The sequence below is a fragment of the Aeromonas sp. QDB31 genome (assembly GCF_027707605.1).
GTDB lineage: Bacteria > Pseudomonadota > Gammaproteobacteria > Enterobacterales > Aeromonadaceae > Aeromonas > Aeromonas media.
The window spans coordinates 115,344-346,029 of sequence record NZ_JAPCIX010000001.1 but is presented as its reverse complement, the minus strand read 5'-3'; the positions used below and the strand labels follow the sequence as shown (position 1 = coordinate 346,029).

The 230,686-nt window shown below is 61.4% G+C and carries 206 protein-coding genes, 5 tRNA genes, 5 pseudogenes and 1 other annotated feature (2 of these 217 only partly in view); of the genes and pseudogenes, 96 read left to right on the top strand and 120 right to left on the bottom strand.

Translation table 11 applies throughout. From position 1 onward, the window contains the following. Positions 1–1,380 carry the 5' portion of a monovalent cation:proton antiporter family protein gene (locus tag PG898_RS01565; RefSeq protein ID WP_171276651.1) on the bottom strand. Its footprint begins 573 nt before the window's first position, so only the first 1,380 of its 1,953 coding nucleotides appear in the window; its start codon is at positions 1,378–1,380; its stop codon lies beyond the left edge, outside the window. 230 nt (positions 1,381–1,610) lie between these two features. Here PG898_RS01565 and PG898_RS01560 point away from each other — a divergent pair, with 230 nt between their 5' ends. After that, entirely contained in the window at positions 1,611–2,540 is a 930-nt protein-coding gene (locus PG898_RS01560; RefSeq protein WP_041206247.1) for a GGDEF domain-containing protein, read from the top strand. A gap of 21 nt (positions 2,541–2,561) precedes the next feature. Here the strand turns inward: PG898_RS01560 and tilS are convergent, their stop codons facing one another. After that, positions 2,562–3,899: a tRNA lysidine(34) synthetase TilS gene (gene tilS / locus PG898_RS01555; protein ID WP_161507443.1), complete on the bottom strand. Its 1,338-nt coding sequence runs from the start codon at positions 3,897–3,899 to the stop codon at positions 2,562–2,564. 128 nt (positions 3,900–4,027) lie between these two features. On the opposite strand from tilS, the gene PG898_RS01550 reads away from it, so the two are divergent. The 4 genes from PG898_RS01550 (at position 4,028) to PG898_RS01535 (ending at position 9,323) form a co-directional block, all read left to right on the top strand. Beyond that, positions 4,028–6,058 (top strand): M13 family metallopeptidase, encoded by a 2,031-nt coding sequence (locus tag PG898_RS01550; RefSeq protein ID WP_270823382.1) that lies wholly within the window; start codon positions 4,028–4,030, stop codon positions 6,056–6,058. Between the two features lie 115 nt (positions 6,059–6,173). Continuing rightward, entirely contained in the window at positions 6,174–6,611 is a 438-nt protein-coding gene (locus PG898_RS01545) for a PliI family lysozyme inhibitor of I-type lysozyme (protein WP_270823381.1), read from the top strand. 358 nt (positions 6,612–6,969) lie between these two features. After that, positions 6,970–8,703 (top strand): ABC-F family ATP-binding cassette domain-containing protein, encoded by a 1,734-nt coding sequence (locus PG898_RS01540; RefSeq protein WP_270823380.1) that lies wholly within the window; start codon positions 6,970–6,972, stop codon positions 8,701–8,703. Between the two features lie 83 nt (positions 8,704–8,786). After that, a complete protein-coding gene (locus tag PG898_RS01535; RefSeq protein WP_270823379.1) occupies positions 8,787–9,323 on the top strand; it encodes a GNAT family N-acetyltransferase in 537 nt (178 codons plus the stop codon). Between the two features lie 67 nt (positions 9,324–9,390). Here the strand turns inward: PG898_RS01535 and yjeH are convergent, their stop codons facing one another. Both yjeH and PG898_RS01525 read right to left on the bottom strand, forming a co-directional pair. After that, positions 9,391–10,668 carry an L-methionine/branched-chain amino acid transporter gene (yjeH, locus tag PG898_RS01530; protein WP_270823378.1) on the bottom strand — a complete coding sequence of 426 codons (1,278 nt, stop codon included), beginning with the start codon at positions 10,666–10,668 and terminating at the stop codon, positions 9,391–9,393. 135 nt (positions 10,669–10,803) lie between these two features. Continuing rightward, positions 10,804–12,096, bottom strand: a complete 1,293-nt coding sequence (locus PG898_RS01525; RefSeq protein ID WP_161507448.1) for an HAAAP family serine/threonine permease — start codon at positions 12,094–12,096, stop codon at positions 10,804–10,806. A gap of 497 nt (positions 12,097–12,593) precedes the next feature. Between PG898_RS01525 and PG898_RS01520 the strand changes: the two genes are divergently transcribed. Both PG898_RS01520 and PG898_RS01515 read left to right on the top strand, forming a co-directional pair. Then, positions 12,594–13,502: a LysR family transcriptional regulator gene (locus PG898_RS01520; RefSeq protein WP_270823416.1), complete on the top strand. Its 909-nt coding sequence runs from the start codon at positions 12,594–12,596 to the stop codon at positions 13,500–13,502. A gap of 101 nt (positions 13,503–13,603) precedes the next feature. After that, complete coding sequence (locus tag PG898_RS01515; RefSeq protein WP_270823377.1) at positions 13,604–15,010, top strand: MATE family efflux transporter; 1,407 nt, start codon at positions 13,604–13,606, stop codon at positions 15,008–15,010. Positions 15,011–15,085: 75 nt separating this feature from the next. On the opposite strand, the gene accA is transcribed toward PG898_RS01515, so the two are convergent. The 17 genes from accA to rpsB all read right to left on the bottom strand — a co-directional run bounded on the left by accA (position 15,086) and on the right by rpsB (position 34,286). After that, on the bottom strand, positions 15,086–16,036 hold the full coding sequence (accA, locus tag PG898_RS01510) for an acetyl-CoA carboxylase carboxyl transferase subunit alpha (protein ID WP_005330832.1): 951 nt from the start codon (positions 16,034–16,036) through the stop codon (positions 15,086–15,088). Between the two features lie 16 nt (positions 16,037–16,052). Further along, on the bottom strand, positions 16,053–19,532 hold the full coding sequence (dnaE, locus tag PG898_RS01505) for a DNA polymerase III subunit alpha (RefSeq protein ID WP_005330830.1): 3,480 nt from the start codon (positions 19,530–19,532) through the stop codon (positions 16,053–16,055). A 2-nt stretch (positions 19,533–19,534) separates the two neighbouring features. Continuing rightward, positions 19,535–20,125: a ribonuclease HII gene (gene rnhB, locus PG898_RS01500; protein ID WP_270823376.1), complete on the bottom strand. Its 591-nt coding sequence runs from the start codon at positions 20,123–20,125 to the stop codon at positions 19,535–19,537. Between the two features lie 79 nt (positions 20,126–20,204). After that, positions 20,205–21,344, bottom strand: coding sequence for a lipid-A-disaccharide synthase (lpxB, locus tag PG898_RS01495; protein WP_270823375.1), 1,140 nt, complete (start codon positions 21,342–21,344; stop codon positions 20,205–20,207). Next, the gene (lpxA, locus tag PG898_RS01490) at positions 21,337–22,128 is read right to left on the bottom strand and encodes an acyl-ACP--UDP-N-acetylglucosamine O-acyltransferase (RefSeq protein ID WP_161507452.1); all 792 of its coding nucleotides are present in this window, start codon (positions 22,126–22,128) and stop codon (positions 21,337–21,339) included. The genes lpxB and lpxA overlap by 8 nt, the downstream gene beginning before the upstream one ends. Positions 22,129–22,130: 2 nt before the next feature. Next, the gene (gene fabZ, locus PG898_RS01485) at positions 22,131–22,592 is read right to left on the bottom strand and encodes a 3-hydroxyacyl-ACP dehydratase FabZ (RefSeq protein ID WP_041206255.1); all 462 of its coding nucleotides are present in this window, start codon (positions 22,590–22,592) and stop codon (positions 22,131–22,133) included. Positions 22,593–22,616: 24 nt separating this feature from the next. Continuing rightward, a complete protein-coding gene (gene lpxD, locus PG898_RS01480; RefSeq protein WP_216366611.1) occupies positions 22,617–23,636 on the bottom strand; it encodes a UDP-3-O-(3-hydroxymyristoyl)glucosamine N-acyltransferase in 1,020 nt (339 codons plus the stop codon). A 3-nt stretch (positions 23,637–23,639) separates the two neighbouring features. Next, positions 23,640–24,152 (bottom strand): OmpH family outer membrane protein, encoded by a 513-nt coding sequence (locus tag PG898_RS01475; protein WP_042649524.1) that lies wholly within the window; start codon positions 24,150–24,152, stop codon positions 23,640–23,642. A 142-nt stretch (positions 24,153–24,294) separates the two neighbouring features. Beyond that, positions 24,295–26,718: an outer membrane protein assembly factor BamA gene (gene bamA / locus PG898_RS01470; protein ID WP_270823373.1), complete on the bottom strand. Its 2,424-nt coding sequence runs from the start codon at positions 26,716–26,718 to the stop codon at positions 24,295–24,297. Between the two features lie 34 nt (positions 26,719–26,752). After that, positions 26,753–28,105: a sigma E protease regulator RseP gene (gene rseP, locus PG898_RS01465; RefSeq protein ID WP_270823372.1), complete on the bottom strand. Its 1,353-nt coding sequence runs from the start codon at positions 28,103–28,105 to the stop codon at positions 26,753–26,755. A gap of 76 nt (positions 28,106–28,181) precedes the next feature. Beyond that, a complete protein-coding gene (ispC, locus tag PG898_RS01460) occupies positions 28,182–29,378 on the bottom strand; it encodes a 1-deoxy-D-xylulose-5-phosphate reductoisomerase (RefSeq protein ID WP_270823371.1) in 1,197 nt (398 codons plus the stop codon). Further along, positions 29,378–30,235, bottom strand: coding sequence for a phosphatidate cytidylyltransferase (locus tag PG898_RS01455; RefSeq protein WP_041206258.1), 858 nt, complete (start codon positions 30,233–30,235; stop codon positions 29,378–29,380). The genes ispC and PG898_RS01455 overlap by 1 nt, the downstream gene beginning before the upstream one ends. Before the next feature lie 27 nt (positions 30,236–30,262). Continuing rightward, complete coding sequence (gene uppS / locus PG898_RS01450; protein WP_139436553.1) at positions 30,263–31,039, bottom strand: polyprenyl diphosphate synthase; 777 nt, start codon at positions 31,037–31,039, stop codon at positions 30,263–30,265. 72 nt (positions 31,040–31,111) lie between these two features. After that, entirely contained in the window at positions 31,112–31,669 is a 558-nt protein-coding gene (gene frr, locus PG898_RS01445) for a ribosome recycling factor (RefSeq protein ID WP_025327914.1), read from the bottom strand. 96 nt (positions 31,670–31,765) lie between these two features. Further along, positions 31,766–32,500 (bottom strand): UMP kinase, encoded by a 735-nt coding sequence (gene pyrH, locus PG898_RS01440; protein WP_025327915.1) that lies wholly within the window; start codon positions 32,498–32,500, stop codon positions 31,766–31,768. Between the two features lie 71 nt (positions 32,501–32,571). Beyond that, on the bottom strand, positions 32,572–33,453 hold the full coding sequence (gene tsf, locus PG898_RS01435) for a translation elongation factor Ts (protein WP_025327916.1): 882 nt from the start codon (positions 33,451–33,453) through the stop codon (positions 32,572–32,574). Positions 33,454–33,557: 104 nt separating this feature from the next. Beyond that, on the bottom strand, positions 33,558–34,286 hold the full coding sequence (gene rpsB, locus PG898_RS01430) for a 30S ribosomal protein S2 (protein ID WP_025327917.1): 729 nt from the start codon (positions 34,284–34,286) through the stop codon (positions 33,558–33,560). Between the two features lie 358 nt (positions 34,287–34,644). On the opposite strand from rpsB, the gene map reads away from it, so the two are divergent. The 4 genes from map (at position 34,645) to PG898_RS01410 (ending at position 39,680) form a co-directional block, all read left to right on the top strand. After that, positions 34,645–35,433, top strand: coding sequence for a type I methionyl aminopeptidase (gene map, locus PG898_RS01425; RefSeq protein WP_161507455.1), 789 nt, complete (start codon positions 34,645–34,647; stop codon positions 35,431–35,433). A gap of 86 nt (positions 35,434–35,519) precedes the next feature. Beyond that, complete coding sequence (gene glnD, locus PG898_RS01420) at positions 35,520–38,165, top strand: bifunctional uridylyltransferase/uridylyl-removing protein GlnD (RefSeq protein WP_270823370.1); 2,646 nt, start codon at positions 35,520–35,522, stop codon at positions 38,163–38,165. 176 nt (positions 38,166–38,341) lie between these two features. Further along, positions 38,342–39,169 (top strand): 2,3,4,5-tetrahydropyridine-2,6-dicarboxylate N-succinyltransferase, encoded by an 828-nt coding sequence (gene dapD, locus PG898_RS01415; protein ID WP_139745752.1) that lies wholly within the window; start codon positions 38,342–38,344, stop codon positions 39,167–39,169. Between the two features lie 127 nt (positions 39,170–39,296). After that, complete coding sequence (locus PG898_RS01410; protein WP_005330793.1) at positions 39,297–39,680, top strand: DUF3461 family protein; 384 nt, start codon at positions 39,297–39,299, stop codon at positions 39,678–39,680. A gap of 179 nt (positions 39,681–39,859) precedes the next feature. Here PG898_RS01410 and ptsG read toward each other — a convergent pair whose 3' ends face one another. From ptsG to PG898_RS01380, 6 genes are all read right to left on the bottom strand, one after another. Next, a complete protein-coding gene (ptsG, locus tag PG898_RS01405; protein ID WP_042649531.1) occupies positions 39,860–41,290 on the bottom strand; it encodes a PTS glucose transporter subunit IIBC in 1,431 nt (476 codons plus the stop codon). Positions 41,291–41,719: 429 nt separating this feature from the next. Continuing rightward, on the bottom strand, positions 41,720–42,694 hold the full coding sequence (locus PG898_RS01400) for a MalM family protein (RefSeq protein ID WP_270823368.1): 975 nt from the start codon (positions 42,692–42,694) through the stop codon (positions 41,720–41,722). Positions 42,695–42,784: 90 nt separating this feature from the next. After that, the gene (locus PG898_RS01395) at positions 42,785–44,107 is read right to left on the bottom strand and encodes a maltoporin (protein ID WP_317841283.1); all 1,323 of its coding nucleotides are present in this window, start codon (positions 44,105–44,107) and stop codon (positions 42,785–42,787) included. A 520-nt stretch (positions 44,108–44,627) separates the two neighbouring features. Next, positions 44,628–45,068 carry a flavodoxin gene (locus PG898_RS01390; protein WP_043130954.1) on the bottom strand — a complete coding sequence of 147 codons (441 nt, stop codon included), beginning with the start codon at positions 45,066–45,068 and terminating at the stop codon, positions 44,628–44,630. A gap of 185 nt (positions 45,069–45,253) precedes the next feature. Then, positions 45,254–46,000 (bottom strand): tRNA pseudouridine(65) synthase TruC, encoded by a 747-nt coding sequence (gene truC / locus PG898_RS01385; protein ID WP_270823367.1) that lies wholly within the window; start codon positions 45,998–46,000, stop codon positions 45,254–45,256. A 70-nt stretch (positions 46,001–46,070) separates the two neighbouring features. Further along, on the bottom strand, positions 46,071–46,406 hold the full coding sequence (locus tag PG898_RS01380; RefSeq protein WP_106886065.1) for a YqcC family protein: 336 nt from the start codon (positions 46,404–46,406) through the stop codon (positions 46,071–46,073). A gap of 211 nt (positions 46,407–46,617) precedes the next feature. On the opposite strand from PG898_RS01380, the gene PG898_RS01375 reads away from it, so the two are divergent. The 5 genes from PG898_RS01375 (at position 46,618) to PG898_RS01355 (ending at position 49,604) form a co-directional block, all read left to right on the top strand. After that, positions 46,618–47,646 carry a DUF3549 family protein gene (locus PG898_RS01375; protein WP_005330776.1) on the top strand — a complete coding sequence of 343 codons (1,029 nt, stop codon included), beginning with the start codon at positions 46,618–46,620 and terminating at the stop codon, positions 47,644–47,646. A 71-nt stretch (positions 47,647–47,717) separates the two neighbouring features. Next, complete coding sequence (locus PG898_RS01370; protein ID WP_226169949.1) at positions 47,718–48,014, top strand: DUF3301 domain-containing protein; 297 nt, start codon at positions 47,718–47,720, stop codon at positions 48,012–48,014. A 66-nt stretch (positions 48,015–48,080) separates the two neighbouring features. Continuing rightward, entirely contained in the window at positions 48,081–48,317 is a 237-nt protein-coding gene (locus PG898_RS01365; RefSeq protein ID WP_171276673.1) for a DUF2789 domain-containing protein, read from the top strand. Between the two features lie 195 nt (positions 48,318–48,512). Then, on the top strand, positions 48,513–48,809 hold the full coding sequence (locus PG898_RS01360; RefSeq protein WP_171276674.1) for a hypothetical protein: 297 nt from the start codon (positions 48,513–48,515) through the stop codon (positions 48,807–48,809). A gap of 9 nt (positions 48,810–48,818) precedes the next feature. Next, positions 48,819–49,604, top strand: coding sequence for a Zn-ribbon-containing protein (locus PG898_RS01355; protein WP_270823362.1), 786 nt, complete (start codon positions 48,819–48,821; stop codon positions 49,602–49,604). Positions 49,605–49,694: 90 nt separating this feature from the next. Here the strand turns inward: PG898_RS01355 and syd are convergent, their stop codons facing one another. Then, complete coding sequence (gene syd, locus PG898_RS01350; protein ID WP_042649537.1) at positions 49,695–50,243, bottom strand: SecY-interacting protein; 549 nt, start codon at positions 50,241–50,243, stop codon at positions 49,695–49,697. A 105-nt stretch (positions 50,244–50,348) separates the two neighbouring features. Between syd and queF the strand changes: the two genes are divergently transcribed. The 7 genes from queF to PG898_RS01315 all read left to right on the top strand — a co-directional run bounded on the left by queF (position 50,349) and on the right by PG898_RS01315 (position 59,432). Then, positions 50,349–51,197, top strand: a complete 849-nt coding sequence (gene queF / locus PG898_RS01345) for an NADPH-dependent 7-cyano-7-deazaguanine reductase QueF (protein WP_218409739.1) — start codon at positions 50,349–50,351, stop codon at positions 51,195–51,197. A gap of 114 nt (positions 51,198–51,311) precedes the next feature. Beyond that, positions 51,312–53,582, top strand: a complete 2,271-nt coding sequence (locus PG898_RS01340; RefSeq protein ID WP_270823361.1) for a hypothetical protein — start codon at positions 51,312–51,314, stop codon at positions 53,580–53,582. An 85-nt stretch (positions 53,583–53,667) separates the two neighbouring features. Then, the gene (locus PG898_RS01335; protein WP_270823360.1) at positions 53,668–55,263 is read left to right on the top strand and encodes a GGDEF domain-containing protein; all 1,596 of its coding nucleotides are present in this window, start codon (positions 53,668–53,670) and stop codon (positions 55,261–55,263) included. A gap of 158 nt (positions 55,264–55,421) precedes the next feature. Further along, on the top strand, positions 55,422–56,777 hold the full coding sequence (ppnN, locus tag PG898_RS01330; protein ID WP_041206266.1) for a nucleotide 5'-monophosphate nucleosidase PpnN: 1,356 nt from the start codon (positions 55,422–55,424) through the stop codon (positions 56,775–56,777). Between the two features lie 132 nt (positions 56,778–56,909). Further along, positions 56,910–57,719, top strand: a complete 810-nt coding sequence (xni, locus tag PG898_RS01325) for a flap endonuclease Xni (protein ID WP_182786100.1) — start codon at positions 56,910–56,912, stop codon at positions 57,717–57,719. 142 nt (positions 57,720–57,861) lie between these two features. Next, positions 57,862–58,869, top strand: a complete 1,008-nt coding sequence (locus PG898_RS01320; protein ID WP_005330735.1) for an isocitrate dehydrogenase — start codon at positions 57,862–57,864, stop codon at positions 58,867–58,869. Between the two features lie 119 nt (positions 58,870–58,988). After that, positions 58,989–59,432: a hypothetical protein gene (locus PG898_RS01315; RefSeq protein ID WP_043130933.1), complete on the top strand. Its 444-nt coding sequence runs from the start codon at positions 58,989–58,991 to the stop codon at positions 59,430–59,432. Positions 59,433–59,513: 81 nt separating this feature from the next. Here the strand turns inward: PG898_RS01315 and rlmM are convergent, their stop codons facing one another. From rlmM to dinB, 6 genes are all read right to left on the bottom strand, one after another. Then, entirely contained in the window at positions 59,514–60,608 is a 1,095-nt protein-coding gene (gene rlmM, locus PG898_RS01310; protein ID WP_025327941.1) for a 23S rRNA (cytidine(2498)-2'-O)-methyltransferase RlmM, read from the bottom strand. Further along, the gene (locus PG898_RS01305; protein WP_270823359.1) at positions 60,601–60,987 is read right to left on the bottom strand and encodes a DUF423 domain-containing protein; all 387 of its coding nucleotides are present in this window, start codon (positions 60,985–60,987) and stop codon (positions 60,601–60,603) included. Before PG898_RS01305 ends, rlmM begins: the two co-directional genes overlap by 8 nt. A gap of 34 nt (positions 60,988–61,021) precedes the next feature. Beyond that, positions 61,022–61,660 carry an alpha/beta family hydrolase gene (locus PG898_RS01300; RefSeq protein ID WP_404834587.1) on the bottom strand — a complete coding sequence of 213 codons (639 nt, stop codon included), beginning with the start codon at positions 61,658–61,660 and terminating at the stop codon, positions 61,022–61,024. Between the two features lie 4 nt (positions 61,661–61,664). Next, positions 61,665–62,585, bottom strand: coding sequence for a transcriptional regulator GcvA (locus tag PG898_RS01295; protein ID WP_042649544.1), 921 nt, complete (start codon positions 62,583–62,585; stop codon positions 61,665–61,667). Positions 62,586–62,867: 282 nt separating this feature from the next. Beyond that, on the bottom strand, positions 62,868–65,003 hold the full coding sequence (locus PG898_RS01290; RefSeq protein ID WP_270823357.1) for a methyl-accepting chemotaxis protein: 2,136 nt from the start codon (positions 65,001–65,003) through the stop codon (positions 62,868–62,870). Between the two features lie 66 nt (positions 65,004–65,069). Beyond that, positions 65,070–66,122 carry a DNA polymerase IV gene (gene dinB / locus PG898_RS01285; protein WP_043130924.1) on the bottom strand — a complete coding sequence of 351 codons (1,053 nt, stop codon included), beginning with the start codon at positions 66,120–66,122 and terminating at the stop codon, positions 65,070–65,072. Positions 66,123–66,410: 288 nt separating this feature from the next. Here dinB and PG898_RS01280 point away from each other — a divergent pair, with 288 nt between their 5' ends. Next, positions 66,411–66,620 carry a hypothetical protein gene (locus PG898_RS01280; protein ID WP_042649547.1) on the top strand — a complete coding sequence of 70 codons (210 nt, stop codon included), beginning with the start codon at positions 66,411–66,413 and terminating at the stop codon, positions 66,618–66,620. 73 nt (positions 66,621–66,693) lie between these two features. Here PG898_RS01280 and nqrM read toward each other — a convergent pair whose 3' ends face one another. The 9 genes from nqrM to PG898_RS01235 all read right to left on the bottom strand — a co-directional run bounded on the left by nqrM (position 66,694) and on the right by PG898_RS01235 (position 74,615). Continuing rightward, complete coding sequence (nqrM, locus tag PG898_RS01275) at positions 66,694–66,918, bottom strand: (Na+)-NQR maturation NqrM (protein WP_005330718.1); 225 nt, start codon at positions 66,916–66,918, stop codon at positions 66,694–66,696. Between the two features lie 101 nt (positions 66,919–67,019). Beyond that, a complete protein-coding gene (locus tag PG898_RS01270) occupies positions 67,020–68,063 on the bottom strand; it encodes an FAD:protein FMN transferase (protein ID WP_270823356.1) in 1,044 nt (347 codons plus the stop codon). A 3-nt stretch (positions 68,064–68,066) separates the two neighbouring features. Beyond that, positions 68,067–69,290 carry an NADH:ubiquinone reductase (Na(+)-transporting) subunit F gene (gene nqrF / locus PG898_RS01265; RefSeq protein WP_025327948.1) on the bottom strand — a complete coding sequence of 408 codons (1,224 nt, stop codon included), beginning with the start codon at positions 69,288–69,290 and terminating at the stop codon, positions 68,067–68,069. A 17-nt stretch (positions 69,291–69,307) separates the two neighbouring features. Continuing rightward, on the bottom strand, positions 69,308–69,904 hold the full coding sequence (nqrE, locus tag PG898_RS01260; RefSeq protein ID WP_005330713.1) for an NADH:ubiquinone reductase (Na(+)-transporting) subunit E: 597 nt from the start codon (positions 69,902–69,904) through the stop codon (positions 69,308–69,310). Between the two features lie 3 nt (positions 69,905–69,907). Further along, positions 69,908–70,540 (bottom strand): NADH:ubiquinone reductase (Na(+)-transporting) subunit D, encoded by a 633-nt coding sequence (locus PG898_RS01255; RefSeq protein ID WP_005330711.1) that lies wholly within the window; start codon positions 70,538–70,540, stop codon positions 69,908–69,910. After that, positions 70,533–71,321, bottom strand: coding sequence for a Na(+)-translocating NADH-quinone reductase subunit C (locus PG898_RS01250; RefSeq protein ID WP_025327949.1), 789 nt, complete (start codon positions 71,319–71,321; stop codon positions 70,533–70,535). The genes PG898_RS01255 and PG898_RS01250 overlap by 8 nt, the downstream gene beginning before the upstream one ends. Then, positions 71,311–72,540, bottom strand: coding sequence for an NADH:ubiquinone reductase (Na(+)-transporting) subunit B (locus PG898_RS01245; RefSeq protein WP_042649549.1), 1,230 nt, complete (start codon positions 72,538–72,540; stop codon positions 71,311–71,313). Before PG898_RS01245 ends, PG898_RS01250 begins: the two co-directional genes overlap by 11 nt. Before the next feature lie 3 nt (positions 72,541–72,543). Next, positions 72,544–73,887 (bottom strand): Na(+)-translocating NADH-quinone reductase subunit A, encoded by a 1,344-nt coding sequence (locus tag PG898_RS01240; RefSeq protein WP_270823354.1) that lies wholly within the window; start codon positions 73,885–73,887, stop codon positions 72,544–72,546. Positions 73,888–74,306: 419 nt separating this feature from the next. After that, positions 74,307–74,615: a BolA family protein gene (locus tag PG898_RS01235; protein WP_010673364.1), complete on the bottom strand. Its 309-nt coding sequence runs from the start codon at positions 74,613–74,615 to the stop codon at positions 74,307–74,309. 207 nt (positions 74,616–74,822) lie between these two features. On the opposite strand from PG898_RS01235, the gene PG898_RS01230 reads away from it, so the two are divergent. The 6 genes from PG898_RS01230 (at position 74,823) to PG898_RS01205 (ending at position 80,005) form a co-directional block, all read left to right on the top strand. Continuing rightward, entirely contained in the window at positions 74,823–75,956 is a 1,134-nt protein-coding gene (locus PG898_RS01230) for a methyltransferase (RefSeq protein WP_270823353.1), read from the top strand. 12 nt (positions 75,957–75,968) lie between these two features. After that, complete coding sequence (locus PG898_RS01225; RefSeq protein WP_042649552.1) at positions 75,969–76,541, top strand: YajG family lipoprotein; 573 nt, start codon at positions 75,969–75,971, stop codon at positions 76,539–76,541. Between the two features lie 15 nt (positions 76,542–76,556). Continuing rightward, on the top strand, positions 76,557–77,108 hold the full coding sequence (locus tag PG898_RS01220) for a peptidylprolyl isomerase (protein ID WP_005330697.1): 552 nt from the start codon (positions 76,557–76,559) through the stop codon (positions 77,106–77,108). 115 nt (positions 77,109–77,223) lie between these two features. Further along, positions 77,224–77,553, top strand: a complete 330-nt coding sequence (locus tag PG898_RS01215; RefSeq protein WP_202046959.1) for a hypothetical protein — start codon at positions 77,224–77,226, stop codon at positions 77,551–77,553. A gap of 85 nt (positions 77,554–77,638) precedes the next feature. Next, positions 77,639–79,042, top strand: coding sequence for an AmpG family muropeptide MFS transporter (locus PG898_RS01210; RefSeq protein ID WP_139751338.1), 1,404 nt, complete (start codon positions 77,639–77,641; stop codon positions 79,040–79,042). A 156-nt stretch (positions 79,043–79,198) separates the two neighbouring features. Further along, the gene (locus PG898_RS01205) at positions 79,199–80,005 is read left to right on the top strand and encodes a nucleoside-specific channel-forming Tsx family protein (protein ID WP_005330693.1); all 807 of its coding nucleotides are present in this window, start codon (positions 79,199–79,201) and stop codon (positions 80,003–80,005) included. Positions 80,006–80,106: 101 nt separating this feature from the next. On the opposite strand, the gene PG898_RS01200 is transcribed toward PG898_RS01205, so the two are convergent. Next, on the bottom strand, positions 80,107–80,589 hold the full coding sequence (locus PG898_RS01200; RefSeq protein ID WP_041206278.1) for a YajQ family cyclic di-GMP-binding protein: 483 nt from the start codon (positions 80,587–80,589) through the stop codon (positions 80,107–80,109). A gap of 214 nt (positions 80,590–80,803) precedes the next feature. On the opposite strand from PG898_RS01200, the gene PG898_RS01195 reads away from it, so the two are divergent. Next, entirely contained in the window at positions 80,804–81,751 is a 948-nt protein-coding gene (locus tag PG898_RS01195) for a ketopantoate reductase family protein (RefSeq protein ID WP_270823351.1), read from the top strand. Between the two features lie 32 nt (positions 81,752–81,783). Further along, positions 81,784–82,344, top strand: a complete 561-nt coding sequence (locus PG898_RS01190; RefSeq protein WP_270823350.1) for a DJ-1 family glyoxalase III — start codon at positions 81,784–81,786, stop codon at positions 82,342–82,344. 231 nt (positions 82,345–82,575) lie between these two features. Here PG898_RS01190 and PG898_RS01185 read toward each other — a convergent pair whose 3' ends face one another. From PG898_RS01185 to PG898_RS01155, 7 genes and pseudogenes are all read right to left on the bottom strand, one after another. Further along, positions 82,576–83,274 carry a DUF2931 family protein gene (locus tag PG898_RS01185; protein ID WP_182786116.1) on the bottom strand — a complete coding sequence of 233 codons (699 nt, stop codon included), beginning with the start codon at positions 83,272–83,274 and terminating at the stop codon, positions 82,576–82,578. Then, a complete protein-coding gene (locus PG898_RS01180; protein WP_270823349.1) occupies positions 83,271–85,277 on the bottom strand; it encodes a T6SS phospholipase effector Tle1-like catalytic domain-containing protein in 2,007 nt (668 codons plus the stop codon). The genes PG898_RS01185 and PG898_RS01180 overlap by 4 nt, the downstream gene beginning before the upstream one ends. Next, complete coding sequence (locus tag PG898_RS01175; protein WP_041206280.1) at positions 85,277–86,077, bottom strand: DUF4123 domain-containing protein; 801 nt, start codon at positions 86,075–86,077, stop codon at positions 85,277–85,279. The genes PG898_RS01180 and PG898_RS01175 overlap by 1 nt, the downstream gene beginning before the upstream one ends. Continuing rightward, complete coding sequence (locus tag PG898_RS01170; protein ID WP_270823415.1) at positions 86,074–86,751, bottom strand: ADP-ribosyltransferase; 678 nt, start codon at positions 86,749–86,751, stop codon at positions 86,074–86,076. Before PG898_RS01170 ends, PG898_RS01175 begins: the two co-directional genes overlap by 4 nt. Positions 86,752–86,853: 102 nt before the next feature. After that, a pseudogene (locus PG898_RS01165) lies at positions 86,854–88,845 on the bottom strand (type VI secretion system Vgr family protein); the annotation flags it as partial. Positions 88,846–89,310: 465 nt separating this feature from the next. Then, on the bottom strand, positions 89,311–89,829 hold the full coding sequence (gene hcp1 / locus PG898_RS01160; RefSeq protein WP_270823348.1) for a type VI secretion system effector Hcp1: 519 nt from the start codon (positions 89,827–89,829) through the stop codon (positions 89,311–89,313). Between the two features lie 231 nt (positions 89,830–90,060). Further along, a complete protein-coding gene (locus PG898_RS01155) occupies positions 90,061–90,870 on the bottom strand; it encodes a LuxR family transcriptional regulator (protein WP_270823347.1) in 810 nt (269 codons plus the stop codon). A gap of 533 nt (positions 90,871–91,403) precedes the next feature. Here PG898_RS01155 and PG898_RS01150 point away from each other — a divergent pair. Next, a complete protein-coding gene (locus tag PG898_RS01150; RefSeq protein ID WP_270823346.1) occupies positions 91,404–92,894 on the top strand; it encodes a SulP family inorganic anion transporter in 1,491 nt (496 codons plus the stop codon). A gap of 550 nt (positions 92,895–93,444) precedes the next feature. On the opposite strand, the gene PG898_RS01145 is transcribed toward PG898_RS01150, so the two are convergent. The 11 genes and pseudogenes from PG898_RS01145 to PG898_RS01095 form a co-directional block, all read right to left on the bottom strand. Continuing rightward, entirely contained in the window at positions 93,445–93,678 is a 234-nt protein-coding gene (locus PG898_RS01145) for a thioredoxin family protein (protein ID WP_005332560.1), read from the bottom strand. A 13-nt stretch (positions 93,679–93,691) separates the two neighbouring features. Further along, on the bottom strand, positions 93,692–94,735 hold the full coding sequence (locus tag PG898_RS01140; RefSeq protein WP_270823345.1) for a permease: 1,044 nt from the start codon (positions 94,733–94,735) through the stop codon (positions 93,692–93,694). 72 nt (positions 94,736–94,807) lie between these two features. After that, positions 94,808–96,244, bottom strand: a complete 1,437-nt coding sequence (locus tag PG898_RS01135) for a glutathione synthase (protein WP_270823344.1) — start codon at positions 96,242–96,244, stop codon at positions 94,808–94,810. A gap of 113 nt (positions 96,245–96,357) precedes the next feature. Continuing rightward, the gene (locus PG898_RS01130; protein ID WP_232092300.1) at positions 96,358–96,906 is read right to left on the bottom strand and encodes a sigma-70 family RNA polymerase sigma factor; all 549 of its coding nucleotides are present in this window, start codon (positions 96,904–96,906) and stop codon (positions 96,358–96,360) included. Further along, positions 96,903–97,334, bottom strand: a complete 432-nt coding sequence (gene arsC / locus PG898_RS01125) for a glutaredoxin-dependent arsenate reductase (RefSeq protein WP_182786124.1) — start codon at positions 97,332–97,334, stop codon at positions 96,903–96,905. The genes PG898_RS01130 and arsC overlap by 4 nt, the downstream gene beginning before the upstream one ends. After that, positions 97,331–98,407: an ACR3 family arsenite efflux transporter gene (arsB, locus tag PG898_RS01120; protein WP_270823343.1), complete on the bottom strand. Its 1,077-nt coding sequence runs from the start codon at positions 98,405–98,407 to the stop codon at positions 97,331–97,333. Before arsB ends, arsC begins: the two co-directional genes overlap by 4 nt. Beyond that, positions 98,407–99,648 carry an organoarsenical effux MFS transporter ArsJ gene (gene arsJ / locus PG898_RS01115; protein ID WP_270823342.1) on the bottom strand — a complete coding sequence of 414 codons (1,242 nt, stop codon included), beginning with the start codon at positions 99,646–99,648 and terminating at the stop codon, positions 98,407–98,409. The genes arsB and arsJ overlap by 1 nt, the downstream gene beginning before the upstream one ends. A 7-nt stretch (positions 99,649–99,655) precedes the next feature. After that, positions 99,656–100,672 (bottom strand): ArsJ-associated glyceraldehyde-3-phosphate dehydrogenase, encoded by a 1,017-nt coding sequence (locus tag PG898_RS01110; RefSeq protein WP_270823341.1) that lies wholly within the window; start codon positions 100,670–100,672, stop codon positions 99,656–99,658. Between the two features lie 10 nt (positions 100,673–100,682). After that, positions 100,683–101,180: a phosphatase domain-containing protein gene (locus PG898_RS01105; protein WP_270823340.1), complete on the bottom strand. Its 498-nt coding sequence runs from the start codon at positions 101,178–101,180 to the stop codon at positions 100,683–100,685. 75 nt (positions 101,181–101,255) lie between these two features. Then, a complete protein-coding gene (locus PG898_RS01100; protein WP_005332532.1) occupies positions 101,256–101,624 on the bottom strand; it encodes an ArsR/SmtB family transcription factor in 369 nt (122 codons plus the stop codon). Positions 101,625–101,887: 263 nt separating this feature from the next. Then, positions 101,888–103,017: pseudogene (locus PG898_RS01095) on the bottom strand (IS3 family transposase). 629 nt (positions 103,018–103,646) lie between these two features. Here PG898_RS01095 and PG898_RS01090 point away from each other — a divergent pair. The 4 genes from PG898_RS01090 to PG898_RS01075 all read left to right on the top strand — a co-directional run bounded on the left by PG898_RS01090 (position 103,647) and on the right by PG898_RS01075 (position 108,501). Then, entirely contained in the window at positions 103,647–105,044 is a 1,398-nt protein-coding gene (locus PG898_RS01090) for a putative glycoside hydrolase (protein ID WP_270823339.1), read from the top strand. Between the two features lie 59 nt (positions 105,045–105,103). Continuing rightward, positions 105,104–106,393, top strand: coding sequence for a carbohydrate porin (locus tag PG898_RS01085; protein ID WP_270823338.1), 1,290 nt, complete (start codon positions 105,104–105,106; stop codon positions 106,391–106,393). A 74-nt stretch (positions 106,394–106,467) separates the two neighbouring features. Beyond that, entirely contained in the window at positions 106,468–107,337 is an 870-nt protein-coding gene (locus PG898_RS01080) for a MalM family protein (protein ID WP_270823337.1), read from the top strand. A gap of 141 nt (positions 107,338–107,478) precedes the next feature. Next, the gene (locus tag PG898_RS01075) at positions 107,479–108,501 is read left to right on the top strand and encodes a LacI family DNA-binding transcriptional regulator (RefSeq protein ID WP_270823336.1); all 1,023 of its coding nucleotides are present in this window, start codon (positions 107,479–107,481) and stop codon (positions 108,499–108,501) included. Positions 108,502–108,844: 343 nt separating this feature from the next. On the opposite strand, the gene PG898_RS01070 is transcribed toward PG898_RS01075, so the two are convergent. The 3 genes from PG898_RS01070 to PG898_RS01060 form a co-directional block, all read right to left on the bottom strand. Continuing rightward, complete coding sequence (locus tag PG898_RS01070) at positions 108,845–110,173, bottom strand: ABC transporter substrate-binding protein (RefSeq protein WP_270823335.1); 1,329 nt, start codon at positions 110,171–110,173, stop codon at positions 108,845–108,847. A 10-nt stretch (positions 110,174–110,183) separates the two neighbouring features. Beyond that, complete coding sequence (locus PG898_RS01065; protein ID WP_270823334.1) at positions 110,184–112,157, bottom strand: methyl-accepting chemotaxis protein; 1,974 nt, start codon at positions 112,155–112,157, stop codon at positions 110,184–110,186. A gap of 93 nt (positions 112,158–112,250) precedes the next feature. Further along, positions 112,251–114,971 (bottom strand): glycoside hydrolase family 3 protein, encoded by a 2,721-nt coding sequence (locus tag PG898_RS01060; protein ID WP_270823333.1) that lies wholly within the window; start codon positions 114,969–114,971, stop codon positions 112,251–112,253. A gap of 666 nt (positions 114,972–115,637) precedes the next feature. Here PG898_RS01060 and PG898_RS01055 point away from each other — a divergent pair. The 7 genes and pseudogenes from PG898_RS01055 to PG898_RS01025 form a co-directional block, all read left to right on the top strand. Then, the gene (locus tag PG898_RS01055; RefSeq protein WP_270823332.1) at positions 115,638–117,989 is read left to right on the top strand and encodes a glycoside hydrolase family 9 protein; all 2,352 of its coding nucleotides are present in this window, start codon (positions 115,638–115,640) and stop codon (positions 117,987–117,989) included. 954 nt (positions 117,990–118,943) lie between these two features. After that, positions 118,944–119,249, top strand: a complete 306-nt coding sequence (locus PG898_RS01050; protein WP_270823331.1) for a PTS sugar transporter subunit IIB — start codon at positions 118,944–118,946, stop codon at positions 119,247–119,249. A gap of 27 nt (positions 119,250–119,276) precedes the next feature. After that, positions 119,277–120,629: a PTS sugar transporter subunit IIC gene (locus PG898_RS01045; RefSeq protein WP_270823330.1), complete on the top strand. Its 1,353-nt coding sequence runs from the start codon at positions 119,277–119,279 to the stop codon at positions 120,627–120,629. A gap of 57 nt (positions 120,630–120,686) precedes the next feature. Then, on the top strand, positions 120,687–122,066 hold the full coding sequence (locus PG898_RS01040; protein ID WP_270823329.1) for a glycoside hydrolase family 1 protein: 1,380 nt from the start codon (positions 120,687–120,689) through the stop codon (positions 122,064–122,066). A 10-nt stretch (positions 122,067–122,076) separates the two neighbouring features. Beyond that, positions 122,077–122,388 (top strand): PTS lactose/cellobiose transporter subunit IIA, encoded by a 312-nt coding sequence (locus PG898_RS01035; protein ID WP_010673336.1) that lies wholly within the window; start codon positions 122,077–122,079, stop codon positions 122,386–122,388. 238 nt (positions 122,389–122,626) lie between these two features. Further along, the gene (locus tag PG898_RS01030; protein WP_270823328.1) at positions 122,627–123,322 is read left to right on the top strand and encodes a family 16 glycosylhydrolase; all 696 of its coding nucleotides are present in this window, start codon (positions 122,627–122,629) and stop codon (positions 123,320–123,322) included. A 362-nt stretch (positions 123,323–123,684) separates the two neighbouring features. Continuing rightward, positions 123,685–124,306 (top strand): annotated as a pseudogene (locus tag PG898_RS01025) (transposase); the annotation flags it as partial. A 43-nt stretch (positions 124,307–124,349) separates the two neighbouring features. On the opposite strand, the gene PG898_RS01020 reads toward PG898_RS01025, so the two are convergent. Next, positions 124,350–124,437 (bottom strand) — tRNA-Ser (locus PG898_RS01020). A 198-nt stretch (positions 124,438–124,635) separates the two neighbouring features. Here PG898_RS01020 and PG898_RS01015 point away from each other — a divergent pair. Further along, positions 124,636–125,385 (top strand): DsbA family protein, encoded by a 750-nt coding sequence (locus tag PG898_RS01015; RefSeq protein ID WP_270823327.1) that lies wholly within the window; start codon positions 124,636–124,638, stop codon positions 125,383–125,385. Positions 125,386–125,457: 72 nt separating this feature from the next. Here PG898_RS01015 and galE read toward each other — a convergent pair whose 3' ends face one another. The 20 genes from galE to PG898_RS00915 all read right to left on the bottom strand — a co-directional run bounded on the left by galE (position 125,458) and on the right by PG898_RS00915 (position 143,024). Further along, on the bottom strand, positions 125,458–126,471 hold the full coding sequence (gene galE / locus PG898_RS01010; RefSeq protein ID WP_270823326.1) for a UDP-glucose 4-epimerase GalE: 1,014 nt from the start codon (positions 126,469–126,471) through the stop codon (positions 125,458–125,460). A gap of 85 nt (positions 126,472–126,556) precedes the next feature. Then, positions 126,557–127,564 (bottom strand): hybrid-cluster NAD(P)-dependent oxidoreductase, encoded by a 1,008-nt coding sequence (locus PG898_RS01005; RefSeq protein ID WP_270823325.1) that lies wholly within the window; start codon positions 127,562–127,564, stop codon positions 126,557–126,559. A gap of 93 nt (positions 127,565–127,657) precedes the next feature. Beyond that, complete coding sequence (hcp, locus tag PG898_RS01000; RefSeq protein WP_041206287.1) at positions 127,658–129,307, bottom strand: hydroxylamine reductase; 1,650 nt, start codon at positions 129,305–129,307, stop codon at positions 127,658–127,660. 246 nt (positions 129,308–129,553) lie between these two features. Further along, positions 129,554–130,021, bottom strand: a complete 468-nt coding sequence (locus PG898_RS00995) for a Dps family protein (protein ID WP_041206289.1) — start codon at positions 130,019–130,021, stop codon at positions 129,554–129,556. A gap of 130 nt (positions 130,022–130,151) precedes the next feature. Next, positions 130,152–130,694 (bottom strand): DUF3833 domain-containing protein, encoded by a 543-nt coding sequence (locus tag PG898_RS00990; RefSeq protein ID WP_270823323.1) that lies wholly within the window; start codon positions 130,692–130,694, stop codon positions 130,152–130,154. A gap of 14 nt (positions 130,695–130,708) precedes the next feature. Then, positions 130,709–131,251, bottom strand: coding sequence for a chalcone isomerase family protein (locus tag PG898_RS00985; protein WP_270823322.1), 543 nt, complete (start codon positions 131,249–131,251; stop codon positions 130,709–130,711). Next, on the bottom strand, positions 131,208–131,426 hold the full coding sequence (locus PG898_RS00980; protein ID WP_005332522.1) for a TIGR02450 family Trp-rich protein: 219 nt from the start codon (positions 131,424–131,426) through the stop codon (positions 131,208–131,210). The genes PG898_RS00985 and PG898_RS00980 overlap by 44 nt, the downstream gene beginning before the upstream one ends. Next, positions 131,423–131,902, bottom strand: a complete 480-nt coding sequence (locus PG898_RS00975) for a DUF2878 domain-containing protein (protein WP_270823321.1) — start codon at positions 131,900–131,902, stop codon at positions 131,423–131,425. The genes PG898_RS00980 and PG898_RS00975 overlap by 4 nt, the downstream gene beginning before the upstream one ends. Before the next feature lie 2 nt (positions 131,903–131,904). Next, positions 131,905–133,161 carry an SAM-dependent methyltransferase gene (locus PG898_RS00970; RefSeq protein ID WP_042650336.1) on the bottom strand — a complete coding sequence of 419 codons (1,257 nt, stop codon included), beginning with the start codon at positions 133,159–133,161 and terminating at the stop codon, positions 131,905–131,907. Positions 133,162–133,270: 109 nt separating this feature from the next. Next, complete coding sequence (locus PG898_RS00965) at positions 133,271–134,017, bottom strand: DUF1365 domain-containing protein (RefSeq protein WP_161507482.1); 747 nt, start codon at positions 134,015–134,017, stop codon at positions 133,271–133,273. Further along, complete coding sequence (locus tag PG898_RS00960; RefSeq protein WP_161507483.1) at positions 134,014–135,273, bottom strand: NAD(P)/FAD-dependent oxidoreductase; 1,260 nt, start codon at positions 135,271–135,273, stop codon at positions 134,014–134,016. Before PG898_RS00960 ends, PG898_RS00965 begins: the two co-directional genes overlap by 4 nt. After that, positions 135,270–136,004, bottom strand: a complete 735-nt coding sequence (locus tag PG898_RS00955; protein WP_043130858.1) for an SDR family NAD(P)-dependent oxidoreductase — start codon at positions 136,002–136,004, stop codon at positions 135,270–135,272. The genes PG898_RS00960 and PG898_RS00955 overlap by 4 nt, the downstream gene beginning before the upstream one ends. After that, the gene (locus PG898_RS00950) at positions 136,001–136,429 is read right to left on the bottom strand and encodes a nuclear transport factor 2 family protein (RefSeq protein WP_042650340.1); all 429 of its coding nucleotides are present in this window, start codon (positions 136,427–136,429) and stop codon (positions 136,001–136,003) included. The genes PG898_RS00955 and PG898_RS00950 overlap by 4 nt, the downstream gene beginning before the upstream one ends. Before the next feature lies 1 nt (position 136,430). Continuing rightward, on the bottom strand, positions 136,431–137,855 hold the full coding sequence (gene phrB, locus PG898_RS00945; protein ID WP_270823319.1) for a deoxyribodipyrimidine photo-lyase: 1,425 nt from the start codon (positions 137,853–137,855) through the stop codon (positions 136,431–136,433). Next, complete coding sequence (locus PG898_RS00940; RefSeq protein WP_270823318.1) at positions 137,852–138,739, bottom strand: MerR family transcriptional regulator; 888 nt, start codon at positions 138,737–138,739, stop codon at positions 137,852–137,854. Before PG898_RS00940 ends, phrB begins: the two co-directional genes overlap by 4 nt. Before the next feature lie 126 nt (positions 138,740–138,865). Beyond that, positions 138,866–139,810, bottom strand: coding sequence for a YbgA family protein (locus tag PG898_RS00935; RefSeq protein ID WP_270823317.1), 945 nt, complete (start codon positions 139,808–139,810; stop codon positions 138,866–138,868). Between the two features lie 173 nt (positions 139,811–139,983). After that, positions 139,984–140,613, bottom strand: coding sequence for an outer membrane beta-barrel protein (locus tag PG898_RS00930; RefSeq protein WP_005332506.1), 630 nt, complete (start codon positions 140,611–140,613; stop codon positions 139,984–139,986). 182 nt (positions 140,614–140,795) lie between these two features. Beyond that, complete coding sequence (locus tag PG898_RS00925) at positions 140,796–141,350, bottom strand: DUF3157 family protein (RefSeq protein ID WP_270823315.1); 555 nt, start codon at positions 141,348–141,350, stop codon at positions 140,796–140,798. Between the two features lie 95 nt (positions 141,351–141,445). Further along, a complete protein-coding gene (locus tag PG898_RS00920; RefSeq protein WP_042650346.1) occupies positions 141,446–142,276 on the bottom strand; it encodes a hypothetical protein in 831 nt (276 codons plus the stop codon). Between the two features lie 148 nt (positions 142,277–142,424). Next, entirely contained in the window at positions 142,425–143,024 is a 600-nt protein-coding gene (locus PG898_RS00915) for an HAD family hydrolase (RefSeq protein WP_270823312.1), read from the bottom strand. Positions 143,025–143,188: 164 nt separating this feature from the next. Next, positions 143,189–143,311: a sequence feature (Phe leader region), on the top strand. 38 nt (positions 143,312–143,349) lie between these two features. On the opposite strand from PG898_RS00915, the gene pheA reads away from it, so the two are divergent. Further along, positions 143,350–144,522 (top strand): prephenate dehydratase, encoded by a 1,173-nt coding sequence (gene pheA / locus PG898_RS00910; RefSeq protein ID WP_268433575.1) that lies wholly within the window; start codon positions 143,350–143,352, stop codon positions 144,520–144,522. 156 nt (positions 144,523–144,678) lie between these two features. On the opposite strand, the gene PG898_RS00905 is transcribed toward pheA, so the two are convergent. Both PG898_RS00905 and PG898_RS00900 read right to left on the bottom strand, forming a co-directional pair. Beyond that, positions 144,679–145,104, bottom strand: coding sequence for an LPP20 family lipoprotein (locus PG898_RS00905; RefSeq protein WP_205641179.1), 426 nt, complete (start codon positions 145,102–145,104; stop codon positions 144,679–144,681). A gap of 20 nt (positions 145,105–145,124) precedes the next feature. Continuing rightward, positions 145,125–145,745 carry a FlgO family outer membrane protein gene (locus PG898_RS00900; protein WP_270823311.1) on the bottom strand — a complete coding sequence of 207 codons (621 nt, stop codon included), beginning with the start codon at positions 145,743–145,745 and terminating at the stop codon, positions 145,125–145,127. 277 nt (positions 145,746–146,022) lie between these two features. On the opposite strand from PG898_RS00900, the gene PG898_RS00895 reads away from it, so the two are divergent. Together PG898_RS00895 and PG898_RS00890 are read left to right on the top strand one after the other, a co-directional pair. Continuing rightward, positions 146,023–147,177, top strand: a complete 1,155-nt coding sequence (locus PG898_RS00895; RefSeq protein WP_270823310.1) for a flagellar assembly protein FlgT — start codon at positions 146,023–146,025, stop codon at positions 147,175–147,177. Positions 147,178–147,227: 50 nt separating this feature from the next. Continuing rightward, positions 147,228–147,304 (top strand) — tRNA-Arg (locus tag PG898_RS00890). Positions 147,305–147,430: 126 nt separating this feature from the next. Here PG898_RS00890 and PG898_RS00885 read toward each other — a convergent pair. The 7 genes and pseudogenes from PG898_RS00885 to PG898_RS00855 form a co-directional block, all read right to left on the bottom strand. Next, positions 147,431–148,714, bottom strand: a complete 1,284-nt coding sequence (locus PG898_RS00885) for a carbohydrate porin (RefSeq protein WP_197069661.1) — start codon at positions 148,712–148,714, stop codon at positions 147,431–147,433. A 407-nt stretch (positions 148,715–149,121) separates the two neighbouring features. After that, positions 149,122–150,084: pseudogene (locus PG898_RS00880) on the bottom strand (glycoside hydrolase family 43 protein). A gap of 86 nt (positions 150,085–150,170) precedes the next feature. Beyond that, positions 150,171–151,271 carry an ABC transporter ATP-binding protein gene (locus PG898_RS00875; RefSeq protein WP_005328684.1) on the bottom strand — a complete coding sequence of 367 codons (1,101 nt, stop codon included), beginning with the start codon at positions 151,269–151,271 and terminating at the stop codon, positions 150,171–150,173. A 72-nt stretch (positions 151,272–151,343) separates the two neighbouring features. Beyond that, a complete protein-coding gene (locus PG898_RS00870) occupies positions 151,344–152,171 on the bottom strand; it encodes a carbohydrate ABC transporter permease (RefSeq protein WP_270823309.1) in 828 nt (275 codons plus the stop codon). 1 nt (position 152,172) lies between these two features. Next, positions 152,173–153,063 carry a carbohydrate ABC transporter permease gene (locus tag PG898_RS00865; RefSeq protein WP_270823308.1) on the bottom strand — a complete coding sequence of 297 codons (891 nt, stop codon included), beginning with the start codon at positions 153,061–153,063 and terminating at the stop codon, positions 152,173–152,175. Positions 153,064–153,129: 66 nt separating this feature from the next. Next, positions 153,130–154,413, bottom strand: a complete 1,284-nt coding sequence (locus PG898_RS00860; protein WP_270823307.1) for an extracellular solute-binding protein — start codon at positions 154,411–154,413, stop codon at positions 153,130–153,132. Positions 154,414–154,479: 66 nt separating this feature from the next. Further along, positions 154,480–155,556 (bottom strand): cellulase family glycosylhydrolase, encoded by a 1,077-nt coding sequence (locus tag PG898_RS00855; protein WP_270823306.1) that lies wholly within the window; start codon positions 155,554–155,556, stop codon positions 154,480–154,482. 78 nt (positions 155,557–155,634) lie between these two features. Between PG898_RS00855 and PG898_RS00850 the strand changes: the two genes are divergently transcribed. The 3 genes from PG898_RS00850 to ppk2 all read left to right on the top strand — a co-directional run bounded on the left by PG898_RS00850 (position 155,635) and on the right by ppk2 (position 157,261). Further along, entirely contained in the window at positions 155,635–155,808 is a 174-nt protein-coding gene (locus PG898_RS00850; protein WP_270823304.1) for a hypothetical protein, read from the top strand. A 262-nt stretch (positions 155,809–156,070) separates the two neighbouring features. Then, positions 156,071–156,394, top strand: a complete 324-nt coding sequence (locus PG898_RS21295; RefSeq protein ID WP_408749992.1) for a substrate-binding domain-containing protein — start codon at positions 156,071–156,073, stop codon at positions 156,392–156,394. A gap of 42 nt (positions 156,395–156,436) precedes the next feature. Continuing rightward, a complete protein-coding gene (ppk2, locus tag PG898_RS00845) occupies positions 156,437–157,261 on the top strand; it encodes a polyphosphate kinase 2 (RefSeq protein ID WP_043132066.1) in 825 nt (274 codons plus the stop codon). Between the two features lie 116 nt (positions 157,262–157,377). On the opposite strand, the gene PG898_RS00840 is transcribed toward ppk2, so the two are convergent. After that, a complete protein-coding gene (locus PG898_RS00840; protein WP_270823303.1) occupies positions 157,378–159,018 on the bottom strand; it encodes a SulP family inorganic anion transporter in 1,641 nt (546 codons plus the stop codon). Positions 159,019–159,246: 228 nt separating this feature from the next. On the opposite strand from PG898_RS00840, the gene PG898_RS00835 reads away from it, so the two are divergent. Both PG898_RS00835 and PG898_RS00830 read left to right on the top strand, forming a co-directional pair. Beyond that, the gene (locus PG898_RS00835; protein ID WP_404834575.1) at positions 159,247–160,308 is read left to right on the top strand and encodes a PQQ-dependent sugar dehydrogenase; all 1,062 of its coding nucleotides are present in this window, start codon (positions 159,247–159,249) and stop codon (positions 160,306–160,308) included. Between the two features lie 16 nt (positions 160,309–160,324). Beyond that, the gene (locus PG898_RS00830; protein ID WP_270823301.1) at positions 160,325–160,480 is read left to right on the top strand and encodes an entericidin A/B family lipoprotein; all 156 of its coding nucleotides are present in this window, start codon (positions 160,325–160,327) and stop codon (positions 160,478–160,480) included. 19 nt (positions 160,481–160,499) lie between these two features. Here the strand turns inward: PG898_RS00830 and PG898_RS00825 are convergent, their stop codons facing one another. Next, positions 160,500–161,288, bottom strand: coding sequence for a DeoR/GlpR family DNA-binding transcription regulator (locus tag PG898_RS00825; RefSeq protein WP_270823300.1), 789 nt, complete (start codon positions 161,286–161,288; stop codon positions 160,500–160,502). Between the two features lie 255 nt (positions 161,289–161,543). Between PG898_RS00825 and ltnD the strand changes: the two genes are divergently transcribed. The 10 genes from ltnD (at position 161,544) to PG898_RS00775 (ending at position 173,588) form a co-directional block, all read left to right on the top strand. Further along, positions 161,544–162,452 carry an L-threonate dehydrogenase gene (gene ltnD, locus PG898_RS00820; RefSeq protein ID WP_270823299.1) on the top strand — a complete coding sequence of 303 codons (909 nt, stop codon included), beginning with the start codon at positions 161,544–161,546 and terminating at the stop codon, positions 162,450–162,452. Beyond that, positions 162,449–163,702: a 3-oxo-tetronate kinase gene (gene otnK / locus PG898_RS00815; protein WP_270823298.1), complete on the top strand. Its 1,254-nt coding sequence runs from the start codon at positions 162,449–162,451 to the stop codon at positions 163,700–163,702. Before ltnD ends, otnK begins: the two co-directional genes overlap by 4 nt. Then, entirely contained in the window at positions 163,695–164,327 is a 633-nt protein-coding gene (gene otnC / locus PG898_RS00810) for a 3-oxo-tetronate 4-phosphate decarboxylase (protein WP_005328654.1), read from the top strand. Before otnK ends, otnC begins: the two co-directional genes overlap by 8 nt. Before the next feature lie 61 nt (positions 164,328–164,388). Further along, positions 164,389–165,162, top strand: coding sequence for a 2-oxo-tetronate isomerase (gene otnI, locus PG898_RS00805; protein ID WP_270823297.1), 774 nt, complete (start codon positions 164,389–164,391; stop codon positions 165,160–165,162). A 40-nt stretch (positions 165,163–165,202) separates the two neighbouring features. Beyond that, positions 165,203–166,153: a D-erythronate dehydrogenase gene (gene denD / locus PG898_RS00800; RefSeq protein ID WP_270823296.1), complete on the top strand. Its 951-nt coding sequence runs from the start codon at positions 165,203–165,205 to the stop codon at positions 166,151–166,153. After that, positions 166,150–167,655 (top strand): GntP family permease, encoded by a 1,506-nt coding sequence (locus PG898_RS00795; protein ID WP_270823295.1) that lies wholly within the window; start codon positions 166,150–166,152, stop codon positions 167,653–167,655. The genes denD and PG898_RS00795 overlap by 4 nt, the downstream gene beginning before the upstream one ends. 85 nt (positions 167,656–167,740) lie before the next feature. Next, positions 167,741–168,631, top strand: a complete 891-nt coding sequence (locus PG898_RS00790) for a DMT family transporter (RefSeq protein ID WP_270823294.1) — start codon at positions 167,741–167,743, stop codon at positions 168,629–168,631. A 59-nt stretch (positions 168,632–168,690) separates the two neighbouring features. Next, positions 168,691–170,628 carry a methyl-accepting chemotaxis protein gene (locus tag PG898_RS00785; RefSeq protein ID WP_270823293.1) on the top strand — a complete coding sequence of 646 codons (1,938 nt, stop codon included), beginning with the start codon at positions 168,691–168,693 and terminating at the stop codon, positions 170,626–170,628. A 613-nt stretch (positions 170,629–171,241) separates the two neighbouring features. Beyond that, complete coding sequence (locus PG898_RS00780) at positions 171,242–172,642, top strand: OprD family outer membrane porin (protein ID WP_042649125.1); 1,401 nt, start codon at positions 171,242–171,244, stop codon at positions 172,640–172,642. A 115-nt stretch (positions 172,643–172,757) separates the two neighbouring features. Further along, positions 172,758–173,588, top strand: a complete 831-nt coding sequence (locus tag PG898_RS00775) for an SDR family oxidoreductase (RefSeq protein ID WP_270823292.1) — start codon at positions 172,758–172,760, stop codon at positions 173,586–173,588. Between the two features lie 116 nt (positions 173,589–173,704). Here PG898_RS00775 and PG898_RS00770 read toward each other — a convergent pair whose 3' ends face one another. Further along, complete coding sequence (locus PG898_RS00770; protein ID WP_270823291.1) at positions 173,705–174,037, bottom strand: DUF1904 family protein; 333 nt, start codon at positions 174,035–174,037, stop codon at positions 173,705–173,707. Positions 174,038–174,107: 70 nt separating this feature from the next. On the opposite strand from PG898_RS00770, the gene PG898_RS00765 reads away from it, so the two are divergent. The 7 genes from PG898_RS00765 (at position 174,108) to PG898_RS00735 (ending at position 180,447) form a co-directional block, all read left to right on the top strand. Continuing rightward, positions 174,108–174,989, top strand: a complete 882-nt coding sequence (locus PG898_RS00765) for a TraB/GumN family protein (protein WP_182786175.1) — start codon at positions 174,108–174,110, stop codon at positions 174,987–174,989. 167 nt (positions 174,990–175,156) lie between these two features. After that, positions 175,157–175,306: a DUF3149 domain-containing protein gene (locus PG898_RS00760; protein ID WP_081805766.1), complete on the top strand. Its 150-nt coding sequence runs from the start codon at positions 175,157–175,159 to the stop codon at positions 175,304–175,306. Between the two features lie 107 nt (positions 175,307–175,413). Next, positions 175,414–175,995, top strand: a complete 582-nt coding sequence (gene smrA / locus PG898_RS00755; protein ID WP_270823290.1) for a DNA endonuclease SmrA — start codon at positions 175,414–175,416, stop codon at positions 175,993–175,995. Positions 175,996–176,101: 106 nt separating this feature from the next. Next, complete coding sequence (locus PG898_RS00750; RefSeq protein WP_270823289.1) at positions 176,102–177,580, top strand: carboxypeptidase M32; 1,479 nt, start codon at positions 176,102–176,104, stop codon at positions 177,578–177,580. Between the two features lie 150 nt (positions 177,581–177,730). After that, positions 177,731–179,251, top strand: a complete 1,521-nt coding sequence (locus PG898_RS00745; RefSeq protein WP_270823288.1) for an AlkA N-terminal domain-containing protein — start codon at positions 177,731–177,733, stop codon at positions 179,249–179,251. Continuing rightward, complete coding sequence (locus PG898_RS00740) at positions 179,248–179,724, top strand: methylated-DNA--[protein]-cysteine S-methyltransferase (protein WP_218409689.1); 477 nt, start codon at positions 179,248–179,250, stop codon at positions 179,722–179,724. Before PG898_RS00745 ends, PG898_RS00740 begins: the two co-directional genes overlap by 4 nt. A gap of 348 nt (positions 179,725–180,072) precedes the next feature. Next, positions 180,073–180,447 carry a cupin domain-containing protein gene (locus PG898_RS00735; RefSeq protein ID WP_041206310.1) on the top strand — a complete coding sequence of 125 codons (375 nt, stop codon included), beginning with the start codon at positions 180,073–180,075 and terminating at the stop codon, positions 180,445–180,447. A gap of 189 nt (positions 180,448–180,636) precedes the next feature. Here PG898_RS00735 and PG898_RS00730 read toward each other — a convergent pair whose 3' ends face one another. The 5 genes from PG898_RS00730 to PG898_RS00710 all read right to left on the bottom strand — a co-directional run bounded on the left by PG898_RS00730 (position 180,637) and on the right by PG898_RS00710 (position 185,070). Further along, a complete protein-coding gene (locus tag PG898_RS00730; protein WP_171272476.1) occupies positions 180,637–180,894 on the bottom strand; it encodes a DUF1272 domain-containing protein in 258 nt (85 codons plus the stop codon). Positions 180,895–180,940: 46 nt separating this feature from the next. Next, positions 180,941–181,270, bottom strand: a complete 330-nt coding sequence (locus PG898_RS00725) for a DHCW motif cupin fold protein (protein ID WP_270823286.1) — start codon at positions 181,268–181,270, stop codon at positions 180,941–180,943. Positions 181,271–181,394: 124 nt separating this feature from the next. Further along, on the bottom strand, positions 181,395–183,242 hold the full coding sequence (locus PG898_RS00720; RefSeq protein WP_270823285.1) for a peptidase U32 family protein: 1,848 nt from the start codon (positions 183,240–183,242) through the stop codon (positions 181,395–181,397). 134 nt (positions 183,243–183,376) lie between these two features. Further along, positions 183,377–183,988: a LysE family translocator gene (locus PG898_RS00715; protein WP_218409685.1), complete on the bottom strand. Its 612-nt coding sequence runs from the start codon at positions 183,986–183,988 to the stop codon at positions 183,377–183,379. 128 nt (positions 183,989–184,116) lie between these two features. Then, complete coding sequence (locus PG898_RS00710; RefSeq protein ID WP_270823284.1) at positions 184,117–185,070, bottom strand: LysR family transcriptional regulator; 954 nt, start codon at positions 185,068–185,070, stop codon at positions 184,117–184,119. A gap of 204 nt (positions 185,071–185,274) precedes the next feature. Between PG898_RS00710 and PG898_RS00705 the strand changes: the two genes are divergently transcribed. From PG898_RS00705 to PG898_RS00675, 7 genes are all read left to right on the top strand, one after another. Next, on the top strand, positions 185,275–186,363 hold the full coding sequence (locus PG898_RS00705) for a ketoacyl-ACP synthase III (protein ID WP_270823283.1): 1,089 nt from the start codon (positions 185,275–185,277) through the stop codon (positions 186,361–186,363). 230 nt (positions 186,364–186,593) lie between these two features. Then, positions 186,594–186,678, top strand: a tRNA-Tyr gene (locus tag PG898_RS00700). A gap of 32 nt (positions 186,679–186,710) precedes the next feature. After that, positions 186,711–186,795, top strand: a tRNA-Tyr gene (locus PG898_RS00695). A 45-nt stretch (positions 186,796–186,840) separates the two neighbouring features. Continuing rightward, a tRNA-Tyr gene (locus PG898_RS00690) sits at positions 186,841–186,925 on the top strand. 135 nt (positions 186,926–187,060) lie between these two features. Beyond that, the gene (locus PG898_RS00685; protein WP_042649139.1) at positions 187,061–187,336 is read left to right on the top strand and encodes a hypothetical protein; all 276 of its coding nucleotides are present in this window, start codon (positions 187,061–187,063) and stop codon (positions 187,334–187,336) included. A gap of 187 nt (positions 187,337–187,523) precedes the next feature. Next, the gene (locus tag PG898_RS00680) at positions 187,524–188,261 is read left to right on the top strand and encodes an EAL domain-containing protein (protein ID WP_270823282.1); all 738 of its coding nucleotides are present in this window, start codon (positions 187,524–187,526) and stop codon (positions 188,259–188,261) included. A gap of 349 nt (positions 188,262–188,610) precedes the next feature. After that, positions 188,611–189,972, top strand: a complete 1,362-nt coding sequence (locus tag PG898_RS00675) for an endonuclease/exonuclease/phosphatase family protein (protein WP_270823281.1) — start codon at positions 188,611–188,613, stop codon at positions 189,970–189,972. 56 nt (positions 189,973–190,028) lie between these two features. Here PG898_RS00675 and PG898_RS00670 read toward each other — a convergent pair whose 3' ends face one another. From PG898_RS00670 to dsrO, 3 genes are read right to left on the bottom strand one after another with little or no spacing between them, the layout of a single operon-like run. Then, complete coding sequence (locus PG898_RS00670; protein WP_270823280.1) at positions 190,029–193,136, bottom strand: tetrathionate reductase subunit A; 3,108 nt, start codon at positions 193,134–193,136, stop codon at positions 190,029–190,031. After that, on the bottom strand, positions 193,136–194,242 hold the full coding sequence (gene nrfD, locus PG898_RS00665) for an NrfD/PsrC family molybdoenzyme membrane anchor subunit (RefSeq protein ID WP_270823278.1): 1,107 nt from the start codon (positions 194,240–194,242) through the stop codon (positions 193,136–193,138). Before nrfD ends, PG898_RS00670 begins: the two co-directional genes overlap by 1 nt. After that, positions 194,232–195,020 (bottom strand): sulfate reduction electron transfer complex DsrMKJOP subunit DsrO, encoded by a 789-nt coding sequence (gene dsrO / locus PG898_RS00660; RefSeq protein ID WP_270823276.1) that lies wholly within the window; start codon positions 195,018–195,020, stop codon positions 194,232–194,234. Before dsrO ends, nrfD begins: the two co-directional genes overlap by 11 nt. A gap of 260 nt (positions 195,021–195,280) precedes the next feature. Between dsrO and PG898_RS00655 the strand changes: the two genes are divergently transcribed. From PG898_RS00655 to fumC, 4 genes are all read left to right on the top strand, one after another. After that, positions 195,281–197,233: a sensor histidine kinase gene (locus PG898_RS00655; protein ID WP_270823414.1), complete on the top strand. Its 1,953-nt coding sequence runs from the start codon at positions 195,281–195,283 to the stop codon at positions 197,231–197,233. Between the two features lies 1 nt (position 197,234). After that, positions 197,235–197,846, top strand: a complete 612-nt coding sequence (locus PG898_RS00650) for a response regulator transcription factor (protein ID WP_270823275.1) — start codon at positions 197,235–197,237, stop codon at positions 197,844–197,846. A 139-nt stretch (positions 197,847–197,985) separates the two neighbouring features. Continuing rightward, positions 197,986–198,726 carry a dipeptidase PepE gene (pepE, locus tag PG898_RS00645; protein WP_042648531.1) on the top strand — a complete coding sequence of 247 codons (741 nt, stop codon included), beginning with the start codon at positions 197,986–197,988 and terminating at the stop codon, positions 198,724–198,726. Positions 198,727–198,828: 102 nt separating this feature from the next. Next, entirely contained in the window at positions 198,829–200,220 is a 1,392-nt protein-coding gene (gene fumC / locus PG898_RS00640; protein WP_042648532.1) for a class II fumarate hydratase, read from the top strand. A 484-nt stretch (positions 200,221–200,704) separates the two neighbouring features. Here the strand turns inward: fumC and PG898_RS00635 are convergent, their stop codons facing one another. Then, a complete protein-coding gene (locus PG898_RS00635; RefSeq protein WP_270823273.1) occupies positions 200,705–201,142 on the bottom strand; it encodes a VOC family protein in 438 nt (145 codons plus the stop codon). A 413-nt stretch (positions 201,143–201,555) separates the two neighbouring features. Here PG898_RS00635 and putA point away from each other — a divergent pair, with 413 nt between their 5' ends. Beyond that, entirely contained in the window at positions 201,556–205,524 is a 3,969-nt protein-coding gene (gene putA / locus PG898_RS00630) for a trifunctional transcriptional regulator/proline dehydrogenase/L-glutamate gamma-semialdehyde dehydrogenase (RefSeq protein WP_139750884.1), read from the top strand. Positions 205,525–205,771: 247 nt separating this feature from the next. Here putA and alr read toward each other — a convergent pair whose 3' ends face one another. The 3 genes and pseudogenes from alr to dnaB all read right to left on the bottom strand — a co-directional run bounded on the left by alr (position 205,772) and on the right by dnaB (position 208,450). Beyond that, entirely contained in the window at positions 205,772–206,845 is a 1,074-nt protein-coding gene (gene alr, locus PG898_RS00625; RefSeq protein ID WP_005330481.1) for an alanine racemase, read from the bottom strand. A 10-nt stretch (positions 206,846–206,855) separates the two neighbouring features. Then, positions 206,856–207,049, bottom strand: a pseudogene (locus PG898_RS21290) (hypothetical protein); the annotation flags it as partial. 6 nt (positions 207,050–207,055) lie between these two features. Further along, positions 207,056–208,450, bottom strand: coding sequence for a replicative DNA helicase (gene dnaB / locus PG898_RS00620; protein ID WP_005330482.1), 1,395 nt, complete (start codon positions 208,448–208,450; stop codon positions 207,056–207,058). 426 nt (positions 208,451–208,876) lie between these two features. Between dnaB and PG898_RS00615 the strand changes: the two genes are divergently transcribed. Continuing rightward, on the top strand, positions 208,877–209,731 hold the full coding sequence (locus tag PG898_RS00615; RefSeq protein ID WP_005330485.1) for a Tim44 domain-containing protein: 855 nt from the start codon (positions 208,877–208,879) through the stop codon (positions 209,729–209,731). Positions 209,732–209,937: 206 nt separating this feature from the next. Here the strand turns inward: PG898_RS00615 and ushA are convergent, their stop codons facing one another. After that, on the bottom strand, positions 209,938–211,608 hold the full coding sequence (gene ushA, locus PG898_RS00610; protein WP_270823272.1) for a bifunctional UDP-sugar hydrolase/5'-nucleotidase UshA: 1,671 nt from the start codon (positions 211,606–211,608) through the stop codon (positions 209,938–209,940). 249 nt (positions 211,609–211,857) lie between these two features. Between ushA and PG898_RS00605 the strand changes: the two genes are divergently transcribed. The 3 genes from PG898_RS00605 to PG898_RS00595 all read left to right on the top strand — a co-directional run bounded on the left by PG898_RS00605 (position 211,858) and on the right by PG898_RS00595 (position 213,626). Then, positions 211,858–212,196: a DUF2956 domain-containing protein gene (locus tag PG898_RS00605; protein ID WP_182786202.1), complete on the top strand. Its 339-nt coding sequence runs from the start codon at positions 211,858–211,860 to the stop codon at positions 212,194–212,196. Positions 212,197–212,313: 117 nt separating this feature from the next. Next, positions 212,314–212,649: a hypothetical protein gene (locus PG898_RS00600; RefSeq protein WP_043132774.1), complete on the top strand. Its 336-nt coding sequence runs from the start codon at positions 212,314–212,316 to the stop codon at positions 212,647–212,649. A 113-nt stretch (positions 212,650–212,762) separates the two neighbouring features. Further along, positions 212,763–213,626 carry a hypothetical protein gene (locus PG898_RS00595; protein WP_005330492.1) on the top strand — a complete coding sequence of 288 codons (864 nt, stop codon included), beginning with the start codon at positions 212,763–212,765 and terminating at the stop codon, positions 213,624–213,626. Positions 213,627–213,746: 120 nt separating this feature from the next. On the opposite strand, the gene PG898_RS00590 is transcribed toward PG898_RS00595, so the two are convergent. Continuing rightward, positions 213,747–215,153, bottom strand: a complete 1,407-nt coding sequence (locus PG898_RS00590; RefSeq protein WP_270823271.1) for a sigma-54-dependent transcriptional regulator — start codon at positions 215,151–215,153, stop codon at positions 213,747–213,749. Positions 215,154–215,301: 148 nt separating this feature from the next. Beyond that, entirely contained in the window at positions 215,302–216,108 is an 807-nt protein-coding gene (gene fkpA, locus PG898_RS00585) for an FKBP-type peptidyl-prolyl cis-trans isomerase (protein ID WP_041207073.1), read from the bottom strand. A 119-nt stretch (positions 216,109–216,227) separates the two neighbouring features. On the opposite strand from fkpA, the gene PG898_RS00580 reads away from it, so the two are divergent. Together PG898_RS00580 and PG898_RS00575 are read left to right on the top strand one after the other, a co-directional pair. Continuing rightward, positions 216,228–217,196, top strand: coding sequence for a WD40 repeat domain-containing protein (locus PG898_RS00580; protein ID WP_218409669.1), 969 nt, complete (start codon positions 216,228–216,230; stop codon positions 217,194–217,196). Between the two features lie 14 nt (positions 217,197–217,210). Then, positions 217,211–217,426 (top strand): SlyX family protein, encoded by a 216-nt coding sequence (locus PG898_RS00575; RefSeq protein ID WP_005330500.1) that lies wholly within the window; start codon positions 217,211–217,213, stop codon positions 217,424–217,426. 59 nt (positions 217,427–217,485) lie between these two features. Here PG898_RS00575 and PG898_RS00570 read toward each other — a convergent pair whose 3' ends face one another. Both PG898_RS00570 and PG898_RS00565 read right to left on the bottom strand, forming a co-directional pair. Continuing rightward, complete coding sequence (locus tag PG898_RS00570) at positions 217,486–218,124, bottom strand: FKBP-type peptidyl-prolyl cis-trans isomerase (protein WP_270823270.1); 639 nt, start codon at positions 218,122–218,124, stop codon at positions 217,486–217,488. Between the two features lie 222 nt (positions 218,125–218,346). Continuing rightward, positions 218,347–218,553 carry a YheV family putative zinc ribbon protein gene (locus tag PG898_RS00565; protein WP_033130616.1) on the bottom strand — a complete coding sequence of 69 codons (207 nt, stop codon included), beginning with the start codon at positions 218,551–218,553 and terminating at the stop codon, positions 218,347–218,349. A gap of 39 nt (positions 218,554–218,592) precedes the next feature. Here PG898_RS00565 and PG898_RS00560 point away from each other — a divergent pair, with 39 nt between their 5' ends. From PG898_RS00560 to PG898_RS00550, 3 genes are all read left to right on the top strand, one after another. After that, on the top strand, positions 218,593–219,282 hold the full coding sequence (locus tag PG898_RS00560; protein ID WP_270823269.1) for a hypothetical protein: 690 nt from the start codon (positions 218,593–218,595) through the stop codon (positions 219,280–219,282). 152 nt (positions 219,283–219,434) lie between these two features. Next, positions 219,435–220,334, top strand: a complete 900-nt coding sequence (locus PG898_RS00555) for a chemotaxis protein CheV (RefSeq protein ID WP_005330506.1) — start codon at positions 219,435–219,437, stop codon at positions 220,332–220,334. Between the two features lie 55 nt (positions 220,335–220,389). Then, entirely contained in the window at positions 220,390–221,373 is a 984-nt protein-coding gene (locus PG898_RS00550; RefSeq protein WP_182786210.1) for a hydrolase, read from the top strand. On the opposite strand, the gene PG898_RS00545 is transcribed toward PG898_RS00550, so the two are convergent. Then, a complete protein-coding gene (locus PG898_RS00545) occupies positions 221,355–222,506 on the bottom strand; it encodes a GGDEF domain-containing protein (protein WP_270823268.1) in 1,152 nt (383 codons plus the stop codon). The genes PG898_RS00550 and PG898_RS00545 overlap by 19 nt on opposite strands. 89 nt (positions 222,507–222,595) lie before the next feature. Between PG898_RS00545 and PG898_RS00540 the strand changes: the two genes are divergently transcribed. The 3 genes from PG898_RS00540 to PG898_RS00530 all read left to right on the top strand — a co-directional run bounded on the left by PG898_RS00540 (position 222,596) and on the right by PG898_RS00530 (position 224,522). Further along, positions 222,596–222,841 carry a YheU family protein gene (locus PG898_RS00540; RefSeq protein WP_041206316.1) on the top strand — a complete coding sequence of 82 codons (246 nt, stop codon included), beginning with the start codon at positions 222,596–222,598 and terminating at the stop codon, positions 222,839–222,841. 262 nt (positions 222,842–223,103) lie between these two features. Further along, positions 223,104–223,973 (top strand): phosphoribulokinase, encoded by an 870-nt coding sequence (locus PG898_RS00535; RefSeq protein WP_005330514.1) that lies wholly within the window; start codon positions 223,104–223,106, stop codon positions 223,971–223,973. Positions 223,974–223,988: 15 nt separating this feature from the next. Continuing rightward, positions 223,989–224,522, top strand: a complete 534-nt coding sequence (locus PG898_RS00530; RefSeq protein ID WP_171272500.1) for a DUF4136 domain-containing protein — start codon at positions 223,989–223,991, stop codon at positions 224,520–224,522. A gap of 72 nt (positions 224,523–224,594) precedes the next feature. On the opposite strand, the gene PG898_RS00525 is transcribed toward PG898_RS00530, so the two are convergent. Both PG898_RS00525 and PG898_RS00520 read right to left on the bottom strand, forming a co-directional pair. Beyond that, positions 224,595–224,894 (bottom strand): hypothetical protein, encoded by a 300-nt coding sequence (locus PG898_RS00525; RefSeq protein WP_005330517.1) that lies wholly within the window; start codon positions 224,892–224,894, stop codon positions 224,595–224,597. Positions 224,895–224,942: 48 nt separating this feature from the next. Beyond that, positions 224,943–225,347, bottom strand: a complete 405-nt coding sequence (locus PG898_RS00520; RefSeq protein WP_041206318.1) for an OsmC family protein — start codon at positions 225,345–225,347, stop codon at positions 224,943–224,945. Between the two features lie 371 nt (positions 225,348–225,718). Here PG898_RS00520 and crp point away from each other — a divergent pair, with 371 nt between their 5' ends. Both crp and PG898_RS00510 read left to right on the top strand, forming a co-directional pair. After that, on the top strand, positions 225,719–226,357 hold the full coding sequence (crp, locus tag PG898_RS00515) for a cAMP-activated global transcriptional regulator CRP (protein ID WP_025328082.1): 639 nt from the start codon (positions 225,719–225,721) through the stop codon (positions 226,355–226,357). 122 nt (positions 226,358–226,479) lie between these two features. Next, the gene (locus tag PG898_RS00510) at positions 226,480–227,280 is read left to right on the top strand and encodes a putative RNA methyltransferase (protein ID WP_270823266.1); all 801 of its coding nucleotides are present in this window, start codon (positions 226,480–226,482) and stop codon (positions 227,278–227,280) included. 46 nt (positions 227,281–227,326) lie between these two features. On the opposite strand, the gene PG898_RS00505 is transcribed toward PG898_RS00510, so the two are convergent. Then, positions 227,327–229,693: a M66 family metalloprotease gene (locus tag PG898_RS00505; protein WP_408749961.1), complete on the bottom strand. Its 2,367-nt coding sequence runs from the start codon at positions 229,691–229,693 to the stop codon at positions 227,327–227,329. Between the two features lie 130 nt (positions 229,694–229,823). Continuing rightward, a protein-coding gene (locus tag PG898_RS00500) for an immunoglobulin-like domain-containing protein (protein WP_270823264.1) crosses the window boundary here: on the bottom strand, positions 229,824–230,686 show its final stretch. 904 nt of this gene lie beyond the right edge of the window; the window shows 863 of its 1,767 coding nt (coding positions 905–1,767); the start codon falls outside the window, past its right edge; its stop codon occupies positions 229,824–229,826.

Here is a 230,686-nt window from a genome sequence, read left to right as displayed (position 1 = left end):
CAGCAGGATGTCGCGCCGGCTGGCATCGCCAAACGCCACCTGCTCCCCCGCCAGCTTGGCCTCGCTCACCCGCTCGGGGTCGAGATCCAGCGCGAGAAAGGGGATCTCCTCGAGCTTGAGAAAGCGGGCACAGGTCTGCCCGGTACGCCCGAAGCCGGCGATGATGACATGCTGATGCTTGCTGAGCCCCGACTGGGCGACCCCGGCGCGCGAGAGCAGGGCCCCGTCGGTGAGGGAGTGGGCGAGCCCCAGGGCCCGCTGCACCAACCAGGGGGTGAGAGAAAGGGTGATGACGCCGACGCCGATGAGCAGAGAGACCATCTCGTGACCGAGCAGGCCATGGTGGCTCGCCAGCGCCAGCAGCACGAAGCCGAACTCGCCGACCTGGCTCAGCATGATGCCGGCCGCCATGGCATCGCGCTTGCGCTCCCCCATCAACCGGCCCGCCAGCAGCACCAGCAGCGACTTGCACAGGATGAGCCCGAGCACGCAGAGCAGCACCTGCCACCAGGCGTTCGCCACCAGCGTCCACTCCATGGTCATGCCGATGGTGATGAAGAAGAGCCCCAGCAAGACGTCCCGAAACGGCTTGATATCCACCTCAAGCTGATGACGGTAGTGGGACTCCCCCAGCATCATGCCCGCCAGGAAGGCCCCGAGCGCCATGGAGAGCCCCATCCACTGGGTCAGAGAGGCCGCCAGCAGAGCTACCAGCAGGGTACTGAGCACGAACAGCTCATCGGATCGCGCCCGCGCCACCTCGTGAAACACCATGGGCAGCAGCCATTTTCCCACCGCGAGCAAGACTGACAGGGCAAACAGCCCCTTGAGGGAGGCCCAGGCGACTTCCGCCAGCAAGGCGCTGCCCTGCACCTCGGGCCTCGCCAGGATGGGGATCATCACCAGCAGCGGCACCACCGCCAGATCCTGAAACAGCAGGACGCTCACCCCGAGCTGGGCCCGCCGGGTATGGAGTTGCTGCAACTCCCCGAGCTGCTTGATCACCACGGCGGTGGAGGAGAGGGCCAGGGTGCCCGACACCACCAGCGCCTGGGGCAGGCTCAGACCCCACCACCAGCCGAGCCAGAAGAACAGCAATGAGGTGAGCAGCACCTGCAGGCCGCCGACCCCCAGCACCAGCTTGCGCATGGCGAGCAGGCGCGGCAGCGAGAATTCGAGCCCGAGGGAGAACATCAGGAAGACGATGCCGAGTTCCCCTATGGTCTGCATCATGGCCTGCCCGGTGACGATGGCCGCGCCATGGGGGCCGAGCAACATGCCGACGAACAGGTAGGCGAGGATCACCGGCTGACCGAGGCGTCGGAAGATAGCCACCAGCAGGACGGCGGAGAGCAGCAGGATCAACACATCGGCGTACACACATCCCTCTCTTTTATCTGTCCCCATGGCATGATGAAACTGTGCATCGGGCTCCTCGCACCGTCCGGTCATCTTCGGGGCTACGGGACAGGATCCCGCCCCTTCCAGGCGCTCGCGACAAGCGGCACACCGGGGTTATTTACCCTCCCATTTCATCTCGTTAAGCCTAGCCAGCGCCTTTGTTTTCCATCGAACATATTTTGGGCACGAGGATTGCAGTAACCCGCCTAATGAGTGGAGAGGTGCAAGGCTGCAACGTGGAAAATACATCGTCATTGAACGGCTTCGGACACGGCATAGAGCAGTGGGTACAGCAGATGGAGCGGCTTACGCCGCTGACCGGACAGGATCCTTATCAGCAACTTCAGGAGCTGCTGAGGCAACGGGATCTTGACGCCCTGCTGGCAATCTTTGCCGAGCGGGTGGCAAAGATTGTCCGGATCCACACGCTCCACCTCGACTGCGGCCAGCCTCACAGCCTCATCGCTCACCCACCCCAGGCCAGACAGGTGCTGCATGGCTATCGCTTCGAGCTGCGCGGCCAGCATGAACAGTTGCTCGGCCAGTTGCAGTACGAGCTGGATCAGCCCATGAGCGACGGCCAGCGACGGCTGCTGGAGCAATATCACCAACTGTTCTGCCTGCCTCTGCCGCTCTATCTTCGGTTGAGCCGGCTGGAACAGCAGGTGCGGCTCGATCATCTGACCGGGCTTGGCAACCGCGCCTATTTCGATGAGGCCATCGGCCGGGCGGTGGAGCAACACTGCCGGGAACCCCACGGTCTGGTGCTGGTGCTGCTGGATCTCGATCGTTTCAAACAGGTCAACGATACCTGGGGTCATCCGGTGGGGGATCTGGTGCTGAGCCGCTTCGCCCAACTGCTGCAAGGCTGCATTCGCGGCACGGATCAGGCGTTTCGCCTCGGCGGGGATGAGTTTGCCCTCTTGCTGCAACCCGCGGACCCCGAGGCCTGGCGCCCGGTCTGGCTGCGGCTGCAACATGTACTGCACAGCCACAAGGAGCTCAGCGCCTTCTCGGTGGGGTGCAGCCTGGGAGCCGCCAGCTGGCACTCTGGCATGGACGTGGAGCGGCTCTATGCCACGGCGGATGCCCACCTCTACGCCCGCAAGAAGGCCGGCGAAGCGGGCATCCTCGAATAGGGCGCCGTTTATCCCGTGCCGTCAGCCAGTGCCCAGGGTGACGGCACGCCGCCACTCCCAGGCCATGCCACCCTCGGGCGCCAGAAATCCGTCGCAGACGAAGAGCCCGGCCACCAGCGCCACCTGCTCCCCGTAGTAGAGGATGGGGATGCGTCCCCGTTGCCAGGAAGGCACCCCGTATTCTTGCAACAACTTCTTCAGGCGTCGGCTGCCAACCCGCCCCACCGGCTTGAGCATGACGCCTGGCGCCACCTGAAAACGTACCGACAGGGGCTCGTCCTCCCGTGGCGGGCGCAGCCCTTCTCCCCCATCCGATGACAGCAGCCTGAAGGTCCCCAGTCCGTCCGGCAGGCGGAGCGTCTCCCCCGCCCGGGTGGGCAACACCTCCTCACGGGGGGCAAGGCCGGACGGCACCAGATGGAGTCGCCCCTGAAAGCGGCGGCACTCCAGTCCCTGCAGACTCAACCTGGGGTTCGCGTCTTCGCGCGCCAGCGCCACCTCCTGCCACAGCAAGCCAAGCAGCTCCCGGGACGGCATCTCCCCCCCCTGACGGCGGATCCAGTGGCGCAGCAGGTTGTTGCGCCGCACCGGAGAGAGCGGCTGCAGCGCCTCGATGCACAGCGTATCGCCCTCACCTGCCACCTGCCAGTCCGCCTCCGCCAGCTCGCTGATCAGCGCCTCCTGCTCGGCGCACAGGGCCATGCTGCGCGCCGCCGTCTGGGCCATCGCAGGCCAGCGGGCCTTGAGCTGGGGGATGAGCTGCTGGCGCAGGAAGTTGCGGTCATAGCTCACGTCCTCGTTGCTCTCATCCTCCACCCAGCCATAAGGAAGTGACTGCGCGGCTTCCGCCATCTCGGCCCGACTCACCTCGAGCAACGGGCGCAGCAGCAGCCCACCCGCAAAGGGTTGGCTCGGCACCATGCCCGCCAGCCCACGCAGGCCGGCGCCACGCTTGAGCGCCAGCAGCAGGGTCTCCAGCTGATCGTCCTGATGGTGGGCGGTGAGCAGCCACTCCCCCTCCTCCAGCTGAGCGGCAAGGGCCTGATAACGGGCCTCCCGCGCCTGTGCCTCCAGGCTGTCGCCATTGCCTCGGGAGAGCCGCACTCGCTCCACTACGAGCGGCACCGCCAGTTGCTGACACACCGTTTCGCAGTGGACCACCCAGTCGTCGGCGTGAAGGCTCAGGCCGTGATGGACGTGCAGGGCGCGCAGGGTGAGGCCGTGGGCGTGAGCAAAGCGGACCGCCAGCACCAGCAGCACGGTAGAATCGAGCCCGCCACTGAAGGCCACCAACAGGCCCCGGGAACCTTCCGGTGCGGGCAGAGTCTGACAAAAACGAGAATAAATACGAGAAATCATAGGCTTCCCCAATACGACCAGGCCGATCTTAGCAGAGTCGGGCTTATCAAGCGCTAACCCGACTGCTAGAGTGAGTTTCCTCCCGACCTGGGCAGGGACGCTGAGTAACCCGAATTGGAATCAGAAAAATGAACAATAAGAAAAGCATACTGGCCGGCCTCATCGGGCTGGCCCTGCTGGCCGGCTGCAGTCAGGGACCGGACCAGACAGACAAGCACTCCGGCCTCGCGCTGGCCAACATGGACACCCGGGTCAAACCCGGTGACGACTTCTTCCGCTACGTGAACGGCCACTGGCTCGGTACCGCCAAGATCCCGGACGACAGGCCTGCCGACGGCGCCTTCTACATGCTGCGGGACAAGTCCCTGGCGGACGTGCGGGTGCTGGTGGAAGGGCTGGACGGCAAGGCCGCCGCCGGCACCCAGGCACAGCAGATCCGGGATCTTTACCAGAGCTATCTGGATCAGAAGACCCGCAACGCCAAGGGCACTGCGCCGCTGTTGCCCATGCTGAGCGAGATAGAGCAGATCCGAACCCCTCAGGACCTCGCCCGCGCCTTCGCCCAGAGCGGCCGCATCGGTGGCAACGCCCCGTTCGGCTTCTGGATAGACGCAGACGCCAAGGCACCGGACAGCTATGCGGTCTACCTCTATCAATCCGGACTCAGCCTGCCGGACAGGGATTACTATCTCAAGACGGATGCCGCCAGCCAGGCGCTGCTGCAAAAATACGAGCAGCACATCGCCGCCATGCTGAGCCGCTTCGGCGAGGCGGATGCGGGGGCCAAGGCCAAACGCATCCTGGCTCTCGAGACCCGGCTCGCCCAGATCCAGTGGGACAACGTGGCCCTGCGGGACAGGGAGAAGAACTACAACAAGGGGCCGGTGAGCGAGCTCAAGCGCCTCGCCCCCGCCATCGACTGGGACGCCTATCTCGGTCAGGCCGGCCTTGCGGGGCAGCAGAGCCTGGTCATCGGCCAGCCGAGCTACCTCGCGGCCCTGAACGAGGTGATGCAGCAGACCCCGGTCAATGACTGGCAGGCCTACCTCAAGTGGCAGCTCATCACGGACTTCGCCCCCTACCTCGACAGCCAGACCGATGCCCAGAACTTCGCCTTCTTCGGCACCACGTTAAGCGGCACGCCCAAGCAGCGCGCCCCCTGGGAGCGAGCGCTCGGGGTGCTGGACAACAACCTTGGCGAGGCAGTGGGCATGCTCTACGTGGAGCGCTACTTCCCGCCAGAGGCCAAGGCCCGCATGGAGCAGCTGGTGGAGAACCTGCGCACCGCCTACGGCCAGAGCATCCAGGAGCTGGACTGGATGTCGCCAGCCACCAAGACCCAGGCCCTGGCCAAGCTCGCCAAGTTCAGACCCAAGATCGGCTACCCGGACAAGTGGAAGGATTACAGCGCCATCTCGATCCGTGCCGATGATCTGGTGGGCAACCTGCAGCGGGCCCGCGCCTTCGAATACGCCGACAACCTGGCACGCCTCGGCAAGCCGGTAGACAGAGACGAGTGGCACATGTCGCCGCAGACGGTGAATGCCTACTACAACCCGAGCAACAACGAGATCGTCTTCCCGGCCGCCATCCTGCAGCCCCCCTTCTTCGACATGCAGGCGGATGACGCGGTCAACTACGGCGCCATCGGCGGGGTGATCGGCCACGAGATGGGTCACGGTTTTGATGATCAGGGCGCCAAATCCGACGGTGACGGCGTGATGCGCGACTGGTGGACGCCCCAGGATCTCAAGGAGTTTCGCTTCCGCACCAGCCGGCTGGTGGCTCAGTACAACCGCTTCGAGCCCATCAAGGGGCAGTACGTCAACGGCCAGTTCACCCTGGGGGAGAACATCGGCGATCTCGGCGGCCTTACCATCGCCCACAAAGCCTACCTGCTGTCGCTGGATGGCAAGGAGGCCCCGGTGCTGGACGGCTTCACCGGGGAGCAGCGCTTCTTCCTCGGCTGGGCCCAGGTATGGAAGGGCATGTATCGCCCCGAGCTGATGCAGATGCTGCTAGCCTCAGATCCCCACTCGCCGCCGGAATACCGGGTCAACGGCGTGGTGCCGAACATCCCCGCCTTCTACGAGGCGTTCAACATCCAGCCGGGTGACAAGCTCTATCTTGATCCGGCCAAACGGGTCAAGATCTGGTAAACACAGGGTCGACAGGGGCTGGCCGACAACCGGCCTCGGGTCGACCACAGACAGGGCGGGGGCCAGGCCCCTGCCCACTGACACCGCAAGACAAGCAGCAACAAGGGTCACATCCATGAAAGCCTTATTCCTTACTCTCGGCCTGCTCACCCTGCCCCTCGCCAGCCAGGCGGCGGACGGGTTCTTCAAACAGCTGACGCTCCCTTCAGGCCAGGTAGTGACCGTCAGCGAAGGGCGCGGCGAGCCTGCCTCCACCGGCAGCTACGACGTGCGTCTCTACTCCGGCGCCAACCCCCAGTTCCCGCTGGATCAGTTCATCGACGGCAAGGTGCTGCCACGCGATGGCAGCATCAAGGAGCTCAAGCTGCTGGATCTCAATGGCGACAAGCAGCCCGAGCTCATCGTCGTGGTCGAGAGTGCCGGCAGCGGCAGCTACCTGAGTGCCGACGCCTTCACCCTCACCCCGCAGGAGGGGCTGGACAGCTTCAACCATGTGGAGGGACTGTCCCCTAATGAAGATGTGATCCAGGCGCTCAAGACCCCCCGCGACTGACACACCCATCACCACGCCCCGCCCAGCGGGGCGTTTTTTTGCCCCGTATCTGACGAGCTTCCTTCCGGCCCCACCCGCAGAGCGCCGCCGTGAATAGACGGTTATTTTTTCTGCGCTTATAATCGCCGCACCGTGCCATAACGAAACACAAGGAGGTAAAACATGGTTATCCAAGCGTGCCCGATCATTTCGGCCCGCCTGTTCGGCACATTTGCCTGCTCTTGCCTGCATACCATCGCGCTGCGATAGCGGGTTCGAGCAAAGCCGACTCCTTCCACACCGAGACCTTTCTCGACCGTTGTCGCCAGCGCTCCTGATGACAGGGATTTCTGATCCCGCCATTTAAGAGAGCAAGAGCATGACGACACTGATGAGTACCCACTCCCTGCAGATGACTGCGGGACACCTCCCCTTGTTTGACCACATCAATCTCGGCATCCAGAGCGGCGATCGCCTGGGCCTGATTGGCGCCAATGGCTGCGGCAAGAGCACACTGCTCGCCCTGCTGGCCGGTGAGTTGCAACCCCATGACGGACGGGTGCAGCAGGCCGCCCCCTGCCGCTGCGAGTTCGTGGCCCAGCACCTGCCCCCAAGGCTGCAAGGGCTCCACACCCGCGCCGTGCTGCAGGATACCCTGGGGGGTGACCCCGCCGCCGACTGGCAGGTGGACAAGATGCTGACCGAGCTGCAACTCGAAGAGCAGGCCGAATTACCCGCCAGCGCCCTGAGCGGCGGCCAGCACACCCGGTTGCAGATAGGCCGCGCCCTGCTGCGCCAGCCCAACCTGCTGCTGCTCGATGAACCCAGCAACCACCTGGACTTGCCCGCCCTGCTCTGGCTGGAGCAGTTCCTCCTTGGCTGGCGGGGCGCCCTGGTGCTGGTCTCCCACGATGCCCGCCTGCTCGATCGGGTGACCCGCGAGACCCTGATCCTGCGGGACGGACGACTCCATCGCTTCGCCCTGCCCTGCAGTCAGGCCAGGGTGGCGCTGGCCGAAGAGGACGAGCAGGCCCGCCTGCGCCGGGCCGACGAACAAAAGGAGATAGACCGCCTGAGTGCCAGCAGCAAGCGCCTCGCCATCTGGGGGCGCGAGTATGACAACGAGAAGCTGGTGCGCCAGGCCAAGTCCATGGAAAAACGCATCACCCGCCTGCAGGAGGAGCAGAGCCAGGTCGCGGCGCCGGCCCCCTGGCGCCTCGAGCTGCACGGGCAGGCACTGCCCGCCGATGCACTGATGCGACTGGAAGCCCTCGAGGTGCGCCCCGCCCCCGGCTTGCCGCCCCTGCTGCGGGCTGAGGATCTCTGGTTGCGGGCTGGCGACAGGGTCGCCCTGCTCGGCGCCAATGGCACCGGCAAGTCCTCTCTGCTGCGCCAATGCTGGCGTGAGCTGGCTTCGCAGGTGGCGGGGGAAGGCTGGTACTGCCACCCCGGCGCCAGCATCGCCTATTACGATCAGTCCCTGCAGCAGCTGGACGACAACGCCACCCTGAGCGACGCCCTCTATCCCCTGGCGCCCTTGCCGGAGGTGACACGGCGCCAGGCGCTGATCCGCGCAGGCTTCCCCTACTCCCGCCATGGCCAACGGGTGCACGCCTTGAGCGGGGGCGAGCGGGCCAGGCTGCTGTTTCTTGCCCTATCGCTCGGCAGCCACCATCTGCTCTGGCTCGATGAACCCACCAACCACCTGGATCTGGCGGGCAAGGAGGAGTTGGCCGAGGCCTTGAACGCCTTCCCCGGGGGCGTCTTGCTGGTCTCCCACGACCGGGATCTGATCGAGCGCAGTTGCAACCGCTTCTGGCTGATCAGAGACAGACGCATCCAGGAGGCCCACAGTGCCGAGCGGGCCTATGCAGAGCTGATCGACCAGCAGCAGAGGCCACTAGCTGGCGGGCCATCCGGGCACGACGCCCGCCAGGCCACTGCCAGTGCGGAGGATGACGAAGAGGCCCTGCTGGCCCGCTGGTATGAGCTCGATGCCCTGCTGGCCGCCGATCTCGCCCGCAAGCCCAGGCACCAGACCACGCGGCTGCAGCAAGAGTGGCGCCATGAGCTGGCAAGACTGGCCGGCCTGCTCGGGCTTGTCGAATCATGAGCACAGCCATAAACCACCTTGGCCATCCCCCCCTGTTTGACTCAACACAAGCGGCCAGCCACGGCTGGCCGCAAGGAGCCACCATGACTTCAACTACACCGCCAGAAATAAGGCTGGATCCCGTCACCGAGGCCGACCTGCCCCACATCTATCGCGGCCTCTCCGATCCGCGAGTCATCGCCTACTACGGCGTCAGCTACGACAGCCTGACGGTATGCCAGGCCCAGATGGATTGGTACGCCGAGCTGACCCGCACGGGTCGCGGCGCCTGGCACCTCGTTCGTGACCGGCACACGGACGAGCCGCTGGGGGCCATCGGCTACAACGACGCTGACCCTGAGCACCGGCGAGCCGAGCTGGGCTACTGGCTCTATCCCGAGTATTGGGGCAAGGGGGTGATGAGCGCGGCGCTGCGACTGTGGCTCCCGCTGACTTACCGCACCACAGAGCTGCACCGGCTGCTGGCGGTGGTGGAAGAGCCCAACCTCCCCTCCGCCCGCCTGCTGGAGCGGGCCGGCTTTCATTACGAAGGCACGGCGCGAGGGTGCGAGTGGAAGGAGGATCGGCCTGTCTCCCTTCGCCACTACGCCCTCTTGCGAAGCGACCTGCCAGACCTTTAAGCACCACCACATCTGATAGCCAGCAAAAAGCCCCGCACTGCGGGGCTTTTCTCATCCAGAGGAGGGCTCACTTGATGGCGCAGACGTCGCCTGACGCCGCGCGACGGCGCCTGCGCCGCCACAGGGAGAAGCAGGCGTACCCCAGACTGAGCACGACGGCGTAGAGTACCTGGGAGGCGAGCGCCACCAGCACGGCCGCGCAGAGCAAGACACTCACCCCCGCCAGCCCCTTGCCCGTGCCGCCAAGCAGACGCCAGCCCGCCGCCATGCAGAGCAGATAGACCAGCACAAAGTTGCCGTTGGCGTAGCGGATGAGTTCATCGAGCGGCAGCCTGAGCCAGAGGATCAATGTGATGGAGACGAGGCAGATGGCGAGCACCCAGCACAGGGCGTTGAGGGGCGCGCCCCGGGCCGACAGCCGGGCCAGGGAGACGGGCAGCTTGCCTTCGCGCGCCATGCTCCAGATTAGGCGCGCAAACCCTTGCAGGTAGATGTTGATGCTGGCGAAGCAGGAGAGGTAGCCGAGCACCGCCACCAGCCACTTGGCGGTGGGGCCGAACAGCAGGGAGAGCAGGGCCGGGATGGCGGTGGCATTGGTCGCCTCGTCCCCATAGAGGCCGTATTTGAGCACCACCAGGGAGTGCACCCAGTAGATGAGCCCCGCCAGCAGCACGCCGCCGAGCAGGGCCAAAGGATAGTCCCGCTCCGGTCGCTTGAACTCCTCCCCCATGTGGGCGAAGGCTTCCAGCCCCACGAAGCACCAGAACATCACCGCCAGCGCCGTGCCCATGGCGGGCCACTCGGCGGCCGTCGGCAGCGGCCGGGCGGCGTCGCGCCAGCTGAGATCCCCCTTGAACCAGATGAGCAGGGTCAGCCCCAATATGGCCAGGGCAATCAACAGTTGCAGGTTGCCGGAGGAGCGCGCCCCCCGCAGCCCCAGCAGGAAGACCCCGAGCAGGGTCAGCAGCTGGATGGCCCACAGGGTCAACTCCCCCATGTCGAACAAGGCGTGCCAGAAACCGGCGGCTATGGTGAGGGCGGCAGGCAGCCCCACCGGCAGCACCGCCAGAAACAGGAAGGCGGAGAAACGCTCGGCACCGTTGCCAAAGGCGAGCCCGATGAGGTGCGGCGCCCCGCCCGCATGGGGATAGCGGCGCCCGAGGCGGGCGAAGGTAAAGGCGATGGGCAGCACCAGTACGATGAGCAGCACCCAGGCCCACAGCGACGCCCCTCCCGCCAGCGACGCCGCTGTCGCCGGTACCACGAAGATCCCGGTGCCGAGCAATGAGGTGGCGAGCAACCCCATCCCCTGCCAGAGCCCGAGATCCTTTTTCAACCCAGACATATCCTTTTGTCCCGTCTAGAAAAACATCCTGCCATGTTAGGCCGCCACCACGGCTTTGTTAAGCACTCTGCGCCGCAAACAAGAAAGCCGCCTCTTGGGAGGCGGCTTCTTCATTCAACAGCGTAACCGGAATTATCAGGCAATCAGCTTGTAGATGATGCCGGACATGGCGATCAGGCCAATCAGGGTCACGAAGCCGTTGCTGAGGTTGCCGGCGTATTTGCGCATGGCCGGGATCTTGGCGACGGCGTACATCGGCATCAGGAACAGCAGCATGGCGATGATGGGGCCACCCAGGTCTTCGATCATGCCGAGGATGCTCGGGTTGATGGTGGCGATGGCCCAGGTGGTCAGGATCATGAAGACAGCGGTCACCTTGTTCAGCTGCTTGATCTCGACCTTCTTGCCCTTCTCGCGCAGCGCCTTGGCCATCAGGCCGTTCATGCCTTCTTGCGCACCCAGGTAGTGACCCAGGAAGGATTTGCTGATGGCAACCAGGGCGATCAGCGGTGCCACTGTGGCGATCACCGGGTTGTCGAAGTGGTTGGCCAGGTAGGAGAGGATGGAGATGTTCTGTTCCTTGGCAGCCGCCAGGTCAGCCGGGGAGAGGCTCAGTACGCAGCTGAATACGAAGAACATCACTGTCATCACCATCATGACGTGGGCACCCAGCAGTATGTTGCTGCACTTCTTCTCCGCCTTCTCGCCGTAGCGGCCTTTGTTGTCCACCGCGAAGGAGGAGATGATCGGGGAGTGGTTGAAGGAGAACACCATGACAGGGATGGCCAGCCACAGGGTCTTGATGAAGTCACCGTTGAAGGCTTCGGACAGCGCAGGCGCTTCGGTCACAATGGCACCGTTCCAGTGCGGGATCAGGTAGAGCGCCAGGCCCATCAGGGTGATCACGAAGGGGAACACCAGCACGCTCATCGCCTTGACGATCACCTGGCCGCCGAGGCGAACGATCGCCATCAGACCCAGGATCAGCACCAGCGACAGGATGGCACGGGGAGGCGCCGTCATGCCCAGCTGGTGAACCATCAGGCTCTCTACGGTGTTGGTGATGGCCACCGAGTACATCAGCAGGATGGGGTAGATGGCAAAGAAGTAGAGCAGGGTGATGAACTTGCCTGCGGTCTTGCCGAAATGCTCTTCCACTACTTCGGTGATGTCACCATCACGGGTGGAGCCGGACAGCACGAAGCGGGTCAGGCCGCGGTGGGCGAAGAAGGTCAGCGGCAGGGCCAGCACCAGCATGGCCACCAGTGGCCAGAGGCCACCGACGCCGGCATTGATCGGCAGGAAGAGGACACCGGCACCGATGGCGGTACCGTACAGACCCAGCATCCAGACCAGATCGGCCTTGTTGATGCCACGGGAGGAGGCGTTGCTCAAGCTGCCTTCAACTGCAATATTCATGTCAGACATAGGGATGTTCCTGTCATCAAGGAAAGTGGATTCTTACTAGTCGGTGGGCATGGGCCCGGTTCCCTCTCCCTGGAACACCTGCTGTTCGTCCTTTTTTATTCTCAGGCCCCGGCCATTTGGCCATCACTCCATGTGACAACCAAATCGCAACAAACGAAGGCATGAGATCGTGATGCTGAGGGTGTCGCTCGCGCCATTTAACAAATCGGCAACGGCCACCTCATCCGATGAGCTGACTCTAGTTAAAAGGCCCTATTAATCACAGCGTTTTTTTGAATTAATCAACCAAAATTTGATTCCAGTCGCCTTTCAAACGAGCAAGATCACATTACATACGCCATGTTGCGAAATTTTTTTAACAAATCAAAAATAGGTGGTGGTTTAAAACACCCCTGAAAAGAGCAACAAAGCAGTTACAACCCCCGCGACAGCGTGCCGATTGTCTCCCGCCCTCCCTTGGCGTACCCTTGGTTTTCCCCCTCTGCCGCTTGCTGAACATGACCATCACCCGCACCGATCTTGCCGAACTGGCGGTATTTGCCGCCGTCGCCCGCCACCGCAGTTTCAGCAGGGCCGCCCTCGAACTCGGGGTCTCGGCCTCGGCCCTGAGCCATTCCCTCAAGGGCTTGGAGAGTCGTCTGGGGATCAGGTTGCTCAATCGCAGCACCCGGGCCGTGGTGCCGACCGATGCGGGGGAACGCTTGCTGACGCAGTTGCTGCCGACCCTGGGTCAGCTGGAGGAGGCGCTGGAGGAACTGACTCGCCATGGCGATGAGCCGGTCGGCAGGTTGAAGATCTGTGCGCCCAGGGCCGCCATTCAGGAGGTGCTGGCCCCTGTGCTTATCGACTATCTGGTGCGCTATCCGCGCATGCAGGTGGAGGTGGTGGAGCTGGAGCTGATACCGCGCCTCATCGAGGATGGCTATGATGCCGCCCTCTTCTATGGGGACATACTGCCCAAGGAGATGATAGCCGTGCCCCTGGGTCCGTTGCAGCGCTACCTGGTGGTGGGCTCCCCCGACTACCTGGCAAGGCGCGGCATCCCTCGCCACCCCTCGGATCTTCGCCAGCACGACTGCATCGGTTATCGCCTCACCCCCCATCACCACTATCGCTGGGCCTTTGCCGCCGATGGCGAGCTGCTGGAGATCGAGGTGAGCGGGCCGCTGACCACCAGCACCCCCGCCCTCTACCTGGGGGCGGCCGAGGCGGGCCTGGGACTGGCCTACTGCTATGAGGAGGAAGTGAGCGACGCCCTGGCGGCGGGGCGACTGGTGACGGTGTTGTCCGACTGGAGCCCCACCTTTGCCGGCTTCCATCTCTACTATCCCAGTCGCCACCAGCTGGGCCAAGGCCTGCGGGCCCTGATAGACATGTTGAAGGCCCATCATAGCCCGCAAAACTGATGAGCAATATTCATCAATCCATCAAATAAACACCGGATTATCAATAGAAAGATAAGAATCTACACTGTGCCTTCGATCCCCCAACCCGCAGAAGCACAGCTATGTCAGCCTATTTCATTCGCCGCCAGCGGGCCATGACCCGTCGTTTCTGGGGCTATGCCCTCCCCTCCATCATGGCCATGCTGGTCTCCGGTGCCTATTACCTGGTGGATGGCATCTTCGTCGGCCACTATGTGGGGGCCGCCGGTCTCGCCGGGATCAACCTGGTCTATCCGGTCATCATGGTGCTGATCGGCCTCGCCGCCATGATAGCCATGGGGGCGGCGACTGCCATCTCCCTCCAACAGGGCGCCAGAAACCTCACCCTGGCTCGCCAGGCCCTGGTCAATGCGCTTTGGCTGCTGTTGATCCTGGGCACGGTAGCACCGCTACTGCTGCACCACTGGCACATCAACATCCTGCTGACCCTGGGCATTGACCAGGATAGCGACGCCTGGCAGCAGGCCAGCGACTACCTCACCTGGATTGGGGGTGGCACCCTGCTGCTGGCCAGCAACCTGGCGGTGCCCTATCTGCTGCGCAACGACGGCCGACCTCGCCTCGCCATGGTGCTGGTGAGCGGCGGTGCCCTGCTCAACATACTGCTCAACTACATCATGGTCGGCCGCCTGGGGCTGGGACTGGTGGGCACGGCCCAGGCCACCCTCATCTCGGAAGGGGTGGTCAGCCTGCTTGGCCTTGGCTATTTCTTTACCTCCCGCGCCAGGTTGCGGCTGGAATGGCGCCAGCTGGTGCCCTGCTTCCCGGCCATGCCCAACCTGCTGTTCACCGGGCTGCCGAGCCTGATCGCCCAGTTCAACCTGGGACTGTTGCTGCTGCTGCACAACAGCCAGCTGATGGTGCACGGCTCGGTCAAGGATCTGGCGGGCTTCACCGTGGCCGGTTACACCGAGGCGGTGTTCATCGTGATCCTGCAGGGGCTGGCCTTCGGCATTCAGCCGCTGATCAGCCAGGCCACCGGCGCCGGACGCCAGCGGGATCTCAGATTCCTGATGGCCATGGGGCTCAAGATCACTCTCATCTACGGTCTGGTGGTCTGGCTGCTGATCCAGCTACTGCCCCGCCAGGTCGCCATGCTCTACACCGGGGATCAGGATGCCGAGCTGCTGGCCGCCGCCGTCAGCAGCCTGACTCTCAACCTCGCCGCCATACCGCTGGAGGGGATCATCATGTTCGGCATAGTGCTGCTGCAATCCATGGCTCGCACCCGCCAGGCCCTGGTCATCTCGGCCGCCAAGACGGCACTGCTGCTGCCCCTCATCTTCCTGCTGCCGCTCTGGTGGGGCCGCGACGGTGTGCTGCTGGCCCAGCCCGCAACCGTACTGCTGCTGACCCCGCCCCTGTGCTGGCTGCTGTGGCGGGAGTGGAGTCGCCTCACGCAGGCCAAAGCCCCCCGCCACCCGCGCCGCCCCCTGGTACAGGTGAGGAAAGAGGTGATGACGAGATGAGACCTCAGGTTTTCTGCCGCCCATAAAAAAAGTCCCCGCAATGCGGGGACTTTTCACAACAGATGCAGAGGGGTGTTAGCAGTAGCCGTAACCCAGCAGGCGCTGGTAGCGCTGCTCCAGCAACTGGTCGCTGTCCAGCGGGCGCAAGGCCGCCAGGTCTTGCTTGATGCGATCCTTCAGGCGCTGGGCCATCAGCTCCACATTGCGGTGGGCGCCGCCGAGGGGCTCTTCGACGATGCTGTCGATGAGCTTCAGCTCCTTCAGGCGCTGGGCCGTGATGCCCATGGCATCGGCGGCCACCGGGGCCTTGTCGGCGCTCTTCCACAGGATGGAGGCGCACCCTTCCGGCGAGATGACGGAGTAGGTGGAGTACTGCAGCATGTTGACGCGATCGCCGACGCCGATGGCGAGCGCGCCGCCGGAGCCGCCTTCACCGATCACGGTGCAGACCACGGGCACGGTCAGGCCGGCCATCACTTTCAGGTTGCGGGCGATGGCCTCGGACTGGCCACGCTCCTCGGCACCCACGCCGGGATAGGCACCCGGGGTGTCGATGAAGGTGATGATCGGCATCTTGAAGCGCTCGGCCATCTCCATCAGGCGCAGAGCCTTGCGGTACCCTTCCGGGCGCGGCATGCCGAAGTTGCGACGGATCTTCTCTTTGGTCTCGCGACCCTTCTGCTGACCAATCACCATGACGGGCTCACCGTCCAGGCGGGCGATGCCGCCGACGATGGCCTTGTCATCGGCATAAGCGCGATCACCGGCCAGCTCGTCGAAGTCGGTGAAGATCTGCTCGATGTAGTCGAGGGTGTAGGGGCGCTGGGGATGACGTGCCATCTGGGACACCTGCCAGGCACCCAGATCGCCGAAGATCTTCTTGGTCAGCTCTTCGTTTTTCTTCTCCAGCCGACGGATATCTTCGCTGAGATCCACGGCACTGTTGTGCTCGCTCACATGGCGAAGTTCATCGATCTGTGCCTGCAATTCGGCGATCGGCTGTTCAAAATCCAGAAAAAGACTCATAGGGACAATAGATCCTCTAATCAAAAACCAATTCAACCCGCTCTCGTCCAAGCAGGACTCGCAAGTCATCTATCAGTTGATCGGTGGGCGTCACCCGCCACTCGGTACCGAGCGTCAATCGCGCCCGGGAGCCGGGCCGACGATAGTTTACCTGAACCGGACAGACTCCGGCACGGGCGGGCTCCAAAATCTCGCACAAACGCGGGAAAAAGCGTTCGTCAATGCGTTGTTCATCGAGGGAAATGCGGATCGCCCTGGCGAAACGCTCCCTCGCATCGTTGATATCCAGCAATTCGCGGGCCGACATTTTAAGGCCACCGGAGAAGTCATCAAAGCTGACCTGTCCAGAAACCACTAAAATACGGTCTTTTTGCATCAATTCTTCGTATTTTTCCAGCGCTTCACTGAACAGGGTCACATCCAGACGGCCGGATCTGTCGTCCAGGGTGAAGATCCCCATCTTGTTACCGCGCTTGGTCACCATGCTGCGGGCCGCGATCACCAGCCCCGCCGCCGTGGTCACTGTGTCCCGGGAGGTGGGGTGCAGATCGCACAAACGGCCCGAGGTATAGCGACGCAGCTCGCTGCTGTACTGGTTGATGGGGTGGCCGGTCAGGTAGAGCCCGAGGGTCTCGCGCTCCCCTTCCAGCCACACCTTGTCGGGCCAGTGCGGCACGTTGGCGAACGCCTTCTTGACGTCGTCTATCTCCTCGGTGAGCACCCCGAACATGTCGACCTGCCCCACCGCCTGGGCTTTGGCGTGCTGTTCGGCGGCGCGCATGGCTTCCTCCAGCGTCGCCATCAGGGCGGCGCGGTGCGGGCCGAGCCGGTCCATGGCGCCGGAGAGGATCAACTTCTCCATCACCCGCTTGTTGAGCTTCTTGATGTCGACCCGGTTGCAGAAGTCGAACAGGTCGCGGAACGGGCCATCCTGATCCCGCGCGCTGAGAATGGCATCGATGGGGCCCTCGCCGACCCCCTTCACCGCACCGATACCGTAGACGATATGGCCATCTTCGTTGACCGAGAAGCGATAGCGGCCGGTGTTCACGTCAGGGGGTATGACGGTGAGCCCCATGCGCTGACACTCGTCCACCAGCGTCACTATCTTGTCGGTGTTGTCCATGTCGGCGGTCATGACCGCCGCCATGAACTCGGCCGGGAAGTGGGTCTTGAGCCAGAGCGTCTGGTAGGAGACCAGCGCGTAGGCGGCGGAGTGCGACTTGTTGAAGCCGTAACCCGCAAACTTCTCCACCAGATCGAAGATCTTGATCGCCAGTTCGCCGTCGACGCCGTTCTTGACCGCCCCTTCCTCGAAGCCGGAACGCTGCTTGGCCATCTCGGCGGGGTTCTTCTTGCCCATGGCCCGGCGCAGCATGTCCGCGCCGCCCAGGGTATAACCCGCCAGCACCTGAGCTATCTGCATCACCTGCTCCTGGTAGAGGATGATGCCGTAGGTGGGCTCCAGTATGGGTTTGAGGCTCTCGTGCTGCCACTTCTCGTCCGGGTAGGAGATAGCCTCCTTGCCGTGCTTTCGCTCGATGAAGTTGTCCACCATGCCGGACTGCAGCGGGCCCGGTCGGAACAGCGCCACCAGGGCTATCATGTCTTCGAAGCAGTCGGGCTGCAGCCGCTTGATGAGATCCTTCATGCCGCGAGATTCAAGCTGGAATACCGCCGTGGTCTCGAAGCGCTGCAAGAGGGCGAACGACTTCTTGTCATCGATGGGGATGGCGGCGATGTCGACCGGCGGTTTGCCCTCTTTGGCGAGGCGCGGGTTGATCATGCCGAGCGCCCAGTCGATGATGGTGAGGGTCCGCAGCCCCAGGAAGTCGAACTTCACCAGACCCGCGTACTCCACGTCGTTCTTGTCGAACTGGGTCACCGGGTGGTGGCCGGAATCGTCGCAGTAGAGCGGCGCGAAGTCGGTAATCTTGGTGGGGGCTATCACCACGCCACCGGCGTGTTTGCCGGCATTGCGCACCACACCTTCCAGCCGGCGCGCCATGTCGATGAGGTCCTTGACCTCTTCGTCCTGCTCGTAGAGCTCCGGCAGCTTGGGCTCGGCCTCGAACGCCTTGGCCAGCGTCATGCCCGGATCCGGTGGAATCAGCTTGGAGATGCGATCCACGAACCCATAGGGGTGGCCCAGCACACGGCCCACATCCCGCACCACAGCCTTTGCCGCCATGCTGCCGAAGGTGATGATCTGGGACACCGCCTCCCGGCCATACATCTCGGAGACGTGCTCGATCACCTCGTCCCGTCTGTCCATGCAGAAGTCGACGTCGAAGTCGGGCATGGAAACCCGCTCGGGGTTCAAGAAACGTTCGAACAGCAGATCAAACTCGAGGGGATCCAGATCGGTGATCTTGAGGGCATAGGCCACGAGCGACCCCGCCCCCGATCCCCGACCCGGGCCAACGGGGATGCCGTTGTCCTTGGACCACTGGATAAACTCCATCACGATGAGGAAGTAACCCGGGAAGCCCATCTGGTTGATCACCTTGAGCTCGATGTCGAGGCGCTCGTCGTATTCGCCACGCTTGGCGGCGCGTACCTCGGGATCCGGGAACAGGAAGGCCAGGCGGTCTTCCAACCCTTCCTTGGACTTCATCACCAGGAAGTCTTCGGTGGTCATGTCGCCGGTCGGGAAGTTCGGCAGGAAATACTCCCCCAGACGCACCGTCACGTTGCAGCGCTTGGCGATCTCCACCGTGTTTTCCAGCGCCTCCGGGATGTCGGCAAACAACTCGCACATTTCTTCCTGACTGCGCAGGTACTGCTGCGGGCTGTAGCGGCGCGGACGGCGCTTGTCCATCAGTGTGTAGCCGTCGTGGATGGCGACCCGGATCTCGTGGGCATCGAAGTCGTCGGCCCCGAGGAATACCACCTCGTTGGTGGCCACCACGGGCAGATCGAACTCGGCGGCGATGGCCACCGCCATGTGCAGGTAGACCTCTTCGTCGGGTCGGCCGGTGCGCAGCAGCTCCAGGTAGTAGGCATCCGGGAAGTGGGTCTGGTAGAAGGCGAGACTCTGCTCCACCATCTGGCGGTTGCCCTTGAGCAGGAACTTGCCGAGATCCCCCTCGCGCCCGCCACAGAGCACTATCACCCCCTTGGCGTGTTCGACCAGCCAGCCCTTGTCGATGACGGGTCGCCCCTGCACGTGGCCACGCTGGTAGCCGCGGGAGATGAGCAAGGTGATGTTCTGGTAGCCGTCGTTGTCCATGGCGAGCAGGGTGAGGCGGAACTGCTCGTCGCCGAGCTCATCGCTCTGCACCCAGAAATCCGCACCGACGATGGGCTTGATCCCCTTGCCGTGGGCGGAGCCATAGAAGCGCACCAGACCGCACATGTTCATCTGATCGGTCAGGGCCAGCGCCGGCATGTTGTTGGCCGCGGCCGCCGAGACGATGGGGCCAATCTTTTGCAGGCCATCGACCATGGAGAAGTCGGAGTGGACCCGCAGGTGGACGAAGCGAGGATCGGCCATGGTTATTCGATCCCCAGAGCCCGGCGCACCGGTTTGAAGCTCTGCCGATATTCGGGCAGGGGGCCGCGCTCAGCCAATATGGCGAGGTGTTCGGCAGTGGGATAACCCTTGTGGCGGGCGAAGCCGTACTCGGGATGGCGGCTATCCAGCTCGGTCATCTCGGCATCCCGGGTCACCTTGGCAAGGATGGAGGCGGCGCTGATGGCGGCCACCAGGCTGTCGCCCTTGACCACGGCGCGCGCCTCCATCGGCAGAGCCGGGCAGCGGTTGCCGTCGATAAAGACCAGTTCAGGTGTCATAGAGAGGCCCGCCACGGCGCGCTGCATCGCCAGCATGGTAGCGTGCAGTATGTTGAGCTCGTCGATCTCCTGCGGGGTGGCACGGCCTATGGACCAGGCCAGGGCCTTTGCCTTGATCTCGCCGTACAGGGCGAGGCGTTTCTTCTCGGAGAGCTTCTTGGAGTCGGCAAGACCTTCGATCGGGTTCGCGGGATCCAGGATCACCGCGGCGGTGACCACGTCACCCACCAGAGGGCCGCGACCCACCTCGTCAACCCCGGCAACCAGCTTGTCTTGTGGAATATCGATCGTCATATCACAGCCTTGAATCAAAACCGGCCCCGCAGGGCCAGTATCAGCACAACATAACGCCAAAAGCGCGCCGCCAGCCATCCTATCTGTCGAGTAGCTCGGCAACCGCCTCGGCGGCCTGCACATCGGCGTTGCAGCGGATTTTCTGGTGCAACTTGGTGAAGGTGGCGATGAGCTCGCTGTTGTCGTGCTCCAGCAACTTGCTGACCTCTTCCACCAAGTTGGCCGGGGTGCACTCATGCTGGATGAGTTCGGGCACCAGCATCCTGTCCGCCAGCAGATTCGGCAGGGAGACATACTCCGTCTTCACCAGCCACTGGGCCAGCCAGTAGCTGAGCGGCTTGAGCTTGTAACCCACCACCATGGGCCGCTTCACCAGCATGGCTTCCAGCGCGGCGGTGCCGGACGCCAGCATCACCACGTCGGCGGCGATCATGGCCTCACGGCCCTGACCATCCAGCAGCACCATGTCGAGATCCGGCGCCACCTCGGCCTTGATGGCGAGGAACTGCTCGCGCCGCGTTTCGTTCACCAGCGGCACTATGAAGCCGAGATCCGGGCAGTGCACCGTCAGATGCTTGCACGCCTCGAGGAAGACCGGCGCCATGAAGGCTACCTCCGCATGCCGGCTGCCAGGCAGCACCGCCAGCCAGCGACGGGCGGGATCGATGCCGAGCTCCTTGCGCACGGCGGCCTGATCCGGTACCAGGGGGATGTCGTCCGCCATGGTGTGCCCCACGAAGCGGCAGGGAGCATCGAAACGGTCGTAGAAGGCTTTCTCGAACGGCAGGAAGGCGAGCACCATGTCGGTGGCGGCCTTGATCTTGTGAATGCGGCCCTGACGCCAGGCCCAGACCGAGGGGCTGACATAGTGGACCGTCTTGATACCGGCGCGGCGCAGTTTCAGCTCCACCCCGATATTGAAATCCGGTGCATCCACCCCGACGAAGATGTCCGGGGGATTGGCAATGAAGTGGCGCAGCAGCTCGCGGCGCACCTGGAGGATCCGGGACAGACGTCCCAGCACCTCGCTGATGCCCATGACGGAGAGCTCGTCCATCTCGAACAGGGCCTTGACGCCCAGGGCCTGCATGCGCGGCCCGGCTATCCCCTCGAACTGCGCATCCGGATAGCGGCGCTGCAGCTCGCGCACCAGCCCTGCGGCCAGGATGTCGCCGGAGGTCTCTCCGGCGACGATGCCGATGCGGATGGGCTTAGGCACGGATGATCCCGCGCTCGTTGTCCTTGAGGAAATCCACATAGAGCTGGACGGCCGGCTCGGTGGCCGCCATCTCGCTCAGCACCGGCAGCACCTCTTCGATGGTCTTGCCGGAGCGGAAGATCTCCTTGTAGGCACGCTTGACGGCCGAGATGGCCTCAGGCGTAAAGCCGCGACGACGCAGCCCCTCGGAGTTGACCCCGAACGGCTTGGCGTAGTTGCCGGCAGCCATCACGTAGGGCGGCACGTCCTTGTTCAGGGCGGCGCAGCCACCGACGAAGGCGTGGGAGCCGACGCGGCCGAACTGGTGAATGGCAGACAGACCGCCGAAGATCACGAAGTCACCGATGTGAACGTGGCCCGCGAGGGTCGCGTTGTTGGCGAAGATGCAGTTGTCACCGATCATGCAGTCATGGGCCACGTGCACGTTGACCATGAACAAGTTACCGCTGCCGACCCGAGTCAGGCTCTGATCCTGGGTGGTGCCGCGGTGCACGGTGCAGTTCTCACGAAACACGTTGTTGTCGCCGATCTCGAGGAAGGTGCGCTCACCGGCGTACTTCTTGTCCTGGCAATCCTCACCGATGGAGGTGTGCTGGAAGATCTTGTTGCCACGACCTATCTTGGTCGGGCCCTTGATCACCACGTGGGAACCCACCCAGGTGTCGTCACCGATCTCCACCTCGGCACCGATGACGGTAAAGGGGCCGATTTCCACCCCTTTGCCAATCACGGCAGACTCATGGACGATGGCGGTATCGTGGATGATGGCAGTCTGGTCAATCACGGTTACACCTCGCGTTTGGCGCACATCAGTTCGGCGGTACAGACAATTTCACCATCGACGGTGGCAACGCCGGTAAACTTGGCGATGCCGCGACGTTCCTTCAGGAACTCCACGTCCAGCACCAGCTGATCACCAGGGCCGACCGGACGCTTGAAGCGGGCGTTGTCGATGGAGGCGAAGTAATAGAGCTCGTTGGGGGACGGTTTGCCCACCATGGTAAAGGCCAGGATACCGGTCGCCTGGGCCATGGCCTCCAGGATCAGCACGCCGGGGAACACCGGCTTCGCCGGGAAGTGCCCCTGGAAGATCGGCTCGTTGAACGAGACGTTCTTGATGGCGCGCAGGGTCTTGCGCTCATCGCTGATCTCGTAATTTTCCACCTTGTCCACCATCAGGAACGGATAACGGTGGGGCAGCAGATCCATGATTTCCTGGATCCCCAGGCTTTTCTTTTCAGTAGTCAAAACAGTACCCTATACCAATCGTGATTATTCTTGATCCAGCTTTTTCTCAAGTCGGCTCAACCGCTTGTGCATCTCTTCGATACGCATCACCCGGGCGGCGGTCTTGCGCCACTCTTTATTGGTTTGCAGGGGGATGCCGGAAGAGTAGATACCGGGCTCGGTAATGGGTCGCATCACCATGGCCATACCGGTGACGGTGGCCTGGTCGCAGATCTCCATGTGCCCGTTAAAGACGGAAGCGCCGCCAATGATACAGTATTTGCCGACCTTGAGACTACCGGCCATCACGGTCGAGCCCGCCACGGCGGTGCCGTAACCAATCTCGACGTTGTGGGCGATCTGGCACTGGTTGTCGATGATGACGTTGTCCGCAATGCGGGTGTCTTCCAGGGCACCGCGGTCTATGGTGGTGCAGGCACCGATTTCCACCCGGTTGCCGATGGTCACGCCGCCAAGCTGGGGGATCTTGATCCACTCGCCACGCTCGTTGGCATAACCGAAACCGTCGGCCCCGATCACGGTGCCGGCTTGCACCAGACAATCCGTGCCCAGAGTCACGTTGTGATACAGGGTGACGTTGGCCCACAACCGGGAGCGCGCTCCCAGTCGGGTGTTTTGGCCAACGAAACAGCCCGGGCCGATGCGCACATCATCACCCAGCACGACGCCGGATTCGATCACCGCATTGGCGCCGATGGCCACTCTCTCGCCCAGTTGCACATCCGCCGCGATGACGGCGCTCGGATGGATATCCGTGGCCGGCTGCGGGGTGGTGTCCAGCAGTTGCGCTACCCGGGCAAAGCCCACATAGGGGTCTTTGAGCACCAGGGCATTGGTGGGGCAAAACGGCAGGTCCGCCTCAGTGATGAGCACGGCAGTCGCCTTGCTCTGCTCCAGGAAATGCCGGTACTTCTTGTTGGACAGGAAGGCAATCTCCCCCTCCCCGGCTTTTTCCAGTGTCGCTACCTTGCGGATTTCCCGGGTCCCATCCCCATGGACCTCGGCCCCCAGTTGCTGGGCCAGCTGTGCGAGAGTGAATACCATCAATTAGTTGCTCTTGCTTACCTGAGAGATAACCTGGCTGGAGATGTCCAGCTTGCTGGCGGCATAGGGCGCAGCATTGCGCTCCAGCACCAGATCATAACCATTGCTCTTGGCGATGGAATCGATGGCAGCTTGCACCTTGGTCAGGATCTTGTTGCGCTCTTCGGACTGACGACGGCCGTTGTCCTGCTCGAACGCCTGACGCTTCTGGTTGAACTCCATCTGCAGTTTGGCCAGTTTTTCCTGATTCTGCTTCTTCTGTTCGTTGCTCATGAAGGCTTCGTCCTTCTTGAACTTCTCGACCAGAGCCTGACCGTCGGATTCCAGTTTCTGCAGCTCGCGCATACGCGGCTCGAACTCGCCCTTCAGTTTCTTGGCCACGGCTTCACGCTGGGGCAGCTTTTGGAAGACTTCGCCCATGTCGACCACGGCGATCTTGGTCTCAGCCCAGGCGGAGCCCATACCGGCAGCCATCAGTGCAAAACTCAAACCAGCTACTTTCAACGCTTTATTCACACTTACTCCTTGGTCCCTCGGTCGAGGGCTACCTGATTTACCTGATTGTGCAAGCGATCTCTGGGACCGGCTTGTTACCTGGTGAGGCACGCACGCTGCGCGTCCCATCATTGAATACCCCCTGGTGGGGGCGGGCCCGCCTTTAGAAGGTACGGCCTATGTTGAAGGAGAAGACTTCGGTATCGTCCCCTTCGTATTTTTTGAGCGGCTGCGCCAGCACGAACACCAGGGGCCCCATGGGAGAGAGCCACTGCAGTGACAGACCGGCCGACATCCGGATATTGCTGGGGTCGGAGTAATCCATCAGATAGTTGCAACCACTGAAGCAACGGTTCTGGTACTGGCCATATTCGAAGGTGGTATCCCACACGGTACCGGCATCGATGAAGAAGCTGGTCCGCAGCTGCGGCTGGTAGCTTTCAGACGCGAACGGCGTCGGCACTATCATCTCGAGGGAGGCCACCGCCAGGGCATTGCCCCCCACAGAGCTGTCGGTACCCTGGATCACGTCGTTACCGCCCAGGTTGTAGTAGTAGAGCGCCTTCGGACCGACTGTGTTGCTCTTGAAGCCACGCAGGGTGTCGAAGCCACCGGCGTAGTAGTTTTCGAAGAAGGGCAGCACGTGGTCGTAGTCACCGTTGCTGCCGTAGCCATTGCCGTAAGAGGCGCGGGCCTTGGCCAGCATGACCCACTGGTGGTCGGCATCAAACGGGAAGTAATGGGAGTCTTCGGCGTTGAGCTTGAAGTACTGCAGGTCCATGCCCGGCACAGTCACCTTGGCGTTCACCCGCTGACGGTCACCGGCAGTCGGGAACTGACCCTTGTTGAGGGTGGAGCGAGTCCAGCCAGCGGTGACGTCCACTGTGTTGAACACCATGCGGTTGTCGCCGTCCAGGTTGGCCTGGTAGACCTTCCAGAACTCATCCACCTGCACATAGGGGTTGGGCTGGGACAGCTTGTTGTTCTCGTAGCCGAGGCTGAAGTCGAGACGGTTGTTCTCGTTGACCGGGAAACCGCTGGAGAGGCGGAAACCTATGGTGGTGTTCTCGTAGTCAACGATGTTGGCATCGGCCGCACTGAACTTGTTGTAGTAGAGGCGGCCGCCCAGGCTGACGCCATCGACGGTGAAGTAGGGATCGTTGTAGCTGAGGTCGATGTTCTTCGAGTAGTCGTTGGTGCTGGCGTTGATGCCAATCTTCTTGCCGGTCCCCATGAAGTTGTCTTGCTGCAGGCCCGCCTGCAGGCTCAGACCAGACTCGGTACCGTAGCCGATGCCGGCGTTGATGGAACCTGCCGGTTGCTCCTTGACCTTGAAGTCCAGATCGACCTGATCGTCGCTGCCCGCCACCCGCTTGGTGTCCACTTCCGCGGTCTCGAAGAAGCCGAGGCGGTTGAGACGGGTCTTGGACTGCTCGACGTTGTCGGAGGAGAGCCAGGTGCCTTCCATCTGACGCATCTCGCGACGCAGCACTTCGTCCTTGGTGGTGACGTTGCCGCTGAAGTTGATGTTGCGCACATAGACCCGGGGACCCGGCTCTATGTTGACGATCAGCTCCACTTCCTTGGTCTGGTCATTGACCTGGGGGAAGGTGACCACTTTGGGGTAGGCGTAGCCATAACGGCCGAGGAACTTGGAGAGTACCTCTTCGGTGTGAGTCACCTGGCTGGCGGAGTAGACGCTGCCGACCTCGATGGGGATGAGCCCCTTCATATCGCTGCCACGGTCGATGAGATCGCCCTTGAGCTGCACGCCGGAGACCTTGTACTGATCCCCTTCCTTGATGTTCAGGGTGACGTAGACGCCCTTCTTGTCAGGGGTCATCGAAACCTGGGTGGACTCCTGAGCGAAACGGATGTAGCCGCGGTCCATGTAGTAGGAGCGCAGCACTTCGATGTCACCGGCCAGCTTCTGCTTCTGATAGCGCTGATCACCGGTAAAGTTCCACCAGGGCACATCGTCCTTCAAGGAGAGCTGGGCCAGCAGTTTCTCTTCCGGGAACACCTGGTTGCCGACGATGTTGATCTGCTGGATCTTGGCCGCTTCCCCTTCCACGAAAGTGAACTTGAGGTCGACCCGGTTGCGGGGCAGCGGGGTGACGATGGCCTTGACCTTGGCGGAGTACTTGCCCACGCCGTAGTAGAAATCTTCCAGTCCCTTCTCGAGGGAGCTCAGGACGGTGCGATCCAGGGGATCACCGACGCGGATGCCGGAGGACTCCAGGCTCTGGGTCAGCTGCTCCTCCTTGATGTCCTTGTTGCCGGAAAACTCGATGCTGGAGATGGTCGGGCGTTCCTTCACCACGACTTGCAGCACCTGGCCGTCACGATAGACCTTGACGTCCTCGAAGTTGCCGGAGGCATAGAGCTTCTTGATGGCGTTGGCCAGGGCCACCGAGTCCACTGAGTCACCGACCCGGACCGGCAGATTCAACAGGGCGGCGCCCAGGGTCACCCGCTGCAGACCCTCGACCTGAATGTCTTGCACCACAAAAGAGGCAGGGGCCGCCTGAGCCAGGAAGCTGGCTCCCAGCAGGCAACTCAACACCAATGCTTTTTTAACAGCCATTTTGTTCTTATGTGTCCTTGTTGATGCTCTAGCCTCAGAGGCGAGCGAAATCATTAAACAGCGCAATGCCCATCAGTAACATCAGAATGGCGGCGCCTATCCTGAACCCAATTTCCTGAATTTTTTCTGGTACCGGCTTGCCGGTGACTGCCTCGATGAGGAAGTAGACCAAATGGCCTCCATCCAGCACCGGCAGGGGGAACAGATTGATGATCCCCAGGTTGACACTGATGAGCGCCAGAAAACCGAGGAAATAGACCAACCCGTAATCTGCGCTGCTGCCGGCACCCTTGGCGATGGAGATGGGGCCGCTCAGGTTGTCCAGGGAGACGATGCCACCGATCAGCTTGCCGATCATGTCAAAGGTCAGCGTGATCAGGCTCCAGGTCTTCTGGACCCCATGCCACAAGGCTTGCAAAGGCCCATACTGTAACAGAACTCGATACTCATCCGGTAATGGAACCAGTTGCGGCGACAAGCCGACGAAGCCGACCAGCTGGCCCCGTACTTTTTTCACATCCGGGGTCAGAGTCAGGGTCAGATCGCTGCCACCGCGTTCCACCGTCACCTGCAGTGGCTGCTCCGGTGATTGTTGCACCCGCAGGACAAACTCAGCCCATTCGGTGATCGCCTGATCCCCCACGCCCTTGATGCGATCGCCCACCTGCAAGCCCGCCTTCTCGCTGGCGCTCGAGGGCACTATGGCCTGCACCACCGGCAGCACCTTGCCGCCGAGGGGTACTATCCCCAGGCTGCCGATGGGAGATTCCTTGTCCGGATCGAAGGTCCAATCCCCCAGCATGAGTGTCTTGTCCACCGCGTAGCTGGCGCCTTGCGCCTTCAGCCTGAGCTGGACCGAATCATCACCCAGATGGCTGATGAGGGCATAGGTCACACTCTCCCAGTCCCCGGTCTGCTCGTCGCCGACGCCGACGATCTCCATGCCGGGCTCGATGCCGGCCTGGGCCACGATGGAGGCCGGGCGCACCTCGCCGACCACCGGCTTGACGCTGGGCACGCCTATCATGAACATCAGCCAGAAGGCGAACAGGGCGAACACGAAGTTCGCCATGGGGCCGGCCGCGACGATGGCCATTCGCGCCCAGACGCTCTTGTGGTTGAAGGCCTGTGCCTCCTCCCCCGGCTTGAGCTCGTCGACCCGGCCGTCCAGCATCTTGACGTAACCACCCAGCGGGATCAGGGCCAGCACATACTCGGTGCCGTCCTTGCCGACGCGGCGCCAGATAGCCTTGCCAAAGCCGATGGAGAAACGCTCAACCTTGACACCACAGCGGCGGGCTACCCAGAAGTGACCAAATTCATGCACCGCCACCAGCAGCCCCAGGGCCACGATGAAGGCACCAATATTCCATAACAACGCGCCCATCAGCCGATCACCTCGGGGTCATGTCCAGTTCGGCGCTCGAGGGCGTAGAGAGCGGCACCAGGCCACCACAGTCCGTTCATACGGCAAGCTCCTCTATCAGTTGCTGGGCATGGGCACGGGCCCTGCCATCCAGCGCAATCAGATCCTCCAGCGAACCTGCGGCACTGGTGCCCAGTGTCGTCATGATGGATTCGTTGACTCTGGCAATATCCATAAATCCAATGCGCTCTGCAAGAAAAGCCGCGACGGCCTCTTCATTGGCGGCATTGAGAGAGGTAGTCGCCGCCTGCCCTTGCTGGCAGGCCGCCATGGCCAGTGCCAGGCAGGGATAACGGGCGTAGTCGGGGCGGATAAAGCTGAACTCTCCGACACTGAAGAAATCCAAAGGTTCCACACCGGACTCAATCCTGGCCGGGTAGGCCAGGGCGTGGGCTATGGGGGTACACATGTCCGGGTTGCCGAGCTGGGCCAGCACAGAGCCGTCCTTGTACTGCACCATGGAGTGGATCACCGACTGGGGGTGGATCACCACCTGGATCTGCTCCGGGAGGGCGTTGAACAGCCAGCGCGCCTCTATGTACTCCAGCCCCTTGTTGATCATGGTGGCGGAGTCCACCGAGATCTTGGCCCCCATGGACCAGTTGGGGTGCGCCACCGCCTGGGCCGGCGTGACCCTGGCCAGCTCGTCGATGTCGGTATAGCGGAAGGGGCCGCCTGAGCCGGTCAGCAGTATCTTGCTGATGCCCGCCCCTGCCAGATCGCAGAAGCCCGGCTCGCGCTGAATAGCCTCGGGCAGGCACTGGAAGATGGCATTGTGTTCGCTGTCGATGGGCAGCAGCTCGGCACCATGGTGGCGTACCGCCTCCATGAAGAAGGCACCGGACATCACCAGGGCCTCCTTGTTGGCCAGCAGGATCCGCTTGCCGGCACGCACGGCGGCCATAGTGGGTGCCAGACCCGCCGCACCGACGATGGCCGCCATGACGCTGTGGGCGTCAGGGTGAGCGGCCACTTCGCACAGGGCAGCCTGACCAGAGAGCACCCGGGTGGCGCAGCCGTGGGTCTTGAGGCGCCCGGCCAGATCGCTGGCGGCGTTCTCATCCACCATGACGGCGAAACGGGGGGAGAATTCGAGACAGTCCCGCACCATGGCGTCCACGCTGCGAGCCGCAGTCAGCGCCAGCACCTGCCAGCGCCCCGGATTCTGCCGCAGCACCTTGAGGGTGCTCTGACCGATGGAGCCGGAGGCTCCCAGAATGACCAGATTGCGCATCAGAACTCCTGACCGAGTAACAGATAGCTGAGCAGGAAGACGGGCAGCGCCGCCGTCAGGCTGTCGATGCGATCGAGAATGCCGCCGTGGCCCGGCAGCAGGGTGCCGGAATCCTTGATGCCGGCCTCCCGCTTGAACATGCTTTCGGTCAAATCGCCGAGCACGGACGCCAGCACCGCCAGCAGGGAGCAGAGCAGTACCACCCCCATCTTGGCCGGCACGAAGCCCATGAACCAGGTCACGCCGATGGCCAGCACGCTGGCGGTAAAGAGTCCGCCCAACATGCCCTCTATGGTTTTACCCGGGCTGACGGCCGGGGCCAGCTTGTGCTTGCCGAACGCCTTGCCGAAAAAATACGCGCCAGAATCTGCCGCCCAGACCAGGCCCATGACGAACAGCAGGATCCAGGCCCCCATCATGGGGTCGTGATAGAAGTTGTACCCACGGATGGCCACCAGGGACCAGAAGAAGGGCACCAGGGTCACCAGACCGAACAGGGACTTGAGCCAGACGGACTCCTTCCACAGCCTGGCGCTGCGGGGGTAGCGCAGCACCAGCAGCAGCCCGAGCAGCCACCAGCTGATGGCGGTCCAGAGCACGCCCATCACCAGCGGATGCAGCTGGGGGATCCAGAGTTGCTCTACCGGCACCCAGAACAGGCTGGCACCGAGCAACAGGCAGAACACCAGCGGCAACCATTGTTGCGGCTGGGCAGAGACGAAGGCGCTCCATTCACGGCTGGCCAGCAGAAAGACCAAGGCAGCGAGCAGGGCAAAGAATTTCAATGGCAGGAAAAACAGTGCCCCCAACACCAGGGGTACTAACAGTAATGCGGTAATAATTCGTTGTTTTAGCAAAAGAAACCTCTCTCTTGGGAGCGGGGTTTAGCCGGTCTGTTGCGCGGCGATCAATTCCCGTATCTGTTCACCCGTACACCCGAAGCGACGTTCGCGAGCAACGAAGGAGGCAACTGCCCCGCTGAACTCGGCCTCGTCAAAGTCGGGCCACAAGACCGGGGTAAAATAGAGCTCGGCATAAGCAAGCTGCCATAACACAAAGTTGCTGATGCGATGATCCCCGCCGGTGCGGATCAGCAGATCCACCGGAGGCAGGTCGGCCATGCAGACCTGGCGTGCCAGCGCCTCTTCATCGACCGCCTCTGCATCCAGCTCGCCCGCTGCCACGGCGCGAGCCAGCTTGCGGGCCGCCTGGGCGATGTCCCACTGGCCGCCATAGTTGGCGGCGATGTTGAGGGTCAGTCCCTGGTTGCCGGCGGTCAGGGCCTCGGCCTTGGCGATCTTGGCCTGCAGCCGTTCACTGAAACGGGCGGTATCGCCGATCACCTTGAGCCGGATGCCATTGCTGTGCAACTTGTTCACCTCGCGGCCAAGCACCGTCATGAACAGCTCCATCAGGGCATTGACCTCCCCTTCCGGGCGGCGCCAGTTCTCACTGGAGAACGCGAACAGGGTCAGCGCCTCCATCTTGGCACGGGCGGCAAAGGCCACGGCCTCACGCACGGATTTCACGCCCGCCTTGTGGCCAGAGACCCGCATCTTGCCACGGTTCTGAGCCCAGCGACCATTGCCATCCATGATGATGGCGACGTGACGAGGCAAGGACGAGCTGGCGCTATCGCCTAACGCTGCCAAAAGCGACATTCATTTCTCCCACAAAGACAAAAGCGCCGTGCAGGGGCACTACACGGCGCTCGTAATATACCTGTCGGAGGCTTAGATTTCCATTAGCTCCTTTTCCTTCGCGGCCAGGGCGTCATCCACCAGCTTGACGAAGGCGTCGGTCAGTTTCTGGATCTCTTCCTGGGCGCGACGGTCGTCGTCCTCGGAGATCTCCTTGTCCTTCAGCAGAGCCTTCAGATCGGCGTTGGCATCGCGACGGATGTTGCGCACGGCAACCCGGGCACCTTCGGCTTCGGCACGGACGATCTTGGTCAGATCGCGGCGACGCTCTTCGGTCAGCGGGGGCAGCGGCACACGCAGAGTCTGGCCGTTGCTGGACGGGTTCAGGCCCAGATCGGAGGTCAGGATGGCTTTTTCCACCGCCTGGATCATGGAGCGATCGAAGATGGAGATGGACAGGGTGCGGGCATCTTCTGCCACTACGTTAGCCAACTGTTTCAGAGGAGTGGCGGCACCGTAATACTCCACCTGGATACCGTCGAGCAGGCTCGGGTGAGCACGGCCGGTACGGATCTTGGACATCTGGGTCTTGAGCGCTTCTACGCTCTTGGCCATGCGGTCCTTGGCGTCGTTTTTAATCTCGTTGATCACAGTGGTTTTCCTTTTGGCGAACGAGCCGGCATGCGGCCCGTATCTATCTTGTTTACTGGCGTAATGGACAAGCGCGCCAGGCGGCTCAGGCTTGTCTTACTTGCTGACGTGGTGGATCAGGGTACCTTCCGGCTCACCCATGATAACCCGACGCAATGCACCCGGTTTGTTCATGTTGAACACCCGGATCGGCAGATCGTGGTCGCGGGCCAGGGTAAAAGCAGCAAGATCCATCACTTTGAGTTCTTTTTCAAGAACTTCATCATAACTCAGTTCTTGATAGAGCACTGCATCCGGGTTCTTGACCGGATCATCGGTGAACACACCATCGACCTTGGTGGCCTTGAGCACCACGTCGGCTTCGATCTCGATGCCGCGCAGGCAGGCTGCGGAGTCGGTGGTAAAGAAGGGGTTGCCGGTACCGGCGGAGAAGATCACCACCTTGCCGGCACGCAGCTGGCTGATGGCCTCGGCCCAGCTGTAGGAATCGCAGACACCCTGCAGGGAGATGGCAGACATCAGACGGGCATTCACATAAGCACGATGCAGGGCATCACGCATGGCCAGGCCGTTCATGACGGTCGCCAGCATGCCCATGTGGTCACCCACCACGCGGTTCATGCCCGCCTTGGCAAGACCGGCACCACGGAACAGGTTGCCGCCGCCAATGACCAGACCGACCTGAACACCCAGCTCAACCAGCTCTTTGATCTCTTGGGCCATCCGCTCCAGCACCGCTGGATCAATGCCAAAACCCTCGGATCCTTGCAGGGCTTCACCACTCAACTTCAGAAGAACACGTCTGTATGCAGGCTTGGGATTGGTACTCATGTCACTGATTCCTGGTCATATAAAGACCGCGACATAAGTCGCGGTCTGGGGAAACGGAAAAACCGGTTCGATTAGGCCTTTTGAGCGGCCGCGATCTGGGCTGCAACTTCAGCCGCGAAATCGGTCTCTTGCTTCTCGATGCCTTCGCCCACTTCGAAACGGGTGAAGGAAACAACGTCAGCGCCTTCTTTCTTCAGCAGCTCAGCCACAGTGATGGACGGATCCTTCACGAAGGGTTGACCAGTCAGGGAAACCTCACCGGTGAACTTCTTCATGCGGCCTTCAACCATCTTCTCGGCGATGTCTTTCGGCTTGCCGGAGTTGATGGCGATGTCGATCTGAATTTCGCGCTCTTTGGCAACGACTTCAGCAGACACGTCTTCAGGCTTGACGAACTGCGGGCTGTTGGCAGCGACGTGCATGGCCAGATCTTTGGCCAGGTCGGCAGTACCACCGGTCAGCTTGGTGATAACACCGATACGGGAACCGTGTACGTAGGTGCCCAGATTGTCACCTTCAACCAGCATCACGCGACGCAGGTTCATGTTCTCACCGATCTTGGCGATCAGGTTGGTGATGGTCAGCTCGACGGACTCACCGTTACCGAAATCGGCGGCCTTCAGGGCGTCGATGTCAGCAATTTTCTGGGTCGCGGCGATGTCGGCGATCTTCTGGCCCATGGCCATGAAGCTGGCGTCTTTGGCGACGAAGTCGGTTTCGCTGTTCAGCTCGATCATGGCGGCAATGTTGCCTTCGGTACGGGCGAAGATCACGCCTTCAGCGGCGATACGGCCCGCTTTCTTGGCGGCCTTGGCCTGACCGGATTTGCGCATGTTCTCGATGGCCAGCTCGATGTCACCAGCGGCTTCTTCCAGCGCTTTTTTGCAATCCATCATGCCAGCGGCAGTGCGCTCGCGCAGTTCTTTTACCAGGGCGGCAGTAACGTTAGCCATGTCCAGTATCCTCGGTCTTGAATTGACAAGAAACAGGGGCCACAAGGGCCCCTGCTAACCAATTACATCAGCTTGGTTAATAAGGGCTTTACAGTCCTTATCAATTACTCAGCTTCAACGAAGCCATCTTGTTCGGCTTGAACAACGATGTCCTGAGCGCGAGCTTCCAGTACGGTGTCAGCAGCAGCATTCAGGTACAGCTGTACGGCACGGATAGCGTCGTCGTTACCCGGGATGACATAGTCAACGCCGTCCGGGTTGGAGTTGGTATCAACGATGGAAACTACCGGGATACCCAGGTTATTGGCTTCTTTGATAGCGATGTGCTCGTGGTCGGCATCGACAACGAACAGAACGTCAGGCAGGCCGCCCATGTTCTTGATACCACCCAGGCTCTTCTCCAGCTTGTCCATTTCGCGAGTACGCATCAGCGCCTCTTTCTTGGTCAGCTTGTCGAAGGTACCGTCTTGGCTCTGGGTTTCCAGATCTTTCAGGCGCTTGATGGACTGACGAACGGTTTTCCAGTTGGTCAGCATGCCGCCCAGCCAACGGTGGTTAACATAGAACTGGTCGCAACGCTCAGCGGCTTCTTTTACGGCTTCAGACGCGGCACGCTTGGTACCTACAAACAGGACCTTGCCCTTCTTGGCAGCTACGGAGCTGATGAAGTTCATGGCATCGTCAAACATCGGAACGGTTTTTTCCAAGTTGATGATGTGAACCTTGCTGCGGGCGCCGAAGATGTAGGACTTCATTTTCGGGTTCCAGTAACGAGTCTGGTGACCGAAGTGAACGCCGGCTTGCAGCATGTCGCGCATAGAAACTTTAGCCATTTTATACCTCTGTATTGGGGTTAGGCCTCCACACATCCCATGTAACCGACCCCAAAGGGGCACCCCGGTACAGGTGTCGATGTGTGTGTGTTATTGAGTAAGGGTGATGGAAAGGGACACAAGTTCCCCATTCCGGCGCGCTTTATACCATAACTTTGGTCAGGACACCACCGGATGGACCGCTAAAAATGGATCCCGGTAGGTGCTGCGACCGCTGGATGACGTTGCGATGACGATCACACTGGAAGTAAACGGGGGTTGGGGATAAAATTTTGCCCTGATTGCAAACGCATCTATTTTTCATTACCTGATTGTTGGGCATCGGCAGGATGCGCAGTCGGGCCCCAAGAGAGATCCCATGTCCATTAAAATCAAGACACCGGAAGAGATTGAAAAGATGCGCATCGCCGGCCAGCTGGCCGCCGATGTGCTGGTCATGATCGCCCCCCACGTCAAGGCTGGCGTCACCACAGACGAGCTGAACACCCTGTGCCACAACCATATCGTCGAGGTGCAGCAGGCCATCCCCGCCCCGCTCAACTATCACGGCTTCCCCAAGTCCATCTGCACCTCGGTCAATGATGTGATCTGCCACGGTATCCCCAATCACAAGAAGCTGCGGGAAGGGGACATCATCAACCTGGACATCACCGTCATCAAGGATGGCTACCACGGCGACACCTCCGCCATGTTCATCGTGGGCCAGACCACCCCGCTGCGTCGCCAGCTGTGCAAGGTGGCCCAGGAGAGCCTGTATGCCGCCATCAAGCAGGTGCGTCCCGGTATGTGCATCACCGAAATTGGTGCCGTGATCCAGCCCATCGTCGAGCAGGCCGGTTTCTCCGTGGTACGTGACTACTGCGGACACGGCATCGGGGCCGAGTTCCACGAAGAGCCGCAGATCCTGCACTACCGCAACGGCGGCAAGCTGGAGCTGAAACCGGGCATGTGCTTCACCATCGAGCCCATGGTCAACAGCAAAAAGTATCACTGCAAGGTCAATCCCAAGGATGGCTGGACTGTCACCACCAAGGACGGCGGCGACTCCGCCCAGTGGGAACACACCCTGCTGGTCACCGAAGATGGCTGCGAGGTACTCACCCTGCGCCCCGATGACACTATCGACCGCGTCATCAAACACAGCTAACATCGAACCCCGGCCCTGACCTCAACAGCGCCGGGGTTTTTACTGCCCGTTCCAGCCGTTTGCCTGCTACTTGTGTGTGAGATGCCATGGATGCCAGTCTACTTTCCCCCCACCTGTTACCCGATGACCAGCTCACCCGTGACAACTGCAAGGAGTATCTGAGCCGCTTCCTTGTCTGGCTGCACGAGCGCTTCGATGCCGGTGACAACATCATCGAACTGGTGGCCACCCGCTCAGAGTACATGGACGCGCTGCTGACGAGGCTCTGGCACAAGTTCGGCTTCGACAAGACCAGCCTGACCCTGATCGCGGTGGGCGGCTATGGCCGCGGCGAACTGCACCCCCACTCCGACATCGACCTGCTGATCCTCTATGAAGGGGACGAGCTGGACGAGGTGCTGGGGCTGCGCATCGGCGAGTTCATCACCTTGCTGTGGGATCTCAAGCTGGAGGTCGGGCAATCGGTGCGCAACGTGAGCGAGTGCATCGAGCAAGGGCGCGGCGATATCACGGTGGCCACCAACCTTATCGAGGCGCGCTACATCACCGGGCGCATGGCGGGGTTCGAGCAGTTGCAGGCCGCCACCCAGCCCCAGCACTTCTGGCCGAGCGAGGCCTTCTTTCGCGCCAAGCGCGAGGAGCAGAGCTTGCGCCACCAGCAGTTTCTCGGCACCGCCTACAAGTTGGAGCCGGATCTCAAGAACAATCCCGGCGGACTTCGCGACATCCAGACCCTGGCCTGGGTCGCCCGCCGTCACTTCGGGGCCACCACCCTGTTCGAGATGACCAGCCACGGTTTTCTCAACCGGGCCGAGTATCGCGAACTGCTCGACTGCCAGAACTTCCTGTGGAAGGTGCGCTTCGCCCTGCACATGGCCATCAACAAGGGGGACAACCGCCTCTTGTTCGATCGCCAGCGCACCGTGGCCCAGATGCTGGGCTTTGAGGGGGAAGGCAACGGCCCGGTCGAGCAGATGATGAAACGCTTCTATCAGACGGTACGGCGGGTGGCCGAGCTCAACGAGATGCTGCTGCAGTTGTTTGACGAGGCGATCCTTGGCAACACCGCCATGGATGTGCGCCGCATCAGCGACGAGTTCCAGCTCCGTGGTCGCCTCATCGATGCGGTGGACTCCGAGCTGTTTGGCCGCGACCCCGCCGCCATACTGCGGCTCTTCTACCAGATAGCCCAGCACCCGGACATCGCCGGCATCCACTCCGCCACCCTGCGCCAGCTGCGGGAGGCCAGACGCACCCTGAGTTGCTGGCTACAGGACCTGCCGGAGTGCCGTCGCCTGTTCATGGCGCTGCTGCGCCACCCCAACGGCATCGGCCAGCCCCTCACCCTGATGCACAAGTACGGGATCCTCGCGGCCTATCTGCCCCAGTGGAATCTCATCGTCGGCCAGATGCAGTTCGACATGTTTCACGCCTACACGGTGGACGAGCACACCCATCGCCTGCTCCAGAACATCCATCGTTTCCCCAATACAGCCAGCCGCCAGACCCACCCGCTCTGCCACGAGGTGTTCACCCAACTGCGCAAGCCCGAGCTGCTCAGCATCGCCGCCCTGTTCCACGACATCGCCAAGGGACGGCGGGGGGATCACTCGGAGCTCGGCGCCGTCGATGCGCTGGAGTTCTGCCAGTTGCACGGGCTGGATCGCTACGAGAGCCGCCTGGTGGCATGGCTGGTGCGCCACCATCTGCTGATGTCGGTCACCGCCCAGCGCCGCGACATCTACGATCCCGAAGTGGTCACCGACTTCGCTCACAAGGTACGCGACGAACTGCACCTGGATCTGCTCTATTGCCTGACCGTGGCCGATATCTGCGCCACCAACGACACCCTGTGGAACGACTGGAAGGGCACCCTGCTGCGGGAGCTCTACTTCGCCACCCAGAAGGCGCTGCGCCAGGGGCTGGAAAACCCGCCGGACATGCGCCTCAAGATCCGCGAGAACCAGCGTCAGGCCAGGCAGATCCTGGCCCAGCGCGAGGTGCCGGAGGAGGCCGTCAACGCCCTCTGGAACGACTTCAAGGCCGACTATTTCCTGCGCCACAGCCCGGAGCAGATCGCCTGGCACTGCCGCAAGATCATCGCGCACGGTGACAATCCGGCCCCTCTGGTGCTGATCGGCAAGCACCCCATCCGGGGTGGCAGCGAGGTGTTCATCTATTGCCGCGACACCCCGAATCTGTTCGCCACCGTGGCCTCGGCGCTGGATCAAAAGAACCTCAACATCCACGACGCCCAGATCATGAATTCGCGCAGCGACTATGTGCTGGATACCTTCATCGTGCTCGAACCCAATGGCGAACCCATCAGCCCCAACCGCACCGCCACCATCAAGAAGGCGCTGGAGAAGGCGCTGCAGGAGCCGGGCAAGCTGGTGCTGCGCAACAAGCCCCTGTCACGGCGCCACCGCCAGTTCAGCGTGCCAACCCGAGTGGTCTTCTTGCCCCACAAGGGGGAGAGCCGCCACACCCTGCTGGAGCTGACCGCCCTGGATACCCCGGGGCTGCTGGCCCGCATCGGTGCCGTCTTCCAGCAGTGCGGCATCGAATTGCATGCCGCCAAGATCACCACCATAGGCGAGCGGGTGGAAGACTTCTTCAGCCTCACCACCCTCGCGGGCGAGCCGCTGAATCAGGCCGAGCAGCAGGCGCTGGAGGAGCGGCTGGTCAATCAGCTCAACCCGCAGGAGCAGGGGGACGAGGAGGGGCGATAATACTCTGGAAAGGCTTCACAAGACGCCGTTTATCGTTCTGATTTATCAATCAGAACAAGTGGTTGGGCCACTTAAGTATAATAAATCGCCTTTCTTTTGAAGAAATCGGCCAGAGCCCTTAAAAACGATTGGAAAAGTGTGATACAACAAACAGAATTTTTTAAAGGAAACCTGTCATGACCCAGTTGCAACAGACCATCGAAGCGGCCTTCGAGCGCCGTGATTCCATCACCCCCGGCTCCGTCGATACCGCCACCAAGGCCGCCATCCTGGAGGCCATCGACTTGCTGGACTCCGGCAAGGCCCGGGTCGCCGAGAAGATTGCCGGTGAGTGGGTCGTCCACCAGTGGCTGAAGAAGGCCGTGCTGCTCTACTTCCGCATCAATGACAACGGCATCATCAAGGGCGACGACGCCCAGTACTACGACAAGGTTCCCCTCAAGTTCTCCGACTACACCGCAGAGCAGTTCAAGGCGGCAGGCGTACGCGTGGTGCCGCCGGCCACCGCCCGCAAAGGCTCCTTCATCGCGCCCAATACCGTGCTGATGCCCTCCTACGTCAACATCGGTGCCTTCGTCGATGAAGGCACCATGGTCGATACCTGGGCCACCGTGGGCTCCTGCGCCCAGATCGGCAAGAACGTGCACCTCTCCGGTGGCGTCGGCATAGGTGGCGTACTGGAGCCGCTGCAGGCCAACCCGACCATCATCGAGGACAACTGCTTCATCGGTGCCCGTTCAGAAGTGGTTGAAGGGGTGATCGTCGAGGAAGGTTCCGTCATCTCCATGGGCGTCTTCATCGGCCAGTCCACTCGCATCTATGACCGCGAAACCGGCGAAATCCACTATGGTCGCGTGCCGGCCGGTTCAGTGGTGGTCTCCGGCTCCCTGCCATCCAAGTGCGGCAAGTACAGTCTGTATGCCGCCGTCATCGTCAAGAAGGTGGATGCCAAGACCCGTGCCAAGGTCGGCATCAACGCCCTGCTGCGTTCCATCGACGAGTGATCGACCAGTCATCATGGTAAAAGGGGCCTTTTGGGCCCCTTTTGATTTTGGCGCACCTGTCACAGGCAAGCCATGGTGACTCGGTTAAGATAGATGGGTCAGGATCGTTTCAAACCGAGGAAACCCGATGTACGAGAATCTGAAGAGCCTGGGGATCCAGGAACCCACCTCAGTGGACAGCTATACCCTGCGCCAGGAAGCCAACCACGACATCCTCAAGATCTATTTCAAGAAGCAGAAGGGAGAATTTTTCGCCAAGAGCGTCAAGTTCAAGTATCCCCGCCAGCGCAAGACCATGCTGATCGATTCGGGCACCCATGAGTACAAGGATGTCACCGAGATCAACGCCAACCTCAAGTACGTGGTGGATGAGCTGGATAACCTGACCCAGGGCGTGCACGTCGAGATCGATCAGGACATCAAGCAGAAAATCCTGCGTGACCTGCGCCATCTGGAAAAGGTGGTGCAGAACAAGATCAGCGAAATAGAGCGGGACCTGGAAAAACTCTAGGCAGCCCCCCACCCTGCACAAGGCGCCATCAGGCGCCTTTTTTAATGCCGGTGCACAGGGAGATGCCAACGCACTCCCCCGGATCTGCTCGGCCCCTCGCCCAACTGGCTGACAAGTGCCCAGTAAAAAGGGAGGCTTGCGCCTCCCTTTTCAAGAACTCTGATATGCAGGCAACAGGATTAGTTGCTCTTCATCCAGATGTCCATGTCGGTTTTCAGGTTGTCGGACTTGGTACCGAAGATGGCTTGTACACCGGAGCCAGCAACCACCACACCGGCGGCGCCCAGCTTCTTCAGACCAGCCTGGTCAACCTTGGCCACGTCCTTCACGCCGACACGCAGACGGGTGATGCAGGCATCCAGGGAGGCGATGTTCTCTTTACCACCGAAGGCAGACACCAGGGCAGCAGACATCTCGTCTTTGCTCTGACCAACGGTCTCTTCGGCAGCTTCGTCTTCGCGACCCGGGGTTTTCAGGTTCATGGCACGGATCACCACGGTGAAGACCACGTAGTAGATGACGGCGTAGACCAGACCCAGACCGACCAGCAGCAGCATGTTGTCGGCACGGGGTGATTGCACCACGAAGTCGATAAAGCCGTTGGAGAAGGTGTGACCGTGCACGACACCCAGCATGTTGGTCAGGACGTAAGCCAGACCGGCCAGCAGCGCGTGAATCGCATACAGCACAGGCGCCACGAACAGGAAGGAGAATTCGATAGGTTCGGTGATACCGGTCAGGAAGGAGGTCAGGGCAGCGGAGGCCATGATACCAACAATCTTGGCGCGGTTTTCCGGCTTGGCAGCGTGAGCGATGGCAAACGCAGCAGCAGGCAGACCGAACATCTTGAACAGGTAACCACCGGCCAGTTGACCGAAGCCGTTACCGGCAGCACGGGAAGCGTCATCAGCAGTCAGGAAGCAGGTCATGATGCCGTGTACGGTTTCGCCAGCGGCGTTGACACAGGTACCCGCCTGATAGAAGAAGGGAACGTTCCAGATGTGGTGCAGACCGAACGGGATCAGGGAGCGCTCAACCACGCCGTAGATACCGAAGGCCAGTACCGGGTTCTGGTTGGCAGCCCAGTCGGAGAAGGCACCGATGGCACCACCGATCGGCGGCCAGATGAAGGAGAGCACAACACCCAGGCCGATGGAGACGAAGCCGGTGATGATGGGCACGGCACGCTTACCGGCGAAGAAGCCAAGGTACTCGGGCAGCTGGATCTTGTAGAAGCGGTTAAACGCCCAGGCAGCGACACCACCGGCGAGGATACCCCCCAGCACACCGGTATCGATGCTCTCGACCCCCATCACAGGTGCCATGACCTTCAGGGTCGCGACCATGATGCCGTAGCCGACGATGGCAGACAGACCGGATACACCGTCGTTATTGGTAAAGCCGAGTGCCACGCCGACGGCGAACAGCAGCGCCATCTGGCCAAACACTGAACCACCGGCCTGCTCCATCAGCTGGGAGACAATTTCCGGCAACCAGCTGAAGTGAGCGGCGCCCACCCCCAGCAGAATACCTGCAACGGGCAAGACCGATACGGGCAGCATCAGCGCCTTACCGACCTTTTGCAGATTAGAGAAAGCATTTTTTAACATGTGTGCGCTCCTGAATGGATTTTTTTCCGACAACGACTCAGTGCAGTTTATTGATGACGGTGTACTTCATCCATGGCTGCATCGAATGCGTTTTCCGGGGTGTTTATTTTGACCTACAGAATATAACCCAGCAGGGTCGGAAATACCTCCATCGAGGCCAAGGGAATAATAAATTTGGAGGAGAGATCACAAGATAATAAATAAGCAGGAAGGGGGCTATCTTGAATATTATTTCGTATTGTTATAGCTTTGCCGCAAAAAGAAAAAAAACACTTCAAGATAATTCAAAAGGAAACCAATAAATACCCAAGGAAACCAATTGTAACGATATGTAACTCATTACAGCTTTATATTATCCAGTCTACCGATTAAAAAGGCCTCCAACAAGGGAGGCCTGCAATAAATATTACGTTGAATAAATCCGCTTATTCAGTTCTTTTGTGAACGTTTAATCGCATCAATAAAGACGGATTTCGCCTTGGTTGAACCTGCACGCTCGGCTTCATTCACCAGCTGCATCGCCTTGTCGATATCCCCGGCCTTGACCGCCTTCTCGATCTGGCTGCTGTAGAAGGTCTCTGTTTCGCTCAACATCGCGGGGGCAGGTGTACTGGGGGTTGCTGCCACCGCAGCAGTGGTCGCTGCCGTCGCCGCCACGGCCGTCGTAGCCGGTTTGGCCTGACTCATCGCCACCTTGTCCGAATATTCGGGCTTGAACACGGCTTCCAGACCCTGCCCCTTGGCCATGTCGACGACCTTGATTTGCAGCAGGCCCCAGGGAGAATGGGGGATCACGGGATCCTTGATATCCGGCTCAACCGTGCCATTGGCCCGGGCGAACGCCTTGGCAGGGTGCAGTATGGTGGTGCTGCCGGACAGCTCGTCGGCCGGGGCATAGACCACCATGTAGGTTTCGGTCGCCGGGTTGCCCGGCATGCTGCGATCCACGAACACCTTGCCTTCAATCCTGTCATTGTCGAGCAGGTGGGCGGGTTGATACGTGAAGACCGACTCACCCAGCACACGGGTCACCTTGAACTGGGCATCCAGCATGATCACCTTGGGCACGAGCACCGTCTTGCTGACTTGAGAGGCGAGGGTGATGGCCAGGTTGCCGGTATTGACCGGCAGACGATAGGCGGCAAAGTAACTCATCCCCTCGTCAAACTGATAACTGGGCTGCTTGCCGTCGAGCGTCAGCAGCGTCTCTCCCTCCGGCAGGGAGACATAATTGAATTCGTTGAACCCTGCGCAGCAACTGGTGGCCTGGGAGAGCGCCTGCTTGGCCTGGTCGGCATTACTCAGGATGGAGGCGTGTTCCTGTACGGGCACCACCATGCTACCGGAACAACCGGCCAACAGCGCGGTAACCACGGCCGCGATAGACATCTTTACCAGTTTCATTCTTCTTATCTCCATAACCCGGTTGCCAAATCCTGCTAAACAAAACTGCCCCCATAAGGGGGCAGTGACTAACTTAACTGAAGATATTGCTTACCACCAGGCTTCTGCTTGTACGCCAACCTGATAGGTGTCTTTGGAGGTGCCACCTTCGAAGCTGTTCTTGCTACCGGAAGCATCGGCTTCGGTATCAGCCAGATAGGAAGCGAAGACGCGGATTTCCGGACGGGCCCAGAAGCTGGAGCCGGCAGACCAGGCCTGCGCCAGGGTCAGCTTGTAACCACCATCCTTGTCGCTGCCACCGTTGTTGTAGCTGGTCTTGTCCTTGAACACACCACCTTCGAAGATGGTCTTGTTGAAGTCATCCCACTTGTACATCGGGCGGATAACGGCAGACAGGGTTTCGGTCTTGTCGTGGCCATCCCACATCTCGTTGCCTACCCCGTAGACCAGCTGGTGACCCATCTCCCAGGAGTTACCCATCGGGATGACGCCCCAGTTGATGAAGCGGTAACCATCGGCACCGTCTTTGGCCTCGGCACCGTACCAGGAGCCATCACCGTAGTAGGCCATGGTCTTGGAGTAACCTTCGGTACCGTACTGCAGCACGGTCTTGTTGAAGCCGCCCATCACACCCTGGGTCAGTTCGGCGGTCAACATGAGACCGTTCTTCATGTTGTCGTTTTTCAGATCTTTCTGAGCTTCGGTCTCGTTGACCAGGGCATACATGGCGCCCACTTCCAGGGAGCCGTCTTGCCACAGCGGGATACCGGCATAACGCGCGTCCAGGGTGTTGACGTTCAGATCTTCGTTCTTCTGGAAGACGCCAGGGCTGGTCTCGGTGTACTGACCGAACACATCGGCCGCGCTGCGGTCGTTGCGGATCCAGGCGAGGGAGACCTTGCCAGGACCAGCCTGGATACCTTCGATACCGGCACCGGCACCGGAGATGTTCCAGTAGTAGAAGTCAGAGATGTGGATGTCGTGACGTTGGTAGAAACGCTTACCGGCCCAGAGGGTGGCTTCCGGCGCGAAGCCCAGCAGGCCCTTGGCTTGAACGTTGAACTGACGCAGCGCGAAGTCGGAGTCGCCGTTGCACTGTTTGGCGTCGAAGTTACAGACGGTACCGGTGCCTTCCCAGTCATTGGAACCGTTGGAGGTCATGGCAAACATGGAGTCTACATAGAAAGTCTTGCCATCTTTGTTGAAGACTTCCTGACCCAGTTGCACTTCGCCGTAGGTATCATTTTCGTTACCCAGACGACCAACCTTGTTGACGTTGTATTTAACCATGTCCCCGTCACCGGAAACACCAACACCTGAACGGAAGTAGCCGTGGAAATCAACGGCGAAGGCGGCTTGGGAAGCCAGGGCAGCGGTTACTGCTGCTGCAATCGGGAGCCACTTTGCTTTCATTTTCATTTTCCTTATTCCCGCTGGGAGTGTGATCCTGATATTCAAGTTCTTATCACTGAAAAACGTTTCAGCGATAACCGGGGTCGATTATATGTAGCCAATTTCGCGACAAACATGAGCTGATTCACAAAACGGTGACAAATCGCGCGCCCCCATCATGGAGGACGAACACCGACATCAAAAAGGCACAACCAAGCAATAAAAAACCCAAAAAACACAAAAAACAGCAAAATAACACCAAAGAAAGCGCTTTCAAATATTAATTTGCGATGATGATTAAGTGTTTTATCGATCGAATAGTGACGAAAACATGATTGAAATCGCTTTCAGTGCGGAACTTTTAATTTTCTGACGTGTCGCCGTTCTGATGAATATGGGGATGAGAAATCCGATCTGGCGAGGGAAAAATAACCTGACAAAGTGCGGGATATATTTCAAAGAAGGTTAAGTGAGTCCCAAAATAACACGCCCCCGTCAGCAAGCTCACGGGGGCGAAATTTAAAATACGCTGACAATCCGGTTACAGCTTATTTTCCCAGGTTTTCAACCAGGCCAGCGCCGCGACTTCCGGTTCATCCTCCACCGTTGCGTCTATCTCCAGGCGCGGCACCAGCGCGTCGGCAGCCAACTCCTGCAACAGTTCATCGAGCCTGCGCCCAGCCCCGCAGAAATGTTCATAACTGCTATCCCCCATGGCAATGAGGGCATAACGCCATCCCTTCATATAAGGAGCGCGATCGGCCAGGGCCGTGGCGAAGGGTTGCAGATTGGGAGGAATATCCCCCTGCCCCGTGGTAGCGCTGACGATCAGCAAGAAGCGGGACGCATCTATATCAGTCAACTCTGCTTCGTCGAAGAGCTGGCAGACATGCCCCTGGGCTTGCAGGTGATCCCGCAGTGTCTCGGCCACCAGCATGGCCGAGCCATAGACGGTACCGACCAGGATATCGATGTCGGCCATCAGCGACTCCTCAAACGAAGGATAAGGCCCGGCTCTGGCACCCTGTCCGGAGTCTTGGCCCCGGACAGGGTCTGGGTACGCGGGGTTGCTAGCGGGGTATCTCGTTGAGCCATAAGTGGTTCCTCTGACGAACATGGCCTACAGCATGCCATAGCCCGGTCAGAGGCCACAAATGATGACGGGTATCAGGCGCCGTAGTCGCTCTCGCTGGCGGGCCACCCCAGCCTTGCGAACAGGCCCAGTACCTCTGGACCAAGTGGCGCCTGGATCCGCATCGGCACCTTGAGCACAGGGTGCTCGAAGCTCAAGCGGTGGGCGACCAGCAACAGCCGCTCGCAACCATAGTGCTCGCGAAAGAAGCGATTATGCCGGCCATCACCATGGGTGGTGTCACCGACGATGGGATGGAACAGGTGATCCAGATGACGACGCAGCTGATGCTTGCGACCCGTCTTTGGGAAGAGCCGAACCAGGCTGTAGCGACTGGTGGGATGTTTCTTGGAGACGGCATGGGGCAGCTCGACCTGATGCAGGCGACGAAACGCCGTCACCGCCTCCTGGGCGGGGCGATCGGGGTCGCTCATGGCGTCGGCTATCTTGTCCAGCTGCTCCTTGAGGGGATAGTCGATCAGCCCCTGTTCGGGGGCCCAGCCCCGCACCAAGGCCAGGTACTCCTTGTGCACCCGACGGGCGGCAAACGCCTCGGTCAGAGGCCGGGCCACCGCGGGATCCAGCGCAAACAGCAACACCCCGGAGGTGGGCCTGTCGAGCCGGTGCACAGGGTAGACATGACGCCCACCGATGAGATCCCGGGTCATCTGCATGGCGAAACGGGTCTCAGCCTTGTCGAGCCAGCTGCGATGCACCAGCAGGCCCGACGGTTTGTTGACCGCCACCAGCCAGTCATCCTGATAGAGCAGGGTCAGTTTCATGCCGCCACCCGGGTATCGCCAATGCAGCGCGCCGCGACCAGGTCCCGTGGCTGGGCAGGCAGGGTAGTGATCATTGCTCCACCACTTTTCCGGTCAGCAGCAGATCGAAACGACCGATGAGGCGCAGCAGTCCGGCCACCTCGGCCAGCTCGTCCTTGTAGACTTCGCTCGCCATGGGATAGAGGGATACGCTGGTGGGCAGCGGGGCTTGCAGCAGCACTAACTGCTCCATGCGCGGTATCAGCACGAACTGCAACCATTGATCGAAGCTCAGGGTATCGACGCAAAACGGCAGCTCGCTCGCCAGCGCCTCGGCCCCCGGATGCTCGGCTTGCCAGCGTTCGAGGCGTTGCAACTCGGCGGTGAGTTCACCCAGCAGACCGGCGACCAGCAAATATTGATTCATCTCGTCCTCTTCCTCGTCTCGACGTCCATCCCGCTGCCAGAGGCAGGGAGGCCGCCTTCTTCAAACACGCGTGCCAAAAAGGGGCGTTACTATACACCGCCCCCGGGGTGGCTGCCATGCCGCCATCACTTTCATGGCCCGCACCTGAGCCTCTGGCTATCTGATGCAGCCTCCTTATAATCGCCCGCATCACATTTAGCCGGATGCCCTCATGTCTGCCATCAATACCCTGACCGAATTTCTGACCCAGGCCGAGACCCAGTTCCAGCTGTTCGACATGGGCCGCCAGGTGCGCCCGCTGGCGAGCGATCTCTTCGCTCGCATCGAACAGCAGCAGGAACCCTACCCCTGGCCACTGCAACAGCATGCCTGGCTCGGTGTGCACTTCTTCCAGCCAGCCGAATCCAGGCACTACCTCTGGTTCCTCAAGTTTGCCCTCGACGAGCATGGCCTGCTCATCGCCAGCGGCCCCAAGCACTTCATGGATCAGGTGGTCGAAACCCTGGGCTACAAGCTCACCGGCGATCTGGACGAGGAGAAGGCACAGCGACTGGCCGACAACCCCTACACCTTCCGACCGGCCGAGGCCAAAATGGCCAGTCTGCATGCCAAGCTGGCCCGTCAGCTGGAGCAGGCGCCTTCCGCCTACTACGACGCCCTCTGCCACTACCTGGCGGTGCCAGGAGAAGAGGGGTGGCAGGCCCTGGGGTTGCAAGGCTTCGCCGATCTGGCGGAGCGACTGCAGGATGAACGCAATCTGGCCTTGGTGTGCAAGGCGCTGCCCAAGTTGCCTCTGGAGCCGCTCTACGCCTTGTGCCAGAGCCTGGAAAACGCCCCCCTGCCCCCGGCGCTGCAAGGTGCCCTGCTCGAGCGCATCGGCAAGGAGCAGGAGTGCGCCGAACCCAATGCCGAGACCCTGGCCTACCTGTGCCGGGCGCTGGCCTCCTGCTCCGGTAATGCCTTGCGCAGCAACAAGCTGCTGACCCTGTTGCACACCCGGCCGAGCCCGGCTCTGCTGCTCGCCATCGCAGGCCGTCTCTGGCCCGATCTGAAAAATCCCGAGCTGCTCGGATTGTTTCTGGAGCAGCTCGCCCTGCAGCCCACCCAGTTCTTCAATCAGGTCTTTGCCGAGCTGGTGACACTGCCCGCCCTGCGCAATGATATGCTGGCAAGACTGCGTGACCCCGAGCGCAGCGAGGCCCTCGGCCAGGCCATAGGCCGACTGTTCGCCTCGGTATAACCACTCTCGGTGCGGCCGTGCTTTCCCCGGGAAGCACGGCCCAAGCCATACATCACAGAAGGAACCCGCTGATGGGAGAAATGCTTGGAATCTTGCTGCTTGGCGTCGTCGGCTGGGCCTTCTGGCAACAGCGCCGCCAGGCGGAGCTGGCCTGGCAATATATGCGGCGCTACTGCCAGCATCACGATCTGCAACTGCTGTCGCTGGCCCGCACCCATCGCGCCCTGGGGCACAATCCCCTGCGCCTGCTGACCTATTACCAGTTCGAGTTCTCCAGCGACGGGGAGAGCCATTACCAGGGCCAGCTCTGCATGCAGGGCCTGCATGTCGCCGGGGTCGAGCTGCCGCCCCATCGCCTCCCCTCCTAGCCCATGGGGGCAAGGCCGTGGCGGCTGGCTATAATTCTCGACAATCGCCCTTCAAGGAGACACGAGATGGAATTGCTGACCCATGACATGCCTGCCCTCTTCGCCCAGCTGGGCCTGGCCAATGACGAGATAAGCCTGCACCGCTTCATCCGCGAGCACCCTCTGGACAACCAGACCCTGCTGCCGGAGGCCAGCTTCTGGAGCCCCTCCCAGGCCGTGTTCCTGCGTGACGCGCTCTGGAACGACTCCGACTGGTCCGAAGCCATTGATCAACTGGACGTGATGCTGCGCCAGGCAAACTGAGCCGACCCGCGTCCCCGCTTTCCCGAGGGCCGGGGTGTGAGCTCTGTGCCCCCATCACGTCTCACCCCCCCCCCTGGCTTCCCCCACCTCAACAAACTAAGCCTCCCCCTTTAGCACCGCTTTCCTGATGGGCAGGCTTTGATTAAGCTCTGTGCCACCATCCGCAAGCAGCAAGAGAGCCGCGCAGGAGCCAAGATGTCAGCCCAAGAGATCATCCAGATAGCCAACGAACTGAGTGCCAGGGGGATCACCCCCTCCACCGCCATGGTCAAGGCCCGCCTCAGTCACCCCGTGCCCATGGCCGAGCTGCTCAAGGTGTTGAGCCAGTGGAAGCAACAACCCCAGTCAACAGACCCGGCCCCGGCCAGCGCCCCCGCCGTTGCCGCCCCGGCCCAGGCCATCGATTTGCAACAGCTGGGCGAGCAGCTCAACCGCCTCGAGCAGAAGGTCGATCGCCTGACCGCCCTGCTGCTCAAACAGCAGCAGGATTGATGCCTCCCCATGTATATCCTCGAACTCAACTTTGAATGCTACCGTGACACCTCCCTCGGCGAGGCCGAGCCGGCCATAGTCAACTACCTCGACATGCTGCGCTACCAGGGGCAGATCCTGGGGCGGGAGTTTCCCACCAGCATGCAGGATGGCGGCTTTGTCACTCGGGTGGTCTGCCCGGAGCAGGACAGCCTGCACCCGGACAACCAGAGCGAGCAGGTCGCGCTGGCCGAACAGGGCCTGCACCAGGCGGGGCTGCTGGCTCCCAAGCCCCAGCTGCTCGGCATAGATCTGCTCTCCGACAGTACGGATCCTTGCGGCCAGGAGGGCGAGCGGCCGAGCTGGATGCTGCTCTACACCAGCTTTGTGCACACGTGCTCTCCCTTGCGCTGCGGCGATCATTTCGCCCCCATTCCGCTCTACCGCCTGCCCGCCATCGCCAACGGTGACCACAAGCAGATCATCAAGTGGCAGGAGGATTGGGAGGCCTGCGATCAGTTGCAGATGAACGGCTCCATCGCCGAGCACGCGGTACTGCACGAGATCGGCGAGGTGGGCAGCCGACTGCAGCGCCGGGGCTGCGATCTGGCCAGACGGCTGGAGGGGCTCTGCGGGATCCCGACTTACTACTATCTCTATCGGGTGGGCGGCCTGAGTGCGGCCGAGGAGAAGGCTCGCCCCTGTCCGAGCTGTGGCAACGACTGGGCACTGGCAGCGCCATTGCACGAGATCTTCGACTTCAAGTGCGATCCCTGCCGGTTGGTCTCCAACCTCTCCTGGGACTTCAAGGACTAGCTCCACCTGCGCCGTTCCCCCCATGAAAGAAGGGCCTTGCCAGATGGCAAGGCCCTTCTTTACATACTGGGCGAGCGAAAAACGGTCCGCTTACTGCGGCAAGGTCTCCAGCCGTGCGAGGAAGGCCGGCAGGGAAGGGGCCAGCACCAGACGGCGACCGGAATCCAGCCACTCCAGCCACACCTGGCCGCTTTCGTTATCGAGCGACACCAGCGTCATCTCGTTGCGGGTGGTGGCGATGAAGAGCGACGGCGTGCGTTTGAGTTTGCGCAGCATCAGCAGGTGACCGATGAGGTTCTCCTTGAGCAGATCCAGATCGGCCTCGTTCCACGGCAGTATGAGCTCGATGCGCAGCCCCTTGTAGGAGCAGGGAAGCGGGCGGCTGAACCAGTGGCCAAACAGGGCAAGGGCGCTCGGGTGCAGGGTCAGTTCGAGGGCATCGGCCATGGCCGCAAAGTCGGCAGGCACAGGGCGACGGTACGGACGCCAGGCCACCCGCCCCTCTCTGGGCTCATCCAGCTCGCAAGGGGAGCGCCAGTCGGCCTCCCACTCGCACAGAGGCAGCCCTCGCCTCGCCTCGCCATCGCGCTGCCAGCGTAAAAAGAACTGCTCCAGGGCAGACAGGACTTGATCCGACATCGATATTCCCCACAATAGCGGCCTCTGATCGCCGCAAGAACCTGACCGAAAAATCCGGGCATTGCACCATCAAACCCTTTATCAGACAAGCGTGAGCAAACAAGCATGAGCAAACAAGAGAGATACGCAGGCGCCAGCGCGTTGCAGGGCCTGAGCCTGGGGCAGCAGTCTGCCTACATCAGCCAGTACACCCCGTCCCTGCTGCAACCCGTGCCACGCAGTCTGAATCGCGACGATCTCGGCCTTGGCGAGACGCTGCCCTTCCAGGGCTGTGACGTCTGGACCCTGTACGAACTCTCCTGGCTCAATGCCAAGGGCAAGCCCGTGGTTGCGCTCGGCGAAGTGGCCGTGCCCGCCACCAGCCCTAACCTCATCGAATCCAAGTCGTTCAAGCTCTACCTCAACTCCTTCAACCAGACCCGTTGCGACTCCCTGGAAGCGGTGCAGGCACTGCTGGCCAAAGACCTGAGCGCCTGCGCCGGAGCTGAGGTGAGCGTCACCCTGTTCCCCCTCGATCAGGCCCCTCACCAGATAGCGCTGCTGCCGGGCGAGTGCATCGACGAGCAGGACATCGAGATCGACAGCTACGAGTTTGACCAGACCCTGCTGCAAGGGGCCGCAGAGGCGGACATAGTGGAGGAGACACTGCACAGCCATCTGCTCAAGTCCAACTGCCTGGTCACCAGCCAGCCGGACTGGGGATCCCTGGTGATCCACTACCGCGGCCCGCGCCTCAATCGGGAGAAGCTGCTGCGCTATCTCATCTCCTTCCGTCAGCACAACGAGTTCCACGAGCAGTGCATAGAGCGCATCTTCATCGACCTCAAGCACTTCTGCGCCCCGCAGCAGCTGACCGTCTATGCCCGCTATACTCGCCGCGGGGGGCTGGACATCAACCCCTTCCGCAGTGACTGGGAACCCGTGCCCGCCAACCTGCGCCTCATCCGCCAGTAAACCCGGCGCTACAAGCCGGGGGATCAGGCCCATCACCCATGTCAGCAATGAACTCTGGACGGGCGGGGGTGGGCTTGGATAACATGCCTGCACCTCCGTGCCGTTCTTAATCCAATGAATCAACTGTTTTTTCTGGCAATGATGATGTCCTCCCTGTCGGCTCCGGATCTGGATCTGGCCAAGGAGCAGTTGTCTATCGATCTGCAGCAGGCACAGACCCTGGTGCTGAGCGATCCCGCCAGATGTGTCCAGATTGCCACCTCCTTCCTCGAACGCACGGCCAATAACCCCAAGCAGATCATCAGCAACCGTCAGGAGTACGGCTATCGGGAGCCGATCCTGAGCTATGGCACTGCGACCCAGACCACGGGGGCCTACCTGCTTCAGGGTGAGTGCCTGCAGCAGCTGGGTCAGTCCAAACCCGCCCAGGAGTCCTTCGACAAGGGCATCGCCATGGCCGAGAAGGAGCAGCAGTTCGAGCTGCAGGCCCATGGTCTCTATCTCAAGATCCGCAGCAGGGAGATGCAGGAGCATGCCCCTGGCGCCAGCACGATGGCGCTCGAACAGCTTGACAAACTGCTGACCAACCCCGGCCTCAAAGAGAGCCAGCTGCAGGTCTACAGCCGCCTGTTGCACGTCAACGCCAGCATGGAGGAACGGCAGTTCGATCTGGCCAAACGCCAGCTGACCGAGGCGCGTCAATGGGCAGAGCAGGCCAAGAATCCCCTGGCCAGGGCCTGGGTCAGCGCCGTGGGAGGGGACCTCTATCAGGCGCTCGGGCAGCCCCAACTCGCCCTCGGGGAGTATATCGATGCCCAGCAGCAGGCCAAGAATCTGCAGGATCCCCTGTTCCTCGGTCTGCTGTCGAACCAGATGATCAGCCTCTATCAGGCGGAGCAGGAGCCGCAAAAGGCGCTGCAGTATGCCAACGAGGCGGCCAACTACTTCCATGCCCTCGGCAACCCCTCCCTGCTGAGCGATGCCCTGATCGTGCTCGCCCGCCTCAACCGGGATCAGAGGGAGATGAACATGGCGCTGGTCTACTTCTTCAACGCCCTGGATCTGCTGGACGAGGGCAACAACCGCACCCGCATCGCCCACCTCAAGTTCGAGATAGGCAAGACCTATCTGCAGACCGGCAACCTGACCCTGGCCCGCAACTACCTCAACGCGGCGCGCCAGTCACACGAGCTGGGAGACGACAAGGAGTCACTGATCGACACCCTGTTGCTGCTCGGCGAGCTGCACCTCAAGCAGCAGGAGGCGGGCATCGCCATCCTGCAGCTGGAGAATGCCCTGACCCTGGCCAACCGGCTTGGCGACATCCGCCGCCAGTTTGAAATCTTCCGGCTGCTCGCCATCGCCTACGAGCAGAAGGGCTACCTCCAGCAGGCCCTCGAGAGCTACAAGAATTATCACCAGCGCAGCGAGCTGGTCCGCCAGCAGCAGCTCGATCTGGAGCAGGAGGCGGTCCGCGACAACTACGCCCAGGTGGAACGCGCCCAGCAGGTCAAGGAGCTGGAGCAGCGCCTCGACCAGAGCCGGCATCAGCAGGAGCGCTATCTCTGGACCAGCGTCAGCACGGGCCTGCTGCTGGTTCTGTTCATCTACCTGTTCTTCACCCTCTGGCTCAAGCTGCGGGTCGCCCGCCTCAATGCCAGACAGCTGGGCGAGGCCCTGCTCATCGAGCCGCGCAGCGGCCTGGCCAACTGGCAGAGGCTGATGAGCCGCTGGCCTCGCGAGATGGCCAAGCGTCAGCAAAAATCCGATCGCTGGTACCTGAGCGAGCGGCCCACCAGCGAGTTTGACGACAAGCTCCACTACCTGCTGTTCCGGGTACCCTTCCTGGTCAACAACCTGGAGCAGCATGGATATCAGGTCAGCCGCGAGATTGAGCAGGCCTTCGGCCACTATATCAATCAGCTGACCCCCCAGGATGGCCGCATCTACGATCTGCGCGAGGGACACCTGCTCTATGTGGTGCCCCAGCGCCACGTGGCCCAGTTGCACCAGCTGGCGCAAGAGCTGCTGGACACCCTGGCCGCCTTCCCCTGCGAATACCCGCTGGACAGGCACATCAGCCTCGGCATCGTCAGCCATCCCTTCCTGCCCAAGGCGGCGATGGCCCTCGACCATCACGGCCTGTTCGACCTCTGTTATCTGGCGCTTTCGGGGGCCATGCAACTCAGTGAAAAATACCAGCAGAGCGTCTGGTTGGAGCTGGCGGCCATCGATTGCCAACAGGCCGCATTTTTTAATGGCGATGTGTGGCAATGCTGCTTGATGGCAATTGACAAGGGACTGGTAAAAGTAAATTCTTCTCATGAAAAGCAATGGGTTAATTGGCTTCTGCTTTCACGGACGAAAGCGCCGGATAAGCCATGACAACAAGGTACTCAACGGGGTCTTTCATTGGCTTACTGTTGCTGGACGACACAAAAACGATAATGACAACAGGGCGACCTGAACAATGAATGATATCGCTGCCGTAACAGGACAACTGGCAAGACTCAGGGAATCCCTTCAGCAAAAACAGCAGGAGCTCGATGGCATGGCCACGTTCTCCGATGCCGAACGCACCCGCAGCATCCAGTTTATCGGCAAGCTGATGCAGGCCTGCCGTGGTCACGATCGTGAATTGGACAACCGACTCGCCAAGCTCAAGCAGAAGCTCGATGGCAATCCCCCGCTGTCATCGCTCGACGCCGACCTCGCGGTCATCGAGAAGCTGTTGCAGCAACATGGTCACGCCATGGAGGAGTCCATCAGTCTGACCCGGGCCGCCATCGAACTGGGCAGCAAGCAGCTCAAGTCCTTGAAGGGCTTTCCGGAAGAGACCCGTCGCACCCTCAAGGAGTTTCTCGCCAGCCCCGAGGGCTATGGCATCGGCGATCACCAGAAGAAGGTGATCCGCTTGCTGGAGTTCTACCAGCAGGCCATCAAGATCCAGCTGCTGCCACGCCAGCCGCTGCTCGCCCCCGAGATGGCCACCGAGCTCTCCAACCCGGCGCCCACCGACTCTTTCGATATCAAGGCCCACGCCCAGATCTCCGATGAGCTGCAGCGGCTCATCACCGAGCTCGACTTTGCCGGCTCCGTGGGCGAGAGCCTGGCCGACATCCGCCGCCAGCTGCTGGGAGGGATCACGCCGCCCCTGCTGGCGGAGATCTGCCTGCAGATCATCGAACTCATCATTGAAGGGACCCGGGAGGAGCGTAAATCCTCCCAGGCCTTCCTCAGCTCCCTCAACGAGAGCCTCTCTGCGGTACATTTCAACTTTACCGAGTCCCTGGACGAGGGGCGGGCGCTGCAAAATGCCGCCCACCTCAGCGGCCAGGCGCTGGAGCGGGAACTCGCCGCCATCGATCGCACCATGGCGACCCATGACTCCCCGTTGTCCCTCAAGGGAGCCATCTCCAGCCACCTGGATACCATCCGTCGCCTGCAGCAGGAGCGGGAGGCCATGGCCAGCCGCGAGCGTCACCTGCTCACCCACCTCTCCAACATGGAAGCCAAGCTGCGACTGATGAAGGAGGAGACGGCCGAGTACAAGAAGCGGCTCACCATCCAGAAGCACAAGCTGTTTCTCGACAGCCTGACCCAGGTGCACAACCGGGCGGCCCTCGACGAGCGGCTCGAGCTCGAATACAAGCGCTGGCTGCGTTACGGCACCCCGCTGTGTCTGGCCATCATCGATATCGATCACTTCAAGAACATCAATGACAACTACGGTCACATGGCCGGAGACAAGGCATTGAAAGTGGTCGCCAAGGCCTTGCAGAACGCCTTGCGCGACACCGACTTCATCGCCCGTTTCGGGGGGGAAGAGTTCGTGGTGTTGCTGCCGAACATCAATCCGGACAAGTTCCAGAAACCCCTGGAGAACCTGCGCCAGACGGTCAAGAGCATTCCGTTCCGCTTCCGGGATGCCAGGGTCGAGATCACCATCTCCATCGGCGCCACCCTGTTCCGTGAAGGGGACCATACCACGGACGCATTCGAGCGCGCCGACAAGGCGCTCTACAGCTCCAAAAACTTGGGCCGGGATCAGGTCAATCTGGCCTGAATCCGGATTGAACGACGGCTAGAAAACAGGCAAACGCACTTTTCCCCTATTCCCCTGCCCCACCCCTTGCCTCTACTATCGAAATCGAGGGATGCCATGGCATCCCGTTTTCTCCCCAGGGAAAGCACAACGATAACAAGCGAGTGAAAGGGGAAATTATGATTACACACATCAATCCCGTGGGCAGCATGGACCTGCTGTCCCAACTTGAGGTGGATCGCCTCAAGCAGACCGCCTCCAGCGATATCTATCAACTGTTTCGCAACTGCTCGCTGGCGGTGCTCAACTCAGGCAGCCACACCGACAGCTCCAAAGAGATACTGGAGCGCTTCAAGTCCTTCGACATTCATGTGATCCGGCGCGAGCGCGGGGTCAAACTCGAGCTGTTCAACGCCCCCGAGCACGCCTTCGTCGATGGCGAGATCATTCGCGGCATCCAGGAGCACCTGTTCTCCGTGCTGCGCGACATCCTCTATGTCTCGACCCAGCTGGAGTCCAATCGCCTGGTCAACCTGACCAACTCCACCCACATCTCCAACGTGGTGTTCGCCATCCTGCGCAACGCCAAAGCGATCCTGCCGGGGGCAGACCCCAACCTGGTGGTCTGCTGGGGTGGTCACTCCATCAACGAGGTGGAGTACCAGTACACTCGCGCCGTGGGCAGCGAGCTGGGCCTGCGGGAGCTCAACATCTGCACCGGCTGCGGGCCTGGAGCCATGGAAGGGCCCATGAAGGGGGCCGCCGTCGGCCATGCCAAGCAGCGGGTGCGCAATGGCCGCTACATCGGCCTCACAGAACCCTCCATCATCGCCGCCGAACCGCCGAACCCCATCGTCAACGAGCTGGTGATACTGCCGGACATCGAGAAGCGACTGGAGGCCTTCGTGCGTCTGGGACACGGCATCATCATCTTCCCGGGCGGGGTCGGCACTGCCGAGGAGCTGCTCTATCTGCTCGGCATCATGATGCACCCGGCCAACGAGCGGCAGCCCATGCCCATCATACTGACCGGTCCGAAGGAGAGCGCCGACTACTTCCGCGCCATCGACGACTTCGTCAAGGCCACCCTGGGTGAACCGGCCACCAGCCTCTACCGCATCATCGTCGGGGATGCCCCGGAAGTGGCGCGCGTGATGAAGGAAGCGATGCCGAAGATCCGCGAATACCGAAAATCGGTGGGGGATGCCTACTCCTTCAACTGGTCCTTGCGCATAGAGCCGGAGTTCCAGCTGCCGTTCGAGCCGGATCACGCCAGCATGGCGAGCCTGGATCTGCACCGCAACCAGCCGCCCCAACTGCTGGCGGCCAACCTGAGGCGCGCCTTCTCCGGCATCGTCGCCGGCAACGTCAAGGAGGGAGGCATTCGCGCCATCGAGAAGAAGGGCCCCTTCAAGCTGCACGGCGACAAGGAGCTGATGCACCTGATGGACAGGCTGCTGGAGAGCTTCGTCAGGCAGCAGCGGATGAAGCTGCCTGGCAGCCAGTACATCCCCTGCTACGAAATCGTGAAATAAGGGCGCAGCGCCCGTGATGACAGGAGGGGCCCAGTGCCCCTCCTCCACTTCCCGGCCCTGGCGTCCGGGGTTAGCATGACGCCCATCCCTTGTTACAATGGGCCGTCCCGACCGCCAAGAGTGCTCCCTGCCATGCAACACCTCAGGCCACACCTGCTCATCATCGATGCCCTCAACCTCATCCGCCGTCTGCACGCGGTGCAGGCCCAGCAGGCACTGACCCCGGCCCAGGCCCTGATCGCCACCCGCGCCAACCTCATCAATACCTGCAAGAAACTGCTGACCGGCAGCGAGCCGACCCATGTCATCGCCGTGTTTGACGGCGAGGTGCACAGCTGGCGCAAGGAGATCTATCCGGCCTACAAGGAGGGGCGCACCCCCATGCCACAGGAGCTGAGGGAGGGGCTGGCCGACTTGCAGGACGCCTTCTGGGAGTGCGGTGTGGATGCCCTGCTCTCCCAGACCGACGAGGCGGACGATCTCATCGCCACCCTGGCCAGTGGTATTGCCCAGCACGGTGCCAGGGCCACCATCATCTCCACCGACAAGGGCTTCTGCCAGCTCATCTGCCCGCAGATCCGGGTCCGAGATTACTTCAACAAGCGCTGGCTGGATGAGGTCTTCGTCCAGCAGCAATATGGCGTCGCCCCTGCGCAGCTGGTGGACTTCTGGGCCCTGACCGGCATTGGCGGTTCCAATATCAAGGGCGTGCCGGGCATAGGGCCAAAGACGGCGACCCAGCTGTTGCAGCAATATGGCGGTCTGGCCGCCATGCTGGACGCCTGCGAGCAGGAGAGCGCGGCCAAACCCCTGCTCAAGCTGCGCCAGCACAGGGAGGATGCCCTGCTGGCCCAGCGGCTGGTGCGGCTGCAGCAGGACATTCCCCTCGGTTTCAATCTGCGGGAGATCCGCTATCCACCCGAGCCCGATTCGGAGGCGTGATCCCCGGCACACAATTCCCCGAAACAGGCCGTACCTGTTGACATAAATGGGAAAAATGTAAAGAAACATGGAGGAAGTGGTGCAAAAATGGTATAAAACAGCCGAATCCTCCCCCTCTGTTCCCTAGAAGTGGATACGTCTCATGTCAAAAAGAAAAATTACCGTTATTCCGGGCGACGGCATAGGCCCCAGCATCATCGAATCCGCCATCCAGATCCTGACTCACGCCGGCTGTGATTTTGACTATGACTATGCCGATGCCGGTCTGGTCGCGCTGGAGAAGCACGGCGAGCTGCTGCCCCAGGCCACGCTCGATTTGATTGAGAAGAACAAGGTCAGCCTCAAGGGCCCCCTCACCACGCCGGTCGGCGGCGGCTTCACCTCCATCAACGTCTCCCTGCGCAAGAAGTTCAACCTCTACGCCAACGTGCGTCCGGTGATCTCCTTCAAGGGCACCAGGAGCCGTTACGACAACATCGACATCATCACGGTGCGTGAAAACACCGAGGGCATGTATTCGGGTGCCGGCCAGAAGCGCAGCGATGACAACCAGAGCGCCGAAGCAATGAGCATCATCACCCGCGACGGGGCCGAACGCATCGTCACCTTCGCCTTCGAGCTGGCGCGCCAGGAAGGGCGCAAGAAGGTCACCATCATCCACAAGGCCAACATCCTCAAGTCCACCTCCGGTCTGTTCCTGGAAGTGGCGCGCGAGGTGGCTGCCCGCTATCCGGATATCCAGAACGAAGAGATGATCGTCGACGCCGCCTGCATGAACCTGGTGATGTACCCGGAGCGGTTCGATGTGATGGTCACCACCAACCTGTTCGGCGACATCCTCTCGGATCTCTGCGCCGGTCTGGTGGGGGGCTTAGGCATGGCTCCAGGAGCCAACATCGGTGAGGGCGCCGCCATCTTCGAAGCGGTACACGGCTCGGCGCCGGACATCGCCGGCAAGAACATCGCCAACCCGACCTCGGTGATCCTCGCCTCCATCCAGATGCTGGAATACCTCGGCATGCAGGACAAGGCCGAACGCATCCGCGAGGCAGTACGGGCGACCATCGAATCCGGAGATCGGGTGACCCGGGATCTGGGGGGCACGGCCTCCACCAGCGAATTCACCCAGGCCATCATAGACCGTCTATAAATCATATCTAACTGATTGATTTAAAAAGGGAGCTTCGGCTCCCTTCGTTTTATGCAGGATCCCCCTACCTCCCTCGTCAGATGAATACTATGTTCATATGAGGGATAAGGAGATCCACTATGCGTGCTACCTTCATCTTGCTGATCTTCAGCAGCAGTACCATGGCATTAGACAGGCCCATCGACAACGCCTGGTTGACACCGCCCCCTCAGTTCGAGCAACCGGCCAAGCAGACCTGGCGGTCCACCATAGATACCAACGACCTGCTCAAGAGCCCCAAGCCGCTCTCCCTCGGCGTGGACATCATGACCGACAGCAACGGCACCCAGCGGATCACGGCCTACCAGAAACTCAATCTGACGGCCGAGAAGAGCGTGAGCCTCTCCTTCGAAAAGCACAAACCCAGGATCAAGTTCAATGCCGGCGGTATCAACACGGCGGTCAAACTCCGGGGTGACGGCGTCAAGATGCAGTTCAACCCCACCGACAAGACCATTCCACTTCAGGTCGAGCTCAAGATCACCAATGACGAGTCCATGATGCGTTTCGACTACCGCTTCTGAGGGCGCCAGAAAGCAAAAACCGGACGGGGCTACCCCCGTCCGGTTTTTTTGGCGTCACCCCAGGTGACGCGGGTGCCCGAATCAGGACTTGGGTTCGAGCTTGGAGACCCAGAACTTGTTGTAGACGTGCACCGTGATCTCTTCGCGATCGTGGTAGAGCTGCTTGGCCTGGATCACGAACGCATTGTCGATCTCCTTGAGCATCTCCCGCAGCACCTCGATATTGTGCACCGCCTCGGCATAGCGCTTCTTCATCGGCAGCTTGAGGTTGAACATGGCTTCCTGGCAGTCGTTCTCGCGGAACCAGTCGGCAATCATGTGAACCACCCGCGCCGGCTTGTCCACCATGTCACACACCAGCCAGTAGGTGTTCTTCTTGCCTGGCCGCCAGACGAAGCCGTCGTCGCGAATGTGCTTGACCTGACCGGTATCCATCAGGGACTGGGCCATGGAGCCGTTGTCCACCGCGGTCACCATCATGCCACGGCGCACCAGCTGATAGGTCCAGCCGCCCGGGCAGGCGCCCAGATCGACGGCCTTCATGCCGGAGGTGAGACGCAGCTCCCACTCTTCCCGCGGCACAAACACATAGAAGGCCTCTTCCAGCTTGAGGCTGGAGCGGCTCGGGGCGTCAGGCGGGCAGCGCAGACGCGGAATGCCCATGTGGAATTCGGAGTTGTTGAAGGAGTAGGAGTACCCCAGCAACAGGTGATCATTGGCCATGAAGAAGGCGTGGAACACAGGACGGTGCGGCGTCTCCTTCTTGGTCAGGATCTCGTTGCCGCGCAGCGCCTGGCGCAGCGGCACGGTGAACTTGCGGCAGAAGGCAGAGAGCTCCTTCGCCTCGTTGGTGTCGGCCGTTTCCACCCGCAGATCGCCACAGATGGCATAGTCACGGGTCGCCTCTATGATGGGAGAAACCCGATCGGAGAGGTCCAGATCCTTCAGCTCATGGGTCACCACCAGCATCTGGCGGATGAAGATGAGTTCACGAAACGGCAGCTTGCGGGCCAGCAGATCCGCCTGCTCCTCGTCATACAGCTCGAAAATCACGTAACCGCTGTCGTCCTTGACCCGGGCGAAGCCGTAGCACTGCATGTTGCTGGCTCGTTCGGTGATCTCTGCCGCCGCCTCTTTCTCAAAACCCGGGCGGCAATAAAGCAGCAGATTATTCATTTTTTCCTCCAAGACGACAGCCGGCCCATATCAGAGCCGCCCATCCCAACATAAAACAGAGGCCACCGGCCGGGGTGATAAGCCCCAGCCCCTTGCTGCCAAGCAGCACCATGGCGTAAATACTGCCGGAGAATCCCAGGATCCCCAGCACAAAGGCCGTGCCCACAAAGGTAATCACCTTGTTGCGCACGCCGCACCACCCCAGCACCAGCAGGGCCAGGGCGTGAAAAAACTGATACTGCACCGCGGTGTTGAACGCCGCCAGCAGTGAAGGGGCTATGCCGGTCGCCGCCAGCCCGTGAGCCCCATAGGCTCCCAGCATGGTGGCCGTCAGGCCGAAGCAACCCGCCAGCACCAGCCAATGTCGATGGACTTGCATCCTCTCTCCTCGTTCTCTGCGCGCGGCCACCCCTTCAGACGCACCGGGACGGGGTCGCCGCGATAAACCCCTTGATCCGCTCCGCCGCCTCGCGCAGGTTCTCCTGCTCGCTCACGCCGCTGGCCTTCCTCGGCTTGAAGCCATGATCCCCATCGGTCAGCCAGTGGACCGATACGGCAGGGGAGAAGGGGAAATCGGCCAGCTCGGCGCGAGAGCCAAAGGTGTCGCGCTCCCCCTGCAGCAGCAGGGTCGGCGTCGTGATCTGTTTGAGCACCTCACCCCGCCAGCGGTCGGGGCTGGCCGGGGGGTGGAAAGGATACCCGAGAATGAGCAATCCTGCAGCATTCATCTCGTCGCCCCCTTCATGATAGAGCTCGGCCGCCATCCGCCCCCCCATGGACTTGCCTGCCAGGAACAAGCGGGGATGGGCAAATGCGCGCACCATCTCGCGCCAGTGCGCCAGCAACACGGGCTGCCGGTCCGGCGGCCTGCGCTTGCCATCCAGGGCCCGCTTGCTCATGTAGGGGAAGTTGAAGCGCACCACCTCGATGTCCGGCCCCGCCAGCAGGCGCGACAGCTCGGCGAGAAAGGCATGATCCATGCCGGCGCCCGCACCGTGGGCCAGCAGAATGCGAACGGGGGCGTCGCTCGCCCCCTCTCTTGTCACATCCATCCCCTCAGGCATCGGCGAGACGGGCCCGGCGACGGGCCTCCTCCTGCTCCACCAGCTCCAGCATCCAGTCGCGGAAGGCCACTATCTTGCCCTGATCGGACTGCTGCTCCTGGCACACCAGGTAGAAGGCATTCTTGCTCACCAGCACCTGCTCGAACGGGCAGATGAGGCGGCCCGCTTCGATCTCGGGCTGGGCCAGCACGCTGTGACCGAGCGCCACCCCCTGACCGTGGATCGCCGCCTGGATCACCATGGTGGAGTGGCTGAAGATGGGCCCCTGGTTGACGTTCGGGGCGTCGATGTCGAGCTGACGGAACCAGGCCTTCCAATCGCGTCGGGAGGTGTCGTGCAGCAGGGTGTGCCTGGTCAGATCCTCAGGGGTGCGCAGGGGCTTGGGGCCGGTCAGCAGCAGCGGTGAACAGACCGGGATCAGGTACTCGGTGTGCAACTTGTCAGAGCGCAGTCCGGGCCAGTTGCCACGGCCGTAGTAGATGGCCACGTCCACGTCGTCGGTCAGGGATCCCTCGTCCATGTCCACCGCCTTGATCCGCACATCGATGTCGGGGTGGCGCTCGCTGAACTTAACCAGCCTGGGCACCAGCCACTGGATGGCGAAACTCGGCTGCAGGGAGACGGTGAGCGCCCCCTTGGCGCTGCGGGCCAGCAGCTTGTCGGTGGCCTCGGAGATGGAGGCGAAGATGTCCTTGATGTCGAGGAAGTAGCTCTGCCCCTCCTCGGTCAGCAGCAGGGAGCGGTTCTTGCGACGGAACAGCTTGATGCCGAGGTACTCCTCCAGCGCCTTGATCTGGTGACTGATGGCGGCCTGAGTCACAAACAACTCTTCTGCTGCGCGGGTAAAGCTTAAGTGGCGAGCCGCTGCTTCGAATGCCTTCAGGGCATTGAGCGGGGGTAAACGACGAGACATGACACCAGCCGACGATGAGTTTTTCTAATGGGGCGCATTATAAATTGTCGGTTGCGGGTCGACCAGTGAATAAACATAATTCGCCACGCAATCCGTTGCCATATGGCTCACACCTTCTCTTCCATGTTGGTTTACATGTGGTTTTTGTGAGTGGGCCGACAACGGTTGTGGTGTTGTGTTTCTTCCTCTGCGGGAAGAAGGGCTAAATCGATGCGATTTAACCCAGTCTGTCATGTGAATGTGTTTGGCGCCTCCGGTTGGATGGCGCCTTTTTTCTTATCTCTATACCCTGAACTGCCCCACCAGTTGCTGCTGCTTGTCCGCCAGTTGCGACAACTCGCGTCCGTTGTCGGCAGAGCTCGCCGCCTCGGCCCGGATGGTGTGGCTCACATCGCGAATATTGCTGACGTTGCGATTGATCTCGTCCGCCACCCCGCTCTGCTCCTGGGCCGCCCTGGCTATCTGCTCGTTCATCTGATGGATGGTGGCCACCGCCTGGATGATCTGCTCCAGCACGCTGACCGACAGCTCCACCTTGCCAAGCGTCACATCCGCCTGGCTGTGGCCCGTCATGATCGCCTTGACCACCGCCTCGGTGCCCGACTGCAGCTCGGTGATCAGCGTCTGGATCTCGACGATGGTGTTCTGGGTGCGACCGGCCAGGTTACGCACCTCGTCGGCCACCACGGCGAAGCCGCGGCCCTGTTCACCGGCCCGCGCCGCCTCGATGGCGGCATTGAGCGCCAGCAGGTTGGTCTGTTCGGCTATTCCCTGAATAACGACGAGGATATCGTTGATGTTGTCGCTGTTGGCAGCCAACCGCTCCACCACGGGCTTGGCATCGCTGATCACCGCCATCAGCCTGGACATGGCCTGCTGGGTATCGGCGACCACGGATTTGCCCTCCTGGGCCGCCATGTCCGCTTGGTTGGCTGCGCTCACCGCCGAGCTGGCATTGCCCGCGACCTGCAGGGCGGTAGCGCTCAGCTCCTCGAACGCCGTCGCCACCAGATCCACCTCCTGATACTGGGCTTGCATGCCGGCACTGGTGCGAGCTGCCCCTTGCGCCGCCAGCGCCGCGCTGGCCCGGGTACCGGCCACGGTATCGATCACCTGGCTGATGGTGGACTGCAGCTTGTCCAGAAAGTTGTTGAACCACTTCGCCAGCTCGCCGATCTCGTCATCGCGACGCAGGTCGATGCGCTGGGTCAGATCACCCTCGCCGCTGGCGATGTCCTTGAGGCGGGCCACCACGGTGCGAATAGGGGCGACGATGCGCTGGGCCATCAGCCAGATGCAGAGCAGGGCAAGGGCTGAGATGGCCCCACCGATCAGCAGCTGGGTGGCGACGCTGCGCTGGGACTGGGTCTCCAGCTCATCCTGCAGTTGCAGGGCGGAGGCGAGCACCACGGTCCGGGGCAGTTCGATGTAGATGCCCCACTGACGATCCGTCCCGCGCATGCTGACCGGCACGAAGGTCTGCAGCAGGGCGCCATCCGGGCTCCAGCGCGTGACTACCTCCCCCTTGGCGAGCCAGCCGTTGAGATCCGCCGCCAACCCCTGCTGCGCCAGGGTATCCCCAAGGGCGACCTTGAACCCTTCGACCCCGGCTACCCGCCCCTCGTGACTGAGCAGCAGCACCTTGCCCTGCCCGTCATAGAGCGTCTTGTCCATCTCCTCCACCAGGCTTTGCAAGGTGGCCAGCGAGATGTCGACCCCGACCATGCCGAGCAGATTGCCCTGCTCCAGCAAGGGGGCCGTCACCGAGGTCATCAGCACCTGCCGGGAGCCCACCTCGTCCACATAGGGATCGAGCAAACAGAGAGCCTTGCTGCGAATGCTGCAACTGTACCAGTCATTCTCCAGGCCGCCGTGCCCGGACGGCTTGTCGTTGGCCAGCAGCGCCTCGTCCATCACCTCCAGGGTCACCTTGCCATCGACTCTGGCCCAGTAGCTGGAGAAGCGTCCCTTGTCGTTGGCCCCGAGCGCCGTCGAGCCCTGATAGTTGTCATCTTCCCCATCGAGCTGGTTGGGTTCGAATACCGCATAGACCCCGAGCAGGTTGGCCGATGACTCCGCCGCGTCCTGCAACTGCTGGTTCACGGCACTGCGCAGCGCCTCGGAGTGAACGAAGTTGTCCGCCGCGTTCTTGCGCTGGAACAGGATGCCCTCCGCCAGCAGGGTGGCCCTGAAATAGGCCTCGTCGAGGTAGCTGGTCACTCTGGCCGCCTGGGTGGCCCCCATGGCCTTCATCCAGTTTTCTGCCGCGTGCTGCCCCTCCAATGTGGTGGAGGTGAGCACTTGTTCCTGCATGCGCGCCGCGTTGAAGAGGGAAGAGGCGACCAGTGCGGCGGCACTGGCCAACAGGCAACAACCGGCGATCAGGGTGATCCGCCCCTGAACAGAAAGAGAACTCATGCCACATTTCCTGACGTCTAAAGATGTAAGTACTGTATCGGTTTTGGAAACAAAAACTTAACCAAATCAACTGAGATCCAGGCTGAGTTGATTGATTTCCCCGGCCCCGGGCAGTCCCACCACCAGCCCGAGCAGACGAATGGGCTTTCCTTGAGACCGTTGCAGCCCCTCGTGCAGCAGATCGTGGAAACGGGTCGCCTGGTAGCTCCCCTTGCGATAGACGGTAGTCTGGTGGAAATCGGCAAACTTCAGCTTGATCCCCTGCCCCATCAACGCCTCCGCAGGGCAAGCCCTGGCAAAGCGCAGCTCCAGCTCGGGAATGAGCCGGCCGAGCACGGCCCGGCAGGCGGCTTCATCCAGCACGTCGCTGGCGAGCGTCGTCTCCACCCCTATGCTCTTGCGTATCCGTCGGGCCTGCACCGGCTGATCGTCATGCCCCCAGATGCGACCGGCGAGCATCTCCCCGAGCTTGCCGAAACGGCTCACCAGCTCCTCGTTGCCGAGCTGGCGGGCATCCTCGCAAGAGTAGAGCCCGAGGGACTCCAGCCGTTCCGCTGTCTTGCGGCCGATGCCGGGCAGTTTGCCAAGGGGCAGCTGGCGCACGAACTCATCCACCTCCTCTGGCCTTATCACGAACAGGCCATCCGGCTTGCGCTGCTCGGAGGCGAGCTTGGCCAGGAACTTGTTCGGCGCCACCCCGGCCGAGGCAGTCAGCCCCAGTTCGAGGGCGATGGCGGCGCGGATCTCGGCCGCCATCAGGGTGGCGCTGCCGCCGCAGTGGGGGCTGTCAGTGACATCGAGGTAGGCTTCATCGAGGGAGAGCGGCTCCACCTGCTCTGTGTAGCGCAGGAAGATGGCTTGCAACTGGCGGGAGGTCTCCTTGTAGACGGTCATCCGCCCGGGGATCAGCACCAGCGGCGGGCAGAGCTTCCTGGCCAGGGCGCTCGGCATGGCGGAGCGCACCCCGAAGCGGCGCGCCACATAGTTGCAAGTGGAGATGACGCCGCGCCTGTCGGCCGAGCCGCCGATGGCGAGCGGTACTTCCCGCAGGGCCGGATTGTCCCGCATCTCCACCGCGGCGAAGAAGCAATCCATGTCGATGTGAATGATCTTGCGCATGCCAGAGTCTGTTGAGCTGTCGGCACCTGCCGCACGGTTGCGACACATGGTGCCAGGTTGAGGCAGGGCTCATCTCGGTGAGCCGGAGGTCACGTCTCGCAGGGTCGCCACCAAGAGCCTGGTTGCGTGCCCCCCGTCACAGCCATGATGAGACGTCAAACACCACTGTATGAATAACCAGTTGGCATCCCATGCTACCCCAGCCCTGTCATTTCTGCCAGCGCACGGGAGGAGGCGGGCGGATAGACTCTCAAGGCACCATCCGCATGGAACTCAAGGAGGAGAGAGATGAGAGCAATCTGGCCGGGACTCTGCCTGCTGCTGCCACTGACGGGCATGACCAAGGACCATCCGACCGCAGAGTGCAGTTGGCTGTTTGAACGTATCGAGATACTGGAGAAGGCCATCAAGCAGGGGGACGAGCTGGGCACGAGGGAGGAGTTGGCAAAGCGAAAGGTGGAGTTTCGCAACAAGGCCTGCAGCCAATACGATTACTGAACGCCATGAAAACGCGAGCCGACCCGGGGTCGGCTCGCGTGTATTCGATACACCCGCACGCGGGTGTTCGCCCTCAGAGGATGCGGTTATCCACCAGCATCTTGCGACGGGCCTCTTCCTTGGCCATCTTCTTCTTGCGATTGTCGCAGGGCTCCGGGCAGTCACACTCCTTCTCGATCCCTATGGTGCCGAGACCGCCACAGGAGCCGGAGATGGTCTTCTTCTGGAAGATGTAGCCGATGGCCATGGCCACCACCACCACCAGAAACACCCCGAAGGTGATCAGAAAGATCTGCATGGTATTACCCCTTACTGTTCAACCAGATACAGCTCAACGGCATCCGGCTACAAGATTCTTCGATACCGCCATCCCGGTGAGTGATGGCTGCCTCTTGACGATTAACCGGGCTGCTTGGCCAGGTAGGGCTTGAAGGCATCCGAGTAAGCCTCCTCGAAGCCATCGTCCGTCTTGGTGATCACGAAGATGGCCAGACCCCGCTCCTTGGCATAGGCCAGGCTCTTCTGCGTCCCCATGACGGTCAGCGCCGTGGCCAGCCCGTCTGCGGTCATGCAGGAGGGGTGGATCACGGTGACCGAGACCATCCGATGGGTGATGGGCTTGCCCGTCAGTGGATCTATGGTGTGGGAGAAGCGCTTGCCATCCAGCTCGTAGTAGTTGCGATAATCCCCCGAGGTGGCGACGCCGTTGTCCCCGGGCACTATCACCTCCTGCACCGAACCGGCATTGGCGGTCGGCTTCTCGATGGCGACGCGCCAGGGGTGACCCTTGCCGTTGACGCCGTTGATCCGCAGCTCGCCGCCGATCTCCACCAGGTAGTTGCGCGCCCCCAGGGATTCCAGGTACTCGGCCACCTTGTCCACCCCAAAGCCCTTGGCGATGGCGGAGAGATCTACGTAGAGGCCCGGGATATCCTTTTGCAGGGTGTCGGCGTCGACCGAGGTTACCACATGCAGATTGCCGAGGCCCGTCTTCTGCCGGGTCTGGGTAATAAGCTCGTCGGATGGCACCTTGGTCGGTTTGGCATCCGGCCCAAAGCCCCACAGATTGACCAGGGGGCCCACGGTGACGTCCAGCGCCCCGCGGCTCTCGCGGCCAATGTGAATGGCCTCGGTCACCACCCGGGCGGTGTCACGGGAGACCACCAGCGGGGTACTGCCCTTGTGCTGGTTGAAGCGCGACAACTCGGAATCCGGGCGATAGGTGGACATCTGATCGTTGACCCGCTCCAGCAGGACATCGACCTCGGCTTGCAGCTTGGCGGCATCCGTGACGGCGGCATCCGCCACCTTGATGGAGTAGTAGGTGCCCATGGTGCTGCCGGTGATGTGGATCTCCGGCTTGGATTGGACCGATTCCTGACCGCACCCCGTCAAGAAAAAGGCTAGCCCGAAGGCTAGCCAGGTCTTTACAACACTGTGCATGGATTAACCACCAAAGTCATCCAGGAGGATGTTTTCGTCTTCAACGCCGAGGTTTTTCAGCATGTTGATGACGGCAGCGTTCATCACGGGAGGTCCACACATGTAGAACTCGCAATCTTCCGGCGCCTCGTGGTTCTTGAGGTAGTTCTCGAACAAGACGTTGTGGATGAAGCCGGTGTAGCCATCCCAGTTGTCTTCCGGTTGCGGATCCGACAGGGCGACGTGCCACTGGAAGTTGTCGTTCTCGGCGGCCAGCATGTCGAAGTCTTCGACATAGAACATCTCGCGCTTGGAACGAGCACCGTACCAGAAACTCATCTTGCGCTTGGACTTCAGGCGGCGCAGCTGGTCGAAGATGTGGGAACGCATCGGCGCCATGCCGGCACCACCACCGATGAACACCATTTCGGCGTCGGTGTCCTTGGCGAAGAACTCGCCAAACGGACCCGAGATGGTCACCTTGTCCCCAGCCTTCAGGCTGAAGATGTAGGAGGACATCTGGCCGGGAGGCGCAGTCCAGTTGCTGGGCGGCGGGGTCGCGATCCGCACGTTCAGCATGATGATGCCGAACTCTTCCGGATAGTTCGCCATGGAGTAGGCACGAATGATCGGCTCGTTGACCTTGGACTCCAGCTCGAAGATCTTGAAGCGATCCCAGTCCCCGCGATACTCCTCGGGGATGTCGAAGTTCTTGTACTGCACGTGGTGGGCAGGGGCTTCGATCTGGATATACCCACCGGCGCGGAACGGTACGCTCTCGCCATCGGGGATCTGCAGCTTGAGTTCTTTGATGAAGGTGGCCTTGTTGTCATTGGAGATGACGGTACAGTCCCACTTCTTCACGCCGAAGATCTCTTCCGGCAGCTCGATGTCCATGTCGGAACGGACGGTGACCTGACAGGCCAGACGCTCGCCATGACGGGCTTCACCCTTGCTGATGTGATCCAGCTCGGTCGGCAGAATGTCGCCGCCGCCGGCCTTGACTCGCACCTTGCACTGACCACAGGAGCCGCCGCCGCCACAGGCGGAGGAGACGAAGATACCGCTGCCGGCGAGCACGCCGAGCAGCTTGCCACCCGCCGGGCTGGTGACAGCCTTGGCCGGGTCGCCGTTGATGCTGATTGTCACGTCACCCGCGGTCACCAGCTTGGACTTGGCGAACAGAATGACTGCCACCAAGGCCAGCAGGATCACGGTGAACATGACCACACCCAGAATAATTTCCATCTATATTTCCTTTCCGATTACAGGGAAATACCAGAGAAGGACATGAAGCCCAGCGCCATCAGACCCGCGGTGATGAAGGTGATGCCAAGGCCGCGCAGGCCTTCCGGAACATCGGAGTACTTCATCTTCTCGCGGATCCCCGCCATCGCGACAATGGCCAGCATCCAGCCTGCACCCGACCCCACGCCATAGACTACGGACTCCACGAAGTTGTAGTCACGCTGCACCATGAAGGAGACACCACCGAAGATGGCGCAGTTCACCGTGATGAGCGGCAGGAAGATGCCGAGGGCGTTGTAGAGCGCCGGGAAGTACTTGTCCAGCGCCATCTCCAGGATCTGCACCAGGGCCGCAATCACCCCGATGAAGGTGATGAAGCTCAGGAAGCTGAGATCCAGGCCGGAGACCAGGGCACCGTCTTTGAGCACGTAGTTGTAGATCAGGTTGTTGGCCGGAACCGCAACGGTCTGCACCACGATAACGGCAATCCCCAGGCCCATGGCGGTCTTGACCTTCTTGGACACCGCCAAGAAGGTACACATCCCCAGGAAGAAGGAGAGCGCCAGGTTTTCGATGAAAATCGAACGAATCAACAGACTCAGATAGTGTTCCATACCTTAATCCTTTGCCTCCACCTGCTTGGGATCCTTGGTGCGCACGCCCCAGATGATCAGACCAATGATGAAGAATGCACTCGGCGGCAGCAGCAGCAGGCCGTTAGGCACATACCAGCCACCATTGTTCACCAGCGGCAGCAGCTCGATACCGAACCAGGTGCCGGAGCCCAGGATTTCACGCACCGTGGCCACGACCAGCAGCACGGCACCGTAACCCAGGCCGTTGCCGATGCCGTCCAGGAAGGAGGGCAGCGGGGCGCTCTTCATGGCATAGGCTTCGGCACGACCCATCACGATACAGTTGGTGATGATGAGGCCGACGAACACCGACAGCTGCTTGGAGATGTCATAGGCATAGGCCTTGAGCACCTGGTCAACCACGATAACCAGCGAGGCAATCACCGCCATCTGGGCGATGATCCGCACGCTGTTCGGGATCTGGTTGCGGATCAGGGAGATGAACAGGTTGGAGAAGGCGGTGACCGCGGTAACGGCCAGCGTCATCACGAACGCCGTCTTCATCTGGCTGGTAACGGCCAGCGCGGAACAGACACCCAGCACCTGCAGTGCGATGGGGTTGTTGCCGAGCACAGGCGTCAACAGCAATTTTTTCATTTCGCTCTTGTCAGCCATTGTTGATTTCTCCTGCACGTACCTTGGCCAAGAAGGGACCGAAGCCCTTGGGGCCCATCCAGAAGTCGAAGGTGTGCTGTACGCCATTACCGGTCAGGGTTGCGCCAGACAGGCCGTCGATTTCATGCTCGGAACCAGCCGGAGCATGGCCTTTAATCACCCGCAGCGCAGGCTGACCGTCCTGATCGAACAACTTCTTGCCGACGAACAGCTCGCGCCAGGCCGGGTTCTCGATCTCGCCGCCCAGACCCGGGGTTTCACCGTGGTCATAGTAGGTGATGCCCTTGATGGTCTGGCCATCGGCCGCTACCGCCACGAAGGCATACATGGTGGACCACAGACCCTGGCCGTAGATCGGCAGGATGATGTTGTCGACCTTGCCCTCGGCATCCTTCGCGAAGAACACCGGGATCAGCTTGGAGATCTGACGCAAGCCAGCCTTGTCGTCGGCAGGTGCCAGGCGAACACTCTTGGCCGGATCTTTGGCCGCCAGCTTGGTATCGAAGTTGTCGGCATCGCCGTCAACGAATTCACCAGTGGCCAGATCCACCAGACGCGCTTCAATCTTGTCGCCATACAGCTGGGCCAGGTCACGCTTGGCTACCGAGCTGACATCGACACCGGCAACGGACAAGATGTTGCTTTGCTTGTCCAGCGCCTTGTTTTCCAGCTGGGCCGGACGCAGACCCACGGCGGCCACGGAGACCACGATGGAGCAGACCAGACACAGACCGGTCACTACGGCGAGAGTGCCGGTAGTAGAGTCTTTATTAAACGCCACGTGCGATCCTCCGCTTGATGTTCGCCTGCGCCACGAAATGGTCAAACAAGGGGGCAAACAGGTTGGCAAACAGAATGGCCAGCATCATGCCTTCCGGGAACGCGGGGTTCACGACACGGATCAGCACGACCATGACGCCGATGAGGGCGCCGTACCACCACTTGCCCTTGTTGGTAAAGGCGGCGGAAACAGGATCGGTTGCCATGAAGGCCATGCCGAAGGCGAAGCCGCCCAGCACCAGATGCCAATGCCACGGCATGCTGAACATGGGGTTGGTATCGGAGCCGATGACGTTGAACAGCAGGGAGGTCGCTACCATGCCGATCATCACGCCGGCGATGATGCGCCAGGAGGCGATCCGCATGTAGACGATCATGGCCGCACCGATGAGGATCATCAGGGTGGAGACTTCACCGATGGAACCTGGCAGGTTGCCGAGGAAGGCATCCATCCAGCTGATGGCTTCGCCGGTGGCACCGTTGATCAGCGCCATCTGGCCGCCCTGGGCCCACTGGCTCAGTGCAGTCGCGCCCGAATAGCCGTCAACGGCCACCCAGACGGCATCGCCGGAGATTTGACCCGGGTAGGCGAAGAACAGGAACGCACGACCCGCCAGGGCCGGATTCAGGAAGTTCTTGCCAGTACCGCCGAACACTTCCTTGGCCAGCACCACGCCGAAGGTGATGCCGAGCGCGGCTTGCCACAAGGGCAGCTCAGGCGGCACTATCAGGGCGAACAGGATGGAGGTCACGAAGAAGCCTTCGTTGATCTCGTGCTTGCGCACCATGGCGAACAGCACTTCCCAGAAGCCACCGACCAGGAACACGGTCAGGTAGATGGGCAGGAAATGCGCCGCACCGATCAGCATCTTGCTGCCGATGCCGGCCACGGCCGGATCCAGCGAGGCACCCAGCAGGGTCGCTATGGTGTATTGCCAGGTATCGGCACCGGCCGCGCTGCCCAGATGGGCGATGGCGGCGATGGACTGGTTGCCGACGTTGTACATGCCCCAGAACATGGCCGGGAACACGGCCAGCCACACCATGATCATCATGCGCTTCAGATCGATCGCATCACGGACGTGGGCGGCATTGCGGGTCACGGACCCGGGGGTATAAAACAGGGTATACGCCGCCTCGAACAGGGCATAGTACTTGGCGTACTTGCCACCCGGCTCGAAGTGATGTTCCATATTTTCAAGAAGTTGCTTGAAACTCATCGCTTAACCTTCCAGTTCTATCTTGGTCAGGCACTCACGCAAGACTGGGCCGTACTCTGTCTTGCCGGGGCAGACGAAGGTACAGAGCGCCAGATCTTCCTCATCCAGCTCCAGGCAACCGAGCGCTTGTGCGCTGTCGGTGTCGCCGGAGACCAGATCCCGCAGCAGCAGGGTCGGCAGGATGTCGAGCGGCATCACGCGCTCATAGTTGCCGATAGGCACCATGGAGCGATCACTACCGTTGGTGGTGGTAGTGAAGTTGATGAGTTTGCCCTTCATCAGATGAGAGAGGGTGGTACGGGTGATGGAGAACTTGTCGGCACTGGGTTTGACCCAGCCCAGGAACTCTTTCTCACGACCTTCACCCAGTACGCTCACCTGGTTGTGGTAACGACCCAGGTAGTCATGAACCCCTTCGGCCTTGGCACCGCTGAGCAGGGAACCGGAGATGATGCGATTCTCGTCCGCACGCAGCTCGTTGTTGGTCAGCTGGCTGAGGCTGGCACCCAGACGGGTACGCAGCAGACGCGGCTTGATGACGTTCGGGCCAGCCAGGGAGATCACCTTGTCGGTGAAGATCTGGCCGGTGGTGAACAGCTTGCCGTAAGCGATCACGTCCTGATAGTTGATGTGCCACTGCACCTTGTTGGCACCGACCGGATCCAGGAAGTGGATGTGGGTGCCCGGCAGACCGGCGGGATGCGGACCGACGAACACGGCTTCCTTGACCTGGGCCAAGGAGGAGTGCGGCAGGCTGGCTTCGCCCTTGCAGACGTGGACGGTACCATCGGTCAGGCGGGTCAGCACGGCCAGACCGTCGAGGAAGGCCTGGGCCTGTTCCTTGATGATCAGCTCCGCACTGGCGGCCAGCGGGTTGGTGTCCATGGCGGTGACGAAGATGGCGCGCGGGGTGGAACCCACGGCAGGCACCTTGCTGAACGGGCGGGTACGCAGCGCGGTCCATTGGCCTGATGCGACCAGGATCTCCTGCACCTTGCTACGCTCGAGCTGTGGCAGCTCGGCGGAGGCAAAATGCTCAAAGGTCACCTGCTCGTCGGACCCATCGATGTCGATGACGACGGACTGGAGAACACGCTTGGCACCACGGTTGATCTCAGAAACCACACCGGTGGCAGGGGCCGTGAATTTAACGCCGGGATTCTTCTTATCTTCGAAGAGCTCCTGACCTTTAATGACGCGATCACCTACTTTGACAAACATAGTAGGACGCATCCCCACGAACTCTTCGCCGAGTGTAGCAACACGGGTGATGGCCGGGCCATCGTAGATTACTTGCTCCGGAGCACCCAGCACGGGGATGTCCAGTCCTCTTTTAATTGTAATCATACTCACTTGCACTACCGTTAAGGGAAGACAGGTTGGTTAGCGCCGAGAAATACATCACGACGAGTTGTTGAATGAGCCCGTCAACATCGCGGAAAGCTGTCGAAGAAATAAACAAATCAGCAACATACAGGATCATTCAAAAGCGCCTGAGTTTACCACCTTAGGCGAGTTAGCCGCCACGCCAAATGGGGAAAATCCCCGCCCTATCACAAAATTAACCTTCACTGAATATTTCGCGCACGTCCTTGCAAACCGTGGTTTTAAAGGACTTTTCGCAAAACTAACCATATAGAGGTATTTTTCAGGCGTAAGGAAAAGGATTAGAAAAAATAATGCTACACCCCTCATCCCTGGCGGCACACCATTCGTGATAGCGCTGTTAATGGCCCGAGGAAGGCGCCATCAGAAGGTCCAACGGCTCACGCAAAGGGGGATTTGCTGACGCAACCCGGCGTCTTTGGCGCCTGCTCCCTGGCCTGCCACTCGGATTCGGTATAGGTATGCAACGCCAATGCATGAATGGCTCCCGCCAACTCGTCGGCCAGCACCCCGTTCACCTGACGATGGCGACCCAGCAAACGCTGTCCCTCAAACGCCTGGCTCACCACGACTACCTTGAAGTGGCTTTCGGAGCCCGGTGCCACCCTGTGCATGTAGCTTTCATTGATCACTTCCAGGTGGCTCGGGGAGAGCGCGGCGGCCAGCTTGGCCTCTATCTGTTGTTGCATGCTCACGGTAAGGACTCCTCGTTGAATATCCGGCCATTGTAGCCAGGGTTGTGCGCCCGATGCATCAGGTACGAAGGATCCGCTCGCTCTCGCCGCACCGGACTGGTGAATTTCTCCGCCGCCGCTAGAATAGCGCCACTTTCACCGCTGCCGGGCAACACGGGGCAGACGGTCGCCATTCATCAATCACACGTTGGACTCTTGCCTATGCAAACCCTGCTCGACACGGCCCACTGCCGCCTGACCCTGTATCGTTACCCACGGCAGAGCCAGGACCCCCTGCAGGCCTGGGATGCGGCGGACGAGTATCTGATAAGCCACCTTGCCGAATCGCAGCAGGCACCTGACGGCCCCGTCATCATCATGAACGACGGCTTCGGCGCCCTGGCCGGCTATCTGCATGCCCACGCCCCCGTCTGCGTGACCGACTCCCACATCAGCGAGCGGGCCACCCTGGCCAATCTGGCGGAAAACGGGCTGGATCCCCACGCCATCACCCTGCAGGATGCCCTGGCCCCCCTGCCCGATGCCCCCGCCCTGGTGGTGATCAAGGTCTCCAAGTATCAGGCGCTGCTGGAGCAGCAACTGCTTGCCCTGCGCGGGGTCGTGACCCCTGCGACCCGCATCATTGCTGCCGGCAAGGCCAAGGACATCCACACCTCCACCCTCAAGCTGTTCGAAAAGTATCTGGGGGAGACCCGCACCTCGCTCGCCTGGAAGAAGGCGCGCCTCATTCACTGCGAGCCACAGGCCGAGCGCCCTGCCCTGATCAACCCCTTCCCGACCGTCTGGCCGCTGGAGGGCACCGACATGCTCATCCACAACCATGCCAACGTGTTTTCGCGCACCAGCCTGGATATCGGCGCCCGCTTCATGCTGGACAATTTGCCGATCCACAGCGCACGCAAGGTGATAGACCTTGGCTGCGGCAACGGGGTGCTGGGTCTCTCGCTGCTGGCAAAGGACAGCGAGGTGGAGGTGACCTTCATCGACGAATCCCACATGGCGGTCGCCTCGGCCCGGCTCAACGTCGAGCACAACCTGCCAGACGCCCTGCCGCGGGCCCACTTCCTGGTCAACAACTGTCTCGACGGCGTGGCGGTCGGGGCGGCGGACAGGATCCTCTGCAATCCCCCCTTCCATCAGTTGCAGGCGATCACCGATCACATCGCCTGGCAGATGTTCACCGACGCACACCGGGTGTTGCCTCAGGGGGGTGAACTCTGGATAGTAGGCAACCGTCATCTGGACTATCACAACAAACTCAAGCGCTTGTTTGCCAACGCACAAGTCGTTGCGTCGAACAGCAAATTCGTTATTTTGAAAGCCATCAAACGCTAAAGGAAACCCATGATGAAAAAGTCACTCTTGCTGCTGGCCGCCCTGGTGCTGGGTGGTTGTGCCACCCACTGGCCGGAGACGGCGCTGCTCAATCCGCAAGTCATCCCCTCCAACCAGCAGTACTACTCTGGCAACCGCATCACCATGGAAGGGGTGGACAAGCGCGAGGCCGCCTATGTCTTCTCCATCAAGAAGAAAGAGAAGGCTCCCGTACTGGTCAACAGCAGCCAGCCCCTCAACAACCTGCTGGCGGAAAAACTGGCGGAAGGGCTGCGCAGCCAGGGTCTCGAAGTGGGCAACAGCGGCACCACCAACCTGACCCTGGCCATCTCCACCGCCGCCGTCACCGTGGAAGAGAAGACCTTCACCTATGTCACCAAGTCCAAGGTCAGCCTGCAGGTGATCGCCGACTTCCAGGGCAACAGACTGACCAAGCAGTTCAACATGTCTTCCAGCAAGGAAGAGCCGGGTGAGCCGACCATGGCCGACCTGGAGTCCATCCTGAACCAGCAACTGGGCAGCGTGCTGCAACAGATCATGGCCGACGAGGCACTGCGCGGTTATCTCAAAGGCCAGCCGAGCTGAGCAAGGAGCATATAAATGAAGACTCTCTGGTTACTGGCCACCCTGATCGCCCCCCTGGCGTTCGCCGGACAAAAAGTCCAGATGGAGACCAACCACGGCAACATAGTGGTGGAGCTGGCCCCCAAGCAGGCGCCACAGACGGTGAAGAACTTCCTGCGCTACGTGGCGGATGGCAGCTATGACGGCAGCCTGTTCCACCGGGTGATCCAGAACTTCGTGGTGCAGGGTGGGGGCTACAACCAGCAGTTCCAGCCGCTGCCAACCTTCGATCCCGTGGTCAACGAGTCCAGAGGCGGCCTGCCCAACAAGCGTGGCAGCATCGCCATGGCCCGCACCCAGGCGGTCGACAGCGCCACCCGCCAGTTCTACTTCAACCTGGTGGACAACGACAACCTCAACGCCAATGCCGGCGCCGGTTATACGGTGTTCGGCCAGGTGGTGCAGGGCATGGAGGTGCTGGACAAGCTGGCTCAGGTCCAGACCGGCTACAGCTCCATCCTGCGTGCCAATGATGTGCCGACCAGCCCCATCATTCTGAAAAAAGTGGTGCTGCTGGCGGACAAATAACGGGGGGCGGATCACATTCCGTCACCACCTGACCCGGGTCACCGGCGCCCCTTTTCTATACTCTGGCCTTGTCCGATGTGGACGGGGTATGGCCAGGCAGAGAGAGGAGGTTCCGGTGACTTGTCACGATTACATTGCCCAACACGCCATTGAGCTGGCTCAGGCGGTTCGTCACTTTTTGGCACGGGAAATGCCCTATCGGCAGCTCGAGGATCTGAGCTGGCAACTCCTCTCCCGCTGGCAGGCCCTGCCCGCCATCCCGATTGACAAAGAGCCCGCCACCGAACAGGAGGGGGTGTTCTGGCACCTGCTCCACAGCCTGCACCTGTGGGACGAGCATCAGCTCGTCACCGACACCTGGCTGCGTCAGCAACTGATGGCCTGCGCCACCTTCCTCGTGGCCGGGGGGCCCTGTCCTCGTCACTGCATTGGCTCACGCCCCTGAATCCCGGGCCGCCCCGTTCGGCTTGCCTTGGCTATCCTCCTCGAACCTGACAAAATGACCCCCTTTTCTCTGAGGAGTCAGGCAGTTGAACAATCTCCGCCCGCCCAGCCACACCCCGGACCGCGCCACAAGCTGGCGAGACGCCCTCGCCGTCTATCTGGAGGCGCGGGTACTCACTCTGTTTGCCATGGGCTTCTCCTCCGGCCTGCCCTTGCTGCTGGTGTTCGGCACCCTCTCCTTCTGGCTGCGCGAAGCCGACGTCAGCCTGACCGACATCGGCTACATGAGCTGGGTGGCGCTGGCCTATGGCTTCAAGTGGCTGTGGTCTCCCCTGGTGGATCGACTGCCGCTGCCGCTGCTCTCCCGGCTGCTGGGACGGCGACGCAGCTGGATGCTGCTCTCCCAGGTGCTGATCGCCCTCTCCCTGGTGGGCATGGCCTATTGCGATCCCAAGACCCAGCTCGCCCAGCTCGCCCTGTTCGCCCTGCTGGTGGCGTTTTGCTCCGCGACACAGGATATCGTCATCGATGCCTACCGCATCGAGTCGGCACCCGAGCGTCTACAAGCGGCCATGGCAGCCTCCTACATGACGGGTTACCGGCTCGCGATGATAATGGCGGGGGCGGGGGCGCTGGCGCTGGCGGCCTGGCTTGGCAGCAACGACAGCTACGACTACCGCGGCTGGCAGCTCACCTACCTGCTGATGGCGGGACTCATGTCCCTCGGCGTCATCACCACACTGCTCAGCCACGAGCCGGATATCGACCTCCATCGCCAGAACGAGCAACAGATGGAGCGCAAGGCGCTGCTGCTCGAGCGGGGTTGGCCCAAGACCCTGGCCGGGCTGGGCGCCTGGACCTATGAAGCCATCTGGTGCCCCTTTGCCGATTTCTTCCGTCGCTACGGCGGCTCGGCCCTGCTGATCCTGGGGCTCATCGCCTGCTATCGCATCTCGGATGTGGTGATGGGGGTGATGTCCAATAGCTTCTATGTGGATCTGCAGTTCAGCAAGACGGAGGTGGCCACCATCACCAAGGTGTATGGCGTCATTATGACGCTGGTGGGGGCGGCCCTGGGGGGCGTGTTGGTGATGCGCTTCGGTACATTGCGCATCCTGTTTCTCGGCGCCGTGCTCACCGCCAGCACCAATCTGCTGTTCGCCCTGCTCAACGAGGTGGGTCACGATCTGGAGCTGCTGACCCTGATCATCTCCCTGGACAACCTCAGCGCCGGCATTGCTACGGCGGCCTTCGTGACCTATCTGTCGAGCCTGACCAATGTCGCCTTCTCGGCGACCCAGTACGCCCTGTTCAGCTCCATCATGTTGCTGATGCCCAAGCTGCTGGCGGGTTTTTCCGGTCAGGTGGTCGAGCAGATCGGCTACAGCAGCTTCTTCATCGGCACCAGTCTGCTCGGCATTCCGGTCATGATACTGATCATCATGGTTGCCAAACGAGGCGATGCTTTGTTACCACAAGCGGACAAATAGCAAGCGTTTGCGCCATTTTGGGGGTGATTAGATTCACAAAACCGGACAAAGTTCCCTGGCTCTTGTTTATCCGATGAATTTATTTGGCTAGAATCCCTTCCGCTCCTTGTGGGCAGGCTACGGAAAACCTCAACTAACGCACAAGAGACCAATAAAATGGCCAAATTTACCAAGACTCTGATCGCTGCCGGTCTGCTGGCTGCATCCGCCACTCCGGCCTTTGCTGCCGATTACAGCGGCGACATCCACAAGAACGACTACAAGTGGTTCCAGTTCAACGTGATGCACACCATCGATCAGCTGCCCTACAGCGAATCTGAAGGTGGTTACAACGATACCTACTTCGAAATGGAGTTTGGTGGCCGCTCTGGTATCTTCGATCTGTACGGTTACGTCGACGTGTTCGACATCTTCCAGAACCGTCACGACGACAAGCACAACCAAGACAACCTGTTCATCAAGTTCGCACCGCGTATCTCCATCGATGCCATGACCGGCAAAGATCTCTCCTTCGGCCCGGTGCAGGAAGTCTACATCGCCAACCTGATCAACGTGGGTGGTCCGGATGGTCTGTTTGAAGCCATGACCGGTCTGGGTGCAGACGTACAAGTGCCCTGGTTCGGCAAGGTTGGCATGAACCTGTATGCCCGTCACGTCAACGAAGGCGGCGGCGAGCAGGGCTGGAACGGCTATCAGTTCTCCATGAACTGGTTCAAGCCTTTCTACACCTTCTCCAACGGCAGCTTCGTAGCCTATCAGGGCTACCTGGATCACCTGTTTGATGCCAAGGACACTTCCACCGACGGTACCGCCATGTTCAACGGCCTGTACTGGCACTCCGACCGCTACGCCGTCGGTTACGGTCTGAAGTACTTCAACGACATCTATGGCATCCAGAACGGTTCCTACGGTCTGAAGACCACTGGTTTCGGCCACTACTTCTCCGTGACCTACAAGTTCTAATCGAACTCGTTACACGGACACAAAAAACCGGAGCAGCTGCTCCGGTTTTTTTATGGCGTTTTCTTGATGGAGGGAGTGGCCAAGGCCCTCCCCCTTCATCATCAATCGCGGAAGTTCTGGAACTGCATCGGCTGACCCAGCTCGGCGCCACGCACCAGTGCCATGGCTTCCTGCAGGTCATCGCGCTTCTTGCCGGTGACGCGCACTTCGTCGCCCTGAATGGCGGCCTGCACCTTGATCTTGGAATCCTTGATAAGCTTCACCACCTTCTTGGCGGTCTCTTTCTCGATCCCCTGCTTGAACTTCACCGTCAGGTGGAAACGCTTGCCGGAGTGAACGCTGTCACCCACGTCCATCGAGCTGTTCTCGATGTTGCGCTTGAGCAGGGCTGCGCGCAGGATCTCGACCATCTGCTTGAGCTGGAAATCCGCATCGGCTTCCAGCTTGACCTCTTCCTTGTTCAATTCGAAGCTGGCTTCTACACCACGAAAATCGAAACGGGTCGCCAGTTCACGATTGGCGTTATCGACGGCGTTCAACACCTCGTTCATTTTGACTTCAGAGACAATATCGAATGACGGCATAGCCGGGCTCCTCATGCTGTACTTCAGGTTGTGCTGACAAAGGGGCAAATCTACCAGAAAATGGGCAAATTTGCTGATTTCGATGGGATTGCTCTGCTAGAATCCCCAGCGCACAGGAATGGCGAGACCCGTTAGTGTCCGCCTAGCGACATCTTCACTTATCCCCGGTAGCGGGTTGCTCGGAATGCAGCCACTACCCTGATTGAGCCTCTCCATGCCAAGCGGATTACGCGACAACAACCTGAAAAACAGTCGACCCCCCTCCTCCCCCCGATGGTCCTTGCTGGGCTGTGGTGCCCTGGGCGGCGTCTTCGCCTCCTTGCTGACCCAAAGTGGCCAGCCGACCCGTGTCCTGCTGAGCGAGCGGCACCGCGCCACCCTACACCCCGGCATCGATTTCACCTCCCTCGAGGGCCACACCCAGCTGCTCGCCATCGAGCGGGGTTTCATCGACAAGCCCGGCGCCATCCAGCGACTGTTGGTGATGACCAAGGCGGGTCAGGTGGTGTCGGCCCTGACGCCCCTGGCAGGCAAGCTGGCGGCAGGGGTTCCCATCGTGCTGCTGCACAATGGCATGGGGATAGCCGAACAGGTGGTGCAGCTGTTTCCGCATAACCCCGTCATTGCCGGTGTCACCAGCCACGGCGCCATGCGCTGCGGTCACTTCGTGTTCCGCCACACCGGCAAGGGCGAGACCTGGCTGGGCCCGGTCAACGACGCGGCCAAAGCCCATGCCCACCTGGCGGATGAACTCGCTCGCGCCCTCGGTCAAGCCGGCTGGGATGAGCAGATCCTGACCCGCCAGTGGCAGAAACTCGCCATCAACTGCGCCATCAACCCGCTCACGGCGCTTTACAAGCTAAAGAATGGCGAGCTGGCCGGCCCCCGCTTTGCCGATGTGCTGCAACAGATCTGCGTGGAAGTCGCCGACGTGATGCAGGCCGAAGGCCAGCCCACCGGCAGCGACGAGCTGCTGCGCCGGGTGATGACTGTGGTGGAACTCACCGCCGACAATTACTCTTCCATGTATCAGGACATGGAGCAGGGGCGTGAGACCGAGATCGAGTCCATCACCGGCTTCCTGCTCGGCAAGGCCGCCGCCCACGGCATCGCGGTGCCGGTCAATCAGGGCCTCTATCAGGCCGTCAAAGAGAAGCGCTGAGCCCGGGATCGCGGGCGATGGAGGAGTACAGGATGAGCGTGCTGGTACTGGTAGCCCCGGGGTCGGAAGAGATAGAGACGGTCGCCATCGTCGACACCCTGGTGCGCGGCGGTATAGAGGTGGTGCTGGCCTCCTGCTGCCCGGCGGGGCAGCGCCAGATCCGCGCCTCCCGCGGCGTACAGATTGTGGCCGATTGCCACCTCGACGAGCTGACGACCCGCGACTTCGAACTCATCGTCGTGCCAGGTGGCCTGCCCGGCAGCGAGGTGATCCGCGATACGCCGCTCGCCATCGACCTGCTGAAGGAGCAGGCGGCGCTGGGCCGCTGGCGCGCTGCCATCTGCGCCGCCCCCGCAGTGGTGCTGCACCATCACGGCTTGCTGGGGGATGCCAGTGCCACCTGTCACCCGGCCTTTCAGGCCCGCCTGCCCGCCGCGCAACTGAGCACGGCCCGGGTGGTGCGGGATGATGCCCATCGTCTCATCACCAGCCAGGGCCCAGGCACCGCCATCGAGTTTGCCCTCGAGCTGGTGCGGGTGTTGCGTGGCGATGAAACCGCCCGTGCGGTAGCCGAGCCCATGGTGTTGCCATAGGCTCAGGTTGTAGGGCGGCCGATTATCTTTCAGCCGCTCTTGTACCACCCCAAGAAAGATCCGCCCATCGACGCCATCTCGATGGGGGGGTTATCAAACGACAACCTGCATCTTAAGATCTGCTCTTCCGCTAATACTTCGCTATTGAACTATTCATTTCGCGACAAGAGCGTTGCAATCCAACAGGATATACTCGCTCTTTATCCGTCCTGTCGGCAAATCGTGCCTGCGCTAGTCAACCGGCACCACATCTGTCTTGGGCTGTTTGGCGCGGTAGGCATCCATGATGGGAGCCCAATCCATCCCGCTAGGAACTGGGAATTGCTTGAATAGCTCACCATATTTCTTGTCGAAATCATCCATACCATATTGGCGCGCTATCGGTACTCTCTGGTCATACCAATCATCGGTCACCTCTTCGGCAATACCACGAGCAAGCAGAATATCTGGCTTAACATTTAGCCTATCTCCCTTAAGTAACACCTCAAAATAGCCGCCTGGCGCTAGGCCAAAATAGAGCCAGCTACGGCGGTCATAACGACCCTCAACAGAGTAGACCTGGCGCATCTGCTGCTCCAGATTGGCAGGCAAGTCCACCTTTATGCGGTAGCGCTTGCGATCATGGAAGGAAACCATCTCAATCACCGCTTTATCGGGGATGGGAACACCGTCGGTAGGCAGGCCACCACCACCCGCCCAATAGTAACGCTGTCCCTTGATTCTGTCGGCAAGTAGACCTCCAGCTCCGCCACCTGCCAAACGGTCGGCATAAACTTGTTTCCCTCCAAGATAGAACTCTGTCTTGGTGTTCTTAGTAAGATCTATATTGCTGCCTGTACCATAATCCCAAGCAAATTTAGGCAGAGATTGGGGTGCCGCACAGGCCATCAATGACAGGCAAAACCCCAACAATGCGACAATATATTTCATCTTTGTGTTTCCTTGTTCCCTATCAGCTTACGTCTCTCCTTGCTGATGCTGGACTCATATTTATTAGTATTGGCCGGATTGGCGATGCCCTGGTTGCTGGCACTGTGGTGCAGATAGTCACGACGCAAGGCACGATAAATGTCGGGCGATAATTGATGGGTCAAGTTCTTGGCAACCTTCTGTTCGATAGCGGATAGCGCCCAAAGTTTATCCAATGCCTTCAAGTCAGCCTCTGGCCGTTTAATAGAGAGCGGTTCAAGTTGCAATGCCCTATCATCCGGCATCCATGGTTTAAACGGCACCCCCACGGCACGGCCCGCCTCAACCATCATATGCAGCGGAATGCGGGAGTATTCCCCCTCAACTACCCTGCTCATCAGCACCTCCACATAGACCGATTTTTTGCCGGGGCCTGTGCCATTTTTCCCCTCGGGACGCCGGAAGGAGTAAGGTTTCAGGCTGATCGCCCCCAGCGGCGGCACAGAGCCACGAGGCAGGTTGGGGTTGATACGAGTGACCCAGCCCAACGTTCGTTTCTCCTCGGCATACGCCTTGGCTTTTTGATAGGCACTGCTCTCGGCATCTGGTGTTGTAACAGTTTCCACACTCATAAAACGCTCCAACTCAATGCACTCGATCAGGGCTGGATCGCTGTTGGGATTACTCAAGCTCCAGCGGCTATAGTAACCACCACCTATGTCAGAGTGAGCCCCCGGTAGCGCCAGCTCAGTAAAGTGAGCAGGAGGACTGGTGCCTGCAGCATCTTCTGTAATGCGTGATAGCGGGAAGTATTTGCGAACTTCATCCAACGCGGTGAGATGTACCACCCGCTCTGCACAATCCGCTTTGAGTTGAATATTGACACTGCGGTTGTAAGAGGAAACAACGGTATCGAACAGCCCCACAAAGGTGAAGCGCACATCGTCGCGGCTAGCCCAGTCAAAACCTGCCTTTAGGGGAATATTCGGGCTATTCGCCATAGCTTGCACCAAGGGGTGATCAGCTTTTTGGTCTATCACATTTACAAAGTGGCGGGCAGCAGCAGCACCTCTGCTAAACCCAAACACATCAAACTCGATACGATGGATACAATCCACATCAACTAAAATCTCGCCCAAATCCCGATTGATCGAGCGAACTATGCTCTGCTGACATGCTACTTCTACCTTTCCGATAATAGAGGTGCTCTCCCCACCAAAATCGAGATCAAATCCCTGGGTCAGGGTGTCATCCGAACGATATTCAAGGCCATTTTCTCCTGCGATTGGGTCGCGAGTCCCAATGCCACTGATATAGCTGTGAGCCACCAACGGGCCTGCTGCGATGTCATATTGCTCAAACAACTTGCCCACATTGGTCACATCATTGGCGGAGCTACCTTCAACCGGGCTTTGCCCCATCTGGCAGCCCTGTAGCTCTTTCTCCCGCTGCGCCGGATCTGAGCAGGTTTCCAGAAGCCACTGCTCTACTTTTTGCAACCCAGCCTGGGCGTTGTGGGTGTTGTTACCCGTGCCGTCAAAAAACACCCCAATCCGCAAGATATTGATCTGATAGCCTTTCACTTCAATCACATAGGAGTGCTTGGTGAAAAAGCGAGGAGGCTGAGCCTGTCCTGCCTGATGTCCTTTCGGTAGCGGCTGTTCTGGCTCGGTGAGACAAAGGTCGCCGGTGGTCACCTTGATATGCTCTCGTTTGACGTCGCAGTGCCCGAAGAGTTTGTCGGTATAAGCGGGTACCTGTGTGGCCTCACCCTCCTTGAGGACCTCACGGGACTGCGCCGCCTTGAGCCAGGCTGGCGTCTCGATTTTTACTGTCACCGGGCCAACTGCAAAACCTCGCACCAAGGTGGGCCCATCTTTCAGGGTGACCATCTCTGACTTGCCGGTTTCGTCTGTCAAAGTGACCTTGAGCCCCTTGAACGAGCAATTGTGCTCATCGCGAATGTCTACCTCTATCCAGTTATCATAACGTTCGCAAGGGATACAGTGGGGATCTGCCGCCATCAGGATACTCCTGTCAATTCGTGATGTTTGTTCAGCCAGTTGGCTACCTGAGCCAGCTCATCGTCGGTCAGCATCAATGGTCCCCGTATCTCTTCAAGAGCCAGATTGGCCTGCAAGGCCAAGGCGCCAGCCACCACACCATCGCGCACATCCTCTTGCAGCCCATCCTGATTGGCCTGTTTGAGTGTGGTTAAAATGGTCCCGGCCGGGTCAGGATGGCGCTCCATCATAGCCGTCATGGTCTGCCATAACCGCCGCCGCAAGATGTAGGCATGACGGTTCTCGTCGTAAAGTCCAACCAGATGATGAGACCGGATATGAAACCAGGGGGTTTGCAATGCGGGTTGGAACCGGGCATGAGGTGTGCGAGAGAAGGCCTTGCCATGGATCCAAAGCCCGGAACAGGGCCCCAGCACACTATCGCGTTCATCAGGGGTCATGGCGCTGAGCATAGGCAGAAAAACACGCGGGTCAGAGAAACGAAGCCAGACTGCTTCTCCCTCGCGTATCGCTTCTATCAGGCTCTGCCAATGACGACGAATCAGCTCCACTGATTGGTCACTGATCAGGTAGAAGCCGTTCAGGACAGGATTAGCAGTCATGAACTCAGTGGAAGGTGCAGGTAACAACCAGGGCCCCAACGCAGACTGCTCATCGAAAGCGGTACCGGCAAAAAGTGGATTGGCATTCTCTCCATCATAGGTATAGAAATCCGCCACGGCTGACACCGCCTGGGCTCCATCGATGACGGCATACCTCTCACCCGCTTGCTCGCCAGCGAGCCAATCAGATAACGTCATAATACGGATACCTCAATCAGTCGCTTGATCCTGCTGCGGTTATCCGATGCATTGTCAGAGGTTGGAATCGTATTGAGCAAGGTGTCGAAATCGCCGCTCATGGAGGAAACTACCCGATCGACCCTTAGCCTGGTCTGCGTCGGAAACAGCATCTCAGCTTCCCCCTTGAAGTGCGCAGCATCCCCCAGCAGACGACCACCATGACCGGCGGGCAGGCGGATCCTCAACAAGGTGTCGTTGACCCAAGCCTTGTCCGGTGAGGTACTCATGAATCCTGGCTCAACAATGATATTGCCCACCCCGGTGAACTGATCTTTCAGGGCTGCGAGCTCCGGCTTGTCCAGCGCCAACCCCCGGTACACGAAGTACAAATCGGGTGAGGCCGGCAATTTCGCCAGACCAGCCTCCACATCGGCTACATAGGCCTTCATTGCCTGGTCGAACTCACTCCTGGATGTCGGTTCATCATTCAAATAACTGCGGCTAAGCAGGGTATCGACGGCCTCTCGCTGCTTGTAGGGGCGATCCCGCAAATAGTTATTGAGCAATGTGTACCCCTGCGCCGAATAGTATCTGAGCGCTTCATCCGCTTTGGATATCTCTACCGTCGCCCACTTCTTTGCCAGCTTTTTGCCCTCCCCTTTGGCCGCAACGGGTGGCGGCGGCGGTGGCATCGATGGCCCTCCGGAAAGCTGGCGTGGCGCAGGTGGTGGCACTGGTGGCCCCCCGGCAAACTGGGGTGGGGCGGGTGGTGGTGGCGCGAGCGGACAAAACTTGGCCAGCGGTGCCATGGACTCCATGCTCTTGTGAATGGCCGGGACTGGCAAAGTTGCCGGTGGTGGTGCTGGCACCTCAACATTGCCTGGCAGAATGGGGGCCTTGCCCCCCCAACCAGAGCCTGACCCCGGGCTGCCACCTGAGTTCATCTTGATGGAGCCGCCGGAAAGCGTGACTCCGCCAGCATCCAGCTTCACAAAGCTGCCACCCACTTTGAGCGTCAGCTCGGCCCCCGCCTCCATCACGATTTTCATACCCGCCTTGTGGTGCACCTCGCTACCTGCATCAACCAGCAGGGACTGGCCCAGTTTCTGGTGCAGGCTGGCATCCACGCTGAGCGAGTAGTCCCCCTTGATCTGGTCGCGCTTCTCGCCTTCCACCGTCAGGTGGTCATTGGCCTTGATGCGGGTGACTCGCTCGTTGTCGATATCGGCGTGCTGGTCATGCTTGATATGCCAAGCGGCGTCGTTCTCGATAAGCAGGTTCAGGTCTTTCTGACCGTGGATGTAGATCTCTTCCTGCCCAGCCTGGTCTTCGAAGCGCAGCTCGTTGAACCCCTCCCCCTGGTGGGTTTCGGTGCGCAGCACGGTGCGGGTCTTGTTGGCTGGCAACTCGTACGGCGGGCGGTTGGTGGCGTGGAAGGTGCGACCCGTGACGATGGGCTGGTCCGGGTCCCCTTCGAGGAAACTCACGATGACCTCGTGGCCGATGCGCGGGATGGCCATCATGCCGTATTGACCCCCCGCCCAGCCCTGAGATACCCGCACCCAGCAGGAGCTCTGGTCGTTGGAACTGCCATAGCGGTCCCAGGGGAATTGCAACTTCACCCGGCCGTGCTCGTCGCAGTAAATCTCCTCCCCCTCCGGGCCCACCACCATGGCGATTTGCGGACCGTCCACCATGGGCCTGGCCGGCATCAGCGCTCGCCAGGTAGTGCTCGCTTTCACCACCCCAAATTCGTTGTGGTAGACGGTGGGACCGCTACCCCCCTCCTCCTCCAGCGCCTGCGGCTGCAAGCCGGTGTGCTGGATGCACACGATTTGCCAGTCGGTGTTGAGGCTGCCGTTGGGGTGCTCGGTCAGCGAGAAGGTCTGACCCGGCAGCAGGGCCGCGCAGTTGGACTTGCCACTGCCAGCCACCGCGTCGTTGCGCAGCGCATCGAGCCTGTGCTGGGCAAAGGCCTTGCCGCTCGGGTCCAGCTTGTAGCGGCCCGGGTAGTCGAAGTGCTGGTAGGTGTCGCGCTGGTGCGCAAGCTCTGCCCCCACCTTCTTGTGGGAGAGACCATAGGCCGGCGTCTTGAAGCTGTAGTCTTTGAGTTCGACATCGCTTGGCCGCACCGCCTCGTGGTAGTGGAACTGCCGCACATAGGGGCCCTGCTCAAGAGAACGGTTACCCAGGTTGAAGAAGAGCTCGGGGCCGGCGGTCAGCGCCGCCGCGTCATCGGCAAATACGATGCGGTGCTTGCCCGCTTCAAACTCGTGGAAGTAGAACATGCCCTCTTCGGCGGCGAGGCGGTTCACGAAATCGAGGTCGGTTTCGCGATACTGAACGCAGTATTCCCGCTTGGCGTGCTCGTTCTTGAGGGCAAAGACGTAATCAGTGATGCCGTGTTCTTGCAAAAGAATGGAGAGGATTTCATCAGGCTTCTGCGCCTGGAAGATGCGGGCGTTCTGGCGAAGGGATAGCCGCCACAGCGCCGGTTTCACCTCCAGGGTGTAGCGGGTGCGGCGAAAGCCGCTGTCACCTTGGGCAAACTCACTCACCACACCGCACACCCGCCGCTGCAACTCGCCGTTGTACCACACCATCAACTCGCACGGCTGGTCCAGCACGGCGCCAAAGTCGATGTCGGGCTGGCTGCTCGCCAGCTCCAGGCGCAGGTTGAATGGTTGGTTCAACTCCTCGTCCAGGGCAAACTCGGCCACCACCAAGGTGCTCTCGGGCAGAGTCCCCACCTTGACGGTAAATTGTAATCCTGTGCTGTCTGCCATCAGTGACTCCTTATCCTGCCTGTCCGCTGCTTGCGACTATCACCACACCGCCGATGACGGCTCCCCGACTGGCAACCCGGTATCAAAAAACCCAGGACCAATACCTCCTCCCGAGAGGCTGCACGGACGGGGGATTGTCGTGGAGGCCAGCGGATCCCCCGGCCAGGCCACCGGCTTGCCATCCAGGAATAGATCCGGACTGGCGGCAACTATCAGGGAGGGATGAAAATCCTCGTGGTCGGTGCCGATGCCACCGATCAACCCAATGGTGGGACACATCACGGCTGGCCTCTGTTGTGTTTTGCCATAAAGCCGCCTTGTGGCCATATGGCAAAGCACAAAAGCTCCGACCACATCCGGTTGAACGGGTCGGAGAAAGCTTGCACGGGTCTGGCGACCGCTGACACTGACGACGCCAGAACCCTGGGGCACTACAAAGGAATAACGTTGATAAAAAATCGGGGCTTATGCCTCGATGGGGGCACGCCAGTCATCGGCGCCAGAGGTGCCGGCTACTGTGTGTTCCCAGTCAATCTTGCGATAGGCCATGGAGACCTGGATCAGCTGGGTGAAGTCAGACTTCGCCGGATCCTGGCAGTGTGGCATCTGGCAGTCGATGTCGACGATGGTGGCATCGGTCAGCACGGTAGAGAAGAAGTGTTCCTGCTTGCCCTCCACCGAGGTGCGGTACCACTTCAGGGTCACTTTCGGCAGCATCTCGCCGGAAGCCAGGGAGTTGTACATCAGCGGTACGGCCTTGTTCAGGGCCACGGTGAACTTGAACGGCTTGTGAACACGCTGACCGGCGGGCTGGCCGGATTGCGGATCGGTCGGCACGGTAACGACGTGCAGGAACTCTTGGACCAGCATCTCGTCTTCGTGACCCTGCACGAAGATGTTGCCGACGGAGTCGGAGGTGAAGGCACCAGCGGTGATGTTGCCCTGGGTTTTACCTTCGATGCTGATATAACATGGAGTTGGCATGAGTTTGCTCCTGATGGGTTGAACGGTAATGACACTCGACCGAAACCATTAGCAGTGACCATGCCATTCTTTTTAATTGAGCAATTTCAATAAGTTAACATCTCATCACGACAATGCCGCAGCATGTACGGCGCAACAACTTGTGATTTTCAACGTTTTCATCCACCAATAATTGCCTTACCAGTTCAATATTCCGTTTTTTGAGCAACACATTGCGCCATGCGGACGAGATCACTGCTGTTCATCCACATTGGCAACGGATGCCAGCTCCACATTCAAGCGGACGACTCCCTGCTTGAGTGCCCAAGAGATGGCTTGGCACTTGCTGCTCGCCCCCAGCTTGCTCACCACATTGTTCAGATGAAATGTCACCGTACGGGGGGTGATCCCCAGGATCTGGGCAATATCACTCACCTGCTTGCCCTCCGCAGCCCAACGGCATACTTCCAGTTCACGCAGGCTCAGGGCATCGTGAGGTGACGATCCCACCAGACAGATCCGTACCACAGCCTCGAAGATATGCATGGAGAGCCAGGTCAGCGAGGGAACAACCGCCAACCACTCCTGTTCGGTGCGGGGTTCACGAGTGATCAGGGAGAGCAGACCCACATGCCCGTTGGCGCCATGCCAGGGGAAGGTGATGCCGTCACGCAACCCTGCCTCCTGTGCCAGCGTCATGACTGTCAGACTCTGCTCATCACATGCCCCCTGCGCCATGATCTCCGCCCACAGGATAGGAGTGCTCTGCACCATGGCACGCTGCACGACGGGATCAATGGCAAAGAAATTTGCCTGGGTATAGGCATCGACCCAGTCTTGGGGGCAACCGTTGAAAATGATGACATCCGGGCGCTGTATGGAACTTGGAAACAGCAGAGCCAGCCGGAAATAGTCAAAGCCTGCCTGTACCGACAGCTGGCGCAACAACGCCACTATGGTGCGTTCATCGCTGGCCTGCTCAAACCGGGAGAGGAGGTCTAATGCGTAGGTTGTATTCATGTAATCAAGTTGCTTATAAACGGTGACGATATTGTTCAACATCAACCCCAATAGGGGCTGAATAACATGCCAACAAATGGAAACAACACAGAGGCCTGATGTTTGAGCCATCCGGATGAGGCGGCTGAATGGCAGGCCCCTTTAGAACAGGGATCGCCAATAGAGAAACATGCTACCAATGAAACAAAGGTAGAATTTAACTAATTAAATACAATGTATTACATAGTGAACATATGACGATTGCACTTAAAACAAGCATTTCTCGCTTAAAAAAGAGAGCGTGATCACCAGCGTGCCTGAACCTTCCGGGCAATCTTTCTGCAATAAAACCCCGGGCTTTCATGCCGCCACCCAGGCTGTTAACATGCGCTCCCTATGCCTGTTTTACGCTCTGGCGTGACCGTCACGCCGCCCTGACTCACCCTCTGCGCCGCCTGATTCCGGTTACCCCAACCGGAGCGTTTTTGTTCACCCCTCACATACCAATACAACAATGCGATCCTGCCAGAATGCCACCTGACCCCAGATCTATGGCAACGAGTGGTCATGGATCCTCAACGAGCGAGAAAATCCCCATGCTGGAACGTGCAAGACAAGAGTGGTTCTCCAACATACGGGGCGATCTGCTGTCGGGTATCGTCGTCGCCCTGGCGCTGATCCCGGAGGCCATCGCCTTCTCCATCATCGCCGGAGTCGACCCCAAGGTCGGCCTCTATGCCTCCTTCTGTATCGCAGTGGTCATCGCCTTCGTCGGGGGGCGCCCCGGCATGATCTCCGCCGCCACCGGCGCCATGGCGCTCCTCATGGTGACCCTGGTCAAGGAGCATGGCCTGCAATATTTGCTGGCGGCGACCCTGCTCACCGGCCTCTTCCAGATAGCGGCGGGTTACCTCAGGCTCGGCAGCCTGATGCGGTTCGTCTCTCGCTCCGTGGTCACCGGCTTCGTCAACGCACTGGCCATCCTGATCTTCATGGCCCAGTTGCCGGAACTCACCAACGTCACCTGGCAGGTCTATGCCATGACCGCAGCAGGCCTTGGCATCATCTATCTGTTCCCGCTAATCCCCGTGGTGGGCAAGCTGGTGCCCTCCCCGCTACTGTGCATCGTCATCCTGACGGCGGTAGCCATCACCATGGACATCGATATTCGTACCGTGGGTGATATGGGGGAGCTGCCCGATACCCTGCCCATCTTCCTCTGGCCCGAGGTGCCCCTCAATCTGGAGACCCTGGCCATCATTTTCCCCTACTCTGCGGGTCTGGCTGTCGTTGGCCTGCTCGAATCCATGATGACGGCGGCCATCGTCGATGATCTGACCGATACCCCAAGCGATCGCAACCGCGAGTGCAAGGGCCAGGGGTTCGCCAACATAGGCGCGGGCCTGATGGGCGGCATGGCGGGGTGCGCCATGATTGGCCAGTCCATCATCAACATCAAATCCGGCGGCCGCGGTCGCCTCTCCACCTTTGTGGCGGGCACCCTGCTCATCCTGATGGTGGTCTTCATGGATGAGTGGATCCGCCAGATCCCCATGGCGGCACTGGTGGCTGTGATGATCATGGTCTCTATCGGAACGTTCTCCTGGGAGTCAGTGCGCAACCTGAAGACCCACCCTATTTCCACCAGCATCGTGATGGTGGCAACCGTCGCCGTAGTGGTCGCTACCCATAATCTTGCGCTCGGGGTCTTTGTCGGGGTACTGCTCGCCTCCCTGTTCTTCGCCAACAAGGTCGCCCGCTTCATGCTGGTCAAGAGCGACAGCGAGCGCAACGACGAGGTGCGCACCTATCAGGTTCGGGGCCAGGTATTCTTCGCCAGTGCCGAGCAATTCTTTGCCGGCTTCGACTTCAAGGAGGTGGTGGAGAAGGTGGTGATCGATCTCACCCATGCCCATTTCTGGGACATCACCGCCGTCACTGCGCTGGACAAGGTGGTCACCAAGTTCCGCCGCGAGGGGACTGAGGTGGAGATCCTCGGCCTGAACGAGGCCAGTGCCACCATAGTCGATCGCTTCGGGGTGCACGACAAACCGGAGAAAGTGGAAAAACTGCTGGCTGGCCACTGATCACGAAAACGAATCCATCCTGACAAATATTGCTGCCTGTATCGATGGCTCCCCGTCATAACGGCGGTGTGCGATGCCGTCGCATGAGCCTCTGCCAACACGGAGTTGCCCATCCCCCTGCTGCACATAGTGGAGAAAAATGCGTTTGAGGGACCAGCCGCTCTCTCCCCCAGCACAGGTCTTGGCAACCGCGAGCACCTGTTCAAGAACGCCCAAGGCGAGCAGTCCGCAGCTCAAGGGGTTGCTGTATGATCTGGCGATGGGCGGTACGCAGAGTGATGAGCATGAACGCCAGCTAGCGCAGGTCAGCCAGGTGCTGAAGAGTGCAGCGTTCGAGGTCGATACCCTGTTGCGCCAGGAGACGTCGCCGCCGTGCTCAGCCGGCATGCCATCGAGGTAGGGAACAATCTTATCGTGATGGGGCTTATGACCATTCAGGTATCAGACAATTTATCGTGGGCAGCAGCACCACGGGGATACTGAAAACCACCAATACTGCGGTGTTCTTGCTGAGATAGGCAACCGGGGGCGGGTCAACCCGCCCCTGTATTCATCCGAACCAGCTTAGCACCGCCTCTCTGGACGGGATCCCTCCGGCGTGGACCACCTTGTCATCGATGACGACTGCCGGCGTCGACATCACCTTGTACTTCATGATCTCGGGCAATGACTCCACCTTCTCAAGCTGGATAGAGATCCCTAGCTCATCCACGACCTGCTGAATGAGTTGCACCGTGTTCTTGCAGTTGGCACAACCCATACCCAGTACTTTGACCTGTTTCATCTCACACTCCTCATCAAGACATTAACGGCGACACGACATTCAGAACCCACCCAACCAGCGTGAAGGAAACCAGCAGCACCAGCAGCAGGGTGCCCAGCAGCTGCCACTTCATCACTTGTTTAAGCAAAATAAACTCGGGAAAACTGGCAGCCACCGTGCTCATGCAAAACGCCAGTGTCGTGCCGATGGGCAAGCCACTCACGATCAGACTCTCCATCACCGGGATCACCCCGGTGGCATTGGAGTAGAGGGGGATGCCGATTAAAACCGCCGCAGGCACTGACCACCATTGGCCTGCACCAAGGTGTGAGGCAATCCAGCCTTCAGGAACAAAGCCATGGAGTGCTGCGCCGAGCCCCACCCCGACAATGACCCAGAGCCAGACACGCTTGAAGATGGTGAGGGTTTCTGACTTGGCGAAGGCATGACGCTCCAACAGCGATAGGGGCGGCGGCGCCGTATCTGGCTGGATCACCTTATTGTGGTCATGCCGTCCCTGCTTGAGAGCATCTGCGGCAAAATCGGCCAGCCAGCGCTCGGCCTTGATCTTGTCCAGAAAGGCACCTCCCAACATGCCAACCGCCATGCCGACCACCACGTAAATCAGGGTGAACTTCCAGCCAAGCAGGCTGACCAGCAACAGGACGGCCACTTCGTTGATAAGCGGTGAGGTAATGAGGAAGGCCATGGTGATCCCGAGCGGGATACCTGCCGAGGTAAAGCCCAGGAATACCGGGATACTCGAACAGGAGCAGAAGGGGGTAATGGCACCAAAGCCGGAGCCCAGTAAATAACCCAACCCCCTGTGCTTGCCCGCCAGATAGTCCCTCACCCGTTCGACCTTCAGGGAGGCCCGCAGCATGGCCACGATGTAGATCATGACCAGCAGCAGCGCAAAGATCTTGCTCACGTCCTCCACGAAGAAATGCAGTGCATCCCCCAGTCTGGTTTGCGGGCTCAGGCCAAGCTGCTGATAGACCAGCCAACTGGCGAGGTCAGTGAAAATCTGAAACATAATGGCTCCATCAACATCGGTGATATCCAGAAGACGTTGCATGTCACCAAAGGATGCTCATATTTTTCGTTTTTCTTGCTAGCGCCGCGATCTCATGGTTTGCGCCCCCCTCCCTCAATCACTGAATACCAGCGAGTCAAGGACACCTTGCCCGCTATGAACGCCTCCTTCTGTCGATTCGGCCGATTTGCTACGGATCAGATATCCCGCAAAGCTCTGCTCCGCACTGGCTGGATTGCCATCGATCTGAACGGTGAACATCCCCAGTTCGCTGATCAAATCCGTTACCCGATGCAGCTCCCCTTTGCGCACTACCCAGGCTGACATCGCTCTGGGGACAGGATGCAAACGGCGCATCAACGACCAGGCCTGATATTGCCGGGGATCCAGTGTTGCCAGTTTTACCTGAATGTCCGCCCCAAACAGACAATGCCCACCCCCTTCTCCCTGGTTTTTAAGTACCCAGCTATCGGAGGGCGCCGCTTTGATAAAGCATGCGCTCTCAGGGGTCACAGGATGCATCTCACCCAGAACACCTCTCACGGTGTCGGCCTCTTGCGGGGTCAAGCCAAATGCGACCAATCCATCTTCTTCCAGGCAGGACAGCAGCATTTGTACTCGCTTGCTGGTCGCCAACTGCTGAGCGACAGTGGCATTGACGGCGACTCTGTGTCGTTCAATCAACACACGGGTCGCCATCAACGCCTGGCAACATCTCTGCTCGTTGAGGTCGGCAGCCTCATAATCAGAATACTGGTATCCGGCACGCAGGTAGACGGTATCGAGTGGACCGATCCCATTGAGGATCAGCCTGTCGTTGGCGCCCGTGCTCAGTTGATTATGCAGTTCGCGAAAGGTTCTGCGCTGTGTCTCTATCCCTCTCTGCTGGAGAGCAAGCTCAAGCAGATGTTGATCAAACACATTGTTTTCATGTTCCTGCACAATCATCAGAAACCTGGCCGGGCCGGGGTCGCCAAACTCGCGCTTAATCTTGAACGTGGCTTCGGCAATGCCTGCTGACAACCCTTCAATGGCGTGATTGCAGACAAGCTCACCCACTGTCTGATGCGACTCCTGGATAGAGCTGGCAGGCCATTGCCGTCGTAGATAGCGGTGCAGCTCATGGATCCGCTGGCCAAATGGTCCCATGCCAGCGGCGATGCCATTGAACTCGACCAGCTGGTGGCCATTGCGCCTATCGTCCATAAAATCGCTGCGCATGATGAGCAAGGGCAGCCTGGGCGCGCTGCCGGGTGATGAATGTATGTGTTGATGCATGCTGAGCAGGGCTGAGAAGAAGGGATCTCCCGCCGCGATGGGATGAATGGCGTCGTATAAAAAACCATGATCCTCAGAGACGGCATAGATCAGCTTGCTCAAGGTCTGCGCCACGCCTTTCAAATGCTGGTAGTCTCCCCGGCTGATCGGTGTCGGCGTCAGGGTAAACGGGGTATGCACGGCAGAATACAGCGACTCCTTGAAGGCCACACCGTGAGTCAATGCCCACTCTATCGCATCATCTCTGACTTTCTGGATATCAAGAGAACTCATCATATGTTCCTGATTGTTGACTCACTACCCTCAAAACCGGGTTGCAGCACGCATATCCCATGGCGATCGGCCTATCTCCATCAGCAACAGCGTGTCTGGAGGTTCTGGGGGATTCACTTCACCACCGGGGTGAAGCAACAGACTCGACCGGTCTCATCCAGCCTGATCTGACAGTCCAGAGAGAGCTGCTGACGCAAGCGTTCCCTGGCCCGCAGCAAACGGGACTTGGTGGCAGCCTGGGTCAAACCATGCCTGACAGCAAAGTCCGCCTGCTTCATCCCCTCCAGATCACAGTGTCTCAGGATCTCCCTGTCACTCTGCGCCATTCTCTCCAGCACCCTCGGCAGACAGGAAGCAAGCGAATCCACCGCATCGAGCTCACCTTGCGCCATCGCCAAGTCGTCGTGCAGTGGCAACCAGGTGCGCTGCCGGCGGCTGTTATCGATCACCAGATGTCTGGCGACTTCAAACAGCCAGGCCCTGGCATTCTCGATGGCGCAGAACTTGCTCTGCTGGCGGATTGCCCGCAAGAAGGTCTCTTGCAGCAGATCATCGGCATCCATCGGGCTGCCAGATTGCTTGAGCAGCCACCCATAGAGCTCATGTTCATGCTGTTGCCATGCCGTCATCAGGCAGGGGGGCGCACCGGTTGGTTGGGTCACTTGATGCGTTTTCCTTGTGCATCCACCACCTGCTCCCCATCCTCCTTGGTGAAGGCCCCTTGCTGAGGGCTCGGCAAGATATCCAACACCATCTCTGACGGGCGGCACAACATGGTGTCCAGCGGCGTCACCACGATGGGCCGGTTGATCAGGATGGGATGCGCCAGCATGGCGTCGATCAACTCATCATCGCTGAACCTCTCTTCGGTCAGTCCTAACTCTTCAAAAGGCGGCACATTCTTGCGCAGCAGGTCCCGCACCGGCATCTCCATGGCGGCAATCAGGGCAACCAGGGTCTCGCGGCTCGGCGGTGTCTCCAGATAGTGGATAATGGCCGGCTCAACGCCCGAGTTGCGGATCAGCGCCAGCGTGTTGCGAGAGGTGCCACACGCCGGGTTGTGGTAGATGGTGATAGAGGTGTCACTCATGCCTGCGCCTCCGCTTTGCCATAGTGGCGCTTCATGCGCAGGGCCACGTTGACCAGACCGATCAGCACGGGCACCTCTACCAAGGGGCCGATGACGCCGGCGAAGGCCTGATCCGAACTCAGCCCGAACACGGCGATGGAGACCGCGATGGCCAGCTCGAAGTTGTTGCCGGTCGCGGTAAAGGCGATGGAGGCGTTCTTGTCATAGGGAATACCCAGCTTCTTGCCCACCAGGAAGCTGGTGAAGAACATGAGCACGAAATAGACCACCAGGGGCACGGCGACCCGCAGCACATCCATGGGCAGCTCGACGATCATCTCCCCCTTGAGGCTGAACATCAGCACTATGGTGGCCAGCAGGGCGATCAGCGTGATGGGGGAGATGGCCGGAATGAAGCGCTCGGTGTACCACTTTTCCCCTTTTGCCTTGACCAGATAGTGACGGCTCAAAAAGCCTGCCAGGAAGGGAATGCCGAGATAAATCAACACGCTCTGCGCGATATCCAGCATGGTGATGTCCACTGCGAAGCCCTGCAGGCCGAACAGCGGCGGCAGCACGGTAATGAACAACCAGGCCATAAAGCTGTAGGTAAGGATCTGAAACGCGCTGTTGAGCGCCACCAGACCCGCACCGTACTCCTTGCTGCCACCGCCGAGATCGTTCCACACCAGCACCATGGCGATGCAGCGCGCCAGGCCGATCAGGATGAGACCCACCATGTAACCCGGCTGATCATGCAAAAACACCAGGGCGATCACGAACATCAATATGGGGCCAACCAACCAGTTCATCACCAGGGAGAGGGTGATGGCTCGGCGGTCGCGAGTCATGGTGCCCATGGTGGCGTAATTCACCTTGGCGAGCGGCGGATACATCATCAGGATGAGGCCGATGGCGAGCGGCACGTTGGTGGTGCCAACCGACATCGCCTCATTCCACTGGGCCACCTGGGGGAACAGATAGCCAATGCCCACCCCGATGCCCATGGCGACGAAGATCCAGAGGGTGAGGTTGCGATCGAGAAAACTCATTTTTTTGCTGACGGGCAGGTCAGAACAGGCGGTTGTACTCATCAAGAGACTCCGTGAGAGTGGGATGAAACGGGCGGCTGATGGCGGGGTAAACCGAGGGAGATCAGCGCCGCCAACAGAATGAAGAGGGTGGAGAGCCAGAGGCAGACCTCGAGACCATGGAGCTGGAACACCAGCCCGGAGAGCAGGGTGCCGAGCAGGCGGCCCAGGGCATTGGCCATGTAATAGAAGCCCACATCGAGCGACACCCCGTCAGAGCCGGCATAGCTGACGATGAGGTAGCTGTGCAGGGAAGAGTTGATGGCAAACAGGGCACCGAACACCATCAAACCGCCCACCAGGCTGATGGCCGGATGCAGATCGAAATGGAGCGCCAGGGCAATCAGGGCCGGGGTCAAGGCCAATACCAGCGCCCAGCCCATGGCCACCTTGCCATCGGGCACCCGCCCCTCGCGTTTGCCGGTAAAGCGGGGGGCTTGGGTCTGCACCACGCCGTAGGCGATGATCCAAAGCGCAAGGAAGCTCCCCACATAGCCATTATCCCAGCCAAGGCTGGAGGCGAGGTAGACAGGCAGCGCCACCACAAACCAGACATCGCGGGCACCGAACAGGAACAGACGGGCGGCGGAGAGGTAATTGATGGCCCGGCTCTTGGAGAAGATCTCCCTGAACTTGGGCTTGTTCTTGGCCTTGCCCAGATCCCGTTTCAGGGTCAGCATGCTGATGCACCAGACCAGTGCCAACGCCAGTGCCATGACCAGCACGGCCCCCTGAAACCCGATCAGGGTCAGCAGGGCGCCACCGAGGAAGAAGCCCATCCCTTTCAGGGCATTCTTCGAACCGGTCAGCAGTGCTACCCACTGGTAGAGCTGACCCTGCGCCTCCCCCGGCACCAGCAACTTGATGGAGCTCTTGGCGCTCATCTTGTTGAGATCCTTGGCAATCCCCGAGAGCGCCTGGGCGCCCATCACCCAGGGCACCGTCAGCCAGAGCGACGGCACCAGCAACATGCCGAGCGCCAGCACCTGGAGAGCGAGGCCTATGTTCATGGTGCGGTTGAGCCCGAGGCGAGCCCCGAGCCAGCCCCCCACCAGATTGGTCACCACCCCGAAGATCTCGTAGAAGAGGAACAGGGAGGCGATGGCCAGCGGGCTGTAACCCAGCCCGTGGAAGTAGAGCACCACCAACATGCGCAGGGCGCCGTCGGTCAGGGTAAAGGCCCAGTAATTGCCGGTCACCAGCAGATACTGGCGGATCTCTGGGGAGAGGCGGGTCAGTGCCATGGCCGGGTTATCCTTGCGCCTTGTCCATTTGACCGACCATGCGCATCAGCTCGGCGGTGCGGTTGGCATAGCCCCACTCGTTGTCATACCAGGCGTAGATCTTCACCTGGGTGCCGCCCACCACCATGGTGGAGAGTGCATCTATGGTGCAGGAGCGCGGATCTGTCTTGTAATCCACCGACACCAGGGGGCGCTCTTCATAGCCCATGATCCCCTTGAGCTCATTCTCGGCCGCGGCCTTGAGCAAGCCATTGACCTCGGCTTCGGTGGTGGGGCGGTTTACCTCGAACACGCAGTCGGTGAGGGAGGCGTTGGCGAGCGGCACCCGCACCGCATGGCCATTCAGCTTGCCCTTGAGCTCGGGGAAGATGTGGGTGATGGCGGTGGCAGAGCCCGTGGTGGTGGGGATCAGGCTCAGGCCGCAGGCGCGGGCGCGGCGCAGATCAGCATGGGGCGCATCCAGAATGGTCTGGGTGTTGGTGATGTCATGAATGGTGGTCATGGAGCCGTGCTTGATGCCGAGCTGCTCGTGGATCACCTTCACCACGGGCGCCAGGCAGTTGGTGGTACAGGAGGCAGCTGTCACTATGGGGTGCTGCGCCTTGTCATAAAGATGGTGGTTGATCCCCATCACCACATTGAGCACACCCTCCTCCTTGACCGGTGCCGTGACCACGACCCGCTTCACCCCTTGCGCCAGATAAGCATTGAGCAGCGCCTTGGTTTTCATCTTGCCGGAGGCCTCGATCACCACATCACAGCCGGACCAGTCAGTCTGACCGATCTCCTTGTTGCGAGTACAGGGGATGCGATGATTGCCGATCACCATCTGGTCCCCATCGCTACCGGCTTCATGATGCCAGCGGCCATGGACGGAATCGAAGGTGATGAGGTGTGCCAGCGAAGCGGCATCGCCGGCCGGGTCATTGATGCGCACAAACTCCACATCCGCCCAGTCGAAGGCGGCGCGAAACGAGAGGCGGCCCATGCGGCCAAAACCGTTGATACCCACTTTGATGGTCATGCTGTTTTCCTTAACCGGCGAATGCGTAATGGGTGTTGAGGTAGTTGAGGTGCGCTGCTAATGTCAGCGCCTTGGGGCGCACTCCTTGCACCAGCAACTTGACCTGAGTGGGGGCGTAGCCTGCCTCCAGCAGCAGGATGGCTGCCATCAGCCCGGTACGCCCCGAGCCGCCACGGCAATGAATGGCCAGGGTCTGACCCGCAGCCAGACGCACCAGCAGATCCGCCTTGTGGTTGGCAAAGGCGGTGGCAAACGGTGCTTCGGGGGCGCAATCGTCCTCCACCGGCAGTTGGCACCAGGCCAGCCCCAAGGCCTCACACTCGGCGGGCAAGGCATCGGCCTTGAACCGCGTCAGCTCGGCCCCCGGCATCAGGGTGATCACGGCATCCGCTCCGGCGGCTTGCAGGGTCTTGAGGGAGTCCTGCAAGGAAGCCTCCTTGGTGCCAGGACAGGGGGTGAAGATAAGGCGGGCGCCATTATCCAGATTCAGGATGTCAAAGGGATGCATGATAAACAACAGCTCCATGTCTCGTCAGGATGAGGGTGAAAGCGGGACTCGCCTCTCGGCGATACCGGGCAGGTGTCAGTAGGTCTCGTCGCAGCAGGACGAGCGAGGCTGACCACTGACGGTCTGGGGACGACCATCCACCAGACCGCAAGCCTCCGGATGACCTGCACAGCACTCCTCGGTGAGGTAGCCGATAAGGCTCAGCATCAGGGGAATGTTGGCACGATAGCGCAAAAAGCGTCCCTCCTGCTCCACCGAGAGCAGGCCCGCATGCAGCATGGCCTTGAGGTGAAACGAGAGAGTGTTCGGGGCAATGTCAAGCTCGCTGGCCAGCTGGCCGGCCACCTGCCCTTCCAGTCCGGCCTTGACCAGCAGACGCCATACATCGAGACGAATGCCGGATGCGAGGGACTCGAATACCTTGGTGGCGATCTCTTTGTTCATGGAACTTCCCCTTAATGCATTTCATGACTTCAACTATACAAGAAACATTGAAATGATCAACATGACTACAGCTCGCAGCCAATCCCTTCAATCCCTCTTGTCATTCACGCAGCACTCTTCGCAGAAAAACGCGATGCTCTCATCCAGCCCCTCGTATTGAGAGAGGCACAGGAGTGCGCGGCTTTTAAGGCTCTGTTTGAAACTCTTCGATATGGTAGCTAGGGGTCAATACGGAATGGCGTGGGCGAAGAGATGTGTAGTGGTTAACTAAATCCGGACACTTGGTTAGGCCGAGCCTCAGCTTTTGCTGGCGGTATCCCGTCATTGTATTGATGCGGACACCGCCAGTTGTAGTAATCCATCAGGTAATAGCTGATATCCCGTTGTCGGGAGCCACTCTGTCTTCAGGCTCCTGAACAACCGCTCCATCGGTGCATTATCCCAGCAGTTGCCACGTCGACTCATGCTCTGGGTCATGCGATAGCGCCACAGCCGTTGCCGAAATGCCCGGCTGCCGTATTGGCTGTCCTGGTCGGAGTGAAGCAGCACGCCTGATGGGCAACCTCGTTGCTGATAGGCCATCTCGAGCGCTTTTATTGCCGGCGCTGCATCAGGTTTGTCAGACATCGCCCAGCCCACAACTCGCCGGGTATGGGGCTCAAGCACCGCGGCCAGGTAATACCAACGGCCACCTGCCCAGACGTTGGTGATATCGCCACACCACACCTGATTGGGTTGTTGGATGTCAAATTCACAGGTCAGCAGATTTGGGATATCCGGTCACTCAGACCGGACGATCTGATAGCTATGAGCGCCCGGTTGCTTGGATGCCAGACCGGCTTCCTTCATCAGACTGCACACTTTGAATCTGCCAATCTGATGCCCCAGCGCTCGCATCATCGACATCAAGGTGCGGCTGCCCGCTGAGTTCCAGCTTTCTTTGAACAAGCGGCGCAACTCGCTGCGTTGCTGCATACGCTCACGGTTAACCGCCCGCTTGCGAGCCAGATAGTCGTAAAAACAGGCAGTGGGAACATCAAAAGCGCAGCAGGCCAGGGTAGCGGGGCTGCTCTCTTAATCGGTCCATCAGCGCGTACGTGCGAACTCGTCCGCCATCAAGAGAGCGGTAGCTTTTTTAGAATGTCTTTCTCGCGGTCAAGGCGGTTGATGCGGGCTTCCAGCTCCTGGATTTTCTGCTGCACCGGCATCAGAGCCTTACTGTTGGGCGTGGTACCACTGCGTTCGGATTGACGCTGCTGAACCCAGCGGCGAAGCACGGTTTCACCGACATCCAGTGGACGGCTGGCTTCGGCGACAAAATATCCCTGGTCGAGCACCGGGATGCGGCTTCCAGTTTGAATTCAGCAGTAAATGAGCGACGTAATCTTGTCATTGAACACCTCAGGTCATGGCGGCGACTGTACCGCCTAAAACGGTGTACGGGGTGATTAGACCACTAAATAGTGGTCGCTACGGCTCGCACTAATGAACCCGCTGACTTTCTCTCGCAGAAGCCACTGTCTCTCCGCCTCCCTGCACTGTCTCTTCATGAGTGCGCATTCCCCGATATTGACTGCGTTGACTCGTGTTTTGGGGAGGCTGGGGCGAGATTAAGGCAGATAACCAACATTTGAAATCGAAACCAAATAAAGTCAACCCACACAAGTAGAAGCAGCGTGTCAATCCATAATCCCCCTCTAATCGTTAGGATAGTTTCACTGAAACCTCAGCACACCCCAAAAGACACTCCTATTGTAAATAATGGAAACAAATACAATAAATCAATAGATTACCCTCTTGCCTCATAAGCGAAAACGCATAACAAGCCATAAGTCAACAATGATTGTTTTGTGATTCGCAACACAAACTTCGAATATCACAAGGGATAAACATTGCATTGGAAATCGATTTCAAGAAAATGAGCACAGCATGATTTTGTCTTGGCATCGATTGCATGGCAGCTGTTTGAGTCTCGACAGTTCATCGCGATGGACATTTTTCCCATTGATTGGAGTGGTCAGTATGAATGCAACCAAAAAAGGACTTTTAGCATCGTTGATCGCCGCAGCCTTGCTCAGCGGATGCGGTGGTGACGAGAACATTTCTTCTAGCAACGGCAGTGAAACCCCTCCGGGTGAAACGCCACCTGGTGAAACACCGCCAGGCGGTGGAGATGGTGCATTGTTGCTGTTTGGTGTTGGGGCGAACGCAAGTGTCACTCCCAATATCCAGTCCGAGAAGGATAACTGGAACCTTCAGCCAGTCACGGCCACTCCCGTCGCCATGACTAGCATCAGCGCGGTGCTCATCAACAATGCTGGTACCGACGACACTGCCGACGTGCAGGTACCCGGCGATGGTGATGGCACCTTCATGCTCAAATCCGACACCCCGCTGAATCTGAGCAAGTATGCTTCCGGTTTCATCGAGTTTCAGTTGCGGACCAAGAGCGCGATCCCTGAAGTCCTGAATGTCTCCATCGACAACGAATATCCCAATCGCAGCAGTCTGCCCATTGCGAGTGCTCTGGCCAATACCGGCGACTGGGAGACCCTGACCCTGCCCATCAACTGCATGAAACCCTTCCCTGGTGCCACGGCGATCAACCTCGCCACCGTGGGCACACCATTCCATCTGGCCACGAAGGATGCCTTCAGCTACGAAATCACCAATATCAAGTACTTGCTGACCACAACGGCAAAACCGGTTGTCGATCCCATCACCTGTGAAGCGCCAGGCACCGATCCAGATACTGACCCCGGCACCGATCCAGATACTGACCCCGGCACCGATCCTGGTACTGACCCCGGCACCGATCCTGGTACTGATCCCGGCACCGATCCTGGTACTGACCCCGGTACAAGCTCTGGCGTCAACAACGCCCCCGCACTGGTCACCACCGACACCGCGCTCTACTACTCAGGGGATAAGGGTCAGGCAGTCGATCGTAGCGCCGACTACCCCGCTGCAGGGTTTGGCGGCACCCTGACCGATGAGAACCAAATTGTCACCATCGATCTACCGGGAAATGGTGGCGTCTTTTTGGGCTCCGACAGTGCGAGTGCCGACCTCTCTGCCTATCAGGCTGGCACCCTACAAATCGACCTGAAAGTCTCTAGCTATGGTGACTCCCCCAACATCCAGATCAGGATGGATGGCACCGCAGGCCCGGATTACGGCACCTTCTTTACCATGGACAGCAACATCGTTCCCGATGACGACAGCTGGTACCGCTGCACCTTGCCGGTCGCAGCTCTGATCCCGGGCGCCAACACCAGCTCAGTACAGAAAGCGATTTACATGAGCGGGGCATGGGATTCGATGGCTGGTCTGAGGTTTGCGTTCACCAACGTAGCCCTAAAAACGGCTATCCCAGCAGACTTTGACATCAATCAGCCCTGTCAGAAGATTGATTTATAAGAAGTTTAATTTTAACCAAATAACTTTTTGAAGACTTTTCTAGGGATTGGAGCAATAACATGAAATTGAAGTCTGTTGCCTTATTTGTCGGAGCATGTTGCGGGCTTGCATTACCCGCCATATCGAATGCAACCGAGAGTTTTGGCTTCCATGGTTATATTCGTGCCGGCTCGATGTTTGACGCCAAAGATGACTTCGCCAAGGCCGGGTACGAATATGAAATGGACAAGACCATGGGGCGCCTGGGTTCCGAACTGGACAACAGCTGGGAAGGCGGCCTGAATAAACTATGGGAGCTTGGTGGTAATAAGTCTGTCAATATCCATTTCAAAGTGGAATCAGATGCAGACGGCTTGCAAACCCGTGCTGCTCCAAGGGAGAGCGGCGTATCAGAGACCTTTGTGGAACTTGGCGGCATTACGCCAACTGGTACAATGTGGGGCGGGCTACGCTATTACGACCGTGAAAATTACATCTGGACCACCGATTATTTTTACACTGATTACTCAGGCACCGGAGTCGGTATAAAAGGCATGGAGATAGCGGGTGGAAAATGGGACTTTGCTTATATTAACAGCAATGATACCGACCACTCCGATCGTGCCAATGGTACCGATGCCACCATGCACACCCTACATTCCAGTGCCTTGTATGGTGCCTGGGATATGGAAGTTGCCCTGAAGCAGATGCCGAGCAACGAATTCACCGGTGACACTAAAAAATATGCGACCAAAGGGGTAGAAGGCACTCTTATCTACTCGCGCGATGATTTCTTCTTTATGCCTGGTGGTTTCTCCAAGTTCATCGCCCAGGCGGGCCGTGGATTGGGTTCCGGCGATTTGCTGGGGGCCAACCTGACCAATACCGCCATGTATCGCAAGGGCTCCCTGTACCAAAAGACACTGCAGGACCAGGCAGATGGTTACAAACCCTACCAATCCAAGGTAATGGAGGGCGATCAATCCTATCGCGCCTTCCTCTGGGGCGGCTGGTATGGCGCCAATGTGCATCTGCTACCAACCCTGTCATATCAGTACAACGACTATGAAATGGGCGGTCATGATTCCTGGTATGCCGCATCCCTGCGCCCCGTGTTCCCAATCAATGAGTTTTTCTCCATCCAGACTGAAGTCGGATATGTGAAAAACAATCTGATCATCGACAACGTCGAGCGTGGTGGCACCTCCCACAAGGTCAGCATAGTGCCAACCTTTACCGTCAATACCGGCATGGGTCCCTCACCGGAGATCCGTATTCTGACGACCTATGTCGATCACAATAACGAGACGCCTTGGCAGGAAGATCGGGAAGATCTCCTCGTCGGTGTGCAAGCGGACATGTGGTGGTAAGTTAGGCCAGGATACTTATCAGCACTATAATCTCGGGTCCCTTGGGGGACCCGCATTGTATACGAGGAAACACGATGAAGGGAACGAAGCAGTACCTGCCTTTCCTGGTCAGTCTGCTGGTTGCAGGGTGCGCCAACGGAGGCCCGGAACATCCGCCAAGATCTGCGGCCTCCGCCCTGCAGCAGCAGGTTCAACATGATCGGGAACAGTTGTCGAACAAAGTGGTGGTCGAAGCATTCAATGATCTTCGCTTCCAGCCCCTTGGGCAGGAGAGCCGATGGGTCGATGTAGGCGCCGACAGCCAGGTCTATGCATTCGATTCGGGTAAAAGCTATGTGATGGCCTTCTCATTGCCTGCCCTCACTGCGGCTACCCACGTCAAAATAACCATTCCGGTTGATTATACCGTCTTCCTGCCCAGCATCCTGTTGCTGGACGAGAATCACAACGCAGTTCAAACCATTCCCAGCTCCACGTTCAGTTACGACGGCCGTTCATTAATTTCAGGGCAGAACATCCAAGGGGAATTCACCATTCCGACCCCCATCGGCAGCGTACGGGCCGCCTATATGGTGATCTATTCCACAGCGCAGGACATGCAAGGTAGCACTCGGCTCAACCCCGACGATCTCCAGCGCGCCATGCAATATGATCGCACCACGGATGTTGCCCGTCTCATCAATGTGGAAGTGCCCCACTCGGCTACCGGACGCCTATATCTGACGCTTGACGCAGAGGCTGCTGAAAATGCGACACCAATTGCAAAAACCATATCACCCGTGATGGTCACACCAGATAAACCGCTGGATGAACTGGATTATTATCAGCATATTCGCACAGCGGTTGAGAGCAAAAACTATGAACAGGCTCTCGCTTGGGTCAAGGCCGCCGAACAGGCCGGATTTACCAAGGCAAGAGAGGTCTTTTTTGCCACCCAGCAGTAGTGTTCACTGCCCCTGAAGAGGTGCATCATTGCTTGTCACCATCAGGGGAAAAGGGTATCCTAACCTGCTGATTTATTAAGAAGATATTCATATAATCCTGGCCATGACCAGGGGTTTTCACAGTAGAGTACGGAGGGGGGGATGTCGAAGTCAGCTCAGGAGAAAAAAGCCACTGTCTATGATATCGCCCGCCGAGCAGGTGTCTCGGCAAGCACAGTATCCCGGATATTGAACGGCTCGGCAAAAGTGGCCGCAGATAAACGTCAGGCTGTGGAAGATGCGATTCAGGAATTGAATTTTCGTCCCAACTTGATGGCGCAATATTTGAAAACGGGTCAGTCCATGACTCTGGGGGTATTGACTCAACATGTCGAGAGTCCATTCTCCAACGAAATGTTGCGTGGTGTTGAACATACCCTGCAAGGCATGGAGTATGTGCCGCTGATTGTCAGTGGCCACTGGAATGCGGAAGAAGAGGTCGAACGGCTGCGACTGCTGGTAGCACGTCGGGTAGATGGCCTTATTATTTTGACCGGCCACGTCAATCAGCAAACGCTGCTTGAGTTTTCACAGCAAATACCGATTGTTGCCACCGGTCACAATATCATGACCGAGCGTGTGCACTCCTTCAGCATCAATAATCGGCTGGGTGGCTATATGGCGACTCGTTATTTATTGGATCTGGGTCATCGTGACATAGCCCATATTGTCGGCTTGCCGGATCAAAACGATGCCATCGAACGTCATCATGGTTATCGCCAGGCCCTGGTCAGCGCGGGCATCGAATATGATCCTTCCCTGGTCATCCAGGGGAATTTCGCCGAGGTCGGCGGCCTCAATGCCGTGAAGAAACTGGTGGAGAGTGGTCGAAAATTCTCCGCCATCTTCTGCGCCAACGATCAGACCTGCTACGGGGCCATTCTGGGGCTCAAACAGTGCGGCTTGCGGGTGCCTGAGGATGTCTCTCTCATCGGTTTTGACGACCTGCCCTTCTCCACCTATTCCAACCCGCCATTGACCACTGTGCGCCAGCCCATCTACGAGATGGGGGTCAAGATGGTCAAGACCCTGTTGGGATTGATCGAGAATACGGAGCTGAACTCGGACGAATTGCCCGAGTTGAGCATAGTGGTGCGTGATACCACACTGCCATACAAGGGATGAACGCCGACGGGGCTGTGTCCCGCCCGGTATGAGATGAAAGCGGCCTGCAGGCCGCTTTTCTTTTGTCGGCAGCTAGAAACCGTATGCAGTCCGTATCGCGTCTTCCACCTCGCTCTCCAGACTTTGCACAGGCACAACACACATTCCTTGTATTGCACCGACCTCAATCTGGCTTGGCCAGGGCCTGGGAAACCAGATAGTCCCCGCCTCCCTAGGTGAAATGGCAAACAACCGGTCTCTTCTTATCAGCCAGAAACGCCCATGAAAAAAGGCGCCCTGAAGGCGCCTGGGGTGTATGAAGCTTACTGCTGGGAATACCTTTTCCCGGTGGGCGCAGCCACCGTCAAGGAGTGGTGAAGGGGGACTCCGTCCCGATAGCTGTGCTGGTTGCCAGCGTGGGGAGAGGCTCGTCCGCCTCGCACAGATGGTCTCTTCTTGCCGCCTTCTGGGGGGGATACCAGCTTGCCAACCCCTGCTGGATGCGTGCGGCGGCAGCTTCCGGCGTCATGGTACCAAGCACCACGGATTGCGATACCTCAGCAAGCTCTGTGGTGAGCGATGGCTCCCCCCTAGTGAGGAACTGGGCCCCCAGACGCAGGGTGGAATCACAGGTATCGCGCCAGCCCATCATGGTGCTCGCCACCGGATCCTTGAGCTCGAAGAAGTGATTGGAGAGGGAAAAGAAACCCGGTACCGAGTTGGAGAAGCGCTCGGCAAAGTCCGCACTCGCCATCCACTCCACCAGTTTCAGGGCGGCCTCCTTGTTGGGGCTGGCTGCATTGATGCCGATCCCCATGTCGGTGTGATCGGTGAAGTAGCAGGTGTCCTCCTCCTGCGCGACGGGGGGCGGGAAGGCGCCAAAATTGACCTTGCCGGTAAACTGGGCCAAGGACCAGGAGCCCGCCACTATCATGGCGGCCTTGCCGGCGGCAAAGGCATCCACCGCCTGAGCCTCGGTGGCATCGGCCGGATGGTCGCCTATGTAGGGCCGCCAGCTCGCCAGCTCACGAAACGCCGCCATATAAGGGGCATCGGTCACTCGCGTCTGGCCGTTGATCAACGCCAGGCGGCCATCTTCCCCATGCCAGTAGTTGGGGCCGATATTCTGGTAGCCAAGCTCGGAGACCACCCAACTATCGTGGGCCGCCAGCGCCAGCGGCAGATAGCGGCCATCCTGCTTCACCTTCTCCAGCACGGCGAAGAAGTCAGCACGGGTTCGCGGCGGTGTCAGCCCAAGGGTGTTGAAGATATCGACATTGAAGTAGAAACCCTGGATCACGGAGGCAATGGGCAGGCAGAAGGTCTGGGCCCCGGAGTCGGTCTGCCAGGCAGCCTTGGCAAAGCTCGGGAAGCTCTCCATCCCGGGCAGGTCCGTCAGATCCAGCAGATGCCCCTGCTGGAACAGCCGCAGGGACTGATCATAAGGACGGCAAGTGATGAGATCCCCCGCCTTTCCCGCCGCCAGCCGCTCGGCGAGTCCCTGATCATAATCGGCCGAACGCTGCGGTTGCAGCTTAAGGGTTATCTCGGGATGGAGCGCCTGAAAACGGGGCAGAAACTGCTCCTTCCACAGCGGCTCGTCATCCACGCGCCAGGTTTCCAGCACCAGCTCCTGGGACACCGCCGCCGCACTCAGCCCCCAGACCAGCAGGGCACTCACTGATTTCCACATCGCCTCTCTCCTACACCTTGAAACGGGCCACCAGACTCTGTTGCTGGCTGGCCAGCCCCGACAACACCTCGCCACTGCTCGCAGACACCCGGGAGGCCTGCTCGGTCTCGTGAGCCACGTCGGCGATGGCCGCCACGTGCTGGGCCACTCCCTGACTAACCGAAATCTGCTCCGTAGCGGCATAAGCCATGTGATCCGCAATATCCTTGATGGCCTCCATACGCGAGGCGATCCCCGCCAGGGCACTCTCGACATCCCGGGTCTGCTGCACACTCTGCTGGGTCTGCTCATGGCTCTGGGTCATCACGCTCGCCACATCGCGGGCGCATCCCTGCAGGTTGTCGATCATCACCTGGATCTCCTGGGTCGCCCCTTGTGAACGGGTAGCCAGCGCCCGCACCTCCTCGGCCACCACGGCAAAGCCCCGCCCGGCTTCCCCGGCACGGGCCGCTTCGATGGCCGCATTGAGGGCCAGCAGGTTGGTCTGTTCAGCCATGCCACGGATCACCTCGAGAATGTTGCCAATGTTGCTGCTGTAGCCTTCGAGCTTGCGGGTGATCGCCATGGCCCCGGCGATGCCGGTCGCCAGCTGTTCGATGCCATCCCGGTTGGCCTGCATCAGATCGCGTCCGCGCCGGCTCTCGTCATTGGCTTCACCCACCTCCCGACGAACATGATCGCTCGAGCGCGCTACCTCGGTGGCACTGGTTTCCAACTCGAAGATGGCGGCCGCCACCTGATCGGTCTGGGCCTTCTGCTCCTGCACCTGCGACATCACCTGCTCGCCGATCTCCGCGGTTTTACGCGTCTCGCTCACCAGGTGCTCAGACCCGGTCTGGACCTCCATCAAGAGCGTCTTGGTGTGGTGGGCCAGCTGGTCGATGGAGTTCGCCACCTCACCAAGCTCGTTCCTGGCCGGGTAGCGAACCCGTAGTGTCATGTCCCCTTGTGCCATCAGACCGAGGACGCGATTGATCCGCACCAGCGGCACCTGGATGCTACGGGCCGTACTCCAGGCGACAATAATGGCGATGAGTACGGAACACAGGGCCACCACCACGATCCAGGTGCGGGCGCTGTCAACCGCGACGTCGGCACTCAGCCTGTCCTCCCGCATGCTCTGGTTGCTGATGGCAATGAGCATGTCCAGGGTTTCACCCAGTTGCTGGCTCTGCGCCTCCTGCTGTTCACGCAAGCCATGGAGTTGCTGACTGATTTGCTGGTGGCGTACCAGGGTAGCGATCAGCCCCTTGTCGCCAAATACCAGCTGGGGGATGTGCGCCACATGGCGGGTGAACCTGGCCTTGACGTCATCGGGGACAACAATCCGATCCAGACGCTGGTTCGCAATGTCGATGTCTTTGGCCAGCACCGCCTGCAGCGCCACCAGATCCGTGTTGCCGTCGGCACGCAGGATCAGCTTGAGATCCCGTGCAATACCGCTGGTGATGAGCTCCGCCTTGTTTTGCAACGAGCGCCGCCCCGCCGTGTAACGCACCAGCAAGTCGGCCGCCGAACGGTAGTTGTCGTCCAGGTGCAGCAGCTCGCCCCGCATCCGTGAGAGCACCCGCTCCAGCTCGACCGACTCTTCGTGCAGGCTAATCAACTGCTCAGAGATGGTAAACAGCCGAGGGGCCTGGTCGGTAACCCGGGCGAGTTGCCGCTCACTCTCGGTATCGAGTGTCAGGGCCGCGAATGCGTTGATGTGCTGCTCATAGCGGACCTTGTCATGGGTAAAACGCTGGCGGGACTGGGGGAACGTCGACGTATCCCTGATGGCGAGATGCGCCAGGCTGTCCCTGTCAGCCATCAGCAAGGCGGCGCGCAGCCGGCTGGCGGTCAGGGCCTGAGGCGTCGCCTCCTCGGTCACCTGCTGGAAACGACCGTGAATGGAGGTCGTCTTCAGGTAACTGATGGCCCCGAGCAATAGCAAAAGAACCAGCAGCAGCGTAAAGCCCAATCTGATCCGCTGTACGATCGACATCCTTCTCTCCCACCTCTCCCTCCGCATCGGGGCGGAGCCGGTTATCAAGGCACCAGGAGCCCGACAGGCATCCTGGTGCATCTGGCTGACGGCTTATCGACTCAACCTGCCCTGGCAATCGAGCCTGACCACCTCCCCTGAGACCCCCAGCAGAGAAGCCGGTACCCAGCGTACGGTCGCCATGTCGATGCGCGCCTGTCCACTGGTGCCCAGGATGAAGGGGGTATTGACCTTCGCGAAGTCCATGCCCTCTTCGAGGCAGCGCAGGGGCAGACTCAGGGTCACCCACTTCTGCGGGGGCAACTGGCGCAAGGCCGGAGCAATCTCGATGGACTTGCCGCAGGGCCAGCCACACTGCAGCCCCAGCGTCATGCCCCCCGCTGGCGCCTGCTGCACCCGCAGCGCCACCTGCAGCTCGCTCTCGCCCTTCAGGTAGGTGCGACGATCCGCCCCCTTGACCTGGGTGGTCTGCAACTGGATCGTGGCCCCGGAGTCGACACCCGGCTTGTCCGCCCCGAGGAAGGTGACCGCTCGCGCATCCTGCTGGCGCAGGTAGTCGATGGGCTGCACCTTGATGAAGGTCATCTCGGTCACGCTGTTGCCGGAGACTTCAGTCCCCGTCCAGTTGCTGGCATCCCCCATGCGCAGACGGTGTTCTTCACCCGCCTTTGGCCCGAACAGCTCGAGCACCTTGTCAGCGGCGCTCAGCTTGGCGGGGTCGCTCTCGTTGCAGCCGAAGGTACGGTTATCCAGGGTCAGGGTATTGAGGTTGCTGACCCGGGCCGCCACAGGGGAAGGCTTGCCGTAGCTGAGCCCGTAGCCATAGGGGAAGAGCGGCGCGTGCTCACCGTTCAGATCCTGCTCGAAGGCAGGGCGCTGCCAGCCCGGGATATGGGTGGGCGTGCGATTGATGGTGGTGGCGCACTTGCTGAAGGGCCAGGAGAAGGAGAGGCGTCCCTGGAAATCATGAGCCACCTTGCCCTTCGCATCCTTGAACAGGAGATCGGTGATCCCCTCCCCCTCGGTGCCGGGCAACCAGGCGGCGACAAAAGCGGAAGAGAGATTGAGCTCCTCATTGACGTAGAGCGGGCGCCCGGAGAAAAACACGGTCACCACGGGGATGCCGGCCGCCTTCAGCCGCTTGAGGGTCAACAGATCCTGGTGATAGCTGCTCTTGAGATCCCCATAGGCGAGGGTCTTGCTGTCGGGAATATCGCCGAACCACTCGGCATAGGGATCCTCCCCCATGACCAGGATGGCGACATCGGGCTTGGCTCCCGTCAGCTCCCCGGACCCCGTGCTCACCTGCACATGTTCCGCTCCGACGGTGGACGTCACCGCATCCAGCACGCTCTGGGCACCAGGGAAATCACCGCGCCCGTTTTCACTGCCTTGCCAGGTCAGACTCCAGCCCCCCACCTGCTTGCCCAGATCGTTGGCGGCGCTGCCCGCTACCAGCACCCGGCTCTGCCGGCTCAGGGGCAGGATCCTGCCCTCGTTCTTGAGCAGCACCAGCGACTTGCGCACCGCCTCCCGGGCCAGCGCCTTGTGCTGTACGGCGCCAAGCTCGCCCTGCTTGCCCGCCAGCTCTCGTGCCGACGGCATGGGTTTCTCCCACAGCCCGGCACGCATCTTGACCCGCAGGATGCGCGTCACGGCATCATCGATCCGGCTCATCGGGATCTGCCGGTTAGCCACGCCATCGAGCAGGTGCTGGCGAAACTCCATCCAATCCTTGCGCGCCGTGACCATGAAAATGTCGACCCCGGCCAGCACGGCGGGCAGGCAACTCCCCATGGTGCAACCGGCGATCTCGCTGTGGCCGTTCCAGTCCGAGACCACCAGGCCATCAAACCCCATCTTGCCCTTGAGCACATCGGTCAGCAGATAGCGGCTGCCGTGCAGCTTGCCGTTGTACTCGACCCCATCCTCTGGCAGCACATCGCGGTTGAGCTCGTTGTGCCAGCTGTTGAACGAAGCCATGACCACCTGGGCGCCGGCATCCAGCCCCGAGAAATAGCCCACCGCGTGCAGGTTGCGCAGATCCTCTTCCGAATAGAAGTTCTGGCCCCGGTCGACCCCGTTCTGGGTACCGCCATCCCCCACGAAATGCTTCACGTTCGAGATGACATGGCGCTGGCCGCGCAGATCCACCGCCGATCCTTGCAGGCCGCGTACCATCTCGCCGGCATAGTAATAGACGATGGCGGGATCTTCGGAATAACCCTCATAGGTCCTGCCCCAGCGATCATCCCTGGGCACCGCCACTGTCGGGGCGAAGGTCCAGTCCAGCCCGGTGGCGACCACTTCCCGCGCCGTCACCTGGCCGATACGGTAGATGAGCCCCGGATCCCGCGCCGCCCCAAGGCCGATGTTGTGCGGGAACAGGGTCGCCGCGAAGACGTTGTTGTGGCCGTGCACCGCATCGGTCGCCCACATGAAGGGGATGTGATAACCCCTGCCCTCAAAGCCCGCTTCCGCCGCCTGCCAGTAAGTGTCGGCCTGGCGTGCCCAGTCCGCCGCCGAGGCGTGTTTGTTGTTGCCTGGCCAGCCGCCGCCCCCGTTGAGGACGGAACCAATCTTGTAGCGAGTGACCTCCTCTGGGGTCACTTCACGAAAGTCGGGCTGGATCATCTGCCCGACCTTCTCCTTCAGTGTCATCCGGGAGAGCAGGGACTGGATCTGGCGCTCCATCCCCTCGTCCTTGGCAATGGCGCTGTGGATCTGCGGCCAAGTGGCAAAATAGGGCATGGTCGGCAGCTCATCCGCCATCCCGGCACTCCAGATGCCGCACCCCACGAATAGGCAGGTCATAGACCTGGTGAGACCTGTTGTTTTACGCATTTTCTTTATGACTCTCCGGATATTCTCGTTCATCGCCTGACTCATCGGTCATGGGGGGTGCCTTGAAAAACAGCCTCAACATGAAATCGATTGCAAGAATATTTAATGGTAAACAGAAATCTCTTCGCCATTCCAGCAGTATCTTTGCCCTGCCACGGTAAAAATCCCACCGAGAGAGGAAATAGTGATATAGCTCACAAAGATCAGGCTGTTTCGCGCCAGCGAAATATCCAGGAGGGGGGGAGCACACGGGAAAGCATTAGGATAGAAAAAACAATAAAATCATAAATATAAAATATCACCATCATCTCATGCCACTGCATGTTTTACCGAGAATGGTACCCATTTGGCCAGACTGGCGGGAAATGAAGAGAAGATGGTAAGGATTCAATAGAATTCAAAATCACATAGATCTACATATCAATAAACGAAAATTTGTAGCCTGCATCACAGTTCATAAAGGCAAACTTGATTTGCCACAAACTTTACTATTACCTGATTCATGAAATCGATTTCCTCTCAGGGGTTATGTGTGAATCTTGACAGTGAAATGCGGGTCGCAGGATGACTCGGTCATTTTCAGCGCGAGTGCGAAAATCGACGCCATTATTTCCGTCTGTGATCAAAGGGGTAACAATGAAAATATCTCGGCTTAGTGCCCTGACGCTTGCCATGTCTTGCGTCATTGGCTTGCATGGCTGCTCCCTGCCCAGCACAGGGGCATCAGGCTCCGGTGCCTCCTCGGCATCTGCCGGACCTGTGGGTGAATTGCTGACCAACGGGGGCTTCCAGGGAACCGATGGCTGGTGGACGGCTGGGGGCACCCTGAACGCCGAGAACCAGATGGGCTGCATCACCTTCACCGAGTCGGGCTCCAATCCCTGGGATGTCATTCTGGGCCAGTCCAACCTCGGCCTGGTTCAGGGGCAAACCTACAAGCTCCATTTCACTGCCATGGCCAAGAGCGACATCAACGTCAAGGCCCTGATCCAGCATGATGGCGCCCCCTACACCAACCATATGGTGCAGGACCTCGCCCTCAGCAGCACACCCAAGCCTTTCGACATCCAGTTCACGCCCTCCGCCACGGACGAGAAGACCCAGTTTCAACTCCAGATGGGCACCCAGACACCGACCACCGTTTGCATCGGTGAAGCCACGCTCTCGGGGCCATCCCTGGTCAAGAAATCTGATCTGGCCAGCGTGCGCGTCAACCAGGTCGGCTACCTGAGCAAGGCATTGAAACGGGCGACCATCGCCACCGACAGCAAGGACTCGCTCCCCTGGACCCTGCGCAATGCCCAGGGTGAAGCCATCGCCGAAGGCAAGACCACCCCCTTTGGCCTGAATGCCCCATCCGGGGAAAACGTGCAGATCGCCGACTTCAGCCAGGTCACCGCCCCGGCCACCGGCCTGGTGCTGGAGGTCGCCGACCAGAAGAGCCACCCGTTCAGCATCGGTGATGACATCTATCACACCATGAAATTCGATGCCCTCTCCTTCTTCTATCAGCAGCGCAGCGGCATCGACATCGAGGCCAAATATGTCCAGCGCCCCGATCTCGCTCGCCCGGCAGGACACAAGCCCGAGAAAGTAACCTGCTTCAACAAACAGGATGCCAAGGGCAACCAGTGGCCAGGCTGTGACTTCACGCTGGATGTGACCGGCGGCTGGTACGACGCTGGCGATCAGGGTAAGTACGTGGTCAACGGCGGCATCTCGGTATGGACCTTGATGAACCTCTATGAGCGAGAGCAACTGGCGAAAGAGGGTGACAAGAGCGCCTTTGCCGACGGCAAGACTAACATCCCGGAACAGCACAACGGCCACAACGATCTGCTGGACGAATCCCGCTGGATGATGGAGTTCTTCCTCGCCATGCAGGTACCCGAAGGCAAGAAGGTCTGGGTACCGGTAGGAGATCAGTCCAAGCAGCTCGACAGCCTGAAACTGACCGAGATCGATGCCTCAGGCATGGTCTTCCACAAGGTCGCCGATGAAGCGTGGACCGGGATGCCGCTCCCGCCCCACAAGGATCCACAGCCCCGTTTCCTGAGCCACCCCAGCACGGCTGCGACCCTGAACCTGGCTGCCACCGCCGCCCAGTCTGCCCGCGTATGGAAAGATCTGGATCCGGCATTCGCACAGCGCAGCCTGCAGGCAGCCGAACGAGCCTGGAAGGCGGCCAACCGTCATCCGGACGTCTATGCCTATGACAACTTTGTGGGATCCGGTCCCTACGATGACACCAACCTGAAGGACGAATTCTACTGGGCTGCCGCCGAGCTGTTCGCCACCACCGGCAAGGCCGAGTACAAGCAGGCCGCCCAGCAGTCCCCTCTCTATCTGGCCGCCCCCAAGGGTGATCGCAGCGCAAGCGGTGATCTCTACTGGCAGGATCTCAGCAGCGCAGGAACCATCACCCTGGCCATGGTGCCCAACAAGCTGGGCAAGCAGGACGTGGAGAAGGCGCGTGCCGCCATCATCGCCGCCGCCGACGGCTACCAGAAGAGTGTGGCGACGGAGGGTTACCTTATCCCCTATCAGGCTACCGAATACCCCTGGGGCTCTAACTCCAACCTGATGAATCGCAGCATCTTCCTCGGGCTGGCGCACGACTTCACGGGGGAGCGCAAATACCTGCAGGCCATGGCTGACGCCATGGACTACGTGCTGGGCCGCAACCCCCTCGACCAGTCCTATGTGTCGGGTTACGGCAGCCGACCGCTGAAGAACCCGCACCACAGGTTCTGGGCTAATCCCATCGATCCCGCATCTCCCCTGGTACCGCCAGGTGTGCTCTCGGGCGGCCCGAACTCCATCAACTTCAGCGATCCCGTTGCCTCCACCCTCAAGGGCAAGTGCACCGGCCAGACCTGCTGGAAGGATGAGATTGGCGCCTGGACCCTGAACGAGGTCACCGTCAACTGGAATGCCCCCTTCTTCTGGACCGTCAGCGTACTGGATGAAGGTGGATTGACCCGCTGATCACCCTTCCGATGCTCCGTCCCCGTGACGGAGCATTTTTTCACTCTCCTGCCGACCTTGTCCAAGACCGAACCCGCACCGGTCGCCGCACTTTGCTTTCCGTTTTTCGTCATCATGCAGAGGCTAACGGACAACAGAACAGTGCCTTCTCGCTCTCTTCTTTGCATCTGGCCTCCCCGCCGCACCTTCGCGACCGAGCCTTCTGCGTGCCCGTCTCTTAGCCACCTTTTTGCTCGTCAACTTTCTCCCACCATGCCTTGCCATGAGATCTGCTGACGCTATCTGACCGCCGCCCGTCTCTTCTGCGGTGTCCTGTGTTCTACCAGAAAGTGAGAAAGCCGGGAACCGGCTCCTGAAGCCGGTTCCGTGGCCCTCAGCGCGAACCACAGGGCAGCCCCAGGCTGATCCCGCCATCGGAACAAGACACAGTGCAGAGCCCACCAACTGCCACGATGATACCTTGCCACCAGCCCGCAACTGACAGGCTTCCCCGCCCCCTCACCACGGCAGAGGAGAGACACCTTGAGCAGGCATGGCCGGACACCATGCCTGGTAATCAAAGTAATACGGCAACACCACAGCGCGGGAAGCACAGCGACGGGTCTCTGTTACCCAACCTTGCTGGCATGCGCCCTTCCCCGCATAGACGCCATGCCGAAAGCGCGCTCTGCATCACGCAGGAGCCAGGCCTGCAGAGGCGCAGGACTGGCATGAAAACCACGACACACATGAAATCGATATTCCACCAAACCCAGTCAAATACCACCAGGACATAACACATCAGCAAAAATAAAATAAACACATGATAGTAAACGTGTTTTAACTTAAGTTCATTTATGTTAAATATCCATCAAGTGATCGCGATCACAATTGCAAACCCCGAATTGTGAAATCGATTTCCTGTTTTATTGCGTCGTTCTATAGTGGGCTCAACTTAATAACTGAGGAATGATCATGAAAAAAATCATGCTGTGCTGCTCTGCCGGGATGTCCACCAGCCTGCTGGTGAAAAAAATGCTGGTGGAAGCCGAAAAACGGGGTCTGGCTGCCGAGATCAAGGCCTTTGGCGCATCGGAGTTCGATGACCAGATGCCCCATTACCAGGTGGTCTTGCTGGGACCGCAGATCAAATACATGCAACCCGAATTGCAAGCCAAGGCGGCGGCTCACGGGGTCAAGGTACAACCTATCGACATGATGGATTACGGCATGCAGCGCGGCGACAAGGTGCTGGACTACGCCCTGTCCCTGATTGGTTAAGCGTGCTCACAAGGAAGGACACACACTATGAGTTCACTCTATGGGATGCTGGTCAAGTTGATCGAACAACGGATCGGCCCATTGGCAGGAAAACTGGGCCAGCAACGCTATGTTCTGGCCATCCGAGACGGTTTCATTGCCGCGCTGCCGTTCATGATCGTCGGCAGCTTCATGCTGGTCTTCATTTTCCCCCCCATCTCCAGCGAGACCACCTGGGGCTTTGCCAGAGCCTGGCTCGACTTCTCCAACACCTATCGTGCCGAGCTGATGTTGCCCTTCAACATGAGCATGGGGCTGATGACGGTCTTCATTTCGGTGGGAGTCGCATCCAGCCTGGCCAAGCAGTACTCCCTGGACCCCATCACCACGGGTCTGTTGTCGCTGATGTCGTTCATGCTGGTGGCGGCGCAATATAAAGATGGCACCATCTCCACCCAGTATTTCTCAGGTCAGGGCATCTTTACCGCCCTCATCTGCGCCATCTATTCGACCGAGGTCTATGCCTGGCTCAAGCGCAACAACATCACCATCCGTCTGCCCGAGCAGGTGCCGATGGGGGTGGCGCGCTCCTTCGAGGTATTGATCCCGGTACTGGCGATCATCCTGACCTTGCACCCCTTCAATATGCTGCTGCAGGAAACCACAGGCATGATCCTGCCCGAGGCGATCATGGCCATGCTCAAACCTCTGGTGGCGGCCTCCGACAGTCTGCCCGCCGTGCTGCTGGCGGTGCTGTTGTGCCAGATCCTCTGGTTTGCCGGCATTCACGGCACCATGATCGTCACCGGCATAATGAACCCGTTCTGGATGGCAAACCTGGCCAGCAATCAGGCTGCACTGGCCGCCGGCCAAGCCATTCCTCACACCTTCCTGCCCGGTTTCTGGGATCACTTCCTGTTTATCGGCGGCGTGGGCTCCACTTTGCCACTGGCATTCCTGCTGATGCGCAGCCGCGCCGTACACCTGCGCACCATAGGGCGGATGGGCGTGGTCCCCGGGTTCTTCAACATCAACGAGCCGATCCTGTTTGGTGCTCCCATCATCATGAATCCGGTCTTCTTCCTGCCCTTCATCCTGGTGCCCGTGATCAACGCCATCCTGGCCTGGTTCGCCGTGGATCTGGGTCTGGTGGAGAAGGTCGTGATGCTGACCGCCTGGACCACGCCTGCCCCCATAGGCGCCTCCTGGGCGACCAACTGGGCCTTCAGTCCGGTCATCATGTGCTTCATCTGCATGGGGATCTCCGCCCTGATGTATTACCCCTTCGTGCGGGCTTACGAACGTACCCTGCTCAAGCAGGAAGCCGAGACGGCTGAAGCGGAAGAATCCGCCAGATCAGAAAAAGCAGACACAATCACACCGATTCAGAGTCAGGCGTAAGCGCCAGGCGGGCGGGCGCCATGCCGCCCGCACGCCGGTCATCAAGAGGAAACTACAATGCAATACACATTCCCCGAAGGCTTCTGGTGGGGTAGCGCCTCGTCGGCCGCACAATCGGAAGGGGCTGCCAACGTGGGCGGCAAGGCACCGACCATCTGGGATCACTGGTTCGAGACGGAGCCACACCGTTTTCACGGTCAGGTAGGCCCAGCCAACACCTCCACCTTCTACGATCGCTATCGCGAAGACATCGCGTTGATGAAGCAGATTGGCCACAACAGCTTCCGCACATCCATCTCCTGGGCCCGGTTGCTGCCGGATGGCCGTACTGTCAACCAGGAGGCCGTCGACTTCTACAACAAGGTTATCGATGAACTGTTGGCCAAGGGGATCAAACCCTTCATCGGCCTGTTCCACTTCGACATGCCGATGTACTGGCAGGAGCAGGGGGGCTGGGAGAGCCGCGAAACAGTGGCGGCTTATGCCGAGTACGCAGAGCTCTGCTTCAAACTGTTTGGTGATCGCGTCGCCTGCTGGATGACCTTCAATGAACCCGTGGTGGTGGTGGAAGGGGGTTATCTGTATGACTTCCATTACCCGAACCAGATGGACTTCAAGCGGGCAGCCCAGGTGGCCTATCACATGATGCTGGCCCACAGCCTGGCGGTGAAGTGCTATCGCGCACTCTCCCTGCCCGGCCAGATCGGCATCGTCCTGAACCTGACCCCCTCCTATCCGCGCTCTTCAAACCCGGCGGACTTGAAGGCATCGTTCATTGCCGACTTGTTCTTCAACCGCGCCTTCCTCGATCCCGCGGTGAAGGGGGTCTATCCTCAGGAGCTTATCGATATCCTGCGCGAACACGGTCAGATGCCCGTGGTGCAAAGCGGCGACTGCGAACTGCTGGCCGCTGGCAAGATCGATCTGCTCGGCATCAACTATTACCAGCCGCGGCGAGTGAAGGCGCGCATGACGGCCATCAACCCGGACTCCCCTTTCCTGCCTGACTGGTTCTTCGAGAATTACGAAATGCCAGGCCGCAAAATGAACCCTTATCGCGGCTGGGAAATATATGAGCGCGGTATTTATGACATATTGATCAACCTGCGCGACAACTATGGAAATATCCCAAGCTATATCTCCGAAAATGGTATGGGTGTCGAAGGGGAGCACAGATTCATTGGTGAAGATGGTCAGGTAAAAGACGATTATCGTATCGACTTCATTCGCGGCCACCTCCAGTGGATTCATACCGCCATTGCCGAAGGAAGTAATTGCCGTGGTTATCACCTGTGGACCTTTATTGACAACTGGTCCTGGATGAATGCCTACAAGAACCGTTATGGATTCATCAGCCTTGATTTGGAAAGCCAGCAGCGCACCGTCAAGAAAAGTGGTGAATGGTTCGCCAACGTCTCTCGTAATAATGGATTTTAAGGAGTCATAAATGATGGATCTTGAAGAAGCAGTCATGGGCATCATCGTCAATGCCGGCCAATCTCGCAGTCTCTGTTTCGAAGCCCTGCGTCAGGCTCGTGCTGGCCAGTTCAGCGAAGCGGATGCCTTGCTGCTCCAGGCCACCGACGCGGGGAAGGCTGCCCATGCCGTACAAACCAAACTGATTGAAGCCGATGAGGGCGAAGGCAAGACCAAGATGACACTGGTCATGGTACATGCCCAGGATCACCTGATGACCTCCATTCTGTGCCGCGAACTGGCCACCGAACTGGTCGAGATCTATCGCCGCCAAGCCAGCTGATTTTAACTCATCGGATCGGGAGTCCGTGCTTTTGCCACCGTTATATACGGTGGCTTTTTTATTCTTGATATACCAGCCAGCCGTCATGTATTTCATACCTCTTTCAGGCAGTTTCAAAAATATGAAACTGTCATGACGCGATACCAGTATAAGTTTCAATATCTGTTTATGGCTATTCTGATGCTGCTTGTAGTCATCAATAAACACTCATTAATAAACACACAGGAATGTGGATAATATGCGTAAACTTGGACTGATGTCAGTATTGCTGATGGCGGGAGTATTATATTCCACTCAGGCATCGGCATGGTGGTGGAGCAATCAGGATTGGCAGGTCTCTGATGGTTGGCGCAATGGCGGGTCAGAATTCGACTGTACCTGGCGCGCCGCCAACGTCTGGATGGAGTCCGGCACGGCCATCCTCCATGCGAAATCCGACAAAGGAAACAAGAGCTGCGCTGAGCTGCGAACCTACAACTACACCCGCAAGGGTCGTTATGAGGTGCAGATGCAGGCAGGATCGGTGCCCGGCACCATCAGCTCCTTCTTTACCTATACCGGAGATGCAGGCACCAGCTCTCACTATGAAGTCGACATCGAGCTGATGGGGGGCACCAACCTGCTCCATACCAACGTCTGGATCCAGGGGCGCCAGTATCCCCAAGACATAGATCTGGGCAAGTACGGCATGTCCATCTGGAACATGGAGCGCTACGCCTTCAACATCGACGAGGCGGGTATCACCTGGCAGGTATTCAGCCGCACCCAGAACAAATGGGTGAGCGTGCGTCGCGAGAGTCGTCCCGTCACCAGCAGGATGCAGACGTTTGTGAATAACTGGATCAGCGCCAACCCAAGCTTCCCGCCCAGCTCCTACAACGGCCAGCCCGTCTACGCCAAGTACAAGTACGCCAATGTGACTCCCTGGGAATGATGGTTAACTAAGGTATACAGCGTTAAAACAAAATGAAGACAAGTATTGCTAGGTGCTCAAAGCAGTTCAGCTAAATAACCTGCCAGCCAACACGCAATGGAACACCACGTAGCATACTGAATGCAATGCAAAAAATAAAAAGCCCAATAAATCCAATTTATTGGGCTTGATACATGCCTGATTCAACCGAAAATTCAGTTTCTGCTCATTTTCCGCTCAGTTTCTTAGGAACCATTTTTAGCTACCATACAAGCATACAAGCCTTTCTCATGGCGGCGTTGTTGCCCAAATCGATGCTGCTTGACTGGAACTAACTGAGGGAGTGGCTATCTGATCACCACCATCCCCTTCAAGTCTGCATCATGGGCACATCGCTTCACCCCATCACCAATTGGCCTCAATACAACAAGTCTCTGATTAACCGTGGCTCACTCACCTTCCGGATTGATGTCGAAATCATGAACAACTGGTTTCACCATAACCATCACGGGCGACGGGACCATGGCCTGCTTTGCACTGACCAGACCATCTCTACCTTCCTGATACTCAAGGGGATTTTCAGCCTCACTCTGTGGGCTGAAAAGGATTTATTCGCCCCCCTTTTTTTCGAGTTGATGAATGTACCGTTGTGCGTGCCGGACTATAGCTGTGTCAGCAAGCGTGCCCGCGCGGTGCAGGTAGCCTATCGACAGCCCTCTAAGGACGCATCAGTGACTTGGTTATCGATTCGACCAGCCTGAAGGAATTTGGTGACGGCGAAAGTGTCGTTGGAAAATGTCCATGATGCGAGGTGCTGCCAACCTTGCTCAATCCGCTGCGGAGCAAGCTGGGGCGTGCTTATGCGGATGGTGTCTAGACAGCAAAGCCAGCCATCAGCTTAGCTCGCGTAAAGGGGCGACAGCCCGTATCCCACCTCGCAAGTACGCGGGACTATGGATAAAGGGACACCCAATGACACACTCACTGGCATACCAAAAATCACAGATACAAAAAAGCCCACCTCAATCAATGAGATGGGCCGTATATATGGCGGAGGAGGTGGGATTTGAACCCACGGATGGTCACCCATCGCCGGTTTTCAAGACCGGTGCATTCAGCCGCTCTGCCACCCCTCCGCAGCAGTGCGACGCATATTACCCATGACGATCCCCCTTGTAAATCCCCACCCTGTTCGTTTGCCGATTTATTGGGCTAAATGGCCAACAAACCCCGCAAACGCCACCCCAACCGTGCTTTTTCCACCGGATGGCTTGACTTGAAAACAGACTCACCCACTATAGTGACCACTACGGTATTCCCAGCAAGATGGACTTATGAAAATCACACATGCCCTGTTCGCCGCCCTGACCGGCGCGACCCTGCTTGCGGCGCCTGTGCAGGCGAGCGAGCTGACCAAGAGCGATGTCGAGCAGATCGTGCGCGACTATCTGGTCAAGAATCCGGAAATATTGGTCGAGATGTCCAATGCCCTGCGCGCCAAACAGGAGAGCCAGCAGGCCGAGAATGACAAGACGCTGATCGAGGCCCATGCCAAGCAGCTCTTCGCCAACAAGGATCCCGAGAGTGGCAACCCCAAGGGCAGCCTGACCGTGGTCGAGTTCTTCGACTACAACTGCGGCTACTGCAAGCGTGCTCATCCCCTCGTCCAACAGTTGCTCGATGAAGACAAGGACATCCGCTACATCTACAAGCAGTTCCCCATCCTGAGCGAGACTTCCTACTACGCCGCCCGCGCGGCGTTGGCGGTGCAGCTCGGCCAGCCCGACAAGTTCCAGGCCTTCCACGACAAGCTGTACGCCCATCAAGGGTCGCTGGCCGACGAGGCCCAGGTGCAAGCCATCGCCAAGTCCGCCGGGGTGGACTGGAGCAACGTCGAGGCCAAGATCAAGGATGGCAGCATCGATCAGAACCTTGGTACCAACCGTGCCCTGGCCGAGGCCATGAGCATCTCGGGGACCCCGGGGTTCATCATCGGCGACCAGATCCTGCGCGGTGCGCCACGGGATCTGGCGAGCCTGAAGGCCATCGTCAAGGATGTGCGGGCTGGCAAGAGCATTCAGTAACCCGCTCTTCGCCCACAAAAAAACGCCCCGGCATGCGATGCCGGGGCGTTTTGCTATTCAGGCTTCACACCCTCAGGCCTGATAGCCGTTCGGGTTATGGCTTTGCCAGCGCCAGGTGTCGACCATCATCTGCTCCAGGCCCCGCTCGGCCTGCCAGCCCAGCTCGTCCCGGGCCAGGGTGGGTTCGGCCCAGCACTCGGCGATGTCGCCTGGGCGACGGGGCTTGATCTGGTAGGGAATGGGGCGGCCGCTGGCGGCTTCGAATGCCTTGACCATCTCCAGTACCGAGTAGCCCTGACCGGTGCCCAGGTTGTAGGTAAAGACCCCGGTGTCGCCCTCGATGCGTGCCAGCGCCTTGAGGTGACCGATGGCGAGATCCACCACGTGGATGTAGTCGCGCACGCCGGTGCCGTCCGGCGTCGGGTAGTCGTTGCCAAACACCCCCAGTTCCTTGAGCTTGCCGACACCGACCTGGCTGATGTAGGGCAGCAGGTTGTTGGGAATGCCGTTGGGATCTTCGCCAATGAGGCCACTCTCGTGGGCACCGACCGGGTTGAAGTAGCGCAACAACACGATGGCCCAGCGGGGATCGGACTTGGCAAGATCCCGCAGAATCTCTTCCACCATCAGCTTGGAGCGACCATAGGGGTTGGTGGCACCGGTGGGGAAATCTTCCCGCAAGGGCACCGAAGCGGGATCGCCATATACGGTCGCCGAGGAGCTGAACACTAGGCGGAACACGCCGGCTTTTGCCATCTCCTCGCACAGCACCAGGGTACCGGTCACGTTGTTCTGGTAGTAGGTGAGCGGGATCTGGGCGGACTCCCCGACCGCCTTGAGACCGGCGAAGTGGATCACGGATTCGATCCTGTACTCGGCAAACAGCCGCTCTAGGCATGCCCTGTCCAGAATGTCCCCCTTGACGAAGGTGACCGGCTTGCCTGTGATCCGTTCGACCCGCTTGAGAGATTCGGGGGAAGAGTTGGAGAGGTTGTCCAGTACTACCACCTGCTGCCCGGTACCCAGCAGCTCAACCAAGGTGTGGGAGCCGATATAGCCGGCACCGCCCGTAACCAGAATTGTCATTTTTTATCCCGTGCTTTGCTGAAACTGGGTCAGAGTCTACCCGCACGACCCGCTCGGGAAAAGCTCGGGATACCAATGACGCCCCTCAGTAATCGACGCTGACATCCCCTCTGATGGTGCAAGAGCAGGCCAGCGCGACGCCGCGCTCCAGATCCTGCGCACTCAGCGTCATCACGCTCTGACGCTCGATCTCCCCTTCCGTGGTGCAGCGACAGGCCCCGCACACACCGGCGCGGCAGGCGGCCATCATGGTCTCCCCCGCTCCCTCCAGCGCAGCCAGCAGGGTTTGGCCCGGCAGTATCTTCACCTTCTTGCCGCTCTTTTTGAGGGTCAGCCAGAAGTGGTCGCTGCCGGCTGCAACTGGCGCCGTGCTCGATGTTCCAGCAGGCAGGCCGAACGACTCCTGATGCAATTGCTCCGCCGGCAGCCCCAGCTCCGCCAGCATGGTGCAGACCGCCGCCATGTAAGGGGCCGGGCCGCACAGATAGACGTGGCGCGCGAGCAGATCTGGTGCCAATTCCCTCAGCATGTCCGGTGTGAGCCGGCCAACCCAGGGATAAGCCGCCGGCGCCTGTTCCAATACCAGCGCATGGCGCACGCCCGCATGGGCCTCGGCCAGTGCGGCCAGGTCGTCGGCGAAGATCACATCCTCCGGCGAGCGGGCGCTGTGGATGAAGCGGATATCTGCGTCCGGCCGTTTGGCCAGCTCGTCCCGCAGCATGGCCCACATGGGGGTGATGCCGGAGCCGGCGCTGAGCAGCAGCGGCCGCTCGCAGGGGAGCACCGCCAGATTGAAGTCGCCGAAGGGGCCGTCAACCCGGATCTCGTCCCCCAGTTGCAAGGTTTGGTGCAGATGATGGGAGACCAGCCCCACGTCCTTGATGGTGACTTGCCAGAAAGGATCCTGCGGGCTGGAAGAGAGGGTATAGGCGCGGCACTGGGGCTTGCCGTCAATCTCGGTGTGCAGGGTCACACACTGGCCGGCCAGCACGGCAGGCAGAGTGCCCTCTGTGGCGACAAACTGCCAACTTGTCACGTCGTGAGTGTCCGCACGACGGCCAATGCAGCGCAAGGTGAGAGAGGTGGAGATCATCGCAAGGCTCCTCTTTTTGAAAGACATCTTTGTGAAAAAAAGGCGAGCCGGGGGGCTCGCCAAAGGCTTACAACATCTTGGGCTGAACCCGGATCAGGCCGCCAGGATCTCGGCGAGATCCGCCTCTGCGGTCGTGGTTCCCTTGAGACCGAACTGCTCCTCCAGCACCTTGAGCAGGGCCGGGGTGAGGAAGGCCGGAGCGGTCGGGCCGGTGCGAATGTCCTTCACGCCGAGTGCCAGCAGGGTGAGCAGGATCACGATGGCCTTCTGTTCAAACCAGGAGAGCACCAGGGTCAGCGGCAGATCGTTGACACCGCACTCGAACGCCTCGGAAAGCGCCAATGCCAGTTGAATGGCGGAGTAGGCGTCGTTGCACTGGCCCACGTCCAGCAGACGCGGGATGCCGCCGATATCGCCAAAGTCGAGCTTGTTGAACTTGTATTTGCCGCAGCCCAGGGTGAGCAGCAGGCTATCCTGCGGGATCGCCTTGGCGAACTCGGTGTAGTAGGCGCGCTCGGCACGGTCGCCGTCACAGCCCCCCACCAGGAAGAAGTGGCTGATTTCGCCAGCCTTGACCTTGTCGATCACCGCAGGGGCGGCCTGCATCAGGGCGTTGCGAGCAAAGCCGATGGTGATGAAATGCTCGAGCTCAACGTGCTTGAAGCCTTCCAGCGCCTGGGCCTTGGCGATAACGGCAGAGAAGTCTTCTCCTTCCAGATGGGTCACCCCAGGCCAGCCGACGATGGAGCGGGTGAAGATGCGATCCGAGTAGTTGCCCACGTTCGGGTCGATGATGCAGTTGGAGGTCATCACCACGGCGCCCGGGAAGTTCGCAAACTCCTTCTGCTGGTTCTGCCACGCGGAACCGTAGTTGCCCACCAGGTGCGGATACTGTTTGAAGAAGGGATAGGCCAGGGCCGGCAGCATCTCACCGTGGGTGTAGACGTTGATGCCGGTGCCTGCGGTCTGTTCCAGGATCAGCTTGAGATCCACCATGTCGTGGCCAGAGACCAGGATGCACTTGCCCGGCACCGGGGTGACGCGCACCTGAGTCGGTTCCGGGTGGCCGAAGGCAGTGGTTTCACCGAGATCCAGCATCTCCATGATCTTGAAGTTGAGCAGGCCGATGTCCATGGCGCACTTGAACAGGGGATCCAGATCGCTCGGATCCGTGCCGAGCCAACTCATGATGCGGTGGAATTCGGCAGCCACGGCGCTGTCTTGCTGGTCCAGTACCCGGGCGTGCTCCATGTAGGCGGCTGCCCCCTTGAGCCCGTAGAGGCAGAGCAGGCGCAGTCCCATGATGTCTTCATTGACTTCGCTCTTGCCGCGGTTGACCGCGGTCTGAGGCGCATGGGCCAGCTGTTCCAGCAGCTCGACACCCGGCTCGAAGCGGGCGGCGGCAGGCAGCTCGGCAAGCTGCACCGCCAGCGCGGCCAGACGATCGGCCAGTTGCTGCCGATAGGCCAGCGCCTGGTTGACATAGTCGACGATGCGCGCGGAGTCAAAGTTGACGTTGGTGAGGGTGGCGAAGAAGGCCTTGGGTACGAAGGCATCGATCTCGTCATCGACGATGTCGTGCTCACGGGCCGCCAGTGCCCAGGCACTGAGGCCTTGCAGCGTATAAATCAGCACATCCTGCAGATCCGAGGTCTCGGCCGTCTTGCCGCACATACCTTGTGCATACGCGCAGCCATTGCCTGCGGGGGTACGAATTGTCTGTTCACATTGCACACAAAACATCATGCCTCTCCTAATTGGACATTTCAGTTACTTGTTTTGTGGCGATTCTATTCCCCCGACTCAAAACTTAATAGGCATTCAATTTACCAATTAAGGTTTCATTGATGCAGATCAAAAACAAAAAAGCCGCCCAAACAGGGCGGCAAGCGGGTGGATAACATCAAAGACAACTCAGGTTTGCAACAACAAGGGACAACGGAACGGTCGGACCGGCGCCTGGTCAGGGGCATCCGGCCCTGCACTCTATCAAGCCAGGTAGGCGCGCAGCATCCAGACCAGTTTTTCCTGCTGCTGCACATAGTCGGAGAGGATCGAGGCGGTACCCTCGTCACCCGCGTCGGCGGCCTGGCCCAGGATACGGCGCTGAGCCACCAGCAGCTCGCGGAAACTCTCCAGCAGGGACTCGACACAGGCGCGACCGTCGTGCAGCCCCTTCTGCTCGGGGATGGCGGAGACCTTGATGTAGTCGCTGAAGCTGTGCAGGGGCACCCCATCCAGGGTGAGGATGCGCTCGGCCAGGGCATCGACTTTCAACAGCAGATCGTTGTAGATCTCCTCGAATTTCAGGTGAAGCTCGAAGAACTGGTTGCCGCGGATGTTCCAGTGGAAGCCACGGACGTTCATGTAGAGGATCTGGTAGCTGGCCAGCAACTTGTTCAACTCGGCGGCCAGGGCTTGTGATTGAACGGTATCAAGACCAATGGGGCTCTTCATCATTCACCTCCAGGTGGTAAACATTATCGGGAACGGAGTCAGCATATCCCCGCACAGACTCAAAGGACAATTGCTTCTGCCTTGTCCATTGATAGCGAATGGCTATCGTCAGCAGGAAAAACACCCGCTCTCATCGCTCAAGCCGCTCGATATAGAGGATCACCTCGCCGAGGTGAATGCCGAACTTGCTGATCGCGGCACGATTGATCAGGCGATCTTCATCCAGCAGATACATCCAGTCATCGAAGCTCACCCGCACCACCTCCCCGTCCGGCAGAGCCAGATCGAGTTGATAGCGCCAGTTCAGGGCAAAGCCTTGAGTCTTGCCGACCGCCTCCCCCACCACGTCCGAGGCGGTGCCGCGCCAGTGGCCATCCGCCCCCTTGCTCAAAAACCAGGTGCGGGTCTGCTGGCGGCCGTCATCGAAATAGAACTCCTCGAACAACTCCCCCTTGCCCTCTCGCCAGCGCCCCTGCATCTCGACCCGAAAGCGACTGGTCACTTCGCCGCTACGGTCGGTCACCAGGCCGTGGGCCACCAGTTTGCCATTGAAGAAACGGGCGAGATCCCAGTTCGGGCCCTGCCCTCTATAGTCATCGAGGCTGGCGCCACAACCAGTCAGCAACAGCAGTGGCCACAGCAGCAGAAGACGCCATGTGCGATGGAAGGTCATGAGGAACTCCAGTATCAGGGTTGGCCGCGCAGGCGGCGGGTAAGGGCGGGATCGCGACTGTTGTCGGCAAGCCAGATGGCCAGAAAGGCGGCTGAAAACTGCGGATCGGCGAGGGAACCGAGGGCCTTGTCCTGCCACCAGAAGTGGCCGGCTCCTGCACTGTCCACATAGAAGGTGAGTCTGTCCCCAGCCCCCACGTCGGGCCAGAGGGCGGCGAGCCGGCCGAGCCAGCGCTGGCGATCTCCTTCGCTGCCGAGGCCGAGGCGCAGCCACTCGGCGGCGGTAGCGCTCAGCAGATCTTCCCTGTCTATGGCTCTGGCATAGGTCAGGGTGAGGGCCTGCGGGTAGCGACCAGGCTCGTAGCGACCGCTCGCGCTGTAGAGAGTGGCGTCATAGAGCTTGAACCAGAGCCAGCTCATCTCCCCCTGTCCGACCGGGCGCAGTTGTTGCCAGGGGGCAGAAGAGGCCTGTACCGCAATGGCAAAAAGCAGCGTCAGCGCCACAAGCAAGGTGCTAATTCCACCCCATGTGCCAATGGGCGGGGTCTTCCAGTTCATGCCAGTCCATCTCCTGTTCCTGCAGGGTATTGATATCCTGCATCACCACGCTCGCCAGTTGACCCTGGGCATCGCGTTGGCATGCAACCACCAGATAGAAACGCTCTGCCAGCTCGCACTGGCCATCCCTGGTCCATTTGGAAAACAACAAGGCGTCGGTCGAAAAGGTGTTCATCTCGATTCACCCTCCAGCGTCACCGTTACCCACAGCAGTACGGGTAACCACCCCATCCAGATCACCGCCAGCAGCACCGTGCTGATCCAGATGCCCCAGGGTAAGTGTACGGCCCCCATGGCAGCACCCACCACATAGGAGCTCGCGCCCCCCACCATGCCAAACAGCGCCTGCTGCCAGCGGGGCAATGGCCGAAGCCAGCGTAAACCGTGGGAGAGGGTCAGGGCAAAACCGCACCAGAGCAGCAACAGCCAGAGCGGGAAACCGGCCGGAAACTGGAACAGGCCGAGCCGCCAGAGCAGGATGTCGAGCAAACAACCTACCAGGGCAACGGGAATGAGCCGCCAGTCTTGCCGGCGACGAGGAGAGAAGAGGAAATGAAGCAACAGCATCAGCAGCAGCGGGCCAGGTTGCTGCCATTTCACCGCCAGCAACCAGTAGAGGTTGAACCCCAGCAGGTGGGCCCACTGCCACATGGTCAGTGACCGCTCACTGGCAGATCACCGGACCAGCCGAGCGGGCCCGGCTTGGCCGCCTCCAGCTGCACCAGGCTGATGGCCCGCTCCCAGAAGCCCCCCTCGCAATAGGCAAAATAGAAGTGCCACAGCCGGATGAAATCCTGGCTGTAGCCGAGCCTTGGCAGCTCGGGGGCCAGCGCCAGGAAGCGTTCGCACCAGTGGGCCAGGGTGCGGGCATAGTGGTGGCCGTGATCGTGCAGCCGCACCAGTTGCATGTCGGTCTCCCGGGCGAGCAGTCCCGCCATCTGGGAGACGCTCGGCAGACAGCCGCCGGGGAAGATGTAGCGCTGGATGAAATCGACCCCGCGCACATACTGGGCATGGCGCTGATCGGCGATGGTGATGGCCTGAATGAGCAGACGACCACCGGGTCTGAGCAGGCGTGACAGCTGGCGGAAGTAGTCCGGCAGGAAGGCGTGCCCCACCGCCTCTATCATCTCGATGGAAACCAGCTTGTCGAAGCTCCCCTCCAGCTTGCGGTAATCCTCCAGCAGCAATGTGATACGATCCTCCAGCCCCTCCCGCGCAATCCACGCCTTCGCATAGTCGTGCTGGGCCTGGGAGATGGTGGTGGTGGTCACCCGGCAGCCGTAGTGACGGGCGGCATAGACGGCCAGGCCGCCCCAGCCGGTGCCTATCTCCAGCAGGTGATCCTCCGGTCCCAGCTCGAGCCGCTCGCAGATGGTGCGCAGCTTGGCCTGCTGCCCCTGCTCCAGGCTGGCCTCGGCGCTCGGGTAGATGGCGCTCGAGTACTGCATGTGGCTGTCGAGAAAGCCCTGATAGAGGGTATTGCCGAGATCATAGTGGGCGGCGATATTGGATCTCGACCCGGTCAGGGTATTTCGATTGAGCCAGTGACGCACCTTGTTGAAGGGGAAGCTGAGCCAGCCGAGCCGCCGCTCCAGGGTGTCGAGCAGCGTCAGGTTGCGGGCCAGCAGCCGCACCAGGGCCACCGGATCCGGGCTGGTCCAGAGTCCTTCCACCCAGGTCTCACCGGCGGCTATGCTGCCTCCCAGCAGCAGACGACGATAGAAGGCAGGATCCTGCACTATCACCTCGGCATGGAGATCGGTGCCCGCCACCCCGAAGCTGTGACGCTCGCTGCCGTCACGCAGCAGCAGTTGACCCTGTTCGAGACGTCCCAGCAGAGTGAGCAGCAGTTGCCTGGCCCCCTTGTCGATGAAAGAGGCAGAGAGGGTTGATTGAGCAAGTTCCATTAGCGGCTCTCCGGATGGATGAAGATAAAAGAGGTTCGTTTGATACAAACCCGCATCATGGGTTGCGGACAACGACTGGAAGCTGAAATACGCGAGAATGTCGGCTTCATCAGCGGCTCTCCGGGTGGCTGAAGATGGGGGTGCGTTTGATAAAAAGACGCAAGGCCTGCCAGTAGATACCGAGCAGCACCTTGAGGGTCATCCAGGGCCAGCGGGCAAGCAGGGCCACCAGCCCCTGGCGCGACAGCGGTTCGCGACGCAGCGCCAGGGTGGCATCGAACAGCTTGGCCTCGCCTGACCTGGGATGACTCTCGATATGGATCAGCGTCTCCTCTTCGGGCGGGCGAATGCGCCAGTGGTAACGCATGGCCAGCCCCATGAAGGGGGAGACGTGAAAGTCCTTGTCGTGGGGTGCCAGGGCCGCCAGATCCAGCAGGTAGTAGTGACGCTCGTTCCAGGGGGTGTTCGACACCTCCGCCAGCAGGTAACGCGCCTCCTCCTCCCGGTAGCAGAAGTAGAAGTTGACCGGGCTGAAGTAGAACCCCAGGCAGCGCACATTGCCGAGCAACAGCACCCGACCGCCCGGCTCGGCGTCGCCGCCAAGGGCAGTCACCTTGTCCCACACCGCCAGCTTGAGGCTCCCTTCGCTGCCTTTGAGATAGTCATTGCGATGAAAGGAGAGCAACCCGGCCCGCTCCACTCCGAACCAGCGCCCCTGGCTGAGGCTCGGCAGCTCGTCCAGATCCAGCCCCAGCATGAAGAGGTCGTAGGAGAAGGCGTGGTTGCGCGGCGCAAAGCGGCGGTGGCGCACCGAACCCTGCCAGATGGCGCTGATGGTGTCGCCGGCGGCCTTCATAGGTTGGCTCCGAAGCGACTGGCCACATCCAGGGCGCTGCGCACCCCGTCCTCGTGAAAGCCGTTGTACCAGTAAGCGCCGCAGAAATGGGTGTGCTGCCGGCCGCAGATCTCGGCTCGCCGCTGCTGAGCGGCGATGGAGGCCTGATTGAAGACAGGATGGTGGTAGACGAAGCGGCGCAGCACCTTGCTTTCGTCCACCCGGCCCTGGGGGTTGAGGCTGACGCAGAAGGGTTGCGGCGAGCTAATCCCCTGCAGGATGTTCATGTTGTAGCTCACCAGGGGGCGCGCCTCGTCGTCATCCCCGAGCTGATAGTTCCAGCTGGCCCAGGCTTTTGGCCGGGCCGGCAGGCAGTTCACATCGGTGTGCAACCAGACATCGTTGGCCTGATAGGCCATGGCGCCGAGAATGGCCTGCTCCCGCTCGCTTGCATCCGCCAACAGGGCAAGCGCCTGATCGCTGTGACAGGCGAGGATCACCTCGTCAAAGCGCTCCTCCCCATAGCCGCTCTGGACAAGCACCCCCTCGGCCGAGCGCCGGATCGCCAGTACCGGACAGGCCAGCCGGATCCGCGACATCCAGCCCGACGTGAGGGGACCCAGGTATTCCCGCGAGCCGCCCGGAATGACGTACCACTGAGGGCGGTTGGCCACATCGAGCAGGCCGTGGTTGGCAAAGAAACGCAGGAAGAAACCCAGCGGAAAGGCGCGCATGTCAGCCAGGGTGGAAGACCAGATAGCCGCCCCCATGGGCAGGATGTAGTGGCGGGCGAAGTAATCGCTGAACTCCCCCAGCAGCAGAAAATCCCCCAAGGTAGGTTCGCGGCCATCCCCGCGGCGCCCGCGGTCCGCCAGCCAGGCGCGGGCCTCCCGGTTGAAACGCAGGATCTCGGCCACGAAACGGTAGAAGCGCGGGCTCAGCAGGTTGCTGCGTTGGGCAAACAGGGTGTCCAGGTTGTGGCCGTTGTACTCCAACCCCTGGGGGCTCTTGACCGAGAAGCTCATCTCGGTGGGCTGGCGCGCCACCCCGATCCGCTCCAGCAATTTCAGGAAATTCGGGTAGGTGCGATCGTTGAACACGATAAAGCCGGTGTCGATGGCATAGCTGCGACCGGCCAGGCTGACATCCACTGTGGCGGTATGTCCGCCGAGCACGGGGGCCGCCTCGAACAAGGTGATGTCGTGCAGCTTGTGGAGCAGAAAACCGGCGCTGAGTCCCGAGATCCCGGAACCTATGATGGCGATCTTTTTCTTCATGAAGGGGATCCTTTCGAGATGAGGGTGCGACCGAGGCGCAACCAAAGCCCCGTCGGCAGTGCGCCAAGCAGACGCAGCAACCAGATGAAGCGACGGGGGAAGTGGATCTGATGGCGACCGGCGGCCAGCCCGCTCATGATGGCGCGGGACGCCTCCTCCACCGTCACCAGACAAGGCATGGGAAAATCATTCTTCGCGGTGAGCGGCGTCTGCACGAAACCCGGACGGATCAGGGTCACCCCTATGCCCCGGGTCGCGAGATCGAGGCGCAGGGTGGCGGCCAGATAGTCGAGGGCCGCCTTGGAGGCGCCATAGGCCTCGGCCCTTGGCAGCGGTAACCAGCTCACCGAGGAGCCGACGATGGCGAGCCGCGACCCGGACACCAGCCGCGGCAGGAAGGCGGCCAGGGCGTGGCCGGTGGCGATGAGGTTGGTCTCGATGACCCGGGCAAAGAGGGCACCGTCAAATCCCTCGACCAGATCCATGTATTCGCAGTTGCCGGCGTTGAGGATCAGCAGATCCAGCGCGGGCAGATCGGCGGCAATCACGGCCATGGCGGCGCTGTCCCGTCCATCGAACTGCAGGGGAATGATCCCTTCATCGGCCAATGCCTGCAGCCGTTCACCATCGCGGCCACAACCCCACACCTGCCAGCCAGAGCGCCGGTAATCGAGCGCCAGCTGGCGACCTATGCCGGAGGTGGCCCCGGTGATCAGTACCCGCCCGCTCATGTGCCCAGCCTCCCCTTGATGGCGCGCACCACGGGGCCCAGCAGCGGCAACTGTTCGTAGAGCATGGCGCCGAGATCGAAGTAATCCCGGTGCAGGCAGACCTTGCCCCAGGCATCAAACTGCAACCGGGTGGCCCCCTCCACCCGCACCGGCCGCCCACCGGCAATCCGGGGATGTACGAAGGTCATGACCCAGCCGAGCCAGGCCTCATTGCCCTGCAACTGCTGGCTGGTGATCTCGAACCTGCACTCCTTGAGCCGCTCATAGAGAGAGGAAAAATAGCGGGTGAGCGCGGCCAGCCCCTCGATGCGGTGGGCCGGATCGATAAACACCACCTGATCGGCATAGATCTCAGGCAGACGGTGCAACTGATGCTTGTCCAGTTGCAGATAAAGCACGATGAAATGGGCCAGCGCGTCGTTCATGTCATGTCTTCTCCAGGTCACGGAACATCTCGATGGCCCTCACCCGTGCAACGGCATGATCCACCATGGGCGCCGGGTAATCCTGCCGTCCCTTGAGCCGCAGCCAGTCGTGGGGCTGGTGCACATAGGCGGCAGGCACATCGGCAAGCTCAGTTACCCAGGTACGGATAAACTCCCCTTGTGGATCAAATCGTTGTCCCTGGGTAGTGGGGTTGAACACCCGAAAGTAGGGGGCCGCATCGGCGCCCGTTCCCGCGGCCCATTGCCAGCCACCGTTGTTGGCCGCCAGATCCCCGTCGATGAGCTGGCTCATGAAGTAATCCTCCCCGAGCCGCCAGTGGATGTGCAGATCCTTGGTCAGGAAGCTCGCCACTATCATTCGCAGCCGGTTGTGCATCCAGCCGGTGGCGTTGAGGCAGCGCATGGCGGCGTCGACGATGGGGTAGCCGGTACGCCCCTCGCACCAGGCGGCAAAGGCATCCGGGTCCCAGCTCCAGGGCAGGGCCACCGTCTCTGGCTTGAAAGGGCGATTCATCGAGAGGGTCGGGATCAGTACCAGCAGGTGGCGATAGAACTCGCGCCAGATGAGCTCGTTAAGCCAGACGAAACCGGGCTGCGCCTTGGACTGGGGCCGGCCGCCGAGTCGCTGCTGCAAGGCCGCCACGCACTGACGGGGGCTGACAATGCCCGCCGCCAGATAGGGGGAGAGGATGGAGGTACCCGCCAACGCCGGAAAATCCCGGGTCTCGCCATAGTCCAGCACCGCCTGCTCCAGGAAGGCGTGCAACCGCCGCAGGGCCTCGACCTCCCCCACCGGCCAGCGGGGATCCGGGGTCAGCTCCCCGAACCCCTCATCGACAAAAGCCCGCTCGGCCAGCGGCTGCCACGGCAATGGCTCACCCCGTGGCGCCGGGGCTCTGTGAATGACGAAACCATCCTCATCCAGCGCCTTGAGCCAGGCGCGGCTGAAGGGGGTGAAGACCTTGAACATCTCCCGACCGCCGGTCAGTACCCGCCCAGGGGGCAGCACGCAACAGCCGTTGAGCCAGTGGCAGCTCACCTCCTGCTCTGCCAGCGCGGCGGTGACGCCATGGTCCCGGCGCTGCTCGTCAAGTTCGATGGCCTGGTTGGCGTAGAGGTGCGTGACGCCGAGCTCGCGGCAGAGGTCAGCCAGCGCCGCAGGCACCTCGGCAAAGGTCTCGACCCGCAGCAGATGAAGCGGGATGCCGAGGGCCGCCAGCTCGCGGCCCAGCACATCGACCTGGGTCAGGATGAAGCGCTGACGGATGGGTGCCATCTTGTGCTGTCGCCACTGGGTGGGGGAGATGATGAAGAGTGCGGCGACCGGCTCATCGCTGGCGCAGCCATGACGCAGCGCCGGGTTGTCGGAAAGGCGCAAGTCATTGCGAAACCAGACCAGCCTCATGATTTCTTGCTCCCGCGCCCACGGGCGCCGCGCGCGGCAGGCTTGTCCGCCATCACCTCGGCCAGGGTCGCCCGCCAGCCGTGAGCGGCCAGCCAGTCAGCGTCATAGAGGCGACCCAGCTCACCAAACAGGCGGGTGCCCGCCGGCCAGCCAGTGGCCAGCGCCGGCTTGCCAAGGCCGGCCCCTAGCAGCACCAGCCAGGGGGTGGCGGCCCGCCCCTCCAGCAGGGCGACATGGCGCGGCTCCACCGCTCCCAGCAGTTGCACCTCATAGCCCTGACCTATCAGCTCGTAGGCCGCCCAGACCAAATCCAGGGGACCTACCTGGCCCCAGCTAGCCAGGGTGACCGGCAGCCCCTTCTCCTGCTCGATGAGGTGGCGGGCGAAACGGGTGTGGAGCCAGCCCAGCCACACTTGTTGCAGCAGCTCGCCATCCGGCCGCTCGCGCCACAGGCCGAGCAGCTGCTCCACCAACGGCTGCAGCACCCGGCTGCGCACCAGCTCGAACGGGTAGCTCGCCAGCAGATCATTGAGCTCTGCCTCCGCCTTGCGCTGGTTGAAAGCGAGCAGCGCCTGACTGAACTGCTCCAGGGTCTGCTGCCAGTGATCGCTCACCGGCTGGGACTGAGGTTCGCTCAAGAGCCCCTTCACCTGCCCTATGCTCACCCCCCGTTCCAGCCAGCTCAGGATCTCGCCTATCTGGCGGATATCCTGCTCGCTGTAGAGGCGATGCCCCTTGTCGGTACGGGCGGGCTGCACCAGCCCGTAGCGACGCTGCCAGGCGCGCAGGGTGACGGCGTTGACCCCGGTGAGGCGGGAGACCTCGCGGATGGGGTAGATCCCCTCGTCCGGCTTGGCGGCATCATCTTGTGGTACATCTGACATGGTGACTTCCATTCAACAGGGTATGGGTGCCCCGAACCCAGAGGCTGCGTCGGGGCACAAACGAATTCAGAGCCCGTAGCGCAGCTTGCGCATATCGGGATGCGGATAGAGCTGATCTCGCCATTCTCAAAGCCCGTAACGCAACTTGAGCGTATCGGGGTGCGGGTTGAGATAGACCTGATCCGCGAGATAGGGGTTCGGGTATTCCCGCAGGTAGTGGCGGATCAGGGTGAGGGGGACCAGCAGCGGGAAGACGCCGGTGCGGTACTTGTCGATGGTATCGCAGAGCTCCTGCTTCTGGGCCGGGGTCAGCACCCGCTTGAAATAACCCTGCAGGTGCATCAGCACATTGGTGTGGCTGCGACGGTTGGCACGCAGGGTCAGGGCCGCCATCAAGCCCTTGATGTAGCTGTCCGCCACCTCCTGCAGGTTGGCCTTGCCGAGGTTGCCGAGCAGCTTGCCGAGGGTGCGGTAGTGGGTAGTGGCGTGGGAGAGCACCAGATATTTGTAGCGCGAATGGAACCGGATGAGGGCGGCGGCGGTGATCCCGCGAGCACAGAGCTGCTGCCAGTCGTGATAGGCGAAGACCCGCAGCACGAAGTTCTCCCGCAGTATGGGATCGCACAGGCGGCCGTCTTCCTCCACCGGCAGCAGGGGGTTGGCCTCCATCAAGGCTTTGGCAAAGAGACCAATCCCCTCCTTGGCACTCCCCTCGTTGTTGGCACCATAGATGCGTACCCGCTCCATGCCGCAACTGGGAGACTTGGCGCAGAGGATGTAGCCGGAGATGAAGTCGAGCAGGCGAGCCTTCTGCTCGCTGAAGGCGATGAGCCGCTCGGTGACATCGAAGCTGCCGTTGCTCGCCTCGGCGCGCACCTCTCCGTGGCGCTTGACCAGCCGGATGGCGGCACGGGGGGCACCGAGGCCGATGGCCATCTCGGGGCAGACCGGGTGATACTCGAAGTGAGCGCCAAGATCCCGCTCGCAGAAGCTGGAACGCTTGTGGCCCCCGTCGAACCGCACTTCCTGGCCCAGCAGACAGGCACTGATACCGACCTTGATCTTGTACATGATTGCACCCCTTGTATAAGCATTGACTCAGTTATAGCAGTTATACAAAAAAATGAAAGTTGTATAACTATTACCGACCGATACGACACAAGAGCAAAAACAGGATCACCGGAAAATGAAAAAGCCCATGACCGGGGTCATGGGCAAAATGGACGTTGCGACAGACAGGGAAATCAGAAGCTGTATTTCACACCCAGGCTGCTGATGGATCCTTTCTGCAGATCCCAGTTGCGATAGGTGTAGTCGGCGGTGAGGGCCAGGTTCTGGCTCACCTTGTAGGCGGCACCCGCCTTGAAGTCGTGCATGTCGTCGGTCATGTTGGCGTAACGGTAGCCGGTGGAGAGCTCGACGGCGCCGATGTCGTAGCGCAGGCCCACTTCACCGTACAGGCTGCCGCTCTGCTTGCGGGTGATGTTGTCCCAGCCGCTGTCGTTCACGTTGGAGGCGAGCTCGCGCTCCATGCTGTAGCCCATCAGGCCCGCTTCACCGTACAGGTTCAGGCCGGTGCTGAGGGGAGTGAACACCCCCATCCCCAGATTGGAGATGGCCATGCTGTCGTTGCCGCTGTTGCGGGAGGTGTATTCGCTGCCGAGTCGGCCGTAGACGTTGGAGCCGAAGCTCTTGGAGAGATCCAGGCTCAGACCACCGAAATCGCGGTTGTTGCTGTCCTTGCCACCGACGTAGTCGGACTTGGTGTGTGCCCAGGTGGCGGATCCCTTGGCATAGCTGAACGCATCTTGCGCCAGCACGGAAGTGGAAGAGAGACCGGCCAGAACCAGAACAGACAGTGCGAGCTTTTGCATTTTGTTGACTCCGATTGTTGCGTTAGGCGGAACCTAACGGGAATGGAGCCATTGTGACGGGCAAAGGGGGAGTCGCCGAGCGGCAAGCTGTTGCCAAACCATGGCAGATGTAAGCAGATGTTGCAGACGGTTACCGGAGCAACACTCCACGGGGGACGGGCCTGCCCGTCCCCGTCGCGTTCCTAGCGGAATTCCACTTCGTCGATCTGGACCCGCACCAGCGGCTTGCCAGTCAGATTGGCCGGACGGGCCAGTTCGATGGCGCGCGAGGGGCGCTGCTCGCCCTTGCGCAGATAGGATTCCGGCAGGCGATTCTCCCCGACCCAGAAACGCACCGGCTGGGTCGAGAGCTGCACGCCCTCGGCGCTGAACAGGGTCAGGCTGCCGTTGACCCGCACCACGTTGCGGCTGCCGGTGTTGCTCACCACGAACTGCAGGCGCAGCGGATCCTCGCCCTCCACCTGGTTCAGGGTCACCGTGATCCCGTCCCGGGTCGCCTGGGCGAGCAGGTCGGGATTGGCCAGGGCCTGCTCGGTCAGCACCGGCGCCGCCACGCTCGCCGTCACCGTCTTGCCGGCTACCGTCTCGGCGGGCTTGACCAGCAGGTATTCCCAGGTGAAGTCGTCGTTGAGCTGCACCTGACGGCCATCGGCCAGGGTGACCTGGGTCAGGGACGCGGCCTGGGCCAGCAGGGGGGAGAGGCAGAGGGCAAGCAGCAGTCTGGACAAGGGTTTCATGGGCACATGACTCGATAGGGATGCAGAGGGAGCAGTATAAAGAGTCGGGCTGCCCTTGCCTATGACCCGACTCACGTTACGGGCCGGGCCCGGGATCAGATGACCAGCAGTTGAGGATCTTCGCCCGAGACCAGATCCAGGGTCACCAGATCGAACTGGGCGCTCTGGAGCGCCTTCTGAATGTTCGGCTGCATGTCGAAGACCAGGGCCCGCATGCGCTGGGGCACCCTGATCCTGGCCAGGGTAGTGACCCTGTCCGCCAGGGTATGGAAGAAGACCTGGGCTCCATCCAGTCCCATGTCGAACAACATCTGCTCGGCCATGTCGACCATGCGCAAGTGGCGCCGGTCCAGTGACTCAATATCGGAGAAGCGCTGACTCAGGCAAGCCTCTCCCCCCGCCCCCCACAGGGCCAGCTGGCGCTTGTGGAAGCCATAGCGAAAGTCACGGTTGGTCATGCCCTGCTCGGCAAAGAGCCACAGCGTATTGGCCGGCACGCTGTCGAAACGCCGCAGATACTCCTGCATCTCCTCCACCGAGGCCGACATCAGAAGCGGGGGGCCATCGCCGTGCTCGAGCTGCTGGCAGAGGTAGCGTACCGGATCCATCACCTCGGCGAGGTGACCGAGGTGCACGCTGAAGATCATCTCATCGGTCTTGATCACCTGATGCGCGATGCCGTAGTGCTGGCAGTAGCGCTTAGCCCGGGCCACCGCCTTGCGGCTGAGGGTCGGGTTGTCCAGGGTGATGGCCCGAAAGCGGACCCCGCTGGCCCGGCACAGGTCCATGCTGTAGCAGGACTCCAACCGACCGGAGAAGGAGACAAGCAGTTCGCCATATCCTGCCAGGGTGCTGATGAGCCTTTGTTCCCTGGCCTGAAAGTTCTGATCGTATCCCCGATTCAGCGCGACTACATTGGCATCCATAACAACGCTCCGGATGGTGAATAGGATGTTATTTTGCGGCGTGAAAGCTGAATAGACACTTAAACGGCAGGGACAAAGCAGTACTTTATTCGCTCTGAATGCACATCAGATCCCTTTTCTTCGGGCACAACGCAGGGCCCGTCCCCTTTCAGGCGGGCAACCATCCTTGCTCGACCAGCTGCCGGCGGCACGCAGCAGCATCGGTGAACACCATGCCCTGCAGGCCGAGCGCCTGGGCCGCCGCCACGTTGGCCGGGCTGTCGTCGATAAAGAGGCACTCCCCAGCCTTGAGGTCGAACGACACCAGCAGATAACGGTAGATGTCGGGCTCGGGCTTGATCATCCGCACCCGGGCCGACACCACCTTGCCGCTGAAGAAGCGCCAGAACTCCTGATGCTGTTCCAACCAGTCGATGCTGGCATGGCCCATGTTGGAGAGGGCGTAGAGCCGGTGACCGGCTCGGTGCAGCGTCTCAATCAGGCTCACCATGGCGGGGTCCGGCAGCAGGGAGGCGGGCACCGCCTGCAGGATGGCGAGGTTCTCGGCCATGGACAAGCCAGTGCGCGCCTCGGCCTGACTCGCCATGGCGTGCAGGGAGAGGGTGCCCCTGTCCACCTCCAGCCAGTCGGGGTGGTTGAACAGCTGCTCAGCCAGGGCCTCGGCGCCATCCGGTCCTCGTACCGAGCGCACTATGCCGACCGGATCCCAGCTCACCACCACCCGCCCCAGATCGAAGATAATCGCCATCCTCTCGCCTCCCTCTCATTGACCAGAAACAACGGGACCGGTGTGGCACTCATTCGACCATGGATCCCGACCACCTACCCTGCCCCGTTCAATGCACAGGGGCAAGTTTTACTTGCATCGGCGTGCCAAATCCCTTAATGGTTATGACGTTACATTCAGGACAACATCATGCACACACCATTCTTCTTTGCTTTCTCGTTTATCCGGCCCTCATAAGGGAAGGCCCTGTCGTCGCATCAACAGAAAGCAAAGACGAATCGAGCCTCCCCCAGCGGAGGCTTTTTTTTGCAGCAACCACCACAGAAGATTTGGATAGGGAACCACCATGGCTACGCTCGACGAGATCAGACAAGACATCACCCAGTTGGATCAGGAGCTGCTCGCCCTGCTGGCCAAACGCAAGACCCTCAGCATCGAGGTTGCCCGCGCCAAGCAGGCCAATCCCCGTCCCATCCGCGACACCCAGCGGGAGCAGGATCTGCTGGTTGCCCTGATCCAGAAAGGGCGCGCGCTCGGGCTGGACGCCCAGTACATCACCCGCATCTACCACACCATCATCGAAGACTCCGTGCTCTCCCAGCAGGCCTATCTGCAGAGCCTGCTCAACCCCCAGCAGCAGGAGCCCATGACCAGCGTCGCCTACCTGGGCCCGCGCGGCTCTTACTCCAGCCTGGCCGCCCGCAAGTACCTGGCGCGCTACAAGGATCAGGTGATAGAGGTGAACTGCCAGAACTTCCGCGAGGTGCTGGACACGGTAGAGTCGGGCCGCGCCGCCTTCGGGGTGCTGCCCATAGAGAACACCAGCTCGGGCTCCATCAACGAGGTGTACGATGTGATGCAGCACACCACCCTCTCCATCGTGGGTGAGCTGACCTACCCCATCGAGCACTGCATCCTCACCGCCGTGCCCACCGAGCTGTCCCGCATCAAGACCTTCTATGCCCACCCTCAGGTGTTCCAGCAGTGCTCCCATTACCTCAGCAAGCTTGAAGGGGCGCGCCACGAGATCTGCGATTCCTCCTCCAGCGCCATGATGAAGGTCAAGGAGCTGGCGAGCCCGGAGGCGGCGGCCATCGGCAGCGCCGCCGGTGGCGAGCTGTATGGCCTCGACGTGCTGGCCGAGCAGCTCGCGAACCAGAAGGAGAACTACAGCCGCTTCATCGTGGTGGCGCGCAAACCCATCGATGTGGCGCCCCAGATCCCGGCCAAGACCACCCTCATCATGTCTACCTCCCAGAAGCCGGGTTCCCTGGTGGAGGCGCTGCTGGTGCTGCGCAGCCACGAGATCAACATGACCAAGCTGGAATCCCGTCCGGTACAGGGCAACCCCTGGGAGGAGATGTTCTATCTGGATGTCTCCGCCAACCTGCAGACCCCCGAGATGCAGGCCGCCCTGCTGGAGCTCACCAAGATCACCCGCTACGTCAAGGTGCTGGGCTGCTACCCGAGCGAAGACGTCAAGCCGACCGCGGTACCGCCGGTGCTGATGGGCAGCTAAGCGGCCCCGAACGGCAAGAGGCGAGCATCAGGCTCGCCTCTCTCTTTTCTGCCCCCTGCCCCGCCCCCGGACAACAAAAAGGCGAGCTCATTGCTCGCCTAGTTGGTACCCCGCCGACAGGCTCGGGTGACAGAGGATGGAGTCTCGCTCCTGGCGCTAGAACTGACCCGCCATCAGCTGGTTCAGGTGGTAGAGGTTGCGGGTATCGAGCTCCAGCTCGGTGGCATAGGTGTTGCCACGGGGATAGGTCGCCACCACACGGGCACCGCGCACCATGCCGGCCACCGACACATCCAGCGAGTTGGAGGTCTGGGTCAGGTCCTTGTAGCTGCTCTGGCCACGCACCTGCTGGCCGTTGAGCTGCTCCGCCAGCTCCCGGTAGGCATCCATCTTGGACGCCCGGATCGCCTGCAGCATCTTCTCCGACTGGGAGGGACCGGGCTGGATGTCGATCACCGCGTAGCCCACCGCCTTGAGCACGGGGAAGTCATCTGGCTTCTCCCCTACGTCGTAGTTTACGACCCTGTTCCCGCTGCACGCCGTCAGCAAGAGGGCCATCATCAGGCCAAGCACGATTCTCATGGCTGTCTACTCCTCAGAAATCAGGGGGTCAGGTTCACCAGATGGCCGGACGCGCTCTGGTCGCCCCGCATCAGGTAACCCCGGTTGACCGATGCCCGGCCAAACGAGTTGCTGGCGCCGGACAGATATTGTTGCGGGATCAGGCTCTGGGCCGTGGTCTCCACCATCTTGGTACGCAGATCGATGATCCGGGCATTGACCAGGATCCCCTGCGAATTGCGGCTGAAGGTGCCGGTCAGGATCCGGGAGATGGGCAGACGGGCGGAGAGATCCTTGTAGTTGCGGCTCATCACGAAGTCGCCACTGGGGGTCACTTGAATGCTGCCCGTGGTCTTGAAGTCCACCACTACCTCACCGCGCCGGTTCAGCTCGTAGATGAAGCTCTCCTCGATCTGCAACCCCATCCAGTTGGTGTCCTTCAGGGTGTCGAGATCGACGAAGGAGGCGACCGCGATGGGCTCGCTCAGGGTGGTGAGCGACTTGCGCTCCATCAGCTGATCCGTCATGCGGGCCACCAGCCAGTTGAGCTCCATCCCCTTGGCCGCCTGGCGGGGATCCCCTTGCTCCCGGTTGATGGGGTCGGCCGACCCGCAGCCGGCCAGCGCCAGCGCAACCGCCAGCGCCGTGATAATTCTGTTCATGGATACCTGTTCCTGTATCTACACCTGACTTGTTATCGGTCGCAGCGGCCAACACTTGAGACGGGAATGCGCCAAGGATCATCCGATGATCCGCCAGAGGGCCTTGGGCGGCGCCAATACAGAGGCCGGGAAATCCGGCGGGCAGCGCACTCTTTCGCCAGAACAAGGCATGGATCTTGCTTTTATTTGCGCACCCGGTGCAAACCAGGCCAGTGTCCATGAAGCCGCTCATCCGCCCCTTGGGCGCAGAGGGGTTCGTCTATTCAAGGTGTACGTTATGAAAGTTGTGCTGCTGTCAACCCTGTTGCTGGCCAGTCTGTCGGCTAGCGCCGAGCTCATAGAGGCGCAAGGCAGTGCCGCCATCCTGGGGGGCGACGAGGTCTATGCCCGCGAGCAGGCGACCCGGGATGCGCTGCGTCAGGCCCTGCTGGCCAGCGGCGCGTCCGTCTCCAGCATCCAGCGCCTGGAGAACGGCAGCCTGCGCTCTGAGCAGATCCAGATCCGCTCCGGCGGCGACATCCGCCAGTACCGCCTCAAGCGCGAGGAGGTGCGCAACGGCCGCATGTACATCACCCTGGTGGCCGACATCCAGGCCGAGCGGCAGATCTGCCAGACCCAACACTACGCCAAGGATTTGACGCTGGTGCGCCTGCGCATGCGCTACCCGGATCAGGCGAGCACCGGCGCCCTCGACGACATGCCGGCGGATCTCTCCCGCCGCCTGTTCGAGACCCTGGCGGCGGCGCCCCAGGGGGTGGTCGCCCGCCAGTGGCTGGACGAAAACCTGCGCATCGATCCCCTCCACCTGCAGCAGGGGGATCGCAGCGCCCTCGAGGAGATCAAGGCCCTGAGCCTACGCACCGACAGCCAGTATCTGGTGCTCGGCAGCATCGACGACCTCTCCCTCGAACCCCAGGGCAACCAGCTGACCAGCTGGTATGAAGACCCGATCCGCAACTTCCGCATGCAGCTCTATCTGTTTGACGGCATCAACGGCAGCCTGCTCGGGCGCAAGGAGTATCAGGGGCGGGCCAACTGGACCTTCTCCAAGCGGGAGCAGGTGGGCAGCCACAATGGCCGGTTCTGGCAGTCCAGCTACGGCCAGGAGGTGAGCTACCAGTTGAAGGAGGCGGCCCAGGACATCGTCGCCGAGCTCGCCTGCGCCCCCGTCACCGCCCGCATCGTGGCCCAGCACGAACGCGGTCCCCACATCAGCCTGGGCCGTCGCAACGGGGTCAAGCTTGGGGATCAGTTCCGCGTCCAGCACAGCGCCGACTTCATCGATCCCTACGGCAAGTCCCGGGTGATGCGCAACCCCGCCGACGGCCTGTTCGAGGTAGTGCAGGTGTTCGAGGACGGTGCCATCATCAGCAGCCAGAACAAATATTCGCCGTTTAATGTCCAAATTGGCGATCTGGCCGTATTGGAATAGGAATCAAGGGTTTAAAAGCACAATGCTTCTTGTATAATGCCCGCCACAAGGTTCCCGTAGCTCAGCAGGATAGAGCGGTCCCCTCCTAAGGGACAGGCCACTGGTTCGACTCCAGTCGGGAACGCCATATAAAACAAGGGGCTGGCATCATCAGATGCCAGCCCCTTGGTTTTGATTGCCTTTTATCTTGCCTGGCCACTGTCGATATGCCCCAGGCAAGCGCCATATCTAGCCTTCAGGTGAGACTACGTCATTACCACCAGACGTTGGCCTGCACTCCAACCACCCAGGTGTCATCACTGTCATCGCCTTCAAAAGCGTGGCTGCTGTCACTCCAGTTGTCGTTGTCGCTGTCGAAATAGCTCGCGTAGAGACGCAGTTCCGGCTGGTTGCGACCCAGAGACCAGGCCTGGGCGACGGTGTACTTGGAACCACTGCGATCATAATCCGCACCATTCTCGGTCTTCTCATCGGCGAAATAACCCACCTCTGCGTAGGTGCGAGTGATTTCAGACCAGTGATACGCCAATTTAGCTGAGGCACCAAACATGGTGGCATCGAGCTGATCGTTGTCCCAGGTCTCAATGCTGTCGGCCGCTGCATAGTTGATGGCATGGCTCAGATCCCAACGGTCACCCAACGGAATGCTGCCGTAGTTGCGGATCGCGTAACCGCTACCACTCTTGACGTTGCCATTGAGGGTATCTGCCGCCCCCATGAGCACCCCTTGTGCCGCTGAACCATCCACATAATATTGCAGCACCGTCTTGTTAAACCCTGTGCCAGCCACGGCCTGGTTCAATTCCACCATGAAGGCATGACCATCGCTGTAATCATGCTCACCGCTACCTGGCTCATCCACCTGATCAGCCGACGGATCGGCATTCAAAAACTTGTATCCGAGTGCCAGGCTACCGCCTTCCCACAGAGGCAAGGAGTCATAGGTCAATTCCAGATTATTGGCATTGATCTGATGCTTGCTATGCTGGGTATCCGTGCCGATCTCATTTTCAAAATCACGATGTAATACCGCTACTGAGAATTTACCTGCACCGAGGTTCATGCGCTCTATACCGGCACCCACATTGGTCTGGTTCCAGTAAAAGTAATCGTTCATATCAATATAATAGCCTTTATTATATTGACGAATACCCGCCCAGGAGGTCTCCCCCATCCCCATGAAGTTCCGCAATTGCAGGTTCATGTTTTCCCAGCCGAATGGGGAGTCATTACTGACACTATCGGCATCACCATCCCACATATTGAACATGGTCTGGATATAAACAGATTTGTCGCCGTCGTTATTCAGCTCCTTCCCCAAGCCAATCTCGGCATAATTATCAAACTCGTTCCCGAGACGTCCAATCTTGTTCTTCTGGAAATCTGAACCACCGATGCTATTTGAAGCTGAGCCATCGGCCCCGGTCCCCACACCGGCACGGAAATAACCCCAAAAATCAAATCCCTCAGTAGCAATGGCATTGGTGGCTGCGATAGACAAAGACGCGGCGACAATGTAGCGAATTGAGTTTTTCAAAATACATCCTCGATAGTTATTATATTAAATTGACGTGCATGTTCGACCTGCATAAAAAGAGGTGGTTTTTTATGGCATGGTCATATGTATGTTTTAATCATCCACCATGGGTGGCAGGAATATGGTAATGCTAAAAAAATAATAATCTGGTGATAGCGATCACATTAATGTAATCGTTTACAGCTCTTGTTTTAAACAAAATTTTGCAAGCACCAACATCTGTTTTCTATTTACGTATTTAGGCCTGGTTCAGCTTTCTATTAAATTCAGCTCTCATTAAGAATTAAATAATTAAAAGCGGAGTCTGATGACTCCGCAGAAAGCAATATTGACAATACGACGCCTTTATTTCTAGTCAGAGGGCTGCATGTTTATATTCAGTCACCTCAACACCTCGGTCGTAGCCCTCAGCGCGGTGCCATCTGTTGTCGGCTGGTACCGACAGGGAGTCCGAAAGAGGGCAGGCCACGCGCATCCCAGTCAAAGGGTTGCAGATGAATTTCCCTGTTCCAGCCTGCCCCTTTGAATTTGGCGGCATGATGGATCAGCCAGGGTCGGCCTCCATCGTCGATAAAGAAGCCGTTATGCCCAGGACCATAGACTCCCAGCACCTCGTCCTTTCTAAAGACGGGCTGAGGCCGCTTGCGCCAGTGTGCCGGATTCATAGGATCATCCCCCTCCAGCGCCAGCAGACCGAGACAGTAATCGTCCGTCCAGCTGCCGCTGGCGGAATAGGTGAGGAAGAGTCGCCCCCCTGGGCTTAACAGCACCTGGGGAGCCTCGTTGACCTGGGGCGTGCCGATACGCTCCCACGCCAGTTCAGGTCTAGAGATCTCAACGCGCGGCACAGCCAGCTGCCAGGGCGAGGCCATTCTGGCGATATAGAGGCGCTGCTGATCATTAACCTCTCCCTCCCAGCCTGACCAGATGAAATAACGTTCCCCCCGGTAATCGAGGACGGTGCCGTCGATGGCCCATTTGTCACTGGCATCAGCCATCTTGCCCTCCTGGGTACCCGCAGGGAAGGCGTACTCGCCAAATAGATCCAATCCTTTTGACTGCAACACATACATGCGCTGCCGAGCCATGTCGCCATCCGATGCGGCGAAATAGATGTACCAGCGACCATCCAGCAGGTGCAGTTAGGGGGCCCAGAGATGGGTGCCGTTGACGGCGCCCTGAGCCGGCATCCACACCACCTTGCGCTCGGCATTCTCAAGGTCGGTGATGTCTTTGGTACGCCATAGCGTGATGTCGCTGCCGGTGGTCTGGGTGTAGTAGTAAAAGCCGTCATCATGACGCACAACCCAAGGATCGGCGCCATCACTCAAGATCGGATTGGTAAAAGTCGAACTGGCCTGCGCTGGCATGATGGTTCCCAATAGAATGAACAGAGAAAGGAGGATTCGGTACATGACTGGTGCTCCATGAGGGACGGGATCCGCCGCCCCTCAGCTCAACGGCGCAGGCTCTGCCCCTGCTCACCGAAGAGATGGATATATTCGAGAGCGACGGTGAGGGAGACCGCCTCGTCGCATGAAGGCACCCGTCGATCCGTGTTGACCTTGGCCAGCAGCAGCCGCTCTATGCCCTCGCACTTGATGTGCAAGATCGCCGCATCACCGAGGTTTTCGACCAGAGAGACCCGGCCATGCAGATGGGCCTCCGGGGCGCCTTCAACCCCCACCAACAGATGCTCGGGGCGGATCCCTATCTTGATGTTGCTCTGGCCTGTGCAGTCAAACCATGACTCAGACGCCGTCACCTCGATCCCTTTACCCGGCGTTAGCTGCCAGAGATCGCCATCTTTTCCCTTCAGCTTGCAGGTCAACATGTTCATCTTCGGCATGCCGAGGAAGGTAGCCACAAACTCGGTGGCGGGGCGCTGATAGAGATCCAGGGGAGAGCCCACCTGCTCGATGTGGCCCTTGTTGAAGACCACTATCCGGTCCCCCAGCGTCATCGCTTCCACCTGATCGTGGGTCACATAGATCATGGTGGTCCCCAGCTTCTGATGCAGGCGCGCCAGCTCGGTACGCATCTGCCCACGCAAGGCGGCATCCAGGTTGGAGAGCGGCTCATCAAACAGGAACACCTCGGGTTCACGCACGATGGCTCGTCCGATGGCAACCCGCTGGCGCTGGCCTCCGGAGAGCTCGGCCGGTTTGCGCTCCAGCAGGTGGGCCAGTTGCAGGGTCTCCGCCACCCGGTTTACCTTGGTCTCTATCTCGGCCTTCGGTGTGTTGTTGAACAGCAGGGAGAAGCCCATGTTCTCGGCCACCGTCAGGTGGGGGTAGAGTGCATAGGACTGGAATACCATGGCCACCCCCCGTTTGGCGGCGTCGAGCTCATTGGCCCGCAGGTTGCCGATGTGGAGATCGCCTGCGGAAATATCCTCCAGCCCGGCAATCATGCGCAGCAGCGTCGACTTGCCGCAGCCGGAGGGGCCGACGAAGACGACGAACTCCCCCTGTTCGATTTCCAGATCCACGCCGTGAATGACGGCATTGCCATTGGGGTAGGTCTTCTTGATGTGCTTAAGCGATACGCTGGACATATGGTGCTCTCTCACGACGGCCTCATCGCGGCCGTAAAAACAGGGGGCCCGCCTTGGCAGGCCCGTGAATCGTTAACCCTTGAGGCCGGTGGCGGCGAGGAAGCCCGACGCGACACGCTTCTGGAACATGACATAGAGGATGGCGACCGGCAGGCCACCGATCAGGGCAGAGGCCATGTTCTGGGCATACCTCACCCCATAGGTGTCGTTAAGCTGAGTCAGACCGATGGGAATGGTCATGTTCTCGGTGGAGCTGACCACCAGGAATGGCCAGAGGAAATTGTTCCAGGCCCCCATGAAGGTGATGATCGCCATGGCATAAATGATGTTCCGGGAGAGAGGCAGATAGACGCGGAGCAATACCTGCCACTCCCGGGCGCCATCGAGGATGGCCGCCTCGCGAAAATCCTTGGGGATCTGATCGAAGAAGCGCTTGAGAACGAAGAGCACCATGGGTGACACCACCTGAGGCAATATGATCCCCCCCAGAGAGTCGGCCAGCCCCATGTGGTAGACCTGGCGAAAGAGTGGGATCACCAAGGCTTCGAAGGGGAAGATGATGCCAAACATGCAGCACCAGAACAGCAGGTTCGCCCCCTTGAAACGCAGTTGAGAGAAGCTGTAGGCCGCCAGCACAGTGATCAGCAGCGTCACCAGGGTAACCGCCAGCGAGGTGACCACGCTGTTCATGAAGAAGACGGGCAGATCCCCCATGGTCAGCACCTTGATGAAGGCATCGAAGATGACGGGATCGGGCAGCCACTGCAGACCGGCGACTGTCTGAGCCTCCGGGCGCAGTGCCGTGCTGATCGCCCACAGCAGAGGGGCGCCCCACAGCAGGCAGAGCAGCACAGTCAACGTGATGGCGAACAAGGCGGTAAATGTCAGTTTGCTATTCATCTTAGCCTCGACGATTGATGAAGCGATTAGCCAGGGATTGCAGCACCAGAATGAGCAGCACTATCAGCACGAAGACCACGGCGATGGCCGAGGCATAGCCGGCGTTCTGGTTGACGAACCCGGTCTCGTACATGTAGTGCAAAACCACTTTGGTGCTGTCGAAGGGGCCCCCTCCGGTCAACAGATAGGTCTGGCCGAAGATTTTGAGGGATGCGACCAGTTGCAGGCCGAAGACCATCACGGTGACGGGGCGCAGTTGGCGCCATGTGATGTAGCGAAAGATCCCCCACTCCGAGGCGCCATCGAGCCTGGCCGCTTCGTAGAGGTCCTGCGGTATGTTCTTGAGGGCCGCCATGAACAGCAGCACGTTGAAGCCAACGGTCCACCAGATGGTGGCGATGGCAACCATGGGCATGGCAAAGTCCGGATCGTTGAACCAGGCGATCTCGGTGCCGGCGACCAGGTTCACCACGCCGAAGGTCGGGTGCAGCATCCAGCCACCGATCATGGCCATGACTGCGATGGGCAAGATGTTGGGGATGAAAAAGATAGCCTGGACCAGACCGGCGAAGCGGGTGAGACGGCAGATCAGCATCGCCATGACCAACCCCAGGGCAGTCAGCGGGATCACGGTCAACAGGGCAAAGTAGGCGGTCTGCAGCAAAGAATCCCAGAAGCTGGGGTCCTGCAGCAGCTCCATATAGTTGGCAAAACCAACGTAGCCGTGAGTCTCGGTCAGCCCGCTGTCGGTGAAACTCAACTGCAACGTTTGCAATGCAGGAATGACAAAGAAGAGCAAAAAGGCGAGCAAGAAGGGCGCCAACATGAGCCAAGGCGTCATCAGGGCACCAAAGCGACCGGCGGTGGTTCTGGCAGTGTCTTTATTATCCATATCTGAACTCGGGCCTGGAATGGAGGAAACCGGGAGGCAGAGGGTTGACCCTCTGCCCCAGGGTCATTAACGTGCCGGACGACTCATGAACTTGCCCGCATCGCGCTCGAACATCTGCAGCGCCTTCTCGATGGGCAACTGACCGGTCAGCGCCGCCGGGAAGTACTTGGAGGCGGTGGCCTGCAGGGGGCCAGCCGCCCCGCTGTACCAGCCATCCGGGTCATAGACGATGTTGCTGGCCGTCTCGCTGACATAGTCCGCGAGCAGTGGCATCTCCTTGAACGCCTGGGTGGCGACCGTCGGCTCGTAGGCCGGAATGTGGCCCCCTTCGGCCCAGGTGAGGGCGTTCTGGTTGATATAGTTGGCAAATTTGACAATCCCTAGCACTTTTTCGTCGGAGATGAGTTTGTCTTTATTGCGCGGAATGGCCAATGCGTGGGAGTCGGCCCAGGCGGCCCTGCTACCGTTGAAGAAGGAGGGGAGAGATGCGATGCCCACTTCGAATCCGAGCTTGCCGCTCTTCATGCCGTCGGTAACGGAGGGGAGCTCCCAGACGCCATTGAGCATGAAGGCCGAGCGGCCGGTCATGAACTCCGTGGTGGAGGAAGCGTAATCCAGCCCCTTGGTGGCGTAGCCGTCGGCGTACCACCTGGCCATCGCCGCCATCGCCTGCTTACCCGCCTCGCCATAGACAAACTCGTTGTTCTCTATGGTCTTGCCGCCCTGCTGGCTGATCATGGAGAGCCAGAGACGGTAAGGCATGTAGGACATGGGCGAAGTCTCCATGCTCAGACCCATCGCCCCTTGCTCTTTCACGCTTTTGAGCGCCGCATCAAACTGCGCCAGCGAGGCGATGGGCTTCAGTCTGCCCTGCTCATCCAGCAAACCGGCCTTGGCCGCGATGCGCTTGTTGTAATAGAGCACCATGGCATGGGTATCGATGGGCAGAGCATAGGTCTTGTCATCGACGTTCGATTGCTTCCAGAGCAGCGGGAAAAGCTGGTTGCTATCGTAGCCAGCCTGCTTCAGAACCTCGGGATTGATGGGCTCAAGGCCCTGGGTCTGGGTCAGGCCGGAGATCTTGGAGAGATGGATGGTCGCCATGTCCGGACCGCTGCCCATGGCAGAGGCGGTCTTGAGTTTGGTATAGAAGGGTTCACCCCAGTTCAGGGTGGTAGTCTCTATTTTGTAGTCACCCTGGCTGGCATTGAAACCGTCGACCAGTTGCTTCATGCGCGCGCCATCGCCGCCATTGAGCAGGGTCCAATATTGCAGTGTGGTCTGTGCCAGGGTAATGGGAGAAAGCGTTGCCCCCGCGACCAGCAATGCCAGTAGCTTTATCTTCTTCATGATATGACCTCTATGTGTAGGGTGAGGCGATGCCGATGGGTTGGCATCGCCTCGGAGGAGTCTTTCTTATTCGGTGATCAGGGACTGGATCAGGGCGACCTCACGCTCGTCATAGGGGGAGCCATCCGCCTCGAGCAGGTCGTGGAACCAGGTGTCCGCGTACTCCGGAACGGCTCGCTGGATATTGGGCCAGGGCAGATGCGTCTGGGTTCTCCCCTTGACCAGTCCCCATTGGTAACAGGCGATCTTGCGCTCCTTGAAGATGGGCAGTTGCTCATGCATGAACGACTTGGCATGGCGAGCGAGCCACTCGGTGCAGAGCAGGGGGCGATCGTAGGTCGCGACGATTTCCAGACTTTTTTCCAGCAGTTCGAGTGATTGATAGGCATGGAAGCTGATCACATCCGACAGCGCCATTGCCCGGAGGTCGGTGGGATGGGTGAAGATGGGATCGTCCGGGCTAAAGTGGTTGGCAGCATGCCAGGCACAGACCGTCAGCGGCTGGCAGGGATTGGCCTCGCGCGCCCAGCTGAAGGCCAGCTCCATCAGATGATGGCTGTAGGGCTCCATGGCAGGATCGAACTCTTCATGCTGGTTGGGGCCACGGAAAATGCCGCGATTGGTCGGCTCGTTGTAGAGATCCCACACCAGGATACGTTCATCCTGGGCGAACATGCCGACGACATCCTTGATGTAACGCTCCAGTTCACACCATTGGGTGATATCCATGACGACGTTGCGTCCAGGGCTCGCCGCTGCCTGACTGTTGTGCAGGTTTTCGACAGGCTCTTTTTGCGGGCCCAGATAGGGGTGATCGCCGGAGAAGCCGCAATCATCCATGGGGGTCAGCATGACGCTGATCCCCTCTGCGGCCGCCACCGCCAGGAAGTCGTCGATGCGGGCGATCAGGCCATCTCTGTCCACCTGCCAGACGATGAAGGGCAGGTTGGTGCGCAAGGTGTTGTAGCCCACCTCTCTGGCCCACGCCAACTCCTGCCTGATGGTCGGGAGATCGAAGGTCTCCCGTTGCCACATCTCCGTCCAGTTGACGGCGGTTCTGGGCAAGTAGTTGAACCCTCTCAGCCAGGGCTGCTTGCTCCACCACTGCCAGGCCTGTTCTGTGGACCACTGTTGTACCGCCATCGCCCCCCCTTTTGCTAATGTTTAATATTTATGAGCTAATTTTTATTTGCTAATCATATTAATAGCAAAGGGTGTTAGATGGAATTTCGTGGTCAGTCACAAAATGAGCCAGACCAAGGCTTATTGCAACGTCTGGTTAACATACCGTTTTTAAGCGCGTTGACAGCCTGGATTGGGTGTTTATCGATCGTATTGATCCGCGCTGATGACGACAACATGGCTGGTTCCCCCAATCTGGTGGGGTATGATTGACGAGAAAAAAACTAATAATATTAGCTTAATGACAGGGGCTGGCCATATCGATGGACAAGCAACGCATCACCATGAGTGCCATCGCCGCCGCAGCCAGCGTCTCCCAATCTACTGTATCTCTGGTGCTCAACGGTTCGAGCGCGGTGAAGCTCTCATTCAGGGGGAACTCTGGAGGGAGGCCAACAACCTACGGCTGGAGGGATATCGCCAGGCCCTGATCAAATGACCGGATCCACAATGGGTACGCGTCGCTAATTGGCCGCTGCGCGAGGCCTATGAGCAGACCCGGCAGCTGCTGGCACTCCCCAACACACCAGACGCGGTCTTCTGCTGCAGTGACTACATGACCCAGGGCTGCTATCAGGCCATTGCGGAGGCAGGGTTACGCATTCCGGAAGATATCTTGGTTGCGGGACACGATAACCAGATGCTGGCCAACGAGATGGTGCCCCTCTGTTTGTTGGACGCCCCGAACGAGATCCATAAGGCCACCCACGACTTTCACTTGATCCCTGTCCCACCGCGGCACTTCGCATCTGTACCCAGCCCTGCGCTCGATTACACTCTGGATGTGGGCCGTCGATGACGACGACCATTCTTCATTGGCTCGCATCAAGAGAAGGGAATCATGGCCAGCAAAAAAAAATCTACGACTGAACAGCCTGCTCCGGCAGCAGAGTCCAAGCCGCTTGGCAACAAGGCATACGAGAAGGAACTGCGTCGCCTGCATGTGGAGCTGGTGAAACTGCAGCAGTGGGTGGTGCACAAGGGACTCAAGGTCTGCATAGTGTTCGAAGGGCGCGACGGCGCTGGCAAGGGGGGGACCATCAAGGCGATCACCGAGCGGGTCAGTCCCCGGGTGTTCAGGGTCATCGCGCTGCCGGCCCCCACCGAACGGGAGAAGAGCCAGCTCTATTTCCAGCGCTACATCCCACACCTGCCGGCGGCGGGCGAGATCGTCATCTTCGATCGCAGCTGGTACAACAGGGCCGGGGTGGAGCGTGTCATGGGCTTTTGCAGCCAGGAGGCGAGCGACAAATTCCTGGCGGGGGTTCCCATGGTGGAGCAGGCCATGGTCGACTCGGGCATCATATTGCTGAAGTATTGGCTGGAGGTGACCCCACAGGAGCAGGAGCGGCGGCTGCGGGATCGCATCGACGATGGTCGCAAGATCTGGAAGCTCTCCCCCATGGACATCAAGTCCTTCGATCGCTGGGATGACTACACCCTGGCGCGGGATGCCATGTTCACCGCCACCGACACCGCCTGGGCTCCCTGGTTCGTGGCCCGCTCCGAGGACAAGAAGCGGGTGCGGCTCAACATCATCTCCCATCTGCTGGCCCACGTTCCCTACGAGGAACTGCCGGCCGAACCGGTCAAGCTGCCCAAACGCAAGATTGGCAAGGTCAAGGCCTCGGAGCACCCGTTCCGGGTGATCCCGGAACTGTTCTGATTACCGTCAAGGGGGAGCCTCTGGCTCACCCCTTGCTCCCTCACGCCCTGCCCTGCTGATACTAACCTGAGGATGGCCGCCCTGGCATTGGGGAACCTCTGGTCCCCCCTGCCCACTCACTCTCTGCCCTGTTGATACTGGCGGATGGCCGCCCTGGCATTGAACAGCATGCGGCTCTCCCCGAGCTGACTGGCCAACCCGCTGCGACGCACGTTCTCGAGCACCCCGGGATTGAGCCCGGCCAGCCAGAGGGTGACCCCCCTGGCGCGCGCCTGCTGCTCCCCCTCCATCAACATCATCAGAGCCGAGTACTCCACGTCCTGCACCCGGCTCATGTCCAGCACCACCACCTCGGGCTGGTGAGTCTCGATAAGCTCGCGGATCTGGGCGGCCACATGCTGCACATTGATGAAGAAGAGGCGCCCCTCCGGGCGCAGGATCAACAGGCCGGGGACCGTCTCGTCATCGGGATGACGCGCGGCCAGCGGCCGCAGCACATCCTCCCCGGGTTTTCGGCCAATCACATAGACGGGTGGCTGCGCCGTCTGGCTGGCCAGCCCCAGCAAGGAGGCCAGGATGGCGACCACTATCCCCTCCAGGGTGCCGAACAGCAGCACCCCCAGACAGGCGATGGCGGCCCAGCGAAACTCCATCATGCGAATCTGCCCTATCTTGCGAAACTCCCCCGGCTGGATGAGCCCCACCGAATAGACGATGACCACCACCGCCAGGGTGGCGCTCGGCAGCCAGGAGAGCAGCGGGGCGAGGAAGATCATGGTGGCCAGCGCCATGGCGGCGGTGACCGCAGAGGCCCACTGGCTGACGCCCCCGACGGAGCGCACCACCGCTGTCTGGGAGGTCCCCCCCCCTGCCGGCATGCTGCCGCAGAAGGCTCCCCCCAGGTTGGCCAGCCCGGTGGCCACCAGCTCGCGGTTCGGATTGATCTCCGGCTCTTCCTTCCCCACGAAGGCCCGGCCTGCGGCTATGGTCTCGGTGAAGCTCATCAGCGCGATGCCCGCCGCCCCCGGCAGCAGTTGCAACACCAGGGTCAAATCCGGCATCGTCAGGGCGGGCAAGCCGGTGGGAATGCTCCCGACGATGGCGACCCCTGCCTCGTTCAGGCCAAAGCCCCACACCAGCGCGATGCCGATGCCCACCCCCAGCAAGGGGGCGGGAGAATGGGGAAAGCGCCACTCCATGAACACCAACACCACCAGGGTGACGAGAGCGACTCCCAGGGTCAGCCAGGAGGTCTGGGGCAGCGCCAGCCCCAGGTGATAGAGATCCAGAAAGAAGTTCTCCTTCTGGATGTGCACACCGAATAGCTTGGGCAGCTGATCGAGGATGATCACCAGCCCGATGCCGCTCTTGAACCCCACCAGCACCGGCAGGGAGATGAAGTTCGCCACGAAGCCGAGGCGCAGCACCGCCGCTAGCATCAGCATGGCTCCCACCAGCAGGGTCAGGGTGGCCGTCACCGTGATCAGCCGACCGGGGTCCCCATCCGGCACCACCAGTCCGAGCTGGGTCGCAGTCAGGATCGCCAGGGTACTGGTGGAGCTGACACTGAGCACTCGGGAGGAGCCCAGCAGGGCGTAAAGCACCATGGGCACAAACGCGGTATAGAGACCGATAGCCACCGGCAGACCGGCCACGCTGGCGTAGGCCATGGCCTTGGGCAACACGACCGCCGCTGCGGTGACGCCGGCCAGCAGATCGGACAGGGAGCGCCTTGGCGCCAACGCGGGTGATGACATCTTGTCCTCCATGATCACGGGTCTGCTCTCAAATGAGTGCATGCTCGGCAGTTCGGTGCGACATCCTCCGCCCCTTGCACCCTCAGGATGCAGGCACGGTTACAGAGAGAAGTGTATGCGCCAGCCCGACGCAGAGGCTTGTTGTTTCTCACGTTTTGCCATCTCGCTCCCCTATACTTCAGCGACGTTGCGCCGCCGGCCAGCCCCCTTTCCAAGAGGAGACCCTCCTTGTTGCGACTGCTTGCACTGCTGCTTGTCTGCCTGGTGGCCCAGGTCCGGGCGCTGACACTGACTCCCCTGGTGGAGGGTCTCAATCATCCCTGGGGGCTGGTCTTGCTGTCGGATGGCGGCTATCTGATTGGCGAGCGCCCTGGCCGCTTGCTGCACATCGACGCCGCGGGCAAACGTCACCTCATCTCGGGCCTGCCGCCCCTCGCCGCCACGGGCCAGGGAGGCCTGCTCGATCTCGCCCTGGACGGCGATGGCTGGCTCTATCTCAGCTACAGCGAGCCGGGGGACGGCGGGGCAGGCACCGCCGTGGCCCGGGCCCGGCTGCAAAAGGGGAGCCTCATCGACTGGCAACTGCTGTTTCGCCAAGAGCCCAAGGTGGCCGGCGGCGCCCATTTCGGATCCCGCCTGGCGTTGACGGAGGACGGCTATCTCTTCATCACCCTCGGCGATCGTTACAGCGAGCGGGAGCGGGCCCAGACGCTCGACAACCACCTCGGCAAGACGGTGCGCCTGCACAAGGATGGCCGGGTGCCCGCCGACAATCCCTTCGTCAAGACGGCGGGTGCCCTGCCGGAGATCTGGAGCCTGGGCCATCGCAACATGCAGGGGGCGGCGCTGCGTCCGGGCAGCCAGCAATTCTGGGCCCACGAGCACGGCCCCCAGGGCGGGGACGAGGTCAACCTCATCCTGCCCGGCCACAACTACGGCTGGCCCAAAGTGACCTTCGGCGAGGAGTACGGGGGCGGCAAGATTGGCCTGGGCCAGAGCGCGCCCGGCATGACGCCGCCGCGCTGGATCTGGGTGCCCTCCATCGCCCCCTCGGGCATGACCTTCTATCAGGGGGAACTGTTCAAGGAGTGGCGGGGGGATCTACTGGTCGGCGCCCTGCGCGGCCAGGCCCTGTTGCGCCTGCACCTCGACGGAGACAAGATAGTGTCGGCAGAGCGGCTGCTGACCGATCTCGGGGAGCGGATCCGTACCGTCAAGGAGGGCCCCGACGGTGCCCTCTACCTGTTGACGGATTCAGGCCAGGGGCGCCTGCTCAAACTGACCCCATAGGATGCAAGGAGGAAGCATGAACAAGTATCGAACCCTGCTGGTGCTCTGTGCCAGCCTCTGGTTGCTGGGCTGCAACACCATCCACGGGGTGGGGCGAGACATCGAGAAGGCGGGCGAGGTGATCCAGGGCTCCGCCAACCTGGCGAACGAGCCTCAGGTCGGCAAAGAGTGACAACCTAAGGCTCACACAGTCACTCGACGCCGGAGGCCAGGCTGGCGAGCTGCGCCATGGTCACCCTGACCCCGTGCTGCGCCAATGCCTCGCGGGCGCTCTGGGGCAACTGCTCGTCGGTGATCACCTGATCGATCGCATCCCAGCCCACCACGTTGAAGGTGCCGACCTTGCCATATTTGGACGAATCGCAGATGAGGATACGGCTCGCCGCCGACTCCACCACGGCCCGCTTCACCGGCACCTTCTGCTCGCTCGGAGTGGAGATCCCCTGTCCATCCCAGGAGGAGGCAGACAGGAAGGCAACGTCCAGATGGAGGTTGCGCAGGAAGTGGGCGGTGGCCTCCCCGGCGCAGGACTGGTTCTCGCGAATGACCTGGCCACCGGTGTGATAGAGGCGGCAGCGGCCGTGCTCGATGAGGTAGGCGCAGACCATGAAGTCGTTGGTCACTATCATCAGATCTTCCCGCAGCGCCAGCTCCCGGGCCAGCTCCAGAGAGGTGGTGCCGGCGTCCAGATAGACGGTACTGCCCTCGCTCACCTGGGCGGCGGCGAGCCGGGCTATAGCCAGCTTGGCACCCTGCATCAGGCTGCGCTTGGTGGCGTGGGAGGGCTCGCTCTTGATCCGCTGGGAGAGACTGACTCCGCCGGATACAGAGAGCACCCGCCCCTGATCCTCCAGTTTCTGGATGTCGCGTCTGATGGTCATGTGGGAGACCTGCAACCAGTCGGTCAGCTCCACTATGCTGACCACGCCGCGCTCTGCCAGCAGTTGCAGGATACGTTGCTGTCGCTCTACGGGAATCATCTTGGCTCACCCCTCGGGGAAAAGAGGCGCCATTCTACCCCAGCGACCTGGGAAAAAATGATAAATAAGCTCGAAGGGGCTCACAAATCACATTTATTCACATAAAAAACGCCAAAAATTGACTCGAAAGAATCTCAAGCCTCATAAATAACAAAAATTAACACCTAATAAGTTATTTTTTGTGACACCTGCCTGATATTTCGCCGCCACAAGCCTCTACTATCTGCTCATCAGTCGTTATCGAGGAATCACGAGATGAGCACTTCCTATCATGTTGCTGTCATCGGCCTGGGGGCCATGGGCATAGGCGCCGCCCGCTCCTGTCTGCGGGCCGGGCTCACCACCTACGGCATCGATCTCAGCGAACAGGCCCGCAGCCAGTTGCAACAGGCCGGTGCCGCCGCCGTCATGGCCGATGCCAGACCCCTGGCCGAGACCCTGGATGCCGTGCTGCTGCTGGTGGTCAACGCCGCCCAGGTGCGCCGCATCCTGCTCGGCGAAGAGGGGCTGGCTCGCCACCTCAAACCGGGCACCGCCATCATGGTCTCTTCCACCATAGCGGCCGAGGAGGCGAGCGCCCTGGCCGCCGAGCTGGCACAGCTGGGGCTGCCGATGCTGGACGCCCCTGTCTCCGGTGGCGCCATCAAGGCCGACGCGGGCGAGATGACGGTGATGGCCGCAGGATCAGACGCCGCCTTCGACAAGCTGGCCCCTGTGCTGGATGTAGTCGCAGGCAAGCTCTACCGGGTCGGCAGCGAACCGGGCCAGGGCAGCACCGTCAAGATCATCCACCAGCTGCTGGCCGGGGTGCACATCGCCGTCGCCGCCGAAGCCATGGCGCTGGCCAGTCGGGCCGGCGTGTCGCTGGATCTCATGTATGACGTGGTCACCCATGCCGCCGGCAACTCCTGGATGTTTGAAAACCGCATGCCCCGGGTGCTGACCGGCGACTACCAGGCCCGCTCCGCAGTGGACATCTTCGTCAAGGATCTCACCCTGGTGGCGGACACCGCCAAGGCGCTGCGCTTCCCGTTGCCGCTCGCGAGCACCGCCCTCAACATGTTCCTCGGCGCCAGCAATGCAGGGCACGGCCAGGAAGATGACAGCGCCGTCATCAAGATCTTCTCCGGCATCCAGCTGCCGGGTCAGGAGGATCAAGCATGAAACTCGGTGTCATCGCAGACGACTTCACCGGCGCCACCGACATCGCCGGCTTCCTGGTGGAGAACGGCCTCTCAACCCTGCAACTCGCCGGCGTGCCGGAGCATGACGGGGATCTGCCCCAGGTCGATGCCGTGGTGATCAGCCTCAAGAGCCGCTCCTGCCCCGCCGATGAGGCAGTGCGCGACTCCCTGGCGGCACTGGCCTGGCTCAAGGCCCGCGGCTGCCCGCGCATCTACCAGAAGTACTGCTCCACCTTCGACAGCACGGCGGCGGGCAACATAGGTCCGGTCACCGACGCCCTGCTGGCGGCGCTTGGTCACGACTTCACCCTGATCTGCCCAGCCCTGCCGGTCAACGGTCGCACCGTCTATCAGGGCAACCTCTTCGTCGGCGCCCAGCCGCTGGCCGAATCCGGCATGCGCCACCACCCCATCACCCCCATGACCGACAGCAACCTGCTGCGGCTGATGGAGGGACAGGCCCAGGGCCGCGCCGGTCTGGTGCCGTTCACCACCATAGCTCAAGGCCCCGATGCCATTGCCAACGCCTTCGAGCAGCTAACACAAGCTGGTGTGCGCTACGCCGTGGTCGACACCCTGACTGAGCAGCACCTGCTGGACATCGCCACCGCCGCCCTCGACATGCCCCTGCTGACAGGTGGCTCCGGCCTCGCCATCGGCCTGGCCCGCCAGCTTGGCAGCGGCGATCTGCAAGGTGCCCGCGAGGCTGGCTGGCCCAGAGGCACCCGCGCCGTGGTGCTGTCGGGCTCTTGCTCCGAGATGACCAACCGCCAGGTGGCCCGCTATCGCCAGCACGCCCCCGCGCTGGCGCTGGACGTGGTGCGCTGCCTCGAGGATGCCGACTACCCGGCCGAGCTGGCGCGCTGGGTACTGGCCCAGTCCCTCACCCCGGCACCGCTGGTCTACGCCACCACCAGCCCGGTGGAGCTGGCCCGCATTCAGGAGACCCACGGCCAGCAGGCAGCCAGCGACGCGGTGGAGCACTGCTTTGCCCGCCTCGCCCAACTGCTGCAAGACGCAGGCGTGGACCGTTTCATCATCGCCGGTGGCGAGACCTCGAGCCGGGTCACCCAGGCCCTCGGCGTCAAGGCGTTCCACATAGGCCCGCAAATCGCCCCCGGTGTGCCTTGGGTGCGGGCCATCGACGCCCCGCTGTCGCTGGCCCTCAAGTCCGGCAATTTCGGGAGCGACGACTTCTTCGACAAGGCTCAGGAGTACTTCCATGACTGAACAGGCACTGCGCGACACCATGGTGATGCTGGGGGCCTCCCTCTTCCAGCGCGGTTACGCCACCGGGGGCGCCGGCAACCTCTCCGCCCTGCTGCCGGACGGCACCCTGATCGCCACCCCCACCGGCTCCTGCCTGGGACGTCTGAGCGCCGACAGGCTCTCTCACGTCAACCTGCAGGGGGAGCACCTGGGGGGTGACCGCCCCTCCAAGGAGGTGGCCTTCCACCTCGCCATCTATCACAACAATCCGGACTGCCGGGCCGTGGTGCACCTGCACTGCACCTACCTGACCGCCCTCTCCTGCCTGGAGGGGCTGGATCCGGCCAACGTCATCCGCCCCTTCACCCCCTACTACGTGATGCGGGTCGGTCAGTTGCCGCTCATCCCCTACTACAAGCCGGGGGATGCCCGCATCGCCGAGGAGCTGGGGCGCCGCGCTCCCGAGGGCAACGCCTTCCTGCTCGCCAACCACGGTCCCGTGGTGACGGGCAAGGATCTGGTGGATGCGGTCAACAACATGGAGGAGCTGGAGGAGACGGCGCGCCTGGCACTGATGCTCCATGGCCAGTCCATCCGCTACCTGAGTGAACCCGAGATCACCGAATTGAGGAGCCTGAAGCCATGAGCCAATCCTGGTCCGCCTCTCTGACCCGATACGAACACAACGCATTGAGGAGCATCACGCCATGAGCAAGTTTGCCGCCAATCTCACCATGCTGTTTACCGAGCTGCCGTTCCTGGAGCGCTTCGCCGCCGCCCGTGAGGCAGGCTTCGAGGCGGTGGAGTTCCTGTTCCCCTACGAGTGGCCGGCCGCCGAGCTGGGCCGCCTGCTGCGCGAACACGGCCTCTCCCAGGCTCTGTTCAACATGCCGCCGGGCAACTGGGGGGCGGGGGAGCGCGGCATGGCCGCCATCCCGGGGCGGGAGGCAGAGTTTCGCGCCCACCTGCCCAGCGTGCGTGACTACGCCCTGGCGCTTGGCTGCACCAAGGTGCACGCCATGAGCGGCATAGTCGACCCGGCACACAGCCTGGCAGCCCACCGCCAGACCCTGATCGAGAACATCCGCTTCGCCGCCGACTTCCTGGCCGCAGACGGCATCAAGGTGCTGCTTGAGCCTCTCAACAATCGGGACGTGCCCGGCTACTTCCTGGCCCACCAGCTCGATGCCCTGGCCCTGGTACAGGAGATAGACAGACCCAACGTGGGGGTGCAGCTCGACCTCTACCACGCCCAGATCATGGACGGGGATCTCACCCGTCTCATCGGCAAGCTGGGACCGGCCATCGGCCACGTCCAGATAGCCTCGGTACCGGATCGCCACGAGCCGGACGAGGGGGAGATCGCCTACCCCCACCTGTTCAAGGTGCTGGCGCAGGCGGGCTACCACGACTGGATTGGCTGCGAATACAACCCCAGAGCCGGCACCCGGGAAGGGCTGGGCTGGCTGACACAACAATAAGAAACACAACCTACACATGAACGAGTCTGAGGATAACGAGATGCAAATCATCATCACCGGCGGCGGTGGCTTCCTGGGCCAGAAACTGGCCCGGGCCCTGCTGCAAGGCCCCCACCCCTTCACCGAGCTGCTGCTGGTGGACATCCAGCAGCCGCAATCCCCCCTGCCGGATCCCAGGGTGCGCTGCCTGAAGGCCGACCTCACCGAAACCGGTGTCGCCGAGTCCCTGATCAGCGAACGGACCACAGTTGTCTACCACCTGGCCGCCATCGTCAGCAGCCACGCAGAGCAGGACTTCGATCTGGGTTGGAAGGTCAATCTGGACACCACCCGCACCCTGCTGGAGGCCTGCCGCCACACCCGCCCCGGCATCCGCTTCGTCTTCACCAGTTCGCTCGCCGTCTATGGCGGCCCGCTGCCTGAGCTGGTGAACGATGGCACCGCGCTCACCCCGACCTCCTCCTATGGCGCCCAGAAGGCCATGGGGGAGCTCTTGGTCAACGACTACAGCCGCAAGGGCTATGTGGATGGCCTGGTGCTGCACCTGCCCACCATCTGCGTGCGGCCGGGCAAGCCGAATCGCGCCGCCTCGTCGTTCGTCAGCAGTATCATCCGCGAGCCGCTGCAAGGGGAGAACGCCCTCTGCCCGGTGAGCCCGGAACTGCGTCTCTGGCTCTCGAGCCCCGCCACCGTAGTCGCGAACTTCCTGCTGGCGGCCAGGCTCCCCGCCACCGGTGACGCCCGCAGCATCAACCTGCCCGGCATCAGCGTCACCGTCGGCGAGATGCTGGAGGCCCTCGCCCGGGCCGGTGGTCAGGCGGCCCGGGATCGGGTGCAGTTTGCCGCCGATCCGGCCATCGAGCGCATAGTCGCGAGCTGGCCGGGACGCATCGACAACCAGCGGGCCAGCGCCCTCGGCTTCGCGGCAGACAGGACGTTTGCCGACATCATCGACAGTTTCATCACCCATGACATGCAGGAGGCATCATGAGCGACATCCCTACCCCCATCATCGGCCTGGTCATCGCCGTCTTCGTACTGGTATTCCTGGTGGTCCGCACCCGGGTGCACGCCCTGATCGCCATGCTGGCGGCGGCCTGCATCGCTGGGATCACAGGCGGCATGAGCATCGACAAGACCCTCACCGTCATCACTCAGGGCTTTGGCTCCACCCTCGGCAGCATCGGCATCGTCATCGGCCTCGGGGTCATGATGGGCCGCCTGCTTGAAGTCTCCGGCGCCGCCGAACAGATCGCCTACAGCTTCATCAAGTGGCTCGGCAAGCGCCGCGAAGAGTGGGCACTGGCCATCACGGGCTACATCGTCAGCATCCCCATCTTCGTGGATTCCGCCTTCGTCATCCTCTATCCGGTGGCCAAGGCGCTGGCGAAAAGCGGCAAGCGCTCCCTGCTGACCCTGGGGGTCGCCCTGGCGGGGGGCCTGGTGGTCACCCACCATACGGTGCCGCCGACCCCGGGGCCGCTCGGTGTTGCCGGTCTGTTTGGCGTGGACATAGGCGCCATGCTGCTGATGGGCATGGCCCTGGCCATCCCCTGCGTGCTCGGCATCGTCTTCTACGCCCAGTGGCTCGACAAGAAGTACCCCGAGTTCGGCGCGAACGCAGCCCAGACCCCGAACGAGCTGCAAGCTACCTATGAGCAGTACCTCAAGGAGAAGGAAGGCAAGACCCTGCCGAGCCTGACCCTGTCGCTGCTGCCGATCCTGGTGCCCATAGTACTTATCTTCGTCAAGGCCATCTTCACCACCCTCGCCACCCTGGAGGGGATGGACGGCCTGATGGCGAATCCCCTGGTGCAGGGCATCAACTTCATCGGCACCCCCATCATAGCGCTCGCCATCAGCGTGCTGCTGGCGGTCTATACGCTGGTGCCGCACATGGACAGACACGCCACCGCCGCTCGCCTCGAAGAGGGGCTGCAATCGGCCGGCATCATACTGCTGGTGACCGGTGCTGGCGGCGCCCTGGGTGCCGTGCTGCGCGACAGCGGTGCGGGCCAGCAGCTCGCCGAGCAGATCGCCCAGTTGCCCATCTCCCCCATACTGATCCCCTTCATCGTCGCGACCCTGGTGCGCCTCATCCAGGGCTCAGGCACTGTGGCCATGGTGACGGCGGCCTCCATCTCCGCCCCCATACTGGCGCAGATCCCCGGGGTCAACATGCTGCTGGCGGCTCAGGCTGCTACCATGGGGTCGCTCTTCTTCGGCTACTTCAACGACAGCCTGTTCTGGGTGGTCAACCGTATGATGGGGATCTCGGACGTCAAGCAGCAGATGATCGTCTGGTCCATCCCGACCACCATCGCCTGGGCCATCGGCGGCACCGGCGTCGCCCTGCTGAACCTGGTATTCGGCTCCGGCGGCACCTGGTTCGACCCCGTGCTGCCGCTGCTGGTGCTGGCGCTCATCGTCTGGTACGTCAGGGGCCAGTCCCTGGCACCGGCGGCCAGTGCAGTGCCGAGCCGGGAGTCATAACCCGCAGCGTCATGGCAACGCTGTGTGACGAGGGCCAGTCTGCTAGACTGGCCCTCTTTTTATTCATCTTGCAAAGGAGTGTTGGATGTCTGCTTCTTCCTGGTGGGACAAGTCCACCGGTTTTGCGCTGCTCACCATCTTGCTGTGGGCCTCGCTCGCTGCCCTCACCTCTCGGATCACCAGCGTGTCACCGCTGGTGCTGGTGGGACTGGTGCTCTTCTTCTGTGGCGCGGGTGCCCTGCCGTTCTGGCGCCAGTGGCGCGCCAGCCCCCTCACCTGGCTGGTGACCATCACGGCGCTGCTGCTCTATCACCTGCTGCTGTTCATGAGCTTTCGCCACGCCCCCGTGCTGGAGGCGAACCTCATCAACTACCTCTGGCCCCTGTGCATCATACTGTTCACCCCATTGTTGCTGCCGGGCCACCCCCTGAGCCTGCACCATCTGCTGGCCGGGGCCCTGGGCCTTGCGGGCTCGGTGCTGGTGATGGTCGATGGTCGGCTGCAACTGCAGCAGGCTCATCTACCGGGCTACCTGCTGGCGCTCGGCGCCGCCATCGTCTGGGGCGCCTATTCCGTGCTCTCCCGCCGTCTGCCCCCCGCCCCCGCCGTGGTCACGGCCGCCGCCTGCCTGCCCGCAGGGCTCCTGGCGCTGCTGCTCGCCTGGGGACTGGAGGGGCCGCTGCCGTTCGACCAGATCCCCCAGGCCGACTGGCTGCTTATCGCCGGGCTCGCCCTCGGCCCCATGGGGGCGGCCTTCGTCACCTGGTATCTGGCGCTGCGGGACGGGGATCCGCGCCGCATAGGGGCACTCGCCTACCTCACCCCCTTGCTGAGCACCCTGCTGCTGGTCTGGCTCAACGGCGAAGCGCTCACCCCGCGCCATCTGCTGGCGGGGGCCCTTATCATGGGCGGCGCCCTGCTGGGTCTGCTGGTAAAAACACCCAAGACTCAGCCAGTTGCAGAGCCTCTGTCATAAAAACGCCATCAGGCCTGCTTAAGCTCACGCCCATTGCGTGGTTCAAGCAGGACTGAAAAGTGAAAATTGCCCATTACGCCTCCCTCTCCTCCCTCGTCTTGTTGCTGGTGGCCGCGGTTCAGGCCGCCGCCCTCTATCAGGGCTGGCAGCAGTTCAACCGGGCCGAGCAGGCCCAGCGCCAGCAGGAGCGCCTGCAGCGGCAGCTGAGCGGCTCCCTGCAGGGGGCGCTTCGCGACTACCTCGGCAGCGGGGATCCCCTGCTGCTGGCCCAGGCCCAGGGCGTACGCCAGCAGGCGCTGGCGCTGCTCTCCAGCCAGGACGACACCCTGACCAGCCCGCTGCGGGCCCGGCTCGAACAGATGGGGGCACGTATCGACGGCGACTACCTGGCGGCGGGCAAGCTCTCCGGCAACAGCCAGTGGTTGCTGCAAAATGCCGAGAACGAGTTGACCACCCAGGCCCGCGCCCTGCTGCGCTATGGCCAGCAGGGGGCCGCCACAGGGCAGGATCCGGCGCTCGCCGAGCAGTATCGCCAGGGGGCCGTCGACATACTGGCCTCCCTCCCCGCCCTCGCTCACCAGCGCCAGAACTACATGGAGCAGGCGAGCGCCAAGCGCCTTGAGGGGCTGCAATTCGAGCTGGCCGCCCTGCAAAAGCAGGCGGACTCCCTGGCGGCCTTGCCGAGCCTGGATCTCTTCGAGGAGGCCCCGGCCGACGAGTTCACCCTGGGGGAGCCGGTGCGCAAGGAGCTCGGGGATCAGCCCAAAGCCGAGCTGACCTCCCTGCTCAAGCGCTATCCGCAGGAGCTGGAGAACAGCCGCAAGGCGCTGCAACAGCAGCAGGCCGCGCGTCAGATGGTGCAGCAGGACATCACCCAGCTGCTGCAGGCCGGGGAGCAACTGGGAGAGCGGCTCGCCGCCGCCCGCCAGACGATGAACCGGGAACTGGCCACGGTGCTCGGCGTGCTGGCGCTCTGCCTGGTGGTGGTCGCCCTGCTGTTCGCCCTGGTGCAACGCCGCTGGCTGGTCAGCCCCCTGCTGCGGCTGCGGGCCGCCTTCCTGCAGCTCGATGCCACGGGTCAGGCACAACTGCTGGCCCAGGGGCGCGAGCGCAACGAGCTGGCGGACATAGTCGCGAGCTACAACCGCCTCATTGAGCGGCTGCAACAGGATCAGCAGCAGAAGGCGGGGCAGCTCTCCAGCGTCTCCTCCAGCCTGCAGGAGATGGTGGCCCAGGTGCAGGAGATCCATCACAGCACCCGCACCACGGAGCAGGCAGTGGACGAGAGCGACACCATGATGCAGGAGCTCAACCAGCTCGCCAGCGAGGTGCACCAGGTCGCCGCCGAAATCGCCCAGCACGCCCAGCACAATGAACACTCCATGAGCCAGAGCGAGCGGCTGGTCGGGGGCATGCTGACGGCTACCGCCCAGACCGGGCTCGCCATCGACGAGAGCAGCGTGGCCCTGGCCCAGCTCACCCGCTCGGTGGAGGACGTGACCGCCATCGTCGACGTCATCGGCCACATCTCCCAGCAGACCAACCTGCTGGCGCTCAACGCCGCCATCGAGGCCGCCAGGGCCGGGGAGCAGGGACGCGGCTTCGCGGTCGTCGCCGACGAGGTGCGCCACCTCTCCGCCGACACCCAGCGCTCCCTCGGCCAGATCACCGAGATCCTGGCCAGCCTCACCCAGGCTGGGGATCAGCTCGCCACCGTGCTGTCCCGCATCACCGCGGAGGCCGCCGATCAGCGCCAGCAGGCCGAACAGCTGCGCCAGACCACCCAGACGGTGCGGGAGATGGCGCGCAGCACCGCCGTCATCGCGCTGCAGGGGGCCGACAACGCCCGCAGCCAGGAGCACAGGCTCGCCAGCTTCGCCGCCCTCATCGGTCGCATCAGCCAGCACGCCCGTCAGGGCAGCCGCCTCTCGGTGCAGGTCTCGGAGCACATCCACCACCAGGCCCAGCAGATCCCCCGGATCCTGAGTCAGGCCTGAGTCGCCCTCCCCCCTAACAGGCCGGGCCCCCTTGAGGCGCCCGGCCTGTTCCCTGATATGCCCGCACCCGGTTAACCCCCTCCGTCCCTCGCGCCCATGACCCCTCGGGGGAGCCTGCTCGACGCGCCGAGCAAGAGACACAACCCCGACAAGGGTGAATATCTTTTTTTGTGACACAAAATTATATGTTGCCGTCAGGTTAACAAAGAAAGTTCTGCATCCGCGTCCAGATCCCTTCCGGTTAACGGGAAAAACCACCTGAAAACGCTCTCATTACCGACACGAGCGGGCTGGGAGTGCCCACACCAAGAATCATGATTATTTGCACTCGGTCATATTTTTGAAACTTGGCGGGAACTTCATGTTGATATTTCGCACCGCGAACGTACTCTTGGTGGTGTCAGATCGCCAAGGATCGAGACCTAAAAAATAATGACTGTAAAGATGCAGATTGCCCTTCGTTGATGCGCCAAGGCATCCGGGCATATGGGCACAACACAGAACAATTTCTTTTGCCCTACGGGGTGTTGATTGCAATGCCAATACCGAGCGGCGGGCGCCTGCCCGACTGCCGGAAAAAAAGCTAAGTCCATAAAATCAGGAGCAATAACAAATGGAAAAAGTGATCTTCAAGCGCGCCTCTTTGAGTGCCGCCGTGGTTGCGGCGCTGCTCGCCCCCGGCATGGCATCTGCGGCTCAAGACATGATGAGCCCGGACTACGGCAAGTCCTATGAAGCCTTCATCGACGAAGGCAAGCTGACAGGCGGTCTGTTCTACTTCCAGCGCGAGCGTGATCGCGTCCAGGCCGGTCCGGGTCAGGACGGCAAATACCACTCCAACCTGAGCCATGCCACCACCCAGGCAGCCCTGAACTACAACTCCGGTTATGCCTGGGGCATGGTCGGATTGGATGTCGGCGGCTTTGGCGCCTATGACCTGGCCGTTGACGAGAGCAACGGGGTCAACGAAGAGAACGAGTTCTCCTTCTGGGGCGACCAGTGGGGTTCAGGTGGTGACGGTGTTCCCGAGAATGGCTTCAGCCTCTCCACCGCCGCCCTGAAATTCAAGTTCGGTGACGCTGTCACCGCCAAGGGTGGTTACACCCAGCTCTATGTACCCGGCATCCTCGGCGTCAACTGGTCCTATCAACCCGGTACCTACCGCGGTGGCCAGATCGAAGGCACCTTCGGTGGCCTCTACCTGACCTACGCCATCGCCGATGAGTACAAGGCGCCCTGGTTCAAGAACACCGCCGGCTTCTCCAAGAGCAGCCCCTATGCCAGCGATCCCTTCACCGATGCGAACAAGATCGACTACATCCACGGTCTGGCAGCCCGTTACACTTTCGAGAACGGCACCGCCATCACAGGTGGCTTCGGTCAGTCCGAAGGCTACATGGACAGCTACCACTTCAAGCTGGCTCACAAGTTTGACGTGCTGGGTGGCCTGAACACCAGCTACCAGTTCTACGGTTCCGACACCGAGAACGAAGACTATGACGGTCTGGCATGGCAACAGGCCCTGACCGCCAGCTGGGCAGCCGGTCCCTATGCCTTCCGCCTGGAAGGTCTCTACACCAAGGCCGAAGGGGATCTGGGCAACTACCTGCCCCGTCTGACCCGTGGCTACGGCAACTCACAGGGTGCGAACGAGATCTGGTGGGATTCCCGCTCAGACTGGAACCATAACGAAGAGAAAGCCGTGTTCTTCGGTACCACACGTACCCTGGATGACCTGGTCGGTGCTCCGGGTTGGGCCGCCGGTGTCTCCGGTGCCTACGGTTGGGATGCCAACAATGGCGACGGTACCCTGGAGCCGGGCAAAGAGTGGGCCGTCAACTTCGACGTCATGTACACGGTGCAGGACGGCAAGCTGAAGGGCACCCTGTTCAAACTGCACTACACCGATTACAACAACGAGCAGGACGACAAGGGCAGCTGGTACTACCCGAACATGTTCAGCTCCGAGCATGACGTCAAGTTCCACATCATCATGCCGTTCACCATCATGTAATCAGGCATCTGTTCTGATCGAAAACCGGGCCACGTGGCCCGGTTTTGTTTTTGGTGGCACTCGGGCTACCATGCCCACTTCGGCCCTGTGCTGGCCGCCAATCAGGATAATCTTCATGCCCCACCCCTTCGTGCTTATCACCGGCTGCTCCAGCGGCATCGGCCTCGCCGCCGCCAACGCGCTCGGCGCCCACGGCTTCACCGTGATCGCCTCCGCCCGCAAGGCCGAGGATGTCGCCCAGTTGCAGCAGCAGGGTCTGCTGGCGGTGCAGCTGGATCTGGCGGACACCGCCAGCATAGAGCGGGGGGCGGCAGAGGCGCTGGCCCTGGCCGGGGGGCGCTTGTTCGGGCTGTTCAACAACGGTGCCTACGGCCAGCCCGGCGCGCTGGAAGACTTGCCCACGGAGGCGCTCAAGGCGCAGTTCAACACCAACCTGTTTGGCTGGCACCATCTCATTCGTCAGGTGCTGCCGGCCATGCTGGCCGCAGGCGAGGGGCGGATAGTGCAGAACAGCTCGGTGCTTGGCCTGGTGGCCATGAAGTATCGCGGCGCCTATAACGCCAGCAAGTTCGCGCTGGAAGGCTACACCGACACCCTGCGCCTCGAACTCGAGGGCAGTGGCGTGCACATCAGCCTGATCGAGCCCGGCCCCATCGACACCCGGTTTCGCGCCAATGCCCGCGACGCCTTCGTACGCCACATCGATCCGGCCCAGAGCCGCCATCAGGGCGCCTATCGCCAGACCCTGACCCGGCTGGAGAAAGAGGGCTCTACCAGCGGCTTCACGCTGCCGAGCGAGGCCTGCATACCGCCGCTGCTGCACGCGCTCCAGAGCAAACGCCCCAGGCATCGATACCCGGTCACCCTGCCCACCAGGTTGTTCAGCATATTGCGTCGCCTGTTGCCGAGCCGCTGGCTTGACCGGGTCCTCGGCAAGTCGGCCTGATCCCCGGCAGGACTGATCCCCGCCCGAACACGTGCATCTGCTCAGTAGTGCTGGCCATTGCTGTCGTACCGGGACTTGACCGTCTGGACAGCATCGCTATCCGACGTGACATGCGTTCAGTAGTGCTGGCCGTTGCTGTAGTAGGCGCTCTTGACGATGGGCAACACCTGCACCACCACATAGATCTGCTCACCCAACACCGCCTTGAGGTGACGGGTGATGAGGGCGGCGGCAGCATCCTGCACCTCCTGAGGGCGCTCGAACCAGACCAGCTCCACGAAGGGAAAACCGGCGTCGATCGCACCGTCCCTCACCTGGGTGCTGGCAACGCACTCCAGGGTGACGAACTCCGGCTTGCCGCCAGTCAGGGCGCAGAGATCCGCCATCAGGGACGTGCTTATCTGCTGCAGGGTGTCGACAGAAACTGCCCGAAAACGAAGGTGGGGCATGGGAAACCTCTTGGCTGTGACAAATGAGGACTTATCATAGAGCACTCATCCCGCTCACATAAGGTGCCTCATGAGATTCCATCGCACGCTGCTTCCCTTCCTGCTGTGCCTGCTGCTGCCGCTGCACGCCTTTGCCGACCCAGCCTTCTACCGCATCAGCAAGGGCAACGAGCAGCACTGGTTGCTGGGTTCCATCCATGCGGGCAAACCCTCCCTCTATCCCCTGCCGGATCCCGTCGAGCGCGCCTGGCAGCAGAGCCACGCCCTGGTGATGGAAGTCGACATGACCCACATCAGCCAGGCGCAGTGGCAGGAGATGGGGGCCATCACCCGGCTGGTGGATGGCAAGACGCTCAAGGATCACCTGCCCATCGATCTCTACCGGCGCACCCTGATCGCCGCCGGCCAGAACGGCCTCAACGAGAGCATGCTGGCGCCGCTGCGTCCCTGGTTCGCGGCCATCACCCTGACCCAGGCCGCGCTGGAGCGCACCGGTTACCGCGGTGAATTCGGGGTGGATCAGCACTTCGCCAAGCGGGCAAACGATGGCGGCAAACCCATCATCGGATTGGAGACCCTGCTGGAACAGCTCGGCTATCTCGCGAGCGTCGGTGACAACCAGACCCTGATGCTGGAGAGCACCCTGGATGAGTTGCCGGACCTCGAGAAGGGGTTCGCCGAGGTCATGAAGGCGTGGCAGGACGGGGATCAGGCCACCCTGATCAACCTGCTCAAAGAAGAGATGGCGCCGCCCAAGCTGCAAGCCTGGCTGGAGCAGACCCTGCTGGCGGAGCGCAACCGCAACTGGGTCAAGCAGTGGCCCGGCCTGCCAAACGAGAGCTTTATCGTGGTAGGTGCCCTGCACCTTTATGGCGAGCAGGGCCTGCTCGCGCTGCTGGAGCAGCAAGGCTGGCGCATCACGCCGCTCACCGAACCCGCAGCGGCAAACTAAGTCCGCCAGACATGCGTCCTGTCACCTGGCAAGGTGCAGGGTGCGAGGCCGCTCACAGAATTCGCTGCCGATTAAATAACCACAAAGGGAGTTGATCGAGATCATCTCCTCACTCCCAAAGAGGTATTTATCATGCCTGTCATCGCGCAATGACAGGAGTGGACGAGATGGAATTCTGGATGAACCTGATGTTCGGCAACAGCGTGGGGCTGATGTCCATGCTGGTGATTATCGGCACCTTCCTGCTGATCAGCGCCTACGCGGTCTATTTCATCTACAAGGTGATGCACGCAGAGCCGCCGAAAGAGGGTCAATAACCCGGTGCGGCACCCGGTGCGGGCCTCTGAGCCCGCCGCGCCCCGCCATTCTAAGCACGGGTCAGGCTCGCTATAATGCCCCCTCATTCTCATGCGGGGAGCCTGCCGTGTCTCATAACGACGAACTCTCACTGTTCCTGCAGGAAGTGGCCGACGTGCGGCCGCTGCGCAGCGACCACATAGCCCCCAATGCGGGCAACAGCCTGCCGACCGAGGCGCAACTCGCGCGCCGGGAAGCCGCCACCGCCGAACAGCTCGCCCTGGATCACCTCGGCACGGAGGCGGTCGAGATGCTGGATCCCCACGACATCGTCGGCTTCAAGCGCGACGGCGTGCAAGAGGGGGTCTACAAGAAGCTGCGGCTCGGCAAGTACGAGCTGCAAGGCTCCCTCGACCTGCACCACAAAACCATCAAGGAGGCGCGAACCGCCCTGGTGCAGTTCATTGCGGAGTGCGAGGTACGGGACATCCGCTGCCTGCTGATCCTGCATGGCAAGGGGGAACGCAGCACGCCGCGCGCCCTGCTCAAGAGCCATGTCAGCGCCTGGTTGCCGCAACTCCCTGCGGTGATGGCCATGCACAGCGCCGAGCGTCGCCACGGTGGCAGCGGCGCGCTCTATGTGCTGCTGCGAAAGAGCGAGCGCAAGAAGGCGGAAAACCGCGAACGTCACCAGAAACGCCTCGGCTGACCGCCTGAGGGTGGCCCCCGCCCGCGGCACAGTGCTAGCATCGGGCAGCCCCGATCATGCCAGGTACGGGGTGCATACCATCAGGGACGATAACAAGGACAATCCCATGTCATACCAGAAACTCGAACAACATCAGCAACAACTGCACCGCCTCTCCCACCTGTCCGCCATCTGCGGCTGGGATCAGGCCGCCATGATGCCGGAGGGGGGCAACGAGGCCCGCGCCGAGGCGATGGCGGAGCTCGGCGTGCTGATCCACGGCAAGCGCACCGCCCCCGAACTCGGCGACTGGATTGCCAGGGCCGAGAGCGAACCGCTTGACGAGATCCAGCGCGCTAACCTCCATGAGATCAAGCGCCACTGGCAGGATGCGAGCCTGCTGCCAAGCGATTTGGTAGAGGCGCTCTCCTTGGCCGGCAGCAAGTGCGAGCACGCCTGGCGCCGCCAGCGCAAGGAGAACGACTGGGCGGGCTTTGCCCCTAACCTCGAGGAGGTGGTGCGCCTGTCGCGGGAGGTGGCGACCTTGCGCGCCGACGCGCTCGGGGTACGCCCCTATGACGCCATGCTGGCGCTGTACGAGCCCGGCATGACGAGTGCACGGCTGGATCAGATCTTCGGCGATCTCACGAGCTGGCTGCCCGGCCTCATCCAGACCGTGAGCGAGCGGCAGAAAAGCGACGCCATCCTCACCCCACAAGGCCCCTTCCCCATCGCGACGCAGCAGGCGCTCGGCCAGGAGGTGATGGGGCTGCTCGGCTTTGATTTCGCGCACGGCCGGCTCGATGTGAGCAGCCACCCGTTCTGCGGCGGCGTACCGACGGATGTGCGCATCACCACGCGCTACAACGAGCAGGAGTTCGTCTCCAGCCTGATGGGCATAGTCCACGAGACGGGCCACGCGCGCTACGAACAGGGGCTGCCGCGCCATCTGCTCGGCCAGCCGGTCGCCGAGGCGCGCTCCATGGGCATTCACGAGAGCCAGAGCCTGTTCTGCGAGATGCAGCTCGGCCATCACCCCGCGTTCCTCGCGCAGATAGCGCCGCGCATCCGCGCGCACTTCGGCGAGCAGGCCGCGCTCGCACCGGCGAACCTCGAGAAGCTGTACAACAGGGTCGAGCCCGGCCTTATCCGCGTCGATGCGGACGAGGTGACGTACCCGGCGCACGTGATCCTGCGCTACGAGCTGGAGCGCGATCTCATCGAGGGGCGCATCGAGGTCGCGGACATCCCGGCGCTGTGGGATGCGAAGATGCAGCAGTGGCTCGGGCTGTCCACGAAGGGCAACTACCAGAATGGCTGCATGCAGGACATTCACTGGACGGACGGCTCGTTTGGCTACTTCCCGAGCTACACACTCGGCGCCATGTACGCGGCGCAGCTGCGCTTCGCGCTGGAACGTGAACTCGGCGACATGGGGCAGCTCATCGCGGCGGGCCGCCTGCCGGAGATCTTTGGCTGGCTCGGCAGCCACATCTGGTCCCAAGGCAGCCTGCACGGCACGGACGAGCTCATCCGTCGCGCAACCGGCGAGGCGCTGAATCCGCAGTGGCTGCGCAAACACCTCGAACAGCGCTATTTGAAATAAGCGCCTTCCCAGGGCGCGGCCTCGCGCTGCGCCCTGTTATCCCCTCCCCGAGCGCCCGATTTTTTTGCTATCCCTGTCCGTTTTTGGCTAGTCACCCCTCTCGCCCCCGCTTAGTCTCTGGGACATGCCCACAGAAATCCGAGTCATGCCATGAACAAAGCGCCCCCAGTCCCAACGCCCCAGGACGAGATCATTCCCGGCCTCACGCGCGAGCAGTGTCATGCCGCCCGGCTCGCACGGGACGCGCGTTTCGACGGCCGTTTCTTCACCGGCGTGCTGTCCACCGGCATCTATTGCCGCCCCATCTGCCCTGCGCGAGCGCCGCACGAGCACAACGTGCGCTATTTTCGCTTCGCGGCGGCGGCGGAGCAGCACGGGCTGCGCCCCTGCCTGCGCTGTCGCCCGGAGCTCGCACCGTCCCAGAGCGGGGATCTGCCGCCCCTGGTCGCCCAAGTGCTGGCGCGCATCGAGCGCGGTGAGCTCGCGGAGCACAGCCTGGGCGCGCTCGCGGCGCAGGCCGGGATCACTGAGCGCACGCTGCGGCGCCAGTTCGAGCAACACCTCGGCGCCTCGCCAAAACAGGTGGAGCAGACGCGCCGCCTGCTGCTCGCGAAGCGGCTGCTGACGGAGACGCAGCTGCCCATCACGGACGTCGCGTTCGCGTCTGGCTTTGCGAGCATTCGCCGCTTCAACGACGCCTGGCACCAGGCGTACGGGCTGACGCCGGGTGCCCTGCGCAAACAGGAAGGCGGTGCGCCGGCGCAGACGCCGCAGGCAAGCCTGCAGTTGCAACTGATGTATCGCCCGCCGTTCGATGCGCAGGCCATGCTCGCGTTCTACCGGCTGCGCGCCATTCCGGGGCTGGAGCGGGTGGATGAGCACGGTTATGAGCGACGCCACCGGGTCGATGAGCAGGAGGGGCTCGTCCGCATCGAGCCCCTTGAGGGGAACAGGCTCAGGTTGACGGTGCAGGATCTGCCGCCGAGTGCGCTGCCGGACATCCTGTATCGCGTGCGCCGCATGTGGGATCTCGACGCAGACATGGTGCGCATCGGCAAGCAACTCGGGCAGGATCCGCTGCTGGCGCGGATACAGGGGCGCTGGCCCGGGGTGCGACTGCCGGGGGGCTGGGACGAGTACGAGGTGATGCTGCGCGCCATCGTCGGCCAGCAGGTGTCGGTCAAGGGCGCCATCACCATCATGGGGCGCCTGGTGGCGCGCACCCTGGCGCAGTTCGGAGTGGCGCAGCTGCCCATGCCGGCGCAGCTGTGCGAGCTCAATCTCGACGGCATCGGCATGCCGGGCAGCCGCATCCGCACGCTGCAAGGATTGGCCTCGGCGCTCGCGAGCGGCACGCTCACCCTTGGCAGCGCGAGCGACGATCAACTGCTCGCGCTGCCGGGCATAGGGCCCTGGACGGTCGCGTACTGGCGGCTGCGCTGCGGGCTGGACACGGACGCCTTCCCCGCCTCGGATCTCGTGCTGCAAAAGGCGCTGGGGGGCGGTACCAAGCTGCCGGTGAAGGAGGTGGAAACGCGCAGCGCGCCCTGGCAACCGTGGCGCGCCTATGCCGCGAGCTGGCTGTGGCACGCCATGAGCGAGCAGCCTGCACTGCTGACAGACTCGGCCAGGGAAAACCCGGACAACGAACCCAAGGAGACAACCCCATGATCCGTTACGATATGTTGCCCACCCGCTGCGGCGATCTGCTGGTCGCCATCGATGAGCGCGGTCTGGTCCACGTGGACTTCGTGGCCGGGCTGCGGCCGCTGCCAGACATGAGCGACTGGCGGCAGGACGGCGAGGCGCTCGCCCCCTTCCTCGCCGAGTTTCGAGACTACTTTGCGGGCCGGTTGCAGCGCTTCACGCTGCCGCTCGCGGCGCGGGGCACGGCGTTTCAGCAGGCGGTGTGGCAGGCACTGTGCGACATCCCCTATGGCGAGACGCGCAGCTACGGCGACATCGCCCGCGCCATCGGCAAGCCGAGCGCGAGCCGCGCGGTGGGCGCCGCGAACGGCCGCAACCCGCTGTCCATCATAGTGCCCTGCCATCGCGTGATTGGCCAAAGTGGCAGCCTCACCGGCTATGCGGGCGGCCTGCCCATCAAGCAGGCGCTGCTGCACCTCGAGGGGATTTCGCGCTGACTCACGGCTCTGAGTCTCCACAACCAGAGGCCGTCCGGCCCCTGGCCATTCATCCCATCCAGCCTGCACGGCCAGACAACACCTCGCCTGGCACCGACCAGGCAAGAGATTGAAAAAAACGGTTATACCGATGACTCCGAGAGAAGGTGAAAGCGGGACGCCGCCCCCGGGTTGAATACTTGCCGGTCACGGGCCTCAAAGCACGGCGCCGACGGGAGTTTGGGCGAATACTTCGAATACCGGGATGACGCTGCGCGTTGGCAGCTTGCTGACTATCGAGATCACGGCGTGTTTCCTGGCGATCCGATCGCGACTATCGCCGCGATCCGTTTGAAACGAGGAGGAAACATGTCCACTCCAGTCACCGTCACTGAATTCCAGGTGAAGTCCCACGGCGCCCCAGACGAGGTGCGCACCCCCGACAAGACCCGGGTCGAGGTCGTCAAACTCGACGGCTACACCATAGGGCGGTTCAACTTCGCCCCCGGCTGGCGCTGGTCTGACTGCATCAAACCGGTCGTCAAGACGGAACAATGCCAGCTCTCGCACCTGGGTTACGCCGTCTCGGGGTCGCTCACGGTCCGTCTCGCTGATGGCACCCTCAAGACCATCAACGCCGGGGAGTCCTACACCATTCCACCGGGGCACGATGCCTGGGTCGAGGGCGATCAGCCGTTCGTTGGCATCGAGGTGCTCAGCGCCGATCAGTTCGCCAAACCATAGTGTGTCGTCGGCAACCTGCCAGGGTTGCGACCGAACCCACCGGTGGGCGCTCGCCCACCGGTACAGACCTCCCAGCAGCCTCATCTTGTCCACCCGTCATGGTTCCACAGCCATACCGTTTCCCCCTGACGACTAGAGGCGTGGGCAAGAATTCAAATGGTGGCTTACCCGCATGTGTGCCCGGCAGCCCTAGCGTCCCTTGCTCAGGGCCGCTTTCAGGGCCGGGTTGAAGACGCGCTTGAGGGAGGCGGGGTTGTTCACCAGCTTGGCCGCCGGGCGGCGTGGGCGCCTGACCAGCTCGCCGCCACAGTTCGGGCAGGTCAGGTGCAGATATTGATCGTTGCACTCGGCGCAGAAGGTGCATTCGAAAGAGCAGATGTAGGCCGTCGCCGTGTCGGCGGGCAGATCCCGGTCACAGCATTCACAGTTCGGTCTGAGTTCAAGCATGGGCTGGTTCCTGAAAGAGGAAGGGGGAGACGGGAAAGGGCGCGGCTCAGTCGACGATAAAGAGCCGGGCGCCCTGCTCGGTGTAAGAGCGATGGGGCTCGGCGTTGTCCGCCACCTGATAGCTCATGCCCGGCGTCAGAGTGAAGACGCGGCCATCCTGCAACTCGGTGTGCAGCTCCCCCTCGAGGCAGAGCAGCACATGGCCCTTGCTGCACCAGTGATCCGCCAGATACCCAGGGGAGTACTCCACCATCCGCACCCGCAGATCCCCGAACTGCCGGGTGTGCCAGCGGGCGACGCCCCGTTCCCCCTTGTGTTCAGTCGGCGGGATGTCGGCCCAGTTCGTGGTGCAAAACGGCAGTGCATTGATGTTCATGACAGATCCTTTGTCAGCAGAGGAAGGCTTGGGGAAGACGGCTCACCACGGGATATCCGTAACAAGGCAGCGCCCCCATACTGCCATCAAATCCGCTCCTGCCCTATGCCCACACGGGCAGCCATCACCCCTTTAGGCTGCCCATCACCTGCATCTCGCAGCGGTGGCAGTCAAAGCGCAGGCGGAAGCTGTCCTTGCCCATCTTGAGCTCCAGCGGCTCGGCCTTGAGGCCGGGCACCTCCTTCGGGCAGAGGTGCTGGCTGTAGCGAATGCAATGTTTCGTGGTCATCAACACCACCTCCCCCAGCTCCTTGTTCGCCTCAAAAGCGGGGGCGATGCGCCCCACCCCGTGGTCGCGGAAGAACTGTTCGGCCGCGCTGTTCAGCACGTTGCCGAGGTAGGAGAGACGGTGCTGGGGGTAGGTGGCGCCTCGCAACGGGATGCGCCGCTCGGGTCGCCGGTAGGCGGCCAGACGGGCCGCCTCCAGGGCGGCTACGCCGTCCCGGCGCAGGCCGTTGAGCACGGATGCGGCAATAAACAGGGGAGAAGTGAATACCAACTCAATCTGGCGCGCCTCAAACAGGGTGTTGCCGAGTTTGCCAAGCTGATCCCTCGCCTGTTGCAGCGCCCGCGCCGGGTTGTCGGCCGGCAGCTTGTCGCAGGGGAGCGTGACGGTGGCACTGATGCCCTGCTCGTCGACCAGTGCGAGCCTTATCCCCTCCTCACACTCGGAGAGGTGCATGTCAACCTGGATGCGACGATCCGCACTCGGCTTTTCCAGCAACTTGCTGAATGCCTGATCGTGGTTGCGGAAGATCTCGGCACCGACCTTGAGCCCGGGCATGCGCTCCGACAGCAGTAACTGCTTGCCTTCCACCTTGTTCAGGCGCATCCCCACCAGCTCGCCCCCCGGCTTGAAGAAGCCGAGGCCGTCGCCGTTGTTGAGGGTCACTTGCTTGCCGTCGATCTCGATGCCATCTCGGGTCACCCTGCTGACGCGCCCGAGTGGCTCACCCAGATATTTCGGACTGCGCGGCGAGTCGATGTCCGGCTTTCGGCCATGGAGGAAGTAGTCGGTGCTACCCCGGTTGAAGCTCTTCTTCGGATCCGGCGTGAAGCCGTAGCTGCAACGGCCGGCGGAGGCGGCCACCAGATCGGGGCGGCGCTCGAGAATGGCGTCCAGCTTCTGGCGATACCAGGCGGTGACGTTCTTGACGTAGTCCAGCCCCTTGAGGCGCCCCTCAATCTTGAAGGAACGGATGCCCGCGGCGATCAGCGCCTCCAGGTTCGCGCTCTGATCCATGTCCTTCAAGGAGAGCAGGTGACTGTTCTCCACCAGCACCTCACCCCCTGGCGTTTGCAGGGAGCAGGGCAGCCGGCAGAGCTGGGCACACTCGCCACGGTTCGCGCTGCGGCCGGTGCGGGCGTGGCTGATGTTGCACTGACCGCTGTAGGAGACGCACAGGGCCCCGTGGATAAAGAACTCCAGCTGCACCTGGGTCTGGGCGCTGATGGCACGGATCTGCTCGAGGGACAATTCCCGGGCCAGCACCACTTGGGAGAAACCCACGTCCTGCAGAAACTTCACCTTTTCCGGCGTGCGGTTGTCGGTCTGGGTGCTGGCGTGCAGCGCGATGGGGGGCAGATCCAGCGCCAGCAGCCCCATGTCCTGCACGATCAGCGCATCGGCCCCGGCTTCGTAGATCTGGTGGGTCAGGCGCCGGGCCTGCTCCAGCTCGTGATCGTGCAGCAGGGTGTTGAAGGCGACGAACACCTGGGCGCCGAAGCGGTGGGCGTGGCGAGCCAGCGCTTCTATATCTTCGAGGGAGTTGCCCGCCGCGCTGCGGGCGCCGAAGGCGGGGCCGCCCATATAGACGGCATCGGCGCCGTGGTTGATGGCTTCGATGCCATAGACGAGGTTCCTGGCCGGGGCCAGCAGCTCGAGGCGGTTAGTCTGGGTGTGATCCTGCATGGGTCTGGTCTGAAGGCGGACGAGAAATGCCCGTCACTCTAGCGAGACCGGGCGCCCTTCGCCTTGATCCCGCTTAAGATCACCGCAGAATGCAGGATTGGATCAGGCCTCTATCCCACCTTTGGGACGCGGGCTCAAAGCACCACCTTGAGCGCCAGCCCCAGCAACACCAGGCCGCTGACCTTGTCGATCACGAAAGACTTGGCCTTGAGCCAGGCCAGCACGGGCCCACGGGAGAGCACCAGGGCCACCAGCACGTACCAGAGCGCGTCTATGCCCCCGGCGGTCAGCATCATGATGCTCCCCTCGCGCCAGCCGGTATCGGCGTGCACGAACTGGCTGAACAGGGCGATGAAGAAGATGGCGAGCTGGGGGTTCAAGAAGGCCACCATAAAGCCTTCGAACGCCCCCTGACGGCCACGGGCACCGTGCACCGTCTCGTCGGCAGCGTCGCCACTGGCGGGCCTGGCCAGCAGCGCCTTGACTCCGAGCCAGGCGAGGAAGGCGGCGCCGCCGTAGCGGATCAGATCAAACAGCAGCGGGGTCTGGGTGATCAGCACCGAGAGACCCAGCGCCGTGATGAGGGCGTAGATCCCCACCCCCAGGCCGTGGCCGAGCGCCGTGGCCACCCCGTGGCCCTGCCCCCCCTGCACCGTATTGCGGATGATCAGCGCCAGGCTGGGCCCCGGACTGATGGCCCCCATCGCGCAAATGGCGGCGAGTGCCAGCCAACTCGTCATTTCCATACCCTTTCCTTCTCTCTAGTCGAATGTCTCTAACTGGGATCAGGGTAGGAGGCGGCCAGCTATGCCAGAAGTGAAAGTTATGAATAGAGTCCATAGCCAACGGCTATAGGCTGGCATAACCGACTGCCCTAGCGGAGCGGGTCTGCCTTCAGATCCAGCTGTTTGCGGCTCTCCCCCAGGGTGCGCTGCAGATGATCCCGCAGGAAGGGGTAGGCCAGCTCGCGAAACCAGCGGTGGGCCGGATCCAGGTGGTGGCGCTGGTGCCACAGCAGATGATACTGCTGAACCCGGGTGGCGAAGGGCAGATCGCAAAAACTCAGGGCGTGCTCCCGGGAGAGCTGCCAGGCGATATGGGCCGGGGTGGTCATCAGGCAGTCGGTGCGCAGCAGCACCTCCACCGCCGCCTGGAAGAAGGGCACCCGGGCAAACCAGCGGCGGGAGAGCCCCCGGGGCGCCAGCACCTGCTCCACCGGGCTGTCCTTGTCGCCGCCGCCGCTCACCTGCAGATGGGGCCAGGCGAGGTAGTCATCCAGGCTGGGCGCCGTGTCCGAGAGCGGATGGTGGCGCCCCATCAGCATCACCAGCCTGTCCTCCCCCTGATGCAGCCCCCGGATCTGATCCGGCACCAGCTCGGTGATGGTGGAGACCAGATCCAGCTCGGACTGCCACAGCTGCGGCAGCTGGCGCTTGTCCCACAGGCTGTATTCCAGCGCCGCCCGGGGCGCCGCCCTGGCCAGCGCCGCGCAGATGTCGGGCAGGATATGCTGGGCCACGTAGTCGGAGGAGGCGAGCCGGAACACCCGCTCGCAGCGCTCGGGGGCAAACTCCGGCGCCGCATAGAGCCGATCCAGTGCACCGAGCGAGTCGGCAAGCGCCGCCGCCAGACTCTCTGCCCGCGGCGTCAGCAGCCAGCGCTGCCCCTCCCGCACCAGCAGCTCGTCACCAAACTCGCTGCGCAGCTGGCCGAGCTGCTTGCTGATGGAGGGCTGACTCAGGTGCAGCAGCTCAGCCGCCCGGCTGATGTTGCGGGTCTCCAGCAACACCTTGAGGGTGGGCAACAGGTTGAGATTCGCTTTGTGCACTGACAACACCTCGGGAAGGGAGAACCTGGGTCGGGCTCTCATCTTAAGACAAGGAGGCGCGGGAATTTAAGCAAAATCACGACCTTGTTCCCCCTGCGCCCCCTTGCGCTCCCCTCCCCGCGGGATGACACTGGAAACCCTGTACGACATAATTGCGCAATGTCTTTCGCCCGCGGGCGATCCACAACAAGAAGCGATAACAAGATGAAATACGCCAATATCACCGGCTGGGGCAAATGTCTGCCTCCCGCAGTGCTGACCAACGATGCCCTCAGCACCATCATGGATACCTCGGATGAGTGGATCTATCCGCGTACCGGCATCAAGGCACGCCGGGTCTCCCATGTCAGCACCCAGGCACTCGCCACCCTGGCCGCCCGCCGTGCCCTGGCCTGCGCCGGTCTGGACGCCGGTGAACTCGATGGCATCATACTCGCCACCGCCACCCCGGGCACGCTGGTGCCCAACTGTGCCTCTGCCGTGCAGCAGGCCCTGGGCGCCCACAAGGCTGCGGTGTTCGACCTCAATGCCGCCTGTACCGGCTTTGTCTATGCGCTCTCGGTCGCCACCTCCCTGGTGCAGACCGGCATGATGCAGAAGGTGCTGGTGATAGGCGCAGAGCGCCTCACCCAGTTGCTGGACTGGGCCAAGCGCGACACTGCCGTGCTGTTTGGCGACGGTGCCGGCGCCGTGGTGATAGAGGCGAGCGAGCAGAAGAGCGGCCTGATTGCCAGCAAGCTCGGCTGTGACAGCGAGGCGCGGGAGATACTGCACGTGCCGAACTTCGGCACCGATCGGGTGCGTTTCGCCGACATCGACGGCCTGTTCACCTTCAACTTCGAGGGGCAGGAGATCTTCAAGCGCGCCGTGCGCGGCATGGGCGAGGCCACCGGCGTCGTGCTGACCCAGGCCGGCATCACCCCCGAGCAAGTCGACCTCATAGTCCCGCACCAAGCCAACGTGCGCATCATAGAGACCCTGGCCAAGCGCATGAACGCCCCTATGGAGAAGGTGATGGTCAACATAGAGCAGTACGGCAATACCTCCGCCGCCACCGTGCCCATCGCCCTGTGTGAGGCGCTGGAGCAGGGCCGGGTCAAGCCAGGCAGCTATCTGCTCACCGCCGCCTTCGGGGCCGGCCTGACCTGGGGTGCCGCCCTCATCAAATGGGGCCCTCGCGTCACCCCGCTCGGCCAATGTGACGAGGAGCTGCCCCCCTGCGAGCAGAGCGCCCTCGAACTCATCGCCCACGCGGTGCAGGGTTGCCAGCAGGCGCGCCCCTCAGACGCCTGAGTCTCGCCACTGCCATCCTTTTCCGCATAAAAAAGAGGAGCCCATCGTGGCTCCTCTGTGTATCTCCTCCCTGCCGGCCCTCCCTGAACATCGGTATAAAAGTCATTGAAAAGCGTGAATTTTGAGCGAGAGATATCAAAAAATAACCAGTCGACACTTTTTTGTCGTCAGAATGCGGCCTGGGGGTTCACAAGCTTGCCGGATCTGGTAGTATGCGGCCTCGCACTTGGGGAGGGGTTCCCGAGCGGCCAAAGGGATCAGACTGTAAATCTGACGGCTCTGCCTTCGAAGGTTCGAATCCTTCTCCCTCCACCATTCAAGTGCGAACAATCAGGAAAATACCCCGTGGAGGGGTTCCCGAGTGGCCAAAGGGATCAGACTGTAAATCTGACGGCTCTGCCTTCGAAGGTTCGAATCCTTCTCCCTCCACCATCTTCCTGTATTGCATGTAAGGTCTGTAAAAAGTAGTGCCCCTGTGGAGGGGTTCCCGAGCGGCCAAAGGGATCAGACTGTAAATCTGACGGCTCTGCCTTCGAAGGTTCGAATCCTTCTCCCTCCACCATCCTTCAGAAAACCCGGCCTCGCGCCGGGTTTTCGCTTTTCTGGAAAGATTCCATTTGGCACTGTCAGATCTGACAATTGCCCTGCTCCGCATTTTTCGAAACAGTGGACTCCTCACCGTCAGGAGCCACCTCGCATGTTTGCAATCTGGGATGAAACCGGCCAGGAGCAGGGCTTGAGCCTGCCCCAGCTGCAGCAACGGCTGCACCATTATCAAGGGGACGTCATGGTGCGTTATCTCAACCGACTCGGCCTGTCGACAACCCTGTTTCTGACCATCCATCAGGGCCAGGCCTACCAGCGCTTCAAGGCCGGCACACCGCCACTGGACTGGGAGTGGCTGGCCCAGGCCATGCATGGTACGCCCCTCCTTGATGCCGGAGGCCACCAGCCGGAACACGCACTTCGCTGACACCTCACCCGACCTCCCTTGGGCCCATTTCATCACGTGCTCCTGCTTCCTGACGGATCTCCCTCGCGGCTCTCCAGCCAGCCCCTACCCACGCAAGCAGCAGGTTGATTATCAGACGATTCCTACAGCGGCTGGATGACTGCGCCTTGTATGATGCGCAGCCATATTCGTCCATCAGGTGAGTGCCATGTTTGCGTTCAAAGAAGAGTATCCGATGAGTGCCATGGCAACGATGGCCATGGCAGATGTTGCCGTTCCCTTTTACCAGCCGATCATCGGTCGGGACCGTCAGGTCAAGGGGTACGAGGCGCTGGCCAGGCGCTGGGATCCGGTGGCGCAATGTTATCAGGGCATCGATTTTGCCTCGCTCAGCCAGGACGAGTCCCTGCATCTGGATATCGTCATGCTCAGGGCCATACTGCGCGACCTGCCCGTGCTCGCGCAAAAAGGCCCCTATACGCTCTCCATCAACCTCAACCCGGCGCCTTCCAGTCCAACCTATCAGAATCTGTTGCTGCTGGTGTTGATACAGGCCCGCAAGGTGGGGATCGACATCTGGTTCGAGGTGCTGGAGCACACCCGGCTGGAGAGCCAGTACAGGGCGCTGATAGAGGTGCTGCGCGCCCATGGCGCCCACATCGCCTGCGACGACTTCGGCTCCTTGGAGTGCAACTTTCAGCGGCTGATGGCACTGCCCTACGAGGTAGTCAAACTGGATCGCTCCCTGCTGCTGCAGGCGGCGTGCACCTCACACGCCTTGAAGATGCTGGTGGGGCTGGTGAAATACCTGCAGCGACTCGGCATGGCCGTGGTGTGCGAAGGGGTGGAGACCCAGACCCATATAGAGATAGCGAACCGCCTCGGCTGCGACTACCAACAGGGCTACGCCTACGCCATGCCCTCCCCCCTCTCCCGCTGGTCCTGAACACCCGGAGCCAGAGCGCCAACGCCTCCTGTCCCTTCCTTCTTTCTCGCTGGTCCTGAACACCCGGAGCCAGAGCGCTAACGCCTCCTGTCCCTTCCTTCTTTCTCGCTGGTCCTGAACGCCCGGAGCCAGAGCGCCAACGCCTCCTGTCCCTTCCTTCTTTCTCGCTGGTCCTGAACGCCCGGGGCCCTGGCTGCCGACTCATCCCGCCCCCTTCCTCTGCTCGCGCTGTGAATGGTCTCACAGTTTGGCTCATTCAGAACCCGTTTTGGCCCCGCCTCTCTATAATGGGCCCGCCTGGGCTTCTTTGACTCTCAGGCATAACCTGTTGATGCTACGGAATATTACAATGAAAAATATCAGCAAATCCCTACTGGCCGCTGCCATTTCCCTCGGATTGATGGCAGGCTGTAACAGCCAAAATGACTCCGAGACCCCGACCCCCATGGTTCGCTTCGCTACCTTCAACCTCTCCTTCGATCGCACCGCCGCCGGCATGCTCGCCGGTGAACTGGCCCTCAGTCGCACCGAGCAGGATGCCCTGCTGGCCCACCTCGCCGACGGCACCTTGAGCGGCGCCGAGAAGACCAAGGCCCTCGACGTGCAGCAGATCCGCAACATCGCCGAGATAGTGCAGCGCACCCGGCCGGACGTGTTCCTGCTCAACGAATTCGACAATGACGGCAAGGGCAGCGACACCACGGACCTCAAAGCCTTCAACGACAACTACCTGGCCCATGCCCAGCACGACGAGGTGAAGGCCATCAGCTACCCGGTGCTGCAGAACTTCGCCACCAACACCGGCCTGATGAGCGGCCATGACCTCAACCTGGACGGCAAGGTCAACAACGGGCCGGACGACGCCTGGGGCTTTGGCAACTACCACGGCCAGTACGCCTTCGCCGTGATGTCCCAGTACCCCATCGATACCAAGCAGATCCGCACCTTCCAGAAATTCAAGTGGAAGGACATGCCGGGCGAAGCGAACCCCGTCATCGACGACTGCAACAATGCCAAGGCGCCGATCCCGGCCGGCCGTCAGTGCGGCGATGCCTGGTATGACGACGCAGCCTGGCAGTCCTTCCCGCTCTCGTCCAAGAACCACGCCGACGTGCCGGTGCGCATCAAGCGCGGCAACAAGGAGGAGGTGATCCACTTCCTCATCTCCCACCCGACTCCCCCCATTTTCGGCAACGCGGCGCGCCACAACGTCAAGCACAACCGGGCCGAAGTCGCCTTCTGGCAGGATTACGTGGAGACCGCCAGCTACATGGTGGATGACGCCGGCAAGGCCGGTGGCCTGCCCGCGGGTGCCAAGTTCGTCATCGCCGGCGATCTCAACGCCGATCCCCAGATTGGCGATGGGGATCTCACCGCCATTCAGGATCTGCACAACCATGTGCTGGTCAATCAGGCCGTCACCAACGGCGCCCTGATCCCGGTCAGCCAGGGCGGCCCCGAGTGCCTCGCCAGCCAGCCGGATCAGTGCAAACGCAACAACAACCGCCCCACCCCGGAGCGCATCACCAGCAGCAGCGGCCTGCAGCTCGACCACGTGCTGCCCTCCGCCAACCTGAACGCGGTCGCCTCCGGCGTGTTCTGGCCGGCCAGCTTCGAGCCGGGCTACCACCTGGTGTATGACGCCAAGCTGGGCATCGCCAAGGGAGTCAGCTCGGATCACCGCCTGGTGTGGGTCGACTTCAAACTGTGACAGTGACGCAGAGCAGATAAGCAACGGGGCCAGCAGGCCCCGTTTTCATTGGATCGTCATACCAGCTTCTCCACCCGGGCCGGCAACCCCTGGCGGGCCGAGGAGCCGATGGCCCAGTCCACCAGGGGGTAGCGGCCATGGCGGCTGGGATCCAGCACCGCCAGATCGTTGAGGTTGACCCCGGCTCCGCGCAGCGGATTGGCGACCACTTTCTGGCCGTCTATCCAGTGTTCCCGCGCCCCCAGCTCCTTGTGGCCGAAACCGTGCTCGATGGCGATGGCATCGGCCTGCACCCCGGCCACGCACTCGGCCACCCCGATCACGCTGCCATCCGGGGTGCTGACCCGCACCCTGTCCCCACTCTCTATTCCCAGCTGCGCCGCCGTCTGCGCATTGAGCCGCACCCGGTTGCTGGGGTTCACCTGGCGCAGGCGGTCCGAGCCGATGCTCATGGAGCTCATGGTGTGGGACTTGTAGCTGGTGAGCAGCAGCGGCCACTGGGCCGGCTTGAACGCCTCATTGAGCGGCGTGCCGTCCGCCAGCTGGGGGCGGAAGAAGCGCGGGGTGCCGCTTAAGAACTGGCCGCTCTGGCTGTGGCGGCGGCTGCCCACCTCCGGGTTCCATACCATCAGCGGCTTGGGCCAGCGCTTGCTCGGCTGACCCGCTTCATCGCGCCCCTTGGCCGCCGGCTCGAAGCGCCCGCCACGGGCGAAGAGATAGGCGGCGCGGCCCGCCTCCTCCGCACTCAGGGTGGCGTTCAACACCGGCAGGATCCGTTCCACCCCGGACCAGGCGAGATCCTCAGGATCGATGGCAGGCACCGGCTCGCCGAGATAGGCGACGTTGGCCGCCCCGTAGAGGGAGAAGTCCGCCGCCCGGTTCAAGCCGTGCACCTTGCCGTCAGCCCCTTTGACCGCCCCCTCGCCAAAGCCCGGCAACCCCAACCGTTTGGCCACCGCGATAAAGAAGGACTCCATGCAGACCGGATCCCCCTCGGCACTCTTGGCGACTCTTGGCTCCACGATGGGCCAGCGGCCGGTGGAGACCTTGGTCAGCACCCCGTGCCAGGCGGTGGCCCAGCCCCAGGACTCGTAGGTCAGGGTATCAGGCACTATGTAGTCCGACAGCGCCGACGACTCGTTGATGAAGCTGTCGATGCTGACCACAAGTGGCAGCACGGCAGGGTCCTTGAGCTCTTCGCCTATGGCCTTGCTGAGCCCGGCCTGACAGTAGAGGGGGTTGCCCATGTGGTTGATCCAGGCCTTGAGCCGGTAGGGGTAGCCGTTCACCGCCGCAGTCAGGTGTTCGCCGAGCAGTGGGCCCGAGATCGGGAACCAGGGCTCTTGCGCCGGATAGGGATTCTGGCCCGCCTCGCGCTTGCGCCGATACTCAGAGGTCTTCTCGTAGGGGAACTTGGATCGCGACAGGAAGACTCCGGTGGGTTTGACCATGCCGGGGAAGCTCACCAGATCGTAGCGCGGCCCCGCCCCGAAGGGATCGAAATTGCCGCCGCTCGCCACGGCGCCGCCCCGGGCGTTGAGGTTCCCAATCATGACGTTGAGCATCATGATGGCCCAGGCCGAGTAGAAGCCGTTGGCGCTCATGGTGCCGCCGTGGGAGACCACAGCCGCGCGAGTGCCGTGGCTGGTGAACTCCCGCGCCAGCGCCTCGATGTCGGCCACCGGCACGGCGCACTCGGCGCTGTATTGCGCGAGAGAGTGCTCCCGGCACGCCTCGGCCAGCAGCTGGAAGCTGCTCTTGACCGTGAACTCCCCCTTGGGGCCCTGAATGAGGCGATCCACCCAGAGGTTGGCCCGCTCGCACTGACCAGCGGGTCTCGGCTCGCCGCTGCCCGCCTTCTCTACCAGCATGGCGTCCCCCTCCCCATAGGCTTCCCCCTCAAAGGGCAAGCCAAGATCGCTGGCCCGCAGCATCTGACCGAAGCGCGGGTGGGACTCGTCGTAGAGCACCAGGTGGCTGGCGTTGCAAAAACCGCGATAGCCGGCCCGCTCGGCGGCAGCGGCATGGGGTGCCGTCAGGAAGGGCTCAGCATAGCGTTGGTTGTCGATGATCCAGCGCAGCATGGCCATGGCCAGCGCCGAGTCGGTGGCAGGGCGGATGGGCAGCCAGCGGTTGGCGGGGGCGGACGGCATGTTCACCGTGTTGGGCAGGCTGGGGGCCACCACCACGTAGGAGAACGGCTTGCCCTGCCGCGCCCGGTTCGCCGCCAGCTGGCGGGACTGGCGCTTGAAGGGGTTGCCCGATTGCTGGGGCGAGGTGCCCATGAACAGCAGGAAGTCGCTCTCGTCCCAGTCCGGCTTGAGGTGGGCGTTCTTCTCCAGATCGTCCAGCAGGGCGCCGGCCCCGACCCGGAAAGACAGGCCGCAGTAGGCGCCGTGGTTGGCGAAGTTGCGGGTGCCGAAGCTGTTGAAGGTGAAGCGCTTGATGAAGTGATCCCGCCCCTCGTCCGAGGCGTTGCTCACCAGCAACTGGTTGGCCCTGGGGCCGTACTCCGGGTTGGCCGGGTCGAGCACCTCGGCGAGGTTGCGAATGGCCCGCAGCCCCTCAACCTGGCCCTCGCCAAACAGATCGCCCCCCTCCACCACCTCGGCCACCAGCTGCTCGAAGGGGATGCTCTGCCAGCGGCCACTGCCACGGGGCCCCACCCGCTTGAGACAACGGGTGACTCGCTGCGGGCTGTCGAGCTGTTCGAGCATGGCGTTGCCCCGCGCGCAGGCGGTGGAGCGCCCGTCCAGCCCCCCTTCCTGGTAGCCGCTGGTTGCGAGCAGCGCCTGCTTGACCGGGGTCTTGAAGTTGATGTGATGGCGGGCGGAGAGGGGGTGATAGGGGTTGCCCAGGATCCGCACTATCTGGTCGCGCTCGTTGTCGATGCGAGCCCGCACTCCGCACAGGGTCCAGCAGCCGAGGCACATGGTGTTGGCAACCCGCTGGGCCGGGTTGGGGTGCAGCTCCCCCTGCTCGTCAACCCGGTACTCCACGGCCAGCGAGTTGCCATGGATGGGATCCCGGGTCGGCTTGCCCGAGCTGCCGGTGGTTAGGCCAGTCGCCACCTGCTTGAGGGTGTCGCTGTAACCGGCGACGAACAGCCCGGTGCCGCCGGCGATGGCGGCGCCCTTGAGAAACTTGCGTTTGCTGTGATCCATCAGAGTGCCTCGCGTGCAAAAGTTGTGGATGCCTTGATGGCGGGGGAAGCAGAGGGGCGCACCAGCTCCGAGAGGGCCACCAGCAGGGCCAGCAGCAAACCGAAGGTGCCGAGAATGCCGAGCACACCGGCCGGGCCCCAGGCGATTTCATAGAGGTAGACGCCGGCCCCGTACTTGGGTGCGAGCTGCCCCTGAATCAGCACCAGCCAGCGCAGGCCCCACACCAGGTGCAGCCCCAGCAGCGCCAGCCCCCAGTGTACCAGGCGGGCAGAGATCCTTGGCCGCACCAGCATCAGCAGGCCGGCCAGCCCCAGGGTCAGCAACAGCCAGTGGGCCGCCAGCCGCCAGCTCGGGTCGAGCCGATAGAGGGCCGCGGCCTCTGCCGCCGAGGCGCCGCCAAACAGGGCCCAGCCCAGCAGGGAGAGCGCCAGCAGGCCTAACGTCCAGCCGCTCTGGCGCAGCAGGGTCGACTCTGTCTGGGCACCCCAGCCCGCCAGCAAGCGGTTGAGCAGCAGCAGGGCACTCTGGGCCCCCAGCACGGCGCTCAGGGCCAGCAGCCAGGGCAACCAGGGGGTATGCCAGAGCGGGCGCGCCGCCACCGCCATGGTCTCGAGCCCGGTGTAGAGGGCGATGCTGAGCCCGCTCACGGCCGCCAGCAGGGAGAGGGGCCGCAGCCAAACGTGCCCCGACCAGCGTCCCAGGCAGAACAGCTTTGCAAGGCGGGCTATCTTGTCCCCTTCTGCACCGCGCCGGGCCAGGCCAGGCCTTAGCAGCAGCCACCCGAGCAGCATGGAGAGCAGGCTGAACAGCGGCAGCAGATAGGCGCCATACCACATGACGGAGCCAAAGCGCGTCTGGGCGTAGAAGTGCCAGGCCCGGGCCGGCTGGTGCAGATCCGCGGTCAGGGCGATGGGGGCCACCAGACCGGCCGCCACCATCAGCACCGCCGCCAGGGTCTGCAGCCGCCGGTCCGGCGCCTTGCGCCACAGCTCAAACGCGCCGAGCCAGAGGGCCCCGTAGGCGAGGCCGATGAGGAAGAAATATTGCACCGCCCAGGGCAGCCAGGTGATGGGCTGAGCCGGGGCCAACAGTTCGTTAATGACCATGGGCTATCTCCTTGCCATCGTCGGTGAGCAGGGTGCGCAGGGCCGGGTTGCCGTCGACCTTGCTGACGAAGGCCTCGTCCATGCCGAGATAAAAGACCCGCGGCTGGGTATGGGCCTCCGGCTTGAGCACCTTGAGCGCCGGCTCGTGTTCGCGCAGCAGCTGGCTGATCCGGCTCTTGGGGTCGTTCAAATCCCCTATGATGCGCGCCTCGCCGACACAACTCTCGACGCAGGCGGGCAAGAGCCCCGCCTCCAGCCGATGGGCGCAGAAGGAGCACTTGTCGGCGGTATTGGTCTCGTGGTTGATGAAGCGGGCGTCATAGGGGCAGGCCTGCACGCAGTAGCCGCAGCCGACGCACCAGTCGTTGTTGACCACGACGATGCCGTCGTCCCGCTGGAAGGTGGCGCCGGTGGGGCAGACATCGAGGCAGGCGGGCTCGGCGCAGTGGTTGCACAGCCTCGGCAGCATCAAGAGAGAGGCGGGAGCCTCGAGGGCGGTCACGTCGCTCACCTCGTACTGGCTCACCGTGGTGCGAAACTGGCCGAGGGGAGGCTGATTTTCGATGGTGCAGGCCACGGTGCAGGCCTGGCAGCCGACGCAGCGGCGCAGGTCGATCAGCATGCCGTAACGCTTGCGCCCGTCCCCCCGGCTGATGGCCGCCCGCCCGTTGCGGGGAGCGGGAACGGACTGCGCCTGAATCTGGGTGACGGGGATCAGGGCCGCCCCTGCGGTGAGGGCGGCGATCCCGGATAACAATCGGCGCTTGCTGGGCTCCATGGCGTCTTTCCTTCTGCTGAGCTGGCTTGAAAGGGGTTTGGTCGATTGTCCTCAACGCAGGAAGTCGCCTCTATTGTGGTTTTCCACATACCGGGAGCCGGGTTGATCCAGCGCAATAAAAAATGCCCCAGCCCTGCTGAACTGTGACCGGGGCGGCGTTTGCCGCCCCTCCCGGCCCCCGCTCGCGTGCAAGCGCACATCCCGGTGATAGACTGCCCACTTTGCATAGAGAGGAGAGCCCCCTGCACGTCCCAGTCCCCTTGCCCCTGCTCAGCCTGCTGCTCTGGCTCGCCCTGTCAGCCCTGCCGCTGCGGGTGCAGGCCGCCCCGCTCCCCCCTTCGCCAGCGCCGGCACGACAGGAATCCGCACCATCCCTGGTCACGCCGGAGCAGGCCTTGGCCGAGCCGATACGCATCGGCGTGCTGGCGACCCGCGGCCCGGCCCTGGCCAGAGCCCAGTGGCAACCGCTGCTGCGCTGGCTGGCACAGCGCGTGCCCGACCATCGCTTCGTGCTGCATCCGCTGGGGCTCGATGAGCTGGCCGAGGCCGTCGCCCTCGAGTACCTCGATTTCATCATCACCAACCCGGGCCAGTCGGTGAGTCTGGCGCGCCAGTACCCGCTGGCCTGGCTCGCCACCCTCAAGAGCCCGGCCGGGGGGGACAACCTTGCCATCGGTGCCGCCCTGGTGGTGCCCGCCCAGGCCCCCTATCGACACTGGCGTGACCTCGAGGGGCAAGCGGTCGCCGCCGTCTCGGAGAACGCCTTCGGCGGCTACCTCGCCTATCGCTTCGAGGCGGGCGAACAGGGAGTTCGGCTGGAGCACTTCTTCTCCACCGTGCAGTTCACCGGCTTTCCGCTGGACCGGCTCATCGAGCGGCTGGCGACAGGGGAGGTGGCCGCCGCCATCGTGCCGGTGTGCCAGCTGGAGCGCATGGAACGGGAAGGCAAGGTCGCCAAGGGGACGTTTCGGGTGCTGGACGATCAGGCGCCGGCCGGCTTTGGTTGCCAGAGCTCGACCCGGCTCTACCCCAACTGGTCCTTCGCCAAGACAGAGCGGGCCTCCCCCGCGCTGGCGCTGGCGGTGACCCGCGCGCTGTTCGACCTGCCCGCTGATAGCGAGGCGGCCATCGCCGCCGATTCGGCGGGCTGGACCGTGCCCACCAGCGAGCTCGCCATCGACCGCCTGCTCAAGGCGCTGGATCGCCACCCGCTGCAGGGCCCCTGGTGGCAAGCGGCCTGGCACTGGCTGCGCCAGCATCAACAGTGGGGCTGGGGCGCCCTGGCGCTGGTGCTGCTGCTGGGGGGTCACCACCTGCTGCTGCAACGTCTGTTCAACCGCAGCCAGCGCCGGCTGCTCAAAGCCCGCCACCAGCTCGAGCAGAAGGGACGCCAGCTGGCACAGGCCAGACGGCTCGCCGAACTCGGTGAACTCGGCGCCAACGTGGCCCACGAGATCAACCAGCCCCTCAGCGCCATCGCCAACTACAGCCAGGGGGCCTTGTTGCGACTGGACAGATTGACACAAGATCCGGCCCAGGCTGCCGCCCAGGCCTCCCTGCGTCAGGCTCTGGAGCAGATAGGGCTCCAGGTCCAGCGCATCACCCAGACCGTCAACCGGCTCAGAGCCCGGCTGCAAAAGCGCCCTCCCCGCTTCGAGCCTTGCGACCTGCCCACCCTGGTGGCGGAGCTGCGCCCCCTGCTGGAGCAGATGCTGGCGCCGCTCGACGTCGCCTTCACCCTGCACTGGCGAGGCCAGCCGCGCTGGCTGCCTCTGGACGGCACCGGGATGGAGCAGTTGCTGGTCAACCTCATCAAGAATGGCGCCGAGAGTGCAGCGAAGAGTGCGGCGCAGAGGGCACGCTCCGCTGTTCACTCTCCTGCTTACCCCCCTACGCAAGCAGCGGCACAGGAGACTGCCCGGGTCGGGCTGTTGATCGCCTTCGAGGCGCAGAGATTACTGCTGGAGATCCGCGACAACGGTGCCGGCCTGAAGGTCCCCGCGACCGAACTGCTGCAGGCGTTTTACAGCGACAAGCCGGATGGCATGGGGCTGGGGCTGGCCATCTGCCGGGAGGTGGTCGAGAGCCATCGCGGCCAGTTCAGTCTGGAGAACCTGAGCCCCCACGGCTGCCTGGCACGGGTCATCCTGCCCGTGCCGCCACCCGAGGATCCCGCCTCAGCCCCCCCCCACCCGCCGACACCGAGGAACTGAGATGACGTTTCCCTCCCGCCCCCCGCTCTATCTGGTCGACGACGACGAGGCTGTGCTCGACTCCCTGCGCTTCATGCTGGAGAGTTGCGACGAGCGGCAGCTGTTCAGCTTTTCCGATGGCGAGCGCTTTCTGGCCGAGGTCGATCTGCTCCAGCCCGCCTGCCTCATCCTCGACTGCCGCATGCCGGGGCTGTCGGGCCCCGAGGTGCAGCAGCGGCTGAAGGCGGCCCAGAGCCCCATCGCCATCCTGTTTCTCACCGGCCACGGCGAGGTGCCGCTGGCGGTGGAGTCCCTCAAGCTGGGGGCGGTGGATTTCTTGCAAAAACCGGTGCAGTTGGCCCCCCTGCTCGCCGCCATCGCGCGGGCCGAGCAGGCGACGCTGAGCGCGGCCACCCGTTTCGCCCATCTGGCCGCCTTTGAGCGGCTCACCCCGCGCGAGCACCAGCTGTTGCTACTCATCGCCCGGGGCCACAAGAACCAGCAGATAGCGCAGGATCTCTGCATCTCGGTGCGCACCGTCGAGGTGTGCCGCGCCAGCCTGATGAAACGTCTCGAGGTCAATTCCCTGGCCGAACTGATGCTGTGCTATGCGGCGGTCAACGGGCAACCCTGACGCGGTCAATCCATGAGCCCCCTAACCCGGGGGCACAAAACGCGCAGAGATCACATACTTGGCGCCGCCTTGGGGGTAGAGTGCCCCTTCCCTTCATCAGGACAGACCAAGGTCCTGCGCCTTGTTTCGAGGAAACATCATGGAACTGCTTCTGCTCAGCAACGGTAAAACCACCGAACACCCAGGCCTGCTTGGCTGGGCCCGCGACCGTGTACAAACCCTGCTCGCCCGCAAACAGGTCAAGCGCATCCTGCTCATCCCCTACGCGGTGATCCGCAGCGACTGGGACGCCCGCGCCCAGGATCTCGCCGAGAGCCTGGGGGTGGAGACCATCAGCATCCACCAGTTCGACGATCCGGTGGATGCCATCCAGCAGGTGGAGGCTATCTTCATCAGCGGCGGCAACACCTGGCGCCTGAACCAGCTGCTGCACGAATACGGTCTGGTCGTCCCCATCCAGCGCGCCGTGCGCGAGCGAGGCGTACCCTATGTGGGCTGGAGCGCCGGTTGCAACGTGGCGACCCCGAGCATTCGCACCACCAACGACATGCCGGTGTGCAGCGCCGCCGTGCTGCCGGCGCTGGGCCTGTTCCCGCTGCAAATCAACCCCCACTATCTGGACGCCAGCATCAGCGGCCACATGGGGGAGACCCGGGACGAGCGCCTCGCCGAGTTCTGTGCCATCAATCCGAGCGAATCCGTGGTGGCCTTGCGCGAAGCCAGCCTGCTGCAGATTAGCGGCGAGAGCCGCGGCGAGACCATCGAATACTGGAGCGCCCGGGGCGAGGGCTTCAAGATCTTCAAGCACGGCGAGACGACCCGGGAGTATGAGGATGCCCGGCCACTGGCAGCACTGACGCCGTTTCAGCCCGGCGACTGACGCCATGGCAGACGAGCCGATGTGAGCAAGCGATCGGGGGATTTGCCATGCTGTGAGGGGAAGGAAGATTCCTTGCTCCTTGTTTCTCGATGGGAGGCGACCATGACGGTACGGATCGAACACGACAGCTTCGGTGATATCGAAGTCCCGGCGGCGCGGCTGTGGGGGGCTCAGACCCAGCGCTCCCTGCACCACTTCAATATCTCGGGGGAACGCCAGCCCATGGAGATCATCCATGCCCTCGCCCGCATCAAGTCCGCCTGCGCCAGGGTGAACCACGCCCTCGGGCTGCTGCCCGCGCGCAAGGCCCAGGCCATCATGGCCGCCGCCGACGAGGTGTTGTGCGGCCTGCACGACGCCGAGTTTCCCCTGATGGTCTGGCAGACCGGCTCCGGCACCCAGACCAACATGAATCTCAACGAGGTACTGGCAAACCGCGCCAGCGAGCTGCTCGGCGGCGCCCGGGGAGAGGCCCGGCTGGTGCACCCCAACGATGAGGTAAACAAGAGCCAGTCGAGCAATGATGTCTTCCCCAGCGCCATGAACCTGGCGGCTGTCACCGCCATCACCGGCCAGTTGCTGCCTGCCCTGACCACGCTCAAAAACACGCTGGCCAGCAAGGCAGCCACCTTCGACGACCTTGTCAAGATTGGCCGCACCCACCTGCAGGACGCCACCCCGCTCACCCTGGGTCAGGAGATCTCCGGCTGGGTCGCCCAACTCGCGCAAGGGGAGCGTCACCTCGCTGCCGCCCTGCCCCATCTGTGTGAGCTGGCGCTGGGGGGCACCGCGGTCGGTACCGGTCTGAACTGCCCCCCCGGCTTCGCCGAGGCGGTGGCCCAGACCCTGGCACAGCAGACCGGCTTGCCCCTGGTGAGCGCCCCCAACAAGTTCGAGGCCCTGGCGGCGAGCGATGCCCAGGTCCATGCCCATGGCGCCCTCAAGACGCTCGCGGCCAGTCTGATGAAGATCGCCAACGACGTGCGCTGGCTGGCGAGCGGCCCCCGCAGCGGACTCGGGGAGCTCAGCATCCCCGAGAACGAACCCGGCTCCTCCATCATGCCGGGCAAGGTCAACCCGACCCAGAGCGAGGCGCTCACCATGCTGTGCGCCCAGGTGATGGGCAACGACGTGGCCATCAACATCGGCGGCGCCAGCGGCAACTTCGAGCTCAACGTGTTCAGGCCGATGATCGCCCACAACTTCCTGCAGAGCGTGCGGCTGCTGGCGGACGGTATGAGAAGCTTCCACGACCACTGCGCCGTCGGCATCGTTGCGAACCGGGCGCGCATCGACGAGCTGCTGGCCCGCTCCCTGATGCTGGTGACGGCGCTCAACCCCCACATCGGCTATGACAAGGCGGCCGAGATCGCCAAACTGGCGCACCATCAGGGGCTGACTCTGCGGGAGGCGGCCATCGCCTCCGGCCACCTCAGCGCGGAGCAATTCGATGCCTGGGTGGTGCCCGCCGACATGGTGGGACGGCAGCCATAAGCCAGGTTGCCTTGGGCCATCTCAGCCCCCGGGAGTCCGATGTCTGGATCGTTCCCGGCAAGATGGCGGGACGGCAGCCATAAGCCAGGTTGCCTTGGGCCATCTCAGCCCCCGGGAGTCCGATGTCTGGATCGTTCCCGGCAAGATGGGGGACGGCAGCCATAAGCCAGGTTGCCTTGGGCCATCTCAGCCCCCGGGAGTCCGATGTCTGGATCGTTCCCGGCAAGATGGCGGGACGGCAGCCATAGGCCAAGTTGCCTTGGGCCATCTCAGCCCCCGGGAGTCCGATGCCTGGGTGGTGCCCGCCAACATGGTGGGACGGCAACCATGACCCAAGTTGCCTTGGGCCAGCTCTGTCCCCGGAAGCCCGATGCCTGGGTCATTCCCGGCGAGATGGTGGGGAGGGGCAAATAAGGCTCTGAATTGGGGGTACTAATGAACAGAAGGGGCGCCGCGGCGCCCCTTCTCATTCACAGCCAAGGGTTCAGCTCTTGCTCTCGCAGTTGAACATCCAGTGAGTGCCAAACTTGTCCACCAGCGAGCCGAAATAGGCGCCCCAGAACATCTCCTGCAACGGCATCTCCACCTGGCCGCCCTCCCCCAGGGCCGCAAACAGGCGATCGGTCTCGACCCGGCTGTCCGGCTCCAGGTTGAGGTAGCTGTTGTTGCCCTGCACCAGGGTGAACACCATGCTGGCAGGAGCGTCCGTGCCCATCAGCACGTGGCCGCCGAGGATGGGCAACGCCACGTGCATCACCAGGTCGCCATCCTCTTCGGACAGGGGCGGCTGACCCGGGCAGCCGGGAGACTCCTTGAATCTGTGGATAGGGCCGTTGAACTCACCGCCGAACACCTCCCGGTAGAACAGGAAGGCCGCCTCCGTCTCCCGGGCAAAATTGAGATAGGTACTGACACGCGCCATGATGATCTCCTTGGTCATTGATAGCGGATTTCGCGAACAGCTATCAGCATAGAAGAGTCAGCGCCAGGGTCACCCCAACAATCAGTACACCTGTGAGTCCACAGCGGCGGTTGCACCCGTTTCCCCACGAGTACCAGCCTGATACGCAATCAAAAAAGAGCAACCCAACACAGCCACGGGTTGCACCTCATGAATCACTCAGAAAACATGTATGCAACCTATTAATATTTCACTAAAAACCTATATTAAGCCCTATTTTAAGGCTCAATCCTCCGAACCATGTGGCATAGGAAAATTCAACAATGTAGCCAAAACATTAAAATTTCTTGCTTGAAGGTTGCACCTGGTTGCGCCATCCTCGGCAAAATTTAACCGTCCGGTAATATTGTTACCTTATAGACACAGGAAGTCCCATGGCCACCACCACCCTTGGCGTTAAACTCGACGAAGCGACCCGCGACCGGCTCAAGCAGGCGGCGCAGACCCTGGATCGCACCCCCCACTGGCTGATCAAGCAGGCGATCTTCACCTATCTGGAACAGCTGGAGCGCGGCCTGACCCCGCCTGAGCACTCCGGCCTGGCCGCTGCCGCCGGAGAAGAGGCCATCGAGACCCTGAGCGAGCAGGGGATCCAGGTCTTCCTCGAGTTTGCCGAGAGCATCCTGCCGCAGTCCGTGCTGCGCGCCGCCATCACCTCCGCCTATCGCCGCCCCGAGACCGAGGCCGTGCCCATGCTGCTGGAGCAGGCCCGCCTGCCCAAGGAGAAGGCCGAGGCCACCCAGAAGCTCGCCATGAGCATCGCCGAGAAGCTGCGCAACCAGAAGAGCGCCAGCGGCCGTCAGGGCCTGGTGCAGGGGCTGCTGCAGGAGTTCTCCCTCTCCTCCCAGGAAGGGGTGGCCCTGATGTGCCTGGCGGAGGCGCTGCTGCGCATCCCCGACAAGGCAACCCGGGATGCCCTGATCCGCGACAAGATAAGCGGTGGCAACTGGAGCCAGCACCTGGGCCAGAGTGCCTCCCTGTTCGTCAATGCCGCCTCCTGGGGCCTGCTCATCACCGGCAAGCTGGTGGCCACCCACAACGAGGCAGGCCTCAACAGCTCCCTCAAGGGACTGATCGGCAAGGGCGGCGAGCCGCTGATCCGCAAGGGTGTGGACATGGCGATGCGCCTGATGGGGGAGCAGTTCGTCACCGGCGAGACCATCGCCGAGGCGCTGGCGAACGCGGGCTCCATGGAAAACAGGGGTTTCCGCTACTCCTACGACATGCTGGGGGAAGCGGCACTGACGGAAGAAGACGCCAAGCGTTATCTCGCCTCCTACGAGCAGGCCATCCACGCCATCGGCAAGGCCTCCCATGGCCGCGGCATCTATGAGGGCCCGGGCATCTCCATCAAACTCTCCGCCCTGCACCCGCGCTACAGCCGCGCCCAGTACGATCGCGTCATGGAGGAGCTCTATCCCACATTGCTGGGGCTGACCCAGCTCGCCAAGCAGTACGACATCGGCATCAACATCGACGCCGAGGAGGCCGATCGGCTGGAGATCTCCCTCGACCTGCTGGAAAAGCTCTGCTTCGACCCGTCTCTCGCGGACTGGAACGGCATCGGCTTCGTCATCCAGGCCTATCAGAAGCGCTGCCCCTATGTGATCGACTACGTCATCGATCTCGCCAAGCGCAGCCGTCACCGCCTGATGATCCGGCTGGTGAAGGGCGCCTACTGGGACAGCGAGATCAAGCGCGCCCAGCAGGACGGCCTGGAGGGTTACCCCGTCTATACCCGCAAGCCCTACACCGATGTCTCCTATCTCGCCTGCGCCCGCAAGCTGCTGGCGGTGCCCGAGTCTATCTATCCCCAGTTTGCCACCCACAACGCCCACTCCCTGTCGGCCATCTACCAGCTGGCGGGTCAGAACTACTACCCGGGCCAGTACGAGTTCCAGTGCCTGCACGGCATGGGTGAGCCGCTCTACGAACAGGTGGTCGGCAAGGTCGCCGACGGCAAGCTGGGTCGCCCCTGCCGCATCTATGCGCCGGTCGGCAGCCACGAGACCCTGCTCGCCTACCTGGTGCGCCGCCTGCTGGAGAACGGGGCCAACACCTCCTTCGTCAACCGCATCGCGGACAACAGCATCTCCCTGCAGGATCTGGTGCAGGATCCGGTACAGCAGATCGAGCAGATGGCCGCCCGTGAAGGCAGCCTGGGTCTGCCCCACCCGCGCATTCCCCTGCCCCGTGAGCTGTACGGCGAGGCTCGTCCGAACTCCGCCGGCCTGGATCTCGCGAACGAGCACCGTCTGGGATCGCTGTCCGCCGCCCTGCTCGCCAGCACCAACACCGCCTATCAGGCCCTGCCCATGTTGGGTAATGAACACCCGGGCTGCGACACCGAGGCGCCGACCCAGTTCCAGCAGGTGGTCAACCCGGCGGATCACCGCGACGTCGTCGGTCAGGTGAGCGAAGCCACGGTCGAACTGGTGGACAAGGCCCTCGCCTGCGCCCTGGCCAGCGGCCAGATCTGGCAATCGACTCCGCCGGCCGAGCGTGCCGCCGTGCTGGATCGCGCCGCCGACCTGATGGAATCCGAGCTGCAACCCCTGATGGGCCTACTGGTACGCGAATCCGGCAAGACTTTCGCCAACGCCATCGCCGAGGTGCGCGAGGCGGTGGACTTCCTGCGCTACTACGCCGCCCAGGCGCGCAACCACTTCGCCAACGAGAGCCACAGACCGCTCGGCCCCGTGGTCTGCATCAGCCCCTGGAACTTCCCGCTGGCCATCTTCAGCGGCCAGGTCTGCGCGGCGCTCGCGGCCGGCAATACGGTGCTCGCCAAGCCTGCGGAGCAGACCCCCCTCATCGCGGCGCAAGCGGTGCGCATCCTGCGCGAGGCCGGCGTCCCCGCCGGTGCGGTGCAACTGCTGCCGGGCCGCGGTGAGACCGTGGGGGCGGCGCTCATCGCGGACGAGCGAGTGCGCGGCGTCATGTTCACCGGCTCCACCGAGGTGGCGGGTATCATCTCCCGCAACCTGGCCGGTCGCCTCGACGCCCAGGGCCGCACCATTCCGCTCATCGCCGAGACCGGCGGCCAGAACGCCATGATCGTCGACTCCTCCGCTCTCACCGAACAGGTGGTGATGGACGTCATCTCCTCGGCGTTCGACAGCGCCGGTCAGCGCTGCTCCGCCCTGCGGGTGCTGTGCGTGCAGGACGACGTCGCCGAGCGGGTGATCCGTATGCTCAAGGGCGCCATGGCCGAGTACAAGGTCGGCAGCCCCGAGCACCTCTCCACCGACATCGGCCCTGTCATCGACGCCGAGGCCAAGGCCAACATAGAACGCCACATCAAGGCCATGGGGGACAAGGGTCGCCGGGTGCACCAGATTGCCCGCACCCAAGAGGGTGCCTGCAACCGCGGCACCTTCGTGCTGCCGACGCTCATCGAGCTCGACAGCCTGGATGAGCTGGGCCCAGAGGTGTTCGGCCCTGTGCTGCACCTGGTGCGCTACCCCCGTGCCAAGCTCGGCGAACTGCTCGCGCAGATCAACGACAGCGGCTACGGCCTGACTCTGGGGGTCCACACCCGCATCGACGAGACCATCGCCCAGGTGGTCAACACCGCCAAGGTCGGCAACCTCTACGTCAACCGCAACATAGTGGGCGCCGTGGTCGGGGTGCAGCCGTTCGGCGGCGAAGGGCTCTCCGGCACAGGACCCAAGGCGGGTGGCCCGCTCTACATGTACCGTCTGCTCGGGGCACGCCCGCAGGAGGCGGTGACCAGCCAGCTTCGCCAGGAGCCGGGCGCAACCCCGCAAGCCGAGGCCGCCAAACCGGCGCTGCTGGCCTTGCGTGGCTGGGCGGGCAAGCAGGCCCCGGCACTGGTGGCCCTGTGCGATCGCTACGGCGAGCTGGCGCTGAGCGGCCTGACCCAACTGCTGGTCGGCCCCACCGGCGAGCGCAACAGCTACAGCCTGCTGCCCCGGGAGCGTGTGCTCTGCCTGGCCGCCGACGATAAAGAAGCCAAGACGGATCTGCTGGCCCAGCTGGCGGCCTGTCTGGCGGTCGGGACAGAGGTGCTGTGGCAGGACAATGCCCAGAACCGTACCCTGCTGACCAGCCTGCCCAGCGAGGTACAGGCGCGCATCCAGCTGGTTGCGGACTGGGCCAGCAGCGACATCGGCTTCGATGCCCTGCTGCACCACGGCGACTCGGATCAGCTGCGGGAAGTGGCCAAGCTGGCCGCTGCCCGTGCGGGTGCCATCGTCGGCGTGCACGGCCTGCACCGTGGCGAGACCGACATCCCCCTGGAGCGACTGCTGATCGAGCACGCCCTCTCGGTCAACACCGCCGCCGCCGGTGGCAACGCCAGCCTGATGACCATAGGCTAAGCACCGCGACAGAGACTAAAGCCCCGCCGATGCGGGGCTTTTTATGTCAGTCGCTCGCTCACAAGTGCATAAAAAAGGCCGCCCTTGTCGGGGCGGCCTTCTTGTTCTCCCTTCTCCCCTCGCGGGAGAAGGATTGGGGATGAGGGGGTTAAACGTACTCCATAAACACCCGGGAAGTGAGCTTGGTGATGAGCTCGTAGGGAGAAGATTGTGCCTATCTCCTCGGCCGCCATCCCAAGTCAAAGGGTTAAACGTACTCCATAAACACTCTGGAGGTCAGCTTGGTGATCAGCTCGTAAGGAATGGTGCCAATCTCGTCGGCGACCCGCTCCACCGGCAAGCCCTCGCCCCAGAGCACGGCTTCGTCACCGGCCTTGTCGGTGGCGTCAGGGCCGAGATCCACAGTGGTCATGTCCATGGAGACGCGGCCCACCAGGGGGACGATGCGGCCATTGACCAGCACGGACGTGCCGTTGGGTGCCATGCGCGGGTAGCCATCGCCATAGCCGATGGCAATCACCCCGAGCCGGGTATCACGGGTTGACACCCAGTTGGCGCCATAACCCACAGGCTCCCCCGCCTTGTGATCCCGCACTGCGATGAGCTGGGTCTTCAAGGTCATCACGGGTTTCAGGTCGTAATCCGCCGCCACCGTGTTCGGGAAGGGGGAGACGCCGTAGAGGATGACGCCGGGGCGCACCCAGTCGCAGTGGGAGTCCGGCCAGGCCAGAATGCCTGCCGAGTTCGCCATGGCACGCTCGCCCTTGAGGGAGGCGGTCAACTTGCTGAACAAGTCGATCTGCTCGCGGGTGGTGGATTGCTCGAGCTCATCGGAGCGGCTGAAGTGGGTCATGACGTTGAACGGCTGCACCACGTTCTTGCACTTGCCGAGCCGCTCGATAAAGGCGGGCATCTCCTCGGCCCGCACCCCGAGCCGGTGCATGCCGGTGTCAAGCTTGAACCAGGCCACCACGGGGGCCGGCAACTCGGCCTGCTCCAGGGCCTCGAGCTGCTCCCAGGTATGCACCGCGGTCTGCAGGTTGTTGGCCGCCAGCACCGGCAAATCGGCACTCGAGAAGAAGCCCTCCAGCAGCACTATGGGTTTGACCACGGCGCAGGAGCGCAGCATCAGCGCCTCCTCGATGCGGGCCACCGCATAGGCGTCCGCATCCACCAGGGTGCGGGCCACCGGCAGCAGGCCATGGCCATAGGCGTTGGCCTTGACCACGGCGATGATCTTGCAGGAAGGCGCGTGGCGCTTGACCACGGCGAGGTTGTGGCGCAGGGCCGAGGTATCGATTTGGGCAATAGCCGCTTTCATCTGTTTTTCCTTACGAGGGCATGATGGCGCACCTGCGCCAGGCACCGAGTGGTGTCATCCCTTGATAGTCATCGTCTAAGGCCGGACCGGCAGAATTGTCGAACCGGGAGAACTGGCCCTGGAAGCTGAGGCGCACCCGTCCGTATTGGTACCGTTACGCTGCTTGCCTATGGTCATCCCAGCAATTCCCTTGTCAGGACAATCAGGTACTCAATAATCATCGTCAAACGCCGGGCCGGCGTAGTTGTCGAACCGGGAGAACTGACCCTGGAAGGTGAGGCGCACCCGACCTATGGGGCCGTTACGCTGCTTGCCGATGATGATCTCCGCAATCCCCTTGTCGGGACTGTCGTCGTGATACACCTCGTCGCGGTAGATGAACATGATCAAATCCGCATCCTGCTCGATGGAGCCGGATTCCCGCAGATCCGAGTTGACCGGCCGCTTGTCGGCCCGCTGCTCCAGGCTTCGGTTCAGCTGGGAGAGCGCCACCACAGGGCATTGCAGCTCTTTCGCCAGGGCCTTGAGGGAGCGGGAGATTTCACCGATCTCCAGGGTTCTGTTGTCAGACAGCGCAGGTACCCGCATCAGCTGCAGGTAGTCGATCATGATCATCGAGAGACCGCCGTGCTCGCGGGCGATGCGCCGGGCACGGGAGCGCACGTCGGTCGGGGTCAGGCCGGAGGCGTCATCTATGTACATCTTGCCCTTCTCGAGCAGTAGCCCCATGGTGGAGGAGAGTCGCGCCCAGTCTTCATCGTCGAGCTGGCCGGTCCGCACCTTGGTCTGATCGATGCGCCCCACCGAGGCGAGCATACGCATGATGATCTGCTCGGAGGGCATCTCCAGGGAGAAGATGAGCACCGGCTTGTCGGCGGTGAGCGCCGCGTGCTCGCACAGGTTCATGGCAAAGGTGGTCTTGCCCATGGAGGGACGGGCCGCGACTATGATGAGGTCCGAGCGCTGCAGGCCGGCGGTCATCTTGTCCAGATCCCCATAACCGCTGGAGACCCCGGTCACGCCGTTGTGAGGAGTCTTGAACAGCTCCTCAATCTTGTCGACCGTCTGCTCCAGAATGAGTTTCAGGGGCTGCGGGCCCTCGTTGGCGCTGGAGCGCTGCTCGGCAATCTGGAACACCTTGCTCTCGGCCAGGTCCAGCAGATCGCCGGAGGTGCGCCCCTGGGGCTCGTAACCCGCTTCGACTATCTCGTTGGCGACCGAGATCATCTCCCGTACCACAGCCCGCTCACGCACGATCTCGGCGTAGGCATTGATGTTGGCGGCGCTCGGGGTGTTCTTGGCGATCTCCACCAGATAGGCGAAGCCACCGGACTCTTCCAGCTGCTCGGAGCGCTCCAGCTCCTCCTGCAGGGTGATGAGATCGATGGGGTTGCCCGCATTGGAGAGGCGGGTCATGGCCTGGAAGATCAGGCGGTGGGGACGGCTGTAGAAATCCTTGTCGATCACCCGCTCGGCCACCCGATCCCAGGCCTCGTTATCCAGCATCAGACCGCCCAGTACGGACTGCTCGGCCTCAAAAGAGTGGGGGGGAACTTTCAGCTGTTGTGTCTTGGCGTCTTTTTTCGCCGTCACTTGCTCTGCCATACACATAAAAACCGCAGCGGGAAGGGGACGGGAATTTTACAAAAGAAACCCCGCCATCGCGAGCGCTAATGCGCGCTATTCACCTCACCCGGTGGCCTGCCTGCTTGCGGATGGCCGGCTCATCGGCTCCTGGGGCCCTCCCTGCCCCTCACAGCACGAGGAAGGGCCAGACCAGGGTCTGATCCTTCGCCTTGGATTTGAGCTTGTTGCGCAGCCTGCGCACCGAACGACTCGGTCGTCTGTTTCTCATGGGGATCCTCCTTGGCGCCCCCAGGGGGGGCAATCTGTTCATGAATAATTCATGCCAGACATGGTAATCATACCCGCAAGCTGCAACACAAAAAGGGACCGGCAGCCTGCCATGCGCCTCGCTGAGCTTGCACAAGCAGAGCATGCCCCCACCTACATGAGAGTGAAAGAGTCAAAATGAAAAAGATGCTGACCCTGTTTGCCGTGATCCTGGCCATTGGCCTTGGGGCACCCATCGCCGAGGCCAAGAAATTTGGTGGCGGCAAATCCTTTGGCAAGAGCTACAAGACGGCACCGGCTCAACCGGCTCCGACTGCAGCCCCCGTGAATGGCAAGAATCCGACTCTGGCCGCGGCGCCCAAGAAGAGCGGCATGATGGGTGGCCTGCTGGGCGGCCTGCTGGCCGGTGGCCTGTTCGCCTACCTGCTGGGCAGCGGCGCCTTCGAAGGTCTGCAAGGGATGGACTTCCTGCTGATCGCCCTGCTGGCACTGGGTGGTGTATTCCTGTTCCGAGCCCTGCGCAAGAACAAGGCGGCGGCACCTCAGCCACAGACGGCCTACGCGGGCTATCAGCCTCCGTCGGCAGCGCCTCAGCAGTTCGAACAGAGCAACGGTGCCCCGCAGGCAACCGGCTTTGCCGACAGTGACGTCCCCTTCCGCCTGCCGCCAGGTTTTGACATGAACGGTTTCCTGTCCGGTGCCCGCGATCACTATCGCACCCTGCAAGAGGCCTGGAACAAGAACGATCTGGAGAAGGTACGGGAGTACGTGAGCCCGGAACTGTTCCAGCACCTCCAGGCCGAGCGCGCCGAACTGACCGGCGAGCAGCACACCGAGGTGATGTATGTGGACACCCAGCTGGTGCGTGCCGACTACGGCAGCGACTGGGCCCAGGTCAGCGTGCGCTTCAGCGGTCGCTACATGGACCGTCAGGAGCAGGTCGAGGAGGACATCAAGGAGGTGTGGCACCTCGAGCGCAACCTGGCCAAGGACAATGCCCCCTGGCACATCGTCGGCATCGAGCAACTATAAGCACGCTCGTTCGGCAAGCATGATAAAGGCGACCTCAGGGTCGCTTTTTTATTGTCATCGCACTCTTCACTGCGACTCATGGAATATTCCCCCGCCTTGCGAGGAGCCGGGAATAATCGTCATCAGCTCCTGTTGATGACCTCGAAAATAAAAAAGAGAGGCAGCCATGGCTGCCTCTCTTTTGTTATTGGCCCAGAGCCGCTGGATTATTTGCAGCCATCCATAGAGGCGGAATTAACATAGCTGACTTCACCGGACGGCTGATAATCGGCCACCAGTATGGTCTTCTTCGCCGCGATGTAATCCTTCAGCACACCGGCATCCACCAGACCGGCATTGATGGTGTCGATCTTCGGATAACCGTCACCACCGGCCGCACTGAAGCTCGGGATGGAGAAGCTGTAGCTGGCCGCCGGATCGAAGGCCTTGCCGCCCACGCTGGTGATGGTCACGCTTTTCGCCTGGCAGTCCACCGCCATGTTGATGCCACCAAACTGGGCATAGCCGCCGGTGTTGATGGTCTTGGTCGCCACCTGGCCCAGATAGGCCGCCAGTTCGCTGCCACTCATGGTCGCCTTGTTGACCGTGTTGCCAAATGGATGCACGGTCAGCACGTCGCGGTAGCTGATGTCGCCAGCCGCGATGGAGGCACGCACCCCGCCTGAGTTGACGATGCCAAAATCGGTACCCAGCTTCTCGGCGGTGGCGGTGGTGATGAGGCGACCCAGATTGGTCTGCTTGTTGCGCACGTTGGCACGCTCGCCGTCCAGCACACCGTCGGTGGAGCCTATCACCACGCCCAGCTCCTGCTGCCCCTTCTCCTGGTAGGTAAGCAGGGTATTGTAGAGCTCGGGATCCTTGGTGATCTCTTCCTGAATGAAGGCGCCGTCAGCGTCTTTCAGATTGACAGGGATGAGGTCGTACTGGGTCAGGGTCAGCTTGCCATTCTGGTAGTCAAACTGGGCGCGGCCCACATACTTGCCCCACTCGTGGGCCTGCATGATCCAGGTGCCGTTCTGCTGATCCGGCAGGCAGTCGTCACCCGGCTTGAAGTCGGCGTACTTGTCCGGCGTGCCCGGCTCCATGCAGACCGGGTTCTGGGAGTGACCGCCGATGATGGCGTCCAGAGTGCCGGCCGGCAGTGCACGCGCCATCTCCACATCCCCGGGGGTATTGCTGCCGTGCTGGCCATTTTCGTAGTGACCCATGTGGGTGATGGCCAGGACCAGGTTCGCCTCTTTGCTGTCGCGGATCTGCTGACCAAGCCTGGCCGCTTCCGTGGTCGGATCGCGGAACTCCAGGGTCTGGACGTTGTTGGGATCCACCAGCTGGGCGGTGTCTTCGGTGGTCAGGCCCAGCACGGCAACCTTGAGACCGCTCTCCAGCTTGAACACCTTGTAGGGATCGAAATAGCGCTTGCCGCTGGCCTTGTCGTAGATGTTGGCGGAGATCATGGGGAACTGGGCCCACTCACGCTGTTTCTCCAGGATGGTCAGAGGGTTGTCGAACTCGTGGTTACCCACCGCCATGGCATCGTAGCGGATGCTGTTCATGGCCATGAAGTCCGGCTCGGCATCCTGCAGATCCGACTCGGGTACCCCGGTGTTCACGTCGCCACCGGAGAGTACCAGCACCTCGCTGCCGGCCGCCTTGGCCTCGCCACGCAGGCGTTCGACCAGGGTCTTCTGGGCAGCCATGCCATATTCACCCTTGTCGTTGTGCCAGAAACGACCGTGGGTATCATTGGTGTGCAGAATGGTCAGCTTGCAGACATTTTCGCTGCAGGGGGCGACGCTGTCATTGCTTGAGATATTGCAGCCACTCAGCGCGGCGAGCACGGCCAGCGCGACACTTCCTTTGACAAATTTATAATTCATTTCCATATCACCTTGTTATTTTGTTATTGGGCAACCCGGTCTCGAGTCGGTCCGTAATATAACAAACAACATGTGACGCTTTTTCATCAGTGACTCACAAATTCCGCCAAATGTGATCACCAGCGCAACCTCTTTCCTCATATTCCCATCCCCTCCTGCCCTGTCGCGCCATTTCACCCGCAGGGATGGCAGCCGGTCGGAGACAGTTGTGGCATACTTCCCGCCAATCGATGCCAAGGAGACTCGTGAATGGCAAAGTACGACAAGATTTCCCCCGAGACCCAGCAGGAGGCGATGAAGGTAGCCCGCGCCAACCAGAAGCCGGGGCAGACCAAGGAACAGACCCAGTTGATCGCCCAGGGAATCCAGAAGGGCATAGACGAATACAAGAAGCAGATGAAGGCGCGAGCCCGGGAGGCGAGCCGCCAGAAGAAGTTGCAGGCCAGGGCGAAGCAGCCACAACAGGGCGAGCATGAAGAAGAGAGCGAGCTCGACGTGATCGAGGTCTCTCGCCAGCACCCGTTGCCATGGGTATTGCTGGTACTGAGCTGGCTGGTGTTTGGCTGTGCCTGGATCTGGCTGCGCTGATCCCTTGCCTGGCAAACCTTTGCCCTGGGATCGGCCTCACAGCCCGGGGCCGGCGCGCTGGTCATCCCTCGCCCCTGCTGCTTACACTCTTCCCCCCGTTGTCTGGAGACCCCCATCATGAATCCGGCCCCCCTCTATCTGCTGGCCCCTCTCGTACTATTTATCGTGACCCTGGTGCTCTATCGCATCTCCCCGCTGCGAGCGGTCGCCGCCGGCAACGCCCGCTGGTTTATCCTGCCAGCCTTCACCCTCTTCATCCTGCTCATCGTCATCAATGGCGCGGCAGACCCGAGCCTGCGCAGCCCCGGCTTTCACTGGCTGATGCCGGGTCTTGGCTTTGCACTCTGCCTGTTCCCGGCGCTGCCCAAGGCGCTGGTGCCGCGCCTGGCCATCAAGGAGGGGGCCTTCGCCGCCCTGGGCCTGATGCTGATGAGCCTAGCCATGGTCTACTGATGTCGTTTACACGATCTTTTTCATGATCTGAGGGGCGCCCTGTGACGGGCGCCCCTTGTACAACCAATGGACGATAGGCATCTTGGTGACAGAGTAACCAGCCAGGAGGCCAGATGGACAATCCGCCCGATTTCATGGCGCAGTGGGATTATCAGGATCCCGCCGCCACTGCCCTGCGTTTTCGACGCCTGCTCGAAGAGGCGCAGGACGACCTGCAATACGAGCTGGAGCTGCTCACCCAAATCGCCCGCACCCACTCCCTGCAGCGTCAGTTTGCACAGGCCCACCAGCTGCTCGACGAGATAGAACCCCGCCTCACCGACGCCACCCCGCGAGCACGGCTGCGCGCCTTGCTGGAACGGGGGCGGACATTCAACTCGGCCGGCGATAAGGCCAGCGCCAGGACGCTGTTCGAGCAGGGGTGGCAACTCGGGCTCAAGCTGGGGGAGACTGGGCTCGCCATAGACGCGGCCCACATGGTGGCCATCGCCGCCCCGCTGGAGGAGCAGAGCCGCTGGCATCAACTGGCGATGACCCTGGCCGAACGCAGTGCCGACGATAAGGTGCGCGGCTGGCTGCCCAGCCTCTACAACAATCAGGGCTGGACCCTGTTCGAGCTGGGACGCCTCGATGAAGCCAGAGCCTGCCAGCAAAAATGCCTGGCCTGGCACCAGCAGCACAACAATCAGGCCAAGGCCTTTATCGCCCGCTGGAGCCTGGCACGGCTGAGCCGGGCCCAGGGCCTGCACGAACAGGCGATGGCCGAGCTGAGCCAGCTGAAAGCCGACATGGCCGAGGCCAGCGCGCCGGAAGATGGCTACCTGTTCGAGGAACTGGGGGAGAACGGCCTGATGCTGGACGATCCGGCCGCCCCCGAATACTTCGCCCGCGCCTGGTTCCTGCTCTCGCGGGATGGCTGGCTACAGGCCAACGAGACGGAGCGGCTGGCCAGACTCAAGCGCCTCGCCAAGCTCTGACGGCGGGCCGCAAAAAGAGCGGGTGGCTCACGCCGCCCGTCACTCAGGCCAAGCCCCCTCTTCCCGGCTCTGCCTCTTGCGACAGATAAGGGAAGGCCCGAGCCCAGCTGCACTTAAGCCTCAAGCCAGGCTCGCCTCTTCCCAACCCTGCTTCTTGCGATAAATAGTCGAGGGGCTGATCTCCAGCAGCGCCGCCGCCTTGGGGATGTTGCCGTCACAGCTGGCGATGGCCTGCTCGATGGCCTCCTTCTCCACCAGCCAGAGCGGGCGCACCGGCAGAGCGGTCTGCACGGGCTCGGCCAGGATCTCGTGGGTCGCCTCAGCAGCAGCAGGCACCGCGAGCGCACGGCCGCCGTTGAGCGGCGGTGGCAGTATATCCTTGCTCACCAGTTCGCGATCGTTGAGCACCACTATGTTGCGCACCACGTTCTGCAGCTCGCGCACATTGCCGGGCCAAGGGTAGTCGAGCAATATCCGCACAGTGTCGGCATCGAAATCCTTGAAGCGCTTGTGCTCCTCCTTGGCATATCGCAGCAGGAGGTCGCGGGCCAGCAGCAGTATGTCTTCGCCGCGCTCCCGCAGTGGCGGCAGGGAGAGCGGGATCACGTGCAGACGGTAGTAAAGATCCTCGCGAAAACGCCCCGCCTTGACCTCCACCAGGGGATCCCGGTTGGTGGCGCAGACGAAGCGCACATCCACCGTCTCCAGCTTGCCGCTGCCGACCCGCTGCAGGGTACCGGTCTGGATGAAGCGCAGCAGCTTGCTCTGCAGGTCGAGATCCATCTCGCAGATCTCGTCGAGGAACAAGGTGCCACCGTCCGCCAGGCTGGCCGCCCCCTTGCGATCCCCCTGGGCACCGGTGAACGATCCCTTCACATGACCGAAGATCTCGCTCTCCATCAGATCGTGGGGAATGGCGGCGCAGTTGAGCGCGATGAACGGCTGATCCCGGCGCGGACTGCACTGGTGGATGGCCTCGGCACACACCTCCTTGCCGGTGCCGCTCTCCCCCGTGATGAACACGGTCGCCTTGCTCGGGGCCGCGCTCTCTATGATGCGATAGACAGCCTGCATCGCCATGGAGGCGCCGATGAAGCCCGCAAAGGAGCTGCGCTCGAAGTTCTCCCGATACTGGGCCACCAGCGAGCTGAGCTGCTGGTGCTTGAGGGCGTTGCGCGCCGTGGCGCACAGCCGCTTGCCGTCGAACGGCTTGGTCAGGAAATCGAAGGCACCGCAGCGCATCGCCTCCACCGCCACATCCACCGAGCCGTGGGCGGTGATCACCACCACCGAGCAGGGCAGTTGCTGCTCGGTGATCTGCTGCAGTATGGCCATGCCGGACATATCGGGCAGTTCGAGATCGAGCAGCACCACGGGGGGCGGGCTGGCCAGCAACTGCGCCAGTGCCTGCTGGCCGCAATCGGCCAACAGCACATCATAGCCATCCTGAACCAGGTACTGTTCATAGACAACGGCCAGACTGCGGGTATCTTCCACCAGCAGGACACGGGGTTTGCTTTCAGCCACGAGATCCATCCTTGCGATTGATTTTGTTGTCTATTCTGGGGGGTAGACGCCATACACTCAAGACGGGCTCTCAGCTTTCTCCCGCCACCCACTGCGCCACACAAGCAAAAACGGCTCCCTGGGGAGCCGTTTTCATCGCGTTTACCGCTTATTTCTTCGCGTCGTCGCCTTCGGCGGTCGGCTTTTCAATGGCCAGCAGCTCGACGTCAAATACCAGCACGGCGTTGGCCGGGATGGAGCCTGCACCGTGCTCGCCATAGGCCAGCTTGGACGGCAGGAAGAACTTGAACTTGGAGCCGACCGGCATCAGCTGCACGCCTTCGGTCCAGCCCGGGATCACCTGGTTCAGCGGGAAGGTCGCCGGCTCGCCGCGATCGACGGAGCTGTCGAACTTGGTGCCATCGGTCAGGGTACCGGTGTAGTGCACCTTGACGATGTCGGTGGCCTTCGGCTTGGCGCCGTCACCCAGCTTCTCGACCTGATACTGCAGGCCGGATTCGGTGCTCTTCACGCCCTCTTTCTTGGCGTTGGCGGCCAGGTACTCTTCACCCTTCTTCAGGTTTTCCACCGCATCCTTGTCTGCCTTGGCCTTGGTCAGCTCGTTGATCTTGGCGTCGTATTCCTGCAGGACCTTCTGGATCTCCTCGTCAGTCATGCCAGCTTCCTTGCCCAGACCGTCGGTCACCCCCTTGAGGATGACGCTGTTGTCCAGCTTGATGCCGAGCTCCTGCTGACGCTCCAGAGTATTGGCGATATAACGACCCATGGAGAGGCCGATCGCATAGCCGGATTGCTCTTCAAAGCTCTTGGCTGCTGCCTTGGGAGCCTCTGCCGGCTTGCTGGCTTCTGCCTTGACCTCTGCGGTATTGGCAGCAGGCTTCTCATCTTTTTGGCAAGCAGTCAGACCCACGGCAACGGCCGCAGCCAACAGGGACACCTTCAGAAAATTGTTCATCAGTTTCTCCAAAACTCTAAATACCGCTCTCGGTTCCTTCGTGAAATGAGAGGTTTATCGTGATAAGCGCCTTATACTAACGCCGTGATCGCAGGTAACGAAAGCATGAGACAGGAAAAATGATCAAAAGTGCCATTTATCTCATCGGTATTTGCCTGATGCTGACGGGGTGCGAACAGAGCTCACTTCCCGGCCAGCAGATCCGCCTCGCCAACCAGGGCTTGCTGAGTGCGGATCTTGCCAGTTCCGGCAAGCAGGCCATCGTCTCCAGCCTGGGCCAGGGCACCGTGGTGTGGGATCTGGAACAGGGCAAGGAGCGCTGGCGCTGGCGTCAGAGCGATGATCAGGAGGAGTTCGTCACCCTCACCCGCTTCTCCCCGGACGACAGCCACGCCATCACCGCCACCCAGCGCACCTTTGCCATTTGGCGCCTGCAAGATGGTCGATCTCAAGGCTACTATTCCCTTCCTGAATCCAGCCTGAGGGATGCCGCGCTCTCGGCCGATGGTCGTCTGGTGCTGATCGGCCGCGAAGATGGCAAGGCGGAGCTGGTGGATACCCGTACCGGGCGCAGGCTGCAGTTCCTCGGCCACACCGAGCAGGTCAACACGGTGGATCTCTCCGCCAATGGCCGCTACGCCCTCACCGGCGGCAACGATTACAGCGCCTATCTGTGGGATACCCGCACCGGCCAGGTGGTATGGCGTTTCAACCACGGCGGCCGGGTGGTGATGGCGAGGCTGGATCCGGCGGGGCGCTTCGCCTTCACCGCCGACAGCCGCCAGGCCAGCATCTGGGATCTCAAGACTGGCAAGGAGGTGAGCCGGCTGCAGTTCGCGCACCGCTTTGAGGTCTACACCAGCGCGCGCTTTGCCAACGACGGCAATTGGCTCATCACCGGCGCCCCCTCACGCCAGCTCTCCCTGTGGCGGGTGAGCGATGGCAGTCTGCTGCAAAGCTGGCGCGTCTCTCCTCATCCCAAGGTGAAACCACCGAGCGCTGTGGTCTATGGCGTGGCTTTGCGCGACAATGGCCACCTCGTCAGCGCCAGCTCCAGTGGCCTGGCCGAAATCTGGACTATCAAGTAAGGACCAAAAGGCCCATGAGTCAGCAAGTTAACGATCGTCTCGAGACCCTGGAAAGCCGTCTCGCCTATGCCGAATACACGGTGGAGCAACTCAACGAAGAGGTCACCACTCAGGGCCGTGAACTCGACCGGCTCAAGCATCAGATCCAGCTACTGGTAGACAAGCTGCAGAGCGTGCAGCCGAGCCAGATAGCCAGCATGGCCGAAGAGACGCCGCCCCCGCACTACTGAGTGCACCGCCATAAAAAAACCCGCAGGCAGCGGGTTTTTTCATCTTGCCAGTCGGCAGATCAGTGGTGATGGCCCTTGCCACCGCAACCACCGCCGCCACAGCAACCGCCATGACCCTGCTCGTCGCCGTGGTCATGACCGTGATCGTGGCCGTGACCGCCGCAGCAACCGCCGTGGTCATGGTCATGGTCGTGATCGTGACCGTGGTCATGGCCATGATCGTGACCGCAGCCACCGGCACCGTGCACGTGGCCGTGAGCCAGCTCTTCGGCGGTCGCGGCACGCACGTCCTTGATCTCGACCTTGAAGCCCAGGGTCACACCGGCCAGCGGATGGTTGCCATCCACCTTGATGAACTCTTCGGAGACTTCGATGACGGTCACCGGACGGTGGCCATCGTCGGTCTCGGCCACAAAAGTATCCCCTTCAGACACTTCCATGCCATCGAACAGCTCGCCGGGCACTTCTTGCACCAGGTTCTCGTCATACTCGCCATAGGCCTGGCTCGGCGTCAGGGTGACGTCGAACGCCTCGCCCACGCTGCGGCCTTCCAGCTCGGCTTCGAGGCCGGAGACCAGATAACGGGTACCGTGCAGATACACCAGAGGCTCTTTACCGACAGTGGTGTCGATGACTTCACCGTGTTCGTCGGTGACCGTGTATTCCAGCGTAACCACGCTCAGGGGAGCTACTTTCATGTCAGGGATCCTGCGGATAGAAAAAAACGGGCCCAGAATACCTTAAAAAGGTGGCCAAGCATATGATCTGCCCCGCTCCGCCATGCTGAAAAAGTCAGCAGTCCAGAACGAGCCTTGCCCCACCCCGGGTATTATCAAGGGCCCCTCACTCGAGACGAAACACCTTTATCAGTGGTTCAGCCTCGCGGATGGCCTGGTCCACCCCGGCCACCCGGCGGTAGGTCATTCGGGACGAAAGACGCCTATGACCTGTTCGGCCTCGCGGGTCGCCTTGTCCACCTCGGCCTGGGTCTGCACCTGGGTATCCCCGCAGTCGACACAGGTCACCTTCTCGACTCCATGCTCCATATACAGCATCATGGTGTCCATCTTGCCGCACGCCGGGCAAACCGCACCGGCAATGAAGCGCTTTTTACGTCTGGTTTCCATTTTTGTTACCTCCAGGCAGCATCATATCAGGGTTTTTACATGCATCACGCCATCGAATATCAGCATTTTTCCACTCCTTGCCTGCAGGTCGGCCCCCGCAAACGCTCCCCCCTGGGTCAGCTGCTGCGCGTCACCCGAGGTGCGGCGCTGCTGAGACTCGGCTCCCATGAGCTGTTGCTGACGGCGGGCAGCCACTTCTGGCTGTGCGCCGATGCCCTCGCCGCCTTCACCCCCCTGGCGGGTTGTCAGCATGATTTGCTGACCTGCTCGGTGCGGGTGGCGCAACCGGCCCAGGCTGGCTGGTTGCAACCCACCCCGCTGATGGACGCCCTGCTGGACAACCTGGCCAGCTGGTCCAGGCCCCATGACTGGCAGGAGGCTTATGGCCACCGGCTGCGGGTCATCGGGGACGAGTTGCAGGCGTGTACCATCCTGGCGCAGGCAGATCAGCCGCTGCAAGCCGCCTGGCGCGCCCTGGCCGGCCAGTCTGAAGGCAGCACCGCGGCCTGGCAGGCTTGCCTCGCCCAGCGCGGCATCGAGGATCCCGCCCTGGCGGCCGATGCGCTCGGTGCCCAGTGGCAGTTGCTGCAAGGGGTACGCCTGCTCAGAAGTGGCAGCAAGCCGGCCCAGGTCGTGGCAAAGCTCGGCTATCGGGATGAACAGGCTTTGGCGCAGGCGTGTCAGCACTGGCTCGGGCTGACGCTGGAGGCGGTGGCCTCCGCCCAGTGAACCTGACGAGAAAATAAATGAGGGTGACAGGGTCCAGTTTTGTGGCTCTCGGTCGCTAATAACCGTTAATAACAACGGCATCATCCTGGTCACCACCCTCTATGCTGAACACCAGATTGACCGTCACCGATTAGATCAACAGGACATCCGCCATGACGAGCAAGGCCAACCAATCCCAGGGCATGTTGCTGTTTCACCTCTCAGCCAGGCAATCCTTCGCCATCGGCACCCTCAAGGTGAAGGAGATAGTCCCCTACACCCAGCTCACCGCCCTGCCCCATTCGCACCCGACCGTGCTCGGGGCGGCCAGCATGCGGGGCACCACCATCCCCGTGATCGACATGGCGATGGCGGTGGGCTATCGCCCGATCAGCCGGGAGGAGATGCCCAGCTGCTTCATCATCATCACGGATTGCCGCCGCACCCTGGTGGGCTTCCTGGTGCGGGGCATCGACAAGATCACCGAGTGCAACTGGCGTGACATCGAGCCGCCCCCCCCTTCCCTCGGTCAGAACGTCTTCGTCACCGGGGTGACCAAGGTCGGTGATCAACTGATCCAGCTGCTGGATGTGGAACTGATCCTGTCCCGGGTCTATCCGGACGATCCCAGCCACCTCTACCCCGTGCTGACCGATGTGCAGCGCGAGCGGCTCAAGCCGATGCGGATCCTGCTGGTGGACGACTCCTCCGTCGCCCGCCGCCAGCTGATGGCAGCCCTCGATTACATCAACATTCCCTACGAGGTGTGCACCAACGGGCGCGACGCCCTCAGCCTGATGCAGGCCAGGGTCGCTCAGGGCAGCCGGATCGACATCCTGGTGAGCGACATCGAGATGCCGGGGCTGGACGGTTACGAGCTCGCCTTCGAGGTACAGAGCGATCCCAGACTGGCGGAGGCTTACATCATCCTGCACACCTCCCTCTCCAGCGAGATCAGCGTGGAGCGTGCCCATCAGGTCGGCGCCCACGAGGCACTGACCAAGTTTGAAGCCAACGAGCTGATCCAGGCCATGCTGCGCGGCGCCGAACACCACGATCGCCTGCCCGCCTGACACCGCGGCGGGCCATGGGCCCGCTGCCTGTTTCCTCTTCTCCCCGAGTCGTTGCATGCTGACAGAAAGCCACTTTCACGCCCCCTGGTGGGCCCGCAATCCCCACCTGCAAACCATCTTGCCGAAGTGGCTGCGCCGCGCGCCGGCACACTTCACCCCGGAACGGTTCGAACTCGCGGATGGAGACTTCGTCGATCTCGCCTGGAGCGGGCCCATCAGCCCGGATGAGCGGCCACTGCTGGTGCTGTTTCACGGCCTGGAGGGCAGCATTCACTCCCACTATGCCAAGGGACTGTTTGCCCATCTGCAACGGCAAGGGAACGACGCCGTGTTGATGCATTTTCGGGGGTGCAGCGGCGAGCCGAACCGGCTGCTGCGAGCCTACCACTCCGGCGCCATCGAGGATGCAGAGGCGGTGATCGCCGAGCTGGGTCGCCGTTTTCCCGGCAAGCCACTGATCGCCATCGGTTATTCTCTGGGGGGCAACATGCTGGTCAATCTGCTGGCGCGGGCTTGTCCGGATGAACTCACCGCCGCCGTGGTGATCTCGGCCCCCCTACAACTGGCGAGCTGCGCCGACAGGGTCAATCAGGGATTCTCACGGGTGTATCAAAGCTACCTGCTGCGCACCATGCGAGCCAATCTGCAGAGCAAGATCCGCCATCAAGCCGCAGCCCAGTCCCGCTGGCAACCGCAGCAGGTCGACCGTATCGCCACCCTGCGCGACTTTGACGAGCAGGTCACGGCCCCGCTTCATGGCTTCGACAGCGCCGATCACTACTATCAGACCTGCTCCGGCCTTGGCCTGCTGGCGCGCATCCCCATCCCGACCCTGGTGATCCATGCCGCCGACGACCCCTTCATGACGCAGGCCGTGATCCCCACACCGGAACAGCTTTCCCCCCTGGTGCGCTACGAGCTGAGCCGGTGCGGTGGCCACGTGGGTTTCCTGCACGGTACGCCCTGGCGCCCCCGCTTCTGGCTGGAGGAGCGGATCAGCCAATGGCTGCGGGAGCAGACTCAGGATGCGAGCCGGTAGCCGTTGCGCCCCTCTTCCTTGGCCTGGTAGAGAGCACCATCGACCCGCTCGAGCAGCATGACCAGGCTCTCTCCCTGACGCCACTGGGCAATCCCCTGGCTCAGGGTGAGATGGGGAGCCACATCTGAGCCTTCGTGGGGCAACGCCCTGGCGGCCAGGGTAGAACGAATACGCTGCGCAACCCGTTCACCGGCGGCCAGATCTGTCTCCTGCAGCAACACCACGAACTCCTCACCACCATAGCGGGCCACCAGATCGCCGGGTTCGCGCACGCTCTCCTCAAGACATTCGGCCACCAGAATCAGGCACTCATCCCCCGCCTGATGACCGTAGCGGTCGTTGTATCGCTTGAAAAAATCCACATCCAGCAGGATCACCGTGAGCGGCACCTCCAGCGTTGTACCCTGTGCGATGGCGTGCTTGCAGACCCGATCGAAATGACGGCGGTTGGCAAGCCCGGTCAGGGGATCCCGATGGGCCATGGCATCCATCTTGCGCGCCAGCATCAGGTTGTCATACTCGCGCGACACCGCCAGCTCGAACCAGCGGTTGAGCATCCGCCGCCCCGTCTCCAGGATGATCAGCAAGCCCCCGACCGCCAGCCAGTGCACGGTGACGGACGGCACCATCACCCAGTGCTCCTCGAACAGCAGAAAGATCAGAGGCGGGGCACTCAGGCTATAGAAGACACGCCACTCGCAGTAGAAGGCGATCAGGGCCGTCAGCAGCAACAGGCTGACGATGTTGAATGCCAGGCTGAATCCCACGCTGAATTCGATGATGGCAAGGGAATAGGCCATCAGAGCCCAGGCCAGCCCCCACAACATGGCACAACCCCAAAGCCAGGGCTGCCATCTCGATGTTCCCTGGCGAGAGCACCAGCGCCAGACCAGGGGAGTCAGCACGCTGGCCAGGATCACCAGGCCTATCTGCCACTCATACTCCCAGGGCAGTCCAGCGATCGCCACCTGCTGGGCATCCTGATACATATAGAAGCGAGCCAGCAGATAGAGGATCGCCAGCTGGCTGATGGCCCAGAACCAGCGCAGCCCCGCGCTCAGGGCGTGCCGACGCGCATCCTGAAGATGCTGGTCGACGTGACTGGTTGGGTGACGCTGTTCAACTGATGACATGAAAACCCTCGCGCAGGTCCAGATAAACTCCTTGCGCTTGCCGGTCAGACACCGACAATATCCGCATCGCTATGACTGAAGATGAAATCATGATTATCCCTTGGCAAGAACTGGATCCAGATACCCTCAACAACCTGCTCGAGCATTTCGTACTGCAAGAAGGCACCGAATACGGCGAGCAGGATGTCAGCCTGGCCGACAAGGTCGAGGAGGTCAGACAGCAATTACTACAAGGTAGTGCCGTGCTGGTCTACAGCGAGTTGCATGAAAGTGTCAACGTCGTGCCAAAGACGCATTTGAGCAATGCGCCCGCCGACGATCTCCGGCAGGATTGATCCACGATCTGAACGGCGTCAGGCTCAGCCACCCCGGGGTACAGGCGGGAGAATGCCGCGCCGGAGAATGCGGTCACCTCATCCGCAGTCTGACGCGCTTCACACACAGTTATGTTATGCCCACATTCGGCAATGTCAGCCCCGCCAGGGCGCCTGCACATGGAGGGCGACGGGGATCATGGTACAGCCGGGTCATGAAGGCGCACTTGACCGCACTTTGAACCTGCCCTTATAACGGAACTCCCAAGGAAGAGAGAATTCTATGTCGGCCAAGCATCCCATCATTGCGGTTACCGGTTCGTCCGGTGCCGGCACCTCCACCTCCACCAACGCCTTCCGCTCCATGTTCCACCAGCTCGGATACAAGGCAGCCGTGGTCGAGGGGGACAGTTTTCACCGCTATACCCGGCCCGAGATGGACGTGGCGATCCGCAAGGCGCGCGAGCAGGGGCGCCATATCAGCTACTTCGGCCCGGAGGCCAACGACTTCGGTCTGCTGGAATCCTTTTTCCAGGAGTACGGCCAGAGCGGCAGCGGCCAGTACAGACGCTACCTGCACAGCTTCGACGAGGCGGTCCCCTTCAACCAGATGCCGGGCACCTTCACCCCCTGGCAGGCGTTGCCGGGGGAGACGGACCTGCTGTTCTACGAAGGGCTGCACGGCGGCGTGGTGACCGGTGAACACAATGTGGCGCGGCACGTGGACTTTCTCATCGGCGTGGTGCCCATCGTCAACCTGGAGTGGATCCAGAAGCTCATTCGCGACACCTCTGAGCGCGGCCACTCCCGGGAGGCGGTGACCGACTCCATCGTCCGCTCCATGGATGACTACATCAACTTCATCACCCCGCAGTTCTCCCGCACCCACATCAACTTCCAGCGCGTGCCGACGGTGGATACCTCCAACCCCTTCAGCGCCAAGGTGATACCCAGCCTGGACGAGAGTATGCTGGTGATCCGGTTTCGGGGCATCAAGCAGGTGGACTTCCCCTACCTGCTGTCGATGATCGACGGGGCCTTCATGTCCAGAATGAACACCATAGTGGTGCCGGGGGGAAAAATGGGTTTCGCGATGGAGCTGATTCTGCGCCCCCTGATCCAGCAACTGTTAGAAACCGGCAAGATTACCTGAGCCAAGGAGCTTATGATGCGCGGTGCACTTCTCTCATTCACACTGGCAGCCCTGCTGGGCGGTTGCAGCGCGGGCCCTGCCGCCCCCACTGTCGAGACGGGAACCATGGTGGTACGCCCGGCAGACAACTGGCCCTACGGGGCGACGCCACGCTATGCGCTGGCAGAGCAGTTCCAGTACGCAGGCAACAGCGCAGCACCCTGGCTGGAGCCGGTGCAACGAGCCGTCACCCAGACGCTCGATGGCAAGGGTTGGCGCAGTGTGCCCCTGGATGAAGCCGACGTCTGGGTCGCCATCGGGGTGGCAGGCAGCCAGGACATGAGTGATGGGGAGATATTTTCCCGCCTCGGCATGACCCCAGGCCTGAATGCCGCCGCCGATGCGCGCAAGGGCACCCTGGCCATACTGCTGATCGACAGGCGCACCCAGCAAAGTGTCTGGAGCAGCGCCATCCAGCTCGCCAGCGACGTGCCCATCGCCGAGGATGCCCGCAGCCAGCTGAGCCAGCAGCTTGCCGCCCAGTTGCTGGGTTCCCTGCCCGCCCAGTGACCCTTACCCATAACAAAACGGCCTGCTTCAAGCAGGCCGTTTTGCATACACGCCGTTGCCACGGCATGGCGATTACTTCAGCTCGCAGGTCAGCTGGGTCACACCACTCTTGATCAGGGTGGCCTGCTTGCCCTGTTGGGAGAAGGTGGTCACCCCATCGGAATAGCTGGCGGTCTCTTTGGGCGACTCGATGCGACCCAGCTTGTAATACACCCCGGCATAAGGGAACTGCACCATGTCGGCCTGGGCATCATAGGTGATGGCCAACAACTCTTCCCCGCACTGATACTGACTGTATTGATACTGGGTGGGCTGCGGCATGCTGCAGGCGGCCAGTCCGAACAGGGGAAGCAACATCATCATTTTTTTCATCGCACTTTCCTTATGTCATGGCGTTATCTACGGGACAAACTACAACTATCAAGCTTCAAGAATTTGATAACTATGGGTAATTTCTACCGCTTTTTCCAACATCAGGGACACTGAACAGTACTTTTCCATCGACAAGTCGACCGCGCGGGCCACCTGTTTCTCGGCCAAGCCCTTGCCGGTCACGACGAACTTGAGGTGGATCTTCTCGAACACCCGAGGCACCGAGTCGGCACGCTCCCCTTCCAGCTCCACATGGCAGGCGGTCACGCTCTGGCGCGCCTTCTCCAGAATGGAGACCACGTCGATGGAGCTGCACCCACCGACAGCCAGCAGGATCATCTCCATCGGGCTGGCACCTTCGCCCGGGTTGGCGCCGTCCAGCGTCACCTGATGACCGGACTCGCTCTCGCCCACAAACTTCATGCCTTCCACCCAGCTGACCTTGGCTTTCATCTCACTTTTCCTCTCAATGACGACGGTTCTGACGCCCATAGCATACCTCAAGCAGGGGTCGAGTGGCACATGCCCATCACCTTGCGCCACCCCCTGCTTCATGACCGTCTCACCCGGCACCGCGACTTGTTCCGAAACCACGGCAGACCCTGAAGGAAATAGATCGAAATCAACATCTCTCCCCCCCTTCTTGCCTAGAATGGCCCGAATGGCGCAGCAGATCGATGCACAGAGATGGACAGCAAAGTCCCAAAGCCTTGTCAGCACAGACAAAGGCTCTTATTCTACTGCGACCAAAGACTAAGGAATGGCAAGCTTGGCAACTTGCCTGGACGCACAGTCCATAAAAATGACACTACAGAGGAAGTCTCATGATCATTGGCAAACCGCAAAGCGATCCCACCCTCGAGTGGTTCTTGTCGCATTGCCACATTCATAAGTATCCCGCCAAGAGCACCCTTATTCATGCCGGTGAAAAAGCGGAAACCCTCTACTACATCGTCAAGGGTACCGTCGCCGTCCTGATCAAGGATGACGAGGGCAAGGAGATGATCCTCTCCTACCTGAATCAGGGGGATTTCCTGGGCGAGATGGGGATGTTCGAAGAGAACGAGAATCCGGAGCGTTCCGCCTGGGTACGTGCCAAAGGTGCCTGTGAAGTCGCCGAGATCTCCTACAAGAAGTTCCGCCAGCTGATCCAGGTCAACCCGGACATCCTGTTGCGCCTCTCCGGCCAGATGGCCAAGCGCCTGCAGCACACCAGCCAGAAGGTCGGCAACCTCGCCTTCCTGGACGTGACCGGCCGGATTGCCCAGACCCTGCTGAACCTGGCCAAGCAGCCGGACGCCATGACCCACCCGGATGGCATGCAGATCAAGATCACCCGTCAGGAGATCGGCCAGATCGTCGGCTGCTCTCGCGAAACCGTCGGCCGCATCCTCAAGATGCTGGAAGAGCAAGAGCTCATCTCCGCCCACGGCAAGACCATAGTGGTGTTTGGCACCCGCTGACCGGGTTCCCTGACGGCTCAGCACAGGGCCGTTGGATAAAAAAGGCTGCCACGGCAGCCTTTTCTGATCGTCTCCCCTATAATCCCGCACGCCCTTCCCCGGCCTCAACCAAGCGAGTGTGTATGCATCTTCAATGTCCCCTGTGCCGCAGCCCCCTGCATCTTCATGAAGCCTCCCGCGGGGTCTATTGCGACAACAAGCACCATTTCGATCCGGCCCCGGAAGGTTATCTGGATCTCATTCCGGGCAAGAAGGATCCCAAGGACAGCGACAGCCGGGCCCTGCTGCGTGCCAAGCGCCGCTTCCTGGAGCAGGGACACCAGCTGCCCCTGGTGGAGGCCATGGCAACCCTGCTGGCGCCGCTCGGCGAGCACGAGCTGATCCATCTCGGCTGTGGTGAGGGGTACTACTGCCGCGCCCTGGCAGAACGCCTGCCGGGCTGGCAGTTTGGCGGCATCGATCTGGCCAAGAACGCCATCTTCGCCGCCAACAAGGCGCAACCCGACGGCCATTTCGTCATCGCCGATCCGGCCAAGGCACCGCTGCTGGCCGGCTCCGCCCAGGTGCTGCTGGTCAACGATCTCAAGATCAAGACAGAGCTGCTGGTCAGCCTGCTGACGCCGGGTGGCTACCTGCTCCACCTGCAACCCGGTCCGCGCCACCAGTGGCAACTGAGAGTCAGCCTCAACCCGGTGAGCATGGAGCACCCCCTCAGCTGGCCGGCCCTGGCAGGGCTTGCGCCCGTTGAGCGGCAACGCTGCCAGTTCTCCATGGCCATGGATCAGGCTCTGCGCGCCCACGTGCTGGAGACCAGTCGCCTCGGCTGGCGCGCCGGCGGTGAGCAGCGTCACGCCTTCACCCACCAGGGGCCGGACGAGCTGGAGCAGGATCTGCTGTTGAGCCTGTGGCAAAAACCCCTCTGAACCCCATGAAAAAAGGCCCGTACGGGCCTTTTTTTATTGGCGTCTCTTACTCGAGAGGACGTCCGTTGACGGTGAAGGAGAGATCCGCCTCCGGTGCCGAGATGGGCCTCTGAACCAGGGTCTGGGCGGCGCAGATCACGGCGGCGTCCAATGGCTCGCTGGCCGTGGGCACGTTGACATGGAACTTGTTCATCACGTTGGCGTTCAGGCGATGATTGGCCAGCCGGAAGTGCAGCAGGCCCTCGCGGGTCTCCACCTGCAGTTGGCAATCCCCTGTCCCGGGCCGCTCGCCGTCATCACCATAGCTGAAGCCGTAGGCACCGTGCAGGGCTGGATAGAGGTAGCTCGGCAACAGCCCGCGAGGATCGTAATACCCCACCAGGGTGGTCACCGGCACGCCGAATGCCTGCGGCTTGCGCGGAGTCCGTGGATCCACCACAGGCCCTTCGTTCCAGCGGCTGCCGTCCGAGGTGTAGCTCTTCTTGAAACCACGGGAGACGGTGATCTGCTGGCCATTGACGAAGAGGGTGCTGTTGTAGCTGGCAGCGTGATCCACGGTCAGGATGCGCCCCGCATTCCCGGCTGCGGCTGGCGGCGCCTGGATGTTGCGCGTCCAGTTGCCATCCCACATGGCTACCTTGACCAGATCATATTCCGTCAGCAGGGCCGCCAGCTTTGCCTCGCTCAGATCGTTGATGGGCGCGCTGATCTGCTCCAGCTGCTCCACCCTGTGCTGGTAGGGCAGCATGGTGGCGGTGGCGGCATCCCACTTGCTAAACCCGGTCGGGGAAGCGGCATCGAACACCGCCTTGCTCTCGAGGAAGCGCTGGATGATGGCGGCCGAGTTCGGGGTATAGAGGGTGAAGCGGTTGAAGCCGGAAAAGGGCGAGCCACCCGCCATGGCATCAAAACCGAACGGGTGGCCCTCGAAAGGCGCCTGGCACTGGCCGTCGAGACAGGCACTCTGGCCGCTGCGGCTGGCGCCGAAGTTGGGAATGAAGCGATTGCGATCCCCATCCCAGCCCCAGCTCGAATTGACCGCCTCCGCGCTGCGGTGTACGGATCCCAGGAAGCCGCCGACGTAATGACCGAGACCATAGTTGTGGCCCACCTCGTGACTGAATTCGTTGCCAAGGGAGCTGTCGAGCGTGACGATCCCGCCCCCGCCCGAGCCGCCGTGCACCTGGATGCCGTTGGCGTACTTGCCGCGGCTGTTATGAGCCGCCAACTGGGCCACCACATAGGGATGGCTGCTTTCCCCCTCGCCGGCGGTGCTGTTGATGCCGTAGTTCGCGTTGTCTATCCCGTGGGAGATCAGCTCCTTGCCGATACGCTGGCGCATGGTGCCGGTGTGCCAGCCCCCCTCGCTCGGGTCAAAGTCGGTGAGCAGGGTGCCGTTTGGCAGCATCACCTCCGGCAGCGACAGGGGGGCATACTGGCTGACGATCAGCCGGCTGGTGGGCACCGTCTGGAAATATTCCCGGTGGGCCTCGGACTCCCTGGCGAAGGCAAACTGATTGCGGGGCGTGGTCAGCATGCCGATGTCGATGGTGTGGATGAGCAGCTCGCTCGGGGCCCCAACCTGCAGATCCACCAGTTCACCGCTCTGCGTCCCCTGACTCAATTGCAGGCTCAGGCCAGGCTGGATCCAGTCGGCTGGCAGCACGGCGCTCCAGGCGTCGGTCGCATAGCGGATGCCGTTGTTCTCGAGCTCCCCGTCCCTGATCCACTGGCCATTGACGAACTTGAACTGCAACGTCTGACCACGGGAGAGCGTCACCTGACGGCCACTGTAGCGCACCGTCGAGTTGTAGCCCGCATTGGAGCTTGCACGTACCATCTTGCCCTCCAGGGCGGCCCCCTCTGGCAGATAGATATCCCTGACCCAGCGGCCATCAGCGGTCTGCACCTCCACCAGTGCATGCTGCTCCAGGCGATCGCTCAGCAGGGCTGCCGTGGTGTCATTCAGCAGGGCCAGCTCGGCGCTGCTGCTGATGATAGTGGTGGTCCCCGCTCCCGGGGTGAAGTCGATCCCCTCCTCCGGCGAGCCATCGAGATAATAGGCCGTCTTCGGCAACTGCTCAGGCGGGTTGAGGGTGAGCGTCCCGAGCATCTGCCCGGCGCCGTCTCGCGCCGTCACCGTCATCGGCACGCCGGTCTCGGCTTGCAGCGGCCTGACCAGCAGCAGGCTTTTGCGCAAGGCAGTCAACCTGGGCTGGCTGTCCCCCTCGGCGACATGGGCCGGCAGGATCTGGCTCTGGGCAAACTGGACCTGCGCCGCCAGCGTGCCTTGCAGATCGTTGGTCGGGGCCTGGGTATTGAAGGGCAAGGAGGGGGGAACCTGGACGGCGGCCAACAGGGGGCCACTCGCCAGGGCAGCCATGATCAGGCTGGCTAACGGTGTTTTTTTCATTGTTATGGTTCTCGTTGTGATGGGCATGTCCACATGCCCTGCTGTTGGAAGCCTGAAAGACGGTCGGCACATCCGTCCACTGCACGTGACAGGGGCGGCCCGGCTAGTGCCGGGACCGCCCCAGAGACGCTTACCGACTCGGCGTCGTCCCCTCGCGCACCCCGGGATCCCCCGCAGCGATGCGGGCATTCAGGGTCTGGTGGATAGTCCGCCACTGGGATGCGAAGAAGATCCCCTCCTGACGACCGGCGGTCATGAGGTTGCTGCTGCGATAGGGATCCGTGTTACCCGTGTGCCATAGCCCCAGGTTATGACCCAGCTCGTGGGCCAGGGTCAGGGACTGACCCAGCTCGGTGGCGTTGCCTGGGCAGGCCGCGCGATAACCCGCCCGGGGGGGCGCGTCGTCCGGCCCTATCCCCATGGACGAACCGGCCCCGGAGCCGCTGCAGGCTCGCGCCGGATCCTTGTAACTGCGGATCACATAGAGGTTGGAGAAGACCTGTCCCCGGTTCGGGATCCAGCCCTCATCGAAGGGCGCCTCCCGCTCGGAGCGATCCGCCTCGTAGGATTCGCCGTCACCGTCCCGGTCCCACTCGTGCACCAGAACGCCGTTGTCGATCCAGCTGAGCTGGAGGTTGTAAGGGGCGTAGCGGCGAGTGATATCGCGCTGGATCAACACGCCATCGTCCCACAGATGGGTCTGGGTCTCCCCCGGATAGGCGATGTAGCTGTAAGAGAGGGTCACCGCCTTGGGGGCAGTGATGACGAGGCGCACGAGATCGACCCGCTCGCCGTTGGCCAGGATCGCCAGGTTGGTCTCCCCGGCCTGCAGCCCGCTCAGCACCAGCCGGTCTTCACCATCCCCCGGCTGGACCTGGAGCGTCGCCAGAGCCGGATCTGTGATGACATAGCTCAACGCCTGAGCTTCGGCCCCCGGCAACCTGCGGACATGGAGCACCTCCCCGCCGCCGGCGCTGCTCAGCAGCTTTTCTT

Coding starts and splice junctions, on each gene's coding strand:
- PG898_RS00685 (WP_042649139.1), top strand. CDS start 187,061: ATGTTTGCAATCTGGGATGAAACCGGCCAGGAGCAGGGCTTGAGCCTG.
- PG898_RS00950 (WP_042650340.1), bottom strand. CDS start 136,429: ATGAACGACGCGCTGGCCCATTTCATCGTGCTTTATCTGCAACTGGAC.
- PG898_RS01545 (WP_270823381.1), top strand. CDS start 6,174: ATGAAAGCCTTATTCCTTACTCTCGGCCTGCTCACCCTGCCCCTCGCC.
- PG898_RS01135 (WP_270823344.1), bottom strand. CDS start 96,244: ATGAGTTCTCTTGATATCCAGAAAGTCAGAGATGATGCGATAGAGTGG.
- PG898_RS00510 (WP_270823266.1), top strand. CDS start 226,480: ATGCATCTTCAATGTCCCCTGTGCCGCAGCCCCCTGCATCTTCATGAA.
- nqrE (WP_005330713.1), bottom strand. CDS start 69,904: ATGGAACACTATCTGAGTCTGTTGATTCGTTCGATTTTCATCGAAAAC.
- PG898_RS00940 (WP_270823318.1), bottom strand. CDS start 138,739: ATGTCAGATGTACCACAAGATGATGCCGCCAAGCCGGACGAGGGGATC.
- PG898_RS00855 (WP_270823306.1), bottom strand. CDS start 155,556: ATGGCGGTACAACAGTGGTCCACAGAACAGGCCTGGCAGTGGTGGAGC.
- uppS (WP_139436553.1), bottom strand. CDS start 31,039: ATGTCGCTTTTGGCAGCGTTAGGCGATAGCGCCAGCTCGTCCTTGCCT.
- PG898_RS00895 (WP_270823310.1), top strand. CDS start 146,023: ATGAAAGTTGTGCTGCTGTCAACCCTGTTGCTGGCCAGTCTGTCGGCT.
- PG898_RS00545 (WP_270823268.1), bottom strand. CDS start 222,506: ATGTCATCAGTTGAACAGCGTCACCCAACCAGTCACGTCGACCAGCAT.
- PG898_RS00840 (WP_270823303.1), bottom strand. CDS start 159,018: ATGTCATCACCCGCGTTGGCGCCAAGGCGCTCCCTGTCCGATCTGCTG.
- PG898_RS00955 (WP_043130858.1), bottom strand. CDS start 136,004: ATGAGCGGGCGGGTACTGATCACCGGGGCCACCTCCGGCATAGGTCGC.
- PG898_RS00745 (WP_270823288.1), top strand. CDS start 177,731: ATGAACAAAGCGCCCCCAGTCCCAACGCCCCAGGACGAGATCATTCCC.
- PG898_RS01110 (WP_270823341.1), bottom strand. CDS start 100,672: ATGACCATCAAAGTGGGTATCAACGGTTTTGGCCGCATGGGCCGCCTC.
- glnD (WP_270823370.1), top strand. CDS start 35,520: ATGGATGCCAGTCTACTTTCCCCCCACCTGTTACCCGATGACCAGCTC.
- PG898_RS01040 (WP_270823329.1), top strand. CDS start 120,687: ATGCAATACACATTCCCCGAAGGCTTCTGGTGGGGTAGCGCCTCGTCG.
- PG898_RS00720 (WP_270823285.1), bottom strand. CDS start 183,242: ATGCAGGATCACACCCAGACTAACCGCCTCGAGCTGCTGGCCCCGGCC.
- PG898_RS01220 (WP_005330697.1), top strand. CDS start 76,557: ATGAAGACTCTCTGGTTACTGGCCACCCTGATCGCCCCCCTGGCGTTC.
- PG898_RS00990 (WP_270823323.1), bottom strand. CDS start 130,694: ATGACCTTCCATCGCACATGGCGTCTTCTGCTGCTGTGGCCACTGCTG.
- fkpA (WP_041207073.1), bottom strand. CDS start 216,108: ATGAACAATTTTCTGAAGGTGTCCCTGTTGGCTGCGGCCGTTGCCGTG.
- PG898_RS00905 (WP_205641179.1), bottom strand. CDS start 145,104: ATGAGAATCGTGCTTGGCCTGATGATGGCCCTCTTGCTGACGGCGTGC.
- arsB (WP_270823343.1), bottom strand. CDS start 98,407: ATGAGTACAACCGCCTGTTCTGACCTGCCCGTCAGCAAAAAAATGAGT.
- PG898_RS01005 (WP_270823325.1), bottom strand. CDS start 127,564: ATGATCTCCACCTCTCTCACCTTGCGCTGCATTGGCCGTCGTGCGGAC.
- PG898_RS01055 (WP_270823332.1), top strand. CDS start 115,638: ATGAAAATATCTCGGCTTAGTGCCCTGACGCTTGCCATGTCTTGCGTC.
- PG898_RS01380 (WP_106886065.1), bottom strand. CDS start 46,406: ATGAATCAATATTTGCTGGTCGCCGGTCTGCTGGGTGAACTCACCGCC.
- PG898_RS01235 (WP_010673364.1), bottom strand. CDS start 74,615: ATGCAACAACAGATAGAGGCCAAGCTGGCCGCCGCGCTCTCCCCGAGC.
- PG898_RS00600 (WP_043132774.1), top strand. CDS start 212,314: ATGAATCCGGCCCCCCTCTATCTGCTGGCCCCTCTCGTACTATTTATC.
- PG898_RS01400 (WP_270823368.1), bottom strand. CDS start 42,694: ATGAAACTGGTAAAGATGTCTATCGCGGCCGTGGTTACCGCGCTGTTG.
- arsJ (WP_270823342.1), bottom strand. CDS start 99,648: ATGGCACTGACCCGCCTCTCCCCAGAGATCCGCCAGTATCTGCTGGTG.
- crp (WP_025328082.1), top strand. CDS start 225,719: ATGATCATTGGCAAACCGCAAAGCGATCCCACCCTCGAGTGGTTCTTG.
- PG898_RS01315 (WP_043130933.1), top strand. CDS start 58,989: ATGCGTGCTACCTTCATCTTGCTGATCTTCAGCAGCAGTACCATGGCA.
- dapD (WP_139745752.1), top strand. CDS start 38,342: ATGACCCAGTTGCAACAGACCATCGAAGCGGCCTTCGAGCGCCGTGAT.
- PG898_RS00830 (WP_270823301.1), top strand. CDS start 160,325: ATGAACAAGTATCGAACCCTGCTGGTGCTCTGTGCCAGCCTCTGGTTG.
- PG898_RS00650 (WP_270823275.1), top strand. CDS start 197,235: ATGACGTTTCCCTCCCGCCCCCCGCTCTATCTGGTCGACGACGACGAG.
- syd (WP_042649537.1), bottom strand. CDS start 50,243: ATGTCGGATCAAGTCCTGTCTGCCCTGGAGCAGTTCTTTTTACGCTGG.
- PG898_RS00535 (WP_005330514.1), top strand. CDS start 223,104: ATGTCGGCCAAGCATCCCATCATTGCGGTTACCGGTTCGTCCGGTGCC.
- PG898_RS00565 (WP_033130616.1), bottom strand. CDS start 218,553: ATGGAAACCAGACGTAAAAAGCGCTTCATTGCCGGTGCGGTTTGCCCG.
- PG898_RS01180 (WP_270823349.1), bottom strand. CDS start 85,277: ATGGCGGCAGATCCCCACTGTATCCCTTGCGAACGTTATGATAACTGG.
- PG898_RS00975 (WP_270823321.1), bottom strand. CDS start 131,902: ATGTGGCAGTGGGCCCACCTGCTGGGGTTCAACCTCTACTGGTTGCTG.
- PG898_RS01045 (WP_270823330.1), top strand. CDS start 119,277: ATGAGTTCACTCTATGGGATGCTGGTCAAGTTGATCGAACAACGGATC.
- PG898_RS01090 (WP_270823339.1), top strand. CDS start 103,647: ATGAATGCAACCAAAAAAGGACTTTTAGCATCGTTGATCGCCGCAGCC.
- rnhB (WP_270823376.1), bottom strand. CDS start 20,125: ATGACGATCGATATTCCACAAGACAAGCTGGTTGCCGGGGTTGACGAG.
- PG898_RS00595 (WP_005330492.1), top strand. CDS start 212,763: ATGGACAATCCGCCCGATTTCATGGCGCAGTGGGATTATCAGGATCCC.
- nqrF (WP_025327948.1), bottom strand. CDS start 69,290: ATGGAAATTATTCTGGGTGTGGTCATGTTCACCGTGATCCTGCTGGCC.
- PG898_RS01200 (WP_041206278.1), bottom strand. CDS start 80,589: ATGCCGTCATTCGATATTGTCTCTGAAGTCAAAATGAACGAGGTGTTG.
- PG898_RS01340 (WP_270823361.1), top strand. CDS start 51,312: ATGAATCAACTGTTTTTTCTGGCAATGATGATGTCCTCCCTGTCGGCT.
- PG898_RS00775 (WP_270823292.1), top strand. CDS start 172,758: ATGCCCCACCCCTTCGTGCTTATCACCGGCTGCTCCAGCGGCATCGGC.
- PG898_RS00770 (WP_270823291.1), bottom strand. CDS start 174,037: ATGCCCCACCTTCGTTTTCGGGCAGTTTCTGTCGACACCCTGCAGCAG.
- pheA (WP_268433575.1), top strand. CDS start 143,350: ATGGCTACGCTCGACGAGATCAGACAAGACATCACCCAGTTGGATCAG.
- PG898_RS00765 (WP_182786175.1), top strand. CDS start 174,108: ATGAGATTCCATCGCACGCTGCTTCCCTTCCTGCTGTGCCTGCTGCTG.
- PG898_RS01300 (WP_404834587.1), bottom strand. CDS start 61,660: ATGGATGTGACAAGAGAGGGGGCGAGCGACGCCCCCGTTCGCATTCTG.
- putA (WP_139750884.1), top strand. CDS start 201,556: ATGGCCACCACCACCCTTGGCGTTAAACTCGACGAAGCGACCCGCGAC.
- phrB (WP_270823319.1), bottom strand. CDS start 137,855: ATGAGGCTGGTCTGGTTTCGCAATGACTTGCGCCTTTCCGACAACCCG.
- PG898_RS00605 (WP_182786202.1), top strand. CDS start 211,858: ATGGCAAAGTACGACAAGATTTCCCCCGAGACCCAGCAGGAGGCGATG.
- hcp1 (WP_270823348.1), bottom strand. CDS start 89,829: ATGCCAACTCCATGTTATATCAGCATCGAAGGTAAAACCCAGGGCAAC.
- dnaE (WP_005330830.1), bottom strand. CDS start 19,532: ATGGCCGATCCTCGCTTCGTCCACCTGCGGGTCCACTCCGACTTCTCC.
- PG898_RS01080 (WP_270823337.1), top strand. CDS start 106,468: ATGAAGGGAACGAAGCAGTACCTGCCTTTCCTGGTCAGTCTGCTGGTT.
- PG898_RS00920 (WP_042650346.1), bottom strand. CDS start 142,276: ATGGATGCCAATGTAGTCGCGCTGAATCGGGGATACGATCAGAACTTT.
- PG898_RS01335 (WP_270823360.1), top strand. CDS start 53,668: ATGAATGATATCGCTGCCGTAACAGGACAACTGGCAAGACTCAGGGAA.
- nqrM (WP_005330718.1), bottom strand. CDS start 66,918: ATGCAGATCTTTCTGATCACCTTCGGGGTGTTTCTGGTGGTGGTGGTG.
- PG898_RS00875 (WP_005328684.1), bottom strand. CDS start 151,271: ATGTCCAGCGTATCGCTTAAGCACATCAAGAAGACCTACCCCAATGGC.
- accA (WP_005330832.1), bottom strand. CDS start 16,036: ATGAGTCTTTTTCTGGATTTTGAACAGCCGATCGCCGAATTGCAGGCA.
- PG898_RS01230 (WP_270823353.1), top strand. CDS start 74,823: ATGCAAACCCTGCTCGACACGGCCCACTGCCGCCTGACCCTGTATCGT.
- PG898_RS01065 (WP_270823334.1), bottom strand. CDS start 112,157: ATGTCGATCGTACAGCGGATCAGATTGGGCTTTACGCTGCTGCTGGTT.
- PG898_RS01070 (WP_270823335.1), bottom strand. CDS start 110,173: ATGTGGAAATCAGTGAGTGCCCTGCTGGTCTGGGGGCTGAGTGCGGCG.
- PG898_RS01190 (WP_270823350.1), top strand. CDS start 81,784: ATGAGCGTGCTGGTACTGGTAGCCCCGGGGTCGGAAGAGATAGAGACG.
- otnC (WP_005328654.1), top strand. CDS start 163,695: ATGACTGAACAGGCACTGCGCGACACCATGGTGATGCTGGGGGCCTCC.
- ptsG (WP_042649531.1), bottom strand. CDS start 41,290: ATGTTAAAAAATGCTTTCTCTAATCTGCAAAAGGTCGGTAAGGCGCTG.
- PG898_RS01240 (WP_270823354.1), bottom strand. CDS start 73,887: ATGATTACAATTAAAAGAGGACTGGACATCCCCGTGCTGGGTGCTCCG.
- PG898_RS01155 (WP_270823347.1), bottom strand. CDS start 90,870: ATGTTGAACAATATCGTCACCGTTTATAAGCAACTTGATTACATGAAT.
- PG898_RS00525 (WP_005330517.1), bottom strand. CDS start 224,894: ATGAAAAAAATGATGATGTTGCTTCCCCTGTTCGGACTGGCCGCCTGC.
- PG898_RS01280 (WP_042649547.1), top strand. CDS start 66,411: ATGAGAGCAATCTGGCCGGGACTCTGCCTGCTGCTGCCACTGACGGGC.
- PG898_RS01410 (WP_005330793.1), top strand. CDS start 39,297: ATGTACGAGAATCTGAAGAGCCTGGGGATCCAGGAACCCACCTCAGTG.
- PG898_RS00970 (WP_042650336.1), bottom strand. CDS start 133,161: ATGGAACTTGCTCAATCAACCCTCTCTGCCTCTTTCATCGACAAGGGG.
- PG898_RS00740 (WP_218409689.1), top strand. CDS start 179,248: ATGATCCGTTACGATATGTTGCCCACCCGCTGCGGCGATCTGCTGGTC.
- PG898_RS01015 (WP_270823327.1), top strand. CDS start 124,636: ATGAAAATCACACATGCCCTGTTCGCCGCCCTGACCGGCGCGACCCTG.
- PG898_RS00985 (WP_270823322.1), bottom strand. CDS start 131,251: ATGAACTGGAAGACCCCGCCCATTGGCACATGGGGTGGAATTAGCACC.
- PG898_RS01245 (WP_042649549.1), bottom strand. CDS start 72,540: ATGAGTTTCAAGCAACTTCTTGAAAATATGGAACATCACTTCGAGCCG.
- queF (WP_218409739.1), top strand. CDS start 50,349: ATGAGCAAACAAGAGAGATACGCAGGCGCCAGCGCGTTGCAGGGCCTG.
- PG898_RS01525 (WP_161507448.1), bottom strand. CDS start 12,096: ATGTCTGACATGAATATTGCAGTTGAAGGCAGCTTGAGCAACGCCTCC.
- PG898_RS01175 (WP_041206280.1), bottom strand. CDS start 86,077: ATGACGTTATCTGATTGGCTCGCTGGCGAGCAAGCGGGTGAGAGGTAT.
- PG898_RS01375 (WP_005330776.1), top strand. CDS start 46,618: ATGTCTGCCATCAATACCCTGACCGAATTTCTGACCCAGGCCGAGACC.
- PG898_RS00570 (WP_270823270.1), bottom strand. CDS start 218,124: ATGAAAGTAGCTCCCCTGAGCGTGGTTACGCTGGAATACACGGTCACC.
- PG898_RS00850 (WP_270823304.1), top strand. CDS start 155,635: ATGGAATTTCGTGGTCAGTCACAAAATGAGCCAGACCAAGGCTTATTG.
- otnK (WP_270823298.1), top strand. CDS start 162,449: ATGAAACTCGGTGTCATCGCAGACGACTTCACCGGCGCCACCGACATC.
- dsrO (WP_270823276.1), bottom strand. CDS start 195,020: ATGGAGCCCAGCAAGCGCCGATTGTTATCCGGGATCGCCGCCCTCACC.
- PG898_RS01365 (WP_171276673.1), top strand. CDS start 48,081: ATGGAATTGCTGACCCATGACATGCCTGCCCTCTTCGCCCAGCTGGGC.
- PG898_RS00725 (WP_270823286.1), bottom strand. CDS start 181,270: ATGAACATCAATGCACTGCCGTTTTGCACCACGAACTGGGCCGACATC.
- xni (WP_182786100.1), top strand. CDS start 56,910: ATGCAACACCTCAGGCCACACCTGCTCATCATCGATGCCCTCAACCTC.
- ushA (WP_270823272.1), bottom strand. CDS start 211,608: ATGAATTATAAATTTGTCAAAGGAAGTGTCGCGCTGGCCGTGCTCGCC.
- PG898_RS00825 (WP_270823300.1), bottom strand. CDS start 161,288: ATGATTCCCGTAGAGCGACAGCAACGTATCCTGCAACTGCTGGCAGAG.
- galE (WP_270823326.1), bottom strand. CDS start 126,471: ATGACAATTCTGGTTACGGGCGGTGCCGGCTATATCGGCTCCCACACC.
- PG898_RS01225 (WP_042649552.1), top strand. CDS start 75,969: ATGAAAAAGTCACTCTTGCTGCTGGCCGCCCTGGTGCTGGGTGGTTGT.
- ltnD (WP_270823299.1), top strand. CDS start 161,544: ATGAGCACTTCCTATCATGTTGCTGTCATCGGCCTGGGGGCCATGGGC.
- PG898_RS00580 (WP_218409669.1), top strand. CDS start 216,228: ATGATCAAAAGTGCCATTTATCTCATCGGTATTTGCCTGATGCTGACG.
- PG898_RS00705 (WP_270823283.1), top strand. CDS start 185,275: ATGAAATACGCCAATATCACCGGCTGGGGCAAATGTCTGCCTCCCGCA.
- PG898_RS00520 (WP_041206318.1), bottom strand. CDS start 225,347: ATGAAAGCCAAGGTCAGCTGGGTGGAAGGCATGAAGTTTGTGGGCGAG.
- dnaB (WP_005330482.1), bottom strand. CDS start 208,450: ATGGCAGAGCAAGTGACGGCGAAAAAAGACGCCAAGACACAACAGCTG.
- PG898_RS01520 (WP_270823416.1), top strand. CDS start 12,594: ATGACCATCACCCGCACCGATCTTGCCGAACTGGCGGTATTTGCCGCC.
- PG898_RS01535 (WP_270823379.1), top strand. CDS start 8,787: ATGACTTCAACTACACCGCCAGAAATAAGGCTGGATCCCGTCACCGAG.
- PG898_RS01270 (WP_270823356.1), bottom strand. CDS start 68,063: ATGCACAGTGTTGTAAAGACCTGGCTAGCCTTCGGGCTAGCCTTTTTC.
- PG898_RS01305 (WP_270823359.1), bottom strand. CDS start 60,987: ATGCAAGTCCATCGACATTGGCTGGTGCTGGCGGGTTGCTTCGGCCTG.
- arsC (WP_182786124.1), bottom strand. CDS start 97,334: ATGAGTGACACCTCTATCACCATCTACCACAACCCGGCGTGTGGCACC.
- PG898_RS00505 (WP_408749961.1), bottom strand. CDS start 229,693: ATGAAAAAAACACCGTTAGCCAGCCTGATCATGGCTGCCCTGGCGAGT.
- ppk2 (WP_043132066.1), top strand. CDS start 156,437: ATGGCCAGCAAAAAAAAATCTACGACTGAACAGCCTGCTCCGGCAGCA.
- PG898_RS01395 (WP_317841283.1), bottom strand. CDS start 44,107: ATGAAAGCAAAGTGGCTCCCGATTGCAGCAGCAGTAACCGCTGCCCTG.
- PG898_RS00530 (WP_171272500.1), top strand. CDS start 223,989: ATGCGCGGTGCACTTCTCTCATTCACACTGGCAGCCCTGCTGGGCGGT.
- PG898_RS00730 (WP_171272476.1), bottom strand. CDS start 180,894: ATGCTTGAACTCAGACCGAACTGTGAATGCTGTGACCGGGATCTGCCC.
- PG898_RS01050 (WP_270823331.1), top strand. CDS start 118,944: ATGAAAAAAATCATGCTGTGCTGCTCTGCCGGGATGTCCACCAGCCTG.
- PG898_RS01290 (WP_270823357.1), bottom strand. CDS start 65,003: ATGAGTTCTCTTTCTGTTCAGGGGCGGATCACCCTGATCGCCGGTTGT.
- PG898_RS00575 (WP_005330500.1), top strand. CDS start 217,211: ATGAGTCAGCAAGTTAACGATCGTCTCGAGACCCTGGAAAGCCGTCTC.
- PG898_RS00790 (WP_270823294.1), top strand. CDS start 167,741: ATGTCTGCTTCTTCCTGGTGGGACAAGTCCACCGGTTTTGCGCTGCTC.
- PG898_RS00930 (WP_005332506.1), bottom strand. CDS start 140,613: ATGCAAAAGCTCGCACTGTCTGTTCTGGTTCTGGCCGGTCTCTCTTCC.
- otnI (WP_270823297.1), top strand. CDS start 164,389: ATGAGCAAGTTTGCCGCCAATCTCACCATGCTGTTTACCGAGCTGCCG.
- PG898_RS01515 (WP_270823377.1), top strand. CDS start 13,604: ATGTCAGCCTATTTCATTCGCCGCCAGCGGGCCATGACCCGTCGTTTC.
- PG898_RS00980 (WP_005332522.1), bottom strand. CDS start 131,426: ATGAACACCTTTTCGACCGACGCCTTGTTGTTTTCCAAATGGACCAGG.
- pyrH (WP_025327915.1), bottom strand. CDS start 32,500: ATGAGTACCAATCCCAAGCCTGCATACAGACGTGTTCTTCTGAAGTTG.
- PG898_RS00960 (WP_161507483.1), bottom strand. CDS start 135,273: ATGAAGAAAAAGATCGCCATCATAGGTTCCGGGATCTCGGGACTCAGC.
- PG898_RS00925 (WP_270823315.1), bottom strand. CDS start 141,350: ATGAAACCCTTGTCCAGACTGCTGCTTGCCCTCTGCCTCTCCCCCCTG.
- PG898_RS01205 (WP_005330693.1), top strand. CDS start 79,199: ATGGCCAAATTTACCAAGACTCTGATCGCTGCCGGTCTGCTGGCTGCA.
- PG898_RS00935 (WP_270823317.1), bottom strand. CDS start 139,810: ATGTACAAGATCAAGGTCGGTATCAGTGCCTGTCTGCTGGGCCAGGAA.
- PG898_RS00635 (WP_270823273.1), bottom strand. CDS start 201,142: ATGGCGCGTGTCAGTACCTATCTCAATTTTGCCCGGGAGACGGAGGCG.
- lpxD (WP_216366611.1), bottom strand. CDS start 23,636: ATGGTATTCACTCTCGCACAGCTGGCCCAGCAACTGGGGGCCGAGGTC.
- dinB (WP_043130924.1), bottom strand. CDS start 66,122: ATGCGCAAGATCATTCACATCGACATGGATTGCTTCTTCGCCGCGGTG.
- rseP (WP_270823372.1), bottom strand. CDS start 28,105: ATGGGCGCGTTGTTATGGAATATTGGTGCCTTCATCGTGGCCCTGGGG.
- PG898_RS00865 (WP_270823308.1), bottom strand. CDS start 153,063: ATGGATAATAAAGACACTGCCAGAACCACCGCCGGTCGCTTTGGTGCC.
- PG898_RS00780 (WP_042649125.1), top strand. CDS start 171,242: ATGGAAAAAGTGATCTTCAAGCGCGCCTCTTTGAGTGCCGCCGTGGTT.
- PG898_RS01255 (WP_005330711.1), bottom strand. CDS start 70,540: ATGGCTGACAAGAGCGAAATGAAAAAATTGCTGTTGACGCCTGTGCTC.
- PG898_RS00555 (WP_005330506.1), top strand. CDS start 219,435: ATGACGAGCAAGGCCAACCAATCCCAGGGCATGTTGCTGTTTCACCTC.
- PG898_RS00715 (WP_218409685.1), bottom strand. CDS start 183,988: ATGGAAATGACGAGTTGGCTGGCACTCGCCGCCATTTGCGCGATGGGG.
- PG898_RS01540 (WP_270823380.1), top strand. CDS start 6,970: ATGACGACACTGATGAGTACCCACTCCCTGCAGATGACTGCGGGACAC.
- PG898_RS01320 (WP_005330735.1), top strand. CDS start 57,862: ATGTCAAAAAGAAAAATTACCGTTATTCCGGGCGACGGCATAGGCCCC.
- fumC (WP_042648532.1), top strand. CDS start 198,829: ATGACGGTACGGATCGAACACGACAGCTTCGGTGATATCGAAGTCCCG.
- PG898_RS00860 (WP_270823307.1), bottom strand. CDS start 154,413: ATGAAGAAGATAAAGCTACTGGCATTGCTGGTCGCGGGGGCAACGCTT.
- PG898_RS00760 (WP_081805766.1), top strand. CDS start 175,157: ATGGAATTCTGGATGAACCTGATGTTCGGCAACAGCGTGGGGCTGATG.
- alr (WP_005330481.1), bottom strand. CDS start 206,845: ATGAAAGCGGCTATTGCCCAAATCGATACCTCGGCCCTGCGCCACAAC.
- PG898_RS00995 (WP_041206289.1), bottom strand. CDS start 130,021: ATGAAGAGCCCCATTGGTCTTGATACCGTTCAATCACAAGCCCTGGCC.
- PG898_RS00560 (WP_270823269.1), top strand. CDS start 218,593: ATGCATCACGCCATCGAATATCAGCATTTTTCCACTCCTTGCCTGCAG.
- hcp (WP_041206287.1), bottom strand. CDS start 129,307: ATGTTTTGTGTGCAATGTGAACAGACAATTCGTACCCCCGCAGGCAAT.
- PG898_RS00915 (WP_270823312.1), bottom strand. CDS start 143,024: ATGGCGATTATCTTCGATCTGGGGCGGGTGGTGGTGAGCTGGGATCCG.
- PG898_RS01035 (WP_010673336.1), top strand. CDS start 122,077: ATGATGGATCTTGAAGAAGCAGTCATGGGCATCATCGTCAATGCCGGC.
- PG898_RS00750 (WP_270823289.1), top strand. CDS start 176,102: ATGTCATACCAGAAACTCGAACAACATCAGCAACAACTGCACCGCCTC.
- PG898_RS00735 (WP_041206310.1), top strand. CDS start 180,073: ATGTCCACTCCAGTCACCGTCACTGAATTCCAGGTGAAGTCCCACGGC.
- PG898_RS01140 (WP_270823345.1), bottom strand. CDS start 94,735: ATGCAACGTCTTCTGGATATCACCGATGTTGATGGAGCCATTATGTTT.
- PG898_RS00615 (WP_005330485.1), top strand. CDS start 208,877: ATGAAAAAGATGCTGACCCTGTTTGCCGTGATCCTGGCCATTGGCCTT.
- PG898_RS01355 (WP_270823362.1), top strand. CDS start 48,819: ATGTATATCCTCGAACTCAACTTTGAATGCTACCGTGACACCTCCCTC.
- PG898_RS00870 (WP_270823309.1), bottom strand. CDS start 152,171: ATGAATAGCAAACTGACATTTACCGCCTTGTTCGCCATCACGTTGACT.
- PG898_RS01295 (WP_042649544.1), bottom strand. CDS start 62,585: ATGTCTCGTCGTTTACCCCCGCTCAATGCCCTGAAGGCATTCGAAGCA.
- PG898_RS01185 (WP_182786116.1), bottom strand. CDS start 83,274: ATGAAATATATTGTCGCATTGTTGGGGTTTTGCCTGTCATTGATGGCC.
- bamA (WP_270823373.1), bottom strand. CDS start 26,718: ATGGCTGTTAAAAAAGCATTGGTGTTGAGTTGCCTGCTGGGAGCCAGC.
- PG898_RS01060 (WP_270823333.1), bottom strand. CDS start 114,971: ATGACCTGCCTATTCGTGGGGTGCGGCATCTGGAGTGCCGGGATGGCG.
- rlmM (WP_025327941.1), bottom strand. CDS start 60,608: ATGAATAATCTGCTGCTTTATTGCCGCCCGGGTTTTGAGAAAGAGGCG.
- PG898_RS00965 (WP_161507482.1), bottom strand. CDS start 134,017: ATGAAGGCCGCCGGCGACACCATCAGCGCCATCTGGCAGGGTTCGGTG.
- nrfD (WP_270823278.1), bottom strand. CDS start 194,242: ATGGTCATTAACGAACTGTTGGCCCCGGCTCAGCCCATCACCTGGCTG.
- PG898_RS00670 (WP_270823280.1), bottom strand. CDS start 193,136: ATGGATCACAGCAAACGCAAGTTTCTCAAGGGCGCCGCCATCGCCGGC.
- tilS (WP_161507443.1), bottom strand. CDS start 3,899: ATGATTTCTCGTATTTATTCTCGTTTTTGTCAGACTCTGCCCGCACCG.
- PG898_RS01560 (WP_041206247.1), top strand. CDS start 1,611: ATGAGTGGAGAGGTGCAAGGCTGCAACGTGGAAAATACATCGTCATTG.
- PG898_RS01100 (WP_005332532.1), bottom strand. CDS start 101,624: ATGAACAAAGAGATCGCCACCAAGGTATTCGAGTCCCTCGCATCCGGC.
- truC (WP_270823367.1), bottom strand. CDS start 46,000: ATGAAACTGACCCTGCTCTATCAGGATGACTGGCTGGTGGCGGTCAAC.
- PG898_RS01550 (WP_270823382.1), top strand. CDS start 4,028: ATGAACAATAAGAAAAGCATACTGGCCGGCCTCATCGGGCTGGCCCTG.
- PG898_RS01170 (WP_270823415.1), bottom strand. CDS start 86,751: ATGCCACCGCCGCCGCCACCCGTTGCGGCCAAAGGGGAGGGCAAAAAG.
- map (WP_161507455.1), top strand. CDS start 34,645: ATGTCCATTAAAATCAAGACACCGGAAGAGATTGAAAAGATGCGCATC.
- yjeH (WP_270823378.1), bottom strand. CDS start 10,668: ATGTCTGGGTTGAAAAAGGATCTCGGGCTCTGGCAGGGGATGGGGTTG.
- PG898_RS00680 (WP_270823282.1), top strand. CDS start 187,524: ATGTTTGCGTTCAAAGAAGAGTATCCGATGAGTGCCATGGCAACGATG.
- PG898_RS00900 (WP_270823311.1), bottom strand. CDS start 145,745: ATGAACAGAATTATCACGGCGCTGGCGGTTGCGCTGGCGCTGGCCGGC.
- PG898_RS01145 (WP_005332560.1), bottom strand. CDS start 93,678: ATGAAACAGGTCAAAGTACTGGGTATGGGTTGTGCCAACTGCAAGAAC.
- PG898_RS01075 (WP_270823336.1), top strand. CDS start 107,479: ATGTCGAAGTCAGCTCAGGAGAAAAAAGCCACTGTCTATGATATCGCC.
- denD (WP_270823296.1), top strand. CDS start 165,203: ATGCAAATCATCATCACCGGCGGCGGTGGCTTCCTGGGCCAGAAACTG.
- PG898_RS01370 (WP_226169949.1), top strand. CDS start 47,718: ATGGGAGAAATGCTTGGAATCTTGCTGCTTGGCGTCGTCGGCTGGGCC.
- PG898_RS01195 (WP_270823351.1), top strand. CDS start 80,804: ATGCCAAGCGGATTACGCGACAACAACCTGAAAAACAGTCGACCCCCC.
- tsf (WP_025327916.1), bottom strand. CDS start 33,453: ATGGCTAACGTTACTGCCGCCCTGGTAAAAGAACTGCGCGAGCGCACT.
- ppnN (WP_041206266.1), top strand. CDS start 55,422: ATGATTACACACATCAATCCCGTGGGCAGCATGGACCTGCTGTCCCAA.
- PG898_RS01390 (WP_043130954.1), bottom strand. CDS start 45,068: ATGGCCGACATCGATATCCTGGTCGGTACCGTCTATGGCTCGGCCATG.
- ispC (WP_270823371.1), bottom strand. CDS start 29,378: ATGCGCAATCTGGTCATTCTGGGAGCCTCCGGCTCCATCGGTCAGAGC.
- PG898_RS00675 (WP_270823281.1), top strand. CDS start 188,611: ATGAAAAATATCAGCAAATCCCTACTGGCCGCTGCCATTTCCCTCGGA.
- PG898_RS00795 (WP_270823295.1), top strand. CDS start 166,150: ATGAGCGACATCCCTACCCCCATCATCGGCCTGGTCATCGCCGTCTTC.
- PG898_RS01360 (WP_171276674.1), top strand. CDS start 48,513: ATGTCAGCCCAAGAGATCATCCAGATAGCCAACGAACTGAGTGCCAGG.
- PG898_RS01105 (WP_270823340.1), bottom strand. CDS start 101,180: ATGCATCCCTTTGACATCCTGAATCTGGATAATGGCGCCCGCCTTATC.
- pepE (WP_042648531.1), top strand. CDS start 197,986: ATGGAACTGCTTCTGCTCAGCAACGGTAAAACCACCGAACACCCAGGC.
- PG898_RS00550 (WP_182786210.1), top strand. CDS start 220,390: ATGCTGACAGAAAGCCACTTTCACGCCCCCTGGTGGGCCCGCAATCCC.
- rpsB (WP_025327917.1), bottom strand. CDS start 34,286: ATGGCTAAAGTTTCTATGCGCGACATGCTGCAAGCCGGCGTTCACTTC.
- PG898_RS00540 (WP_041206316.1), top strand. CDS start 222,596: ATGATTATCCCTTGGCAAGAACTGGATCCAGATACCCTCAACAACCTG.
- PG898_RS01030 (WP_270823328.1), top strand. CDS start 122,627: ATGCGTAAACTTGGACTGATGTCAGTATTGCTGATGGCGGGAGTATTA.
- PG898_RS01085 (WP_270823338.1), top strand. CDS start 105,104: ATGAAATTGAAGTCTGTTGCCTTATTTGTCGGAGCATGTTGCGGGCTT.
- PG898_RS01150 (WP_270823346.1), top strand. CDS start 91,404: ATGCTGGAACGTGCAAGACAAGAGTGGTTCTCCAACATACGGGGCGAT.